The sequence below is a fragment of the Pseudonocardia kujensis genome (assembly GCF_021283305.1).
GTDB lineage: Bacteria > Actinomycetota > Actinomycetes > Mycobacteriales > Pseudonocardiaceae > Pseudonocardia > Pseudonocardia kujensis.
The window spans coordinates 57423-243958 of the sequence record NZ_JAJSOK010000003.1; the positions used below are offsets into that span (position 1 = coordinate 57423).

At 70.3% G+C, this 186536-nt stretch carries 173 protein-coding genes and 9 pseudogenes (1 of these 182 only partly in view); 64 read left to right on the forward strand and 118 right to left on the reverse strand.

What is annotated here, in order from left to right; genetic code table 11:
- The 11 genes from LWC35_RS03295 to LWC35_RS03345 form a co-directional block, all read right to left on the reverse strand.
- Positions 1-460: the 5' portion of an enoyl-CoA hydratase/isomerase family protein gene (locus tag LWC35_RS03295; RefSeq protein WP_232868374.1), read on the reverse strand. Its footprint begins 344 nt before the window's first position; only the first 460 of its 804 coding nucleotides appear in the window; its start codon is at positions 458-460; its stop codon lies beyond the left edge, outside the window.
- Positions 461-478: 18 nt separating this feature from the next.
- Entirely contained in the window at positions 479-1522 is a 1044-nt protein-coding gene (locus LWC35_RS03300; protein ID WP_232868375.1) for an LLM class flavin-dependent oxidoreductase, read from the reverse strand.
- Between the two features lie 16 nt (positions 1523-1538).
- Positions 1539-2318 carry an enoyl-CoA hydratase-related protein gene (locus tag LWC35_RS03305; protein ID WP_232868376.1) on the reverse strand — a complete coding sequence of 260 codons (780 nt, stop codon included), beginning with the start codon at positions 2316-2318 and terminating at the stop codon, positions 1539-1541.
- A gap of 10 nt (positions 2319-2328) precedes the next feature.
- Positions 2329-3174 (reverse strand): 1,4-dihydroxy-2-naphthoyl-CoA synthase, encoded by an 846-nt coding sequence (gene menB / locus LWC35_RS03310; RefSeq protein WP_232868377.1) that lies wholly within the window; start codon positions 3172-3174, stop codon positions 2329-2331.
- Positions 3174-3932, reverse strand: a complete 759-nt coding sequence (locus LWC35_RS03315; protein WP_232868378.1) for an SDR family NAD(P)-dependent oxidoreductase — start codon at positions 3930-3932, stop codon at positions 3174-3176. The genes menB and LWC35_RS03315 overlap by 1 nt, the downstream gene beginning before the upstream one ends.
- Before the next feature lie 23 nt (positions 3933-3955).
- Complete coding sequence (locus tag LWC35_RS03320; protein ID WP_232868379.1) at positions 3956-4870, reverse strand: hydroxymethylglutaryl-CoA lyase; 915 nt, start codon at positions 4868-4870, stop codon at positions 3956-3958.
- On the reverse strand, positions 4867-6078 hold the full coding sequence (locus LWC35_RS03325; RefSeq protein ID WP_232868380.1) for an acetyl-CoA hydrolase/transferase family protein: 1212 nt from the start codon (positions 6076-6078) through the stop codon (positions 4867-4869). The genes LWC35_RS03320 and LWC35_RS03325 overlap by 4 nt, the downstream gene beginning before the upstream one ends.
- A gap of 2 nt (positions 6079-6080) precedes the next feature.
- Positions 6081-7253 (reverse strand): thiolase family protein, encoded by a 1173-nt coding sequence (locus LWC35_RS03330; protein ID WP_232868381.1) that lies wholly within the window; start codon positions 7251-7253, stop codon positions 6081-6083.
- Positions 7254-8018: an SDR family NAD(P)-dependent oxidoreductase gene (locus LWC35_RS03335; RefSeq protein WP_232868382.1), complete on the reverse strand. Its 765-nt coding sequence runs from the start codon at positions 8016-8018 to the stop codon at positions 7254-7256. It lies immediately after the preceding gene.
- A gap of 65 nt (positions 8019-8083) precedes the next feature.
- Positions 8084-9250, reverse strand: a complete 1167-nt coding sequence (locus LWC35_RS03340) for an acyl-CoA dehydrogenase family protein (protein WP_232868383.1) — start codon at positions 9248-9250, stop codon at positions 8084-8086.
- Positions 9251-9370: 120 nt separating this feature from the next.
- Positions 9371-10342, reverse strand: a complete 972-nt coding sequence (locus LWC35_RS03345) for a DUF7064 domain-containing protein (protein WP_232868384.1) — start codon at positions 10340-10342, stop codon at positions 9371-9373.
- A gap of 146 nt (positions 10343-10488) precedes the next feature.
- Here LWC35_RS03345 and LWC35_RS40100 point away from each other — a divergent pair, with 146 nt between their 5' ends.
- Complete coding sequence (locus LWC35_RS40100; protein ID WP_232868385.1) at positions 10489-12222, forward strand: PEP-utilizing enzyme; 1734 nt, start codon at positions 10489-10491, stop codon at positions 12220-12222.
- A 52-nt stretch (positions 12223-12274) separates the two neighbouring features.
- Here LWC35_RS40100 and LWC35_RS03355 read toward each other — a convergent pair whose 3' ends face one another.
- From LWC35_RS03355 to LWC35_RS03365, 3 genes are all read right to left on the reverse strand, one after another.
- The gene (locus tag LWC35_RS03355) at positions 12275-12877 is read right to left on the reverse strand and encodes a histidine phosphatase family protein (RefSeq protein WP_232868386.1); all 603 of its coding nucleotides are present in this window, start codon (positions 12875-12877) and stop codon (positions 12275-12277) included.
- On the reverse strand, positions 12877-13524 hold the full coding sequence (locus LWC35_RS40105; RefSeq protein WP_232868387.1) for a helix-turn-helix transcriptional regulator: 648 nt from the start codon (positions 13522-13524) through the stop codon (positions 12877-12879). The genes LWC35_RS03355 and LWC35_RS40105 overlap by 1 nt, the downstream gene beginning before the upstream one ends.
- A gap of 376 nt (positions 13525-13900) precedes the next feature.
- Complete coding sequence (locus LWC35_RS03365) at positions 13901-14980, reverse strand: acyl-CoA dehydrogenase family protein (RefSeq protein ID WP_232868388.1); 1080 nt, start codon at positions 14978-14980, stop codon at positions 13901-13903.
- A 99-nt stretch (positions 14981-15079) separates the two neighbouring features.
- Between LWC35_RS03365 and LWC35_RS03370 the strand changes: the two genes are divergently transcribed.
- On the forward strand, positions 15080-15838 hold the full coding sequence (locus LWC35_RS03370) for a FadR/GntR family transcriptional regulator (protein WP_232868389.1): 759 nt from the start codon (positions 15080-15082) through the stop codon (positions 15836-15838).
- Between the two features lie 34 nt (positions 15839-15872).
- On the opposite strand, the gene LWC35_RS03375 is transcribed toward LWC35_RS03370, so the two are convergent.
- The 7 genes from LWC35_RS03375 to LWC35_RS03405 form a co-directional block, all read right to left on the reverse strand.
- Positions 15873-17834, reverse strand: coding sequence for an AMP-binding protein (locus tag LWC35_RS03375; RefSeq protein ID WP_232868390.1), 1962 nt, complete (start codon positions 17832-17834; stop codon positions 15873-15875).
- A 2-nt stretch (positions 17835-17836) separates the two neighbouring features.
- A complete protein-coding gene (locus LWC35_RS03380) occupies positions 17837-19018 on the reverse strand; it encodes an acyl-CoA dehydrogenase family protein (RefSeq protein ID WP_232868391.1) in 1182 nt (393 codons plus the stop codon).
- 130 nt (positions 19019-19148) lie between these two features.
- Positions 19149-19772 (reverse strand): MarR family transcriptional regulator, encoded by a 624-nt coding sequence (locus tag LWC35_RS03385; RefSeq protein WP_232868392.1) that lies wholly within the window; start codon positions 19770-19772, stop codon positions 19149-19151.
- 144 nt (positions 19773-19916) lie between these two features.
- Entirely contained in the window at positions 19917-20105 is a 189-nt protein-coding gene (locus LWC35_RS03390) for a ferredoxin (RefSeq protein ID WP_232868393.1), read from the reverse strand.
- Positions 20102-21310: a cytochrome P450 gene (locus LWC35_RS03395; RefSeq protein WP_232868394.1), complete on the reverse strand. Its 1209-nt coding sequence runs from the start codon at positions 21308-21310 to the stop codon at positions 20102-20104. Before LWC35_RS03395 ends, LWC35_RS03390 begins: the two co-directional genes overlap by 4 nt.
- Positions 21307-22623, reverse strand: coding sequence for a hypothetical protein (locus LWC35_RS03400; RefSeq protein WP_232868395.1), 1317 nt, complete (start codon positions 22621-22623; stop codon positions 21307-21309). The genes LWC35_RS03395 and LWC35_RS03400 overlap by 4 nt, the downstream gene beginning before the upstream one ends.
- A gap of 13 nt (positions 22624-22636) precedes the next feature.
- The gene (locus tag LWC35_RS03405) at positions 22637-23032 is read right to left on the reverse strand and encodes a PEP-utilizing enzyme (protein ID WP_232868396.1); all 396 of its coding nucleotides are present in this window, start codon (positions 23030-23032) and stop codon (positions 22637-22639) included.
- 99 nt (positions 23033-23131) lie between these two features.
- On the opposite strand from LWC35_RS03405, the gene LWC35_RS03410 reads away from it, so the two are divergent.
- Together LWC35_RS03410 and LWC35_RS03415 are read left to right on the forward strand one after the other, a co-directional pair.
- A complete protein-coding gene (locus tag LWC35_RS03410; protein ID WP_232868397.1) occupies positions 23132-24577 on the forward strand; it encodes an aldehyde dehydrogenase family protein in 1446 nt (481 codons plus the stop codon).
- Positions 24578-24615: 38 nt separating this feature from the next.
- A complete protein-coding gene (locus LWC35_RS03415) occupies positions 24616-25695 on the forward strand; it encodes an alcohol dehydrogenase catalytic domain-containing protein (RefSeq protein WP_232868398.1) in 1080 nt (359 codons plus the stop codon).
- On the opposite strand, the gene LWC35_RS03420 is transcribed toward LWC35_RS03415, so the two are convergent.
- Positions 25682-26497 carry a tyrosine-protein phosphatase gene (locus LWC35_RS03420; protein ID WP_232868399.1) on the reverse strand — a complete coding sequence of 272 codons (816 nt, stop codon included), beginning with the start codon at positions 26495-26497 and terminating at the stop codon, positions 25682-25684. The genes LWC35_RS03415 and LWC35_RS03420 overlap by 14 nt on opposite strands.
- Before the next feature lie 109 nt (positions 26498-26606).
- On the opposite strand from LWC35_RS03420, the gene LWC35_RS03425 reads away from it, so the two are divergent.
- From LWC35_RS03425 to LWC35_RS03440, 5 genes and pseudogenes are all read left to right on the forward strand, one after another.
- Complete coding sequence (locus LWC35_RS03425) at positions 26607-28277, forward strand: AMP-binding protein (RefSeq protein ID WP_232868400.1); 1671 nt, start codon at positions 26607-26609, stop codon at positions 28275-28277.
- A 45-nt stretch (positions 28278-28322) separates the two neighbouring features.
- A complete protein-coding gene (locus tag LWC35_RS03430) occupies positions 28323-29930 on the forward strand; it encodes a PEP/pyruvate-binding domain-containing protein (protein ID WP_232868401.1) in 1608 nt (535 codons plus the stop codon).
- Positions 29927-30049, forward strand: coding sequence for an FAS1-like dehydratase domain-containing protein (locus LWC35_RS03435; protein WP_232868402.1), 123 nt, complete (start codon positions 29927-29929; stop codon positions 30047-30049). Before LWC35_RS03430 ends, LWC35_RS03435 begins: the two co-directional genes overlap by 4 nt.
- Before the next feature lie 41 nt (positions 30050-30090).
- Positions 30091-30168: pseudogene (locus LWC35_RS40785) on the forward strand (FAS1-like dehydratase domain-containing protein); the annotation flags it as partial.
- A gap of 240 nt (positions 30169-30408) precedes the next feature.
- A pseudogene (locus LWC35_RS03440) lies at positions 30409-30780 on the forward strand (MaoC/PaaZ C-terminal domain-containing protein); the annotation flags it as partial.
- On the opposite strand, the gene LWC35_RS03445 reads toward LWC35_RS03440, so the two are convergent.
- Positions 30777-31058: an AMP-binding enzyme gene (locus tag LWC35_RS03445; RefSeq protein WP_232868404.1), complete on the reverse strand. Its 282-nt coding sequence runs from the start codon at positions 31056-31058 to the stop codon at positions 30777-30779. The pseudogene LWC35_RS03440 and the gene LWC35_RS03445 sit on opposite strands and share 4 nt — an antisense overlap.
- A 195-nt stretch (positions 31059-31253) precedes the next feature.
- On the opposite strand from LWC35_RS03445, the gene LWC35_RS03450 reads away from it, so the two are divergent.
- The 3 genes from LWC35_RS03450 to LWC35_RS03460 all read left to right on the forward strand — a co-directional run bounded on the left by LWC35_RS03450 (position 31254) and on the right by LWC35_RS03460 (position 34682).
- A complete protein-coding gene (locus LWC35_RS03450; protein ID WP_232868405.1) occupies positions 31254-32903 on the forward strand; it encodes an AMP-binding protein in 1650 nt (549 codons plus the stop codon).
- Between the two features lie 82 nt (positions 32904-32985).
- Positions 32986-33288 (forward strand): hypothetical protein, encoded by a 303-nt coding sequence (locus tag LWC35_RS03455; RefSeq protein ID WP_232868406.1) that lies wholly within the window; start codon positions 32986-32988, stop codon positions 33286-33288.
- 128 nt (positions 33289-33416) lie between these two features.
- Positions 33417-34682 carry an MFS transporter gene (locus tag LWC35_RS03460; protein WP_232868407.1) on the forward strand — a complete coding sequence of 422 codons (1266 nt, stop codon included), beginning with the start codon at positions 33417-33419 and terminating at the stop codon, positions 34680-34682.
- A gap of 4 nt (positions 34683-34686) precedes the next feature.
- On the opposite strand, the gene LWC35_RS03465 is transcribed toward LWC35_RS03460, so the two are convergent.
- The 5 genes and pseudogenes from LWC35_RS03465 to LWC35_RS03485 form a co-directional block, all read right to left on the reverse strand.
- A complete protein-coding gene (locus LWC35_RS03465) occupies positions 34687-34872 on the reverse strand; it encodes a hypothetical protein (RefSeq protein ID WP_232868408.1) in 186 nt (61 codons plus the stop codon).
- 164 nt (positions 34873-35036) lie between these two features.
- Positions 35037-35693 (reverse strand): annotated as a pseudogene (locus LWC35_RS03470) (tyrosine-protein phosphatase).
- Positions 35687-36898: a cytochrome P450 gene (locus LWC35_RS03475; protein WP_232868409.1), complete on the reverse strand. Its 1212-nt coding sequence runs from the start codon at positions 36896-36898 to the stop codon at positions 35687-35689. The pseudogene LWC35_RS03470 and the gene LWC35_RS03475 overlap by 7 nt, the downstream one beginning before the upstream one ends.
- 68 nt (positions 36899-36966) lie before the next feature.
- Entirely contained in the window at positions 36967-38739 is a 1773-nt protein-coding gene (locus LWC35_RS03480; protein ID WP_232868410.1) for a PEP-utilizing enzyme, read from the reverse strand.
- A gap of 100 nt (positions 38740-38839) precedes the next feature.
- Positions 38840-39982: a helix-turn-helix transcriptional regulator gene (locus LWC35_RS03485; protein ID WP_232868411.1), complete on the reverse strand. Its 1143-nt coding sequence runs from the start codon at positions 39980-39982 to the stop codon at positions 38840-38842.
- Positions 39983-40173: 191 nt separating this feature from the next.
- Between LWC35_RS03485 and LWC35_RS03490 the strand changes: the two genes are divergently transcribed.
- The 8 genes from LWC35_RS03490 (at position 40174) to LWC35_RS03525 (ending at position 48742) form a co-directional block, all read left to right on the forward strand.
- A complete protein-coding gene (locus LWC35_RS03490; protein WP_232868412.1) occupies positions 40174-40329 on the forward strand; it encodes a hypothetical protein in 156 nt (51 codons plus the stop codon).
- Between the two features lie 290 nt (positions 40330-40619).
- Entirely contained in the window at positions 40620-42086 is a 1467-nt protein-coding gene (locus LWC35_RS03495) for a hydroxymethylglutaryl-CoA lyase-like TIM-barrel protein (protein ID WP_232868413.1), read from the forward strand.
- Positions 42083-43276, forward strand: a complete 1194-nt coding sequence (locus LWC35_RS03500; protein WP_232868414.1) for an acyl-CoA dehydrogenase family protein — start codon at positions 42083-42085, stop codon at positions 43274-43276. Before LWC35_RS03495 ends, LWC35_RS03500 begins: the two co-directional genes overlap by 4 nt.
- Positions 43273-44352 (forward strand): acyl-CoA dehydrogenase family protein, encoded by a 1080-nt coding sequence (locus LWC35_RS03505; protein WP_232868415.1) that lies wholly within the window; start codon positions 43273-43275, stop codon positions 44350-44352. The genes LWC35_RS03500 and LWC35_RS03505 overlap by 4 nt, the downstream gene beginning before the upstream one ends.
- 41 nt (positions 44353-44393) lie before the next feature.
- Positions 44394-45095, forward strand: a complete 702-nt coding sequence (locus tag LWC35_RS03510; protein ID WP_232868416.1) for a TetR/AcrR family transcriptional regulator — start codon at positions 44394-44396, stop codon at positions 45093-45095.
- Positions 45092-47095, forward strand: coding sequence for a 3-hydroxyacyl-CoA dehydrogenase NAD-binding domain-containing protein (locus LWC35_RS03515; protein WP_232868417.1), 2004 nt, complete (start codon positions 45092-45094; stop codon positions 47093-47095). Before LWC35_RS03510 ends, LWC35_RS03515 begins: the two co-directional genes overlap by 4 nt.
- Entirely contained in the window at positions 47092-47931 is an 840-nt protein-coding gene (locus LWC35_RS03520) for a cyclase family protein (protein ID WP_232868418.1), read from the forward strand. The genes LWC35_RS03515 and LWC35_RS03520 overlap by 4 nt, the downstream gene beginning before the upstream one ends.
- A 43-nt stretch (positions 47932-47974) precedes the next feature.
- Complete coding sequence (locus LWC35_RS03525; RefSeq protein ID WP_308194451.1) at positions 47975-48742, forward strand: enoyl-CoA hydratase/isomerase family protein; 768 nt, start codon at positions 47975-47977, stop codon at positions 48740-48742.
- A gap of 24 nt (positions 48743-48766) precedes the next feature.
- Here the strand turns inward: LWC35_RS03525 and LWC35_RS03530 are convergent, their stop codons facing one another.
- The 13 genes from LWC35_RS03530 to LWC35_RS03590 form a co-directional block, all read right to left on the reverse strand.
- Positions 48767-49147: a nuclear transport factor 2 family protein gene (locus LWC35_RS03530; protein ID WP_232868420.1), complete on the reverse strand. Its 381-nt coding sequence runs from the start codon at positions 49145-49147 to the stop codon at positions 48767-48769.
- Entirely contained in the window at positions 49144-49914 is a 771-nt protein-coding gene (locus tag LWC35_RS03535) for an acetoacetate decarboxylase family protein (protein ID WP_308194452.1), read from the reverse strand. The genes LWC35_RS03530 and LWC35_RS03535 overlap by 4 nt, the downstream gene beginning before the upstream one ends.
- Positions 49911-50918 (reverse strand): NADP-dependent oxidoreductase, encoded by a 1008-nt coding sequence (locus LWC35_RS03540; protein WP_232868422.1) that lies wholly within the window; start codon positions 50916-50918, stop codon positions 49911-49913. The genes LWC35_RS03535 and LWC35_RS03540 overlap by 4 nt, the downstream gene beginning before the upstream one ends.
- Positions 50915-51850 carry an SDR family NAD(P)-dependent oxidoreductase gene (locus tag LWC35_RS03545; RefSeq protein ID WP_232868423.1) on the reverse strand — a complete coding sequence of 312 codons (936 nt, stop codon included), beginning with the start codon at positions 51848-51850 and terminating at the stop codon, positions 50915-50917. The genes LWC35_RS03540 and LWC35_RS03545 overlap by 4 nt, the downstream gene beginning before the upstream one ends.
- A complete protein-coding gene (locus LWC35_RS03550) occupies positions 51850-52617 on the reverse strand; it encodes an enoyl-CoA hydratase-related protein (protein ID WP_232868424.1) in 768 nt (255 codons plus the stop codon). Before LWC35_RS03550 ends, LWC35_RS03545 begins: the two co-directional genes overlap by 1 nt.
- Entirely contained in the window at positions 52617-53756 is a 1140-nt protein-coding gene (locus LWC35_RS03555; protein WP_232868425.1) for a thiolase family protein, read from the reverse strand. The genes LWC35_RS03550 and LWC35_RS03555 overlap by 1 nt, the downstream gene beginning before the upstream one ends.
- Positions 53757-53768: 12 nt before the next feature.
- Positions 53769-55097: an MFS transporter gene (locus LWC35_RS03560; RefSeq protein ID WP_232868426.1), complete on the reverse strand. Its 1329-nt coding sequence runs from the start codon at positions 55095-55097 to the stop codon at positions 53769-53771.
- Positions 55098-55201: 104 nt separating this feature from the next.
- Positions 55202-56146, reverse strand: coding sequence for a cyclase family protein (locus tag LWC35_RS03565; RefSeq protein WP_232868427.1), 945 nt, complete (start codon positions 56144-56146; stop codon positions 55202-55204).
- Positions 56143-57702 (reverse strand): ATP-dependent acyl-CoA ligase, encoded by a 1560-nt coding sequence (locus tag LWC35_RS03570; protein ID WP_232868428.1) that lies wholly within the window; start codon positions 57700-57702, stop codon positions 56143-56145. Before LWC35_RS03570 ends, LWC35_RS03565 begins: the two co-directional genes overlap by 4 nt.
- On the reverse strand, positions 57699-59168 hold the full coding sequence (locus LWC35_RS03575) for a hydroxymethylglutaryl-CoA lyase-like TIM-barrel protein (RefSeq protein ID WP_232868429.1): 1470 nt from the start codon (positions 59166-59168) through the stop codon (positions 57699-57701). The genes LWC35_RS03570 and LWC35_RS03575 overlap by 4 nt, the downstream gene beginning before the upstream one ends.
- The gene (locus LWC35_RS03580) at positions 59161-60531 is read right to left on the reverse strand and encodes an acetyl-CoA carboxylase biotin carboxylase subunit (RefSeq protein WP_232868430.1); all 1371 of its coding nucleotides are present in this window, start codon (positions 60529-60531) and stop codon (positions 59161-59163) included. Before LWC35_RS03580 ends, LWC35_RS03575 begins: the two co-directional genes overlap by 8 nt.
- A complete protein-coding gene (locus LWC35_RS03585) occupies positions 60524-61048 on the reverse strand; it encodes an acetyl-CoA carboxylase biotin carboxyl carrier protein (protein WP_232868431.1) in 525 nt (174 codons plus the stop codon). The genes LWC35_RS03580 and LWC35_RS03585 overlap by 8 nt, the downstream gene beginning before the upstream one ends.
- Before the next feature lie 26 nt (positions 61049-61074).
- Complete coding sequence (locus LWC35_RS03590) at positions 61075-61902, reverse strand: mycofactocin-coupled SDR family oxidoreductase (protein ID WP_232868432.1); 828 nt, start codon at positions 61900-61902, stop codon at positions 61075-61077.
- Between the two features lie 301 nt (positions 61903-62203).
- On the opposite strand from LWC35_RS03590, the gene LWC35_RS03595 reads away from it, so the two are divergent.
- Both LWC35_RS03595 and LWC35_RS03600 read left to right on the forward strand, forming a co-directional pair.
- Positions 62204-62854 carry a TetR/AcrR family transcriptional regulator gene (locus tag LWC35_RS03595; protein ID WP_232868433.1) on the forward strand — a complete coding sequence of 217 codons (651 nt, stop codon included), beginning with the start codon at positions 62204-62206 and terminating at the stop codon, positions 62852-62854.
- Positions 62855-64363: a class I adenylate-forming enzyme family protein gene (locus LWC35_RS03600; protein ID WP_232868434.1), complete on the forward strand. Its 1509-nt coding sequence runs from the start codon at positions 62855-62857 to the stop codon at positions 64361-64363.
- Between the two features lie 51 nt (positions 64364-64414).
- Here the strand turns inward: LWC35_RS03600 and LWC35_RS03605 are convergent, their stop codons facing one another.
- The 5 genes from LWC35_RS03605 to LWC35_RS03625 all read right to left on the reverse strand — a co-directional run bounded on the left by LWC35_RS03605 (position 64415) and on the right by LWC35_RS03625 (position 69188).
- Positions 64415-65485, reverse strand: a complete 1071-nt coding sequence (locus LWC35_RS03605) for an LLM class flavin-dependent oxidoreductase (protein WP_232868435.1) — start codon at positions 65483-65485, stop codon at positions 64415-64417.
- Between the two features lie 212 nt (positions 65486-65697).
- The gene (locus tag LWC35_RS03610) at positions 65698-66198 is read right to left on the reverse strand and encodes a nuclear transport factor 2 family protein (protein ID WP_232868436.1); all 501 of its coding nucleotides are present in this window, start codon (positions 66196-66198) and stop codon (positions 65698-65700) included.
- Positions 66195-67154, reverse strand: coding sequence for an LLM class flavin-dependent oxidoreductase (locus LWC35_RS03615; RefSeq protein ID WP_232868437.1), 960 nt, complete (start codon positions 67152-67154; stop codon positions 66195-66197). Before LWC35_RS03615 ends, LWC35_RS03610 begins: the two co-directional genes overlap by 4 nt.
- Positions 67151-68041 carry an acyl-CoA dehydrogenase family protein gene (locus LWC35_RS03620; RefSeq protein WP_232868438.1) on the reverse strand — a complete coding sequence of 297 codons (891 nt, stop codon included), beginning with the start codon at positions 68039-68041 and terminating at the stop codon, positions 67151-67153. Before LWC35_RS03620 ends, LWC35_RS03615 begins: the two co-directional genes overlap by 4 nt.
- Before the next feature lie 25 nt (positions 68042-68066).
- Positions 68067-69188 carry an acyl-CoA dehydrogenase family protein gene (locus tag LWC35_RS03625; RefSeq protein WP_232868439.1) on the reverse strand — a complete coding sequence of 374 codons (1122 nt, stop codon included), beginning with the start codon at positions 69186-69188 and terminating at the stop codon, positions 68067-68069.
- A 176-nt stretch (positions 69189-69364) separates the two neighbouring features.
- On the opposite strand from LWC35_RS03625, the gene LWC35_RS03630 reads away from it, so the two are divergent.
- Genes LWC35_RS03630 through LWC35_RS03645 form a run of 4 tightly spaced genes read left to right on the forward strand, consistent with a single transcriptional unit; the run spans position 69365 to position 72712 of the window.
- On the forward strand, positions 69365-70186 hold the full coding sequence (locus tag LWC35_RS03630; protein WP_232868440.1) for an enoyl-CoA hydratase-related protein: 822 nt from the start codon (positions 69365-69367) through the stop codon (positions 70184-70186).
- Positions 70187-70224: 38 nt separating this feature from the next.
- Positions 70225-71469, forward strand: coding sequence for a bifunctional 3,4-dihydroxy-2-butanone-4-phosphate synthase/GTP cyclohydrolase II (locus LWC35_RS03635; protein ID WP_308194453.1), 1245 nt, complete (start codon positions 70225-70227; stop codon positions 71467-71469).
- A gap of 2 nt (positions 71470-71471) precedes the next feature.
- On the forward strand, positions 71472-72308 hold the full coding sequence (locus tag LWC35_RS03640; RefSeq protein WP_232868441.1) for a mycofactocin-coupled SDR family oxidoreductase: 837 nt from the start codon (positions 71472-71474) through the stop codon (positions 72306-72308).
- Entirely contained in the window at positions 72305-72712 is a 408-nt protein-coding gene (locus tag LWC35_RS03645) for a nuclear transport factor 2 family protein (RefSeq protein WP_232868442.1), read from the forward strand. Before LWC35_RS03640 ends, LWC35_RS03645 begins: the two co-directional genes overlap by 4 nt.
- A 231-nt stretch (positions 72713-72943) precedes the next feature.
- Here the strand turns inward: LWC35_RS03645 and LWC35_RS03650 are convergent.
- From LWC35_RS03650 to LWC35_RS03740, 20 genes and pseudogenes are all read right to left on the reverse strand, one after another.
- A pseudogene (locus LWC35_RS03650) lies at positions 72944-73216 on the reverse strand (VWA domain-containing protein); the annotation flags it as partial.
- 310 nt (positions 73217-73526) lie between these two features.
- Positions 73527-73895 (reverse strand): annotated as a pseudogene (locus LWC35_RS03655) (IS110 family transposase); the annotation flags it as partial.
- A gap of 336 nt (positions 73896-74231) precedes the next feature.
- Positions 74232-74945 carry a GntR family transcriptional regulator gene (locus tag LWC35_RS03660; RefSeq protein WP_232868443.1) on the reverse strand — a complete coding sequence of 238 codons (714 nt, stop codon included), beginning with the start codon at positions 74943-74945 and terminating at the stop codon, positions 74232-74234.
- Between the two features lie 98 nt (positions 74946-75043).
- On the reverse strand, positions 75044-75988 hold the full coding sequence (locus tag LWC35_RS03665) for a PDR/VanB family oxidoreductase (protein WP_232868444.1): 945 nt from the start codon (positions 75986-75988) through the stop codon (positions 75044-75046).
- A complete protein-coding gene (locus LWC35_RS03670) occupies positions 75985-77013 on the reverse strand; it encodes a phosphotriesterase family protein (protein WP_232868445.1) in 1029 nt (342 codons plus the stop codon). Before LWC35_RS03670 ends, LWC35_RS03665 begins: the two co-directional genes overlap by 4 nt.
- Positions 77010-77819, reverse strand: coding sequence for an HpcH/HpaI aldolase family protein (locus tag LWC35_RS03675; RefSeq protein ID WP_232868446.1), 810 nt, complete (start codon positions 77817-77819; stop codon positions 77010-77012). Before LWC35_RS03675 ends, LWC35_RS03670 begins: the two co-directional genes overlap by 4 nt.
- The gene (locus LWC35_RS03680) at positions 77816-78931 is read right to left on the reverse strand and encodes an amidohydrolase family protein (protein WP_232868447.1); all 1116 of its coding nucleotides are present in this window, start codon (positions 78929-78931) and stop codon (positions 77816-77818) included. Before LWC35_RS03680 ends, LWC35_RS03675 begins: the two co-directional genes overlap by 4 nt.
- Entirely contained in the window at positions 78928-79440 is a 513-nt protein-coding gene (locus LWC35_RS03685) for a Rieske (2Fe-2S) protein (protein ID WP_232868448.1), read from the reverse strand. Before LWC35_RS03685 ends, LWC35_RS03680 begins: the two co-directional genes overlap by 4 nt.
- Positions 79437-80660, reverse strand: a complete 1224-nt coding sequence (locus tag LWC35_RS03690) for an alpha-hydroxy acid oxidase (RefSeq protein ID WP_232868449.1) — start codon at positions 80658-80660, stop codon at positions 79437-79439. Before LWC35_RS03690 ends, LWC35_RS03685 begins: the two co-directional genes overlap by 4 nt.
- A 1-nt stretch (position 80661) precedes the next feature.
- Positions 80662-81819, reverse strand: coding sequence for an amidohydrolase family protein (locus tag LWC35_RS03695; RefSeq protein WP_232868450.1), 1158 nt, complete (start codon positions 81817-81819; stop codon positions 80662-80664).
- A 25-nt stretch (positions 81820-81844) separates the two neighbouring features.
- On the reverse strand, positions 81845-83110 hold the full coding sequence (locus LWC35_RS03700) for an MFS transporter (protein WP_232868451.1): 1266 nt from the start codon (positions 83108-83110) through the stop codon (positions 81845-81847).
- Between the two features lie 460 nt (positions 83111-83570).
- On the reverse strand, positions 83571-84284 hold the full coding sequence (locus LWC35_RS03705; RefSeq protein WP_232868452.1) for a GntR family transcriptional regulator: 714 nt from the start codon (positions 84282-84284) through the stop codon (positions 83571-83573).
- A gap of 195 nt (positions 84285-84479) precedes the next feature.
- Positions 84480-84830 (reverse strand): aldehyde dehydrogenase family protein, encoded by a 351-nt coding sequence (locus tag LWC35_RS38935; RefSeq protein ID WP_308194455.1) that lies wholly within the window; start codon positions 84828-84830, stop codon positions 84480-84482.
- A gap of 85 nt (positions 84831-84915) precedes the next feature.
- Positions 84916-85020 (reverse strand): annotated as a pseudogene (locus LWC35_RS40790) (hypothetical protein); the annotation flags it as partial.
- A 1203-nt stretch (positions 85021-86223) separates the two neighbouring features.
- On the reverse strand, positions 86224-86955 hold the full coding sequence (locus LWC35_RS03715; protein WP_232868453.1) for a class II aldolase/adducin family protein: 732 nt from the start codon (positions 86953-86955) through the stop codon (positions 86224-86226).
- 68 nt (positions 86956-87023) lie between these two features.
- Entirely contained in the window at positions 87024-88376 is a 1353-nt protein-coding gene (locus tag LWC35_RS03720; protein WP_232868454.1) for an aminomethyl transferase family protein, read from the reverse strand.
- Positions 88377-88390: 14 nt separating this feature from the next.
- On the reverse strand, positions 88391-89869 hold the full coding sequence (locus LWC35_RS03725; protein WP_232868455.1) for an aldehyde dehydrogenase family protein: 1479 nt from the start codon (positions 89867-89869) through the stop codon (positions 88391-88393).
- Positions 89869-90900, reverse strand: a complete 1032-nt coding sequence (locus LWC35_RS03730) for an LLM class flavin-dependent oxidoreductase (RefSeq protein WP_081924555.1) — start codon at positions 90898-90900, stop codon at positions 89869-89871. Before LWC35_RS03730 ends, LWC35_RS03725 begins: the two co-directional genes overlap by 1 nt.
- 183 nt (positions 90901-91083) lie before the next feature.
- Positions 91084-92067 carry a substrate-binding domain-containing protein gene (locus LWC35_RS03735; RefSeq protein WP_232868456.1) on the reverse strand — a complete coding sequence of 328 codons (984 nt, stop codon included), beginning with the start codon at positions 92065-92067 and terminating at the stop codon, positions 91084-91086.
- On the reverse strand, positions 92064-93668 hold the full coding sequence (locus LWC35_RS03740) for a phytoene desaturase family protein (RefSeq protein ID WP_232868457.1): 1605 nt from the start codon (positions 93666-93668) through the stop codon (positions 92064-92066). Before LWC35_RS03740 ends, LWC35_RS03735 begins: the two co-directional genes overlap by 4 nt.
- 137 nt (positions 93669-93805) lie before the next feature.
- Between LWC35_RS03740 and LWC35_RS03745 the strand changes: the two genes are divergently transcribed.
- Complete coding sequence (locus LWC35_RS03745; RefSeq protein ID WP_232868458.1) at positions 93806-94570, forward strand: SDR family NAD(P)-dependent oxidoreductase; 765 nt, start codon at positions 93806-93808, stop codon at positions 94568-94570.
- Positions 94571-94624: 54 nt separating this feature from the next.
- Positions 94625-95401, forward strand: coding sequence for an IclR family transcriptional regulator (locus tag LWC35_RS03750; protein ID WP_197040797.1), 777 nt, complete (start codon positions 94625-94627; stop codon positions 95399-95401).
- Between the two features lie 121 nt (positions 95402-95522).
- Here the strand turns inward: LWC35_RS03750 and LWC35_RS03755 are convergent, their stop codons facing one another.
- The 3 genes from LWC35_RS03755 to LWC35_RS03765 are packed head-to-tail and all read right to left on the reverse strand — an operon-like array spanning position 95523 to position 98526.
- Positions 95523-96344, reverse strand: a complete 822-nt coding sequence (locus LWC35_RS03755; RefSeq protein ID WP_232868459.1) for an N-acyl homoserine lactonase family protein — start codon at positions 96342-96344, stop codon at positions 95523-95525.
- Complete coding sequence (locus LWC35_RS40110) at positions 96341-97174, reverse strand: NAD(P)-dependent oxidoreductase (protein WP_308194456.1); 834 nt, start codon at positions 97172-97174, stop codon at positions 96341-96343. Before LWC35_RS40110 ends, LWC35_RS03755 begins: the two co-directional genes overlap by 4 nt.
- A 23-nt stretch (positions 97175-97197) precedes the next feature.
- Entirely contained in the window at positions 97198-98526 is a 1329-nt protein-coding gene (locus LWC35_RS03765) for an MFS transporter (protein WP_232868461.1), read from the reverse strand.
- 570 nt (positions 98527-99096) lie between these two features.
- On the opposite strand from LWC35_RS03765, the gene LWC35_RS03770 reads away from it, so the two are divergent.
- Positions 99097-99636: a flavin reductase family protein gene (locus tag LWC35_RS03770; protein ID WP_232868462.1), complete on the forward strand. Its 540-nt coding sequence runs from the start codon at positions 99097-99099 to the stop codon at positions 99634-99636.
- A gap of 60 nt (positions 99637-99696) precedes the next feature.
- Positions 99697-100179, forward strand: coding sequence for a MarR family winged helix-turn-helix transcriptional regulator (locus tag LWC35_RS03775; protein WP_232868463.1), 483 nt, complete (start codon positions 99697-99699; stop codon positions 100177-100179).
- Here the strand turns inward: LWC35_RS03775 and LWC35_RS03780 are convergent.
- The 31 genes from LWC35_RS03780 to LWC35_RS03930 form a co-directional block, all read right to left on the reverse strand.
- Complete coding sequence (locus LWC35_RS03780; RefSeq protein WP_232868464.1) at positions 100136-101932, reverse strand: chorismate-binding protein; 1797 nt, start codon at positions 101930-101932, stop codon at positions 100136-100138. The two genes, LWC35_RS03775 and LWC35_RS03780, sit on opposite strands and share 44 nt — an antisense overlap.
- A complete protein-coding gene (locus LWC35_RS03785) occupies positions 101929-103332 on the reverse strand; it encodes a bifunctional folylpolyglutamate synthase/dihydrofolate synthase (RefSeq protein ID WP_232868465.1) in 1404 nt (467 codons plus the stop codon). Before LWC35_RS03785 ends, LWC35_RS03780 begins: the two co-directional genes overlap by 4 nt.
- A gap of 8 nt (positions 103333-103340) precedes the next feature.
- The gene (locus LWC35_RS03790; RefSeq protein ID WP_232868466.1) at positions 103341-104333 is read right to left on the reverse strand and encodes a substrate-binding domain-containing protein; all 993 of its coding nucleotides are present in this window, start codon (positions 104331-104333) and stop codon (positions 103341-103343) included.
- Entirely contained in the window at positions 104330-105175 is an 846-nt protein-coding gene (gene folP / locus LWC35_RS03795) for a dihydropteroate synthase (RefSeq protein WP_232868540.1), read from the reverse strand. Before folP ends, LWC35_RS03790 begins: the two co-directional genes overlap by 4 nt.
- A 30-nt stretch (positions 105176-105205) precedes the next feature.
- Positions 105206-106081 (reverse strand): bifunctional methylenetetrahydrofolate dehydrogenase/methenyltetrahydrofolate cyclohydrolase FolD, encoded by an 876-nt coding sequence (gene folD / locus LWC35_RS03800; RefSeq protein WP_232868467.1) that lies wholly within the window; start codon positions 106079-106081, stop codon positions 105206-105208.
- Positions 106082-106112: 31 nt separating this feature from the next.
- A complete protein-coding gene (gene purU / locus LWC35_RS03805; protein WP_232868468.1) occupies positions 106113-106994 on the reverse strand; it encodes a formyltetrahydrofolate deformylase in 882 nt (293 codons plus the stop codon).
- Positions 106991-107932, reverse strand: coding sequence for a methylenetetrahydrofolate reductase (locus tag LWC35_RS03810; RefSeq protein WP_232868469.1), 942 nt, complete (start codon positions 107930-107932; stop codon positions 106991-106993). Before LWC35_RS03810 ends, purU begins: the two co-directional genes overlap by 4 nt.
- 121 nt (positions 107933-108053) lie before the next feature.
- Complete coding sequence (locus LWC35_RS03815; protein ID WP_232868470.1) at positions 108054-109460, reverse strand: aminomethyl transferase family protein; 1407 nt, start codon at positions 109458-109460, stop codon at positions 108054-108056.
- The gene (locus LWC35_RS03820; RefSeq protein ID WP_232868471.1) at positions 109457-110284 is read right to left on the reverse strand and encodes an NAD(P)-dependent oxidoreductase; all 828 of its coding nucleotides are present in this window, start codon (positions 110282-110284) and stop codon (positions 109457-109459) included. The genes LWC35_RS03815 and LWC35_RS03820 overlap by 4 nt, the downstream gene beginning before the upstream one ends.
- Complete coding sequence (locus LWC35_RS03825) at positions 110281-111414, reverse strand: LLM class flavin-dependent oxidoreductase (protein WP_232868472.1); 1134 nt, start codon at positions 111412-111414, stop codon at positions 110281-110283. Before LWC35_RS03825 ends, LWC35_RS03820 begins: the two co-directional genes overlap by 4 nt.
- Positions 111415-111456: 42 nt before the next feature.
- The gene (locus LWC35_RS03830; RefSeq protein ID WP_232868473.1) at positions 111457-112614 is read right to left on the reverse strand and encodes an ABC transporter ATP-binding protein; all 1158 of its coding nucleotides are present in this window, start codon (positions 112612-112614) and stop codon (positions 111457-111459) included.
- A 52-nt stretch (positions 112615-112666) separates the two neighbouring features.
- Positions 112667-114385 carry an ABC transporter permease gene (locus tag LWC35_RS03835; RefSeq protein WP_232868474.1) on the reverse strand — a complete coding sequence of 573 codons (1719 nt, stop codon included), beginning with the start codon at positions 114383-114385 and terminating at the stop codon, positions 112667-112669.
- Positions 114385-115476: an ABC transporter substrate-binding protein gene (locus LWC35_RS03840; RefSeq protein WP_232868475.1), complete on the reverse strand. Its 1092-nt coding sequence runs from the start codon at positions 115474-115476 to the stop codon at positions 114385-114387. The genes LWC35_RS03835 and LWC35_RS03840 overlap by 1 nt, the downstream gene beginning before the upstream one ends.
- Positions 115477-115568: 92 nt before the next feature.
- The gene (locus LWC35_RS03845) at positions 115569-116468 is read right to left on the reverse strand and encodes a hydroxymethylglutaryl-CoA lyase (protein WP_232868476.1); all 900 of its coding nucleotides are present in this window, start codon (positions 116466-116468) and stop codon (positions 115569-115571) included.
- A gap of 12 nt (positions 116469-116480) precedes the next feature.
- A complete protein-coding gene (locus LWC35_RS03850) occupies positions 116481-117713 on the reverse strand; it encodes a CaiB/BaiF CoA transferase family protein (RefSeq protein WP_232868477.1) in 1233 nt (410 codons plus the stop codon).
- Positions 117710-118627, reverse strand: coding sequence for a fumarylacetoacetate hydrolase family protein (locus tag LWC35_RS03855; RefSeq protein WP_232868478.1), 918 nt, complete (start codon positions 118625-118627; stop codon positions 117710-117712). The genes LWC35_RS03850 and LWC35_RS03855 overlap by 4 nt, the downstream gene beginning before the upstream one ends.
- A 34-nt stretch (positions 118628-118661) precedes the next feature.
- Positions 118662-119837 carry an FAD-dependent monooxygenase gene (locus LWC35_RS03860; RefSeq protein WP_037050628.1) on the reverse strand — a complete coding sequence of 392 codons (1176 nt, stop codon included), beginning with the start codon at positions 119835-119837 and terminating at the stop codon, positions 118662-118664.
- Between the two features lie 33 nt (positions 119838-119870).
- Positions 119871-120911 carry a cupin domain-containing protein gene (locus tag LWC35_RS03865; RefSeq protein ID WP_232868479.1) on the reverse strand — a complete coding sequence of 347 codons (1041 nt, stop codon included), beginning with the start codon at positions 120909-120911 and terminating at the stop codon, positions 119871-119873.
- A 134-nt stretch (positions 120912-121045) separates the two neighbouring features.
- Positions 121046-121480 carry a MarR family winged helix-turn-helix transcriptional regulator gene (locus LWC35_RS03870; protein ID WP_232868480.1) on the reverse strand — a complete coding sequence of 145 codons (435 nt, stop codon included), beginning with the start codon at positions 121478-121480 and terminating at the stop codon, positions 121046-121048.
- Positions 121467-123035 carry an aldehyde dehydrogenase family protein gene (locus LWC35_RS03875; RefSeq protein WP_232868481.1) on the reverse strand — a complete coding sequence of 523 codons (1569 nt, stop codon included), beginning with the start codon at positions 123033-123035 and terminating at the stop codon, positions 121467-121469. The genes LWC35_RS03870 and LWC35_RS03875 overlap by 14 nt, the downstream gene beginning before the upstream one ends.
- A complete protein-coding gene (locus tag LWC35_RS03880) occupies positions 123032-124174 on the reverse strand; it encodes an LLM class flavin-dependent oxidoreductase (RefSeq protein ID WP_232868482.1) in 1143 nt (380 codons plus the stop codon). Before LWC35_RS03880 ends, LWC35_RS03875 begins: the two co-directional genes overlap by 4 nt.
- A gap of 34 nt (positions 124175-124208) precedes the next feature.
- Positions 124209-125570: an aminomethyl transferase family protein gene (locus LWC35_RS03885; RefSeq protein ID WP_232868483.1), complete on the reverse strand. Its 1362-nt coding sequence runs from the start codon at positions 125568-125570 to the stop codon at positions 124209-124211.
- Positions 125571-125723: 153 nt separating this feature from the next.
- The gene (locus LWC35_RS03890) at positions 125724-126539 is read right to left on the reverse strand and encodes a GntR family transcriptional regulator (protein WP_232868484.1); all 816 of its coding nucleotides are present in this window, start codon (positions 126537-126539) and stop codon (positions 125724-125726) included.
- 71 nt (positions 126540-126610) lie between these two features.
- Positions 126611-127339, reverse strand: coding sequence for an SDR family NAD(P)-dependent oxidoreductase (locus tag LWC35_RS03895; protein ID WP_232868485.1), 729 nt, complete (start codon positions 127337-127339; stop codon positions 126611-126613).
- Positions 127336-128364 (reverse strand): LLM class flavin-dependent oxidoreductase, encoded by a 1029-nt coding sequence (locus LWC35_RS03900; protein WP_232868486.1) that lies wholly within the window; start codon positions 128362-128364, stop codon positions 127336-127338. Before LWC35_RS03900 ends, LWC35_RS03895 begins: the two co-directional genes overlap by 4 nt.
- Positions 128361-129224, reverse strand: a complete 864-nt coding sequence (locus LWC35_RS03905) for a polysaccharide deacetylase family protein (protein WP_232868487.1) — start codon at positions 129222-129224, stop codon at positions 128361-128363. The genes LWC35_RS03900 and LWC35_RS03905 overlap by 4 nt, the downstream gene beginning before the upstream one ends.
- Positions 129221-129952: an isochorismatase family protein gene (locus LWC35_RS03910; RefSeq protein ID WP_232868488.1), complete on the reverse strand. Its 732-nt coding sequence runs from the start codon at positions 129950-129952 to the stop codon at positions 129221-129223. The genes LWC35_RS03905 and LWC35_RS03910 overlap by 4 nt, the downstream gene beginning before the upstream one ends.
- A complete protein-coding gene (locus tag LWC35_RS03915) occupies positions 129949-130944 on the reverse strand; it encodes an ABC transporter substrate-binding protein (protein ID WP_232868489.1) in 996 nt (331 codons plus the stop codon). Before LWC35_RS03915 ends, LWC35_RS03910 begins: the two co-directional genes overlap by 4 nt.
- 25 nt (positions 130945-130969) lie before the next feature.
- Positions 130970-131728, reverse strand: coding sequence for an ABC transporter permease (locus LWC35_RS03920; RefSeq protein WP_232868490.1), 759 nt, complete (start codon positions 131726-131728; stop codon positions 130970-130972).
- Entirely contained in the window at positions 131725-132579 is an 855-nt protein-coding gene (locus tag LWC35_RS03925; RefSeq protein WP_232868491.1) for an ABC transporter ATP-binding protein, read from the reverse strand. The genes LWC35_RS03920 and LWC35_RS03925 overlap by 4 nt, the downstream gene beginning before the upstream one ends.
- Positions 132579-133559: an HpcH/HpaI aldolase family protein gene (locus LWC35_RS03930; protein WP_232868492.1), complete on the reverse strand. Its 981-nt coding sequence runs from the start codon at positions 133557-133559 to the stop codon at positions 132579-132581. Before LWC35_RS03930 ends, LWC35_RS03925 begins: the two co-directional genes overlap by 1 nt.
- A gap of 339 nt (positions 133560-133898) precedes the next feature.
- Between LWC35_RS03930 and LWC35_RS03935 the strand changes: the two genes are divergently transcribed.
- Positions 133899-135095 (forward strand): MFS transporter, encoded by a 1197-nt coding sequence (locus LWC35_RS03935; protein ID WP_232868493.1) that lies wholly within the window; start codon positions 133899-133901, stop codon positions 135093-135095.
- Between the two features lie 26 nt (positions 135096-135121).
- Here LWC35_RS03935 and LWC35_RS03940 read toward each other — a convergent pair whose 3' ends face one another.
- Positions 135122-135874: an SDR family oxidoreductase gene (locus LWC35_RS03940; protein WP_232868494.1), complete on the reverse strand. Its 753-nt coding sequence runs from the start codon at positions 135872-135874 to the stop codon at positions 135122-135124.
- A gap of 125 nt (positions 135875-135999) precedes the next feature.
- Here LWC35_RS03940 and LWC35_RS03945 point away from each other — a divergent pair, with 125 nt between their 5' ends.
- Positions 136000-136833, forward strand: a complete 834-nt coding sequence (locus LWC35_RS03945) for a helix-turn-helix domain-containing protein (RefSeq protein ID WP_232868495.1) — start codon at positions 136000-136002, stop codon at positions 136831-136833.
- Between the two features lie 212 nt (positions 136834-137045).
- Here the strand turns inward: LWC35_RS03945 and LWC35_RS03950 are convergent, their stop codons facing one another.
- The 4 genes and pseudogenes from LWC35_RS03950 to LWC35_RS38960 form a co-directional block, all read right to left on the reverse strand.
- The gene (locus tag LWC35_RS03950; RefSeq protein ID WP_232868496.1) at positions 137046-138512 is read right to left on the reverse strand and encodes an MFS transporter; all 1467 of its coding nucleotides are present in this window, start codon (positions 138510-138512) and stop codon (positions 137046-137048) included.
- Between the two features lie 374 nt (positions 138513-138886).
- On the reverse strand, positions 138887-139411 hold the full coding sequence (locus tag LWC35_RS03955; protein WP_232868497.1) for a hypothetical protein: 525 nt from the start codon (positions 139409-139411) through the stop codon (positions 138887-138889).
- 46 nt (positions 139412-139457) lie between these two features.
- A complete protein-coding gene (locus LWC35_RS38955; RefSeq protein ID WP_308194459.1) occupies positions 139458-140054 on the reverse strand; it encodes a transposase in 597 nt (198 codons plus the stop codon).
- 85 nt (positions 140055-140139) lie between these two features.
- A pseudogene (locus LWC35_RS38960) lies at positions 140140-140424 on the reverse strand (hypothetical protein); the annotation flags it as partial.
- Positions 140425-140504: 80 nt separating this feature from the next.
- Here LWC35_RS38960 and LWC35_RS03965 point away from each other — a divergent pair.
- The 17 genes from LWC35_RS03965 (at position 140505) to LWC35_RS04045 (ending at position 161143) form a co-directional block, all read left to right on the forward strand.
- Entirely contained in the window at positions 140505-140636 is a 132-nt protein-coding gene (locus LWC35_RS03965) for an SDR family oxidoreductase (RefSeq protein ID WP_232868541.1), read from the forward strand.
- 566 nt (positions 140637-141202) lie between these two features.
- The gene (locus tag LWC35_RS03970; RefSeq protein ID WP_232868498.1) at positions 141203-142324 is read left to right on the forward strand and encodes an NDMA-dependent alcohol dehydrogenase; all 1122 of its coding nucleotides are present in this window, start codon (positions 141203-141205) and stop codon (positions 142322-142324) included.
- Between the two features lie 13 nt (positions 142325-142337).
- Positions 142338-142661, forward strand: coding sequence for an EthD family reductase (locus LWC35_RS03975; RefSeq protein ID WP_232868499.1), 324 nt, complete (start codon positions 142338-142340; stop codon positions 142659-142661).
- Between the two features lie 189 nt (positions 142662-142850).
- A complete protein-coding gene (locus LWC35_RS03980) occupies positions 142851-144320 on the forward strand; it encodes an aldehyde dehydrogenase (RefSeq protein WP_232868500.1) in 1470 nt (489 codons plus the stop codon).
- A gap of 341 nt (positions 144321-144661) precedes the next feature.
- Positions 144662-146236, forward strand: coding sequence for a class I adenylate-forming enzyme family protein (locus LWC35_RS03985; RefSeq protein WP_232868501.1), 1575 nt, complete (start codon positions 144662-144664; stop codon positions 146234-146236).
- A 478-nt stretch (positions 146237-146714) separates the two neighbouring features.
- The gene (locus LWC35_RS03990; RefSeq protein ID WP_232868502.1) at positions 146715-147347 is read left to right on the forward strand and encodes a TetR/AcrR family transcriptional regulator; all 633 of its coding nucleotides are present in this window, start codon (positions 146715-146717) and stop codon (positions 147345-147347) included.
- 78 nt (positions 147348-147425) lie between these two features.
- Positions 147426-148184, forward strand: coding sequence for an SDR family NAD(P)-dependent oxidoreductase (locus tag LWC35_RS03995; RefSeq protein WP_232868503.1), 759 nt, complete (start codon positions 147426-147428; stop codon positions 148182-148184).
- Between the two features lie 113 nt (positions 148185-148297).
- On the forward strand, positions 148298-148651 hold the full coding sequence (locus tag LWC35_RS04000) for a hypothetical protein (RefSeq protein ID WP_232868504.1): 354 nt from the start codon (positions 148298-148300) through the stop codon (positions 148649-148651).
- Between the two features lie 223 nt (positions 148652-148874).
- Positions 148875-150533 carry an AMP-binding protein gene (locus LWC35_RS04005; protein ID WP_232868505.1) on the forward strand — a complete coding sequence of 553 codons (1659 nt, stop codon included), beginning with the start codon at positions 148875-148877 and terminating at the stop codon, positions 150531-150533.
- Between the two features lie 129 nt (positions 150534-150662).
- Positions 150663-152582: a flavin-containing monooxygenase gene (locus LWC35_RS04010; RefSeq protein WP_232868506.1), complete on the forward strand. Its 1920-nt coding sequence runs from the start codon at positions 150663-150665 to the stop codon at positions 152580-152582.
- A gap of 116 nt (positions 152583-152698) precedes the next feature.
- Positions 152699-153175: a pyridoxamine 5'-phosphate oxidase family protein gene (locus LWC35_RS04015; RefSeq protein WP_232868507.1), complete on the forward strand. Its 477-nt coding sequence runs from the start codon at positions 152699-152701 to the stop codon at positions 153173-153175.
- A 205-nt stretch (positions 153176-153380) separates the two neighbouring features.
- A complete protein-coding gene (locus LWC35_RS04020) occupies positions 153381-154742 on the forward strand; it encodes an MFS transporter (RefSeq protein WP_232868508.1) in 1362 nt (453 codons plus the stop codon).
- Positions 154739-155866, forward strand: a complete 1128-nt coding sequence (locus LWC35_RS04025) for a CaiB/BaiF CoA transferase family protein (RefSeq protein WP_232868509.1) — start codon at positions 154739-154741, stop codon at positions 155864-155866. The genes LWC35_RS04020 and LWC35_RS04025 overlap by 4 nt, the downstream gene beginning before the upstream one ends.
- Complete coding sequence (locus LWC35_RS04030) at positions 155863-156750, forward strand: HpcH/HpaI aldolase family protein (protein WP_269803524.1); 888 nt, start codon at positions 155863-155865, stop codon at positions 156748-156750. Before LWC35_RS04025 ends, LWC35_RS04030 begins: the two co-directional genes overlap by 4 nt.
- Before the next feature lie 179 nt (positions 156751-156929).
- Positions 156930-157151 carry a hypothetical protein gene (locus LWC35_RS04035; protein ID WP_232868511.1) on the forward strand — a complete coding sequence of 74 codons (222 nt, stop codon included), beginning with the start codon at positions 156930-156932 and terminating at the stop codon, positions 157149-157151.
- A gap of 16 nt (positions 157152-157167) precedes the next feature.
- Positions 157168-159195: a hydantoinase/oxoprolinase family protein gene (locus tag LWC35_RS04040; protein WP_232868512.1), complete on the forward strand. Its 2028-nt coding sequence runs from the start codon at positions 157168-157170 to the stop codon at positions 159193-159195.
- A gap of 10 nt (positions 159196-159205) precedes the next feature.
- Complete coding sequence (locus LWC35_RS04045) at positions 159206-161143, forward strand: hydantoinase B/oxoprolinase family protein (RefSeq protein WP_232868513.1); 1938 nt, start codon at positions 159206-159208, stop codon at positions 161141-161143.
- 213 nt (positions 161144-161356) lie between these two features.
- On the opposite strand, the gene LWC35_RS04050 is transcribed toward LWC35_RS04045, so the two are convergent.
- From LWC35_RS04050 to LWC35_RS04060, 3 genes are read right to left on the reverse strand one after another with little or no spacing between them, the layout of a single operon-like run.
- Complete coding sequence (locus LWC35_RS04050; RefSeq protein WP_232868514.1) at positions 161357-162178, reverse strand: SDR family NAD(P)-dependent oxidoreductase; 822 nt, start codon at positions 162176-162178, stop codon at positions 161357-161359.
- Positions 162179-162203: 25 nt separating this feature from the next.
- Positions 162204-162956: an SDR family NAD(P)-dependent oxidoreductase gene (locus LWC35_RS04055; protein WP_232868515.1), complete on the reverse strand. Its 753-nt coding sequence runs from the start codon at positions 162954-162956 to the stop codon at positions 162204-162206.
- A gap of 29 nt (positions 162957-162985) precedes the next feature.
- Positions 162986-163774, reverse strand: a complete 789-nt coding sequence (locus tag LWC35_RS04060; RefSeq protein WP_232868516.1) for an SDR family NAD(P)-dependent oxidoreductase — start codon at positions 163772-163774, stop codon at positions 162986-162988.
- Positions 163775-164107: 333 nt separating this feature from the next.
- Here LWC35_RS04060 and LWC35_RS04065 point away from each other — a divergent pair, with 333 nt between their 5' ends.
- The 4 genes from LWC35_RS04065 to LWC35_RS04080 all read left to right on the forward strand — a co-directional run bounded on the left by LWC35_RS04065 (position 164108) and on the right by LWC35_RS04080 (position 168655).
- Positions 164108-164947, forward strand: coding sequence for a helix-turn-helix transcriptional regulator (locus tag LWC35_RS04065; protein ID WP_232868517.1), 840 nt, complete (start codon positions 164108-164110; stop codon positions 164945-164947).
- Between the two features lie 176 nt (positions 164948-165123).
- Positions 165124-166692 (forward strand): class I adenylate-forming enzyme family protein, encoded by a 1569-nt coding sequence (locus tag LWC35_RS04070; RefSeq protein ID WP_232868518.1) that lies wholly within the window; start codon positions 165124-165126, stop codon positions 166690-166692.
- Positions 166693-166696: 4 nt separating this feature from the next.
- Entirely contained in the window at positions 166697-167491 is a 795-nt protein-coding gene (locus LWC35_RS04075) for an enoyl-CoA hydratase/isomerase family protein (RefSeq protein WP_232868519.1), read from the forward strand.
- 894 nt (positions 167492-168385) lie between these two features.
- Positions 168386-168655 carry a transposase family protein gene (locus tag LWC35_RS04080; RefSeq protein WP_232868520.1) on the forward strand — a complete coding sequence of 90 codons (270 nt, stop codon included), beginning with the start codon at positions 168386-168388 and terminating at the stop codon, positions 168653-168655.
- 536 nt (positions 168656-169191) lie between these two features.
- Here LWC35_RS04080 and LWC35_RS04085 read toward each other — a convergent pair.
- The 5 genes from LWC35_RS04085 to LWC35_RS04105 are packed head-to-tail and all read right to left on the reverse strand — an operon-like array spanning position 169192 to position 172894.
- Positions 169192-170340: an acetyl-CoA acetyltransferase gene (locus LWC35_RS04085; protein WP_232868521.1), complete on the reverse strand. Its 1149-nt coding sequence runs from the start codon at positions 170338-170340 to the stop codon at positions 169192-169194.
- The gene (locus LWC35_RS04090; RefSeq protein ID WP_232868522.1) at positions 170340-170744 is read right to left on the reverse strand and encodes a Zn-ribbon domain-containing OB-fold protein; all 405 of its coding nucleotides are present in this window, start codon (positions 170742-170744) and stop codon (positions 170340-170342) included. Before LWC35_RS04090 ends, LWC35_RS04085 begins: the two co-directional genes overlap by 1 nt.
- Positions 170728-171561: an N-acyl homoserine lactonase family protein gene (locus LWC35_RS04095; protein WP_232868523.1), complete on the reverse strand. Its 834-nt coding sequence runs from the start codon at positions 171559-171561 to the stop codon at positions 170728-170730. Before LWC35_RS04095 ends, LWC35_RS04090 begins: the two co-directional genes overlap by 17 nt.
- Positions 171558-172460 carry an NAD(P)-dependent oxidoreductase gene (locus LWC35_RS04100; RefSeq protein ID WP_232868524.1) on the reverse strand — a complete coding sequence of 301 codons (903 nt, stop codon included), beginning with the start codon at positions 172458-172460 and terminating at the stop codon, positions 171558-171560. Before LWC35_RS04100 ends, LWC35_RS04095 begins: the two co-directional genes overlap by 4 nt.
- Positions 172457-172894 (reverse strand): carboxymuconolactone decarboxylase family protein, encoded by a 438-nt coding sequence (locus tag LWC35_RS04105; protein WP_232868525.1) that lies wholly within the window; start codon positions 172892-172894, stop codon positions 172457-172459. Before LWC35_RS04105 ends, LWC35_RS04100 begins: the two co-directional genes overlap by 4 nt.
- Before the next feature lie 131 nt (positions 172895-173025).
- Here LWC35_RS04105 and LWC35_RS04110 point away from each other — a divergent pair, with 131 nt between their 5' ends.
- From LWC35_RS04110 to LWC35_RS04145, 8 genes are all read left to right on the forward strand, one after another.
- Positions 173026-173715 carry a GntR family transcriptional regulator gene (locus tag LWC35_RS04110; RefSeq protein ID WP_232868526.1) on the forward strand — a complete coding sequence of 230 codons (690 nt, stop codon included), beginning with the start codon at positions 173026-173028 and terminating at the stop codon, positions 173713-173715.
- A 146-nt stretch (positions 173716-173861) separates the two neighbouring features.
- Entirely contained in the window at positions 173862-175226 is a 1365-nt protein-coding gene (locus LWC35_RS04115; RefSeq protein WP_232868527.1) for an MFS transporter, read from the forward strand.
- 22 nt (positions 175227-175248) lie between these two features.
- Positions 175249-176040: an SDR family NAD(P)-dependent oxidoreductase gene (locus LWC35_RS04120; RefSeq protein WP_232868528.1), complete on the forward strand. Its 792-nt coding sequence runs from the start codon at positions 175249-175251 to the stop codon at positions 176038-176040.
- Between the two features lie 25 nt (positions 176041-176065).
- Entirely contained in the window at positions 176066-176878 is an 813-nt protein-coding gene (locus tag LWC35_RS04125; protein WP_232868529.1) for an SDR family NAD(P)-dependent oxidoreductase, read from the forward strand.
- Positions 176875-178035, forward strand: a complete 1161-nt coding sequence (locus LWC35_RS04130; RefSeq protein WP_232868530.1) for a CaiB/BaiF CoA transferase family protein — start codon at positions 176875-176877, stop codon at positions 178033-178035. The genes LWC35_RS04125 and LWC35_RS04130 overlap by 4 nt, the downstream gene beginning before the upstream one ends.
- Positions 178032-179501 (forward strand): aldehyde dehydrogenase, encoded by a 1470-nt coding sequence (locus LWC35_RS04135; RefSeq protein ID WP_232868531.1) that lies wholly within the window; start codon positions 178032-178034, stop codon positions 179499-179501. The genes LWC35_RS04130 and LWC35_RS04135 overlap by 4 nt, the downstream gene beginning before the upstream one ends.
- Positions 179502-179566: 65 nt before the next feature.
- Positions 179567-180511 carry an SMP-30/gluconolactonase/LRE family protein gene (locus tag LWC35_RS04140; protein WP_232868532.1) on the forward strand — a complete coding sequence of 315 codons (945 nt, stop codon included), beginning with the start codon at positions 179567-179569 and terminating at the stop codon, positions 180509-180511.
- Entirely contained in the window at positions 180512-181219 is a 708-nt protein-coding gene (locus LWC35_RS04145; protein ID WP_269803526.1) for a 4-hydroxyphenylacetate 3-hydroxylase N-terminal domain-containing protein, read from the forward strand.
- On the opposite strand, the pseudogene LWC35_RS04150 reads toward LWC35_RS04145, so the two are convergent.
- The 5 genes and pseudogenes from LWC35_RS04150 to LWC35_RS04160 all read right to left on the reverse strand — a co-directional run bounded on the left by LWC35_RS04150 (position 181167) and on the right by LWC35_RS04160 (position 184430).
- A pseudogene (locus tag LWC35_RS04150) lies at positions 181167-181926 on the reverse strand (SDR family NAD(P)-dependent oxidoreductase). The gene LWC35_RS04145 and the pseudogene LWC35_RS04150 overlap by 53 nt on opposite strands.
- A 35-nt stretch (positions 181927-181961) precedes the next feature.
- Complete coding sequence (locus tag LWC35_RS04155; RefSeq protein WP_232868534.1) at positions 181962-182837, reverse strand: 3-hydroxybutyryl-CoA dehydrogenase; 876 nt, start codon at positions 182835-182837, stop codon at positions 181962-181964.
- Positions 182838-183292: 455 nt separating this feature from the next.
- Positions 183293-183811, reverse strand: a complete 519-nt coding sequence (locus LWC35_RS40795) for an alpha/beta hydrolase fold domain-containing protein (protein ID WP_372462989.1) — start codon at positions 183809-183811, stop codon at positions 183293-183295.
- Entirely contained in the window at positions 183784-183909 is a 126-nt protein-coding gene (locus LWC35_RS40800) for a hypothetical protein (RefSeq protein WP_372462988.1), read from the reverse strand. The genes LWC35_RS40795 and LWC35_RS40800 overlap by 28 nt, the downstream gene beginning before the upstream one ends.
- A gap of 227 nt (positions 183910-184136) precedes the next feature.
- On the reverse strand, positions 184137-184430 hold the full coding sequence (locus LWC35_RS04160; protein WP_232868535.1) for a hypothetical protein: 294 nt from the start codon (positions 184428-184430) through the stop codon (positions 184137-184139).
- 112 nt (positions 184431-184542) lie between these two features.
- Here LWC35_RS04160 and LWC35_RS04165 point away from each other — a divergent pair, with 112 nt between their 5' ends.
- The 3 genes and pseudogenes from LWC35_RS04165 to LWC35_RS04175 all read left to right on the forward strand — a co-directional run.
- Complete coding sequence (locus tag LWC35_RS04165; RefSeq protein WP_269803527.1) at positions 184543-185595, forward strand: NAD(P)-dependent oxidoreductase; 1053 nt, start codon at positions 184543-184545, stop codon at positions 185593-185595.
- The gene (locus tag LWC35_RS04170) at positions 185588-186361 is read left to right on the forward strand and encodes an SDR family NAD(P)-dependent oxidoreductase (RefSeq protein WP_232868537.1); all 774 of its coding nucleotides are present in this window, start codon (positions 185588-185590) and stop codon (positions 186359-186361) included. The genes LWC35_RS04165 and LWC35_RS04170 overlap by 8 nt, the downstream gene beginning before the upstream one ends.
- Before the next feature lie 35 nt (positions 186362-186396).
- Positions 186397-186536: pseudogene (locus tag LWC35_RS04175) on the forward strand (citrate synthase); the annotation flags it as partial.

Below are 186536 nucleotides of genomic sequence, written 5' to 3' on the forward strand. Positions count from 1 at the left end.
GCCAGGACGTGCCCAGGTCGCCCGCCGACAGCCCGATCTTGACGAACGCGGCGTTGAACTTCGCCCGCGGCGAGGCCAGCCGGATGTCCGCGGCCAGCGCCAGCGCCAGCCCGCCGCCCGCGGCGGCGCCGTTCACCGCGGCGATCACGGGAACCCGGATGCCCCGGATCGCGGCCAGCGCGCGGGCGGCCCGCTCCTGCAGGTCCAGCATGCCCAGGGCGCCGAGCTCGGGCAGCTTCTCGGCGTCGGCGAGGTCGTAGCCCGCGCAGAAGGCCTTGCCCGCGCCGGTCAGGACCAGCACGCGCAGGCCCGGATCGCGGTCCAGCTCACGGGCCGTCGTCTCCAGCTCGCGGAACATGTCGGCGGTCATCGCGTTGTAGCGATCCGGCCGGTCGAGTGTCAGCACGACCACGCCCTCACGCGGCCGCTCCAGCCGGAAGGTGGTCGGGGTGTCGGACATCTCCAGTGGTCCTCTCGATCAGGCGTGGGCCGGTGTGGGGGTGAGTGCGGCGAGGATCTCCTCGGTGACCTCCTCGGCCTGCTCGGGCTCGAGACCCCAGGGCGGGGCGACGAGGTCGAGATGGTCGAAGTCCGCGGCGTGCGCGGCGACGCGGTCGGGCAGGTCCGCGGCCCGGCACACGATGCCGATGGCGTCGACCGCCGCGTCCGGGACGGCCGCCGCTGCGGCGGCGGTGTCGCCGGCCTTGATCGCGGTGCGGATGCGCTGCTGGGCCGCCTCCCAGCCGTGGATCGCGAAGAGCCGGTCGTACACGCGGGAGGCGGCGTACTGGGCGACCGCGAAGGCGACCCGGCGGCGGCCCGCCTCCTCGTCGGCGTCGAGAGCGATCATGCGGGTGCCTTTGACGACGAACCCGTCGAGCGTCCGGCCCGCGTCCGCGGCGCCGCGCTCGAGCTCGGGCCGCACCACCTCGGCGAGGTAGGTCGCTGTCGTCATCGGGTGGGCGACGAGGCCGTCCGCGACCCGGCCCGCCGCGCGCACCATCCGTGGCCCGACGCCGGCCGTCCAGATCGGGAGGTCGTCGCGCAGCGGGGCGGGTGTGCCGGCCGTCGGTGCCAGGTGCACGCGGTAGAAGCGGCCCTCGTGGTGGACCGGCCCCTCGTGGAGCCGCCAGAGCGCCCGGAGCACGGTGACCAGCTCCTCCATTCGGGCGGCGGGCGACGCACCGCTGGCGGAGAGCCAGTTCTCCATCATCCCGGAGGTGCCGTTGCCCAGCCCGAGGACGATCCGACCGCCGGTCAGCTCGTCGAGATCGCGGGCCTCGGCGGCCCAGATCAGGGGGGAACGGCCGACACCGTAGGCGATGTTCGAGCCGATCACGAGCCGCTCGGTGGCGGCTCCGAGCACGGCCATCGGGATGGTGGCGGACCGGCTGTAGAGCTCGCCGGTCCACACCGCGCCGAAGCCCGCGGCCTCCGCGCGGCGCGCGAGGTCCGCGGCGGCCCGGAAGCGCCGTGGCCCCCGCCCACCGGTGAAGATCGTCAGTCCGTACTGCTCGCGCATCGTCGCGCGCCCCTCCCTAGCCGAACTTCGGCGGTCGCTTCTGCAGGAACGCCGTGATCCCCTCGCGCGCCTCACCGTGCACGAAGAGCTCGTGGATCTGCTCGACCTCGAACCGCTTCCCCTCGTGGAACGGCCGGTCGAAGGCGGCGTCGACGGTGCGGATCAGCGCGGCCAGAGCGGGCCAGGACAGACCGCTGAGCTGTCCGGCGAGGACGAGCGCGGCCTCCGCGGCCTCCCCGGCGGGCACCAGGCGGTCGACGAGCCCGATCGCCGCGGCCTCCTCCGCGGGGACCTGGCGGGCGGTGGCCATGATGTCGATGGCCCGGCCGCGCCCGACGAGCCGGGGCAGCCGCTGGGTGCCCGCGGCGCCCGGGATCAGGCCGAGCCGGACCTCCGGCAGGCCGTACTTCGCCTCCGCGCCGGACACGCGCATGGTGCAGGCCATCGCCAGCTCCAGCCCGCCGCCGAGGGCCACGCCCTCGACCGCGGCGATGCTGATCAGGTCCGCCTCCGCGAGTCGCTCGACGGCCCCGCGCAGCCGGTCCCCGTAGGCCGCGAAGGACTCCGCGTCCACGGTGCCGAGGTGCTTGATGTCGGCGCCCGCGGCGAAGAAGCCAGGGATGCCGGAGGTCAGCACCAGCACCCGGGTGTCGCGGCGCTCCGCCTCGTCGAGCAGCGCGTTCAGGCCGTCGATGATCGGCGGGCCCAGCGCGTTGGCGGGTCTGCGGTCGATCGTCGCGACGAGCACGCCGGGTCCGGCGTCCTCCCAGCTCACGACCTTGCCGTCGTCGCTCATGGTCGTCCTCTCAGGCCCGGCGCGGGAACGCGCTGAAGTCAGGGGTGCGCTTGGCCTTGTACGCCTCGCGGCCCTCCTGGGCCTCCTCGGTGGCGTAGAAGAGCAGGTTGGTGTCGTGCGCCAGCTGCTGGAGGCCGGCGAGGCCGTCCTCGGCGGCGTGGAAGCTCGCCTTGCACAGCCGCAGCGCCATCGGCGAGAGCTGGAGCATCCGCCGGGCCCAGGCGACGGTCTCAGTCTCCAGCTCGGCCAGTGGCACCACGGAGTTGACCAGGCCCATCTCCTTGGCCTCGACGGCGTCGTACTGCTCGCAGAGCAGCCAGAACTCCTTGGCCCGCTTCTGTCCGACCTGCTGGGCGAGCAGCCCGGCGCCGAACCCTCCGTCGAACGAGCCGACCTTGGGGCCGACCTGGCCGAACCGGGCGTTGTCCGCCGCGATCGTCAGGTCGCAGGTCAGGTGCAGCACGTGGCCACCGCCGACGGCGTAGCCCGCCCCCATCGCGACGACGGGCTTGGGCAGCCTTCGGATCTGCACCTGCAGGTCCGTGACGTGGAAGCGTCCGACACCCCCGGGCTCCTCGAGGTACCCGGTGTCACCTCGGACGCGCTGGTCACCGCCCGAGCAGAAGGCGTCCGGCCCCTCGCCGGTCAGCACGATCACGCCGATCGAGCCGTCCTCGCGGGAGCGGGTCAGCGCGTCGGACACCTCGATCAGGGTCTGCGGGCGGAAGGCGTTGCGCACCTCCGGCCTGCAGATCGTGATCTTGGCGATGCCGTCGCCGGAGTGGTCCAGACGGATGTCGTCGTACTTCCCGACAGACGTCCACTCCACGGGCAGGCGCGGCCCGGAGACGCGCATCAGGCCATCGTCAGGCCGCCGCTGACGGACAGCGTCTGGCCCGTGATGTAGCCGGCGGCGTCGGAGGCGAAGAACGCGACGGCGGCCGCGACGTCCTCGGGCACGGCGAGGCGCTTCATCGGCACGGCCTTGGTCATGCCGCCCAGCACCTTGTCCGCGTCCTGGCCGGAGTTGTCCGCGAACTTGCGCAGCGCCGGGGTGTCCGTGGGGCCGGGGCACACCGTGTTCGCGGTGACGCCCTTGGTCGCGACCTCGCGAGCGAGGGTCTTGGTGAAGGCGATGGTGCCGCCCTTCGCGCCGGAGTAGACGGCCTCCAGAGACGAGCCGACCCGGCCGGCGTCGGACCCGATGTTGATGACGCGCCCGAAGCCGCGCTCGATCATCCCGGGCACCACGGCGTGGGTCACCCGCAGCATGCCCTTGAAGTTGATGTCCAGGATGCGGTCCCAGAACTCCTCGGTCGTCTTCACGAACGGCATGAAGTCGTCCCAGCCCGCGTTGTTGACGGCGATCTCGACGGGGCCGAGCTCGTCGGTCACGGTCTTGACCGCGGCCTGCACGGCGGCGCTGTCGGTGACGTCCGCCTGCACGGCGGTGGCGGTGCCACCGGCGGCGACGATCGACTGCGCGGTGGCCTGCGCGGCCTCCAGGTCGAGGTCGACGACGGCGACCTTGAAGCCGCCTGCGCCGAGGGTGGTGGCGATGCCCTGGCCGATGCCCTGGGCGCCGCCGGTGACGAACGCGGTGCGGTTGCTCATGAGTTCTCCGTCCTCGGGGATGGTCAGGCGTCCTGCAGATGCCAGTCGATGGGACCGGCGATCAACGAGTGGCTGGTCAGGGTCCGGCCGAGCACCCGCTGGGCCTCCCGCGCGGCCTCGATCACCGCGGGCAGGTCCAGGCCCGTCTCGACGCCCATCTCGTGGAACATGCTCACCAGGTCCTCGGTGGCGATGTTGCCCGTCGAGCCCTTCGGCACCGGGCAGCCGCCCAGCTCACCGAAGCTGGCCTCGAAGCTCGTGCAGCCCGCGTCGAGGGCGGCGTAGGCGTTGGCCAGGCCCTGGCCGCGGGTGTTGTGGAAGTGCGCGGTGACCTCCACCCCGGGCAGCCGCTCGAGCGCCGCGGTGAAGAACTCGCGCGCGTAGGCGGGGTTGCACATGCCGGTGGTGTCGCCGAAGCCGATCTCCGTGGCCCCGGCCTCGGCGAAGCGCTCGGCCAGGTCCAGCACCCGGCCCAGCTCGACCTTGCCCTCGTAGGGACAGCCGAAGGATGTCGCCACGACGGCGGCGCAGTGCAGGCCCTCGGCCCGGATCCGCTTGGCCATGACCTCGTTGTCCGCCATGGTCTCCGCGACCGCGCGGTTCACGTTCTTCTTGTTGTGCGTCTCCGAGGCGCTCACGAAGATCGCGGCCTCGTGAAACGTCTCCCGCACCTTCAGCGCGTTGTCCAGCCCGCGGCTGTTGGGGATCAGGACCATGAGCTTCACGTGGTCCGGGACGTCGATCCGGTTCAGCACCTCGACACCGTCCGCCAGCTGCGGGATGACGTCCGGACGCACGAAGCTCGCGACCTCGATACGCTCGAAACCCGCCCGTGCCAGGGCCTCGATCAGCCGGATCTTGTCGTCGGTCGCGATGCGCTCGGGCTCGTTCTGGAAGCCGTCGCGCGGCCCGACCTCGCGGATGTGGACCTTCGTCATGACCTCTCCTGCAGTGCCCGGATGAGGGCGTCGCGGTGTTCGGGGGCGGCGACGGCGACCAGCCGCGCGCCGTACTCGTCGTGGGGACAGCCGCGCAGCCAGGCGCTGCCGTGCTCGGTGACGACGACATCGACGTCCGCCCGGCCGGTGCTGACCGGACCGCGCAGAGCCGGCACGATCGTCGACGCCCCTCCCGCCGTGGACCGCAGCGCGATGATCGACCGGGCGCCGGTGCGGGCGGCGGCTCCGGAGAAGTCGGCCTGCCCGCCGATGCCCCCGAGGTAGCGCCCGCCCACGGCCTCGCTCCCGACCTGACCGGACAGGTCCACCTCGACGGCCGAGTTGATCGCGACGAGGCGACGCAGCCGGGCGAGCACGCCGGGATCATGGGTGTAGCTCGCGGGCCGGAACCGCACCGGCAGCTCGCCGAGCCTGGCGTAGAGCTCCGCGGAGCCGATGGCGGTGCCGGTGACGAGCACGCCTTCGTCGATCTCCTTGCGCCGCCCGGTGAGCACGCCCTTCTCCACCAGCCGCAGCACGCCGTCAGTCAGCATGCCGGAGTGGAAGCCGAGGTCGCGGTGGCCCGCCAGGCCGTCCATGATCGCCGTGGGCAGCGCGCCGACGCCCATCTGCACGGTGTCCCCGTCCTCCACCAGCTCGGCGACGCGCGCGGCGATGGCCTCGTCCACGGCGTCCGGCGCGCGGTCCGGGGCCTCGGGGACCGGCCGGTCCGTCTCGATGGTCGCGGCGAAGCGGTCGAGTGGGATGCCGGGCGTGCCCGTGGTGGCGGGCATCCGGTGGTTGATCTCGCCGACCAGGATCCTGCTGTGCCGCACGGCGTCACCGGCGTAGTCCACGCCGATGCCGAGCGAGCACACGCCGTCCGGGCCGGGTGGGGAGACCTGCACCAGCCCGACGTCGCCGGGTAGGACGCGCTCGGCGAACAGCCGCGGGAGGACGGAATAGTGCGCAGGCACGACCTGGAGCGTGCGGTTGCGCCGCAGCTCCCCCATCGCCCCGTACGAGACGAGCGTGACCTCCGGCGGCACCTCGCGCAGCCGCCGGTTGAAGGTCAGCCCGCCGAACGCGCGCACCGGCCCGATATCGGAGACCTGGTCCAGCAGGGCGTCGACGAGCGGGGTGGCCTCGGCGCCCGCCTGGCTCCACCAGACCCCGGCACCGGCCTGGACGTACGGGCGCAGGTCCATGGTCAGACCCGCTGCAGCAGGGTCGCGGTGCCGAGGCCGCCGCCGCAGCACATGGTGACGAGGCCCAGCTCGACGTCACGGCGCTCCATCTCGGCGACGATCGCGGCCAGCAGCCGTCCGCCGGTCGCGCCGACGGGGTGGCCCAGGGCTATGGCGCCGCCGTTGACGTTCACCCGGTCCATGTCCGGCTTGAGCTCGCGCTGCCAGGCGAGCACCACCGAGCTGAACGCCTCGTTGACCTCGAACAGGTCGATGTCGCCGATGGCCAGCCCGTTGCGCTCCAACAGCTTGTGAGTCGCAGGAATGGGCCCGGTCAGCATGATGACGGGGTCCACGCCGACCGTGGTCTGGTCCAGGATCCTCGCCCTCGGGGTCAACCCGTGGGCGTCGACGGCCTCCTGCGAGGCCAGCAGGACACCGGCGGCGCCGTCGCAGATCGGGGACGACGTGCCCGCGGTGATCCGGCCGTTCTCGGTGCGGAACACCGTCTTCAGCCCGGCCAGGGTCTCCACGGTCGTGCCCGGGCGGACGGTCTGGTCGCCCCGGCGCACCTCGCCGTCGAGCTCCCAGTCGATCAGCTCCGCGTCGAACCGGCCCGCCTCGATGGCGTCGGCGGCGAGCGCATGCGAGCGCGCGGCGAACTCGTCCATCTCCTCGCGCGAGAGGTCCCAGCGCTCGGCGATCAGCTCGGCGCTCTCGCCCTGCGGCACGAAGTCGTACTGCTCCCACATCCGCGCGGTCCACGGCTCGCCGTAGAGCTCGGAAATCGTCGCGGGCGAGTTCATGGGCACGTGGCCCATGTGCTCCACGCCGGCGGCGATCACGACGTCGTGGACACCGGAGGCGACCAGCGAGGCCGCCATCTCGCTCGCGGTCTGCGCCGAACCACAGCGCCGGTCCAGCACGACGGCCGGGACCTCGGGCGGATAGCCCTCCTGCAGCCAGGCGTTGCGCCCGATGTTGCGGGACTGCTCCCCGAACGGGGCGGTGCAGCCGACCACCAGGTCCTCGACGACACCAGGTGCGATCCCGGCCCGGCCCAGCAGGTCGCGGTAGACCGCGCCGAGCAGATCGTTGGGATGGGTGTGCCGGAACCAGCCCTTCTCGGGGTGCGACTTGCCGAACGGGGTTCGGGCTCCCTCGACGAGGAACACGTCCCTTCCCTGCAACGGCACTCAGATCACCGTCCCGCCGTCGACCGGCAGCACCTGGCCGGTGATGTAACCCGCCGCGGGCGAGGCGAGGAACACGAAGCTCGCCGCGATCTCGTCCGGATCGGCCCAGCGCTGCAGCGGGATACGCTCGAGCGTCTTCTGCGCGAGCTTCTCGTTGCTGCGGATGTTCTCGGTCATGGCGGTGGCCGCGAGCGGGGCCAGCGCGTTCACCGTGACCTGCTTGCGCGCCAGCTCCTTGGCGAGTGACTTGGTCAGCCCGATGATCCCGGCCTTGGCGGCGCCGTAGTTGGCCTGCCCGATGGTCCCGACCAGCCCGGCCGCCGAGGTGACGTTGAGGATACGGCCGCTGCCGTCGTCGGGGAGGAACGGCAGTGCGGCCTGCGACACGGTGAACGACCCCATCAGGTGGATCTCGACGATCCGCCGGAAGGCGTCCTCGGTCAGCTTGGGGAACATCGCCGGCGCGATGGCGCCTGCGTTGTTGACCACGATGTGCAGCGCCCCGCCCCCGAGGTCGGCGGCCTTGGCGGCGGCCGCATCGGCCGCGGCCCGGTCGCGGACGTCGACCACCTGACTGTCCGCCCTGCCCCCGGCCTCGACGATCTGCTTGGCGACCAGACGGGCCGCGTCCTCGTCCACGTCCGTCACGAGCACCGCGGCACCGGCACGGGCGAACGCGGCGGCGACGGCGGCGCCGATCCCTCCGCCGGCGCCGGTGACCAGGGCCGCGCGGCCGTCCAGGGAGAAGACCTCTAACGCTGGCATCGGTGAAACCACTCCTCGGGGGATGGCAGTCGGCGGAGCGTGCGGAGCCGCCGGGGTGGGTGGGCTCAGTAGCTCCTCGGCAGGCCCAGCACGTGCGAGCCCAGGTAGTTGAGCACCATCTCCTGGCTGAGCGGCGCGATCTTGAGCAGGCGGGCCTCCCGGAAGTACCGGGCGACGTTGTACTCCTCGGAGTAGCCCATCCCGCCGTGGGTCTGCAGCGCCCGGTCCGCGGCCTGGAAGCCGGCGTCGGCGCACAGGTACTTCGCGGTGTTGGCCTCACGGCCGCACGGCTTGCCCTGGTCGTAGAGCCAGGTCGCCTTGCGCAGCACCAGCTCCGCCGCGTCGAGGCGGGCCAGCGAGTCCGCCAGCGGGAACTGCAGGCCCTGGTTCATCCCGATCGGCCGGCCGAACACCTCGCGCTGGTTGCCGTAGGACACCGCGCGGTCCAGCGCGACCCGGCCCAGTCCGAGCGCCTCGGCCGCGACCAGCATCCGCTCCGGGTTGAGCCCGTCGAGGATGTAGGTGAAGCCCTTGCCCTCTTCGCCGACGCGGTCCTCCACGGGGATCATCAGGTCGTCGATGAACAGCTCGTTCGAGGTGACGGCGTTGCGCCCCATCTTCGGGATCGGCCGGATGTCGATCTTCGAACGGTCGAGGTCGGTGAGGAACAGCGTCATGCCGTCCGTCTTCTTCGCGACCTCGTCGACCTTCTGCGTGCGGGTCAGCAGCAGGACCTTCTCCGACTCGACGGCCTTCGAGATCCACACCTTGCGGCCGTTGACCCGGTAGTGGTCGCCCTCGCGCTTGGCGAAGGTGGTGATCCGCGTGGTGTCCAGCCCCGCACCCGGCTCCGTCACCCCGAAGCACACGTGCAGCGAACCGTCGACGATCCGCGGCAGGGTCCGCTTCTTCAGCTCGTCGGAGCCGTGCTTGATCACCGGGTGCATGCCGAAGATCGACAGGTGGATCGCCGAGGCGGCGTTCATGCCGCCGCCGGACTTCGCGACCTCCTCGATCAGGATCGACGCCTCGGTGATGCCGAAGCCGTGGCCGCCGTACTCCTCCGGCGTGGTGATACCGAGCCAGCCGCCCGTCGCCAGCGCGTCGTAGAACTCCGTCGGGAACCGCTTGTCCCGGTCGTGCTCCATCCAGTACTGGTCGTCGAACTTCCCGGCCAGGTCCCGGACCGCGTCCCGGATCGTCACCTGATCCTCGGTGAGCTCGAAGTCCACCGCACACCTCCACGACCGCATCGTCTCGTCCGGTCTGATGCTAACAAAGGACAGACCAAAACGGGAACACGGCTCACGCCGCCGTGGCGGAGGCGCGGCGAACCTCGGGGCGGATCGCCGTCAGTTGTTGTAGAGCCTGGTGAAGTGGTAGAGGTCCAGGAAGTCCGTACTGGTGCCGTACCCGACCAGGTCGCCCATCTCCCAGCGCGGCATGACCATGAACGCCATCGACCCGGGCCAGTACTGGATCGGCGCGCGCGTCTGGGCCACGCCGCGCACCCGGTACTCCCGGTCGTGGGCGTCCACCAGGTGCAGCTCCAGGGTGTCGGAGTACATCCCCTTCCGGGTCATCCGCGCCGAACCCTCCTTGAGCCCGAGCGCCTTGCCGCCGTCGAGGACGTAGCCGTGGGTGAGGTGTGCCTCGAACGGCCGGTCCGGGCCGATCGTCGGGTCGAAATCGAACATCGCGTGCAGGGCGAGCTCGCGGGAGAAGTGGCACTGCAGCCAGGTCATCGTGCCCAGCTGGCGCTCTTCCCGGACGCCCCAGCTGTGGTCCATCGTGCTGAGCGCGTCGACCTCGTGGCGGGCCCCGTTCAGCACGACGTGCCCGGTCACCGCACCGGTCATGTCGAAGTGACCGGCGTAGGCCCCGCCCGCGGAGAGGTCACCACGCCCGGCGGCCTTGGCCCGCGGGTCCATGTCCGGGTCGTGGATGTCGAAGGGCTCCATGAGCGCCTCGAACCGGACGTCGACCTGCAGTGACTCGCCGTTGTCGTAGCGCAGCTCCCACACCTTGTTCGGCTCCAGGCACCGCACGGCGAGACCGTTGTCCAGCCGGTAGTCGAGCAGGCTGCCGGACTCGGGCAGCGGCAGGTAGGCACGGCTGTCCCAGAAGTCGACCTCCCAGCTCGCCTCGACCTTGCGGGAGTTCACGAAGACCGCCGAGTTGACGGTTCCCAGGTTGGGCCGGAACAGCGCGTAGAGCCCGACGTGCGCGGGGACGGCCGGGATGTCGAACCCGAAGTAGTTGGTCTCGGTCCACATGCGCGCGGTGCCGCTCGGGTGGAACTCCGCGTCCTCGGGCGTGATCATGCAGCGAGTATCCGATTCCGTGGCGGGCGGAGCGATACCTCCAATGAGCCGTCCCATACCCCTTACGACAGCACTTCGCGCGTATTCGTGTCGCAGGTCACCGTCGGCGCCTACCGTGCCGCTACCTGATCGACGAGGAGTGACGCGTGACAGCGACGTGGCCGTGCGACGACCTGCCCAGCGAGCGGTTCCCCATCTTCACCCGGGCCAACACGGGCGAGGTGTTCTCGGACGCCGCGACCCCGCTCACCTGGAGCGTGTTCGGCACCGGGGTGTACGACGCCGCCTACCGGGACGGGCTGTACCGGATCGGGGTCTTCACGCCCGACGACTTCCGCCCCGAGGGCGAGTGCGAGGTGGTGGGCTGCTTCGGCGGCTACGTCTACATCAACGTCTCGATCTCCCGCGTCCTCGCCGTGCGGACGCCGGGGATGACAGCCGAGGCGATCGACCAGTCGCTGTTCGGCGAGCACCCGGACGTGCGGCCCTACAAGCCGCACCCGCTCGACGAGGACCCCGAGTGCACCGAGCGCATGGTCGCCTGGATGACCTCGCTGTTCACCGCCACGGACGTGCCCGAGGTCGCCGAGCACACCCGGCGGATCGACCAGGTGGTGGCGGAGCGGCCGGACCTGACGACCCTCTCGGACACCGGACTCGTCGACCGGTACCGCTCGCTGGTCGCCGAGATGCGCCCGGTCTTCGCCACCCACATCGTGCACCTGTACGCCGCCAACATCGTGACCGGCCTGATCGCGCAGGTCGGGGCGGCCGTCGGCGCGAGCGAGCTGGTCGCGAAGGCCACGTCCGGGCTCGGTGAGGTCGACTCCGCGCAGCAGTCCTACGACCTGTGGAACCTGTCGCGGATCGTCCGCGACTCCCCTGCCGTGGCCGTGGAGTTCGACAAGGGCGTCGCCGAGCTCCTCGACCGGCTGCACGCCCTCGGGGACGACGACGACGGCGTGAAGGCGTTCCTTGCCGGCTGGGACCAGTTCATCGCCTCCTGGGGCTTCCTCGGCCCGAGCGTGTGGGAGTTCCGCTCGCCCACCTACGGCTCGCACCCGGAGATCCCGCTGCGGATGCTCGACCACGCCCGCAAGGTCGGCGACGAGCACTCCCCGGAGATCCGGACCGCGCACCTCGCCGCCGACCGCAAGGCGGCGGTGGCCGAGATCGCCCGCCGGCTGGAGGGCAACGAGTTGCAGGGCCAGTTCCTCGGCGCCGCCAACGCCGCGACCCTGTTCCTGCCGGCCCGCGAGGCGACGAAGGTCCAGTGCACCCGGCTGTGCGAGGAGGCGCGCATGACGATGCGCGAGCTCGGCGGCCGCCTCGTGCAGCGCGGTGTGCTCGCCCGCTGGCAGGACGTCCTGCTGCTCATGGGGGACGAGATCGACGACTTCGTCGCGAACCCGGCGCCGTTCGCCGAGCTCGTCGACCAGCGCAAGGCGACCCTGACGCTGTTGGAGTCGAAATGGCCGCCGTTCATCCTCGAGGGTGCGCCGGGGCCGATCGAGGACTTCGAGGACCGCAGCGACACGGTCGTCGCCGCCGTCGTCCCCGGTGACGTCCTGCAGGGGCTCGGCGTCTCGCCCGGCAGCCACACCGGGCCCGCCCGCGTCGTCCGCTCCCTGGTCGACGACGTCGAGGTGGAGCCCGACGACGTCCTGGTCGCGATGACGACGGACTCCTCCTGGGGCCCGCTGTTCCTCACCGCGGGTGCCGTGGTGTGCCAGACGGGCGCGGCGATCTCGCACGCGGCGATCGTCTCCCGGGAGCTCGGCATCCCCGCGGCGGTCTCGGTCCAGGACTGCACGACCCGCATCGTCGACGGCACGATCGTCACCGTCGACGGTGACACCGGCGCCGTCACCGTCCACTGACCCGAGGAGGTCCCGGCCCGATCGGGCCGGGACCTCCTCGTGCTCCCGCGTGTCAGCTCAGCCGCATGTGCAGGGCCTCGTTCACCGAGAGCACCTCACGGTCCTCTCCCGGCCCCGCGAGGATGCGGGTGACCGAGCAGTAGTCCGGTGCGAGGAACACGGTCTGCTCGAGTCCGAGGAGCTCGGCGAGATAGGCGCTGATCACGGCACCGTGGCAGACCACGGCCACGACCGACTCCGGGTGCCGCTCGATCACCGCCTCCATGCCCGCGCGGACGCGGGCCCGGAAGGCCGCGGGGTCGTAGGTGTTCCCGCACCAGCGCCCCGCGCTCATCTCCCGGTAGGCCGCGCGACGGGTCGGGTAGGCCTCGAGGCCCTGCCCGTAGGTGGTCCATCCGTGGTCGAGTTCCACCAGCCGCTCGTCGACCTCCGCCACCAGGCCGAGGGCTTCGGTGAGGGGTGCCGCGGTCTCCCGCGCTCGGCGCATCGTGCTGGTGACGACCGCGCCGACCTCCCCGTACTGGCCCGCGGCCAGTGACTTCGCCAGCACGGCGGCCTGGGCCCGCCCCTCGGCGGTCAGGGGCGGATCGGCGATGGTGACGCCGTCCCCCGCGACGACGAGTGGACGGGCGTGGCGGACCAGGAGGAGCTCCATCAGTTCCTTCCGGCGGTGACGCGCTCGCGGGCGGAGTGCACGGAGCCTGCAGCGGGGAGCTCGGGTCGGATCCAGGCCGCCACGGCCTCCGCCCGGTTGGCCGCGTGCAGCTTGCGCATGATCCGCTTGACATGGGACTTCGCGGTGCCCTCGGTGATCACGAGGCGGCGGGCGATCTGACCGTTCGTCTGACCCGCGGCCATCAGCTCCAGCACCTCCTGCTCGCGCAGGGTCAGCGCGGCCGCGACGGCGGAGGGCGCGGCAGGCACCGCGGCGGGCCCGAACCGCCCCAGGTCCCCCGCGACCTGGGACACCCGCGCCATCAGGTCGCGGAGGGCGTCACCGGCGCGGGCGGAGGCGAAGTACGGGGCCAGTGCCTCGGAGAAGGTCCACAGCACCTCGCGGTCCAGGGCGGACGGCCTGCGGCCGGCATCGTCGAACCCGGCGTGGATCAGCCCGACGACGGCTCCCCGCCCCAGCACGGGGACGGCCACGTAGCTGCGGCACCACTCCACCGGCAGCAACCGGCGGGCACATCCCGGGCCCACGACGACGGGGGCGTGCTCGACGAGGACCCGGTGCTCCTCGAACGCCCCGTCGAGGACGGACGGCGTCGGGATCGGACCTCTCGACGCGGCATCGCGCACGAGTTCGGCCGTGGGCGCCCACTCCGGTCCGCGAAGCCGGGCGTACGCAGCGCGTTCGAACCCCAGGAGGCGAACGGCCGCAGGAACCGCGTGCTCGAGGTACTCGCTCGACCTCGGTTCCCGCAAGGTCACGAGCGCCTGCCGGACCCGACCGACTCCCGCGGGCGATTCCTCCGCGAGAGCGTCGCCCGTGCAGATCCGCAGCCGCGCTGCGGCGCCGATGCTGACCGGCGGACCCGCAGGTGCCGCACTGCGCAGTGCGTCTACCACCACCACTTCGCCTCCGCGCCTCTGCGTGGTTCATCGTAATAATGGTCTGGCCGTAATGGCCATCGTGCTGATGTGCGGCGTCCGCTGTCAACCGGGCCGCCGGCTGTCAGGGGGTCGGGAGCAGCGCGAGCCGGCGGGCGAGCCGGTCGTTCCACGCGGCGGGCGACCCGAACAGTTCCGCGTCGAGCTTCGCGCGCTTGTAGAAGATCTGCAGGTCGTGCTCCCAGGTGTAGCCGATGGCCCCGTGCAGGGTGAGGGCCGAGTCGGCCGCGGCCGAGGCCGCCGCGCAGACCTGCGCCTTCGCCGCCGCCGCGTGCAGCGGCGCGTCCTCGTGCGCCGACCCCACCGAGGCGGCCGCGAGGTAGACGATGGAGCGCCCGGCCTCCACCTTGACCAACATCTCCGCCGCGGCGTGCTTGACGGCCTGGAACGACCCGATCGGCACCCCGAACTGCTTGCGCTGCTGCACGTAGTCGACAGTGGCGTCGAGCATCTGCTCCATGACGCCCAGCGAGTCCGCGGCCACCAGCACGGCGGCACGCAGCGCCGCGGAGTCGAGCACGTCCGCGACGTCGTGCACCGGGATCGCAGTGCCGAGTGCACCGTCGAGCTCGACGTCCGCGACCGTGCGACTCCGGTCGGTGAGACCCCGACCGTGGACCACGACCCCCGGCTGCGCCACCTCGACGAGCTCCAGCACGGTGCCGTGGTCACCTGCGACGGGGACGACCAGACGCTGCGCCCGGTCGGCCGCCAGCACGGCGGGAATGCTGCCGACGAGCCGACCCTCCCGCGCGACGACCCCTGTCGCGGCTCCCGGCACAGCACCGGCGGGAACGGTGAGGACGGTGGTGATGCCGTCCGCCAGGAGCGCCTTCGCCGCTTCCGGCATCCCCGCGAGGGCAGGCAGGGCAAGCATCGACCCGAGCCACGCCGCCGCGGGTGCGGCTCGGCGGCCCAGCTCCTCTGCGGCGAGGGCCAGCTCGACGAGGCCTCCGCCCTCGCCGCCCAGGTCCTCCGGAGTCCCCACACCGAACCAGCCCTCGGCGACGAAGCGCTCCTCGAACGCAGCGTGGTCCCCACTGTCCAACCAGCCACGCAGCGTCTCCGAGGCGCACGTCTCACCCAGCCAGTCCGCGAGGACGTCGCGGAAGTCGGCCTGTTCGTCGGAGAGTTCCCAGCGCATCAATTGCTCCTACTCGACTCGCTGACGCGGCGCGTGCACCGCATCCGCACTCGCGATGCTAAATTGGGTCTGACCTTTAGACCACGAAAGCAGGACCTCATGACCACGGGCGAAGCCAGATCGGCGATCCGACTCTCCCCGATGGAGGTCCCCAAGGCTTCCGACGTCCTCGCCAACGAGCTGCGCGAACGCATCCTCTCCGGCGAGTACCCGGAGGGGACCCCACTGCCCCCCGAGCGCGAGCTCGTCGTGCAGACCCGGATGAGCCGCACGACCGTCCGCGAGGCCCTCCGGATCCTGGAGGTCCAGGGCCTGATCAGGATCAAGGCGGGGCGCGCGGGCGGCGCGTTCGTCCAGCGGCCCGGCGAGGAGTCCGTGGCCAGCTCGCTCGACCTGCTGATCCGCGGACGGCAACTGCGGCTGGCCTCGGTGCACGAGACCCGCGAGGCCATCGAACCGTCGTGCGCCCGGCTGGCCGCCCTGCATCGCACAGCGGGTGACCTGGCCCGGCTCGAGGTCACGAACGAGGCGATCGCGGCCAGCGCGGACCTCGACGCCTTCCTGCGCGCCAACGTCGACTGGCACGTCGCCGTGGCCACGGCCGGACACAACGAGATCCTGACCGGCATCATGATGGCCCTGTCGAGAGCCATCTACACCGCCACGAACAACGAGGGGTTCGTCAACGACGAGGTCCGCGACATCACCGTGCGCGCCCACCGTTCGGTCACCCGGGCGATCAAGGAGCGCGACGCCGACGCCGCCGTCCGTCGGATGACCCGCCACGTCCACTCCTACGCCGCCGCCGCTCTCGAGGTGGACGAGCGCACGACGGTCGCGGTACCCGAGGAGGACTAGAGTCCCGGCGATGGCGGCGCCCGGGCCGAGCGCCTCAGCCATCGTCGCCGACCGTGCTCTGCACTGCCTCTCGCACCACGTCGAGCGCCTGCGGGTTCTCCGCACCGGAGAGGTCCCCCGGATCCTGCCCGAGTGCCGCGGCTCGCACCGCCCGGCGCATGATCTTCGCCGACCGGGTCTTGGGCAGTTCGGGCACCCGACACACCAGGCTCGGCGCGAACGGCTTGCCGAGCTCCTCGCCGACTCGGCGTCGGAGGTCCTCGGCGATCTCCTCGGCCCGGTCGGGCGCGGCCTCCGGCACCTCGGCGCGCGGCACCCAGAAGGCCCAGACGGCCTCGCCCTTCTTCGCGTCCGGCACCCCGACGACGGCGGCCTCGGCCACCGCGGGATGAGCGATCAGGACGGCCTCGACCTCGGCGGGGGCGAGCCGCTTGCCTGCGACGTTCATGACGTCGTCCGACCGGCCGCGCAGGTACCACCGCCCGTCCGCGTCGATCACCGCGTGGTCGCCGTGGCGCCACAGCCCGGGGAAGGTCGACCAGTAGGCCTCCAGATAGCGCTCCCGGTCCCGCCAGATGCCCCGTGTCATCGCGGGCCAGGGCTGGCGGCACACCAGCTCCCCGACCTCGCCGCGCACGGGCTCACCCGCCGCATCGACGACGTCGACGTCCATGCCCAGCGACGGTCCGCCCAGCGAGCAGCTCGCGATCGGCTCGATCGGGTACGGGGCGAGGAACGACCCGCCGACCTCCGTGCCGCCGGAGAAGTTGATGACCGGGACGCGACCGGCAAACACGGTGCGCGCCAGCCAGTCGTACGATTCCGGGTCCCACGGCTCACCCGTCGAACCGAGTGTGTGCACGGCGGACAGGTCGAACCCGGCGACCGCGTCCGCGTCGGTCCCGCGGATCGTCCGGATCAGCGTCGGGGACACTCCCAGCATCGTGACCCGGTGCCGCTCGGCGAGCCGCCAGAGCCGATGCAGGTCCGGCACGTCGGGCGAGCCCTCGTAGAGCACGAGGGCCGCGCCGTTGGCGTGCGTCCCGACGATCGACAGTGGGCCCATGATCCAGCCCATGTCGGTGATCCAGCAGAACACACCGCCGGGACCGACGTCGAAGGAGTAGGCGACCTCGCTCGCGGTCTTGACGAGGAAGCCTGCGTGGGTGTGGACCGCGCCCTTCGGCTTCCCGGTCGTCCCGGAGGTGTAGGCGAGCAGCAGGACGTCCGAGGCGGCCATCGGCTCCGCCGGGCCGGGCTCCGGGTCGTGGGCGAGCAGGTCCGACCAGGCCGTCTCCCCCTCACCAGGCGCGCCGACCACGATCACGTGCCGCACGGACGGGCTCTGCGCGACCGCCTCCCTGATCGGTGGCACCATCGCGACCGTCCTGCGGCGCCGCACCGTCGACTCGGCCACCACGACGGCCTTGACCTCCGCGTCGCCCAGCCGGGAGGCGATCGCACCCGGGGCGAAGCCCGAGAACAACGGCACCAGGACCGCGCCGATCCGCGCGGCGGCGTAGAACGCCACCACGGCCTCACCGACCATCGGCAGGTACAGCGCGACGGCGTCGCCACGACCGATGCCCAAGCCCCGCAGGCCCGCGGCGACCCTCCGCACCCGGTCCTCGAGCTCGCCGAACGTGAGCGCGTCGGTGCTGCCGTCCTCGGCCTCGTGGACGACCGCGGTGCGGTCGCGGTGCTGCGGGTCCTCCGCCCAGCGGGTGAGGCAGGAGTCGGCGACGTTCAGCTCGCCGCCGACGAACCAGTCCGGGTCGCTCACCCCGGCCGAGAGGTCCAGGACCCGGCGGTACGGCCGGAGGAACCGCAGGCCGAGGTCCGTCACGACCGCGTCCCAGTACCACCCGACGTCGGCGACGGAGCGGGCGCGCAGGGCCGAGATCCCCTCGATGCCGTGGGCGCGGGCGAAGTGCGCCACGCGCGAGTCCTCGAGGTACTCCGCACCGGGGGTCCAGACGTACGGATCGGCGACCATGGTCAGCTCCTCGGCAGGCCGAGCATCCGCTCGGCCACGATGTTGCGCTGGATGAAGGTCGATCCACCGGCGATCGCCGTGCCGCGGGCCTGGTAGGCGAGCCGCTGCCAGCGGCTCTCGGCGGGCGACTGCTCCTCCGGCGCCAGCTGCCCACCGAGTGGGGACAGCGACTGGCGGAAGTCCGCGAGGTCCTCGACCAGCGGGCAGAAGTACAGCTTGCCGATCGAGGTGACCGGACCGGGCGGGCCGCCGTCCGCGGCGATGGTGAGGACGCGCTGCCCGATGGCCTGGTGCACCAGCGCGCGCCCGTACAGGTCCGCGACCTCCCGCCGGACCGTCGGGTCCGCACCGAGCGGGGCGCCGAACGCGTCCGTCATCCCGCGGATCTGCTCGACGATGTCGTCCACGGCCCGCTTGGTGTTCACGCGTCCGGTCGCGATCCCCACCCGCTCGAAGCCGAGCGTGGCCATGGCGACCTTCCAGCCGCCGTCGACCTCGCCGAGCACCAACTCGTCCGGCACGAAGACCTCGTCGAGGAACACCTCGTTGAACTCGGCCTCGCCGAGCATGTGCGCGAGCGGGCGGACCGTGACACCCTCGCTCGCCAGCGGGAGCAGGAAGTAGGTGATGCCCTTGTGCCGCGGGAGGTCCGGACCGCCTGTGCGGGCGAGCAGGATGGCGTTCGTGGCGAGGTGCGCGCGGCTGGTCCAGATCTTCTGACCGGAGATCCGCCATCCTCCGTCGACCTTGGTCGCCCTGGTCCGCAGCGACGCCAGGTCCGAGCCCGAGTCGGGCTCGGAGAAGAGCTGGCACCACAGCTCGTCCCCGGTCAGGATCGGGCGGAGGAAGCGCTCCTTCTGCTCGTCCGACCCGAAGGCGATGATCGTGGGACCGGCGAAGTCCTCGCCCACGGTGTTGAGCCGCTCGGGAGCTCCGGCGCGATCGGCCTCGTCCGTGAACACCGCGCGGATCTTCGCGTCCGCCCCCTGGCCGCCGTACTCGCGCGGCCAGGACATGCCGGCGTAGCCGCCCTCGAACAGCAGGCGCTGCCACTGCTGCCAGAACGGCAGCTTGTCGGCGAGTTCGACGGGCTCCGGCCAAGGCAGCTCGGGAAGGGTCTCGGCGAGCCAGGCCCGCACCCGCGTGCGGAACTCCGCCTCCTCCGGGGAGTCTGAGAGATCCATGGAAGCTCCTTCGTCGATCTCCCCTGATAATATTATATCGGTCAGACCAAAACCAGCAGGGGCGTGTCACAGGGCGGAGAGCAGGCGGGCCGCGACGGGGCGGTCGCGGGCCCGGGGCGCTCGAGGCGCGTCAGTGTCCGTCCGCGGCGTCGCGCACCCGGCCGAGCGTGAGGAGCAGGTCCTCGTGCAGCTCCATCCACACGTCGTGGTAGGAGTGGCTCATCGGCCGGGCGAACGCCGCCTGCTCGCCGGCGCGGACCCGTTCCAGGGCGGCGGTGAACCGGTCGACGTAGCGCCCGAAGCGGGCCGAGGCGTCGGCGGCCGGCGCGAGCGCCCGGACCGCGTCCTCGTGCACCGCACCCAGCTCCTCGATGACCGTCGCGTCGTAGGCCGCGTCCGAGTGGTCGTTGGACTGCTGGGCACCGTCGGGACCCGGGCGCATCTGCCACCGGGTGCAGACCTCCTTGAACCTCCCGTTCACCGGGATGAAGGCCTCGTAGGTGCGGGCGACCCCCGCCCGCTCGCCCTCGGTGACCGCCGCCGCGACGAGGTCGGGGTGCGCCGCCCGGCCCTCCTTGGTCAGCGTGTAGCCACCGACGCGCCCGGTGCGGAGCTTCACGAGCCCCTCTGCGGTCAGCTCCTCCAGGACCGGAACCAGGTCGGGGCATCCGGTGATCTCGGCGAGGTGCTCGGCGGACGCGAGGCCCTTCACCCTCAGGGTGTGCACCACGAGGAATCGCTCCGTGTCGGCCATCGTCGGCCTCCTCTCGGGACAGGTCTTGATCGGTGCGGTCGGGACGGGGCGGACAGCTCGACCTCGCGGTCGCGGTCAGCGGGCCGGCGTCGCCGGGCGGGTGGTGCCCGCCGCGCGGCGGAGCGGGGGACGCCCCTCGGTGACTCAGTACTCGGCGGTGAGCGCCCGCACCGGGCATGCGGACACGGCCCGCACCACGCTCGCCCGGGAGTCGTCCGGCGGGTTCTCGTCGAGCTCGAGCTCGCCGTCGTCGTTGATCGTGAAGTGGTCGGGGTCGTTGTACTCGCACTGACCGTGCGCGACACACAGATCCCGGTCGACGCTCACCCTCATGCCTGCTCCACCCGGACCCGGAGGCGCTTGAAGGCGTGGAACTGGTTGGTGTGCAGGCGGTCCGGCTCCGCGACGGGCACGATGCGCAGGTCGCGCTCGAGGACGTGCCGCAGGAAGGTGGACACCTCCGCGCGGGCCAGGTGCGAGCCCAGGCAGGTGTGGATGCCCCAGCCGAAACCGAGGTGCTGGTTCGGCGTCCGGTCGATCGTCAGGGTGTCGGGCTCGGCGAACACCTCGGGGTCCCGGTTCGCGGCCTGGAACCACAGGACGACCTTGTCGCCCGTCCGGATGGTGCGGCCGTGCCACTCGACGTCCTTGGTCGCCGTGCGGCGCATGGCCCGGATCGGGGTGATGAAGCGCAGCAGCTCCTCGATCGCCGGTCGCAGCAGGGCCCGGTCGGCGCGCAGCCGCTCCCACTCGCCCGGGAACTCGGCGAAGGCCAGCACCGCACCGGTGAGCAGGTTGCGTGTGGTCTCGTTGCCCGCTCCCACCAGCACGAAGTAGTAGGCCGCGAGGTCCTCCCAGGACAACGGCTCGCCACCGATGCGAGCGGCGACCAGCTTCGAGACGATGTCGTTGCGCGGCTCGGCCCGACGGGCCTCGGTGAGGCCCCGGAAGTAGTCGAACAGCTCCTCGCGGGCGCGCTCCTTCTCGTCCGGGCTGCGCATGAACTCCGGGTCGTCGGAGATGACCCGGTCGGTCCAGTTGGCGAGCAGCGGGCAGTCCTGCGCCGGTACACCGAGGACCTGGCCGAGCACCTGGATCGGCAGCACGGCCGAGGCCGAGCTCACGAGCTCGACCTCGCCCCGCCGCTCGATGTCGTCCAGGATCGTCGAGACGGACGTCTCGATGAGGTCCTGCCACTCCTTGACCTTGACAGCCCGCAGGTGCGGCGTGGCCACCTTGCGCAGCTCGGTGTGCCGAGGCGGGTCGGTGTTGTGCACCGTGGGCGTGTGGCCCTCGACCCGACGGCTGGGGATCTGCGTCCCCTGCCCGTTGACGAAGGTCGCAGGGTCCTCGATCGCCGTGATCAGGTCCGCGTACCTCGTCAACGACCAGTACCCGGGCCCGTCGTTCGGCTCGGTGTTCCAGTGCAGCGGGTCGTGCTCCCGGATCTCCCGGAACAGCTCGTGTTCGCGCCCCGCGAGGAAGGGGGCGAGATCGCTGAGGTCGACCTGCGCGGCGCCGTGGGTCGCGATGCTCATGCCGGCTGGCTCTCCTTGCTGGTGACGGTCGGGAAGCCCTTGCCGAACAGCAGCACGGGCGTGAGCACCTCCGCCGCCTTCCCGCCGGTGAGGACGGGCCAGGCCTTCTCGGCGTCGGCGGTCATGGTGTCGAAGCCCTCGGCCAGGAAGCGGTCCCACAGGCCCACCTTGAGGGCGTGGCTCTGCAGGAACTCACGGGTGTAGACCATGATCCCGTCGCGGATCTTCTCGTCCCGGGACTTCTTCGCCAGGGCGCGGTACATGCCCAGGGTGCCCTTGTGACAGCGCTCCGAGATGCGGTCCATCTCCGGGGCGTCCAGCACCCGCAGCTGCGACATCGGAGTGTCGATCTCGTCCCGGGCGAACACGACCCCTTCGATCAGGTGATCGAGGTAGTTGGTCGGCTGGGTGAAGGTCGTCATGATCTCGTTGACCGTCGCCGTCACCGTGTCCGAGGGGAAGATCAGCACCTCGGTGACGCAGTAGGGCAGGCCCTCCGCGACGCCGGACCACGGGTAGGCGGTCTCGTTGAGGAAGTGGTCGCGCACGATCGCGAACCGGCCGCCCGGCAGCGGGTACGGGCCGGTGTCGCCCATCCCGGCGCGGCAGTCGTAGTGCAGCATGAAGCCGAACAGCTCGGTCTTCGCGTTGAACTTGCGGAACGCGTCCCGCGCCGGGCCCTCGAGCGGCTTCGCCTGGTCGACCAGGGTCGCGAGCACGTCGTCGTCCAGGACGGGGACCTGGAAGCCGCGGGCCGACACGAACCCGGGGCCACCGCCCCACGTGCCGTGCTGGAGCCTGCGGCCGAACTGGATGAAGTCCTCGAGGTCCTCCCGGCGGTCGTCCGGCCCGTGGAAGCCGAGATCGACGGCGATGCCACGACCCAGGATCGGGCACACCGAGGCCGCCCAGTTCCGGGTGACGTTGACCTTGGTACCGACCTCGCGGCGCGACGTGGTGGCCAGCTCCAGCAGCCCGTCGACGCCCAGCTCCTCGGTGAGGATCCGGATGAACTTCGGATAGTTGGCCCACTGCTGGACGAAGGAGACGGTCTCGTACTCCTGGCGCGGGATCAGTCCGGACTCCCCCTCGGACGCGCGGCCCAGGATGAAGTCCCAGAGGTTCCAGCCCGCATACTCCAGCCAGCTGTTCACCTGGTCGTCGCTCAGACCGGAGGTGCGGACGTCCGCGTCGGTGGTCTCGATGAAGGGGACGGGCAGGTCGGCGCGGACCTGCTCGTCCCCCGCGGTCCCCTGCGGATACCTGCCCTTGTACTTCTGCAGCAGCAGCTGGACGTCGATCTCGTCGCTCACGTGACTCTCCCGATCACTCGGAGACCAGGAAGACCTGGCCCTTGTCCCCGGTGATGTCCAGCCGCACGGTGCTCCCGTCAGCCGGGACGGTCTCCCCCCGAGAGGTCTGGACGCCCTCGCTGAACGCCGTCGACATCACGCACGGGATGGAGAACTCGCGCGACAGGATGCCCAGGTGGCTCTCCGGGGCCCCCTGCAGCGTGATCAGGCCTGCGACCCCCGCCATCAGCGCCGGGGACATGAACGTGGTCGTCCCGCCGCGGGAGATCACGATCGTCTCGGCCACGTCCGGGCCGTCGATGAAGTCCAGCACCTCCTCGGGGGAGTCCAGGAAGCGGATCTTCCCGACGGTGCGAGCGTCCGACGTGAAGACGTTGATGCCGGTACCGATGAGTGTCTCCGTTGACAACTTCTCCTCCAACACGCTTGGCTGCGGTCAACCGTTAAAATGGTCAGGCCGAACAGCAGTATGATTGTGGCCCCACTCACCCGTGTCAAGGACGCCTCGATGCCTGTAGACCAGATCGGCGACGTCTACGTCGCCGGCCGCTGGCGGACCTCCGGGTCCGAGCGGCGCACCGCCGTCGTCGACCCGACCACCGAGGACCCGCTCGCCGAGGTGGTCAGCGCCGACGCCGCGGACGTCGATGCGGCGGTCCGCGCCGCCGACGCGGTCGCGCGCGACTGGGGCGCCACCCCGGTCGTCGAACGGTGTCGCCTCGTCGTCCGGCTGGCGGAGGAAATCGAGCGACGAGCGTCCGGCCTCACCGAGACGATCACCCGGGAGAACGGGACGCCGGTCGCCGAGTCGGCGCACGCCCCGACCACCGCGGCCGCGCACCTGCGGCACTGCGCCGAGGTCGGCCCGTCGCTCTTCGCCGAGGACGTGCGCCCCAACCCGATGGCGCCGGGCGACACGCTGGTCCAGCGCAGGCCGCTCGGCGTGGCCGGGCTGATCACGCCGTGGAACTACCCGCTCAGCCTGATCGTGGTGAAGCTCGGCCCGGCGCTCGTCGCCGGATGCCCGGTCGTGATCAAGCCCGCGGCCGAGACCCCCCTGGCCGCGCGGATGCTGATGGACGCGGTCGAGGCCGCCGGGCTCCCCGCCGGCGTCGTCAACCTGGTCACCGGGGACGGAGCGACCGGCCAGGCCCTCGTGGAGCACCCGCTCGTCCGCACGATCTCCTTCACCGGCTCGACGGCGGTCGGGCGCAGCATCGGGGAGGCGTGCGGACGGGCCCTGCGGCCCGTGGTGCTCGAGCTCGGCGGCAAGTCGCCCGCCCTCGTGCTCGACGACGCCGATCCCGAGGTCATCGCCCGCAGCATCCTCAAGGTCTCGATGCGCAACACGGGACAGACCTGCAAGGCCTGCACCCGGCTCATCGTCCCGAACACCAGACGCGGGGAGATCGTCGACCTGGTTGCGGACGTCGTGTCGTCCGCGCCGCTCGGGGACCCGTTCGATCCGTCGACGTTCTTCGGCCCGCTCGTCTCCGCCCGCCAGCGCGACCGGGTGCTGGGCTACCTGGAGAGCGGGCACGCCGAGGGGGCCAAGGCCGTCGTCGGCGGCGGCACGCCCGCCGGGCGGGACCGCGGCTTCTTCGTGGAGCCCACCGTGTTCGACGACGTCACCCCGTCGATGCGGATCGCCAGGGAGGAGATCTTCGGCCCGGTGCTGTCGGTGCTGGGCTACGACGGCCTCGACGAGGGCGTCGCGCTCGCGAACGACACCCCCTACGGCCTGGCGGCCACGATCTTCTCCCGGGACGAGGGGCGAGCCGCCGCGGTCGCCGTCCGCATCGAGGCGGGCACCATCGGGATCAACCACTACGGCTCCAACGCCGCCGCCCCCTTCGCCGGTCACAGGGACAGCGGGCTCGGCGTCGAGTTCGGCCTCGAGGGCATCGAGGAGTACCTCGCCCTGACCTCCGTCCACCGTCTCCCCCGCGGCTGACCAGCCCTCGACCAGCCCCCCAGACAGGAGCAGCAACGATGCGAGCAGCAGTCCAGTGGACCTCCGGCGGCCCGTTCGAGATCGGCGACGTCGACCTCACCCCGGCTGGCCCAGGCGAGGTCGGCGTCCGACTTCGCGCGGCGGGGGTGTGCGCCTCGGACCTGTCGTTGACCACGGTTTTCGGTCAGCCCACCCCCGTCGTACTGGGGCACGAGGGCGTCGGGGTCGTCGACGAGCTCGGCGAGGGCGTGGCCGACCTGGAGATCGGGCAGCACGTCCTGGTGCTCTGGGTGCCGTCGTGCGGGGAGTGCGCACCGTGCCTGCGGGGCGACGAGCACCTCTGTGCCCGCCGGACCTCCACCGCGGACGCGCGGGCGGGCAGGGAGCACACCGCGACCCACCGCCTCTCGATCGACGGCGAGCCCGTCCACCAGGGCATGAACACGGCGACCTTCGCCGAGCGCACCGTGCTGCGGCGGCGGGCGGTCCTGCCCGTCCCGCAGGACGTGCCCTTCCCGGTCGCGGCCATGCTCGGCTGCGCCGTCCCGACCGGCGTCGGCGCCGCGCTGCGGAGCGCGAGCGTCTCGCCGGGCGACACGCTCGCGGTGATCGGCGCCGGCGCGGTCGGCCTGAACGCGATCCTCGGGGCCGTGGTCGCGGGCGCGGCGCGACTCATCGCAGTGGACCCGACCGAGCGACGCCGGAGGACCGCGCTGAGCCTCGGCGCCACCGAGGCGATGACGCCCGAGGAGTTCGCCGACCGGGCGAAGGACCTCGACGTCGTCATCGACGCGGTGGGGCAGCCGCCGACCGTGCTCGCGGCCTGGAAGGCCGTGCGGAGGGGCGGGACCGTCACCGTGGTCGGAGCCGGGCGCCCGGGCGACACCGTGCCGCTGTCGGCCTACGAGCTCTTCCACGACGACAAGAAGCTCACCGGCAGCTTCCACGGGGGCATCAGCATGCGCCGGGACATCCACATGCTCGTCGACCTCTGGCGGGCCGGGCGGCTGCCGATCGAGAGGCTGATCAGCGGCACCGCAGACCTCAAGGAGATCAACGAGGTGGTCGCCGCGCAGCGGGACGGGTCGGTGGTGCGCACCGTCCTCACGATGGACTGAGCAGGTTCGCCCGGAGCGAGTCGATCTCGCTCCAGGTGACCCCGCAGCGGTCGACGAGGAAGCCGGTGACGGACCCGCACTCGACATCCAGCCCGGTCAGCGCCTCCTCCATGGCCGCCGCCGGGCTGTCGAACAGCGTTGCGACGGCGGCGAGGTCGATGCCTTCGAACAGGTCGGCGTACGCCTGCACCCGGTCGGGCCGCAGGACTCCGGTCAGCGCGTAGTCCGCCACGACGACCTCGCGGGCGACACCGAGCGCCTCCAGCAGGAGCGCCACCAGCAGGCCGGTCCGGTCCTTGCCCGCGGCGCAGTGGATCAGCACCGGGTGCCTGCCGGGGTCGGCCAGGATTCGCAGCCCGGCACCGAACTCGACGGTCCGCCTGCGCAGCGTGAGGGCGTAGTACCCGGCCATGTCCGCGGCGGTGAACCCGGTCCGCACTCCGGTCCGGATCTCCCGGACGTAGTCCGTGTCGCCCTCGCCGCCCTCCTCGATGGGCAGCGCGACGTAGTCGGCTCCGGTCGCCTCCGGCCAGGACGAGGCGATCCGCTCCGCCTCCCCGGCGGACCGCAGGTCGAGCACCGTGCGGACACCCAGCGCGCGGTAGGCGTCGGTGTGCTCGGGCAGCCACGCCGTGCACCGTGTGGTGGTGCCCGGGGCCACGAGGGCCTCGGCCCGGTAGACCCGCCCGCTCAGCACGGCACGCCCGTCCTCGGTGGGCGTCCCGCCGAGATCGCGGAGGTTGGTCGTGGCCCCCACCGGTCGGTGAGTGGACCGGACATCCCAGGCCGCCGTCTCGTCCATGGTCGACAGTGTGCACCGGTGTTGAATTTTCGGCCAGACCATTGTAATTTCGGACCGAATCGGGGCGCCCTTCCGGTACCGCCGGACCGACCATCCAGGACGGAAATCGATGGAGATTCCCACCGTGAGCGACCGCTACTCGGCGGCCGAGGTGCAGGGGTACTACGACTCCGGCTGTTGGACCACGGAGACGTTCGCCCAGCTCATCACCCGCCAGGCCGAGGTCTGGGGCGACAAGACGTTCGTGACGGACGGATCGACGTCGTACCGCTACGCCGAGGTGCGCGACCGCTCGGCACGGTTGGCGCTGGGCCTGCGCGAGCGCGGCGTCCGGGCGGGCGACCGGGTGGCCGTCCAGCTGCCGAACTGGTCGGAGTTCGTGGTCGTGGCCGCCGCCGTCGCGCGACTCGGCGCGATCATGGTGCCGATCATGCCGGTCTACCGGCGGGACGAGGTCGGGCACGTGCTCGACGACGCCCGGGTGTCGGTCGTGGTGACCCCCGCGATCTTCCGAGGCTTCGACCACCTCGGGATGTACCGCGATCTCGCGGCCACCAGGCCGACCGTGCACACCGTCGTCGCCGTGCGTGCGGACGTCGTCCCCGAGGGCGTGCTCACCACGCTCGCCGCGGTGACCCCCGACGTCGACCCGGCGGAGGCCGTCGCCTCGATCGGCACCCCGGTGACGGCCGACGACCCGTTAGTGATCGTCTACACGTCGGGCACGACGGCCCGGCCCAAGGGCTGTGTGCACACCTTCAACACCTACGCCTCCGGTGCCAGGGGGCTGACCGAGGCGTTCGCCTACTCCGCGGACGACGTGGGCTTCAGCCCGTCCCCGATCACCCACACCACAGGCCTGGTGACCGGGATACTGATGCCGCTGCTCGCCGGCGGCTCGACACACGTGATGGCCGAGTGGGAGCCGAAGCGCGGCCTGGTCGAGATCGCCCGCTACGGCTGCTCGGTGGCGGTCACGGCCACCACCTTCCTGCAGATGCTGCTCGACGCGTTCGACCCTGCCGAGCACGACACCTCCAGCCTGCGGGTCTGGGTCTCCGCGGGGGCGCCGATCCCCCGCTCGGTGGTCGAGCGGGCCCGCACGGTACTGCCTGGCGCCAAGATCCTCAGCCTCTACGGGCGCAGCGAGAACCTCACCACCACGACCTGCACGGTCGTGGACGATCCCGAGCGCGCGCTGGTCTCCGACGGCGCCCCGCTGCCCGGTGCCGCCGTCGAGATCGTCGACGAGGCGGGGGCGATCGTCCCGCAGGGCGAGGAGGGCGACATCGCCTACAGGGGGCCGAGTCACATGCTGGGCTACCTCGGGCGCCCGGAGGAGACCGCCGAGCTGTACACCGCCCGCGGCTTCTCCCGGTCCGGCGACCTCGGCCGGATGGACGCCGACGGCTACGTCCGGGTCACCGGGCGCACCAAGGACATCGTCATCCGCGGAGGCATGAACATAAGCGTCCGGGAGCTGGAGGACCTGCTCGTCGAGCACCCCGGCGTCGGCAGCTCGGCCGTCGTCGGGATGCCGGACGTGCGGCTCGGCGAACGGGTCTGCTGCTACGTGGTTCCGGCGGACGCGGCCCGCCCGCCGTCCCTGGAGGAGCTCAAGTCCTACCTTCTGGAGCGTGGCGTCGCGATCCAGAAGACCCCCGAGCGACTCGAGCTCGTCGAGAGCCTGCCGACGACGGCCACGGGCAAGATCCAGAAGCACCTGCTCCGGGACGACATCGCCCGCAAGATCGCCCGGGTCGCACCGACCCGCGCCTGACTCGGCGGCGCACCGTCCCGACGACACATCCAGAGGACCGCAACGATGCCCTCCCCGACCACAGTCGCCGACGCCCCGTCGAGCGTCGCGGTGTTCCCCTTCGACCACGACCACGGAGTGCCGGCCCGTGGCCTGGCGGACGTCCTCGGCGGCAAGGGGGCCGGCCTTGCCGAGATGACCACGGCGCTCGGGCTCCCCGTTCCGCCCGGCTTCACCATCACCGTCGGCACCTGTCGCCGCTACCTGGCGGGCGGCTGGCCCGCCGAGCTCGACGGGCTGGTCACCGACCACGTCGAGCGGCTCGGCCGGATCCTGGGCAGGCGGTTCGGCGATCCGGCGGACCCGCTGCTGCTCGCCGTGCGCAGCGGCGCCCCGCGATCGATGCCGGGCATGTTGGACACCGTGCTCAACCTGGGCCTCAGCGACGAGACGGTGCTCGGGCTGGCCGCCGCCTCCGGGGACGAGCGGTTCGCCTGGGACTGCTACCGCCGCTTCGTGCGGATGTACGCCACGACGGTGCTCGGGGTGGACGATCTCGGCGAGGAGGCTCCCGCGGACGACATCGACGCGCTGCGGGCGGAGATCGCCCGGGTGCGCGCGACCGTCGAGATCCCGCAGGACCCGCGCTCGCAGCTGTGCGGGGCGATCGAGGCCGTATTCCGCTCGTGTGGCAGCGAGCGGGCGCTGGCCTACGCGCAGCGCGAGCAGATCGACGGCGCCCTGGCCACGGCCGTGAACGTGCAGGCCATGGTGTTCGGCAACCGGGGCGGCGAGTCCGGAACCGGGGTGGTGTTCACCCGGGACCCGTCCACGGGCGAGGCCCGCCGCTACGGCGACTACCTGCCGCGCGCCCAGGGCGAGGACGTGGTGTCCGGCGTCGCCCGCACGCAGACGATCGAGTCCCTCAGGGCCGAGCTGCCCGCGATCTGGACCGAGCTGGACGGGGTGCTCGACCGGCTCGAGCAGCACTACGCGGACATCTGCGACGTCGAGTTCACCGTGGAGCAGGGCAGGCTGTGGGTCCTGCAGACCCGGATCGGGAAGCGCAGTGCCGTGGCCGCGGTCCGCGCGGCGGTGCAGATGGCCGAGGAGCCGGACTGCCCGCTCACGCGGGAGCAGGCGGTGGCCCGGGTCGACCCGGAGGTCCGGGCGGCCGCACGGAAGGCGGTGCTGGCCGCGGCCGGGGTGGCACAGCGCGGCGAGGCGGTCGCGAAGGGACTCGGCGCCTCACCCGGGCGGGTCACCGGGAAGGCGGTGTTCAGCTCGGAGGAGGCCGCGGACGCCGGGGAGGACGAGGACCTCGTGCTCATCCGGCCCGAGACGAGCCCGCAGGACGTGCCCGGCATGGCGGTGTCGGTCGGCGTGATCACCGGGACCGGCGGGCTGGTCAGCCATGCCGCCGTCGTCGCGCGCGGCTGGGGGCTGCCCGCCGTCGTCGGGGCGGAGGACCTGGAGATCACCGGCGAGGGAGCCCGGACGCGGGACGGCCGGTTCACCATCGCGGCAGGCGATCTCGTGACACTCGACGGCACCACCGGCGAGATCTGGCTCGGCGACGACCCCGCCGCCACGGACGGGCCCGCCACCGACGAGGAGGCCGTACTGTGCGAGCACCTGCCCGAGCTGGCGCTGTTGGAGGAGTGGGCGGGATGAACATCGGAGACGTCGTCGACGAGGTGGGGTTTACCGTGGAGGAGGGCAAGATCGACGAGTTCGCCGCGGCGACCACGGCCCTGGACCCGGTGCACTCGGACCCCGCCGCCGCCGGGTAGCGGGCCTCTCCGCGGTGGCCGCCACCCCCACCCACGTCGTGGTGAGCGGGCACCACCGGGACCAGCGAGCCATGGTCGAGAAGCTCGGCCCGGCCCTGGAACGCGTCATGGTCGGCGGGGTGCGCTGGCGCTACCACCGGCCATTGGTGGCGGGCGACCGGCTGCGAGGCGCCCGCACGCTCGTCGGGGACGAGGAGGTGGGGGGCCGGTCCGGGATCCCGCCCGATGCGCAGGCTCACCCTGGAGACCCGGTTCCTCGACGAGGCGGGCGAGACCGCCGTCGAGTGGCGCGAGACCGTGGTGGAGCGTGGCCGGTGAGCGGGCGGGAGCCTCGCCGCGTCGCGGAGGGCGACCCGGTCCCCCAGCAGGAGCTCGGCCCGGTCACCCGGACCCACATCATCCGGTTCGCCGGCGCGGGCGGGGACTTCAACCCGCTGCACCACGATCCCGAGTTCGCGCGTGAGGCGGGCTTCGACGACGTGATCGCGATGGGGCAGATGCAGGCCGGGATGCTCGCGTCCTGGCTCACGGACTGGTGCGGCGTCGAGCACCTGCGCGAGCTCGACGTGCGCTTTCTCGCCCCGGTGCAGCCGGGTGCGATCCTGCGGCTCACCGGCGAGGTCACCGGCCTCACCGATTCCGCGGACGAGCCGCTGGCCGGGTTGGCGCTCCGTGCCACGGCCGATGGCCAGGAGGTCGTGCGGGCGAACGCGCTGGTGCGCCGGGGTTAGACCGCGCCCCGCACCCGGTCGAGCAGGATCTTGCCCGCGTCGCTGCGCGGGACCCGGTCGACGAGGTCGATACGCCGCGGGCACTTGTAGTGGGCCAGGCGCTCCCGGCAGTGCGCGACGAGCTGCTCGGCAAGGCCCGGCGCCGGCTCCCCGAGCGGTTCCACGACGGCGCGCACCTGCTCGCCGTACTCCTCGTCAGGCGCCCCGAACACGACCACGTCCGCGACCGCGGGGTGCAGCGCGAGCAGGTCCTCGACCTCGCGAGGGTAGACGTTCACGCCGCCGCTGATGATCGTCTGACTGAGCCCTGCCGGTCAGGTTCAGGTACCCGTCCGGGCGGTGCGGCGCCGCTGCCGCATGGGTGCGTGGGTCCACGTCGCCGGGCGATCTTTTGGACCGACCATTGGTAAGGGCGATCAGAACTCGCTAGCCTTTCCCCATCCCGGTCGGCCCGCGACGAGGCGGAGAGAATCATGACCAGCCCCACAATCCCGGTACTGACCGTGCACGACCGCTACGACGAGGAGTCGGTCCGACTCTTCCGGGATCGCGGCTGGTGGCGCGGCGGCTCACCGGTCGAGCTGCTCGACCGCTGGGCGGCCGAGACTCCGGGCCGGCGGTTCGTCTCGGACGGCACCGTGGAGTGGGACTACACGACTGTGCGGGACCGTGTGGACGGTCTGGCCACCGCCCTGGTCGGCGCCGGCGTGGAGCGCGGCGACCGGGTCGTGATGCAGCTCCCGAACTGGGCCGAGTTCGTGGTGGGCTACCTCGCGATCGCCCGGATCGGTGCGGTCCTCGTCCCGATCATGGCGGTGTACCGGCGGACCGAGGTCGAGCACGTCCTGCGCAACTCCGGCGCGGTCGCAGCGATCTGCCCGGGCGAGTTCCGGGGCTTCGACCACGCCGGGATGTTCCGCGCCCTCCGCACGGAAATCCCGGAGCTCGGGACCCTGATCGTCGCCCGCGGCACGGTCGAGGAGGACGAGCTGGGCTTCGAGGAGGCCTGTGCAACCGAGGCCGACCCGGCGATGTTCGGCCCGCCCGCAGACCCGGACCTGCCGCACCTGATCGTCTACACCTCCGGGACCGAGTCGACGGCGAAAGGCTGCGTGCACACCTGGAACACGGCGTTCTACTCGGCGCGCGGGTTGGCCCACGACGTGTTCCAGACCCGTCGCGAGGACGTCGTGTTCATGCCCTCGCCGGTCGCGCACGCCACCGGCCTGGTGGTGGGGGTGCTCGTACCGCTGGCCGTCGGCGCCGAGACCCACCTGCTCGACGTCTGGGAGCCGCAGGAGGGGCTGCGCCGCATCGAGCGGTACCGGTGCACCGCCACCGCCACGGCGACCCCGTTCGTGCGGATGGCCCTCGACGCGCAGCGCACGGCCCAGCGGGACCTGTCGTCGATGCGGTTCTGGCTGTGTGCGGGTGCGCCGATCCCAGCCGCGCTCGCCGACGAGTTTCACGAGGCGTTCGCCGGCGGCGTCCTCATGCCGCTCTACGGCGCGACGGAGATCCTCGCCGGCACCTGCTGTCACCCCGGAGACTCGCTGGAGCGCCGGGCGGGGTCGGACGGGTCCGCGGCACTCGACGGCATCGAGATCACCCTGCTCGGGCCGGACGGTGAGGCGGTGCCGACCGGCGAGGAGGGCGAGATCTGCTACGCCGGTCCCGGCGCGATCCTCGGCTACTGGCGGGATCCGCAGCGCACCGCGGCCACCATCGACCGCCAGGGCCGCCACCACACCGGCGACCTCGGCCGGCTCGACGAGCAGGGCTACCTGCGGGTGACCGGCCGGCTGAAGGACATCATCATCCGCGGCGGGACCAACATCAGCGCCGCCGAGGTCGAGGGGTACATCCTGGACCACCCCGCGGTCGCCCAGGTCGCCGTCGTCGCCTACCCGGACGAGCGGCTCGGCGAGAAGGTCTGCGCGGTCGTGGTGCCGACCGCGGGCGAGCAGCCCACCCTCCCCGAGGTCACCGACTTCCTGCGCGGCCGCGGGATCTCCACCCAGAAGCTGCCCGAGAAGCTCCTGCTGGTCGACGAGCTGCCCATGACCGCCACGGGCAAGGTGCAGAAGTTCGTCCTGCGCGACCTGGCCCGGGGCGGCGCGTGAAGGTCACCACCTCCGTCGCGCGCGGGGCCCGCCGCCCTCGGACATCATCGAGCTGGACCTCGCCGCGCCGTGCCCGGACGAGGTGCTGGCCGCGCTCACCTTCGGCTGCTGCGGGTCCTGTCGCACCTGTCCCGACGGCCGACCCGCCTACTGCGAGCACTTCACCGAGCACCGGGAGATCACCGACATCCTCGTCGGCGAGGACCCGAACACCATCGTCACCCGGGCCGGCAGCCGCGTCGACGTGCAGGCCGGGCAGTCCTGGAGCAACGAGCACGTCGCCTTCCGGGGCGTGTACGTGCAGATCTTCACGTTCGAGGACGGCGACGTGAAGTGCTTCCAGGAGTACTGCGACACCGCGAAGATCGCCGCCGCCCACGCATGACACGAAGGCTTCGGTCCGACCATTGACTTTGGCCAGACCATAATGTTCCCTGTCGAGCGTGACGGAGGTCCCATCCGTCACGCTCGACCGGATCGGGCCCGTGAGCGCCCCGACAGACGGGAACAGGCATGAGTACACGCAGTGCGACACCGACCAGTGTGGGGACCGGCGTCCTGCACCGCTGGTGGTTCCCCATCACCGGGTTCCTGACGCTCCTGTTCGGGACCAGCACGGTCAACGTGCTCATCAATGTGCTCGGCAAGCCGATGGCCGAAGAGCTGGGCTGGGAGCGCAGCGTCCTCACCAACGGCCTGTCCGTGCAGACCGTGTTCATCGGCATCAGCATCGTGGCGCTGGGCGTCCTGGTGGACCGCTTCGGGCCGCGAAAGCCCTCCGTCCCGATGGTGCTGGCGTTCGGTGGCGGGCTCATGCTGCTGAGCACGCTCGGCGACAGCCCGACACTGTTCTTCGCGCTCTGTGTGCTGATCGGCGCCGGCGCCGGCGCCGTCAATCCTGTCGCCCACGCCACCGTGGTCAGCGCCTGGTTCCGCGACCGGCGCGGGATCGCGCTCGGCGTCATGATGGCGGGACTCGGTGCCTGCGGCGTGCTGATGCCGTTCCTGGCAAACGGGCTGCTCGGCCTCGTCGGCTGGCGCGGTGCGTTCCTCGTGATCGGTGCGCTGTGCACCGTCATCCCGGCGTCGGTGTACGCCTTCGTCACCCGGATGCCGCCCGAGCACGAGGCCGAGCGCCTGGCCGCGCGCCGGGCGGGGCGGGTCGCGGGTGAGTCCCTCTGGACGGTGGCGCGGAGCTACCGGCAGTTCTGGCTGCTCGCGATCGCGATCTTCCTGGTCTCCTCGGCCACCTTCGGGCTCATGGCCCAGGTCGTGCCGATGTCGACGGACAAGGGTGTCGCGCAGCCGACCGCGGTCGCCGTCCTCTCGGCGGTGAGCCTGGCCTCGCTGGCCGCCCGCCTGTTGGTCGGCTACCTCCTGGACCGCTTCTTCGCCCCGCTGATCGCCACCGCCATCTTCGCGCTGACCGCGGTCGGCGTGTTCCTGCTGATCTTGTCCACGCAGGTCGGGCTGCTGTTCCTGGGGGCGGCGCTGGTCGGCCTCGGCCTTGGCGCCGAGGGTGATGTCGCCGCGTACATGGTGAGCCGCTACTTCCCCAAGCACTCCTACGCCCGGGTCCTCGGCTTCGTCTACTTCCTGTACGCCATGGGCTCGGCCTTCGGGATCTTCCTGCTCGGCCAGATCTATGCGGCCACCGGCTCCTACAGTGCGGGTGCGTTCCCGATCGTCGGACTGGTCGCGGTCAGCATCGCCTGCCTGCTGTTCATGGGCCCGTACCGGTACTCGCTGGACCACAGCGAGGTCCCGGCGACGGACTGAGGCCTCACCCGGCGTCGTCGGCGAGGCAGGCCTCGACCGCCGACGACGCCCCGGCGAGGCTCTCGACGAGCCCCGCCGCCATCCGCTCCTGCAGGCGGGCCGTGGGCAGCACGATGACCACGGCGGCTATCGCGGTGCCCGCGGAGTGCACCTCGACCAGGCCGGCGCGGCCAGGTGGCGAGCCGGGCACTGCGGTCCCCCAGCTCGGCGTAGGCCTGGGTGGCGCCGCTGTCCGCCAGGACCATCGCGGGCCGCTCGGGTGCCTCGGCGGCGTGCACAGGGGGGTACATCAGGTCCTCTCGAGTAGACGGTCCCGCAGCCGTTCGACGACGTCGGCGCCGACCCCGTGCGCGGTCAGCAGCCCGAGTGCGCCGCCGTGCCGCTCGTCCAGAAATCGGCGTATGGAGTCGGGGTGGTGTCGTAGAGGTCGGCGGGGAACGCTGCGACGGCCTCCCCGTGGGTGACCATGGTTCGCAGCCGCTCCATACCCGCCCGCGCACCGGCGGGCTCCGCGGCGCCCTCGGCCACAACCTTCTCGCGCGGCACGCCGAGCGCCTCGAGCACCACCGCGACGGCCACCCCGGTCCGGTCCCGCGCGACGCTGAAGCGCACGAGGACCGCCCCGGCGGCGTCCGCGAGCTCGGTGACGGCGCCGGCCACCGACTCCGGCGACGCCCGCACGTAGGTCAGGCAAGATGCTCACCCGTCGGGCCCGCGGCGCCACCCGGCCCGCCGAGGAGTCGCCGATCACGTCGCCGAATTGGACGGCAGGTGCCGGTGCGGCAGCGCGGCGAGCTCGCCCCGCCCCTCCCGTTCCACCTCGTGCTGGAGCCGCAGGTCGAGCACGGTGCGGATGCCGAGCTCGTCGACGAGGTGTCGGGCGCCCGCCGCGTTGCGGAACTGCGGGGTGTCGCTGCGGAACAGCTGCCCGCGGCGCACCCGACGGCCGTCGGGGGTGGGCAGCCCGGCGACCTCGCGGAAGTGCAGCAGCCCCGCCGTCGGGCTCACCACGTGCGCTCGACGGTGACCGGCATGCGCTTGATCCCGGCGAACATGCTCGCCTCCAGCCGCTCCGGTGGCCGCGCCAGCCGGACGTCCAGCCCGCGGTCGAGCATCTGCCCGAACAGGGCGCTGACCTCGGCGCGGGCCAGGTGGGCGCCCATGCAGAAGTGCACGCCCCAGCCGAACGTCAGGTGGTCGTTCGGGGTTCGGTCGATCACGAACCGGTCGGAGTCGGTGAACACCCTCTCGTCCCGGTTGGCGCTGCCGAACCACAGCACCACCTTCTGCCCCGGCTCGATCGTGCGGCCGTGCCACTCGACCGGCGCGAGCACGGTGCGCCGCATGAACGCGACCGGCGAGACCCACCGGAACATCTCCTCGACGGCAGACGGGAGCAGGTTCCGGTCCACGCGCAGCCGCGCCCACTCGTCGGGGAAGCGGTCGAAGGCGTCGACGGCGCCGGAGATCAGGTGCCGGGTCGTCTCGTTCCCGGCGGCCATGAGCACGATGTAGTAGGCCGCGAGCTGCTCCCAGCTCAGCGGCTCGCCGTCCACCTCGCCCTGCACCAACACCGACACGAGGTCGTCCTGCGGGTCGGCGCGACGCTTGGCGGTCAGGTCCTTGAAGTAGGCGAACAGCTCCTCGCGGGCCGTCTCGCGCTGCTCGTCGGTGGTGACGTACTCGGGGTCCTGGATGTGCGCGACGTTGCTGAGCTCGGCCAGCGTCGCGCAGTCCTCCGCGGGGACGCCGAGCACGCGCGCCAGTACGCGGATCGGCAGGTTGGCCGACACGGCGTGGACGAATTCGACCTCGCCCGCGGCCTCGATCTCGTCGAGCAGGGTGGTCACGGACTCCGTGATCGACGCCTGCCAGCGCTTGATCTTCACCGCCCGCAGGTACGGGATCGCGATGCGCCGGAGCTTGCCGTGCTCGGGCTCGTCCATGTTGTGCAGGCTGTGCAGCTTGCCCTCGACGCGGCGCTCTGCGAGCTGGGTGCCCTCCGCACTGGAGAGCCGCTCGTGGTCGCTCGCCCCCTCGCGGACGTCGGCGTAGCGGGTCAGCGACCAGAAGCCGCGTCCGCCGTCGGTCTCGTCGTTCCAGTGCAACGGGTCGTGGTCCCGCAATGCCCGGAACAGCTCGTGCTGGGTGCCCGCCACGAACGGTCGCATGTCCGTGAGGTCGATCTCCGAAGCGGACCCGACGTCCACCGTCATCTCGTCTCCTGCTTTGTCGAACGGTAGGCCGGTGCGCCCGGGGGCCGAGCCCACCGGCCCGGGGGCGGTCAGCCCTGCTCGGGCACCGGCACACCCCACGAGCCGGTGAGGAACAGCCGCGGGATCATCTCGGTCGCGACGCCGCTGACGATCCGGTCGTAGACCGCCGCCGCCTCGTGGTGGACCTCGAAGAGCCCGTGCTCGGCGACGAGCTCGTCGTAGACTCCGGCGGCGCGGGCGAACGGGAGCATGAAGCCCGCCGTGTAGACCTTCGCGCCGGCCAGCACCTTCTCCCGGTGCTCCATGCCCGCGATGTGCCGGTAGAGCGCAGCGGACGCCGTCTCGACGCGCTGCCGCAGCGCGGCCATGTCCGACACCGAGAGCGCCTGGACCTCGGTGGCCGGGGTGTCCCAGTGCTGCCGGGTGTAGACCGAGACACCGGCGAGGTGCTGAAGGTAGTTCGTGGGCTCGGTGAACATCGTGGACAGGTCGGTGACCTTCACCTCGAGTCCGCTGTCCGGCTTGAAGGCCATCGCCATGGTGATCGAGTACGGCAGATCGCCAGAGAGCTCGGACCATTCGAAGGCGGGCTCGTTGACGAACAGGTCGCGGACCATGACGAACTCGCCGTCGGGCAGCGGGTAGGGGCCGCTGTCGCCCAGGCCGAGTCGGTTGTCGAAGTGGTGCAGGAAGCCCAGCAGCTCGGCCGAGGCGTTGAACTTCTGGAAGGCGGAGCGGGCATCAGTGCCCGCAAGCGCGATGCGGTCGGCGGCGAAACGGTCCAGCCATGCGCCGTTCAACAGGGGTGCGTGGTAGTCCCGCATTGAGGTGAACATGCCGCCCTGCCCCCAGATGCCCTGGTAGATCCGGCGGACCGTGGTGGCGCTGGGGAGCAGGTCCGCCGCCCCGCGGTGCTCGTCGTGCAGGCCCATCTCGACCGCGATGCCGCGGCCGAAGAACGGAGCGGCCAGGGCCGCCCAGGCGTGCAGGAGGTTGACCTTGGTGCCGATCTCGCGCTGCGCGAGGGCACCGATGTCCACGACGCCCGTGCCGCCGACCTTCTCCTCGATCACGTTGAGCCAGCCCGGGTGCCGGAACCACGAGTTGAGGATGCCCAGCGCCTCGTACTCCTGGCGCGGGATCAGGCCGGACTCCCCCTCGGTCGCGCGGGCGGCGAGTGCGTCCCACTCGTTCCAGGTCAGGTAGAGCAGGATGTCGTTGACCTCGGTCACGGTCAGCTGCCGGTCCGCGCTGTCGTCGGTCAGCTCGAGGATCTTCGTGTTCAGCTTCGCCCGCATCACGGCATCGCCCTCGGCACCGTGTGGGACCTCCCCGCCGAACTTCTCCAGCAGGAGCTGGATCTGGGCGAGCTGCTCTGGCGTCATCCCGGGGCCCGCGTCCGCGACCGGCTCGTCGGAGACGGGGGCGCCGACCTCGACGCTGACCGTGGCCTTGGGCCGGGTAGACGCGTCGAGCTTGATCCGGGTGCCGTCGGCGGGCACGACCTCGCCGCGCGAGGTTCGCACGCCCTTGTCGAAGGCGACGGACATGATGCACGGGATCCCGTACTCGCGGCTCACGATGCCCAGGTGGCTCTCCGGAGCACCCTGCAGCGTCACGATCCCGCAGATCCCCGCGGTAAGCGCCGGGGTCAGGAACGTCGTGGTCCCACCGCGGACGATCACCACGACGTCGGTGACGTCGTCCTCCTCCTCGACGAAGTCCAGCACCTCGTCGGGCGAGTCCAGCCACTTGACCCGGCCCTCGACGGCGGGGGTCTCGTGGACGTTGAGCCCGACACCCACGGGCTCGTAGGCGACGTCCTCGGCCGTCTCGGCCATGGCAACCTCCGTTGGTCGACAGGTGGTCCTCGCGTCCTGCCGATCCTCTGCCCGCGCGACGTGACCCACCTCTCTCCCGGGGGGTGCTTTTCTCCCCCGCTCAGCCTTTGGTGAGCGCGTGGAAGCGGGCGGCGGCGTCGGCCCGGTTGGCTGCTCCCAGCTTGCGGAGCAGGCCCTTGACGTGGGTCTTCACCGTGCCGACCGACAGCTGGAGCCGGTCGGCGATATCTTGGTTCGACGCACCTCCGGCGAGGTGACGCAGCACCTCCAGCTCACGCCGGGTGAGCTCGTTGAGCGGCCCGTCGGACAGGTAGGGGTGCGACGTGGGGCGCTCGACGAGCTCGTCCCACCCGGAGGTTCCGTAGGTCAGCTCGTCGATCCCGCTGATCTGCAGCTCGAACTGGCGGCGCAACGCACCGATCCGCTCCTGGTAGCGCGCCCGTTCCAGGGCCAGCCCGACCCCGTCGGCGAAGAGGCCGAGCAGGTCCCGGTCGCCCTCGTCGACGGCGTCGGCCTGCGAGTGCCGGTCGACGTGCAGCAACCCGACGACGCCGCCGTGCACCACCACCGGGGCGGCGGCGTAGTCACGGGTGTCGCCGAGGATCACGAGCTGGCGGTGGACCCGAGGCTGCGACTGCGCATCCCGGACCAGCACGGCCGTCCGCCCGCGCACCGCCTCCGTCTCGGGCTCCTCGCGGCCGATCCGGCCGGGCATGCTCGACCCGACCTGCACGAGCGCGCCCGCCAGCGACTCGTCCTGGTGCGCGAAGGCGGAGGTCGCCCGCCAGGTGGTGCCGCGCACCCCGGACATCAGGGAGCGGCTGTACCCCAGCCTCCCCAGCTCGCGCGGTACCTCGCGGAGCAGAGCGGTGGTGTCCAGACCGGCGCGCAGCCGGGTCAGGGACCGGTGCAGCTCGGCGGCGAGGCTCGCCCGGCGCCGCACCCGCAGCTCCCCGATGGAGAGGCGCAGCTCCTGGGCCTCCAGGAGGAGCAGCAGGTCCGCGGTGTCCGCGGTGGCACCGCTGCCGTCGGCCAGGCCCAGGCGCCGGCGCAGGTAGCGCTCCCCCACCGTCAGGGACTCCACGGCCGCGTGCAGCGTCTCGGCCATGGGGCAGACGAGCAGCGGGTCGTCGTGGCGCCGGGCCACGTCCGCGATCTCGGCGAGAGTGGTGTGGGTCCGGGCGAGCAGGGCCTCCGGTTCGGGGTCACCGCCGCTCAGGTCATCGACGAGGTCCTGCACCATAGCCTCCTGACCGACCGGTTCGCCTCGATGCGTCGGTACGCAGGCTCGCCCGCTCAGCGGTCCGACCGTTCGACCGATGGTACCCCTGGGTCAACCGGGCGTGCAGCTCTTTCGATCAGACCATTGTAGGTGCGACCAAATCCGTGGCGCCGTGCCATCCGGACGACGGCGACCGACGGAGGGACGCAAGCATGACGATCGCGGCACCGCCGGACCACGTCTGGACGACGGCCCAGCTGACCGAGTCGCTCCGCGCCCGCAGCGGCCTGGCCGGGGACGCGGAGGTCGTCGGCGGAGCCGCCGGTGGCAAGGCCATCATCGTGCTCAACCCCGCGAGCCGTCGATGATCATGCGCGACACAGTGCTCCGCCTGGCAGGTCGGTGGACGAACCGGCCGTCGCCCCGGACACGATCAAGGCCAGCGGCGCGCCTGCCCGAGAATGTTCTGAGCGGCCTCCTCGCCGTCGCGCGTGATGGCCATGGTGGCCTCCCGAAGGCGGAGTAAGCGGCCCACCCGGTCCACAGGGCGAAGCCGCGCCAGCGGCCCAGCTGATCTCGCCGTCTGGCATTGACCGGGCAGCTCGCTTCGCCTAGGTTTTCACCGAACGATCGGTCGAAACTGTCGGGAGCGCGCGGCATGCACATCGAGTTCGTCGACCAGACACTGCGCGACGGGCAGCAGAGCCATTGGGGCATGCGGATGCGTGCTTACGAGGCCGCCGAAGCGCTATCCGACATCGCCCGCACGGGCTTCCGTGTCGTCGACCTCACCGGCGCGGGGATGTTCACCGTGCTGCTCCGCGAGTACGCCGACGATCCCTGGGCCACCACCGACTTCCTCGTGAACGGGTTGCGTGGCAACGAGTTGCGATCCGGGCTGCGCACGATCAGCGTGATCGGCTTTGCGCACACGCCGGAGTGCATCATCGATCTCTGGGCACAGACGCTGATCAAGCACGGGGTCACCAGCTTCTGGCTCTACGACTGCCTCTTCGACCTGCCCACCATGCGCAGGCTCTCCGAGGTGATCACCGCAGCGGGCGGCACAGCGGTCCCGGCTGTGATGTACGGCCTGACCAGCGTGCACGACGACGCCTTCTTCGCCGCCAAGGCGAAGGAGATGGCGTCGTGGCCGGGTACGCAGACGCTCTATGTCGAGGACGCGGCCGGCGTCCTCAAGCCGGAGCGTGCGGCGACCCTGCTTCCCGCGATCCGCGCCGCGACCGGCGACATCCCGCTCGAGCTGCACTGCCACTCCACCACGGGGCTCGCCCAGCACAACTACATCGAGGGGATGAAGGCCGGGTTCACCTGGCTGCACACCGCGTCCCGCCCCCTGGCCAACGGCGTCTCGCTGCCGTCGACGGAGAGCATGGTGACCGTCGTCGAGGCACTGGGTCACACGCACTCGCTCGACACCGACCGATTCGCACCGGTGGCCGAGAACTTCGCCCGGGCCGCGCGCGCCGAGGGACGCCCGCTGGGCGAGGTCGCCGAGTACGACCCCCGCGTCTACCACCACCAGGTGCCCGGCGGGATGATGGGCACCCTGCGCAACCAGCTCGCCACGCACGGGATGGCCGACCGGCTCCCGCAGGTCCTCGACGAGATCCCCCGGGTCCGGCGCGAGCTCGGCGAGCCGATCATGGCGACACCGTTCTCCCAGTTCGTCGGCATTCAGGCCGTGCTCAACGTCGTGACCGGCGACCGATACTCGATGGTCCCGGACGAGGTCGTGCACTACGTGCTGGAGCACTACGGCCCACTGGCAGCCCCGGTCGACCCGGCCGTGAAGGACCGGGTGTTGTCGAGCCCCCGCGCCCGACAGCTCGCCACCTGGGAGAGACCCGCGCCGAGCCTCGCCGAAATCCGCAAGCGCTACGCCCCAGGCATGAGCGACGAGGAGCTCCTGCTGCGCTTCATGACCTCCGACGAGGAGGTGGATCGGATGCAGGCAGCGGGCCCGATTCGCACCGACCCCCGGTGGGCCTCTGCGGCCATCGTGACCGAGCTGGAGGACCTGATCGCCGAGCGCGCCACTCTGACGTCGGTCTCGGTGAGCCGCCCCGGCCTGCACGTCGCCCTGAGCCGGAGGGGCCAGTGACCACGATCCCGCAGGTTCGTACCGCACTCGACCGCTCCATCCTCGGGCCGGAGAACCCGGCCGTCCCGTTCGACCACCCCTTTCGCGCCGAGTTCGCGTCATGGCTCGCCGAGCACGTTCCGGCCGGGCCCGCACCCGAGGGCGAGGACGCGTTGTTCGCGCAGCGTCGCGACTGGCAGGCCACGATGCACCGCGGCGGGTGGGCCGGGCTCACCTGGCCCCGAGAGTACGGCGGCCGGGCCGACGGGCCGCTGACCCAGCTCATGGCCTACGAGGAGCTCGCGCTGCATCGCGCTCCCGAGCCTGCCAACACCCCAGGGATGATCCTGCTCGGCCCCACACTGATGCAGTTGGGCACCGAGGAGCTCAAGCAGCGTTTCCTGCCGCGGATCCTGTCCGGCGAGGACCTGTTCTGCCAGGGCTTCTCCGAGCCGGACTCCGGCTCGGACCTCGCCTCGCTGCGCACGCGGGCCCGGCTCGACGGTGGCTTCTGGGTGATCGACGGCCAGAAGATCTGGACGACCTTCGCCGACCGCGCCGACTACTGCTTCGTGCTCGCCCGCACCGAGCCGGACTCCGTCCGGCACCGCGGACTGACGCTGTTGATCTGCCCCACCGACCAGCCGGGCGTCACGATCCGGACGATCGAGCAGATCAGCGGCGACCACGAATTCGCCGAGGTCTTCTTCGACGGCGTCCACTGCCCCGCGAGCTGGGTCGTCGGCGAGCCGGGGCAAGGGTGGTCCGCCGCGATGACGCTGTTCCAGTTCGAGCGCGGCGATCCTGGCTACACGGATCACGCGCGGTTGCTCGTGGAGCTGGTCGACGCGCGCGATGCCGTGCGGGCGGCGGGTGCAAGGGTCTCGCAGCCCGCGCGCGCCGACCTCGGCGGACGTGCAGTGGACCTGTGGCGGCGCTGCCAGGAGCTGCGCGCCCTGAACGTGCGGCTCGCCCTGCTCGCCGAGGCCGGTGGTCGGATCGCGGAGACCGGGTCGGTCACCAACCTCGTCTGGGGCGAGCTCGCGAAGGACGTCGCCGACCTCAGCGCCGACGCGGCCGAGCTCACCGGGACGGACCTGCGGGTCGCCATCCATCATCGGCTCGCCTCGCGCGCCAAGTCCATCTACTCAGGCACTACCGAGATCCAACGCACGGTGATCGCCGAACGACTCCTGGGGCTGCCCCGATGACACGCGCGCTGCTCACCGAACCCTTGAACCACGACGACGACGCCGTCGAGATCCGCGCGGTCGTGCGGCGGTTCCTTGCCGAACGACAGCCGGGCGAGACCTTGCGCGCGCTCTGCCGGACGGACTCCGGATATGACGGCAATGTGTGGGCCGAGACGGCCGAGATGGGCTGGCCCGCTCTCGCCCTGCCCGAGGACCTCGGCGGAGCGGGTTACGGTCCGTCCGAGTTCGCTGTCCTCTGCGAGGAGCTGGGCCGCGGGGTCGCCGTCGGTCCGCTGTTGGCTTCAGCGGGCTTCGCTCTGCCCGTGCTGCTGGGCTGCGAGGACCCGGTGGCGCGGGATCTCGTTCGAGCGGTCGCCGCCGGCTCCCGGATCGCGGCGTTGGTCGACGACCCGACGTCCACCCTCGACCGCGCTGCGGACGCCCTCACCGGCACAGCGAGCCGAGTTCTCGACGCCGGGTCTGCGCACGTCCTCGTCATCGCGCGCGGGGAGACGGTGCTGATCGCAGACACCACGGCGGCGGGGGTCGCAACCACCAGAGTGCCCAGCACCGACCCCTCCCGTCGGATCTTCCGGGTGACGTTCGACAGCACACCCGTCACGGAGTTGGCCGCGACACCGGACGCAGTCGCCCTGGCCCGAGCGACGGCAGACATCAACCTCGCCGCGACCCACGTCGGCGGGGCGGCGCAGGCGTTGGACATGACGCTCGAGTACCTCGGCACCCGGCATCAGTTCGGCAAGCCGATCGGGAGCTTCCAGGCGCTCAAGCACAGGATGGCCGACGCCGCCGTCGCAGTGAGTCTGGCGCGTGAGCTGGTGCACGGAGCCGCGGCGACGGTCGGCCGCGGCTCCCCCGCCGATGCGACCCTGGCGACGCGTACTGCGCTGATAGCTGCGGCGCAGGCCGCTCAGGAGGTGACCGAAGAAGCGATCCAGCTCCATGGCGGGATCGGGTTCACCGAGGAGCACGACATCGGCCTCTACTACCGCCGGGCCGTCGCCGACCGCGACCTACGAGGGCTTCTCGTCGACCACCGGGCCGAGCAGGTCGCCGCTCTGGGCTGGGGCTGAGCCCGGCTACGGTGGTCGATCACGAACCGGGAGGGTACGACGTGGCTGAGCAGGGCGGAGCGGACGCGGCGGGCCGGCGGACCTATGTCCAACGCAAGGCCCGCACCCGGGACTCCGAGGTGCTGGAGAAGGCGATCGGCGTCTTCTACCGCAAGGGTTTCGCCGCCACGTCCATCCAGGACCTCGCCGACGAGCTCGGCATGCTCAAGAGCAGTCTCTACTACTACATCTCCTCCAAGGAGCAGCTGCTCCGACGGATCTTCGAGGACTCGCACGCGGGCGCGATGGAGGTCGTGGCCCGGGTCGAGGCGCTCGAGGCCCCGCCGCTGGAGCGCATCCACGCGTACCTGCAGCAGTACGCGGAGTGGTTCCTCACCAACTCGGAGCGCGCCTCGCTCTACGCCCGCGAATGGCGCTACCTGACCGGGGAGTTCTACGACGAGGTCGTGGCGCAGCGCGCGTACTACGACGACGTCCTGATTCGCCTCATCGACGAGGCGAAGGAGGCGGGTGACGTCCCCCCCGGGCTGTCCACCCGCTACGCCACGTATTTCGTCCTCGGCTCGCTCAGCAGCATCAACGACTGGTACCGCCCCTCTGGTGCCGATGATCCCCAGACCATCGCGACGGTGTGGGCCGACATGGGCATGCGCCTGCTGACCCACCCGGACGACCCCAAGGAACTTCCGACGCCCGCTCCGCGCCGCCGTCGAAAGCCCTCACCTTCGAGGAAGCCCGAATGACACTCGTCAGCACCGAGCTGCGTGGCCGGACCGCCGTCCTGCTGCTGGACAACCCACCGGTCAACACCGGCACCCACGCGCAGCGCGCAGCACTGGCCGGCGCGCTCGCGGATCTCCCCGCCGACCTCGACGGCGTCGTGATCGGCAGCGCGGGCCCACACTTCTGCGCGGGATCGGACCTCCGCGAGTTCGACCGCGAACTCGCCGACCCCCAGCTGCCCGACGTGATCGCCACGATCGAGGCGCTGGCCGTTCCGGTCGTGGCTGCGGTGACCGGGCTCGCCCTCGGCGGCGGTCTGGAACTCGCCCTCGGCTGCGACCTGCGCCTCGCCGATCCCCGCGCGCGGTTCGGATTCCCCGAGGTCTCCTTCGGCATGCTCCCCGGCGCCGGCGGCACGGTACGCGCACCGCGCCTGGTGGGCGTGCCTGCCGCCGTCGATCTGGTCACCTCCGCGCGGCAGGTACCGGCGGACGAGGCACTCGCCCTGGGCCTCGTCGACGCCGTTGTCGCCGCCGAAACGCTGCTCGACGAGGCCGTCGCCCGAGTGCGCGCCCTGCGCAGGAGACGTCGGACGCGCGACCTTCCGGTCGATGCGGTCGAGGTCGACCTCGACGCCACCCTGCCTAGCCGCGCTCGACCGAACGTCCGTCGCGCGGCGGAGACGGTGGTCCGCGGGGCCGGGATCCCCTTCGACCAGGCTCTGGCCGAGGAACGGGCGCTGTTCCACGAGCTCCGTCGCAGCGAGGAGGCGCAGAACCTGCGCTACCTGTTCTTCGCGCGCCAGGCCACGGCGAAGGACCTCCGCGGCCCGGGGACAGCCCGACGAGTGGAGTCCGTCGGGGTCATCGGAGCCGGGACGATGGGCGCAGCCCTGGCCAGGACCTTCGCAGCGAAGGGACTGGCCGTCACGGTCGTCGACACGAACGAGGACGCCCTCGCCCGCCTACCGGACGGAATCAGCCGATCCCCCGCCCTGAAAGAGCTCGCCGGAGCCGACCTCGTGATCGAGGCCGTCTTCGAGGACATGGCGGTGAAGCAGGAGCTACTGAGCGCCGTCGAGCCGCTGCTCCCACTGCGCACCGTGATCGCGTCCAACACGTCCTACCTGGATCTGGACGAGATGAGCGCGGGCCTCGCGCGACCCGAGCGCTTCGCCGGCCTGCACTTCTTCAACCCACCGGACCGCAACCCGCTCGTCGAGGTCATCCGCACCGCCCGCACGGACGACGACACCGCCGCCACGCTCGCCGCGGTCGTGGCGACACTGGGCAAGACGGGCATCCCGGCAGGCGTCGGCGACGGTTTCGTCGGCAACCGTGTCTACGCGGACTACCGGGCACAGGCCGAGTTCCTGGTCGAGGACGGCGCCTCTCCTCAGGACGTCGACACCGCGTGCCGTGGGCTGGGTTTGGCCGTCGGGCCGTTCGCCGTGGCGGACATGTCCGGGCTGGACATCGCCTGGGCGCGACGCAAGCGCCTCGCACCCACCCGCGATCCTCGGCAGCGCTACGTCACGATCGCGGACGCCCTCTGCGGGGCGGGCAGGCTCGGGCGCAAGACCGGAGCGGGCTGGTACCGCTATTCGGAGAACGCCCCACGAGGCGAAGCCGACCCGGCAGTCGACGTGCTGATCGACGAGGCTCGGGCGAAGGCCGGTGTCAGCGCGCGCCGGGTGAGCGGCGAGGAGATCCGCCGGCGGGTGCTCGGGTCGATGATCGCCGCTGCGGCGGCGGTCGTCGCCTCCGGTGTCGCCCGACGTGCTTCGGACGTCGACGTCGCCCTCACCGAGGGCTTCGCGTTCCCCAGATTCCTCGGTGGCCCGATACGCGCGCTCGCTCGCCGTCCCACCGACGAGGTCGTGGAGACGCTCGCCGCGGTGTACGCCTCCTGCCCGGTCACGTTCGCGCTGCTCGAACCCGCGTCCGACGGGGCCCTCCCGACCGCCGTCGCCGCCTTGTTCGACGAGGTCGCACCCACTGTTGAAGGAGCTCGATCATGACCTCAGCTGTCTGGGGCGGGGACGTCTGGGAAGGTCCTGCGGCCTGGCCCGCCTCCGGTGCGTCCCGCGTCTACGATCTCGCCGTCCGTCTCGAGGAGGGGATGACGCAGCACCCGGCGCATCCGAAGTTCCGCTACGAGCTCGTCCAGAAGCACGGCGACCACGTCTACCCCGGCGGCATCACCGCGGCGATGGAGCTGATGAGCATGCCGGGGCACTGCGGCACGCACGTCGACTCGCTCGGCCACGTCGCGCTCGACGGGTGCATCTCCGATGGGCGGGACGTCGCTGCCGCCCAGTCCACGGCCGAGGGTGTGCCGGTGGGGTCCGTCGAGGAGCTGCCGCCCCTCGTCGGGCCGGGGCACCTGGTCGACGGCACCGAGATCTACGGGCGGGAGATGACCCACGAGGACGGCTTCCACGCCGACACCCTCGAAGGCTGGTTCGCCGACCGGCCGGCCCCGGAGCCGGGCTCGATCGTCCTGTTCCGGACCGGGCGGATGCTGCACTGGGACGAACCGACGCGATACCTGGGCACCGGGTTCGGCGTGCCCGGGGTGTCGATCTCCGGTGCCCGCTGGCTGACCGAGCGAGGGATCCGAGCCGTCGGTGCGGACACCGCGAGCTTCGAGCACAAGCCGGAGTGGACCGTGCCGTCGATGAACGTGCACGTGCACTTCCTGGTCGAGGCGGGCGTCCCGATCATGGAGTCGGTCTACCTGGAGAAGCTCGCCGCCGACCGGGTCTACGACGGCTTCTTCTTCACCGCCGCCCCCTTGCGGATCAAGGGCGGCACCGGCTCTCCCATCCGGCCGCTGGCGGTCGTCGGGCTGTGAGTAGCCCGGGAGCTGGAGCGAGGAACGACGTGGCCGGGTCGTGGTGGCTCGCTGGTCGCGCCCGCCGATGAGCTACTTCACCGACGCGGGTCTCGCGGACCTGGACGCACGGCTCGACCGGTGGGTCGCTGAGGACGTCGGGGCGGTGGTTCTCGCGGGCGGGGTCCCCGGCCGGTTCATCACGCATTTCGACGCCGACGAGGTCCTGACCTCGCAACGCGCGATGGACCCGATCACGGCGCCGGAGCGCGGTGGGGTCGCGCAGGCCCTCACACTGCGGCTGCACGACCTCCCGTTCCCGGTCATCGCGGCGCTCAACGGCGACGCGATGGGGTGGGGCTTCGAGCTCGCCCTCGCCGCCGACGTGCGCGTGGGTGAATGGGGTGACCACCGGCACGGGCTGATCGAGGTCCGGCTCGGGATCGTGCCCGGCGCGGGCGGCCTCACTCGCATGGCCCGGCTGGTCGGGACCGGTGCTGCGCTCCTACACGGGCTTTCCGCGACGCCACTGTCCCCGCAGGAGGCCTACGAGCTCGGCCTCGTCGAGGCGCTCGCCGTCGGCGCCGCCGTGGCGCATGCCGAACGCATGGCTACGATGCCCCGAACGGCGGTGGCGATGGCCAAGCGGCTGGTGCACCGCGGCGCCGGACTCTCGCTCCGCGCCGCCTTGGAACAGGGCTCGGAATGCGCGTTCCGTGCCAAGCTCGGCGCCGATTCCGCCCCTGCGCTCGAGGCGTATCTGCAGGTTCCGCCGGAGCACCGGCGGGTCTGGCTGCAGGCCGATCCGGTCGGGGGAGTGGACCCCGTGTGACGACGGGGCCCACTCCGTCATTGATCAGCCGAAGTCGTTGTACTCGACGAGCAGACCGTCGGCGAACCGCAGGAAGGTGGCGAGCTCGAGGCGGATCTCCTCGCCCGCCGGGCCGAACCCCGGGATGTCGACCTTGGGGTTGGCCACGAACACGTGGCGGACGACGACGCTGTCCGGGCCGGTGACCTGCAGGTTGATCCGGCCCTCGAAGTGCTTGTCCGGCATGACCTGACCGGCGCCGGTGAACATCTCCATGGCCGCCGCCTTGTCCTTGGCGTGCGCGCCGCGGTTGTGGTGGGTGATCTCCACGTCCTCGGCGAGGGTGGCGGCGATGCGGTCCAGGTCGCCGCTGTTGTAGGCCTCGATGTAGGCCTCGGCGAGGGCCGTGACGTCGTTGTCGCTCATGACTTCTCCTTCTGGTTGGGGTCCAACGTGTCCAGTAGCCGCCAGTCGTCCTGACGGCCCAGGTGATAGGGCAGGAACTGCGATCCGGGCACCTCGGCTGCGGGCACGCAGGTCGCGCGGAGGTCATGAACCTGGTACTCCGCGCCCAGCACCTCCAGGACGGGGATCTCTCCCACCGGGTCGTGTGGGCCGGAGCGCAGGGTGACCGTGCCGGTGCCTGTGGACCGGGTGTCGAGGCGCGTCGCGAAGGTGGTCCGGGTGAGGACCGCGGGGCCGTCGAGTGATCGGCCGTCCGCGGTCGTGCGGGCGCGGTAGTTGAAGGCGAGCCTGGTCGTCTCGGACGGGCCCGCCTCCGCGTCGAGGGACGCTCGCAGGGACACCAGCCGGACGCCGCTGCGCTCGATCCAGCCGTGGACCTGCGCACCTTCGCGGACCAGCTCCGAGATGCCGAGCTTCTTCGGCTCTCCGAACACCTCACGGCCGAACAGCACGGCGGGCTCGGAGTCCATCCACATCCCGACGGCGAACCCACCCGGGTCGCCTGTATGGACCGCGGCCAGCGCCACACTGCCGCCTGCGTAGTCGCCCACGCAGTTGCTGCGCCACGACCCGACGGCGGCGACGGCGAGCGGCTCTTCGGCCGGCTCGAGCGGCGGCGGCAGCAGCCTGCAATACACGTCCGGATCGGTGCGAAAGCGCACCTGCAACTGTTCACCGACGAACCGAGGTGTGGCGAGGGCGTCGGACGGAGGTCGCAGGAAACTCACAGCTCCACCAGCACCTTTCCGACGTTCCCGCCGCCGAGCAGATCCGCGAATGCAGCGGGCGCAGCGTCGAGCCCGTGGTGCACCGTCTCGGGGTAGACGATCGAACCCGTCGCGAGCCACTCCCGCATCCGCTCCCGGAACTCCCCGAGCCGGTGCGGGTACATCCGCGCCATGAAGCCGCGCAGGGTGAGGCCGCGAGCCACGGCGTTGAAGAGGTTGGTGGGGCCGGGGACCGGCTCGTCGTAGCCGGCGATCGCACCGCAGAGCGCCACCCGCCCGCCCGGCCGCAGCAGGTCCAGGGCGGCCTCCAGGTGGTCGCCGCCGACGTTGTCGAAGTAGACGTCGATGCCGTCCGGCGCCACCGCGGCCAGCAGCGTCGCGACCGGCCCGTCCCGGTAGCAGAAGGCCACCGATGCGCCGAGCGCACGGACGTGCCTCACCTTCTCCGCGGTCCCCGCGCTGCCGATCACCTCGTGCCCGAGCAGGGCGGCGATCTGCACGGCGAGCCCGCCCACCGCACCGGCGGCTCCGGACACGAAGACCCGGTCGCCGTCGGTGAGCGCGGCGACGTCGTGCAGCCCGACCCACGAGGTGAGCCCGACCCAGCCGAGGGGGCCCAGGTACCACCGCGCCGGCACGTCGTCGGGAACCCGCTCGGGGCGCAGGGTCACAGGCCCCGGCCCGGCCTCGTCGAGGAGGGCGTGCTCACGCCAGCCGGAGCCGTGCATGACCAGATCTCCCTCGGCGAAGGCGGCGGAGCGAGAGGCCACGACGGTCCCCACCGCCCAGCCCGCGAGTGGCTCACCGATGGCGAAGGGCGGCAGGTAGTCGTCCGAGCCCCCGGACATGCGGACCCGCATCGACGGGTCGAGCGACATCCAGGTGTTGCGCACGACGAGCTGGCCGGGTCCCGGATCCGGCACCGGGACCTCGACGAGGCCGATGTCGCCGTGACGCAGGCGACCCTCCGGCCGTCGGATCAGGACCCCCTGTCGCGAGGTCACGACCGTCGCGCCGAGGGGGGCACCTCGGCGGTGGGCGTCTTCTGTGCCCGCTGTACGGGGTTCACGAGACCGACCGGGTTGTATCCGGTCTCGTCCCAGACATCGGGCAGCCGGGTGAGCACCTCCTCCGGCGTGGGGTCGAGGCTGAGCTCCGCACCCACGGTCTGCCCCAGGAAGAACCGGCTGACCTGACGGCCCGCGGCGGCGACGACCTCACCGGTGAAGTCGCAGCGGGGGTGGGCCAGCAGCAGGAGGACCGGAGAAACCTGTTCGGCGCGGAAGTCCCGTTCGAGGACCTCGCGGCGCTCCGGGGGCACGTCGGGCGCGCTGGCGTAGAGCGGCGTCCAGGCCGTCGGTGAGATCGCGTTGACCGCGATGCCCACCTTCTCGCCCTCCACCGCGAGGGCCCGGGTCATGCCCAGGACGGCTCCCTTGCAGGAGGCGTAGGCCGCGCCCCGGGGATCGCCGAAGAAGGCACCTCGCGAGACGGTGTTGACGATCCTGCCGTAGCCCTGCTTCGCCAGGTGCGGCCAGGCGGCCCGGTTGATTCGCCAGGTGCCGCGTAGGTGGATGTCGACCATGAGCTCGAACTCGTCGTCCGGGTAGTCGGCGAACTCGTGGAACTGCACGACACCGGCGTTGTTGACAACGATGTCTAGGCGGCCGAACACGTCGAGGGCGTGCGCGACGAGGTCTGCGGCACCGCTCGCGGCCCCGATGTCCGAGGTGTCCGCGACGGCCTCGCCGCCCGCCGCGACGATGACCTCGGCGGCCTCCTCCGCAACCGGTGTGAGGTCCTCGTGACCAGGCCTGATCCGGTTGTTGACCACGACCTTCGCCCCCCGCTCGGCCAGCAGCCGGGCGTAGGCGTTGCCGAGCCCGCGCCCGGCACCGGTGACGACGGCGACCTGGCCGTCGAGTCGGAGCTCCATCAGCGTCCTTCCCAGAGGGGGGCGCGCCGCTCGGCGAACGCCGCCAGCCCCTCCGCCCTGTCGTGGCTGGTCGCGTACTGCTCGATCGGCTCGTAGCGGGTGGACAGCGCGATCTCCAGCGGCCATCCGACCCGGGAGAGCGCCGCGTCCTTGGCGGCCTGCGCGGCGAGCGGCGAGCACTCGGCGATCCGCTCCGCCCAGCGGTCCGCCGCGGCATGCAGCTCCGCAGCCGGGACGACCTCGTTGACGAGTCCGTGCGCGAGCGCATGGTCCGCCGTGAGGTGCTCGCCGGTGAGGATCATCCCCATCGCGACGCGCTGCGGGAGCTGACGGACCGCCCGGTGCACCGGCCCGACCTCGGCGAGATTCCCGATGCGGGCCTCGGTGATCCCGAAGCGTGCCGTGTCCGCTGCGACGATCACGTCACCACAGACGGCGAGCTCGAACCCGCCGCCGAGCGCGTAGCCCTGTACCGCACACACCAGCGGCGTGCGCAGGGTCCGGAGAGGCCCTCCGACGCCGGTCAGCCCACCGCCGAGGGCGATCCGGGGCCGCGCCCCCTCCTCGCGCACGTCCCCGCCCGCGCAGAACGCCCGGTCCCCCGAGCTGCGCAGGACGATCACCCTGACCCCGGGGTCCGGGTCCAGCACATCCCAGATCCGCGCGAGCTCGAGGTCCATCGCCACCGTGACGGCGTTGAGGGCCTTCGGCCGGTCGATCGTGACCCGGGCGACGTGCCCCCAGTGCTCGACGAGCAGGTCCTCCATCAGAGCAGCTCGAAGATGGTGGCGTTGGCCTGGCCACCGCCCTCGCACATGGTCTGCAGTCCGTAGCGGATGTCGTTGCGGCGCATGTGGTGCAGCAGCGTGGTGGCGATGCGGGCGCCGGAGCCGCCCAGCGGGTGGCCCAGGGCGATCGCGCCTCCGTTCGGGTTGAGCAACGCGTCGGGGGCGCCGGTCTCGGCCTGCCACGCCATCGGCACCGACGCGAAAGCCTCGTTCACCTCGAAGGCACCGATGTCGTCGATGGTCAGCCCGGAGCGCTTGAGCGCCTTCTCGCTCGCCGGGATCGGGCCGGTCAACATCATGATCGGGTCCGAGCCGGCGAGGACGGCTGTGTGCACCCGCGCGATCGGCCGAAGACCCAGCTCCGCGGCCCGCTCCGAGGTCGTCATGAGCAGGGCGGCGGCGCCGTCGGAGATCTGCGAGGCGTTGCCCGCGGTCACCACACCGTCCGGGCGGAAGGCGGGCTTGAGCTCGGCGAGCTTCTCGACCGTCCCGCCGCGGCGGATGCCCTGGTCCCTGGCCACGGCCTCTCCGTCGACATCGATGGGGGCGATCTCGTCGTCGAACAGGCCCGCGTCCTGGGCGGCAGCGGCCCGGGCGTGGCTGCGGAGTGCGAACTCGTCGAGGCGGGTGCGGGACAGGTTCCACTTCTCGGCGATCATCTCCGCGCCCTGGCCCTGGTTCGGGACCACGCCGTAGCGTGCGGCGAACCGGGGGCCGAGCGGGTCCTGCCCGTTGGCGGAGGAGCCCATGGGGATGCGGGTCATGGACTCGACGCCGCCTGCGACGACGGCGTCGTACTGGCCCGCGATGAGCCCGGCCGCTGCGGAGTGGATGGACTGCTGCGACGACCCGCACTGCCGGTCGACGGTGAAACCCGGGACCGACTCGGGCCAGCCCGCCGCGAGCACCGCGTTGCGCGCGATGTCGAAGGTCTGCTCCCCGATCTGGGACACACATCCCCAGACGACGTCGTCGACCATGGCCGGGTCGATCCCGGATCGTGCCGCCACCGCCTCCAGGACGTGCGCCGACAGGTCCACCGGATGGACGGCGGCCAGGGCGCCGTTCCGCTTGCCGACGGCGGTCCGTACCGCCTCGACGATCACGGCATCACGCACGGGATGGTCCTCTCAGGATTCGGCGCGGCCCGGGCGCGGGCCGCGAGCGATGGCCCAGACCGACACCAGGCCGATCGCGGCCGCGAGCATGACGAAGAAGGCTGGTGAGGTCGGGTTGCCGGTGGTCTCGACGAGCCACACGCAGAGGGCGGGCGCGGTGCCGCCGGCGATGATCACGCCGAGGTTCCAGCCCAGGGACGTGCCCGTGAAGCGGATAGCCCGCGGATAGATCTCCGGCGAGAGCGAGTAGCCGGTGACCTGCAGGAACGCACTGTTCACCATGATCGCGAGGAAGGCCACCCCGGCGAGCGCGAGGCTGCCGAAGCCCATCAGCCACATCGCGACCCAGGTGACGGCCAGGTACCCGACCATGCCGATCGCGCCGAGTCTCGGCAGGTCGACCCGGTCGCCGAGGCGTCCGACGGGCAGCATCAGCAGCGCGGTGATCATGACGACGGCGGTGGTCACCCAGTACACGGCGGTCTTCGGGTACTCGAGCCGCTGGATCAGGTGGATGCTCACGTAGGTGAGGCCGAAGTAGGCGGTGCCGTTGACGGCCGCGGAGAGGCCGGCGCCCTTGAGGATCGCGCGCCAGCCGACCCGGATCACGTCGAGCAGCGAGGTCTTCTTGCCGTCGATCTTCGCGACCGGGTGCGCCTCGCCGGTGATCCGGCGGCGGATCAGGAAGCAGACGACCGTGAGTGGTAGCGAGAGCAGAAACGGGATCCGCCAGCCCCACTCGGCCATCTGGTCCGCGGTGGTGAGCGCGGATGTCAGGCCGGCGATGGCGGCGGCCAGGCCGAACCCGAACGTCGCGCCCGCCGGGTTGAACGCGCCGAAGCGTGACTTGAACCGGTCCGGCGCTGCCTCGGAGACGAAGGTGGCCGCGCCCGCGACCTCGGCGCCGACCGAGAAGCCCTGCACCAGGCGTAGCACGATCAGCAGCACGGTGGCGGTCACGCCGATCGTGGAGGTGGTGGGCAGCAGGCCGATGAGCGTGGTGGCCACTCCCATCAGCAGGATCGTGGCGACGAGCACCTTGCCGCGGTCGACCCGATCTCCGACCAGGCCCAACGCGATACCGCCGAGCGGCCGGGCCAGGTACGCGGCGGCGAACACCATCAGGGTGAGCAGCAGCGAGACGACGGGATCGTTGTTGGGGAAGAAGAGCGGGGCGATGAAGACGGACAGGTAGCCGTAGGAGCTGAAGTCGTAGCCCTCGATGAGGGTGCCCGCGCCGCCCGCGATCGCGGCGCGGCGGCTGTTGCGGGGCGGTGCGGCGGTGTCGGGAGACGCGGCGGGGCCGCCCTCGGGCTCGGAGATCGTGGCGTCGGTGGCCATGGGGTTCCCTCTCGGCACTGAGCAACACTGAACAACACTGAACAGGGACGTCCGGTTGGGACGAACAGCATGTGCCCCGGCGGTCCCCGAACCGCCGGTCGGAACTACAACAGGGCGATCGCGTTCGCCGGCGAGCTGACGCCACCCGGGATCGGCAGCGGCACCCCCACGAACAGGAACTCCGCACGGCCGTGCGCCGCGCAGGCGGCGGCCAGGGCATCCAGGTCGAGCAGCTCGGCCAGGGCGAAACCCAGGGCCGGGATCAACCGCCGGTGCAGCGACCCGTCCTCCCGGGCTCCCGGACCCCGCTCGACGGCCGGGTTGTCGACGGCGACCGCGGCGACGCCGGTGTCCCACAGGAACCGGGCGGTCGACTCGGCGCCGGACAGACCGGCCCACGCCTTCACCGCCGACGGCATGTCGTCCCCCGCGGCCTGGCGCCTGCGGTACTCGGTCGTCCAGCCGAACCGGAGCACCAGGACGTCGCCACGCCTCAGCTCCACATCGGACTTCGCGGCGATCGCGGCCAGGTCCTCCGCCGTGACGGCCTGGTTGTCGAACGGGTCGATGTCCATGTGCGCGGCGACGTCCAGGAGCACCCCGCGCCCGACGATGCCACGGGCGGCCCAGTGGTGGATGCCCAGGGCCGAGGCTGCCTCGGCCTGGTCGGTGAGCCCACCGAACCAGCCGTGCTCACGTGCCCGGACGTGCCCGAGGCCGTCCCACTGCGAGGACGCCTGCGGGTTGAACGCGTCGAGGGTGTCCTCGAAGGTGTTGCGGTCATGGGCGTACACGGTGTGCGCGGTCGCCGGTCGGCCGAACAGCGGTGGGTCGAAGGAGTCCAGCGCGAGGTTCAGCGGGAACGCCTCGCCGGTGCGGACCAGGCCTGCCGCGCGCACGACCTGCTCCGGCGCCAGCCGGAAGAGCGTGCCCAGCGGCGCGGGGAGCACGTCCCAGGCGTGCCGCACGCCGAGCTCCCCCAGGAGGGGCAGCTCGTCGTAGCGTGGCTCGGTCACCGCGTTGCTGGGCGACCTCGCTGGCTCGGTCACCGGGCCACCTCCTTCTCCCGGTCCCACGCCGCCCCGACGCCCTCGCCGCGCAGCGCGTACTTCTGGATCCGGCCGGTCTCGGTGCGCGGGAAGTCCTCGCGGAACTCCACGTACCGCGGCACCTCGTGCTCGGCCAGCCGACCGCGGGCCCATTCGACGACCTCCGCGGGCTCCAGCGTGGCGCCGGGCTTGAGCACGACGAGGATCTTCACGTCGTCCTCGGACAGCTCCGAGGGAACCGCGACCGCGGCCGCCTCCTGGATGTCCGGGTGCGCGGTGATCGCCTTCTCCACGAGGAACGACGAGATGTTCTCCCCGCGGCGGCGGATGGTGTCCTTCATCCGGTCCACGAACACGTGGTAGCCGTCCTCGCGCCGGTAGCCGGCGTCGCCGGTGTGGAACCAGCCGCCGCGCATGGCCTCGGCGGTCTTCTCCGGGTCGCGGAAGTACTCCGTCATGAAGGCGCCGGGGATCCGGGTGCGGGCCAGGATCTCCCCCGTGACACCGGGCGGGCACTCCAGGCCCTGCGGGTCGACGATCTTGACCTCGTCGTGGTCGATCGCCACACCGATGGTCCCGGAGCGGGTGTCCGACACCGGGTTCTTGCAGGCCATGGTGCCGGTCTCGGTCAGCCCGTAGCCCTCCACGATCTGAAGCCCGAAGCGCTCCTCCAGCTTCCGGTGCAAGGCCTCGGGCACGGGCGCGGCCGCCATGAACCTCAGCCGGTTGCGCTGCTCGACCTCGTCGGTCGGGCGCTTCTCCATCAGCGTGAGCATGGAGCCGAGCAGGTTGGTCACCGTCGCACCGGACTCGTCGATCCAGCCCCAGAAGCGCGACAGCGAGAACTTCCCGTTCAGCGCCACCCGGCCGCCGCAGACCAGCGCCGGCATCACGGTGCACTGCTGGGCGTTGCAGTGGAACAGCGGCAGGCAGGTGTGCAGCACGTCGGAGGAGTCGAGCCCGTAGTGCTTCACGAAGTACCGACCGGTGTTGAGGTAGCTGGTGTGCGAGAGCACCACCCCCTTGGGCGGGCCAGTGGTACCGGAGGTGTAGATGATCGACATCGGGTCCAGCAGCCCGATCTCGACGTCCGCGGGCGTGCCGGGGACGAGCAGCTCGGCGGCCGGGGTGACGACTCGCCAGGCCAGCTCGGGCAGCGGGTCGATCCGGTCGAGGTTCGCCACGAGCTCGGCGTCGACCACGATGCCGACGGCGCCGGAGTGCTCGAGGGTGTAGTGCAGCCCCTCCCCCACCGACGAGGCGTTGACCGGCACGGACACCGCACCGGCGCGGGCGATGCCGAAGAAGACGTACAGGAACTCCAGCGAGTTCGTCATCAGCATCGCGACCCGGTCACCGGGTCGGATGCCGCGGGACTGCAGCGCCGCCGCCACGTTGCCCGAGCGCTCGTGCAGCTGCGCGTACGAGACGCTCTCCCCCTCGAACGTCACGAAGGTGCGGTCGGTGTGCTCGGCGGCCCGCGCGGCGATCAGCGCGGGCACGGACCCCGCGGGCAGTGTGAAGCCCGCGACCACAGTCTCGACGCCGGAAGTCATCGGTTCCTCCTCCCGAGCCGGATCTCGAAGCCCGGCCGGGACACGTGCAGGGACGTCACCGAGCGCTGCTCGGCGATCAGGTCGACCAGCTCGTTGACCACCGCGTTGGCTGAGCGCCGGGGGTCGGTGCGGATGGGGCCGGCCTTCTTCATGGTGTCCACCTCCTCGTCGGAGGTCATGTAGCGAAGCAGCAGCTCCTCGTCGGAGAGGCCCTTCGGGAAGCCCCGTCGGATCTCGGAGATGCTCGGTTGCGGCCGGACCCAGTCCGCCAGCGCCTTGGCCCGGTCGCTGGTCAGCACCTTGTCCGCGACCTCGGGGTCCAGCGGGTGTGCGAGCGGGCCGTAATGCTCCAGGGCGTAGTGCACGACCTCGTCGGGGACGAGCTTGTAGCGCTCCCCCGCGACGATGTTGAGCACCGCTTGGATGCCCACGAACTGGGAGAACGGGGTGGCCATGATCGGGTGCCCGAGCTCCTCGCGCACCCGCGGGATCTCGGCGAGCACCTCGTCGAGCCGGTGGGCCATGCCGTGGGTGGCCAGCTGGTTCTTCAGCGTGCCGGTCATTCCGCCGGGGAGCTGGTGCTGATAGATCCGCGGGTCGTACTCCGCGACGGCGCCGGGCTCGAAGCCGGCGTCGCGGGCGGCCCACTCGAAGTTCTCGGCCACCGGGGGCAGCCGGTCGAGGTCGAGCCCATGGGACAGGCCCATGCTCTCCAGGATCGGCAGCATTCCCTCGGTGCTCGGCAGCGACGGCCCGTTCGCCATCGGCCGGGACGCCGTGTGCAGGATCGTGAACCCGGCCTTGAGGCCCTCGATGTAGTTGTGCTGCGCCAGCCCGGTGCTCGCGTGACAGTGCAGTTCGAGCGGAATGGTGCCGGTCGCCGCGCGGATCGCCGGCAGCAGGGTCGCTGCCCGCTCCGGCTTCAGCACTCCGGGGGCGTCCTCGACGTAGATCGTCTCGACGCCTTCCCAGTTCGACATCTCCTTGGCCCTGGCGGCGAAGAACGCGTCGTCGTGCACGCCGGTCAGCCCGTACATGATCGACGGGACCGCCTTGCCGCCCGCGGCCTGGATGACGTCGACCAGACGCTTCATGGTCGGCATGTCGTAGAGGCAGTCGTAGATCCAGAAGCTCGTCACGCCGTGGCGGATCAGCGTCTGCACCCACAGATCGATGATCGCGTCGGGGGCCTGGGCGAAGCCGATCACCGCGGTGGTCCGCATGCCGGCGCGTACCTCGCTGGTCGGCAGGTTGTGGACGAGGAAGTCCGTGGACTCCCACGGGTCGTCCGCGAACTCACGCAGCAGCACGGTGAACATGCCGGGTCCGGTCAGGTCGACCGTCCGGAAGCCGGTCTTATCGAGGTGCGGCAGCGCGTCCGCGGCCTGGTAGGCGCGCATCCGCAGGCCCCACAGGCTCTGCTGACCGTCCCGCAGGGTCTGGTCGACGAACTCGACGTCAGGCATCGAGGTACTCCTCCTCCAGCCAGCGCGTGGTGACCGGGCCCGCCCGGAACTCCGGTGTCTCCAGCACGGCGAGCTGCAACGGGATGGTGGTCTTGATGCCCTCGATGCGGGCGCCACGCAACACCTTGATCATCTTCTCGACGGCCTCGGCGCGGGTCGGCGCGTGACAGATCACCTTCGCGACGAGCGAGTCGTAGAAGGGCGAGACGACCGCGCCCGGGTGGGCGAAGGTGTCGATCCGCACGCCTGTGCCCTGCGGCAGCGCCCAGCGCGTGATCGTGCCCGGGGTGGGCAGGAAGTTCCGCTCCGGGTCCTCGGCGTTGATCCGGATCTCCACCGCGTGCCCATCCAGCACGACGTCCGCCTGTGTGAAGGACAGTGGCAGCCCTGCGGCGACGCGTAACTGCTCGCGGACGATGTCGATGCCGGACACCATCTCCGACACCGGGTGCTCGACCTGGACGCGCGCGTTGACCTCGAGGAACACGAAGTCCCCGCGGTCGACGTCCACGAGGAACTCGACGGTGCCCGCGCCGACGTAGCCCAACTCCTCGGCGAGCCGCACCGCGGCGCTTCGGATCTCCTCCGACAACGCCGTGGGCAGATCGGGGGCCGGGCCCTCCTCGACCAGCTTCTGGTGCCTGCGCTGGGTCGAGCAGTCCCGGTCGCCGAGGTGGCAGACGGTGCCGTGGGCGTCGGCGAGGATCTGTACCTCGACGTGGCGAGCCTTCGCGACGTAGCGCTCCAGGTAGAGCCGCCCGTCCCCGAAGGCCTGCTCGGCCTCGCGGTGCGCGGTGTCGAAGCGGGCGCCGATCTCGGCGGCGTCCCGGATGATCGACATGCCGCGCCCGCCGCCGCCCGCCGACGCCTTGAGCATCATCGGCAGCGACCCGCCCGTGTCGAGCACCTCGGCCAGGGCCTCCTCCGCCTCGGCCCTGCTGGTCAGTGGCGTGCTGCGCCCACCGATCGGGATACCGGCCTTCTCCGCGACCTCGCGGGCGGTCATCTTGTCCCCCGCCCGCCGCATGATGTCCCCGGACGGGCCGACGAAGATGATGTCGTTCTCGGCGCAGGCGTCCGCGAGCTCGGGGCGCTCGGAGAGGAACCCGTAGCCCGGGTGCACCGCGTCGCAGCCCGTGGACAGCGCCGCCTGCACGATCCGGTCGATCGCCAGGTAGCTCTGCCCCGCCGCGGCCGGACCGATGAGGACGGTCCGGTCCGCGAGCTGGGCGGCCTGGGAGTCGACGTCGGCCTGCGAGACGGCCAGCACGGTCTCGATACCCTCGTCGAAGCAGGCGCGCAGGATCCGCAATGCGATCTCCCCGCGGTTGGCGACGAGGACGCGGTTCAGCCGGTCAGGCATCAGGCCGGATCGCCACCAAGGGCGTCCCGAACTCCACGTGCTCGGCGTTGGCGGGGAACACCGCCGTGACCGTGCCCGCGACGTCCGCCACGACGTTGTTCATCAGCTTCATGACCTCGACGATGCCGATGGTGTCGCCCACCGCGACGGTCGAACCCACCTCGACGAAAGGCGGCGCGCCCGGGGAGGGCGAGCGCCAGAACACGCCGACGCTCGGCGCCGTCAGGACGTGGTCGTCGGCCGACGGCGTGTCCTGCGGCTGCGGCTCCGCCGGGGCGGCGTGGGCCGGCGCGGCGGGCGCGACCGCGGGAGCGGGGGCCGCCGCGGCGGGAGCCGGTGCGGGTGCGGCGAGGGCCGGGGCGTTGGCCACGGCGACCGCACCGGCCGCGCCCGGGGCGGGCAGGTCGTTGCGACCCACGGCGATCCGGACGTCGTCCACGACGATCTCGGCCTGGTCCCAGCTGGACTTGTCGAGCGCGTCGAGGACGCGCCCGATGTCGTCGGGGGTGAGTGGCATGACGCTCCTTCGCGGGCGTGAGTTCTCTACTTCTCGCAGTACCCGAGGTCGACTCGCATCTGCATACCGGTCACGTAGCGAGACTCCTCCGAGGCCAGGAACAACACCATGTTCGCGATGTCTCGCGGCTCGACCCACTTGTGCGGCAGCAGGTGCAGCGACTCGAACACCTGACCGAAGTCGTCGCGGCCCGGGTTCTCCAGATCGGGCCGGAACAGGTGGTACATGGCGTCGTTGTGGATCATGTCGGTGTCCACCGACGTCGGGTGCACGGTGTTGACCCGGATGTTGAACTGCCCGAACTCACCCGCCAGGGCCTTCATCAGCCCGACGACGCCGTGCTTGGCCGCGGTGTAGTGCGCCAGCGTCGGGAAGCCTTTGATGCCCGCGGTAGAGCTGGTCAGGATGAGCGACCCGCTCTGCCGCTCCTTCATCCCGGGCAGCACCGCCTGGCAGGCGTTCCAGACACCCGTCAGGTTGGTGTCGATCATGTCCTGCCAGGTCTGCTGCGCCATGGTGTCGCTCGGCTCGGTGCTGAAGATGCCGGCGTTGGCCACCAGGACGTCCACCGGCCCGACCTCGGCCTCCCCCGCCTCCAGTGCGGCCTTCACGGCGGCCGGGTCCCGCACGTCCGCCTGCTGCGTGACGATCCGCCGGTCGAGGGCCTCGACCTGCTTGGCCGTCTCCTCCAGGTCCCCGGCGTTCGCCATCGCGTACGGCACGCTCGCGATCTGGTCGCAGAGGTCGACCGCGATGATGTCCGCGCCCTCCTCGGCCAGCCGCAACGCGTGGGCGCGCCCCTGACCGCGCGCAGCGCCGGTGACGAAGGCGACCTTCCCCTCGACACGTCCCATCTGACAGCCCTCCTCGTCGAGTCCCACAGCATGTGCGCGGTCGAACCTACCGACCATATGGTTCGACCACAATCCCTCCGCCGCAGAAGCCGTCGAGCACCCATCTCTCCTGCGCCTCTACGTGCTGAGTAACCGGATCCCGGCGAAGATGGACCACGACCGTTGGTAGTAGAACCAGACGGTTGGTTGTATGGTCGTGGGGAAGACTTGCCGGGACCGGTCGCACAGCCGCGGCCCGTCCACCTGAGACACTGCCGGCGGCAGCGGGGACGACCGGGCCGGCGACGACGAGGGGACAGCGATGGCGACGAAGCGCAAGAGCGCGGTCAGTGACCGCCGCAACCGCGAACCGGAGCTCATTGCCGCGGCGATCACCGTGTTCTACGAGAAGGGCTACGCCGCAGCCTCTCTGCAGGACGTCGCCGACATCGTCGGCGTGCTCAAGGGCAGCCTCTATCACTACATCTCGTCCAAGGAAGACCTGCTCGCCCGGATCTGCGTGGAGTCGCACGCCCAGGCCGCAGGCATCATGGAGGAGGCGCTGGCGAGTGCGGACGATCCCCTCGACCAGCTGCGCGCCTACCTCCAGCGGATCGCGTTGTGGTACCTGACCAACATCGAGCGCGTCAGCATCTACTTCAACGAGGGCAGATGGCTGACCGGCGAACGGCTCAGCGAGGTTCGCGCCCAGGGCCGCGAGTTCCACGCCTTCATCCGCACCCTCATCGACAAGGCACGTACCGGCGACCGGGTCCGTGAGGACGTCGATCCGCGCGTCGCGACGCAGCTGATAATCGGCTCGCTGAACAGCGTCTCCACCTGGTACCGGCCGGACGGGCTGTACTCACCGGAGGAGATCGCCACCGCGTTCACCGACATGTCGCTGGCCTCGATCAGCGGCGACGTGCCTGCCGTCCTGCCGCGGGCGGCGCCCTCACCTCAGGAGGAGTAGATGCCGACCCCTCGGGGATCACTCGTCGGCCACGCGGTGGCGGACTGGGCCCGGGCCACGCCGCGGCGAGCCGCGCTGGCCGAGACCGGTGGCCGCATCCGAACCTACGCCGAGCTGAGCTACCGGGCGAACCGGCTGGCCCAGGGCCTGCTCGCGCGGGGGCTCGACCCCGGCGACCGGGTCGCTGTCTGGCTCGGCAACCGCATCGAATACATCGAGACCTACCTGGCCTGCGCCAGAGCGGGCCTCGTGGTCGTACCGGTCAACATCAGGTTCACCGCCGAAGAGGCCCGGTTCGTCCTGGAGGACTCCGGCGCCCGTGCGCTCGTGCACGAGGGGACGGTGGGCGGGCGGGTCACAGAACTCGACCTCGAGCTCACCCCCGCGCTGGACGTCGACACGCCGGGGTTCGAGGAGTTCGTGGCGGCGGGTGCGGAGGTCCCTCCCGTCGAACCGCATCCCGACGACCTCCTGGTGATCGGCTACACCAGCGGCACCACCGGCTTCCCGAAGGGCGCCGAGCTCACTCATCGCTCCGTGACCCACCTCGGCCTCACGAACGCGCTGGCCTGCCGGTACAGCCTCGGCAGCGTCCAGGTCTTCGGGCTGTCGCTGTCGTTCACCGCGACCGTCCCGGCACACGTCCTCCCCCATCTCGCCGTCGGGGGCACCACGGTCCTGCTCCCGCACTGGGAGACCGCGCACGCCGTCGCGGAGATCGCCGCGCGCGGTGCGGACTTCGTGATCCTCCCCGGCCCCGCCATCGGGGAGTTCACCGCACTCGCCGAGAAGGACCCGAGCCGGGTCGCGTCGCTGCGATCGGTTCTGCACTCCGCGTCGAAGGCCCCACCCGAACAGCTAGAACGGCTCGTCGAGGTGATCGGGCCGCGCTTGGTGGAGGGCTGGGGCATGACGGAGAACTCGGGCGGTCTGCTCACCGCGACCACCGAACGGGACTACCGAGAATCCGTCCCCGGGATCTTCGCGAGCGTGGGCCGAGCGGTGCCCGGCACGTACGTCACGGTCGTGGACGAGGCGGGCGAGCCGCTCCCCCACGACGGCTCGAGCGTCGGTCAGCTCGTAGCCACCTCGGGCTCGGTCGCCCGCGGCTACTGGAACCGCCCCGAGGCGACCGAGGCGACCTTCGGCGGTGGGACATACCGCACCGGTGACCTCGGCACGATCGACGAGCGGGGCTACGTATCGATCATGGACCGACGGTCGGACCTGATCGTCAGCGGCGGGATGAACGTGTACCCGAGTGAGATCGAGCGGGTCCTCGCCGGGCTCGACGGGGTGGTCGAGTGCGTGGTCGTCGGCGCTCCCCACGAGCGGTGGGGTCAGACCCCCGTGGCCTTCGTCGTCGCGCCCGGCCGTACCGGCGCGGAGCTCCTCGAGCAGTGCCGCCGCAGCCTGGCGAGCTACAAGCTGCCCAGCCGGGTGGTGTTGTGCGAGGCGCTGCCCCGCAACGCCTCGGGGAAGATCGTGCGCGGTGCACTGACCCTCTGACACGCCCGAGGCGCCCCTCGTCTCACGAGGGGCGCCTTGGGGTGAGGATCGTCAGGCCGGCAGCTTGACCCGCGGCGCAACCTCCTGCGCCAGCAGCCGGGTGGACTCGTTCCACGCCTCGGCCTGGTCGATGTAGTCGTAGTCGTAGGGCATGATCGTGCCGAACCCGCCGGTGGCCTCCTGGAACTCCTCCAGTTTGGCCGCGACGGTGTCCGGGCTGCCGACGATCCACACGTGCTCGGCCAGGAAGTCGAGGTCGATGTCGGCGGAGTCCACACCAGTGCCCTCGGCGAGCCCGTCGAGGATGCCGAACTGCTTGTAGACGGGGAGCAGGTAGTTGCTCCACGCCTCGCCCATGCCACCCTCGATCGCCAGCTTCTTGGCCGCGGCGTCGGTCTCGGCGACGCAGACGTCCCGCACCACGTGGTGGTCCTCGCGGTCCGCCTTGTGCCCGTTCGCGGTGGACGCCTCCTCGAAGACCTGCCAGTGGTTCTTGAGGAAGGTGTTGCCCGCGTACACCGAGAGCGGCAGGTAGCCGTGCGCGCCGGCGAACTTGATCGACGGCGAGTTGGGAGACAGGCCGGTCAGGCCCATCCGCACCTTCCCGCCGTGCGGTGCCATCGCCCGGAACGGGTGATGCGGGTCCTCCTCGGGGAACCCGGCCTTGAAGTAGGTGCCCTCGTGGTGGAAGGGCTCCCCCTTCCAGATCTTCTCCAGGATCTCGATGGACTCGATCACCATCTCGTGGTTCTTGGAGAGGTCGGTGAAGCCGCGGATGGCACCGTCGGCCGGGTAGGCACCCGCGCCGATGCCGAGGATGTACCGGCCCTCGAGGATCTGGGTCAGCCAGGCGACCTGCATCGCCAGGGACCCGGGGTTGTGGTAGGGGAGCAGGTGGGCCCCGGGCGCCAGGATGATCTGCTCGGTGTTCAGCGCCGCGGCGGCGATCACCAGCTCCGGGTTGGGAATGGACTCCCAGGACTGCGTCGCGTGCTCACCGATCCAGTACTCGGAGCAGCCTGCCTGGTCGGAGGCGACAGCACGGTCCACCGCCCACTTGAAGATCTCCTTCGCCGACCGTGTCGGCGGCATGAACGGGGTGTGGAACACAGCGGCGCGCACAAGCAGCTCCTTTGCCGGGTCTTCGTGACTGTCACGGTTCTTCCATAGTCGGCGGCAGCAAACCCAACCAACCGACTGGCAGGCTCAGCGTATCGATCGTACGGCGGACTAGTCAATGCGCTCTGGCCTGCAATTATGATGGGATCGAACCGAGTCAAACGCATGGAAGGTTGCCCTCGTCGATCAAGCGTTCTGCAGCGCGGGGCCGCTCGTCAGAACGGCGCGTCGAACCCGGCGCGCAAGACGGCGATCCGCCAGCAGCCGTCCGCCTCGCGGGCGAGGGAGAAGCGGTAGCAGCCGGTCGTCTCCATCCGGACCACGCCCGCAGAGGCCGAGGTCAGAACCAGATACGCAAGCACCGTGGCGCGGTCGTCCACCAGCTCTTCGACAAGGGCGTTGGTGAGTACGTACCTGCGCTGGTCGGGCTGGGTCGGCCAGAACCGGCCGAGCCAGTCCGTCACGGCCTGCCGGCCGCGGAAGGGACCGATGAGCTCAGTGCCCATGACACTGCCCTCCCACACGCCGCCTGCGGTGAAGCACTCGGCGAGCAGGTCGGCGCGACGCTCGTCGAACGCCCAGCCGTAGCGGTGCACCCGCTCGACGACGGCCGCGCGGTCGTCCGCGATGGGCGCCGCCGACGCGGCCGCGAGCCAGGTCGTCTCCCTTGCCCGAGCCGGACGAGGCCGCAGCCCCTCGTTCGTCGCTTCCGTCATCTGTCCGGCTCCCGTCCGGCCTGGACCACGAGGGCTCGCATCATCCCGGCGATCTGCTCGGCGCCGGCTCCGTCGACAAACCGCAGGACCGGCTCGTCGATCCCGAGTGACCGCCGCCTCGCCAGCCCGTCGACGACGCCCGCTGCGGTGCCCGCCAGCGCCGTCCGATCGATCAGGTCGTCGGAGACGGCCGCCCGGGCACCCGCCCGGTCGCGCTCCACCCAGCGGGCCGTGACAAGGTCGACCTCGTCATCGAAGCCGTTGCGTCGGAACAGATTCGCGTACGCGCTGCCGTTCGCCGCGATGTACCACGCGGCGCTGTTGCGCACCGCATCCCGGGCCACGGCAGGATCGGTGTCCACCGCCGTGTAGTGAAAGGCCGCGATGCGCGGTGCGGGCGGGTCCGCCAAGGCCGGGTCGAGCTCGTCGAGCCAGATGGGTAGCCAGCCGCCCGCCTCCGCTGCGACCCGCCGCGACGCAGGCGTGAGGCCCGCCACCAACAGGTGCACCGGGCCGTTCGGGGCCACCGCGAGGCGGAAGCCCGATCTCAGCCGATCTCCCGCCAGGAGCGCGCGCAGGGTGCGGATGTAGGTGGCGAGACGAGTGACGGGACGGTCGAACGGCACGTCGTGGAAGCCCTCGACGAGTGCTCGCCCGCTGGTGCCCAGGCCGAGGTTCAGGGGGCGGCCGCCGAGTGCCTCGGACAGTCCCGCCGCGGACTGCGCGAGCGTGGCGGCGCTGCGTCCGAACACGTTGACGATCCCGGTGCCCAGCTCGATCCGCTCGGTACGAACCGCGATCTCGGTCAGGACGCCGAAGACGTCTCGGCCGGTCGCCTCGGTGAGCCATACACCGCGGAAGCCGAGCTCCTCTGCCCGCACGGCGAGGGCGACGAGCTCGGTCCGCAGAAGGGAGTCCGTCCCGAGTGCGACCGAGACCCCCTCCGTCCCGCTCACCGCGCGCGGTGGGACAGCAGTCCTTCGACCAGCTCGCGCAGCGTCACGATGTGCCGCAGGTACACGTGCACACCCATCTCCCAAGTGAAGCCCATGCCGCCGTGGATCTGGATACAGCTCTCCACCACCTCCTGGCTCGTGGACAGCGAGTGCAGCAGGAGACGGCGGGTGTCGATCGACTCCGCACCCTCGGCATAGCCGTCGGCCGCGGCCCAGAGCACGGCAGTCTCGGCGCGCTCGACCAACTCCAGAGCGTGCGCCGCCCGATGCTTGATCGCCTGGAAACTGCCGATCGGCACACCGAACTGCTTGCGCCCCTTGGCGTAGTCCACGGCGTCGGTCAGGCAGCGGCGGGCTGCTCCCACGCCCTCTGCCGTCCAGAGCACAGCCAGCTCACGCGCCGCCTCGCCCGCGAACGCCGTGGCCGTGTCGACCGAGACCGTCCGCAGCGTGAGCGCGAACGGATCGGTCGGGCCGGCGACCTCGGACAGGAAGCCGTCCGGTCCCGTGCCCAGCCCGGAGAGCACCCGGCACGTCGCCCCGTACGGCGCCATGACGCCCGCGGCGGTCGGGACCGCGACCGTGACCGGCCCTGCCTGGTCGCGCGCGGCGGCGGACCACCGCTTGGCCGCGATCGTCTCGATCAGTGGCGCGGGCGCGCAGAACCGGCCCCAGGCCACGGCCACCTCGGCCAGGTCACGCAGGGTCGCCCCCGCGCCGCCGGCCTCCTCCGGGACACCGAGCTCGTCCCAGCCGCCGTCGCTCAGCACCGACCAGCCGAGTGGGTCCGTCTCGGCGTAGTCCGCGACCGGTGTACCGCCGAGGACACCGCCCAGCAGGTCCCGCACGCCTTCGGCCGCGAGGACCCCGATCTCGCCCGCGCGCATCCGTCTCACCGTCACCGCCGCCCCCTCACTTCGGAAGGCCGAGCACCCGCTCGGCGATGATGTTGCGCTGGATCTCCGACGAACCGGAGTAGATCGACGAGGCGCGCGTCTCGAGGTACTGGTGGCGCCAATGCGCGCGGTGCTCGGGCGGAGCGATCCGCAGTCCGAGCTGCGTCATCTCCTGCCACAGTTCGCTCCACGTCACCTTGAGCACCGACGACGCCCGGACGAACGCCACCGGGTCCGGCTCCAGCTCGACGGCCTTGGCCACCTGCCAGCGCACCAGCTCCAGGCGCACGTCCATGTCCGCGGCCTCGCGCTCGTAGGCGGTGCCCACACAGTGCCGCAGCAGCAGGTCCATGTCGCCGCGCATCTCCACGTACCGGGTGATGCCCTCGACCGCGCCGCGCTCGTTCTGCAACACGGTCATCGCGACCTTCCAGCCCTCGCCGTCGGCGCCCAAGCGGTCCTCATCGCCCACCCAGACGTCCTCGAAGAAGACCTCGGCGAAGTGTGAGGTCCCTGAGATCTGCTTGATCGGGCGGACCACGACGCCGGGCTGGTGCATGTCCAGCAGCAGCATCGACAGGTTCCGGTACCGCGGCGCGTCGGGGTTCGTCCGTGCGATCAGCAGGCACCTGTCAGCCACGTTCGCGAAGCTCGTCCACACCTTCTGCCCGGTCACCCGGTACCCGTTCCCGTCCCGCCGCGCCGTCGTCGAGACGCTCGCCAGGTCCGACCCGGCACCCGGCTCCGAGAAGCCCTGGCACCAGATGTGCTCGCCGGACAGGATGCCCGGCAGGAACCGGGACCGCTGGTCCTCGGTGCCGTGCACGATCAGCGTGGGCGCGGTCAGGATCTTCCCGATCCGACCGAACCCCTCTGGGGCGTGCGCCCGGGCCGCGAGCTCGTGGAACGCCACCTCCTCGGCCAACCCGAGGCCCTGTCCTCCGTGCTCCGCGGGCAGCGAGAGCCCGGCGAAACCGCCTTCGAAGAGCTGCCGGTCCCAGTCCCGCTTGATCTGGGTGGTCTCCTCCTCGGACAACGCCCCACGCTCGGCCTTCCACCGCTCCGGGACCGCTTCACGGAGCCACTGCTCCGCATCCTGGCGGAACAGCGCTAGGTCCGTCCGTCTGGACAGCGTCATCGCCACCTCGACTTCCCACATCTCGACCAACTGGTAGGGAGATTACGAACCAACCGACAGCAGAGTCAACGACAAGCACCACAAAGCCTGCTTAGTATGCATGAGCACCCTTGACTCGACGACCCAACCAGACGGTAGGTTGTGAGTCGCCTGACGCTCGAAGACGAGGAGAAGCAGTGCCGGAAGCAGCCCCGGAGCGCCCAGAGGTGACCCTGGAGCGCGAGGGCCCCATCGCGTACCTCACGTTCGACCGGCCCGAGCGGCTCAACGCGCTCTCCATGCGCATGCTCGACGAGCTGGCCGACCATCTCGCCGCACTGGAGGACTCCGACGCCCGCGTCGTCGTGATCCGCGGGGCGGGCAAGGCTTTCTCCGCGGGCTACGACGTGTCGAGCGACTCCGAGGAGATCGGCGACGCGCACGCACGCAGCTCTGTGGCAGACCGCGACCGGCAGGCCGCGTACATCGACCGCTTCACCCGGATCTGGCGCAGCACCAAGCCGGTGATCGCCCAGATCCACGGCTACTGCATGGCCGGCGCCACCCAGCTCGCCCTGTTCTGCGACCTCACAGTCGTCGCCGAGGACACCCAGATCGCCGCCTCTCCGGCGATCCCCCTCGGCGGCGGCTTCATCTCGCCGCTGTGGTCCTTCCAGGTCGGGCCCCAGCGTGCCAAGGAACTCTCCTTCGTCGCGGGCCGCCGCCTCGACGGACGTACCGCGTACGAATGGGGCTTCGCCAACGCGGCGGTGCCCGCAGCGGACCTCGAACAGCACGTCCGCGAGCTCGCGTTGAGCATCGCGAAGACGCCGGCGTCGATCCTGCGGATGAAGAAGCTGGCGATCAACCGGGTGCAGGAGATGAACGGTTTCCTCACGGTGGCGAGCATGGGCGCGGACACCGACGCGCTGATCCACACCACTCCGGACGTCGCCGAGCTGCAGGAGCTGGTCAAGGAGATCGGCCTGAAGAAGGCGATAGCGCACTTCCGCGACTGAGGCGCCACGAGTCCCCGCACGTGAACGAGGAGGTTCCAGTGCCGAGCCACACCCCTGCCGACAGTGTCGGCGCCGCCGTCGCGGCACTCGCCGAGGGGCGCATGATCGTGGTGGTCGACGACCACGACCGCGAGAACGAGGGCGACTTGATCGCCGCCGCCGAGTCCGTGACACCGGAGCAGATGGCGTTCCTGGTGGCACACACCACCGGGATCGTCTGCGCCCCGATGTCGCACGAGCGGGCCGACGCGCTCGGCCTGCCCGTGATGGTCACGGACAACCAGGACGCGCACGGCACGGCGTTCACGGTGACCGTCGACCACGTGGACTCCGGGACGGGTGTATCGGCTGCGGCAAGGGCCCGGACGTGCCACGCGCTCGCCGACCCCGCGACGACCGCCGGTGAACTGCGCAGGCCGGGGCACGTGTTCCCGCTCCGCGCCCGCGACGGCGGTGTGCTGGTGCGGGCCGGGCACACCGAGGCCGCCGTCGACCTGCTCCGGCTCGCGGGTCGCGAGACCGTCGGGGTGATCAGCGAGCTGGTCGACACCGGCGACCCGGCCGGCGACATGCTCCGCGGCGAGCGACTCACAGCGTTCGCGGCGGAGCACGACCTGCCGGTCCTCGCGATCGCGGACCTCGTCCGCTACCGGCGGGCGACCGAGGAGCTGGTCGAGCAGGTCGCCGAGTCGACCATGCCGACGATCTTCGGTGACTTCCGCGCCGTCGCCTACCGCTCCCGCCTCGACGGCACCGAGCACCTCGCCCTGGTCATGGGCGACATCGCCGCGGCGGGTCGCTCCGAGCGCGGAGTCCTGGTCCGGGTGCACAGCGAGTGCCTCACCGGAGACATCGTCGGCTCGCTGCGCTGCGACTGCGGCACTCAATTGGAGCAGGCGATGCGCGCGGTCGCCGACGAGGGCTGCGGTGCCGTCGTCTACCTGCGAGGCCACGAAGGCCGCGGAATCGGCCTGGCGCACAAGATCCGGGCCTACGCGCTGCAAGAGCAAGGCCTCGACACCGTCGACGCGAACACCGCACAGGGCCTGCCGGTGGACTCCCGCAGCTACGGCGTCGGCGCACAGATCCTCGGACACCTCGGCGTCCGACGGTTGCGCCTGATCACGAACAACCCCGCCAAGTACGGCGGACTCGACGGTTACGCCCTGGAGATCGTCGGGCGCGTTGCCCAGCCCACCGTCGAGACTCCCGAGAACCTGCGCTACCTGCGCACCAAGCGTGACCGCATGGGTCACGCCCTCCCCATCGAAAGGATCTCCTAGTCATGGCCGGAAAGCTCGAGGGCAAGGTCGCCTTCATCACCGGTGTCGCGCGCGGGCAGGGCCGCAGTCACGCCCTGACCCTCGCGCGTGAGGGCTGCGACATCATCGGCGTCGACATCTGTGAGGACATCCCGGGCGTCCCGTACCCCGGCGCCACCCGCGCGCAGCTCGACGAGACCGTGAAGCTCGTCGAGGCGCTCGACCGCCGGATGCTCGCGACCATCGCCGACGTGCGCGACCTCCCGAAGATGACCTCCGTCGTCGACGAGGGCGTGGCCGAGCTGGGCCGACTCGACATCGTGGCCGCAAACGCCGGCATCGCCGCTGCGCCGACCGAAGCCGCGGGCATGGACTACCACATCTGGCAGGACATGATCGACATCAACCTCAACGGCGCTTATCACGCCGCGCGGGCCGGCATTCCCCACATCAAGGCGGGCGGACGCGGCGGGTCGATCGTGATCACCAGCTCGGTGGCAGGGCTGCACCCCTTCGCGAACATCCCGCACTACGTCACCGCCAAGCACGGCACCGTCGGGCTCGCCAAGTCCCTCGCCCTGGAGCTGGGACCAGACTCGATCCGCGTGAACACGATCCATCCCACCCAGGTGGCGACGCCGATGGCGGACAATCTCGCGACGTGGAAGATGTTCCGCCCGGACCTGGAGAACCCCACCCACGAAGACTTCCTCGAGGCCTCCCGCACCCTGCAGGTCCTGCCCACGCCGTGGGTACAGCCGGAGGACATCTCCAACGCGCTGCTGTTCCTGGTCTCCGACGACGCCCGCTACATCACCGGCGCTGCCCTGCCGGTCGACGCCGGTGCGCTCCTGAAATGACCAGTCCGGTCGACCTCTACGGCCTCTACGCCCACTACTACGACGAGGACCGACCGGCGGAGTTCGCCGCCCTGTTCGCCGTGGACGCCACGTTCACGTCGGACGACGTGGAGCGAGCCCGCGGCCGGGCCGCGATCGAGGAGATGGCGCGGACCGGGAGAGCAGCCCTGGCGGGCGTCCGCCACCTCATCTCCAGCGTGGCGGTGGACGTCGACGGTGACACGGCGACCGGCAGTGCCTATGTGCAGGCCGTCCAGGTACACGCGGACACGCTGCAGCTCGTCACGCTCGGCCGCTACGACGACACCTTCGTGCGCGAGGACGGACGGTGGCGGTTCAGGGTGCACCGCTACACACCGTTGACCAGTTCGGCCTTGGCCGGGGCACGGCTCGCCTCCAGCTGAGCGGCGGACGGGACCCATGGGCCCCGTCCCAGCCCTATCGGTTGAGGATGCGGTTGAGCGCGGGGGCCACGTCGCGATGGGTCGCGACGGGGGAGAGTGCCGTGGCCGAGGCAGGCGAGGTCGCGGCCCAGTGGGAGGTCGTGCTCGCCGTCGGTCTCGAGCAGCACGTGCAGCTCGCCGAAACGGCGGGCGAGGGTCGCGGGGGTCGGGGCCTGCGTTGTGCACGGCGTCGGTGAGCAGGATCGCGGTCCGTCTGCGGGCGGCGGAGCGGGCCAGCTCGGCGTGGGCCACCGACCGCCCGAAGCCGACGTTGGTGAGCCCGTGGGCGGGGATCCGCAGCAGGGCGTCCAGCAGCGCGGCCGGGGTGGCGGGTTCGGTCAGCCCCTTGACGACGGCGGCGTCGGACCAGAACGCCACGAGCGCGAGCTGGTCCCCGGCCCGGGACAGGTCCGCACTCAGGGCGGCGACGGTGGCGGCGGCGATGCGGACCTTCTCCCCGCGCATGGAGCCGGACGGCGTCTGACCTGATGTGTCCCGCGGGGACTGCGTGAGGGGCCTTCCCCGCCTTGTGTGTCGCGGTGCTCTTGCGGCCGCGCCGGCGTGACCGGACCTCGGTGGGGACGGTCCATCGCTCGGCGATGATCGCCTTCGCCGGGGCGGGGTCGACGTGGGTGCCGGCGGTGTCGCAGATGACGGAGGGCATGCCGCGACGCAGCACCGCCCAGGCGCGTTCGGCCAGCGCGGCGGCGACCACGCAGAGGGCTTTGGTGTGGGTGGCGCCGCATCCGACGATCTGGGTGTAGTAGATCTTCGCTAGTTGCGGGTCCTGGCGGCGGGCGGTACCCGCGGCCCGGATCAGGGTGGTGCGTAGCAGCGCCGGCCCGGCCTTGGACATGGGCCGGCCCTTGCGGTCGGTGTTCCCGGTCTCGCTGGCGCGCGGGGCCAGCCCGGTGAACGAGCGGAACTGGCGCGCGGTGGGGAACCGGGCGGCGTCGCCGACGATCGCGACCGGTGCCGGTGCGCCGACGCGAGCCAGGCCGGGCAGGCTGCGCGCGAGCTGGCCGGGGTCGGCCCATCGGTAGGCGTGCTCACGGTGTGCGGCGTGCGCGGCCAGTTCGGCCTGCACGGCGCGCAGCAGCCGGACCTCGGTGGCGACCTCGGCGGCCAGGTCGGTGAACGGCATCGCCGGATAGGCCGCGTAGAGCTCGACCGCGGCGGTTGCGGCGGCCCGCCAGGCCGCGGCCCGTGCGGCGCCCTGCCGCCCGTGCGAGGCCTTGCCGATCACGGTGGTGAGCCGGGCCGGGCCAGCGGCGAGCAACGCGCGCGGGTCGGCCCAGCGCTCGAGCACGGCCAGGTCGGCCTGCCCGATCTCGCCGGCCAGCGGGGTGACGGCAGCACGCGTCGGCAAAGCGCAGAACAAGCTGCTGCTGGAGGTGATCAGTCTGACCGGCGGCCTGCGGCGCGACCCAAGTCCGCGTTAGCTGCGCATTCACAGACGCCAGGGGTCCGAGTCGGACCCTCACCCCGCCAGACGCCCCGAGTCTCCGAGATCCTTCGGCGTGTCCGGCTCGCCCCAAAAGTCCAGCGATTCCAGCCACCGCATCAGCAGCTCGCCGGTGCCGCGGAAGTGGGCAGCGGTGTTGGCCCGTGCGACCTCGACATCCCCGGCCGCAAGCGCATCGATCAGTGGGGTGTGCTGGGTGCGGTTGACTTCGGACCAGCCCGGGACGACATGAAAGTTCTCCGGGAACTGCAGCGGAACCAGCCTGCTGGCCGCCCGGGCGAACCAGTCGAGCTTCGGCGCGTCCGCGATCACTGAGACATAGTGGTGCAAGATGGAGTTCAGCTCAGTGGCGAGATGCCCGTCCTCCGGGTCCGCCTCCCGGATGCGCTGATCGATCTCGCGCAGGTAATCGACGTCCCGCGCCGTCGCCCTGGTGGCGGCACGCGCAGCGATTTCGCCCTCCGCGGTCGACCACATCAGGTAGGTGTCCTCGACGTCCTTGCGCCGGATTGCTGCGACGCGGAAGCCGCGGTTCGGCTCATGTCGCACCCACCCGTCATGCGTGAGCAGCAGCAGAGCCTCACGGACAGGGGTCACGCTCACGCCAAGTTGATCCGCCAGCTGGCCGAGTCGGAGGGTGTCCCCTTGGTGCACGGTTCGCGCCATGATCTGGTCGCGGATCGCAGTCGCGACGTTGCGCCGCAGCTGCTCCTTCCCCGCGCGGGCCACGCCCGGATCCTACCGGCGGAAGCAGATCCCGCGGGACCCGTGATCGCCGACGCGGCGATCACGGGCCCGTCCGGCTCGAACGTCGTCACATCGGCCTTTCAGAGATCCAGGACCAGGCGCGGCGACCGGGAGCGGGAGCAGCACGGCATGATGACCTCGCCGGAGGCCTGCTCTTCTGCGCTGAGGTAGGAGTCGCGATGGTCCGGCTCTCCCTCCAGGACGTAGGTCTCACAGGTCCCGCAAATGCCTTCCCGGCAGGAGGTCGGCAGGTCCACCCCTGCCGCCTCGATGGCCTCGGCCAGGGTCTGGTCGGCCGTGACGGTGAGGGTGATGCCCGAGTCGTCGAGCTCGACCTCGAACGCGGTGTTCACCCCGTCGAGCGCTCCCTCCTTGGGCCGGAACCGCTCGAGGTGCAGTGACCCCGCGGGCCACGTGGCGCACTGCTGCTCGACGGCGTCGAGCAGCACCCCAGGGCCGCAGCAGTAGATCGCGGTGCCCGTGGTGGGGGTGCCGAGGATCGTGGCCAGGTCGAGGAGGCCGTGGGTGTCCTGCGGCCAGAACGTGACCCGGTCGCCGTAGGCTATGAGCTCGCCGCGGAACGCCATCGTGGACTCGTGGCGCCCGCCGTAGAACAGCCGCCAGGGCTTCCCGGCGTCCTCGCAGGCCGCGATCATCGGCAGGATCGGGGTGATCCCGATGCCGCCCGCGATGAAGAGGTACTCGCTCGCGTCGACCAGGGCGAAGTTGTTCCGCGGGCCCCGGCACACCACCTGGTCGCCGACGGCGAGGGTTTCGTGCACGTACGCCGAGCCGCCACGGCTCTCGGGCTCGCGCAGGACGCCGAGCCGCCAGCCGGACAGGTCCGTCGGGTCCCCGCACAGCGAGTACTGCCGCTCGAGGTCCGGGCTCAGGACCAGGTCGATGTGCGCGCCCGGCTCCCAGGCCGGCATCTTGTCCCCCACCGCGGGCTCCAGGCGCAGCGAGACGATCCCGTCCGCCTCGGCCTCGATCGCCGCGACGACCACGGTCAGGTCCTCTGTCACGGCCCGAGCACCTTCGCGGCCACGGCCTTGGTCGCCTCGGTGTCACCGGTGAGCACCTGTACGGGGTTGACGACCATCATCTGGGTGATCTGGTCCTCGGTGACCCCGCGCTTGCGCAGCTCGGGCAGCACGTAGTCGGAGATGCGGTGGTGGTGCCAGTTCGGGGTGTGCTTCGCGCGCCAGGACGGCGGGGTGTTGATCGAGAAGAACCCGGCGTCGTGGGAGATCGTGATCTTCTCGGCGTAGCCCTGCTCGAGGAGCTTCGCGAGGGTGTCGACGCGGGACTCGTCGTCGAGCACGAACTCCATGCCGAAGCGGTCCATGCCGATGAAGGAGCCGTTGTCCATCAGCTCCTTGAGGTAGTCGAGGTCGGTGGAGTCGCCGCTGTGCCCGATGACGGTGCGCTCGAGGTCCACCCCGTTGGCCTTGAACCACTTCTGCTGGTCTCGGCCGTTGGCGAAGTGGACGTTGGTGTGGGTGGAGATCGGCACGCCGGTCTCGGCCTGGGCACGGGCGGCGGCGCGGTAGACCCGGTCGAGGTCGGGGGTGATGCCGTGCTCGTCGGTGACGATCTTGATGATCCCGGCCTTGACCCCGTCCGTGCGCGGGATGCCCCTGGTGATGTCCTCGATGAACATCGTCTCCAGCACGTCCGGGCCGCCGAGGGTCTTCCCGACGAGCCCGTCCGGGCCGTGGGTGTGGAAGTAGGTCGGGAGGTCCTTGGCGGTGTAGTAGCCGGTGGCCACGACGATGTTGAGCGGCACGCCCTCGGCGAGGCGCTGCACGGTGGGGATGTCCCGGCCGAGCCCGAGCACGGTCAGGTCGACGAAGGTGTCGATGCCCTTGTCCTCGTGCAGCGAGGTCAGGCTCTTCCGCGCCCGCTCGAAGATCGCCGCCTCGTCGTACTCCGGGTGCACGATGTTCTGCTCGAGCTCCGGGTTGCGGGCCATGATGTGCTCGTGCATCAGCGTGGTGCCGATCTGCGTGCTGTCGATCGGGCCCCGCAGGGTGTTGACGGTGGTCATGCGGTGGCATCTCCTTCGATGTCGCTGGTGGGGTGCGTCAGGGCGTCGCGGCGGGCACGGGCGGCGGCCAGGCCGGCCTTGAGGAAGCCGACGTCGGAGCCCGCGGTAACCAGGCGGAAGCCCCGGTCCGCCTCCGTGGTGGGATCGCCGGTGATCCCGGCGGCGATGCCGGCGGTGGCGCAGGCGGCGACGATCTCGGCGACGGCGGCGCGGTGCCGTTCGTCGCGGGGGCCGGTGACCGGGTCGAGGCCGAGACTCACGGCGAGGTCACCGGGCCCGACGTATACGCCGTGCACGCCGGGGACCGCGGTGATCTCCTTCGCCCGGGCGACTCCCTCCGCGGTCTCGATCATGACCAGGCACAGCACCTGACCGTTGACCGTTGCCGGGTCCGGCCCGAGGCCGTAGGCCGAGCGGGTCGGCCCCCAGCTGCGCACACCCAGCGGCGGATAGTGCGCCGCCGCGGCGGCCCGGCGGGCGTCCTCGGCCGATTCGACGTTCGGCACGATGATCCCCTCGGCGCCGGCGTCGAGCGCCCGGCCGATCAGGACCGGGTCGTTGCTCGCGACCCGGACCAGCGCGGTGGTGCCGGTCCGGGCGGTGGCCCGCAGCATCTCGACCGGGCTGGCGAGCCCGCCCACGCTGTGCTGCTGGTCGAGGTAGAGGTAGTCGAACCCGGCCATCGCCAGGGTCTCCGCGACGTGCGGATCCCCGGTGTGGCAGGCCAGGCCGACGGCCGTCCCGCCCGACTGCAGGATCCCCCGCAGCCGGTTGGGATGGGCCGCGGTGGCGACGGCGTAACTCACGACGCCGTCTTCTGCAGGGCCTTGTCCAGCCGGTACCAGTCCCGCGCGGACTCGTGCATCACCTTGGGCCGCATGGACTCCGGCATCACGCCAAGCACCCGTGCGAGGTCGTTGGTGTGCAGGTGCGGGTAGTCCGTGGCGAACATCAGGATGTCCTCGGAGCCCAGCCACTCGATGATCCGGCGGGCGTGCGCGTCCGGGCCGAGGTCGGCCGGGGCGATCGAGAACCGGAAGTGATCCCGGATGATCTCGGTGGGCAGCCGGTCGACCCAGGGGATCTCGCGGCGCAGGCCCTTCCACTTCTTGTTGATGCTCCAGCTCCAGGTAGGGACCCAGGCGAAGCCGCTCTCGAGCATCGTCACCCGCATCTCGGGGAACTTCTGGAAGATGCCCTCGTAGATCAGGCTGGTCAGCTGCGCGCCGAAGACCTGGATCTCCGCGGCGTACTCCTCGGCGTACCAGGAGGCGTATCCGGTCGGGGACGGCGCGTCCTCCGAGGTCCCGCCCCAGCTCAGGCCCATGACCAGGTCGTGGCGGGTCATCGCTTCGTAGATCGGCCAGAACACCCGCTGCCCGTAGAGCCGCTCCGAACGCACCGGCATGGTGACCTGCACGATCCGTGGGTGCGAGCCGACGCGCTCGATCTCGGCGGCCGCCGCGGCGGGGTCACGGGCCGGGACCACCATCGAGCCGACCAGCCGCGGGTCGCGGTCGAGCCACTCGGCGATCAGCCAGTCATTGACCGCGCGGGCCAGCGCCGGAGCCCAGTCCGGGTGGCGTAGCGAGTCCACACCGTAGGCGGTGTTGACCAGCGCGACCTCCGTCCGCCACGGGTCCAGGACGTGTTGCTGCAAGTCCTCCAGGCGCGACGCCGGGGGCCGGCCCTCGGGGCGCCACTCGTCCCGCGCCGTCGTCGGTGCGTTCGGCGGGTACGCCAGCGCCTGACCGTTCGGGCCCTTCCAGCCACGTTCCTGGGCACCCTGCACCCACACCGGGTCGGTGTAGGGAAACAGCGCCTCCAGCGACGGCGGGGTGGCGTGCACGTCGCAGTCGATCACCGGGCCGGTCCACAACGCCTCACGCGTGGTGCCCTGCAGCAGGGGGGTGGTCATGACGATCCTCCGGGCTGTCGTTCCTGGCGAGCCGGCCGCAGGGACAGCACGATGTAGTCGGACTCGACCGCCACGTCGACGGTCTCGGCGGTGTAGGGGCCGGGGATTCGGCCGAGCTCGCCGCGGTCGAGCGCGGCCTTGACCTCGTCGGCGCCCTCGAGGGCGACGGAGAACGGGCGGGCGCGCAGTCGCGGGTTCCAGTAGGACCGGCCGTCCTCGACGTCGAACTCCCAGTTGTGGTACGGGCAGGTCACGAAGGTCTGGCCCTCGTCGAGGCGGACTTCGCCGGGGACCGGGGACTCGATCTGGTTGACGACACCGCCCTCGCACAGCGGCGCTCCCAGGTGCGGGCAGCGGTTGAGCATCGCGTAGAACGTGCCGCGGATGTTGAACACGCCGATCTCGCGGCCGTTCGCCTCGACGATCCGGCGCTCCCCCGGCGGGATCTCCTCGACCCGGCCGACCACGAAGCGGGTGGTGCGGACCGGACGGGTGGGTGAGGTCGTCACAGGACCTCCACCTCCTTCGTGCGGTGGCCGGGCACCGTCGCGGGGTCCAGCCAGGTCGGGTCCAGGTCGGCGACGCTGCGGCAGCCCATCAGCCGCATCGTGCGGACCATCTCGGTGCGCAGGATCTCCAGGACCCGCTCGACGCCCGCGGTGCCCGCCGCTGCCAGGCCCCAGGCGGGCAGCCGGCCCACGAGCACGGCCCGGGCCCCCAGCGACAGCGCCTTCAGCACGTCGCTGCCCCGGCGGATCCCGCTGTCCAGCAGCACCTCCGCGCTCTCCCCGACCGCGTCGACGATCCGTGGGAGCGCGGTGAGCGTGGCCGGGGAGCCGTCGAGCTGGCGGCCCCCGTGGTTGGACACGATCACCGCGTCCGCGCCGGCCTCGACGGCGCGCCGGGCGTCGTCCGGGGTGATGATCCCCTTGACCACGAGCGGGCCGTGCCAGTTCGCGCGCAGCCAGTCGAGGTCGGTCCAGGTGGGCGAGTGCGAGCCCGCGCCGCCCTTGGTCATCTCGGTGAGCACCATCGGCTTGCCGTCGACGGTCACTTCGGCGGTGTTCGGGATCTCGAAGGGCAGCCCGTCGAGCAGGTATCGCGCCAGCCAGGCCGGCTTCGGCAGCAGCTGCGGGGCGAGCTTCACGGCGTTGCGGGCGTTGACCCGCATCGAGTAGCTGAAGCCGTTCTTGTAGTCCCGGGGCCGGAAGCCCGCCACGGCCGTGTCGACCGTGGCGACCAGCGCGGAGTAGCCCGCCGCCTGCGCCCGGCCGACCAGGTTCTCCATCGTGGCCTGCGAGGAGAAGCGGTAGAGCTGGAACCACTGCGGCCCGTCGACCGCGGCGATGTCCTCGAGCGTGTACCCGGCGGCCGAGCTGGCGACGTGGATCGTGCCCGCCCGCGCCGCACCCGTCGCGAGCCCGAGGTCGCCGTCCGGGTGCACCAGGCGCATCCCGCCGCACGGGGCGGTGAGCACGGGCAGGTCGATCGGCGTGCCGAGGACCTTCGTGGACAGGTCGGGCTGGTCGACCCACGTCGCCATCCGCGGCGCGAAGGCCACGTCCCGGAACGCGCGGGCGTTGCGTTCGAGGGTCACCTCCCCCTCGGAGCCACCGTCCACGTACTCCCGGATCCCGCGCGGCAGCACCCGAGCCGCGGCACGCTGGGCGTCCACGTGGTCGAGCAACCGGGCCGCCCGCCTGCGGCGGGCCTTCTCCACTTGGGCCATGTCAGGCCCCCACTGCCGGGATACCGTGTCCCTGGCGCAGCGGGATCTTGTACAACGCGCTGGCGTTCGTCCCCAGGATCCGGCGGCGCCGCTCCAGCGGGAACGATCGCGGCACCGACTCGTACGGCGAGTCGAAGTCCCAGTGCGGGTAGTCGGAGGAGAACATCAGCCGGTCCGCGAACCCGGACTCCTCGAACATCGCGTAGACGTGCGGGGTCCAGTGCGGGTTCTCGGGCTCCTCGATCGGCTGCGTGGAGAACCAGAAGTGTTCCCGCAGGTACTCCGACGGCTTGCGGGTCAGGTGCGGGAGCTCGTCGCGCAGCTTCTCGAAGGTCGCGTCGAGCCGCCAGGAGAACGGCACCGCCCAGTCCCAGCCCAGCTCCAGCAGCGCGATCTTCAGCTTCGGGAAGCGCTCGAACACACCCTCGAAGATCAGGCTGGGCACCATCGAGATCGGCAGGACCGCGAACGCCGCGTGCATCTCGGCGTAGAAGTTCTGTCGCCCCGCGCCGGTGGGCTGGCGACCCATGCCCGGCACATGGAAGCCCAGCGGGACGTCGTAGTGCTCGCACGCCTCGAAGATGGGCCAGTAGCGCTGTTTGCCCAGCGGGTCCTGCCCGGCCGGCGACATCAGCACCTGCACGTAGGAGTCGCCGTTCGGGCCCTCCTTGCAGCGGACGATCTCGTCGGCGGCGCCCGCGAGGTCGCGGGGCAGGGTGATGCTCGCCTTGAACCGGTCGTCCGCACCCGCCCAGGTGTGGGCCAGGGCGTCGTTGTAGGCGCGGTAGATCGCGAACGCGCACTCGTAGGGCATGTTCGCCCCGCCGTGGGTGATGATGTAGGTCTGCGGGCAGGTCAGCACCACGGCGGACATGTCGTACTTGTCGACCACCTGCTCCACGGCCAGGTGCGGGTCGACACCGACCCGCCCGTGCTCGTCTACTGCGTCGAGCCGGTGGGTGAACTCGCGCTGCGAGGGCGAGACCCCGCCGCCGAAGCTGCCCAGGCCGTAGCGCGCGATGTAGTCGCGCCAACGCTGGGGCAGGTGCTCGGCGACCTGCAGGTCGGTGGGCAGCGGCATCGGGTGGAAGTCGGTGTCGATGATGCCGAGCTTCTCGGTGACCGGCGCCTCGACGGGACGGGTGTCGGTGAGAGTCATGTCGGTACTCCTCCGGTCGCGTGCCTCAGAGCACGGTGCGGTAGGTCTCCTTGGCCAGGAACACCGCGATCACGGTGAGCAGGCAGGTCGCGGCCATGAACAGGGAGATGCCGGCGGTGCCGCCCGACGACGCCAGGATCGAGGCACAGACCAGCGGCGTAAATCCACCGCCGAGGGTGCCGGCGACCTGATAGCCGAGCGAGGCTCCGGTGTAGCGCTGGGTCGTGGGGAACAGCTCACCGAGCCACGCGCCCAGCGGGCTGTAGACGATCGCGTGGGCGAACGCAGCCAGCGAGATTCCGGCGTACATCGCGGCGACGCTGCCGGTGTCCATCAGCGAGAACATCGCCACGATGCTCAGCGCCTGCAGCACCGCGCCGACCCCGACGACGATCCGGCGGCCCCAGAGATCGGAGAGCCCCGCGAAGACTGGCTGGAACACCAGGCCGATGGCGGCGGAGATCAGGACCGCGTTGAGCACGTCGGCCCGGGGGAAGTGCAGCTGGATGCCGTAGGACACGATCCAGGTCCCGTACACCGCACTGGCCGCAAATGGTCCGAGCACGAGGAAGACCGACAGCAGCAGATTCTTCGGCCGCTTGATCACCTCGACAAGTGGAATCCGCGTCTTCTCGACGGCGGCCGCCGCCTGCGCGGCGCGCTCGCGTGCCTGCTTGAACACCGGGCTCTCCTCGACGCCCAGCCGGATCCACAGGCCGATCGCCACGAGGACCGCCGACGCGAGGAACGGGATCCGCCAGCCCCAACTGAGGAAGGCGTCCCCGGTTGCGACGGAGGCCAGCGCGAAGACGCCGTTGGCCAGCAGAATGCCGCCGTAGAGACCCATCTGCGCCACACTGCTGGACAGCCCCCGGCGCTTGGGGGCGTGCTCCATGGACAGCAGCACGGCACCACCCCACTCGCCGCCAGCGGAGATGCCTTGGACCAGCCGCATCACAACGAGGAGGATCGGCGCCCAGACCCCGATCGAGGCGTACGTCGGCAGCACGCCCACGAGGGTGGTCGAGGCACCCATCAGTACGATGGATAGCACGAGCATCCGCTTGCGACCGATCCGGTCACCGAAGTGGCCCCAGATGATGCCGCCCACCGGCCGGGCGATGAAGCCGGCCGCCAGCGTCGCGAACGCAGCCAATGTGCCGGCGGTCGCACTGAAGTCGGGGAAGAAGAGCGTGTTGAACACCGCCGCCGAGGCGACACCAAACAGGTAGAAGTCGTACCACTCGATCACGGACCCGACGAAGCTCGAGACGAGCACGCGGTTCCGCATGCGGCGGCTGGATTGCTGAGGAGGATCACCGACCGGAGCGCCGTCGGCGCTGCGGGCAGCAATCTGCGAGTCGGTCACCGTCGACCTCCGAAGTGGGAGCACGACCTGGCGGAGCGCCAGATCGTATATTCTCGTGAACAAGAATATACGTTTCTCCGCCGACAGTGTCCATAGCCCTCGCGAGCTGCGCGCCCGTGGCGCCCCGGAGTACGAACCCCTCGACCCGCGCGTTGCGGAAGCGCCGGGCAGAAGGGGGTGGCCGAGGACCTCGCGCAGGAGACAGGCTCACGCCGAACCCCGACTCGCACGATCCCGGCGGCGCGCCGGCGCGTAGCAGTCGTCACCCGGTACGGAACGGAGGGCTCCGGCGAGCCCGAGGCGCTTGGTCGCCCCAATGTCCACCACCCGATCACGCTCGGGTAGGGCGCTCGGCGCTCGCTCCCGGTCTGGACCCGACCGGTCAGCCGGCGAGCCGGCCCGGACCCCGCGGGCTCTGCGGCGCGTCCGGCTCCCCCCAGAAGTCCAGAGAGTCCAGCCACTGCATGAGCAGATCGCCCGTACCCATGAAGTGCTCCTTGGCCAGCATGCGTGCCTGGTCGACGGCCCCGGCAGCGATGGCGTCGATCAAGGGGGTGTGCTGGGTGCGATTCACCTCGGACCAACCCGGCACGACGTGGAAGTTCTCCGGGAACTGCAGAGGGACGAGCCTGCTCGCCGCACCGGCGAACCACTCCAACTTGGGCGCGTCCGCAATCACCGACACGTAATGGTGCAGCGCCGAGTTCAGCGAGGTGGCCAGGTGCCCGTCGGACGGGTCCGCGTCGCGGATCTGCGCGTCCAGCTTCCGGAGCTCGTCCACGTCCCGAGAGGTGGCCCGGGTGGCGGCACGTGCCGCGAGCTCGCCCTCGGCGGTGCCCCACATCAGATAGGTGTCCTCGACGTCCTTACGGCGGACCGCCGACACCCGGAAGCCCCGGTTCGGCTCGTGGGTCACCCAGCCGTCCTGGGTCAGCAGCAGCAGCGCCTCTCGAACGGGAGTCACACTCACTCCGAGCTGTTCCGCCAGTTGGCCGAGTCGCAGAGGCTCCCCCGGCTGCACGGTCCGGGCCATGATCTGGTCCCGGATCGCGCTCGCGACATTGCCGCGCAGCTGCTCCTTGCCCGTCCGACCCACGCGCCGATCCTACCGAGCCACCCGGTCGCCGACAGTGACGGTGCGATGACGCAAGCTCGACACTCCTCACGCCCGTCGCCGCCAAGCGTCCGTACGAGAAGGAAGTGGCGACGTCCTCGGACGGGCACGTACGGGGTCTACGCGTTCGCGATCCCCCGCCATACAGACGGCGGGGACCATGCCCGACTCAGCTGGTCAGGACGAGGCGTCAAGGTAGATCGTCTTGAGCATCTGGTAGCCGTGTAGTCCCTCCGGCCCCGGGCTCGCGGCCGATCCCGCTGGCCTTGACCACGCCGAAGGACGCGGTCGGTCGTTGACGTAGCGGTTGATCCCGATCGTGCCGGACACGACGCGCCGGGCCACGGCCTCGCCCCGCTCCCCGTCGGTGGTCCACACCGAGCCACCGAGGCCGAAGTCGCTGTCGTCGGCGAGCGCGACCGCCTGATCCTCGTCGGCGTACGGAATCATCGAGAGCGCCGGACCGAAGATCTCTTCCTGGCCGATCGTGTGCTTGTTCTCCACATCGGCAAACACCGTCGGCTGCACGAATCAGCCGTGGTCGAGGCTGTCCGGCCGCCCCGCCGACGGTCAGCCGCGCGCTCTCGGCCTTGCCCTCGGCGATGGAGCCCTCAACCCGATCCCGCTGCCGCGCGGAGACCAGCGGGCCGACCTGGGTCGTCTCCGCCAGCGGGTTCCCGGCGCCGGTCGCGGCACCCGGGACTGACTCCCCGACTATCCCGCTCGGGCGTGCATGAACGAACGACGTCCCATCCGATGGTGGAGAACGTCTGCGACCGTCAGCTCATCGCTTCGGAGCGAACCAAGACGCATCCGGCACCACGTGCAGGTTGCGCCGTCCGCCAACGGGAACTACAGGGCGGCACACGCGCACTACTCCCTCCCTGGCCGCCTAGAAACGGCAGCGCTGACAGGAGATCCCTCTCCAGCCCCTCACCACGGCACCGTCCTACGCCATTTCGTGTCACGCCCGTGGCATGATTCACTCCAACTGAGCCCGTCGGGTAGGCGTTTGACCTGGCCAAAGGGTGGGCGCGGCAGGGATCGAACCTGCGACCGCTCGGGTGTCAAGCGCGTACTACTCCCCTCTCAAGCCTTCTACCAGCGCCAACGCTGGCACGAGATCCCTCTCCTGCCCCTCCGCAGCGCCCTTCAACGGGATTTCGTGTCATGACTGGTGTCATGACAGCAAGTCGTCAGGGGCGTTCTCCGGCTGCGACCGTTGAGGTGGTGGATGGAGACGACCACCATATGAGCCTTCGTCGGTCAATTTGAGTGCCTACCGCTGCGCGGGTGCCTTGGACGCCCCCGGGCTGATAGTCGGCGGGGCTGGCCGCGCTCACCGGTATCTCACCGACCTGATCGGGCGCGGGCACCGCCGTCGGCACCCTGAGCAGGCGGTGCCGGCGATCCGGTTCGCCCACCAGCTCGGCGACCACCCCGATCCGGCGCCGCCCCGCCTGAGGTTCCGGGGGCGGCCGGTCGGACTCAGGCCGGAGTCAGCCCCCACGGCGGCCGCCCGGCGGCCACGCGAATCCGACCGGACTGTCGCTTCAGGCAATGCACCTTCAAAGGCACGACTCGCTCAGCGCCAGCTCCCGGCCGCGTTAACAGTCTCGGCCATGGTCAGGTGGTCGGCCACCGAACCAAGACCGACCATTCCACTCCCGCGGCCGGTTCGCCGGCCGCGGGGGCGAGCGCGGCGGCGGCCTGGGCGCCGGCCACCCGGTCGCCGGCGGCCGCGGCGGCGCGGGCCGAGAGGCATCAGAGCAGCTCGAGCCGCCTGTCGTCGCGCCTCGTCGCGCACTTCCCGACAACCCTCTCCAGGCCCGATGCTCAGCGTGCTGAGCATCGGGCCTCGGGAGCGAGCGTGCCTCAGATGCTGCCGAAGCGGAAGGCCGAGTGTCGGCCCGGGCGCCGGCTATGCTGCTTGGTTCGCCATCGCCGCCCGACCGGCCCAGCAGGCCCAAGCTCGATCGATCGCCACCGGACTGCGCAGCATCTCGCCCGCGCGCTCGATCTCACCATCGGTCAGGTACGTGACCTGCCCCAGGGCCATCGCCTGCAGCTGTAGGGCAGCGTTCTGCTCCATGTAGATCGCGGTCGTGACGATCTCCCGCAGGCTCCGCCCCGCTACCACGCTCCCGTGTCCACGCATCAAGGCCACCCGAGCAGTGCCCAGCGCCGTCGCCAGTGAGCGCCCGGACGCCATCGAGCGCACCAGCATGTCCGTGTCGCCATCGCCGTCGCGGATGTCCCAAACCGGAACATCCGCCCCGAGCAGTGCGGCCGTGTGCAGTATGGGCCTCAGCGGGACACCGGTGACACCGAACGGGATCACCGAGGGCGAATGGTTGTGGCAGATCGCCGCGACGTCCGGGCGAGCCTCGTATACCGCCCCGTGAATCGCCCGCTCCGCGTAGGGCACGCGGTCGTCGTCATCGGCGCGTTCGCCGTCGAGGAAGAACGCCTGCAGGTCACCCGCGGTCATCTGCTCCGGACTGAGCGAGCGACCGATCACGTAGACGTTCGCGTCGTCCGGATGACGGACACTGACGTGCCCGAACGCGTCGACCACTCCCTCCATGGCCAGGATTCTGTTGGCCGCTACAAGGTCTGCCGCCAGCTCCGACGGCAGCGCCGACACCCCCATGAACCGCCTCCTCCATCGATCCGGTTTCCTTACGTGGCACTGTTCTTTAGACAGTCATACCTGTCAAGTCAGCGGCGTTCGGTCCGGACCGTGCACCGGATGGGCCGCTGCCGGTGGTATTCGACGTTCCGCTTGCCGGTACCTCCGTCCTCCTCGCCCCACAGCAGGGTGACCTCGGCGCCGTCGCGGGCCTCGGCCTCGTCGAGGAGGGCGACGGAGAACCAGCAGCCGAAGTTCACGGTGTAGGCGGCCATGGTCGACATTCCGACCCGGCGATCGCCGATCATCACGGCATCGGCTGGCACACGGGCGTATCTCGGGAGCGGCGTCTCCAGCGACTTCGCTCGGTTCTCCCCGTCGAACAGTGAGCTGCGGTAGGTATCGACGACGTCGTCGTCGTTCCAGATGAGCCACACCTTCTTGCGGTGCGGGCGGTCCACGTCTCTCTCGAGCGCCTCGCGGCCGATGAAGTCGTGGTCGAACCGCACGAGGTGTCCGTATCCGAAGTCGTACGGGGAGACGTAGTAGTCCTCGACGTTCTCGGATGCGTAGCTGCCGCCGATTGACAGCTTCCCCTCGTACCAGTCACCAGGCAGCCACTCCCGGAACGCCTTCGTGCGTTCGCTGGTGTAGATGGCGGGCAGAGGCTGGGCCGGGTAGCCCGTTTCTGTGGCTCCTGTGTAGTAGGCGATGCCACCTGCGCGGACCAGTCCGAACTCCGCGCCCGCCGTGAGCAGCGCGTCCAGCACGGCAGGCCCGTCCTCGGCCGGCCCGAAGATCTCCATGCCCTTCGAGTCGGAGCCAGGCTTCCCGATGACGGTGTGGAACAGACCCTGCACGCGGCGGCCGGCGATCGTCAGCTCCGTCATGGTGAAGAACTTGGGGAAGGGCAGAGCTCCCCCGTTCACCTTCTCGAGGATGTTCCATGCTTCGGGGCCACCGATCTCGTACCGGTAGAGCCGACGGCCGGTGACGTTGTCCTCGGTGCGCTCGTCGCGTAGGACCTCGACGTTATAGCCTCCGGTCTCTGCCTGGAACTGCACCCAGTTGGCGGCTCCTGCAGGTCCGACCAGGCTCGCCTCCTCTTTGCCGAGGCCGAACAGCACGGTCGTGCCGACCATGAGGCCGCCCTCGGTACACACCACGAGATGCTTCGCCTTACCAGGGCCGTAGGTGGCGAAGCTGTTCGTCCCAGTGTCTGTCAACAGCCTGGTGACGTCGGGGCCGCGGAAGCGGACATCGGTCATGTGGTGGGACTGGTCGAACAGGACGGCCGTCTTCGAGATGGCCTCCTGCTCCTCCTGCCAGTTCGAGTGCACGAGCGGGTACTTGGACTTGAACGGCCCGTGCGGAGCATGCCGCAGCATGCGGACGGGGCCACCCAGTCGAGCGATCTTGGCTTCGAGGCTCTCGCCTGCCATCGTTGTGGTCCTCCTCAGGTCAGGATGTGAATCGACTTGAGCTGCGTGTAGCTCAGCAGCTCGTCGAGCGACTCCTCGCGGCCGAGGCCGGAGGACTTGAATCCGCCGAACGGCATGCCGAGGTAGTGCGGGCCCGCGTCGTTGATCCACACCGTCCCCGTCTCGAGCCGCTGAGCGGTGCGGTGCGCGACCCTCAGGTCGTTGGTGTAGACACTGCCGGTGAGCCCGAACCGGACGGAGTTCGCGATCGCCACCGGGTCGTCCGCGTCACCCCATCTGATGACCGAGAGGACCGGGCCGAAGATCTCCTCGGTCGCGACGTGCGACGCCGGGTCGACGTTGTCGAGGATGGTCGGCTCGATGAAGTAGCCGGTGTCGTGCTCGGCGGGCCTTCCGCCTCCGGCGGCAACGACAGCGCCGTCGTCGGTGGCCCGGGCGATGAAGTCCAGGACCTTCTCGTACTGCCTCTTGCTGACCAGCGGGCCCTGGTCCATCTCCGGATCGAGGGGGCTGCCGATCGTGTGGCGGGCCAGTAGCGCTCCGATCTCCTTGAGCACCTGGTCCGCGATGGACTCGTGCACCAGCAGTCGTGAGGTGGACCCACAGGACTGCCCGGACCAGGTGAAGTTCATGCCCTTGACCGCACCCGCCGCGACCTTGGCCGGGTCCGCGTCAGGGAAGGCGATGAGCGCGTTCTTGCCACCGAGCTCGACCGTCACCTCCTTGAAACCGGTGTCGGCGGTGTCGCGCAGGATGCTCTGCCCGGTCGGCTCGCTCCCGGTGAAGCCGATGCGGTTGATCAGCGGGTGCCGGACGAGGGTGCGGGGCACGTCAGGTCCGTTCCCGAGCACGATCTGGAACACACCGGGCGGGAAGACGTCCTTCGCCAGCTCCGCGAGGAGAAGCGCGGACAGCGGCGTGATCTCGGAAGGCTTGAGGATGACGCAGTTACCCGCCACCAGGGGGGCCGCGATGTTCCTTACGGCAAACAGGAGCGGGTGGTTGAAGGGAATGATCTTGGCTACCACGCCCCAGGGCATGCGGGAGGTGAAGTGGACGCCGGTGGGTGTCGCAGGCACCGACTCGCCCTTGATCTCCAGGGCCAGGCCTGCGAAGTACCGCGCGATCGTTGCCGCAGCGCGAACGTCGCCCGCCATCACCCGAATCTGAGCGCCGCCGTCGATCGCGTCGAGCAGGGCGAGGTCGTCGAGGTGCTCTTCGACGACGTCTGCGAGCTTGCGGACGAGCTCGGCGCGTGCGACGGGGCCGCGGTCACGCCACTCCGGGAATGCAGCGTCGGCGCGCTGTACGGCCTCTTCGACCTGGTCGGTCGTCGCGTCCGGCACGGAGGCGATGACCTGCTCGGTGAACGGGCTGGTCACTTCGAGGGTGCGCCCCTCGGGTGCCGGGACGAGCTCGCCGTTGATGAGCATGCGCCACTCTCGGGCGAGCAGCTCGGAGACGCGCTTCTGGTTTTCTGCCTCGGTTCGCATCAGCGAGCACCTGCCTCGACGAGGAGTGGAAGGGTCTGTTCTTGGAACTTGGCCATGTCCTCCAGGTATCGGGGCCAGGAGAGGAGGACGCCGTCGGCGCCGATGTCGGCGAGCTCGATCAGCTTCTCCGCGACGATCTCGCTCGTGCCCACGATGGGACGTCCTGACCAACCGGCGATGAAGTGGTACTTCATCGCCTCCATGACTTCGGCAGGGATCGACTGGTTGTCGCCGATGCCCATGCTGCGCACGAGGTTCTCCGCCCCGGTCCAGTCACCCTTCTCCTGGACGTAGTGGTCGAGGAAGCGTCTGGCCTCCGTCTCCGTGTCCTCCTGGACGACGTAGGCGAGTGTCCAGACGAGGATCTCGCGGCCGTACTCGTCGCGCGCGAGCTTCTTGAACGTGTCGATCTTCGCCTTCACCTCCTCGATCGGCTGTTCACCGAGGCCGGGCTGCACGAAGATCACGTCGCAGTTGCGGGCGCCGAAGTGCATCCCTGCGCCCGAGCCTCCGGCGTTCATGAGCACCGGGCGGGGTCGCTGAACGGGGCCGGGAGAGATCTCGGCCTTCTTCAGGTCGAAGTACTTGCCCTGGAAGTCGATCGGTCCGTCGTGCTCCCACAGCTTGATCATCACGTCGACCCACTCCTGGGCGACGTCGTACCGCTCGTCGTGGGGGCGCTGCTCGATGCCGAACATAGCCATCTCGTCGGAGTTCCATCCGGCGACGATGTTCAGCGCGGCACGACCGTGGGAGATGTGGTCGATGGTCGTGAGCTGCTTCGCGGCGAAGAGCGGGTGCACGGTAGGCACGTGCGAGGTGACGAAGACCCCCGCCTTCTCCGTCGCTGCGCCCACTCCGGCGGCCCAGGCGTAGGGCTCCTGCTGCTCTCCGTTGAAGTTGGTCTCGCCTCCGAACCCGCGCCAGCGGCCGACGGGCACGATGGCCTCGAAGTCCATGTCGTCGGCGAGCCGAGCCAGGCTGAGGCCAGCATCCCAGCTGCCGTCGAACACACCGTCGACCGTGGACATCGCACAGCCGCCGCTGACGTTCGTCCCGAACGTTCCCAGGCGTACTTTCCGTTCGCTGAATACCGGGTGCCGGGCGTCGCGCAGTTCGTCTGCGCGAGTGGACAAGCCGTTGGCCACTGCTGACTCCTTTGTGAGGTGGGGCCGCCCGGAGGCGGTCGTGTGAGGGGGACGGACCCGCCGGCATCAGATGACGAACGTCTCGAGCGTCTCGGGGGCGAAGAGATGTGCAGGCTCGGGGGCTTGGACGGCGAGCCCCTGGCTGCGGGAGTAGCGCGTGAACGTCTCGAGCGTCGCGGCGTTGGCCTCGTAGCCGTAGGACCACCAGTCGGCGCCCAGATGCTGCTGCATGAAGGCGTCCTGCGGGTAGGGCCAGGGCAGCATCGAGGTGAGTGCGGCCAGCTCGGACAGCTTCGCGCGGGCGATCTCCTTGCTCAGAGAACACGCCCGGTAGAGCTCTTGCGCGAGCCACGGCTGGCGCTCGTACACGTCGCGCCGGATCACCACGACATGCATGATCGGGAAGATCCCCGTGTCGGCCAGATACTGCTGTTCGACGCTCTCCGGGTCGTGGAACAGCCTGCGCAGCGGACCGGCGGGCCCCATCGCGCTCGGTGTCCGCGCTGAGTACAGCGCGTCGATCTCACCGTCGATCAGCGCCTGGGTGAGGGTACGGTCCGCCGAGAGCGGAACGACGTCGAACTCGGCCGGTAGCGAGAGCTCCACCTTCTCGGTGCGGCCGGGGCTCTCCAAACCCCCGGTCCGGTAGCTCACCTTCGTCATGGGCAAGCCGTGGCGTTCCTCGAAGATGCCGCGGATCCAGACCGCGGCCGTCATCTGGAACTCCGGGACACCGATCCGGCCGCCCGTCAGGTCACCCGGGGTCCGCGCCGTCGAGTCCTCGCGGACGTACACGCCGCTGTGGCGGAAGGAGCGTGACGGGAACACCGGGATCGCGACGAACGGCCCGTCGGGTGCCGTCATGAGGAAGCTGGAGAGGGACATCTCCGCGGCGTCGAACTCGCGGAAACGCATCATCCGGTAGAAGGTCTCCTCGACCGGCAGCGGCAGGAAGTTCAGGTCGACGCCGCGCACCTCCACGGTGCCGTCCGCCAGGGCCTGCATCCGGTCGTACTGCTGGCACGCGAACGTGACACCCAGCCGACTCACTGAGCCGCCTCCATCGCCTTGCGGACGTCGACCGGCGTCCACCAGGGCGTGAGGCCGAGGTCCTCGGCGATGATCCCGGACACGATGTAGGAGGCACCACCGGAGATCCCGCCGCCGGGATGCGTCGCCGAACCCGCCATGTAGAGGTTGGGGATGGGGGTCCGGTACCCGAAGTGGTTCCACATGGTCTGGTCGCCGGCGAGTGAGCCGACGAAGATGTCACCGTCGACCATATTGACGATTTCCTTGGTGTAGTCGTTCGGCGTGTAGCACCATGCGTCGACGATGGTGTCGTCGGTGAGGTTGGGCGCGTACTCGCGCCACTTGGCGATGATCTTCTGCGTGATCTCGGCCTTGAGCGGCTCGATGTTCTCAGGATCGCCGCCCGGGGCGTAGGGAACCGCGTACCAGGCGTAGGCGGTGCTGCCACCGTTCGGCGCCTGGGAGGGGTCGAACTGCGTGATGCTTCCGGAGCCGAACGACACCAGGTCCGGGACTCGTCCCTCCGCGACCTGCTGGTGCAGCGTGAACAGCTCCTCCATCGTCTCCGCACCGATGTTGTACTTCAGTGCGTGGTTGATGTTGGGGTTGAACTCTGATCCCACGTACCGCGGCGCCTCGGTCAGCGCGAGGTGGACCCCGAAGAGCCCCCAGGCCGTGTGCTTGAAGCCGTCGACCTTGCGGAGGAACTCGGCGGGCAGCTGCTCCCGTCCCACGAGCTTGTTCCAGGTCTGCGGGACGTCGACACAGCTCGCGACGAACTGCTCAGCACCGACCGTCGTACCATCGGTCAGCTGGACACCCGTGGCCCGACCGCCGTCGACGATGATGCGCTCGACCTCGGCCTTGTTCGCGAAGTGGCCACCGGAGCGGATGAACTCCTCCATCAACCCTCGGGCGAGGTTCCAGCTCCCGCCGACGCAGACCTGGTAGCCCGCCGAGAGGTCGAAGCCGCGCACCGCGGCGCCCATCGGGCTCCGCTTCGTCACCGCGTCGTAGAGGACGGTGCCGAACAGCGAGAGCTTGAACAGCATGAGCAGCTGTACCTTCTCGTGCTCGAACAGGTCCTTGACCAGCTCGAGCGGCTGACGCTCGACGATCTCCAAGAAGTCCCGGCCGAGCGCACTCTGCGACAGCAGCGCATCCCGCTCCTTCTCCGGGAGCGGCTCCGAGTAGCGCTCCGCCAGAAAGATGGCGTCGCTGATCCGCTCGGCGCGGAGGTTCCACTCCCGGAACGTCTCCGCGTCCTTCTTCGAGAACCTCGCGATCGACGCGATCGTCTCCTCCACGTCGCGGGAGATGACGAGCGAAGTGCCGTCCAGGTGAGGCTGCGCGAACTCGTACTGCGGCGTCACGTAACGCACCGACTCCCACAGGCCCAGATCGCGATACCACGGCGACTCGGTGATGTTGAAGTGGTTGATCGAATGCGGGTTCTGGTAGAAGCCGGGAGGCCCGGGCTCGGTCGTGCTCAGCCCCCCGCCGTACTGGAGCCGCCGCTCGACGATCGCGATCCGGAGACCGAGCTTGGCGAGATAGGTCCCCAGGATCAAACCGTGGTGTCCCGCTCCGACGATCACACCGTCGTAGCTAGTCGGCATCGCCACACTCCCTCAGTGAGCTGACTGTTCGGACTTGCGGAACTCTTGTCCATCCTGTCGAACAGATGGCACAGTAGGCACCCGAGCGGGGCAGGTCAACAGAGCCCCGCCGACAGACATCAAGGAAGGCACCATTCATGGCGAGTGAGGTTCTGACGGGCAAGACCGCGATCATCACGGGGTCGGGCCAGGGCATCGGCAGCGAGTTCGCCCGCTCGTTCGCCGAGGCAGGCGCTCAGGTGGTGGTCGCCGACCTGAACGAGGCGAACGCGAAGAACGTCGCCACCGAGCTCTGCGATGGGGGCGGAGTCGCACTGGGCGTCGGGGTGGACGTCACGGACGAGGGCGCCGTGCAGAGCATGATGGAGGCCGCCGTGGGCGAGTTCGGTCGCATCGACGTACTGGTCAACGGGGCGGCCGTGTTCTCTTCGCTCATCATGCGACCGTTCGAGGAAATCGACTCCGCGGAATGGAGGACCGTCATGGACGTGAACGTGACCGGGGTGTTCCTGTGCTGTCAGGCCGTCGCCCCGGTCATGCGCCGACAGCAGGCCGGAAGGATCATCAACATCTCCTCGGCGACGGTCCTAGGTGGGCGACCGAACTACCTCCACTACGTCACGTCGAAGGCCGCCCTGGTCGGCATGACGCGCTCGCTGGCGCGCGAGCTCGGCTCGTCCGGGGTGACGGTCAACGCGATCATGCCCGGCTCGGTCGAGACGGGGATTCCACGAGACTCGGCACGCCCGGAGGCGGTCGAGAAGACCATCGCGAGCCAATCCATCCCACGAAGGATCACCTCAGCAGACATCTGTGGCTCAGCGGTCTTCCTCGCGTCCGATGCGTCTCGCATGATCACCGGCCAGACGGTCGTCGTCGACGGAGGGACCGAGTTCGTCTGAGCACCTGAGTGACCATGGACTAGCTTCACCATGATGGACGGGAGAATTGCTGAAGTGGCCGAAGCCGACTCCCCCGTCGCCGGCTCCACCAACGGATCGGCGGACAACGCCCTCAAGCTCGTATCGATGCTGGGAGACCAGCAGCAACTCCGGGTGACCGATGTCAGTCGGCACCTCGGCGTCGCACGATCGACCGCTCATCGCCTCCTCCAGATCCTGCAGGCCCATGGCTTCGTCGAGCAGGACAGGGAGACGCGGACGTACCGGGTCGGACCTGCGCTCGTGGCCCTGTCGATCTCGCTCGCCCGGGGTCACGATCTCGCGACCTTGGCCAGGCCCGTCATGACCGACCTGGTCGCTGAGCTGGGCGAGACCGTTCACCTCAGCGTCCTGCGCGGTACCGACATCGTCTTCCTCGAGTCGGTGGTCACCGAGCGGGCGGTGCGAGTCGGGGGGCGTGCCGGCATGACGCGCCCGGCCTACGCCACCGCGGCCGGGCGTGTCCTGCTCTCCGAGGTCGATCTCGAGGAGGTCCACCGCCTCTACCCACACACCCGACTGGAACCGTTGACCCCCCGGACGGTCTCCACACGCGCACAGCTCGACGAGTTGCTCGCCGCCGCGCGGACTGCGGGGTACGCCGCGAGCATGGGAGAGAGCGAGCCAGAGGTCGCCACCGTGGCCGCCCCCGTACGCAGCAGCACCGGGAAGATCGTGAGTGCGATCGCCATCGCCGCCCCTCTGGCCCGCTTCGACGAGCACCAGATTCCCGATATCGCCGCGTCCCTCGTGCGGGCCGCCGGTCGGCTCTCCCGTCTGCTCCCCCTCTGAGACCCTTCGTCGTCCGGGTCCCGGCTGTCGCGGGGGCCCGCGTCGCGCTCGGCGGCAGCGAGTCGTCAGGGTCGTGCGTCCGCCGCGCAGATCCCCCGAACCATGGTGGCGGCTGCAACGGTCAGCACTTCTCGATCTCCGCGACGTGCAGGCCGCCGTCGTGCCTCGTGGAGGGGAACTGGTCCCACAGCCGCGCCTCGTGCATCGGGAGAACCCGGCGGACGTTCTCGCCGACGAGCTCGAGCATCTCCTCGGTCACCCGGAGGCAGCGCTCGACGCTGCCCTGGACGCGACCGATCGGCACCAGGGGTTGCGTGCCGTCGAGCCCGCCGAGGTTCTCGTACACATAGGCGACGTCGCCCGCGACGACCCACGGGCGCCCGTCTGCGCCGGTCAGGACGACGTACTGCGATCCCTCAGTGTGACTGGTGAACGCGGGGCGCACGGCGACGCGCGGGGTGACCTGCGCGGCGCCGTCGACCAGCCGAAGCCTGCCCGCGGCGCGTAGGCGGGCCAAGGTGGGCCCGGTGTCGGGGTCGAGACCCGCGCGCAGCCATTCGAGGCGCGGGGAAGCGGTCCACTTCACCGTCCAGTCCTCGACCTCCCGCTCCTGGATCCACACCGTGGCCGAAGGCAGCATCTCGACGGCGCCTGCGTGGTCGAAGTGGTGGTGGGTGAGAACGACGTCGGTGACGTCGGACGGGGCGAGGCCGATCCGGGCAAGCACCACGTCCACGGGCTGGAAGCCGCTGATCCCCAGGTCGGCCATCAGGCCCCGGGTGTAGGCGTTGTCGTCGAACCCGCAGTCGACCATGACCACGCGGTCCCCGTCCCGGACGACGTAGTAGCAGAACGGGAACTCGCGCGAGCCGCCCTCGGCCCCGTAGAGGATGGACATGTCGGAGTGCGCACGGGTCACCGCGTACTCGAGCGCCCAGATCACGGCGCGAGCCGCTTCACCAGGGCCGGCAGCTCGCGGGCGCCCGCGCTCGCGCGCCGGGTGACGTCGTCGGCCGCCACCCCGGCGTCGCGCATCGCCTCGTCGAAGATCTCCATGTCGAAGGCCTCGACGGCCGCGAGGTGTTCGACGGTCTCCGGGGTCACCATGGTGTTGAGCAGAGTCAGCGCGACGCTCGACGCGCTGCCGAGCTTCAGCACCTCGACGAGGCGCCGCGGTTGCAGCCCCATTCGGTCCGCGATCTCGACGAGCTCGGCGATGTTCGCCTGGTTCATCATCAGGAGGGTGTTGTTGAACAACTTGGCGGTCTGTCCGGCCCCGGCCCCGCCCAGGTGGACCACATGCCGGGAGAAGGACCTGAAGACCGGTTCGCAGCGCGCAGCGACATCCGGGGGCCCGCCGACCATCGTCGTGAGCCGGTGCTCGCGGGCGGCGGCACGGCCGCCGCTCACCGGGGCGTCGAGGACGTGCACACCGGCCGCCGCACAGGACTCGGTGAGCCGGACGGCATTGGCGGGCGTCCCGGTGCCGTGGTTCACCAGCACCGACCCCGCCCGCAGGCCCGGCAGGAGGAGGCCTGCCACCTCGAGCACGTCCTCGTCGGTGCTGACGCACAGCCCGACCACCTCCGACGCGGCAGCGAGCTCGCCCGCCGAGCCGTGTCGGACGTGGGGGACGTCGCGAAGCCCGTCGAGCGCCTCCGGCCGCCGGTCCCAGGTGTGGAGCGTGAACCCGGCCTCGGCGACGGCAACGGCCATCGGCAGCCCCTGGTCGCCGAGACCGACGAATCCGACGTGTATTCCTCCGAAAGTCACTGCGCTGCCCTCCCTGCGGCGAGCTACACGGAACCGGTCGGGGAATCGGTTCGCAAACTGCGGATGAGCGCCGCGGAGACAAGGGTGACCAACGCGAGTACAGCTGCATAGATCGACAATGGGATGGAGGTCGCGAAACCGCCGTAGAGGGCCGTCGCGATGATCGGCGCGAAAGCGCCGCCGAAGATTCCGCCGAGCCCGTAGGTGACGGAGGCGCCACTGAAGCGGACCGCGACCGGAAAGGTCTCGGCGACGAGTGCGGGAACGGGCCCGTTGCCCACGCCGATGAGGATTCCGAGAACCACGCAGGACACGCCGATGAGCACCACCGAGCCCGTGTCGATCAGGGCGTAGAAGACGAACGCCCACACGACCCAGATCGCGCTCGCGGTCATCACCACGCGCTTCCGCCCGACCCGCTCGGCCAGCGACGCACCCGCATAGACCGCCGCCGCCCAGGCGACGGAGGTGATCACCACGATGGCGAGCATCGCGCTCGGCGAGGCCAGCTTCTTGAGGGCCACGTAGCTCACGCTGAAGACGAGCAGGATGTTGCCGAGCCCCGAGCAGCCGATGTTGACGCCGGTGGCGAGCAGCAGCGAGCCCGGGTGCCTGCGCACCACATCGACCAGCGGCATCTTGCGTACCTCGCCGCGCTCCTTGACCTCCGCGAACTCCGGGCTCTCCCCGATGCGAACGCGGATGAACAGGCCCACCCCGACGAGCACCACGCTGAGCAGGAAGGGAATCCGCCACGCCCAGGCGGCGAACGCCTCAGCGCTCGTCGAGAGCCGGACGATGAGGAAGACCCCGCTCGAGAGGAAGATGCCGATCGGTAGCCCGATCTGGGGGAAGGCGGCGTAGAGCGTCCGGCGGTTCGGCGGCGCGTGCTCGAGCGACATGAGGACCGCACCGCCCCACTCGCCGCCCACCGCGAAACCCTGCAGGAAGCGCAGCACGACCAGGATGAGCGGGGCGGCGATGCCGATCGTGGCGTAGGTGGGCAGCAAGCCGATCGCGAAGGTGGCCAGCCCCATCATCAGCACGGACAGCAGCAGGATCCGCTTGCGCCCGATGCGGTCTCCGACGTGACCCATCACCGCCGCTCCGATGGGACGGGCGACGAAGCCGACGGCGAAGGTGGAGAAGGCGGCCAGGGTGCCGACCGTCGGCGATACGCTCGGAAAGAACTGTGGCGCGAACACCAGGCCGGCGGCGGTCCCGTAGATGAAGAAGTCGTACCACTCGATCGAGGTGCCGATGAGGCCGGCGAAAGCCACCTTCGACGCCTTGGCGGAGTCGGCGGTGTCGGCCGCCCGCGTCTCACCCGCCGAGCCGGAAACGGTGTCCATCGAATCTCCTTTGATCGGTCAAGACAGGGCCAGCGGGCCATCTTCCTTCGGCGAGCTCGATCCGCCGAACCCGTGACCGACGCCCACTCCGGCGCCATACGGTGATCACTCTCCGCTAGGTACTCAGCGTACTGAGCATCTGCCGGATGAAGTGTGCCTCAGATCGCTCCAAAGGGAAAGAGCGGAATGGAACATCGCCGGCAGCGCCCGGACGCCAGTGGGCGGGCCGAGGTGTCGACACCCGGTTCGAACGTCCAGGCCCGGTCGACCGCCAGCGGCTGCGCAGCAGTGGTCTGAGGCGGTCATCTGCTCTGGACCCAGGTCGTCGGGCAGCGCGCAGCCTCTCACGCGGGCGCCTCCTCAGTTGTCGTCATCGAGTCGCTTCGACTGGCACGGGAAGAGACTTGCGACAGGTAAGCCTGTCTGTCAAGGTTCTCCGGCGGTCTCTTTCGACCGCGGTGCGAGAGCAGGTCCCCGCAGCACCACGGCCCCCGCACGCACCTTCTACGCCGTGCACCGAACGTCCCCCGCGCGGTCCCACCGCCGCCACGAGTGCCCCGAGGTGAGCAGATGACGAGCAACGGATTCGGCAAGGGTGTGCACGCGCTCGCTCCCGCGCTACCGGGATCGGCGGAGGTGCGCACCGTCTTCGGCCGCTACGCGGCGGCCGTCGGCGCCCTCTGTGCCGTGGTCGACGGACGGCCGATCGGCCTGGTGGCGACGTCGCTGGCGGTGGGGGCGTCCTTCGACCCGCCGATGATCACATTCTCGTGCCGGAAGGAATCGACCACCTGGCCGATGCTGCGCACGGCGCCCCGGATCGGGGTATCCGTGCTCGGGCAGGGGCAGGCGGCGGTGTGCACCCGGATCGCCGGGCCCGCGGCCGACCGGTTCCGCGGTCTGGACCTGTACGAGACCGCCGAGGGTGCGCTGTTCGTGAAGTACGCGATGACCTGGCTGGACTGTCGGATCTCGGCGGAGATGGAGGTCGGCGACCACGCCGTGGTGGTGCTGGAGCTCATCGAGGTCGGCCACGACCTCGCGACCGAGCCCCTGATCTTCCTCGACGGCGAGTTCCCGGCCCTGCGGCGGCGGTCTACGGCCGTCTGACGGCTGTACGGTCGCGGTGCGGCACCCCCGTCCACGCCGCGGACTCCTACACTGCGCAGTGTGCTGGGGGATGCCGCGGGGACCGCTCGAGACGAGGGTCGGGTCGAACCGCTGCAGCTGGGCGACCACCCGGGCCACCTCATCCGCAGGCTCCAGCAGGCCCACAAGCTCCTCTGGTCGAAGAACGTCGAGGCGGACCTGACGTCCTCGCAGTTCGCGGTGCTCAATGTCCTGCAGCTGCGGCCGAACATCGACCAGAAGACCCTCGGCGACCACATCGGGATGGACCGCACCACGATCGGCCAGATCGTGAACCGGCTCGTCCGCGCCGGGCTCGTGGTGAAGATGCGGGACTTCGAGGACACCCGGCGGAACGTCCTGCGGCTCAGCCCGCGCGGGCGCGACCTGCTCTTCGCCACACTCCCCGCCGCCTCGACGGTGAGCGAGCAGCTCATCGCGGACCTCGACGAGCGGGATCGCCGGGAGCTGCTCAGGATCCTCAACATCCTCGTGCGGGCGCACCACGACCCCGTCGATCCCTGACCGGCGCCCGCCGGGGCTCGACCCGCGCCGGGCACGCGCCGCGCAGCGAGGTGAGCAGGACCACTGCTTCGGCGGACGTGAGGTCCGGGGGGGTCAGGACCCGTTCGTGCAGCAGGCCGGCGGCGATCCGCCGGGCCCGCTCCGTGCCGGGCAGGCACCCGCTGCGCAGCGGGGGCGTCCACCACCGCCCGTCGCGGCGCACGGCGACCGTTGCGCGGGTCGCCCCGACGACCTCCCCGGCGCGGTCGACGACGACGACGTCGTCGACGTCGGGCCGGCGCAGACGTCGGCGCCGGTACTCCTCGCGCCAGGAGGTCGAGTGACGGAACCACCAGGCGGTCGGGTCCACCGGGTCGTCGTCGACGGCCACGGTGAGCGGCGTCCCACAGGTCGGCGCCGGGGCGAGGTCGATGCCGACATGGCCGTCCCGGAACAGCCGCAGCCGCACACGCCGCGGCTCGTCACCCTCGCCGCGCAGGCCCTCGACCAGGCGGGTCTCGACGTGCTCGCGGTCGAAGGCGAAGCCGAGCTCCTCAGCCGAGGCGGCCAGCCGCCGCAGGTGCAGCTCCCGGTTGCGCAACCCGCGGCCGGGTACCAGTCGCATCGTCTCGATCAGGTGCAGCTCTTCGCGCCCGGACAGGATGGAGGTCTTGGTGAGCACCTCGCGGTGTTCGGCGGCGGGGCTCGAGCTCCAGGTGACGCCGCTGCCCGTGCCGTACTCGGCCGCTCCGGTCAGCGTGTCGACGACGGCGGTGCGGATCGCGACGCCGAAACGCGCCCTGACGGGTTCCGACGCGGGGCCGACCCAGCCGATCGCGCCACAGTAGACCCCGCGCGGGGTGTCCTCGAGCTCGGCGATCAGGGCCATGGTCGACGGCTTCGGCGCGCCCGTCACCGAGCCGCAGGGGAACAGGGCGGTGAACAGCTCGACCAGCCCGGTACCGGGGCGCACGGTGGCGGTGACGTCCGAGGTCATCTGCAGCACGGTCCCGTACCGCTCGACCGTGAGCAGCCGCGGGACCCGGACGGTACCCACCTCGGCGACCTGCGAGACGTCGTTGCGCAGCAGGTCGACGATCATGACGTTCTCGGCACGCTCCTTGGGGTCCGCCCGTAGCCAACGGGTCCGGGCCAGGTCCTCCGCGGCGCTCTGGCCGCGAGCCGCCGTGCCCTTCATCGGCCGCATCAGCACGTCGTCGCCGCGGCGCTCGAAGAACAGCTCAGGGCTCGCGCTCACCACGGCGAACCGCCCGAGGTCGAGGTGGGCGTTGTAGGAGCCGCGCTGGGCGAGCGCGAGGTCGCGGTAGAGCGCCGCCGGGTCCCCGGCGACCTGTCCGCGCATACGTACGGTGAGGTTGGTCTGATAGGTCTCGCCCGCGGCGATGCGGCTGCGGACGGCGTCGACCGCCCGGCGGTGGCCGGCCGAGGTCCAGTCCGGGGTCCAGGCCGCGCGGTACCCGTCGCCCAGGCGGCCCGCGACGACCGGGACGGACTCCGGGGGCCCGGTCACGCCGAAGAACACCAGCGGCGGTCCTGCGGGATCCGGCGGGGTCACCGCGAGCCCGGTACCCAGCCCCGCCGCCGCCTCGTAGGCGACGTACCCGTAGGCCCAGGCCCCGCGCTCCGTCGCCTCGGCGACGGCGGCCAGCACCGGCACGACCTCCTCAGGCCGCCGGGCGACCAGACACCGCTCGGGTGCGCCGAACCGCAGCCCGCGGCCCGCCTGCAGGTCGTCGAACCGCGCGCCGGTCACCCGGTGCTCGCCGCGGCAGGCTCCGTGACGTCGTGGAGCGCCGAGAGCAGGTGGAACGACCCGCCCGCCACCAGCGGCACCTCGGGCGCGGTCGCGGCGCACGCCCGAGCGAGAGCGACGACCGGGTCCCGCTCCACGACGGCGCGCAGCCCGGCGGCCCGGGCCGCGGCCGCGACCTCGTCGGCCGGACGGGAGCGGACGGGCGGGTGGTCGCCGCCCTCGGTCGCGAACTCGGTCGCGACCACGAGACCGGCGGCAGGCGCCATCGCCCGCACCGCCTCGTCGAGCCGCTTGTCCGGTTTGAGCGCGAGCACCCAGGTCGCGCGCCGCCCGGGGTCCACCTGCGCCAGAGTTTCGGCGACGGCGGCGAGCTTCATCGCGTTGTGGGCGCAGTCGACGACGATCGTCCGGCCGGCGTAGCTGCGGCGCTCGAACCGGCCCGGTAGCGCAGCGCGCGCAAGGCCCTGGCGCACGGCGTCGGCATCGATCCACCACCCGTCGCGGCAGGCGAGCTCCTCCACCGCCCGCAGCGCGAGCAGGGCGTTTCCGGCCTGGTGTCGGCCGGTCAGGCCGAGCGGGAGGCGGCCGCCGTCCGCGGTCCGCAGGACGGTCGTGTGCCGCTCGGTCACGGCTGCGCCCACGGCCGCCGCGGTGTCGACGACCGCGAGGCCCGCCCGCCGCCGGGCCGCGGTACCGGCGACGACCTCGTCGATCTCGGGCCCGTTTCTTGCGCTGACGACTCGACCGCCGTGGGCGATGATGCCCGCTTTCTGCGCGGCGATTCCCGGCAGGTCCTCCCCCAGCACCTCGGTGTGGTCGAGGCCGATCGCGGTGAGGACGGCGAGCTTGTCCCGGCGCCCGATGACGTTCGTCGAGTCGTGCCGCCCGCCGATGCCGGTCTCGATGACGCTGTAGTCGACGCGGTCCGCGAACAGCCCGAACGCCACCGCGTTGGTGACCTCGAAGAAGCTCGGCCGCCCGTGGCCCGACCGCTCCAGCGCCGCGACCGCGGGGCGGACCCGGTCGAGCTCGGCGACGAGGAGCTCGCGCGAGGCCGGTCGGCCGTCGATGCGAAAGCGCTCCCGCAGGCTGTAGGCGTGGGGGGACAGGTGGCTGCCGACCGTGAACCCGTGAGCGCGCAGGAGCTCCGCGACGAAGGTGCACACCGACCCCTTGCCCGCCGTGCCCGCCACGTGGACCGCCGGGGCGGCCTCCTGGGGGTCGCCGAGCAGACGCAGGAGCCGGCGGGCCCGGGCGGTCCCCACCGGCCTGCCCGCGCCGCCGGCGGGTGCTGCGGGGGTGAGGGCGTAGAGGTAGCGAACGGCGTCGCGGTAGCGCTGCGCCGTCTCGTCCGTGCGGGTGCCGCCTGCCGCCGGGACCCCGCCAGTCCCGTCGAGCATCGCGTTGCTCAGATCCGGAACAGGTCGTCGACGGCCGACGCGAACATGTCCGCCGCGTCGAGGGGCGCGCCGAGCACCCCCTGCTCGAGACCGAACTGCAGAAAGGCGTCCAGGGTCCGGCGGTTGGCCTCGATCCCGTAGGGCCACAGCTCCTCGGTGCCCATGACGCGCTCGACCTCGCGGACGTGCGAGGCCGCCCACGGGAGCGGCCAGAACGACACCGAGCTCTCCCGCGCCCGTGCGAGGCTCCGGTCGCGGGCCTCGATGAACGCCTTGTACAGCGAGCTCAGCAGCCACGGGTTCGCCTCGACCAGGTCGCGTCGCACGGCCACGGCGTGCATGATCGGGAAGATTCCGGTGCCCGCGAAGTACTCCTGCTCCACCTCGCGGGAGTCCTCGAACATCCGGGTGATCACGTCGGGCCGGTCGAAGAAGCAGTCCGGGGCGTGCGCGGAGAGCACGGCGTCGACCTCGCCGTCGACCAGCAGGCCGGTGAGCGTGTCGCCTGGGCGGCGCTCGACGACGATGCCCCCGGGCAGGGACAGCGCCACCTTCTCGCGGCGCCCGGGCTGGTTCACCCCGGCCTGCACCCAGGTGATCGACGACAGGTCCACGCCGTAGCGGTGCTGCAGAAGCCCGCGGCTGTACACCGCGGCCGTCTGCGCCCACTCCGGGATCCCCACCCGCAGGCCGGCGAGCCGGGCCGGGTCGGTCAGCCCGGAGTCGCGCCGCACATAGATCGACGAGTGCCGGAACATCCGCGACGGGAACACCGGCAGCCCGACCAGGCTGTCGTCCCCGGCCGCGCGCAGCGCCGAGAACTTGCCCATCGACACCTCGGACACGTCGAACTGCCGGTGGGCGATGAAGCGGTGGAAGATCTCCTCCACCGGCATCTCCAGGACGTTGAGGTCCACGCCCTCGCAGCGCACGGCCCCGGTGGCGAGGTCGCGGACGTGGTCGTAGGCGCCGATCGCCATCGTCAGGCGCAGTCGGGTCATCGGGATGCTCCTTGCGTCGTGCGCCGACCGGGGTCGAGCGCGTCGTGGTGTCGCTCCAGCGCGGACACCAGCCGGAGGGCGTCGGCGGTAGCGCCGATGTTGTGGACCCGCACACCCCAGACTCCCGCCCGCGCGGCGAGCACGGAGGTCGCGAGCGTCGCCGCGTCCCGGGCGGCGGGCGGGGGCGGCTCCCGGCCCGGTTCGGCCAGCACGCTGCCCAGGAAGCGCTTGCGGGAGGCGCCGAGCAGCACCGGCGGACCGAGCGCGACGATCCGGTGCAGGCCGCGCAGCACGGCCAGGTCGTGCTCGGTGCGCTTGGCGAACCCGAGGCCGGGGTCGACGAGCAGCTGCTCGGCCGCCACGCCCGCGGCGCTCGCCGCGTCGAGGCGGGCGGAGAGCTCGTCGAGGACGTCGCCGACGACGTCGGCGGAGTAGCGGGCGCGGGCGGCCATGGTCCGGCTCGGCCCGCGCCAGTGCATCAGCACCCAACGCACCCCGGTCTCGGCGACGACCCGGGCCATCGCCGGGTCCGCGAGCCCGCCGCTGACGTCGTTGACCAGCCGCGCCCCGGCGTCGACCGCCGTCCGCGCGACGCTCGCCCGGGTCGTGTCGATGCTCGTGGGCACCCCGGCCGCGGTCAGGCCGGCGACCACCGGCAGGACGCGGCGGAGCTCCTCCTCGGGCGACACGCGCCCGGCGCCCGGCCGGGTGGACTCGCCCCCGACGTCGACGACGTCGGCGCCCTGCTCGGCCAACGCGATGCCCGTGGCGACGGCCTGCTCGGCGGTGGCGAAGCGGCCGCCGTCGGAGAAGGAGTCCGGCGTGACGTTGAGGATCCCCATGACCCGGCAGCCGCCGTCGGCGCGCACGGCTCAGCCGCCGAACTGTCGGCGGGCGGCGAGCGCGGTGTTGGCCAGCAGCATCGCGATGGTCATCGGACCGACGCCGCCGGGCACGGGCGAGATGTGGCCCGCCCGCTCCGCGACAGGACCGAAGTCGACGTCCCCGCACAGGCCGCCCGCCTCGCGGTGGATGCCGACGTCGATGACGACGGCACCAGGCCGCACGGCGTCGGCCCCGATCAGCCGAGGCACCCCCACGGCCGCGACGACCACGTCCGCCCGGCGGCACGTCGCCGCCAGGTCCACGGTGCGGGAGTGGCAGAGGGTGACGGTGGCGTCCCGGGCCGTCAGCAGCTGCGCCAGGGGCCGCCCGACCAGCTCCGACCGGCCGACGACGACCACTTCGGCACCGCGCAGCGGGATCGCGTGGTCGTCGAGCAGCCGGAGCACCCCGGCGGGGGTGCAGGGGCGCAGCCCGTCGCGCCCCAGCGCGAGCAGGCCCGCGCTCTGCACGGTCAGCCCGTCGACGTCCTTCTCGGCCGGGATCCGGTCCAGCAGCGCCCGCCGGTCCAGGTGGTTCGGGAGCGGCAGCTGCAGCAGGATCCCGCTCACGTTGTCGTCGGCGGCGAGCTCGTCGAGGACCTTCTTCGCCACCTCCTGCGAGACGTCGGCGGGCAGGTGGCGGTGGAGGTCCTCCATCCCGGCGGCCCGGCAGGCGGTGCGCTTGTTCCGTACGTAGACCTCGGACGCGGGGTCGGCGCCGATGAGCACCGTGGCGAGCCCCGGCCGTCGGCCGGTCTCGGCGACCAGTGCCGCGACGTCGCGCGCCACCTCCTCGCGCACCTGGGCCGCGGAGGCCTTGCCGTCGATGACGACGGCGCCGGTGGAACCGTGCGGGCCGGTCATGCGCGGCCTCCCTTCCGTCGTGGGGCGGGGCTCACCGGAGCACGACCGTGCGGCCGCCGTTGAGCAGGACCCGGTTCTCGGTGTGCCAGCGGACGGCGTGCAGGAGCGCCCGCGCCTCGGTTCCCCGGCCCCGCGCGACGAGCGCCGCCGGACTCATCGCGTGGTTCACCTCGGCGATCTGCTGCTCGATGATGGGGCCCTCGTCGAGGTCGGAGGTGACGTAGTGCGCGGTCGCCCCGATGACCTTGACCCCCCGCTGGTGGGCCTGGTGGTAGGGCCGGGCGCCCTTGAAGCTCGGCAGCATCGAGTGGTGGATGTTGATGGCCCGCCCCTCGAGCTGCTTGCAGAGGTCGTCGCTGAGGATCTGCATGTAGCGGGCGAGGACGACCAGCTCGACGCCCAGGTCCGCCACCAGGTCGAGCAGGGCCGCCTCGGCCTCCCGCTTGGTCGCGGCAGTGACGGGGATGTGGTGGAACGGCACCTCGAAGCGCTCCGCGACGTGGCGCAGGTCGGTGTGGTTCGACACGACAGCCGCAACGTCCAGGTTGAGATCGCCGACGCTGTTGCGGAACAGCAGCTCGTTGAGGCAGTGCGCCTCCCGGCTGACCATGACCAGCACGCGCGTCGGCTCGTCCGCGGACACGATCTTCCAGGTCATCGCGTACTCGGTCGCCACGTCGGCGAACGCGGCACGCAGCGGCTCGACCTCGGCTCCCCCGCCGTCCGCGGGCGCGAACCCGACGCGCAGGAAGAACGTCCCGCTCTCGGGGTCGCTGAACTGTTGGCTCTCGAGGATCGTATGACCCTGGTCGAACAGGAACCCGGAGACCGAGCGGACGATGCCCGGGACGTCCGGGCAGGACAGGGTCAGCACGCACGGCCCGGTCGGCCGGTCGGTGGTGGACGGGTTCACTGGATCCCCTCGGACGGTCGGTGACGGACGGACGCGGTGGCCGGGGGCAGCTCCGCCAGACGGGACTGCCGCCAGGCCTCGGTCTTCGCGAGCTCGTTGAAGGTGAAGAAGTGGAAGCCCTTGATCCCGTTGTCCGACCGGCCGATGGCGGGCGCGAGGCCCGACACGAGCCGGTCCGGCGAGTAGCCGCCCGGCAGGAAGAACCGCCACAGCATGCTCTGCTGCTTGCGCAGGAAGCGGGCGGACTGCCCGAGGCCGAGCCCGGCGGAGATCCGGACGAGCTTCTGCCGGCTCACCGGACCCGGCACGCCGACCCGGATCGGCAGCTCGATGCCGCGCTCGTGCAGCGACCGCGCCCAGCGGACGGTCGTCGCGGGTGCGAAGCACAGCTGTGAGATCAGGAGGTTCGCGTGGCGGGCCTTGTCCCCCAGCGCTCGCTCGATCGCCTCCGCGGGGATGTGCCCGTGGCCCTCCGGATAGCCGCCGATCCCGATCCGGGTGAACGGGTGGTCGCGCGCCTCCAGGGCCTCGAGCAGGGCGAGGGCGTCGGGGTAGGTGCTGGTCGGCCGGTCGGCGTCGCCACCGACGACGAACACGCCCTCCACCCCGGCCTCGGCGAGCCGACCTACGATCGCGTCGAGGTGGGCGGCATCCTCCACCAGGCGCGCCACCAGGTGCGGCGCCGTGCGGTAGCCGCGGGCCGCGAGGCGCGCCGCCAGCTCGATGGTCGGTTCGAGGCCTTTGGCCTCGGTGGCGGTCACCGTCAGTCGCACGCTCGTCGGGACGTGCTCGAGCACCTGTTCCTCGGTGCCCTTGAACGGAAGGATCTCGTAGCTCGCGTCGGTCAGCGCCTGCGCGAGCGCGTCGTCGGACCGTCGGGCCCGAGGCCTGCGCCCGGTGCCGACCACGGCGCCGCCCCGGCCACTCTCGTCGGCCATCGTCTTCCTTTCCGTCGGATGCGCGCTGCCGGAGGAACGAGGCCGGCACAGCTGCGTGTCGAAGAGGGTCCGGCCGGCGCGCTGGTGAGCGGCGGTCCCGAGCGGACCACCCGACCATAAGTTAGACAGGCGTACCTGTCAATAATCGTGGGGCCGCGCCGTATGGTGCCGGGGCGACGACGGCCCGGACGGTGCACTGTCGGTGTTCCTCGACGCGCGGCTTGCGCGAGCCGCCGTCGGGCTCGCCCCACGTGATCGTCACCTCGGTGCCGGGCTCGGCGTGCTCGGCGTCGACCACGGCCAGCGACAGCACCGCCCGCGTGTTCGCCGTGTAGCCGCAGAACGTCGACTGCCCGACGAGCCTGCCGTCCGCAGCGCGCACCTCGTCGCGTTGCATGAGCACGCCGTAGTCGGCGATCGGCAGATCGAGGAACTTGTACGGCAGCCCCGGCTCGAAGAGCGACCGCATGACGCGGAGTACGTCCTCGGTGTCCCACACGAGCGTCACGCGCTTCTTGGGCGGGGCGGCCGCCACGGCCTCCAGTGCCGCCCGCCCGACGAAGTCGTGGTCGAAGGACACGAGGTGGCCGTAGCCGAGGTCGTAGGGCGTGAGGTAGTAGTCCTCGATCCGGTCCCGACGCAGGCTGCCTGCGAGCTGGAACCGGCCCTCCCAGCCGTCGGCGGGGAGCCACTCGCGGTAACCGCGCAACTCCTCCCCCGTGTAGACCGCCGGCAGCGGGTAGGCGATCCATCCGGTTTCGTAGACAGTGGTGAAGTAGGCCTTGAGGCCGCCCTGGCGCAGGCCGCGCGGGGCGCCCGCCGCCAGGATCGCGGCCCGCACCGCCTCCCGGTGCTCGTAGGGCCCGGAGATCTCGACGCCCCGGTTGCGCCCTGCCATGCCGTGCCGCAGCACGAGGACCTCGACGCCGGCAACCACGGCCGTCGCCGTCCGGAAGAACGGGATGTCCGGAGTCTCCCCCTCGACGACCTCGTCGAAGATCGCGCCGGCCTCCGGGCCGTCGAGCTGGAAGCGGAAGCGGACCCGCCGCCCGGTGGGGTTGTCGGCGGTGTTGTGGTCCCGCACGACCGTCACATCCCACCCGCCGACGTGGGCCTGGTACTCGACCCAGTTCAGCAGGGGCATGCTGCTGACCAGCTCGTAGACCCCGCCGGGCAGCGGGTAGAGGATGCAGTCGCCGATGATGCTCCCGTCGGGAGCGCAGCCGATGAACTGCTTGGCCCGACCGGGCGCCAGGTTCGCCAGTCTGTTGACCCCGACCCCGGACAGCAGGGCGAGGGCGTCCGGTCCGGAGAGGAACAGCTCAGGCATGTGGTGGGACTGGTCGAAGAGGATCGCCGTCTCGTGCCAGGCCCGCTGCTCGGACCGCCAGTTCGAGAACTCGGCGGGGACGGGGATCTGGTCGGTGCGGGTGCGGATCGCCGGCCCGGGGGTGTCGTTGCGGAGGTGCTCGACGAGGTCCGGGACGGCGTCGACGACGTCCTGCAGCGAGCGCCGACCCCCCGTCACCGCGGCTCCGTCCCCGGCGTCGGGTAGCCCTTGCGGAGCTTGAACGCCTTGACGGCCTCCTTGACCAGCCCGCCGACCGGCATGGCGAAGCGCAGCTTGTCGGCCTCCTGCTGCGCGATGACCATGTCCTTCTCCGCCCACGGCACCGGACGCTCGTCCGCGCGCTCGATCAGGGCGAAGTTCGCCGCGCTGCTGACCACGAGCGCCTCCCGCAGGCGGTCCGGGTCGACGCCGAGTTCCTCGGCGAGGCGCAGGCCCTCGTCGTTGGCGGCGACGCACGCCCAGAGGATCATGTTGTTGACCATCTTGGCGACCTGGCCGCTGCCGAACTCCCCGAGCGCGAACACGTCGGTGGCGAAGGTGGCCAGCACAGGCCGACAGGCGTCGAGGACCGCCGGGTCGCCGCCCGCGAGCACCAGCGCGGTCCCGCTCTCGACCGCCCGGTCGCTGCGGGTCACCGGCATGTCGAGCAGGTCGATGCCGCTGCCCTGGAGCCGGGCGGCCAGGTCGCGCGCGTAGGTGGGCGAGACGGTGGACCCGAGGCCCAGCACCAGACCCGGCCGCGCACCCGCCAGCAGGCCGTCGTCGCCGAACACGGCGGACTCGACCTGCTCCTCGAACCCGACGACGATCAGGACGACGTCGCTCTCCTGCGCCACCTCCTTGGGTGAGGCCAGCCCGCGCACACCCACCTCCTCGGCGCGCCGCACGCTCTCCGCCGACGGGTCGTACCCGACGACGTCGAAACCGCCCGTCACGAGGTGGCGCCCCATCGGCCGTCCCATCGCGCCGAGGCCGAGCACTCCCACCGTTCGGATTGTCATGCCCGCTCCTCCGCCGCCCGGCCGGCGAACGGCGCGCGCAGGCCGAGCCGTTCGAGGCGCGGGAGGATCTCGTCGCGCAGCACGGGGAACTCGTCGATGTAGTTGACGAGCCCCACAGCGACCCCGTCCAGGCCCGCCGCGTGCAGCGCCGCGAGCTTGTCGGCGACCTCGTCGTAGCTGCCAAGCAGGGGGAGGCTCCCGATGCCCGCCATGTGCCGCTCCTTGAGCTCCTGCATGCGGTCGGCCGGGAAGGAGCGCGTGCCCTGCGTCCGGATGGCCACGATGTGCTCGGCCCCCTCCCAGTCGCCGTTCTCGTGGACGACGTAGTGGTAGTACTCCGCGGCCTCCTTCGCGGTCGGCCGGGTGAGCATGTGTGCGCTCGTGTAGCAGCCGATGGGCCGCGGTGCCGCAGCCGCACGCAGGCCCGCGACCTCGCCCGCCACCTTGCTCTCGTCGACGACCGCCATGAACAGGCAGTCGGCGTTGCGCGTGGCGAAGTCCCGCCCCGCCGGGCTCGACCCGGCGCTCATGAGCAGCGGCCGCCGCGCGCCGAAGGGCTTCGGCTTGCTGAGCACGCCCTTGAGCCGGAAGTAGCGGCCGTCGAAGTCGAAGGGCTCCTCCTCGCCCCATATCCGCTGGGCGATCCTCACCCATTCCTCGGTGTAGGCGTAGCGCTCGTCGTGCTCGAGCATCGGCACGTCGAACATGCCGTACTCGCCCTCGTTCCAGCCCGACACGACGTTGAGCCCGAAGCGGCCCGCCCCGATGTGGTGCGCGGTGACCATCTGCTTGGCCGCGAACACGGGGTTGATCAGTCCGACGTGGACCGTGCCGAACACGGTGAGCCCACGGGTGGCCGCGAGCAGGCCCGACGCCCAGGTCAGCGTCTCGAACGACGTGCCCTCGGTGTCCGTCTCACCGCGGTAGCCGAGCCAGCGCCCGATGGGCAGGACGAATTCCAGACCCGCCTCGTCCGCGAGCCGGGCGGCGGTCAGGTTGTTCGCCCAGGAGGGGTCCCAGCGCTCGGGGGCCTTGGTCATCGTGAGACCGCCCGAGCAGTTCATGCCGAACAGGCCGAGCTTGAACGTGTTGTCACCGCGCATCGCGCCGGGCCGGAGTGGAGTGTTCATCGTGGTCCCTTCGTTTCTTCTTGCTCCCGAACGGGGCTGCGGTCAGCCGACGAGCTCGCGTTCGGGCACACCGTCGGTCGAGTCCGCCTCCGCACCGCTCGGGAGGACGATGCAGTCCCCCGGGGTGAAGCGGACGAGGACCCGGTCCCCGGGCGCGTGGCGGTTGTCGGGGGCGTGTCGAACACGCAGCTCGACCCGCCCGGCCTCCAGCACGGACTCCGCGGCGTCGCCGGTGAAGATGCTGCTCTTCACCACGGCCTCCACGGCGTTGCGCGACCGCGGGGCCGCGGTCTCGATGTCCTCGATCGCCATCTGTTCGGGCCGACAGGCCAGTACCGCCGGGCCGCCCCGCCGCACGCCGTCCGCGCCCACGACCCCGCGGAGGGGACCGAGCGGCGTGCCCACCGTCACCAGTCCGTCCACGCCGGGCTCGTCGAGCACGTCGCCGTCCCACAGGTTGGTCCGGCCGATGAACGACGCGACGAAGCGCGACGCCGGGCGCCGGTACAGCTCCGTCGGGGTGCCCACCTGGGCGATCACGCCGTCGTTCATCAGCACGATGGCGTCGCTGAGCGCCAGTGCCTCGGCCTGGTCGTGGGTCACGAACACGGTGGTGATCCCGAGCTCGGACTGCAGTCGGAGCAGCTCGAACCGCATCTCGTCCCGCAGCCGCGCGTCCAGGTTGGACAGAGGCTCGTCGAGAAGCAGCAGGGGCGGGCGGCCGACCAGCGCCCGGGCCAGCGCGAGCCGCTGCTGCTGCCCGCCGGACAGGTCCGTCGCACGGCGCGCAGCGAACCGCCCGAGCTGCACGAGGTCGAGTGCCTCCTCGACCCGGCGGGTCTGCTCCGCGCGCGAGACCCGCTCGGAGCGGGGCAGCGTCTGCAGCGGGAAGCGGACGTTGTCGAGGACCGACATGTGCGGCCAGATCGCGTAGGACTGGAACACCATGCCGAGCCCGCGCCGGTGGACCGGGACGGAGACCCCTCGGCTGACCGAGTCGAGGACCCGGTCGGCGAGCACGATCTCGCCGGAGTCCGGCGTCTCGAGGCCGGCGACGCAGCGCAGGGTGGTGGTCTTGCCACAGCCGGAGGGCCCCAGCAGGCTGACCATCGCGCCGCGCGGCACCTCGAACGACACACCGCGGACGGCGGGGCTCGCCGCGCCCCGGTAGGTCTTGTAGAGGTCGGTGATGGTCAGCATGAACGTCTCCAGCTCGGCAGCGACGGGGACAGGACGGGCGGGAGGGCCGGTCTCACAGCCGCACCCCGCCGGAGCGACGCAGCGGCACCGCAGCGACGGCACCGACCACCAGCAGGAACAGGACGAGCATCATGCCCATCGTCGCCGCCTCGCTCAGCGCCCCGTTCTGCCACTTCTCGAAGACCAGCACCGGGAACACCTTGCTGTCGGAGGAGTACAGCAGGACCGGGGTCGACAGGTCTCGGAACGAGACGATCGCGATGAAGATCCAGCCGGCGACTAGTCCGGGCCTCATCAGGGGCACGAGCACCCGCACGAAGGCCTGCCACCGCGATGCGCCGCTGACCCGCGCCGACTCCTCCAGGTGGTCGTCGATCTGGTAGATCGCGTTCTGCGCGTACCGCACCCCGAAAGGCATGTACCGCGTCATGTAGGCGATGACAAGGATGCCGAGGCCGCCGTAGACGCCGATGTCGGCGTTCACGTACACGGTCAGCAGCGCCACGCCGAGGATCAGCCCCGGCACCACCAGCGGCACGGTGGCGATGGACTCGACCACCCAGGCGAGCCGCAGACCGGACCGGACCCGGATCCAGGCCACGACCGACATCAGGAACATCAGCGCACTCGCGACGACGACCGACAGCAGGACGGAGTTGATCGCCGCGTCGGCGAAGTCGCGGGTGCCCGCCGCAGCGCCGTAGGAGTCCAGGCCCGCCGTGGCAAGAGACTCCCACGACGGCGGCCGGTAGAAGCTCTGGGTCGAGGCGTACGCCAGCATCACCAACGGCGCCACGACCGTCACCCCGACGTACAGCCAGGTCAGCGCGCACACCGGCCACCGCCACGAGCCGAGCGCGAGCCGGCGCGCGCTGTGGCCCTTCGCGGAGATCGTCTGGAAGGAGCGAGTGGCCCGCATGGCGCGGTTCTGCGCGAGGATGACCAGCGCGAGCGCCACCACCAGCATCGTCGAGATCGCCCCGGCCACGCCGTAGTCCGGCGGGTACTCGCCGAGGGCCTGGTAGATGAGGGTGGTCAGGGTGAACTGCTTGTTCGGCAGGCCGAGCAGGATCGGGATCTCGAAGCCCTCCACGGCGAGTGTGAAGCACAGCACGGTCGTGGACAGCAGAGCGGGCCGGGCGAGCGGGAGCGTGACCCGGCGGAACGTCCGTGCCGCGGACGCCCCGCCCACCCGGGCCGCCTCTTCCAGCGAGGGGTCCATCGACGTGAACGTCCCGGCGAAGGCGAGGTGGGCCAGCGGAGCCATCGCCAGCCCCTGCACGAGTGCCATCCCGCCGACCGAGTAGACGTTCAACGCGGTCCAGCCGAGGAAGTGCTCGAGGAGACCGATCCGCGGCGAGGCCAGGAACACCCAGGCCATCGCGTAGAGCACGCTCGGCAGGATCAGGGGCACCAGCACGACGAGCGAGAGGGCCCGACGCCCCGGGACGTCGGTCCGCACGAGGACGAACGCCGTGACGCTGCCGGTCACCAGGGCGATGACCGTGGCCAGCACGGCGAACACCACGGTCGTCCACAGCGCGGCCCCGAAACCGGGGTATTTCACGGTGTCGGCGAACGCGGCCAGGCTGAAGGAGCCGCCCACCGTGAACGTCTTGACCAGCAGGAAGCCCAGCGGGACCAGCACCAGGACAGCTACGACGACGAACGTCAGCAGCGTGACCCCGGGCAGCACCAGGTCGGAGCGCCGGGCGGTCGGCGGCGGACCGCTGGGTGCGGGACCCGCGTCGAGGAGCGTCGACTGCGCCATCAGCCGGTGACCTTGCCGCTCGTCCCGCGCACGACCTGGGCGTACAGGTCCTTCCAGCGCCCCTCGTCCACCGTCAGCGTCTTCTCGTCGACGGTGAGGACCTGGCCAGGGTACTGCGCGAGCACGCCGCCGTACTGCGGGTTGGTCGGGCTGAGCGCGAACTCGTCCGCCATGAGCTTCTGGGTGTCGCCGAGCCGCCACTCGACGTAGAGGACCGCGGAGGCCGGGTTGTCGGTGGTGTGCGGGATCCCGAGGCCGAGCGGCAGAGCGACGACAGGCGTGACAGCGGGCTGCCAGTCGACCGGCGCACCGCCCTTCTTCAGCACGTCGATGCGGTAGCCGAAGGCCGACGTGACGACGGGGTACTGGCCCGCGGCGAGCAGGTTGGCGCCGAGCGTGTGCTGGTCGACCAGCTGCGAGCCCCGGGCGGCCTGCCGAAAGAGGTCGACGGCGGCGTCCTCGCTCATCCCCTGGCGCACCATGTCCTGCACCAGTGTCGCGAACCAGTCGTAGTCGACGTCGAAGATCGCGAGCCTGCCCTTGAACTGCGTCAGCAGCTCGGGCCACGACCGCGGCGGGGTGCTCACCTGGTCGGCGTTCCATGCGGCGACGTAGGCGTACATGGTGGCCCCGATCCAGTCGGGCCGCACGAACGCGGGGTCGATGCCCTCCGCGGCGGGCGTGGGCAGCGGCTGCAGCAGGCCCTGCGCGCTGTAGATCAGCATCTGTTTGTAGTCGTTGAACAGCACGTCTGCGCCGTCGGCGTAGCGGGCCTGGTTCTCGGTCAGCACCCGCTGGGTCAGGTCGGTCGCCGAGGCCCGGTAGCTTTCCACGCGCACCCCGGTGGCGTTGGTGAACGCCTCGACCTCGGCGTCGACCACGTCGCCGGAGCTCGCGCTGTAGAGCCGGAACGGCCGGTCCTCGGCCTCCGCCAGCTCGACCAGCTTCTGCCTCCGGGCCTCGCCTTGCAGCCCGTCGACCGCGGCAAGGACCTCGGCGACGGTCTTCGGCCCCTCCGCGCCCGAGCCCTGCCCACCGCCCGAGCCGCAGGCGAGCGTCAACGACGCCACCATCGCCGTGCTGGCCGCCATACGGACAACCCCTGTGGTTCTCATCGTTGCCTCTCGTCGTTGAGATCGTGGATCGGTCGGCGTCCGGCGACGTCGCCTGCCCGCTTGTCAGGTCACGTGCGACGGGCTCCGCCGAAGGCGCCTGCCCGAGGGAGGAGCGCCGGGACGCGGTAGTCGAGCAGCTCCGAGAGGAGGTCGGCGATCGGCAGCAGGGCGCCGAGGTCCAAGCCGGTGTCGACGCCCATGCGGTCGAGCAGGGCGACCAGGTCCTCGGTCGCGATGTTGCCCGTCGCGTTCGGTGCGAAGGGGCAGCCCCCGATGCCGCCGAACGACGAGTCCAGGCTGCCCACGCCCCACTCGTACGCGGTGACCGCGTTGGCGTAGCCGGTGTTGCGAGTGTTGTGGAAGTGTGCGCGGGTCGCGACCCCCGGCGCAGCCGATCGCACACCCTCGAGGAGCTCACGCACCTGGGTGGGCACGCCCACGCCGATGGTGTCCGCGACGGCGATCTCTCTGGCGCCGGCCCGGGCGGCGCGCTCGGCGATGGCGAAAACCCGGGCCGGGTCGACCTCGCCGTCGAACGGGCACCCGAAGGCGGTCGCCACGGTGACGGTGGTGAACAGCCCGGCCGTGGATGCCTCGGCGACCACCTCCTCGGCGACCGCGGTCAGCGCGGCGGTCGTGGAGTTCTGGTTCGCCTTCGCGAACCCGTCCGACGCCGGGACGACGACGTTGACCTCGTCGATCCCCGCCGCCACCGCGCGCCGGTAGCCGCGCGGGTTGAGCACCAGCCCGATGAAGGACACCCCGGGCGAACGCGGCACCCGCTCCATGACGGCCTCGGCGTCCGCCATCGCCGGCACCGCGTCGGGCCGCACGAACGACACCGCCTCGATGCGCCGCGCGCCCGCGGCGAGGGCCAGCCGGATCAGCTCGACCTTCGCGTCGGTGTCGAGCAGTGCGCGTTCGTTCTGCAGGCCGTCCCGCGGCCCCACCTCGACGATTCCCAGCACGGTCGGAGCTCCTCAGATCACGTGGTCGGACGCGAGCGCGTCGAGGTCGGCGGCGGTGAGCCCGAGCTCGCCGTAGACCTCGTCGTTGTGGTGCCCGGGGCGCGGCGGACCGGCCCACCGGACGCGTCCCGGGGTCGCGGAGAAGACGGGGACCACACCCGGGCCCAGCACGTCGTCGTCGACCCGCTCGTCGTGATGCGGGACGAGCATGCCCCGCGCCCGCAGCTGCGGGTCGGTGACGAGTTCGGCGGCTGTACTGATCGGACCGCAGACGACCCCCGCCGCGTCGAGGATCGCGGCGACCTCCGCCGCGGGCCGCTCGGACACCCACTTCCCGACCAGCTCGTCGAGCTCGTCCTGGTGCTCACCGCGCGCGACGTGGGTGGCGTAGCGAGGGTCGTCGGCAAGCTCGGGGGTGCCCATCGCGATCGCGAGCCTGCGGAACACGGTGTCCTGGTTCGCGGCCACGACCAGCCACCGCCCGTCCCCGGTGCGGTAGACGTTCGAGGGCGCGATCCCGTCGAGGCGCGTCCCGCCCGGCTGCCGCACGCGGCCGAGCCGGTCGTACTCGGCGACCGTCGACTCCAGCAGCGCGAAGCAGGACTCGGTCAGCGCCACGTCGACGATCTGGCCCTCGCCGGTGCGGTGGCGGTGGTGCAGGGCCGCGAGCACGCCCTGCGCCGCGAACATCCCGGCCAGCGAGTCACCGAGGCTGATGGCCTGCCGTGGCGGTGCCTGCCCGGGGTAGCCGTTGATCGAGCGCAGACCGGAGAGCGCCTCCGCGACCGAGGCGTAGCCGGGCTTGTGCGCGTAGGGCCCGGTCTGCCCGTAGCCCGACACCCGCGCCAGGATCACCCGCGGGTTCCGCGCGCTGAGCTCCTCCCAGCCGAGGTTCCACCGTTCCAGGGTCCCCGGCCGGAAGTTCTCGATCACGACGTCGGCGGACTCGACCATGCGCAGGAGCAGCTCCCGCCCGCGTTCGCTGCGCAGGTCAAGGGTGATGCAGCGCTTGTTGCGCGCGTGGCTCGTCCACCACAGACGGTGGCCCCGGTAGGCGGCCTGCCCCCAGTCCCGCAGCGGGTCCGGCCGCTCGGGCGACTCGATCTTCACCACGTCGGCGCCGTAGTCGGCCAGCAGCCGGGCGGCGAACGGACCGGCGACGATCGAACCCAGCTCGATGACGCGCAGGCCGACCAGCGGCCCGGCGGGCGCAGGCCGCTCCTCTGGCCGGGCGGTCCCGGTCACCGAGCACCGCCGCGGTCCCCCGGCGGCGGGGTCGGGCCGGAGTGGTGCCCCCGCGTGGGGCTCGGCGTCGTCGACGAGCCGTCGACCCGGACGGTCAGCGTGCCGATCCCGTCGGCGCGCATGCTGACCACGTCGCCGTCGAGCAGGGGGCTGACGCCCGCGGGCGTGCCCGTGCTGAGGATGTCGCCCGGGCGCAGGGTCAGGACGGTCGACACGTAGGCCACGAACCGGGCGACACCCCAGATCAGGCCGCTCGTGCTCGCCTTCTGCCGCAGCTCCCCGTTGTTGGTGAGCGAGAAGGCGACGTCGGTGGGATCGGCGAGCTCGTCGGGCGTCGCGATCCACGGGCCGCAAGGTGTGAACGTGTCGAACGACTTGCGGATCGAGCGGTCCTCACCGCCCCGCATCGTGATGTCGAGCAGGCCGGTGTAGCCGAACACGTGGTCGAGGGCGTCCGCCTCGCGCACGTGCCGGGTCTCCCTGCCGATCACGACGGCGATCTCCGCCTCGTGGTCGAACCTGCGGTCGCCATAGGGCAGGCGCACTGTCCCGCCGTCCCCGAGCAGCGACGATGGCGCCTTGAGGAAGAAGCCGAGCGCCCCCACGTCCGCCGACTCTCGCATCTCCTGCTGGTGGTCGAGGTAGTTGACCGGGGCCGCGACGATGACGCGGGGGTCGGGCACGGGGGCGCGCAGCGTCACCTCCGCCAGCGGGCGGCCGGGGCGCGCCCTCGCCGCGGCCGCGACCTCCTCGGGCCGCGGGTCCGCGATGTAGCGGCGCATGCGGCCGGCGCCGAGGCCACCACCACCGGTGCCCCGAGTGTCGTCGGTGCCGTCCACGACGTCGCTGACATCCACGATGCGGTCGTCGAGGACGACGCCCAGCCGGTCGTCGTCGAACGTGGCGAGATGCACGATGTCTCCTGCGTTGCGGTTCGGTTGGTCCTCGTCAGCGGTGGCCGTGCAGCCAGTCCGACTCCGAGTAGTCGTCGTGTGCCCGCGCCTCGAGCAGGCGGTTGCGCACGGTCGCGCCCATGCCCTCGAGGTGCAGCAGCTCGCCGAAGCTCCGGGCGGTCCGCTGCACCCGGCCGGCCCGGGGGACGCGCAGGCGCTGGTACTCCACCAGGGCAGCGTCGATGTCAGGCTGCGCGCCCAGCACGCTCCCCAGGACCTGGGCGTCCTCGAGCGCCTGACAGGCACCCTGGGCCACGTACTGGAACATCGGGTGCGCCGCGTCGCCGAGCAGGGCCAACCGTCCCCGCACCCAGTTCTCGACCGGGTCCCGGTCGACCATCTTCCAGTGCCGGTCGCGGGAGATGAGTTCGACGCTCGCCCGCACGGGCGCACAGGCCTCGGCGTAGTGCTCGTCGATCTCGTCGGGTAGGCCCCAGTCCGAGTGCCCCGTGTCGAAGCGGTCGCTGCGGAAGCAGACGACCTGGTTGTACAACTCGCCGCGGCGGATCGGGTACTGCACGAGGTGCATGCCCGGCCCCGCCCAGACGAGCACGTCGCGCCCGCCGGCCAGCTCCGCCACGTGGTCGAACGGCAGGGTCCCGCGGTAGCTCACATAGCCGGACGGGACGGGGGCCGGGTCGCCGACCACCTGTTCGCGCACGGTGGACCTCAGCCCGTCGGCACCGATCACGAGGTCGGCAACGTGGTCGACCCCCTGCTCGGTGCGGGCGACGGCACGGGTGCCCTCGTCTTGGACGCCGGAGACCGTCTGCCCGACGCACAGCTCGACGTTCGCGCGTTGCTTGGCCGCGTCGACGAGGAGGTCGAGCAGGTCCCGCCGGTGCATCACGATGTAGGGCTTCCCGTACCGGCGTTCGTACTCCGCACCGAGGTCCAGCGCGGTGATCACCTCACCGGACAACGCGTCCAACATGACCAGGCGGCCCGGGCGGAAGGCATAGCGGTCGAGCTCGGCCGCGCCGATCCCCAACGCCTCCAGGGCGTGCTGGGCGTTCGGCGCGAGCTGCAGCCCCGCTCCGATCTCGCCGAACTCGTCCGACCTCTCGAGCACTCGAATGGTCTCGAAGTCCGCGGAGTGTGAGAGCGCCAATGCTGCGGACACGCCCCCGATCCCCCCGCCGACGATCACTGCGTCCCGGCTATCCGGCATCGTCGCTTCTCCCTTTCGCCGCGATCATGTGGGTCAGTCCGCCAGGGCTTCCTCGCGCAACAGCTCCAGCGCCCGCAGAGCGGGGCGGTTGCTGTAGGCGAAGAGGACGGCGTCCTCGGACGTCGAGGCGCAGTCGAGCCGGTAGCGCGCCCAGCCGGGCACGGCGAGGATGTCCTTCGGTTCGAGGTCGAACGTGGTGTCGCCGACCTCGACCGTCGCCCGGCCCCGTACCGCGTGCAGGATCGTGCTCGCGGTCGTCCTCGCGGGCCGACCGACGAAGCCGGGTCGCAGCCGCAGGATCCGGCAGTCGATCGTCGGCATCACCGGACCGCCGGTCCACGGGTTGGTGTACTCGAGCACGACACCCTCGGACTCGCTGCCGTCCACGTCGTCACCGATTGCCGCCAAGGCCCGCTCGGTCTCCGACCACGGGTAGTTGCCCACCGGGGAGGACGCGGTCTGCGGGGTCTCCCAGACCGGGTTGAGCCGGCCGTGGATATAGACGCGGCTGGAGAAGTCGTCGGGGACCCTGCTCTTCTGGGTGCGGTCGCCGAACAGCTCGAAGAAGCCCGCCTCGAAGCTGTTGGTCAGCGGGAAGTCGAGCCCGTCGAGCCACATCATGGGGCCCGACCCCTCGTGGTAGTGGTCATGCCAGTGCCAACCGGGGGTCAACAGGAGGTCACCAGGGCGCATGTGGACGCGCTCGCCGTTCACCGTCGTGTAGGCGGACTCGCCCTCGATGATGAAGCGGAAGGCGTTGGCGGTGTGCCGGTGGGCCTGCGCGGTCTCCCCCGGCATGATGATCTGGATCCCGGCGAACAGGCTGTTCACGGTGGCGGGCGGGTCGGCCAACCCCGGGTTCACCAGCATCAACACCCGGCGCTCCGCCTCCTCGAGGGAGAGCGTCTCGGTGAAGTGCAGCATGTACGGCCGCAGGTCGGAGAAGGACCAGCGGTGCGGAACCGCCGCGCTGCGCGGCTCGGGGTGGAACAAGTCGCCGTAGTGCCGCCAGAGCGGCTCTGCGCCGAGCTTCGTGATCTGCGAGTAGGCGTGGTCGGTCGTTATCTCGGCCATTGAGAGCCAACCTTCCCATCGGACGAGCCGACGATCTGTCAGATGCTCAGTGTACTGAGCATCTTGCGTGAACAGTTTCCGTGAACGGACGAGCCAGCACAAGCCCCGTGCGAGGGCGGACCCCGCCCGGCGGGTCAGAGCACCTCGCGCAACCGTTCCAGCAGCGGGATGGCGGCGGCCAGGCGCCGCTGCTCCGCCGCCGAGAGCTCGGTGGCGATGACGGCGGCGAAGCGCCCGTTCCAGGCCTCCCGCGTGTCGGTGACCCAGTCGCTTCCCTTGGACGTGACCTCCACGATCAGGCGCCGAGAGTCGTCGGGGTCGGTCCTCCGGTCGACATAGCCTTTCGCCTCCAGGGCCTGGACGACCTGGGCGGCCGACTGCGGCCGGATCATCTCGATGGCGGCCAGCGACGCCACCGTCGTCGGCCCTTTCTGCGCCACGCGCGCCAGCATGGAGGCCTGGCCGAGAGTCAGGTCCCCGTCCTCGCGCAGCCCCCTCACCTTCCGGACGAGCGGGCCGAGACAGGCCCGCAGCCGGGCGGCGACGTCCAGTGCGTCAGGAGTTGCCATCGCCTTCGTCTTTCCTCTTCTGCCGGGCGTTCCGACCGCTGTCGGACCACGGATCAGGACGACGGTACCGCCCGGGGAGCCCCACCCCTTCCCAACGGGTCATGGCGTTGACGTGCACGAACTTTGGCTGGGTGTAACTGAACAGCTCGTCGATCCCCTCCTCGCGCCCGATCCCGCTGTTCTTCACGCCGCCGAACGACGTCCCGGGGAAGTGTGCGGACACGCCATTCACCCAGACATAGCCGGCGTCGATGGCGTGGACGGTGTTGAGCGCGGTGGCGAGGTCGCGCGTCCACACCGAGGCGGTCAGCCCGTACTCCACGTCGTTCGCCATCGCGACCACCTCGTCCGGTGTGGACCACCGCACGATCGACAGGACGGGACCGAACACCTCCTCACGGAAGATCCGCATGTCCGGTGTGACGTCGGCAAACACGGTGGGGGCGACCCAGTAGCCCGCCGGGAAGCGCTCGCCGCGCAGGCTGCGGCCGCCCGCGACCAGCCGCGCCCCGTCCTCGAGTGCGGTGTCGATGTGGCGCAGCACCTTCTCGTACTGCGCCCGGGAGTTCACCGGCCCCATGTCCGAGGCCGGGTCCCGCGGGTCGCCCACGGCCAGCCCGTCGACGAGCTCCGCCACCCGGGCGACGCCCTCGTCGTAGATGCTCTCGTGCAGGAAGAGCCTGCTCTGCGAGCCGCAGGACTGCCCCGCCCAGCTGAAGTTCATCCCCGCGACCGCCGCGGGCAGGGCCGCCTCCAGGTCCGCATCCGGGAACACGACCATCGGGTTCTTGCCACCGAGCTCGAGGCTGAGTGTCTTCACGTTCACCTCGGCGGCCGCCCGCTGCAGGGCCAGCCCGGTCGCGACGGAGCCGGTGAACGCGATGCGGCGGATCCGCGGGTCGCGCACAAGGGCGTCCCCCGCCACCGCTCCCATGCCGGTCACGATGTTCACCACGCCGCTCGGCAGGACCTGCCCGCAGATCTCCCCGAGAACGCACGCGGAGAGCGAGGTCTGCTCGCTCGGCTTGATCACCATCGTGTTGCCGGCGGCCAACGGTGCCGCCATCTTCCCCGCGGCGAAGAAGATCGGGTGGTTGAAGGGCGTGATCCGACCGACGACGCCGTACGGCTCCCGCGTCGAGAAGTGCAGGCCGCGGGCGGTCGCCGGCACGGTCTCGCCCTTCAGCTCACCGGCAAGCCCGGCGTAGTACTCCAGGCTCTCGGCGGCGCGGGCGATGTCGAGACGCAGCTTGCGGACCGTGCTGCCCGAGTCGCGGACCTCGAGGTCGACGATCCGGTCCCGTTCGGCGCGCAGGGCGGCCGCCACCTCCACCAGCGCCGTGGCGCGATCGCGCGGGGGCAGCCCGGCCCACGCGGGGGCGGCCCGCTCCGCGGCGGCCGCGGCGAGCCGGACGTCCTCGGTGGTGCCGGCGGGCACCCGCCCGATGACCTCCTCGGTCGCCGGGTCGACCGCGTCGAGGAACGCCCCGTCCGAGGCGTCCGCCTGTTTCCCGTCGATCAGCATCCGGCCGTCGAGGAACTCCCCCGCGCTCACGGCGCGGACCGCAGTCCGGCCTCGACCATCAGCGGCACGACCTTCTCGTTGAACTCGGCCAGCCCCTGGGCCATGTCGACCCAGCCGAGGGCGATACCGTCGTAGCCGAGCTCCTTGTACGCGACGAGCCGCTCCACGATCTGCTCGGCGGTCCCGACAAGCGGCATGCCGCCCCAGCCCGCCACCTTGTAACGCGCCATCTGGAGGTGCACCTCGGGCGAGAAGCTCTGGCTACCACCGGCCATGGACCCGCGGATCTGGTTCTGCGCGGCCTCGAGGTCGCCGAGCTCGTCGACGTACCATTCGAAGTAGCGCCAGGCCTCGGCCTCGGTGTCCGCCAGCACGACGGGCGCGAACGTGATCCGTCCGCCGCGCACGCCGAGCTCTTGCGCCCTCGCCTCCGTCCGACGGGCGATGCCCCCGACAATGTCGAGGTCCGGCCCGCCCTGGAAGGAGTAGTCGGAGTGCTTGAGGGCGAAGTCGAGACCCGCGCCTGAAGTTCCGGCGGACACGATGAGCGGACGCGGACGCTGCACCGGCTTCGGCTGGAGGTAGCCGCGCCGCACCGTGTAGTACTTCCCCTCCCATTCCACCTCGTCCTGCTCTGTCCACAACCGCTCGACCAGCATCAGCCACTCCTCGGCGGCTGCGTACCGGTCCTCGTGCTCGCGCTGGTCGATCCCGAACATCCCGAACTCGAGGGCGTTGTTCCCCGCCACGAGGTTGAGGCCGACCCGGCCCGCGCTGATCGCGTCGATGGTGGCGGCCATCTTCGCGGCAAGCATCGGGTGGAAGACCGGGATGTGGCAGGTGACGAACAGGTGGATCCGCTGCGTCACCGCGGCCATGCCCGCGGCCCACGTGAAGGTCTCGTACTGCTCGGCGTTGGCGTTCATCCGCCCGCCGTGCCCCCTCCACCGCCCGAGCGAGAGCAGGAACTCCCACCCGGCGGCATCGGCGGCCTGTGCGACCGCCACGGTGTCCGGCCACGACAGCACGTTGGGTGCCGCCTCGGACATCACCATCCCGCCACTGATGTTGAGGCAGAAGATGCCGAGCTTCATCGCATTGTCGCCGTACATCGCCGAGGTCGGCTGTGCGGCCGCGGCCGGGGTCTGAGTCTGGGTCGCGACGTCCATGTCGTTCTCCTCGTTCCTCGTGACGACGAACCGGTCAGCGGATCGGAGCGGAGGTGTGCACCGTAGCCCGGATCTCGGTCTGGACGTGGCGCTCGACCCCGAGCTTGGCGGTCCCACCGTTCTCCTCGCCCCAGACCACGCTGACCTCCTTGCCGTCGACCGCCGCGTCGGCGTCGAGCATGCCGAGGGAGAAGAAGCCGCCGACGTTGACGGTGTAGCCGCACATCGCCGAGATACCGACGAGCTCGTCCTGCGCACGGACCTGGTCGAACTGCACCCGTGCGTACCGACCCAGGGGCATGTCGAGGAACTTCGCCCCGGTGCCCCGCGGGGAGAACAGGCTGCTGGTGATGACCCGGGTGGCGTCCTCGTCGTTCCACCGCAGCCAGACCTTGCGCTTGCGCGGCTCGTCCTTGGTCGCCTCGAGCGCCTCCCGGCCGATGAAGTCGTGGTCGAACTTCATGATGTGGCCGTAGTCCATGTCCCACGGGGTCCGGTAGTAGTCCTCGATGTCGTCAGAGGCGAAGCTGCCCGCGATCGAGATCTTGGCCTCGTACCCGTCGCCCGGCAGCCACTCCCGGTAGGCGCGCATCCGCTCGTCGGTGTAGATCCCCGGGACCGGCTGCGAGAGATAGCCGGACTCGATCCCGGAGCTGTAGTAGGCGAGCGCGCCGCCGCGCACCAGGCCGAACTCCTCGCCCGCGGAGAGGAGCGCGTCGAGGACCCGCGGGCCGTCCTCGGACGGACCCCAGATCTCCAGGCCCATGTTGTCGTCACCGGGCGCGCCGGCCATCGTGTGCTTGAGCGCGCGCACCTGCGCGCCGCCCAGATCGAACTCGGTCATGCCGAAGAAGCGGACCTCGGGCAGCGCCCCGTCTGTGGCCTTCTCGAGGATGCTCTTCGCGAGCGGACCCTCGATCTCGTACCGGAACAGCCGCCGGCGGGCGTCACTGTCCGCGGTCCGCCGGTCCCAGGTGACCTCGACGTCGTACCCGCCGATCTCCGCCTGGTACTGGACCCAGTTCGCGCAGGCGCTCGGACCGACGAGGCTGACCTCGTCGTCCTCCAGGCCGAACAGCACCGACGTCCCGATCAGGTTGCCGTCGTACCCGCAGACCATGAACTGCTTGGACTTGTTGCGACCGAAGTTCTTGAAGCTGTTGATCCCGGTGTCCGACATCAGCCGGACGACGTCGGGACCCTTGAAGTACGCGTCGTTCATGTGGTTGGACTGGTCGAACAGCACCGCGCTCGACATCCACGCCGCCTGCTCGTCGCGCCAGTTGGAGTGCTGCGGGGCGTAGGCGAGGCTGAACAGCTTGAGCGGGGCGTTACGGAGCATGTCGACCGGCTTCGAGTACGTCGCCAGCTTCGCCTGCAAGCTCTCGTTGACCATCGTCTGCCTTTCCGTCGTTGGCGTGCAAGACACGGGTTCCGGGCTCGGACAGCGGGCCCGGCGAAGTCACCTCGGCTGTTCCGCGCGCCGCCGACCTGCGGCCGCCGCGCTCCCAACCGGCTTGCCGACCCTAGATTTTCGCAGGCTTGCCTGTCAATAAGGCAGCCGGGCGACGGCAGGCGGGACTGTCGGTACCGCCGCGCCCGGACGCCGCACGGTCTGCATGATCATCCGGTCGGCGCGGGTCCAGCCGATGGCGAACTCGCAGGTCCGTCCGTCGGCCAGCACGGTCACCTGCTCCTGGCGGATGACCGGGTCGCCCTCGGTGATGGCCAGGCTCAGTGCGACCGACGGCCCGGCGAGCGCGGCCGCGAGGGCCGTCCTGATCTCGCCGACCTCGCACCCGGCCACCGCCACGACCGCCTGGTGCAGCGATCCGCAGGTGTCGATGTGGCCCGGCACGGCGTCGAGGTCGGGCGGGAGGTAGGAGGTCCAGAAGCCCGTCGGCTCGTCGTTGACGACGGTGACGTGCTCGACCATCACGCAGCCCGAGCCGCCCGGCAGGCCGAGCCGCTCGCGGACGATCGGCGGGGCCGTCATGGACCTGGCCTCCAGCACCTCGCGACGGGTCTGGACCTGCGCACCCTGAGGATGGAAGCCGCCGAGGCGGTCGACCCGATGGTCGAAGCGCTCCCCGACGACGAAGGTCCCGGTCCCGGGGCTGCGGCGGATCAGCCCTTCGCCGCGGAGGCTGTCGAGCGCGTCCCGCACGACGTTGCGGCTCACCTCGAAGTGGCGCTGTAGATCGTCCTCGGACGGAAGCCGTCCGCCGTCGCCGGTCAGCAGGGCCGCTCGGACGAGGTCCGCGACCCGCCGCACGGCGGTCTCGCGCGCCCGTCTGGTGAGGGACTGCGCCCGGCGCCGCCGGAGCGCGATCAGTCGGCGGCGGCTCTCGTCGGGGATGGCCATGGCGCCAGTCTCGACCACGAGGACTCCGGACGACGAGCGTCCGGTGACGCGCGCCGCGGTCGCGGACCGCCTCAAAGCCGGAGCACCCCACCGTCGACGACGAGGACCTGGCCGGTCACGAAGCTCGCGGAGAGCAGCGTCGCCGCCCCTTCCGCGACCTCCACCGGGGTGGCCAGCCGGCCGAGCGGCGTGATCGTCGCTTGTGCGGCGAACCCGGCGTCATCGACCGCCGCCCGCGACTGGTCGGACGGCACGAGCCCGGGGACGAGGGTGTTGACCCGCAGCCCGAGCGGCCCCCACTCGAGGGCGAGGACCCGCCCGAGGTTGACGAGCCCGGCCTTGGCCGCGGCGTAGTGGGCGCCGCCCGCGAGGGGCCGGAACGCCTGGCCCGACGCCACGTTGACCACGGCGCCGGAGCCGGAGGCCTGCCGGGCGAACGCCTGGCACATCAGGAATGCGCCGGTGAGATTCACCGCGAGGACCTGCTGCCACTCCGCGAGGCCGATCTCGAGGGCGGCGCCGCGTGGGAAGACCGCGGCGTTGTTGACCAGCCCGGAGACCGGACCTGCCACGGCCAGTCGGTCCCACAGCGCGGTCACCGAGCCCGGGTCGCCGACATCGCAGTGGGCCCCCGTGGCCTCGCCCCCGGCCTCGCGCAGGGCCCGGGCCGTCTCCTCCGCCTGGTCCGCCAGGACGTCCACGCACCAGACGTGTCGCCCGTCGGCGGCCAAACGGTGGGCGATCGCCGTACCGATGCCCTTACCCGCCCCGGTGACGACCACGGTGTCGGCCGGGCTCATCGCCGGGCCACCGCCGGGTCGCGCGCCAGGACCGACGCCAGCCGGGGCAGCGCGTCGGGCTCCGGCACGTACTTGCAGAGCACGAGGTCCACACCGATCTCCGCATACGCCGCGACCCGCTCGCCGATCAGCTCGGCGGGACCCACAAGCTGCGCTCCCACCGCGCCGAGCTTCGGGATGACGAGCTCGGGCGACCGGGCGGTGGCCTCGGCTCGCAGCCGCGCCACCTCGTCCCAGCCGGCACGCTCGGTCTCCGCAGGCACCACGAAGGCGCTTAGCCCGAACCCGACGGTCCGGTTGTACCGCGCGGCGCGCTCCCGCATCCGTTCCACCGAGACCCGCGCAGTCTCCAGCACCTCGGCGAAGGGGCGCTCGGGGTCGGTGCCATAGTCGACGAACCAATGGTCGGCACAGCGTGCGACCATCTCGAGCCCGCGCCGGGAGCGGCTCACCGTGTAGAACGGCGGGGGCCCGCCCGCGGGGACCAGTGGCATCGGCGCCGCCGTGAACTCCTCACCCTCCTCGAGGTGCGCAGCGAGGTCGGCGTCCGCGGCCCACGTGGCGCGCATCGTCTCGATGTAGCGCTCGGCACGGGAGTACTTCTCCTCCTCCCCCGTGGGTCGCACAGTGCTGAAGAAGGTGTTCTCGGCGGTGTTCCAACCGGTGACGAAGTTGATCGCACTCCGGCCGGGGGCGACGCGGTCCAAGGTGGCGGCCATCTTGGCCGCGATGTTCGGGTGCCAGAAGTCCGGGTTCATCGCGGGCATGACCGTGATGCGGTGCGTGTGCGAGGCCACCGCCGCAGCCAGCACCCAGGACTCCAGGTCCGTGCCCAGATGACGCTCGGCGAACAGCGCGATGTCGAACCCCAGCGATTCCGCCTCGGTGACGCTGTCGAGCGCGAGCCGGTACCCAGGATCGACCGTGCCGGGGTCGAGCCCCCGCCGCCCGGCCGCGTCCACCTCGCCGAGCCGCGCGGAGTGCGCGGTCACGTGCGGGATCGGTACGTAGATGCCGGTCTTCACCGCTGTGTCTCCTTCCGGTAATGGCGGGCCAGGGTCGCCCCGTCGGTCCACCACACGTCGTCGTGGTCCCTGATGTGCCCCAGCAGCCGGCGCAGCGCGTCGATCCGGTGCGGCACGCCGATGAGGTAGGGGTGCAGCGCGATGGCCATCACCCGCGGTTCCTGCGCACCCTCGCGGTGGAGCACCTCGAAAGTACGGATCGCCAGGTCGGCGAACTGCTCGGGAGTGAGCAGGCGCTGGTCGAACGCGGGCTTGTCGTTCACCTCGAGGGTGTACGGCACAGTGACGAGCCCGGAGCGGGTGAGGTCCGGGCGGTCGTCGGTGGCCCAGTCGGCCACGTAGTCGTAGCCGTTCTCGATGAGCCGGGCCTCCGTCGTCGAGCGCTCGGCGAGTCCGGCGCCGAGCCACCCCGCGGGCCGGGCGCCGAAGGCCGCGCCCAGGGTGTCGGTGACCCGGGCGATCTCCTCCCGCTCCTCCTGCTCGGAGAGCTGGTCGAGCCGGCGCGCGTTCGTCCACGAGTGGCCCATCACGTCCCAGGAGGCCTCCCGCATCGCGGCGACGAGCTCCGGGTACGCCTCGACGACCGACGCGTTGACCGCGGCGGTGCCCCGGGCCCCGGCCTCGGTGAGCGCGTCGAGCACCCGGAAGAAGCCCACGCGCGTCCCGTAGTCGCGGACGGCGAACGCGAGCGTGTCGTGCGCGGCGCCGGTGCCTCCCGGGACCGGGCGGTCCAGCGGGAAGAACTCCACGTTGGGCACGACCCACACGGCGAGCCGCGCGCCGCCCGGCAGGGTCCAGCCCGTGCGAGCCCGTGCGGACCGGAACGGGACCGGCCCGGTCGCAGCGAACCCCGCGGTCATCGCGGGGCCGCCGCGGGGAGGCGCTCCAGCAGGCCGATCACCGTGGCCGAGTCGAGGACGTCGGCGTACTTGTGGTGGAGGTCGAACAGGTTGACCTGGTGGTTCAGCCACGAACGGTCGAACACGCCGTCCTCCACCACCACGGTGTGGAAGCCGTTCGAGCAAGCGTCGACGACGGTCGCCCGCACGCAGCCGGACGTGCTCTCGCCGACCACGAGGACGGTCGAGATCCCGCGCGAGACGAGCTCGGCCACCAGCTGCGTGCCGTAGAAGGCGCTCGCCCGCTCCTTCACCACGATCACCTCACCAGGTGCCGGGGCCAGGGCGGGGTGGAAGTCCCACTGGTCCGCGGGGCCCGCGGGGTCCAGGCCACCGACTCGCCGGTTCGTCGCCGTGATCGGGCCCGCCGCCGCGTTCGCCGTGACGTGGATGACCGGGACGGCGGTGCGGCGGGCCGCCGCGAAGACCCGGGTGATGGGTTCGACGGCCGTGTGCGCGTATTTCCCGCAGCTGGAGGGGTAGGTGTTCTGGAGCTCGCGGGGCGGCAGCGGCCCGCCCTCGAACGCCTTGTTGTAGAGGTCGACGGCGACGAGGGCGACGCGGCCCTTGAGCCCGAGCGTGCGGCGGTAAGCCTGGTAGATCGTCCGCATGTCGGGGTCGGCGACGTCGTCCCAGACGTGCCGCAGGGTGTCCCACTCGACGGAGGCCGCGAACTCCGCGCCGCTCACCGCCCCACCGCCGACGCGGCGACGAAAGTCCTCATCGACGGCGCCCAGTACTGGTCGGTCGAGACCACGGCGGGCAGCGCGCCCTGCGACACCAGGATCTCCACGTTGTGCGCCCAGGCCTTCTCGTCCACGTTGTAGGACCAGTTGTTCAGCGGCATGTTCGCCAGCAGCGCCGGGTCCAGCTTGGTGAAGGCCGCGACGGTCTGCCGGGCCCGCCCCTCGTCCTCGTAAAGCCAGTCGATCGCGGCGCGCAGGGACTGCTGGAACTTCTCGACGCGATCCGGGTTGCCCTCCACCCACGCCCGGGTCGCCCACCAGGCGGACAGCGGGGCCCCGGGGTTGGCCAGCAGGTTCGGGTAGGCGACAACGGTCCCCGAACCGGACTGCTCGATCGAGGTGGAGAACGGGTCGATGGTCATCACGGCGTCGACCTGGCCCGAGCGCAGCAGGTCGAGGTGGCTGGCGAACGGGGCCTCGACGAACTCGATGCCGGAGGTGTCGATGCCCTGGCCCTGCATGAACCACAGCGCGCCGGCGTTCATCTGGCTCCGGACCCCGCCGAAGATCGCCACCCGCTTGCCCGGCAGATCCCGCAGAGTGCTGATCCCGCTCGTCGGCGCCGCGATCACGGTGCCCGAGTCGGGGGGCTCGTACTTGGCGGCCTCGTTCTGAATGATGGCCTGGACGTCCAGCCCGGCGGCGCGGGCGGCGAGCGGCGGGCCGGGGATGGAGGACATCAGGTCGATGTCCCCGCGCTGCAGCGCCGCCGTCATCGCGGACGGGTCCTGGAACTCCACGCGCTCCACGTCGAGCCCGTGCTCGTGGAACATCCCCTCGGTGAGGGCCACGTACGTCGGGGTCTGGCCGCCGTTGGTGAAGAAGCCGATCCGGAGCCCGTCCAGGCCGGTGTTCACCTCCGACCCGCCCGAGCCGCACCCTGCGACGACCGCCAGTGCCGCGGCGACGACCGCCGCCACGAACGTCCTTCTCATCGGTCCGACTCCTTGTTCTCGTGTGTCACGCGGTCCGCCACCGCAGGAGGTGGCTCTCGACGCGGACGAAGGCGAGGTTGAGCAGATAGCCCACGAGGGCGAGCGTGATGATGCCCGCGAACATCAGCGGGACCTGGAAGATCCGCTGGCTCTCCAGGATCAGGTAGCCGATCCCGGTGTCACCCGCCAGCATCTCGGACACGATGCCGACGATCAGGGCGATGCCGAGCGCGACCCGCATCCCGGTGAGGGTCTCCGGCAGGGCGCTGGGCAGCACGATGCGCCGCAGCCGCCCGAGCGGCCCGTAGCCCAGCGTGCGCCCGGTGTCGACGAGGATCGGGTCCACCGAGCGCACCCCACCGCAGGTGCTCAGCACCACCGGGAAGAAGCTGGTCAGGGCGATCACGGCGATCTTCATCTCGCTGCCCACCCCCAACAGCAGGATGGCGATCGGGATGTAGGCGGCCGACGGAATCGGCCGCAGCAGCTCCGTGACCGGCTCAAGCAGGTAGTAGACGAACCGGCTCGTGCCCATCAGCGCCCCGACGACCACGGCCGCGACGACCGCGACGACGTAGCCGACCAGCACCCGGGAGAGCGTTTCCCCCATCGCCACCGGCAGTGTGCCGTCGGTGATCCCCCCGACCAGGGCCGCGACCGACGCCGAGAAGCTCGGGATGCTCGGCGAGTCCACGAGCTGGAGCCGAACGGCGAGCTCCCAGGCGACCACCAGAAGCACGATCAGCCCGATGCCGGTGGCCCGCAGGCTCAGCCGCCGGATCACCGGGCGCCGTCCTCGTAGCTCAGGCCCTCCTGGCGGTAGATGCTGTCGAGCAGCTGCCGGCGCATCGCCAGAAAGCGCGGGTCCTCGCCGAGAGTCACGGGGTTGCGGGGATGGGCGAAGTCGACGCGCAGGTCGATGTCCACCGTGGCCGGCGACTTTCGCAGGGCGACCACCCGCGTGGACAGCAGCAGGGCCTCCTCGATGTCGTGGGTCACGAACACCACGGTGATCCCCAGGCTGCGCCACAGGTCGAGCACCAGCTTCTGCAGCTTCGCCCTGGTCAACGCGTCGAGGGCGCTGAAGGGCTCGTCCATGAGCAGCACGCGAGGGCTGGTTGCGAGCGCCCGGGCGATGGCCAGCCGCTGCTGCATCCCGCCGGAGAGCTGGCCGGGGTAGTGGCGCTCGTAGGCCTCCAGGCCGACCCGCCCCAGCATCTCGCGTCCGATCTCGGTCCGCCGCCTGCGGTCGATGCCGCGGTCGCGTTCGAGACCGAATACGACGTTGTCGAGCACGGTGCGCCAGGGGAAGATCGACTTCGCGAACTGCTGGAACACGTACACCACACCGGGCGGTGGGCTCTCGACCACGGTGCCGGCGAATCGCACGGAGCCGGACGTGACCGGCGAGAGCCCGGCGAGCAGCTGCAGCATCGTCGTCTTCCCGCAGCCGGACGGCCCGACGATCGTGAGGAAGTCGCCGTCCGCCACGTCGAGGTCCACGTGGTCGAGGACCACGGACTCCCCGCCCCGCGCCAAGTAGGACTTCACCACGTCGCGTGCCGCGAGCACGGGGTGCCCCGCCTGCTCGTCCGCCCGGGTCGCCCGGTCGGACGCCACGGTCTCCGGGAGCATCACGTCTCCTCCTCGCTCGTCGTGCCTTCCTGCCGCGGCGGCGCCGCAGCCCGACGAGGGGGAATCCTGGAGGGCTCGTCGACCGTCTTGGGTTGCGCTGGAGTTACGCCGGTATTTTCGAGGGGAGTCCTGGTGCCGGCCGCCGCTCCGCCACCGGTCGCGGCGCCCGACGGGGCGAGCTCGGCCCGCGCGGCGGTTGCGACCCTGCGGTAGGTGTTCATGACGAGCAGCGCGTCGACGTCGAAGACGAGGACCTGCGACCCGCGTCCGGCGGCGACCGCCACCCCGCCCGGCTCGTCGAACACGAGCTCCATGACGGGCCGGCCGGCCGTCGCCGCCGCGGCCCGCACCCGACCGAGCTGCTCAGCGATGACCGGGTGCAGCCCGGAGGGCTGCCGCAGCCCCTGCACCAGTGCCAGGTCGCCCGCCCCGGGCAGCACCCCGCTCAGGCCGGGCACCGCGAGGATCTCGGAGATCGTGGCGACGGCGGCCGGGTGCTCGATGATCACGAACAGCACCACCTCGTCGTTCGCCCGGCGGACGTGCTCCATCGCCCCGCCGCGGCCGACGGCGTGGATCCAGCGGCCGTAGCTGATGCCGCGTTCGCCCCGGGGCGGGTAGTGGGCCCTCCGGATCGCCGACGCCACGTCGGCCGGGCCGGTCACGTGGGCCAGGACGGCACCTGCGGCGCCGGCGTCGAGGAAGCGGGGCAGCAGGTTCACGTCCGCGGCGTTCAGCCGGACCAGCGTGGGGACGTCCCGGGCGCGCGCGGCGAGGATCATCCGCTCGACGGTCTCCAGGTCGAGCAGGCCGTGCTCGTACTCGACCACCACGAGGTCGAACCCCTGCGCGACGGCGATCTCCACGACGGCGGGGTCGCCGAGCGCGTGGAAGGAACCGAGGAGCCGTTCCCCGGCCCGGAGGCGCTCGGCCAAGGTCTTCGCGCAGAGCGCCAGGAGGATCTTGATCGGTGTTCTCAATGCCCGGTGCCGTTCTCGGTCGTCGGCGACCGGACCCTCGGCAGCGCACGCCGAGGATCCGGGCCATGTGGAGGTGGGGGGTGCCGACCGACCTGTCCGCCGCTCGTTCGTGGCGCGACAGCCGATCCGGAACTCGTGGTCGCCGTGTGGTTCGACAGCCCTGTCAGCGACCGCCGCAACGGTAGAAATCGACAATCTTGCCTGGCAATCAATCGGCTACCTGTTTACAAGGACGACACCGCAAGATTGACAGGTACGCCTGTCGAAACCTACCGTCGGGTCACGGCCCGCCGCGGTGCCAGGTCGCCCATCGAACTCCAGGCCAGAGGAGCCCTCACCGTGATCCCGCAGGTCGACGAGCGGGACCGGCTGGTCGTGTCGATCGCCGGTCTCGTCACCGCCACCCAGCTCGTGTGGTCCATCCTGACACCCGTCCTGCCCGCCTTCGCCCAGGAGCTGGGGATCGACCCGGTCGGCCTCGGCCTGCTCGTCGGCGGGTTCGGGCTTGGCCGCATCGTGGCCAACATCCCGGCCGGGTACGCCGGGACCAGGGTCAACCGGCTCCATCTCCTGGTCGGCGGCGCGACGGGCGTCGTCGTCCTCTCCTCCCTGACCGGACTGGCCACCTCGTTCGGTGGGGTCCTGGCCCTGCGCATCCTCACCGGCGCCGCCGCCGGGGTGGCGATGACGAGCGGCCAGACCCTGGTCGCGGACTCCGTCCGCAGCGAGTCGCTCACCCGCGCGATGGCGACCATGCAGGGCCTGCAGCTCACCGGCGCGGCCGTCGGCCCCGCGATTGGCGGGGTCACCGCGTCCCTGCTCGGTCTGCGCGCGCCGTTCGTCGTGGCGGGCGCAGCGTGCGCGGTGTTCGTGCTGTGGATCGTGCTGAGCCCGCGGCTGCGCCGCCGCCTCGTCGACGCCGGCGCGGTAGCGCCGTCCGAGCCCGCGACCGTCGCCGCGCCCCCGCGCCGGACGGGGGGTCTGGTCGCGGCGTGCCTCGTCGGCTTCTCGGCCTTCTTCTGCCGGTTCGGCGTGCAGCAGGCGCTGCTCCCGCTCGTCGCGCTGCAGACGGTGGGCCTTTCGGTCGGGGTGCTCGGGCTGGTCTTCTCCGGGATCGCCGTCGCCAACGTGCTCTGCCTCCTGACGGTGGGCAGGCTCACCGACCGCCTCGGGCACCGGCGGACGATCGTCGGCTCCTCCCTCGGTTCGGCCGTCGTCATCGCCCTGTTCGTACTCCCCATCGGGCCCACGGCATTCGTCGGACTGTGTCTCCTGTTCGGCGTTGCGACGGGGGTCGGGGGCCCGATCCCCGCCGCCTACCTCGCGCGGATCACCCAGGACGTCCGGCGGGGGCCCGCGATCGGCCTGTACCGCACCTGCGGGGACCTCGGAGGCGTCCTCGGCCCACTCATGGTGGGGGTCGTCGGCTCGTTGTGGGGGCTGCCCGGGGCGGCTCTCGTCTCGGCGGCCGTACCGACACTGGCTGCGGTGGGCTTCGGGCTTCTGACAACCCGCGCACGACCCAAGCGCGGGTGAGTCACGCCGCGGCACTCCGGACGCCGCTACTCCGGGGTGCGGCCCGGCAGGTTCGCGAGGGCCTGCGACCGGGCCTCGAGCAGCTCCGCGTAGTTGCCGTTCTTCTCCGCCCAACGCAGCCGCTGCGCGGCCTCGACCACGACCTCGCGCGGGGTCGGGTCCGCGGACAGGAGCGAGAGAGCCTCGTCGAGGAACGGTCCCAGGTCCAGCGCCGCCGGGTTGAGCCGCTTGGCGTCCTCGGTCGTGGCGACCGCGGGCGGGACCAGCTCCGTGACCTCGACGCCAGTGCCCTCGAGCTGGGCTCGCAGCGACTCGGTGTAGGAGTGCACACCGGCCTTGGTCGCCCCGTAGGTCGGCCACAGCGGGAACGGCAGGAACCCGATCCCCGAGCTGACGGTCATGATCGTGCCTGTTCCGCGGCCGACGAGGTGCGGAGTGAAGGCGTCGATCACCCGGATCGTGCCCAGCAGGTTGACCGCGACGGTCGTCTCCGCCTGCTCGATGTGACCGGGGTCGCGCAGGTCCTCGGCGAGCATGACCCCGGACATGGTGACCACCGTGTCGAGCTCGGGGTGGCGGGCGAGCACCTCGTCGCGGGCCCGGGCGACCGACTCCGCATCGGTGACGTCGACGGCGACCGTCTCCAGGTCCTCGACGCGGGCGGTGCTCCGGCCGCCGACGACGACCGTGGCCCCCGCCTCGACGAAGCGGCGGGCGAGCCCGAGGCCGATCCCCGACGTCCCGCCGACGACGAACGCGGTGCGGTTCTTGATGTCCATCTGTGTCTCCTCCTCAGTGACGATGTCGAGGATCGTCCGGAGCGCGATCGGGTCGGTAGACCCCGTCGATCCGTAGGAGTGGCAGGGCCCCCCATCGGTCGTCCGCCCGCGGCTACCTTGAGCCGATGGTCAGTGATCGGGATGCGAACAGCCTCGGCGAGTACCTCCGCGCCCGGCGAGACGCAGTCACCCCGGACCAAGTGGGCCTGCCCGTGCAGGCGACGCGGCGGGCTCCGGGGCTGCGCCGCGAGGAGGTCGCGATGCTGGCCGGGATCAGCTCCGACTACTACCTGCGACTGGAGCGCGGGCGCGACAGGAACCCTTCGCCGCAGGTCCTGCAGGCGCTCGCCCGGGCGCTCCGGCTGGACGAGGTGGAGTCGGAGTACCTTCTCGGCTTCACCAGTCCGCGCCCCCGCCGACTCCGCCGCCGGCGCACCGAGCCCGTACCTTCCCGCCTGCACCACCTGCTGGCCGCCGTCGGCGTCCCTGCCTTCGTCGAGAGCCGATACTTCGACGTGCTGGCGTCGAACCCCCTCGCCATGGCGTTGTCGCCACGCCTGCGCCCCGGGGAGAACCGGCTGCGCTCGCTTCTGCTCGATCCCGAGGAACGCGAGTTCCACAGCGACTGGGAGGCCGCGGTCGCGGACTCGGTCGCCTGGTTCCGCCAGGCCATCGGAACCGACGTGGAGGACGCCCGCGCCGTGGAGCTCGTCGGGGAGCTGTCCCTCGCCAGCGCCCGCTTCCGGTCCCTCTGGGCGCGCCATGACGTGCGGCGCCTCGAAGGCGGAACCGCGGTGGTGGAGCACCCACTGGTCGGGCCGCTACGACTGCACCGGGACAAGCTCCCGGTGGGTGAGCACCTCTTGGTGCTCTACTACCCGAGCGAGCGCGATGAGGACGCCGAGAAGCTGCGGCTCCTCGCCGCCCTCAGCGCCCCGGGCGAGGTCGACACAGGGTGAACCGTCGCCGAGCGCCGATCCGCGTGTGGCGGGTGACGGCAAAGAGCTCGTCGCGACGTCAGTGTGGCGTCTCTTCATGGCACCGGAGGTGCACGCCGCGCTCGGCCGGTCCGTGCAGGTCCGCCACATCACCGGCGCCCTCGAAGTCGCCGAGGACCTCGACGACGAAGTCTCCGGGCCGATGCTCACCAGTCCCCCGCGCACCGCGCCGTCTAGGAGTCTCGCCGAGCGCCGCGGCGAATCGTCAGGAGCACGAGCCCTGCGACGACGGCGAGGGACCCCATCACCACGGCAATCTCCGTCCGATCACCGCCGGCGGCGAACAGCGCTCCGGCGAGCGCGGGCGCGGCGGCACTGCCGATACGGCCGATTCCGAGCACCACGCCGGTGCCGGTCGCCCGGATCGGCGCGGCGAATGCGTCCGCCGTGGTGATCATGAGCCCCAGGGTGCCAGCGGCGACGGAGCTCGCGGCGAGCACGCCCGTCAGGACGACGAGGACGGGCACCGAGGGCACCAGGCCGAACGCGATCACGAGGATCCCGAGCCCGAAAATGCCGACGGCCGCCAGTAGACGCCCGTCGACCCGTCGGGAGAGCAGACCGAACACCGCGCAGACGAAGGCGCCCAGGAAGCTGCCCGCGCTCGCGACCGAGGCGGCTGCGGAGGCGTCGAAGCCCGCGCTCACCAGCATCGTCGGCTGCCAGCTCAGGAAGAAGTAGATCGTCATGTACAGCAGGAGGCTGATCACGCACACCTGCACGGTCGTCAGGAGCTGCCGGCCCCGGACGATCTCCCGGTAAGGGGTCCGCCGCCGCTGCTCGACCGGCGGTAGGGCGGCGAGCGCGGTGTGCCCGAACCTGCGCAGCAGGGAGTTGACGCGCCCGAGGCTGTCCGCGCGCCTTCGGGCCAACAGGAAGGCGAGCGACTCGGGCAGTGCCTTGGCAGCGAAGGGCACGACCAGCATGGTGAGCACGGCGCCGAGCAGGAACACGGAGTGCCAGCTGACGTGTCGCAGCAGGAACGCCGAAGCCAGGCCGCCGAGTGCGCCGCCGAGCGGGTAGCCGACGGCCAACATCGCGATGGCCAGCGAGCGCGTGCGCCGGTTCGCCACCTCGACCGCGACCGGGTTGACCACGACCATCATCGCGCCGATGCCAACGCCGGTCAGGACCCGCACGATGGCCAGCAGGAAGACCGAGTCGCACAACGCGGACAGAAGCATGCCCACGACCATGACCGTGAGGCTCGCCAGCACGATCGGGCGGCGGCCGACGAGGTCGGCCAGGGGCGCGAGGGTGATCGAGCCGAGGAGGGCGCCGACCAGGCCGGCCGACAGCAGGATCCCGATCGCGGCGCTGTCGACCTGGAAGGCCCTCGCCAACGCCGGGGCCACGAACGTGACGGACAGCAGGTCGAACCCGTCCAGCGCGGAAATCACCGCCGCGAGCGCGACGGCCCGCTTCTGGGCGGCCGACATGGGCGAGTCGAGGATGAGGTCGCGCGGATGGACGGGCCGATCGCCCTGGGTACCCGCGGCATTGTGCGCATGCTCGGTCAAGTCGCTCTCCGTTGGGCGTGACGAGGGGATGTCCATGTCCTGACGGGACCGCGGACGCGGGATGCTCAGTACACTGAGCATCACCTGGGCGCCACTATCGTCAGCCGTCGCCCGGTGCACAAGTCTTGACTTTGCGGGGCTGAGCCGAGACCTTGCGGTCGCGCTCTGCCCTCGCTGGACGCGCGACGACGTGCGGCCCAGAAGACACGGCTGCAGTGGTGCAGCACCGACGGTCGGGCCGCTACGACGCCAACCGGGAGTGCGCGGCCTCGGTAGCAGCGGCTCCACCAGCTCCCACAGCTCGTCGAAGCGTGGACGGACGGGCCGGCCGCGGGTCCCGGACCGGGCCGCGCTGGCCGGGATCGTGTTCGTGCTCAAGACCAGGATCAGCTGGAACGCATCGTCCCCCGCCATAGACGAACATGACCAACGACCAGAACAGCTTCACACGGGACTGACACGCCGACTTCTGAAACGACTTCTCAGCTTGATCTTTAACCTGCTCCTGTCGGGCTCGTGACGCTGGCGGGGTGTTTGCCGACGTCGTGGCGGGTGGCGCGTGCTCGGTTGCGGGAGCCGGGTGGACGTCCGGGGCCGGGTCGGCCCGGTTTCGGTGCTCTGGTCGGATGGCTGGTGTTCGGGCGGAGGTGGCGAAACCCGCGTCGGACCCTCGCCGGGGTCGGCCGGCCGGGGTCGGCAGGTCTTTCCCAGGGACGTCGCAGGTCGACCGCGAGGGGTCGGGCCAGACGCAGCTGGGTGTAGGCGGTGATGATCAGCCAGGTCCAGCGGTCCGCCGCGGCCGGGGGGCGGATCTTCGGCGCGGTCCAGCCCAGGGTCTGTTTGAACAGCCGGAAGGTGTGCTCGAGGTCGAACCGGCGCAGGAACGCCTGCCACCACCGGTCGACATCCGCTGCCGTGGCGCCGACGACCGAGGACCACAGCCACGCCGGTTTCGGAGCGTGATCACCGAGCAGATGCTCGACCTGCAGACGGATCAGGGCGCCGGCGACGACCGGCAACTCACCGGGGTGCTCGACGCAGACGCCGCCCACACGCCGCGGTGGGTCAGGCGCGGGTAGAGCCCGTCCCAGGCGGTGGCAACGGTCCGGCCGTAGCGGGTGGTGTCGGTGGTGGTGATGTGCACCGGTGTCCACCAGGTCTCGGGCTTGGACAAGGCGAAGTCCGGGCCGTGGCGCGGCGGGCGCCCCGTTGCTCGGGCGCGCGGCGGGTGCGGGGCCCGCGCAGGACCCGGTCCGAACGCAGCCGGCCGAGCAGCTCCACCGGCAGGTCCGCCAGCACGTGGGCGAGGCGGGTGATGTCGTAGCCGGCATCGGCGACGATCAGGATCGGCGGGTCCCCCGCCCGCCACTGACCCGCCGCCCGGAGCCGGTCGACGACCTCACGCAGCTGGATGGCGGTGACCGCGGCGGCGTCTTGCCCCGGCCCGATCCGAACCACGTCGAGCATCGCCGTCCACGAGGTGCGACCCGGTTCCAGGGCCGCGACGAACGAGTAGGGCCAGCCCGGAATCATCTGCGCGTTGCCCCGGCCACGGCCGTAGACGTGACAGAACAGCCGCTCCGCGCTGGTCGGGGCATCCGAGCGCAGCCACGGCGACACGTCCACCGCCAGCACGATCCGCCCGTCGACCGCTTTGGGCACCGGCAGCGCGGCCAGCGCCCCGTGGCAGCGCCTGTGGCTCGATCCGACCGCAGGCCAGCGCGTCGTACATCGCGCCGTGCCCACGCCGGTGCTCACCCACCAAGCTCAGCTCCGGCAGGGAACGTACCGGGCCGTCCGTGCACAGGACCGCGTCACACAGCTCGAACAGCGCATCCGCCCGAGCGGTGATCGCGTCGTAGAACTCCAGCCGGAACCGGGCGAGTTCACCCCGCCAAGCCAGGGTGTCGCCCGGCTGCCCACTCGGTCGATGAGTCACACTCGGCACCGCGGCCACCGCCTTCGTCTTCGAGCTCTGTGAGAGGAACCCGAAGAGGATCAAGCGGTGGCCGCACCCATGCCCAGTCGACACGCCGCACGACCAGCAGCGACCCGACCACGACAGCGCGCCAAGGTTAAAGATCAAGCTCAGACGAGTTCAACGATGCAGCCATCGCCGCGACGCCGTTCGGGCGTCGCGGCGAGCCAGCCGAGATCGCCGACGCTGTCTGCTTCCTGATCTCGTCTGAAAGCCGTTTCGTAACCGGCGCTGAGCTGGTTGTCGATGGAGGGCTGGCCGCCTAGCGCGTGGCCCGGCCGGCCCGGTCCCGCAGCGGGGCCGGGCCGGGCTCCGGCCATACCGACCTTGCAATCGGCCGCCGCCTTTCGCCCTGTTGCTGCCCGAAGATTCGGACATGAAGGACGACCCTCTCAGCCGCCAGCTTGGCATGACGGGGCGGGCGTGGATCCGGCATCGGTCGGCCACAGGACCCGCCCCGCCCCCGGAGTGCGCAGGAACGTGTTCTCGGCGGACGACGATCACGAACCCGCGAGGATACGTCCCCAGCAACGGAAACTAGCCCATCACCGCGGGCTCGCAGCCCATGGTGCAAGAACGGCCTACCCATACGTGCTCCCCCGAAAGGCCCCTGTTCCGGACGGTCACCGGATGCCCGACCGGCCACGGCTCGGGATCTGTGCGTCGCCAGCGTTGAGGTGCGCTCCGCTGTGCTTGTTGAGGCGGTAGTGCGGAGGGGACGGGGACAGCAGACACCTTCACAGCATACCGACTAGCTGGTATGTATACGGTGTCATCGCTGACCCGCTGCCCGCTGCTAAGGGCAGCCGCTCACGCTGCAAGGAGGCATTCCGTGAGGACACGAGCTGCAATCATCCGTGAGGCTCCGGGGAAGTTCGAGGTCGTCGACATCGACCTCGACGATCCGCGCCAGGGCGAGATCCGGGTGAAGCTCACCGCGACCGGGCTCTGCCACTCCGACGACCATCTGCAGACCGGCGACCTGCCCGTGGAGCACTACCCGATGGTCGCCGGGCACGAGGGCGCCGGGGTGGTCGAGTCGGTGGGACCGAACACGCCGGGCTGGGAGGTTGGCGATCACGTCATCTTCTCGTTCCTGCCCAGCTGCGGGCGGTGCCGCTGGTGCGCGGAGGGGATGACGAACCTGTGCAACTTCGGCGCTTACACCCTCCGGGGTGCGCGCTGGGACGACCTCGACAGCTTCCGGTTCAGCCTCGACGGGCAGCCTGTCGGCCAGCTCTGCGGGCTCGGAACGTTCGCCGAGCACACCCTGGTCTCAACCCTGTCGGCCATCAAGGTGGACAAAGACCTGCCGCTGGACAAGGCCTGCCTGCTCGGCTGCGGGGTCGGCACCGGCTGGGGATCAGCGGTGTATGCCGGCGAGGTCAAGCCCGGTGAGGTCGTCATCGTGATGGGTACCGGCGGCATCGGGATCAACGCCGTGCAGGGCGCCGCCCACGCCGGCGCCAGCACAGTGATCGCCGTGGATCCGGTCCCGCTCAAGCGCGAGATCGCCGAGCAGGTCGGCGCCACACACTCGTTCGCCACCATCGAGGAGGCCGACGAGTTCGCCAAGTCGATCACCGAGTGGCAGGGGGCCGACAAGGCGATCGTCACGGTCGGGGTCACCACCGGGGAGCACGTCGCCCAGGCCTTTCAGGCGATCCGGAAGGCCGGCACCGTTGTCATCACCGGCATCGGCGACATGAACGACACGAAGGGCATCCCGATCAACCCCTGGCAGATCACGATGCTGCAGAAGCGCATCCAGGGCGCGCTGTTCGGGGCGAGTAACCCCGCCGCGGACATCCCGCGTCAGGTGCGGATGTACCGCGACGGGCAGCTCAAGCTCGACGAGCTGATCACCAAGACCTACCGGCTCGACGACATCGTGACCGCCTACGAGGACATGCACGCTGGCAAGAACATGCGCGGCGTCATCCTCTTCGACTGAGCAGGACGGCCATATGTACCAGCTGACCGCCGTATACGCCCACCCGGGCGACCCCGAGGCGTTCGTCGCGCACTACCGCGACAAGCACGCCAAGATCGCAGCTCAGCTTCCCGATGTCCGGTTCTACGACTGGCACGTCTGCGAGAGCCTCGACGGATCCACCCCGGCGTACTTCCTCGCCGCCATCGTCCAGTGGGACAGCAAGGAGGCCGCGGTCGCGTCCCTAGGTTCCGGGGTCGGTCAGCAAGCGGTCGCCGACATGGCGAACTTCGCCGAGGCCGGGTGCGAGATGCACTTCGGCGAAGTCACGGTCGTTGTGCCGGCGACGAACGCCTGATAGGGCTGCCGGCCGGCGCATCTCGGGCCCGGACCGGGGTGGGGCGCCTTCTGGCGGCTCCACCCCGGTGTGCCTCCGGTCGGCCACGGCTTGTCTGTCCACCGCCGAGCCGAGGCAAGCAGCGGAGCAGGCCCTCGGCTGGAGCCCACGATCGACTCAACCATCAGCCAACGCGCAGGAGGTTCGACTGTGACATCCATCCTCAAGCTCGATCAGGAGCTGGATCGACACCAGTTCTTCATCAACGGCGAGTGGGCGGAGCCCAGCGCGGGGAAGATCCATCAGGTCGTCGAGGCGGCCACCGGCGAGGTGCTCGCGAGCGCCTCTCTGGGGACGTCGGAGGACATCGACCGGGCGGTACGGGCGGCTCGCCACGCTCTCGACCACGGTCCATGGGGACGCACGGAGCCGGCCGAGCGGGCTGCCGCCATGCGTCGTTTCGCCACCGCTCTCGAGGCCCGCGCGGATGCCACCTCCACCCTCGTCAGCCGAGAGAACGGGATGCCGATCACGCTGTCCCACGCGTTCAACGGCGCAGCACCCGCCGCACTGCTACGGATGTACGCCGATCTCGCCGAGACGCTCGCGGTGGAGGCACCCAGGCCCAGTGCCTCGGGAACGACTTTCGTCAGGCGCGAGCCCGTAGGCGTCGTCGGAGCGATCACCCCGTGGAACTACCCCCAGGCCGTCGCGATCTACAAGATCGGACCGGCCCTGGCAGCGGGTTGCACGGTCGTCCTCAAGCACTCGCCGGACACCGCGCTGGATTCGTACGTGCTCGGCGAGGCAGCGGCGGAAGCAGAGCTTCCGCCCGGGGTGCTCAACATCGTGCTCGCCGACCGGGACGAGGGCCATTCCCTGGTCACGCACCCACTCGTCGACAAGATCGCCTTCACCGGCTCGACGGCCGCGGGGCGGATCATCGGCGCGGAATGCGGCAGGCTCGTCCGCCGCTGCACATTGGAGCTTGGTGGCAAGTCGGCGGCGATCTTCTGCGACGACGGAGACATCGACACCCTCCTCGCCGGTATCGGCAACGCGTCGTTTATGAACAACAGCCAGACCTGCACGACCCAGTCCCGCATCCTCGTGTCGCGGCAGCGCTACGACGAGGTCGTCGAGGCTGTCGCGGAGTATGCGCGTGACCTCGTCGTCGGCGACCCCCTCGACGAGAACACGGCCTGTGGGCCGATGGCGACCCAGCACCATCTCGCGCGCGTCATGGGGTACATCGAGATCGGCAAGAGCTCCGCAGCCCGACTAGTCGCCGGCGGCGGGCGCCCCAAGGACGCGGATCGCGGATGGTTCGTCGAGCCGACCGTGTTCGCCGACGTCGACAACGACGATCAGCTCGCCCGCGAGGAGATCTTCGGTCCGGTCATGGCGATCATCCCCTTCCAGGACGACGCCGACGCGGTACGGATCGCCAACGACTCCAACTACGGCCTCGGCGGCTCCGTCTGGTCACAGGACGCCGACCGCGCATTGGCGATTGCGCGGCAGGTGCGGACCGGGACCGTCGGCGTCAACAGCTACAACATCGACCTGGGAGCCCCGTTCGGCGGCATGAAGGACTCAGGTATTGGCCGAGAGCTAGGGCCTGAGGCAATCGACGCGTACCTCGAGTACAAGTCGATCTACACCACGCTCCCCTCCTGACCCGCAGGCCGGCTCGAGCGGCCGTTCCGACCCGAGACCGGGTGATTCACTGTTGAACCGCCCGTTCAGCATCGCAGATCCGTAGCAAACTGAGCGGGGAGTTGGCGTACTCCGGCGCTTGCCGTCACCAGGTAAGCAGGCACCTGAGTCGGGCTGCTTCGACGGGAGTTGCGGCCCGTGCTGCCGCAACAGAAGATCGGGACCGACAGTAGTGACCCTTGGCGCGGGGACAACAACCAGATCTCGCTCGCCTGTGCAGCACTGACACCAAGAGCAATTGCGCGGTCTGGCCTTGGTTCACCTACTGTCAGTTCCCTCGCGCACCAAGGAAAGAGTTAAGAATGAGCGACAGGGTAACCGCAACCCTCACTAGTAGCTACGAGCGCGGGTACGAGTCATTCGCGGAGTTTTCCGCAGTAGCCGGAAGTGAAGGCTCTATGAGCTATGCGGAGCTCGGAGAGGCTGCCCGACACTTTGCGGGTGGCCTCTCCGAGCTCGGAGCCCGCCCGGGCGACCGGGTCATTGTCCTGTCCGCGAACCGCCCTGAAACATTCGTGGTTGATCACGGAATTGCGGCAGGCGGTTTTGTTCGTGTGCCGCTGTCGACTCGATTACACGCTCGGGAGATCGCCGGTATCGCCCGCGACTGTGAGCCCAGCGTTCTCGTCGTCGACGCCGAACGTCAGGCCGAGGTCGTCAATGCGCTGAAAGACGTCGACCTTAGGACGACGGTAGTTGCACTCGACCCTGGCGCGGGTGATGCGCACGCCTCCTACAGCGACCTTCTCGGAGCGTCGGCCGTCGAACCGGTCCGCCCGAAGCCCGAGGATCTGGCGTGGCTTCCATACACTTCGGGAACGACGGGGGAGCCGAAGGGTGTGATGCTCAGCCACCGCGCCGTTCTGGCCTGCGCACGCAACTTGATGGCGGAGCTCCCGGCAATCGAGACTGACGATGTCGTGCTGCACGTGGCCCCACTCAGCCACCTGTCCGGCTACACCGGTGTTGCGTACACCCTGCGAGGCGCTAGCCAGGTGGCAATGCGCTCGTTCAAGCCCGAGGCGACCCTCGCTGCGATCGCCGAGCACAGGGTCACTGTCCTGCCGATGGTGCCCACCATGCTCAACATGTTGCTTCCGGCCCTGGATAAGGGCCACTGGGACACCAGCTCGCTGCACACGATTGTCTACGCAGGATCGGCGATCGCTCCCGCCCGTCTCGCTCGCCTGGTGGGGCACCTGGGTGAGGTCTTCGTGCAAGCCTACGGCCTATCTGAGATCCCGTTCCCGATCGCGTCACTGTCCAAGCACTCTCACCGGTTCGACATCCAACAGGCTCTGCCAGCGCGGCTCGGATCAGCCGGCCGCGTCAGCCCCTTTGTTGAGATCCGAATCGTCGGACCGGACAATGAGGCAGTCCCGCCTGGCGAGCGGGGCGAGATTCACGCGCGAAGTGACACCGCCATGTCCGGTTACTGGAATCGCGCTAAAGCCACTGCAGATACCCTTCTCGAGGGCGGCTGGGTCGCCACTGGCGACGTCGGCCGACTCGAGGATGGATATCTACACATCGTCGATCGAAAGAAGGACATGATCGTCTCGGGTGGGTTCAACGTCTTCCCGGCCGAGATCGAGAGCGCCATTTCTACGCTCGACTCAGTAGCCGAGGTCGCAGTCATCGGAGTTCCGGACCCACGTTGGGGCGAGACCGTGAAGGCCCTCGTCGTGCCCGAGAAGGGTAAGAGCGTCACAATCGAGGATGTAGACCGCGTCTGCCGTGAACGTATTGCTGCTTACAAACGGCCACGGTCAATTGAGTTTATCGACCAGCTTCCGAAGACGGGGTCCGGAAAGATTCAACGGCATGAGCTGCGCCGCCAGTATTGGGAGGGTAGTGACCGCCTCGTCGGCGGATGAGGACGTCTGGCAGGGGCCCGGGTCCCGGCAGCTTGCACGAACGATCGGCCTTCTCTTCCCGCCATGCTTTTCACGTGCCTGGTCGGGCTGTGGGGCGATCGTGGCCTCCAGCCCGGCCGGCTCCGGATGGGAGAACAGGCCATTGGGCGAATGGGTGAACGACGTCTGAGCTGCCTTGCGCAAGGGGCCCACTGCCGTCCACTGACCAAGGTGGTGTGCCACAGCCCGGTGACGGGCGAGACGTCGTGTAGGGCGGCCACCGCGTGATCTGTAGGTGTGCCCCGGCAGCGGTCTCCGGCGGGGAGCGCAGGCTCGGCGGCGGCGCCTAGGACTGATTCTTGCGTGGCCTGGCCGCCGCGCGGTCCAGTAGGACACCGGTGCCGGGGACCCCGCAAGTCGGCATCCCGTCGCAGGGACCAGATACCATCTGGTCGGAAGGCCTGAGGGAGGCTGACCATCTGACCCCTAGGAGTGCGTTGTGCCGCGCAAGCCGCCTCAACGGAGCTACGCCCCGGAGGAGACCCGGCGTCTCCTGGTCGAGGCTGCGCTGGACCTCTTCGCGGAGAAGGGCTTCAGCCGTGCGTCGATGCAGGAGGTGGTGCAGCGGGCCGGCGTGACGAAGGGCGCGTTCTATCACCACTTCGCCACTAAGGACGACGTGCTGCACCTGATCCACGACGAGTTCATCGACCGAGCTCTCGAGGCGCAGGAACGGGCGCTGGCCAGCCACGACTCGCCGACCGAGCAACTGGCGAGGATGGCGTTCGACACCACGATGATCTGCATCACCTACCAGAAGCACGTGATGGTGTTCTTCCGCGAGCTACATGTCCTCACCGGCGAGGTGCGGGCGGCGATCCTGGAGAAGCGTCGGCGGTCGACCTCGCTGTTCGAGGACACGGTGCGACGCGGTATCGACAGTGGAGAGTTCGACCGGGACCTCGATCCGACTGTCACGGCGTTGGGGCTGCTCGGCATGTGGGTGTGGTCGTATCAGTGGTACCGCCCCGAAGGCCAGCGCACCCCGACAGAGATCGCCAAGCAGTTCGCCACGATGACCTTGCAGAGCGTCGGCGTGACACAGGTCGCATCCGCCGTCCTGTCGAGCTGATCGGCACTCCCCTCTGGCGGTCGAAGGGGAAGTGCGGTAACTATTGCATTCCGACCGGATGGAATGGAGCGGACAACGATGACCACTCTGAACGGAAAAGTTGCCCTCGTAACCGGGGCTGTGGGCGGCATCGGTCAGGCCATCTGCGCTGCCCTGCGAGACACAGGAGCGCGCCTGGCCCTCGCCGACCTGGACAAGACTGCCCTCGATGAGACCGTAGACGGCCTCGGGCCGGGCGCCGACGCCGCCGCCTTCGACGTCGACCTAGCCGACGACGAGCAGACCACCGCGCTGCCCGACCGGGTCCGCCGACACTTCGGCGGTCTGGACGTCGTGGTCAACAACGCTGGTGTGCGCCCGATCGCCCCACTGCTCGAGCTCTCGCCGGCGGAGTGGCGCAAGACCCTCGACATCGACCTCACAGCCCCCTTCGTCCTGGCCAGGGCCGCGATCCCGGGCATGCTGGAGCAGGGGCGCGGCAAGATCATCAACATCGCGTCGATGGCCGGGCAGCTCGCCTTCCAGGATCGCGCCGCGTACTGCGCGGCGAAAGCCGGGCTGATCATGCTGACGAAAACGATCACGCTCGAGTACGGCGCGCGTGGCATCTGGTGCAACGCGGTGGCGCCCGGTGTCGTGGAGACCCCCATGACCAGGGCCTACTTCCGGTCCGAGCAGATGAGGGCGTCTATTCGCGCGAACGCCCCGATGGAGCGCTGGGCACAGCCGGAGGAGATCGCTCGGCCGGTCGTGTTTCTCAGTGGCACCGACTCCGACTACGTCAACGGGACGACCCTGTTCGTCGACGGCGGATGGACCGCGGGGAAGGGTTACTGAGCACTATGGGATGCCCGGACCCCCTCGCGGCTGTCGCCGCTCAGCTTGGAGTGCCACTGCCGGAGGGTGCCGATCACGTGCACCGGTTGCGGCTGGCCGGCGCCGTCCTGGGCGTGGTCGAGACGATCGCCATGGGGCATGCTGCGGCCCTGGCCGGCCGCGGCCAGCACGATTCGGTAGGCGAGCTCGACGCGGCGGCATTCGCGACCGCCCAGATCGGGCCCGACGCCGCGACCGGTGAGCTGTGGAGCATCTGGTCATTGAGCCGCTCGCGGGCACACGTGACCGCGATGCTGCAAGCTGGGACCAGCGCCGATGTTCTGGCGGCAGCAGCCCTGCTCGACGCCGGACATGCGGCACTCTCGGCGGCCGCGCACGAACATCTCGGAGATCAGGACGCGGCCAGCGCCTGCCGGCAGCGCGCTCTGGAACACACACAGGTCGCTCATTCCACGCTCACGCCCTGAGTAGGGAGTTGCGAAGGCACGGTTCGGTCAGACCTCGGCGAGGTCATGGGCTCGTCGCCGGTCCCCAACACAGCCCTGGCACGACGTCGTTGCGACCGGAGGGCGCCATCAGGAACACCGGCGCCGAGCAGACAGACCCAACCCTTGCCTCATCGCAAACCACGGATTACATTCCAACTGGTCGGATTGTCATAGGCGACGATACCGCTGTGAGGAGACCCGGATGACGGTGACGATGGACGGTGCAACTCCCGGATCGGGCATCACGTCCGGCTGGCTGGCCGCGGTGCCGTTCGAGGAGCGGACGGTGGGCCGGGTGCTGGAGCGGGCCGCGGCGGCTCGTCCGGACGAGGTGCTGTTCCTCTTCGAGCGGCGCGCGTACACCGTCCGCGAGGTCGACGCGCAGGTCGACTTGCTCGCGCGGAACCTGCACGCCGCCGGCGTCGGCCCGGGCACCCGGGTCGCCCTGTTGATGGCGACTAGCCCGGAGTACCTCTACGGATGGCTGGCGTTGGCGAAGATCGGCGCGGTCGAGGTGCCGATCAACACCGCCTACCGCGGCGAGCTGCTCCGCTACCAGTTGGATAAGGCGAAGGTGTCGCTGGCGATCGTCGACCGGGGTGCGCTGCTCGACGCCGTCGAGGCCGTGCGCGGCGACGTCCCTTCACTGACGGGGGTGCTGAGCTTCCCGGGAACGTACTCCGACCTATTGGGTACGCCCGACGACGCTCACCTCGCAACCGACGAGGCCCCCGCGTGGGGGGATGGTCCCGCGCCCGGGGACATCGCCTGCGTGCTGTATACCTCGGGCACCACCGGGCCGTCCAAGGGTGTGCTGCTCAGCCACCACCAGCAGGTCGCCTTCGGGCACTTCTTCGCCGAGATCACCGGCCTGGGCCCCGACGACGTGCTGCTGAACTACTCCCCGTTCTTCCACATCTCGGGCAAGTTCGCCACGCTCGGCTGTCTGCTCACCGGAGCCCGGATGGTGCTGCGGTCGCGGCTGTCGATCGAGCGGTTCTGGGACGAGACGCGTGAGTTCGGTATCACTGTCTTCGTCGCGATCGGCGGTGTGTGCCACATGCTCAGCGGCTGTGCACCGCGCGAGGACGACGCGGACAACCCCGTCCGCGTGGTGTACGCGGTGCCCGCGCCGGCGGAGATCTACCACGACTTCGAGAAGCGCTTCGGACTCAAGATCGTAGAGGCCTACGGGTCGACCGAGACCAACCTCATCGTGAACTCCTCGCTGGAGGAGTCGCTGCCGGGAGCATGTGGCCGGCCGAATCCGATCTTCGATGTGCGGATCGTGGACGACGAGGGCCATGAGGTCCCCGACGGGGTCTCCGGCGAGGTGGTGGTGAGCTCCCCGGACCCGCTGCTTCTGTCGGCCGGCTACGACGGCATGCCGGAGGCGACCGCGGAGGCGTGGCGAGGCGGTCGGTTCCACACCGGCGACCGGGCCGTGCGGGACGAGACCGGAGCGCTGTGGTTCAAGGATCGGATCAAGGACTCCATCCGCCGCCGCGGCGAGAACATCTCCTCCTACGAAGTCGAACGCCTGGTCAACAGCCACCCCGCCGTCGCCGAGTCCGCCGCGGTGGGGGCACCCTCCGAACTCGGCGAGGAAGAAGTCCGGGTGGTGGTCGTGCTCCGGGACGGCGCCGCGGTGACCCCGGAGGACTTGTTCCTGCACTACGCCGAGTCGATGCCCTACCACATGGTCCCGCGCTTCATCGACATCGTCCACGAGCTACCGCGCACTCCGACCGACAAGGTCGAGAAGTACAAGCTGCGCACTGCCGGGGTCGGCCCGAACACGTGGGACAGCACCTCCGCCGGGTGGCGGATGACCCGCACCGGGCCGACCAGAACGGCCTGACCCGCCAAGACCTACACGGGAACGGCGCCTCCCCGTGGCGCTGCTCCGCGACCCGACGATCGCCGTCCGCGCCCGACGCGGCAACCACCGCGAGCCGCTCGCTCGCCCCGGAGGAATGACGTGCACCTGATGTCCACCCCCCGACGTCCGCTCGACGAGCACCGGCTGCGGCAGGCCGTGCACGCTGCCAATCTGCCGACACTGGCCATGGTCACCTTCCAGCTGACTGGTGACCACCGCTGGCTCGACGCGCCGTACCGGCCGGTGCGCAGCAGCGGGCTCGGGCCCAATGACTCCGGTGGGTTGGACGCGGCCGCGGCCACCGAGCTGCGCGCCGCCGCGGTCGAGGCGATCACGCACTGGTCCCGCGGGGCGGAGCCCGCCGTGCCCAACCCCGAACGGGACTTGCTGCGGCGGATGCTCTCCACCGCCATGGGCGAGGCGGTACCCGACGAGTACGAGCAGCTCATGCGCGAGGAGATGGGCTTCGAACCCGACCCCGGACCCGCCGCTGTGGCGCCAGCCGTGATCGCCGAGCGCGATCTCTCCGTCGTCATCATCGGCGCCGGGATCTCCGGGCTCATCGCCGGCCTGCGCCTGCAACAAGCCGGCGTGCCCTTCACCATCCTCGAACGCAATAATGAGGTCGGGGGTGTGTGGCTGACCAACACCTATCCCGGGGCCGGGGTCGACACCCCCAGCTACCTTTACTCGTTTTCGTTCTTCCCGCGGAACTGGTCCACCCACTTCGGCAAGCGCGACGAGATGGCCGCCTACACCGCCGAGATGGCCGATCACTTCGACCTGCGCCGGCACATCGAGTTCGGGGTGTCGGTCGACTCCGCGACCTGGGACGAGCACCTGCAGCGCTGGACGGTCGCGGCGGGCTCGCGGTCCTGGAGCGCCTCGGCCGTGATCAGCGCCGTCGGGCTGTTCAACACCCCCAAGATCCCCAACCTGCCGGGCATGGGCTCCTTCGCGGGACCGATCTTCCACACCGCGCAGTGGCCCGCCGACTTGGACGTCACCGGCAAGCGGGTCGCCGTCGTCGGCACCGGCGCCAGCGCCATGCAGGTCGTGCCGGCGATCGCCGAGCGCACCGCCCACCTGGCCGTGTTCCAGCGCTCCCCGCAGTGGATCGCCCCGAACGCGGAGTACTTCAAGACGGTCGACGAGGACGTGCACTGGCTGATGGAGCACGTGCCCTACTACCACGCCTGGTACCGGTTCCGGCTGGCCTGGGTGTTCAACGACCGGGTGCACGCCGCGCTGCAGATCGACGAGAACTGGGAGCACCCGGAGCGCTCGCTCAACGCCGTCAACGACGGCCACCGGCGCTTCTTCACCCGCTATCTGCAGGAGCAGCTCGACGGCCGGCCCGACCTGGTGGAGAAGTGCCTGCCGGACTACCCGCCTTTCGGCAAGCGGATGCTTCTGGACAACGGCTGGTTCGCCGCGCTGCGTCGGGACGACGTCGAGCTGGTCACCGACGGCGTCGCCCGGATCACCGAGACCGGGGTGGTGACCGATGCGGGCGAGCACTACGACGCCGACGTCGTCGTGCTCTCCACGGGCTTCGACGCCCAGCGTTACCTGCCTGGCATCGAGGTCCGCGGCCGCGGCGAGCAGTGCTTGCGCGAGGTCTGGGGCGAGGACGACGCCGCCGCGCACCTGGGCATCACGGTGCCGGGCTTCCCGAACCTGTTCCTGATGTACGGTCCGAACACCAACTCCGGCGCCGGCGGCAGCTTCATCTTCGTGGCTGAGGCCCAGGGCCGCTACATCGTCGACCTCATCACGACCATGGCCCGCGATGGCATCGGCGCACTCGAGTGCCGGCCCGAGGCGCTGCAGCGTTGGGTGGCCGAGGTCGACACCCGCCACCAACGGATGGTGTGGAGTCACCCGGGCATGACAACTTATTACCGCAACTCCCGTGGTCGTGTCGTCACCAACTCCCCCTACCGGGTCGTCGACTACTGGGCCATGACCCACGACCCGGACCTCGCCGACTTTCACGCCACGCCGGTCCGGGCCCGGGCAGCATGAACATGACCGCTCCGCTGGTCAGCGCGCGAACCTGCACTTTGTCGGGGAGACGCCTACACCGCCGAGGCCCGGCAGGGAACGTGGCGATGGACCATCTAACAATCAAGGAGGCGGCCGTGTCGCGCCGTGACGGAATCATGATGACCCCCGCCGAGATCGCGGCCTTTCTCGACACGGAGAAGACCGTCATTCTTGGGGTCCCGGGCCCCGAGGTGCCCCACCTGACCGCGATGTGGTTTGTCCGACGTGGATCCGACCTGCTCCTGTGGACCCATGCTCGCAGCCAGAAGGCCGTCTCCGCCAGGCGCCACGGCCGCGCGAGCGTCCTCGTCGAGAGCGGGACGACCTACGAGACGCTGCGTGGGATATCCGCCGACTGCGACGTGAAGATCGTCGACGACGCGGACGAGGTGCTCGCGATCGGCGCTGCGCTCGCCGACCGGTACGGGTCGGCCATGCTCACCGCCGACACTGCCGACGGCAAAGCCGCGCAGCTACGAGCGACCGGTCGCCGCCGGATCGGGCTGGTCCTGCACCCGACCCGCTACCGCACCTGGGACCACCACAAACTCGGCGCCGCGAGTTCGGGATAGGCACGAACCATCAGGACGGGAGCCCGCGACCCGACCGACGCTGGCGCGCGGATGTGCCCGGCGGGGAAACCACCACCAGCGTCTTGTCTACGCCCAAGTGCGCTGCCGCCCCACGTCCGTCGGCGGGCGGTAACCCGGCGCTGGCCCGCGCGGCCAGACCGCACGCACGATCAGCGACGATCACCCACCTGGAGACCCGAGACCCATGTCCCTGCGGAAGATCCTGCTCGTCGCCGGCACCGGCTCGGCGATCGACTGGTACGACTTCTTCATCTACGGCACCGCGGCCGCGTTGGTGTTCAACAAGCTGTTCTTTCCGGCCAGTGACCCGCTGGTGGGCACGCTGCTGGCGTTCACCACTTTCGCCGTCGGGTTCGCCGCCCGCCCCGTCGGTGGCGCGATCTTCGGGCACGTCGGTGACAAGATCGGACGCAAGCCCGCCCTGGTCACCACGCTGTTCATGATGGGGATCTCAACGACCCTCATCGGCGTGCTGCCCAGCTACGACACCATCGGCGTCGCCGCCCCGATCACCTTGGTGGTGCTGCGGCTGCTGCAGGGCATCGCCGTGGGTGGCCAGTGGGCGGGCGGCGCACTCATCGCCACCGAGAACGCCCCGCCGGACAAGCGCGGCCTCTATGGCAGCTTCGCGCAGATCGGCGTGTCCGCCGGGCTGTTTCTGTCCACCGGCGTGTTTCTCCTCGTCGGGGCCGTCATGAGCGAGGAGGCGTTCGGGTCCTGGGGCTGGCGGCTGCCGTTCCTGTTCAGCGTCGTCCTGGTCGGCATCGCCTTCTACGCCCAGTTCACCCTCGAAGAGACCGCGCCGATGAAGAAGGTCCAGGACGAGGGCAAGCAGTCCCGCTCCCCGGTCCTGGACGTGCTGGCGCACAACTGGCGCACCGTGCTGCTCGGCACCGGCTCCATCGTGGTGATCGGCACCAGCTTCTACTTGTTCGGCACCTACTTCCTCTCCTACGGCACCACCGTGCTCAAGCTGCCGCGCGCCCTGCTGCTAAACGGAGTGCTGATCGGCGCCGCCCTGCAGTTCGTCGCGATCCCGCTGTGCGGCGCTCTGTCCGACCGCGTCGGCCGGCGCACCGTCTACCTGGTCGGCGCTGCCGCTCTCGCGGTGTGGGTGTGGCCGGCGTTCCTGCTGCTCGGCAGCAGCAACCCCGCTGGCGTGATCGCCGCGATCGCTGTGGGCGAGGTCTTGGTCGCGCTGGTCTACGGACCCCAGGCCGCACTGTTCGCCGAGCTGTTCACCGCACGGGTGCGCTACTCGGGAGCGTCTCTGGGTTACCAGATCGGAACCCTCGTCGGCGGCGCGCTGACCCCGCTGATCGCGACGGCCCTCTACGCGCAGTGGCGCAGCTTCGTGCCCGTTGCCGGCTGGGTGGTCCTTACCGCCGTAGCCTCGTTCGTCTCGGTCGTCGTCATGTCTGAGACGGCTCGAAGCCAACTCGACGACGGCGCCCCGACCATAGACGTCCCTACGACCGGCCCCGCGGACCAGACCCTCGACAAGGCCGCTGCTGCAGCGGACGTGCGCAACACGGAGCCCGCATGACCCCCCGGCAGAGCTCTCGGCAGGGCCCCCTGGCCGGGTTGAGGGTGGTCGAGCTCGGCGGTATCGGGCCCGTGCCGCATGCAGCCATGGTGCTCGGTGATCTCGGTGCCGACGTCGTGCGCATCCAGCGACCGGACGGCTTCCAGCTGACCGACCCGACCCGTGACCATTTGCTGCGCAGCCGCCGCAACCACGCCTTGGACCTGAAGAACCCGGCCGATTGCGACAGCGTCCGCAAGCTCGTGGCCCACGCTGACGTCCTCCTCGAGGGGTTCCGTCCCGGCGTCGCCGAACGTCTCGGGCTCGGCCCCGACGAGCTGACCGTACACAACCCGCGGCTGATCTATGGGCGGATGACCGGCTGGGGCCAGGACGGTCCGCTGGCCGCCGCGGCCGGCCACGACATCAACTACATCGCCCTCAACGGCACCCTGCACGCTATGGGCCCGCACGACGGCCCCCCGGCAGCTCCGCTGAACCTGGTCGGAGACTTCGGCGGCGGCTCGATGCTGCTGCTCACCGGGGTGCTGGCCGCCCTGTGGGAACGGGAGCGCTCCGGGCGCGGACAGGTCATCGACGCCGCCATGCTCGACGGGTCCGCGCTGCTGATGCAGTCGATCTGGGCCTGGCGCGGGATCGGGAGCTGGAGCGACGAGCGGGGCCAGAACCTGCTCGACGGGGGTGCCCCGTTCTACCGCAGCTACCGCTGCGCCGACGGCGGCTACGTCGCGGTCGGCGCAATCGAGCCCCAGTTTTACGCCGAGCTGCTCAAAGGACTCGGCCTGCTCGGCGAAGAGCTGCCCGACCAAAACGACTGCACCGGCTGGCCCACCCTGACCGACCGCTTCGCCCGCGAGTTCGCTTCGCGCTCGCGCGACGATTGGGCGGCAGTGTTTGCTGAGCTCGACGCCTGCGTGACCCCCGTGCTCTCCTTCGCCGAAGCGGCCCAGCATCCCCATGCCCGGGCCCGCGGGACCTTCCTCGATCTACACGGCGTCACCCAGCCCGCCCCCGCGCCCCGCTTCTCCCGCAGCGCAGCCGCGACGCCCGCGCCCCCACAGCACCCCAGCCCCGTCGAGGAGACGCTGCGGCGCTGGACCCGATCCTCACGGGGAACTGTATGAGCACAAGCCCGCTCCCCGATCGGCAGGAACGGTCGGGCCCGAGCGAAGACGGCACCGGGTCGCCGTGCGACGCCGGGTTCGTCCGGCCCCGCCCTCCCTCCACGCTCAGCGCAGCGCTCGACGAGCGCGGCCACGCCGTGGGGACCTGGGTACAGATGAACTCCCCGGAAACCGGGGAGCTCGCCGCCGCGGCCGGCTTCGACTTCGTCATCATCGACATGGAGCACGGCACCCTCGATCTGCCAGACGCCGCACATGCCGTACGCGCGGTCCAGGGCCGCGGCGCCGACGCGATCGTGCGCGTCCCGTCCACCGACCCGACGATGATCGCCCGAGTGCTCGACGTGGGCACCCGAGGCGTGCTGATACCCGGCATCCACTCCGCGCAGGCCGCAGCCCGTGGCGCCGCCGCAGCCCACTACGCCCCCCGCGGGGAGCGCGGGGCCTGCCCCTGCGTACCCGGCTTCGACCACGGCCTGTTGCCCTGGGACCGGGCACGACAGCACGCCGACGCCACCCACGTCTGGCTGTTGATCGAACACCCCGACGCTATCGCCGACATCGACCTTCTGGCCGCCGCCTCCGCCGCGGCCGGGGCGACCGCGCTGGTCCTCGGTCCCTTTGACCTCGCCGTCGCCATGGGGTACGAGGGGGACCACTGCCATCCGGCCGTACGCGGCGCGCTCGAGCAGACCATCAAAGCCGCTCACCGCGCCGGGCTCGACTGCGTCGCCGTAACGCTTGAAGACCACGCGCACGCCAGCGCCGCAGCGGTAGCGAGCTGGCGGGCGGCCGGGTGTCGCATCGCCACCGCGCTGCTCGACCGCTACGCCCTCGGCCACGCCTACCGCACGACCCTTCGGGAGATCTCCCGACTTGATTGACCAGCGCGCCCCGCAGTATCCGATCAGGAGTATCCGGTCAGGCGGGGGACCGCACCGGGGCGGAGCCGGATCGGACACAGCTCTTGCGCTAACGCTGCAAGGCGCTAAGGTCATCGACATTCCAACCGGTCGGAACCTAGTCCGGATCGTCACCATCGTTGCCGACGAAGGAGTTGTGCATGCCCCCGTTCCCACGGCCGCAGGAGCCGACCGTCTCACTGGTCAAGGAGTCCGTCGAGGGCTCGTGCCCGAAGTGTGGCGCACAGGAGCTGCGCCGCTACCCGGTGAACTCCGAGGGCGGCTGGTTCCAGGTCGTCAAGTGCCAGCACTGCCTGCACTCGTTGAGCCGCGAGCGGTGGAACCTTCTCGGTTCGCTGCAGCTGCTCTCGGACACCATCTGACTAAGGGGCCTGAATCATGATCGCAGTTGACGTGGGCGGCACCTTCACCGATGTCGTCTCCCTGGAGAACGGCCGAATCCGCACCGCCAAGGTCTCCACCGACCCGACCACGGCCTACAAGCCGGTCCTTGTCGGCGCTGAGGAGCTCGACGTGGCCCGCTCCGCGGTGTTCAACCACGCGAGCACCCACGGGCTCAACGCCGTGATCACCCGCAACCTGCCCAAGATCGGATTCCTGACCACGGACGGGCATCGGGACATGCTCGACCAGGGCCGCACTTGGCGCCCGGCCGAAGCCCTCCTCGACCCACGGTGGCGGCGCAGCTTCGGTGACGCCGCGCGCCCGCTGGTCCCGCGCTACCTGCGCCGCGGGATCCGCGAACGGATCCTCGCCTCGGGCGAGGTACTGTTCGAGCTCGACGAAGACCAGGCCCGCGCCCAGCTCGCCGTGCTGCGCCGTTGTGGGGTGACCGGGGTAGCGATCTGCCTGCTCAACGCCTACGTCAACCGCGCCCACGAGGAGCGATTGCGGGAGCTGGTCCGCGAGGAGCTCGGCGAGGTCGCCTGCTCGATCTCCAGCGAGGTCTCCCCGCTCGCCAAGGAGTACGCCCGGGCGTCGACCACGGTGATCGACACCTTCATGAAGATCATCTACTCGGACTACTCCGAGCAGCTCGGCAAGGGCCTGGCCGACCTCGGGTTCACCGGGCAGCTCAACTACGCCGACTGCGCCGCGACCCTAGTTCCGGCCGAGCGGGCCATGGAACAGCCCTTCCGGATCGTGTTCTCCGGCCCTGCCGCGGGCACCGTGGCCAGTGCCCACTTCGGCGAGCTCATCGGCGAGCGGAACCTGCTCTGCGCGGACGTCGGCGGCACCTCCTGTGACATCAGCGTCGTGACCGAGGGCGAGCCGTTCGTCAACACCACCTTCGAGCTCGAGCACGACCTGGTCGTCAACTCCCTCGCGATCGACATCTCCAGCATCGGCGCCGGCGGCGGCAGCCTCGTCACCATCGGCAAGGCCGGCGAGATCCAGGTCGGGCCCGGCAGCGCCGGTGCCGACCCCGGGCCCGCCTGCTACGGCCGCGGCGGCACCCAGCCGACCACCACCGACACCTGCCTGATGGCCGGCATCCTCGACGGCGACCACTTCGCCGGCGGCCGGTTCAGCCTCGACGTCGAGAAGTCGAAGGCGGCGTTCGAGGCCCTCGACTGCGACTTCACCCTCGCCCAGCGCGTGCGTTACGCCTACGAGATGGGCGTGAACAACATCGCCGAGGGTGTGTTCAACATCGCCATCAAGAACGGCGTCGACCCTCGCGACTACAGCCTCGTCGCCTACGGCGCTGCCGGGCCGATGCTGCTGCCCGCCGTCCTCGACCTGATCAAGTGCAAGCAGGTCGTCGTGCCCCCGTACCCGGGGCTGTTCTCCGCGCTCGGGCTGCTGTCCACAGACCAGGTGTTCACCGCCAACCGCAGCGCCTACACGGTGCTTTCCGACGAGGTCGCCGCGGACGTCGATGCGCTGTTCACCGACATGGAGAACCAGCTGCGGGCACGCATCGCCCCCGGCCGCGAGGTCACCTTCGCGCGCAGCTTCGACGGACGGCTCGTCGGTCAGAGCTGGGAGACCCCCTTCGTCGCCGTGCCCGAGGGCACCCTGGACACCGCCGCGCTTGCCACGATGATCGGCAACTTCCACGACACCTACGAGCAGCGCACCGGGAACCGCTTCGACGCCTTCCCGGTCGAGGGCGTGACCTTCCGTGTGCGGGCGATCCTCGACACCGACAAGGTCGAGTACCCGGTCGTGCCGCCCCGCACGGACGCCGACGGACCAGTCTCCCCAGTACGCACCACCGTGCTGCGCTACCTGACCGACCACGAGCAGCAGGCTCCGGTCTTCGACCGCACCCAGCTCCGCGCGGGCGACACCATCGCCGGCCCCGCGATCATCGACGAAAGCCTGTCCACCACCCACATCGGCGCCGGCCAGACCGCCACCGTCGGCGGCTACGGCGAACTCGTCATCACGAGGAAGTGAGCAACGACCGATGACCACCACCGATCTTCCCACCGTGTCGCTGCGCGACATGAGCGACGACGAGTTCACCGCGCGCTACGGCACCGACCGCTTCACCGCCTCGGTGATCACCAACCGGCTGCACTACGTCGTCGAGCACATGTCGACCGGCTTCCTGCGCGAGGCCTTCTCCCCCATCATCCGCGACTGGTACGACTTCGCCTGCACCATCAGCGGCCCACCCGAGCAGGACTACCCGATGTCGGTGGTCAGCAACAGCCTCGTGGTGTTCCTCGGGACCATGGGCGACGCCGTGCGCAACACCGTCATCGAGTACGGGCCGGAGAACCTCCGCCCCGGGGACGTTCTTATTTGCAACGACCCCTACCGCACCGGCACCCACGTCAACGACGTCCTGTTCATCCACCCGGTGTTCCGCGACGACAAGATCGTCTCGTTCGTCAACATCCGCGCCCACCAGCTCGATATGGGCGGTACCGTGCCCGGCGGATTCTCCGGTACCAAGGCCAACATCTACGAGAACGGCCTGGTCATCCCGCCGGTCCTGCTCTACCGCCAGGGCGAGCCGGTCCGCTCGACCTTCAGTCTGATCTTCGACAACTCCCGCTTCGGCGACATCCTGCTGCCGGACTTCAAGTCGATCTACCAGCAGCTGCACCTCGGCGCCCGGCTCATCAGCGAGAACATCGACCGCTACGGCACCGACGCCTACCTCGGCACCCTGCAGTACGCCGTCGACACCTCCGCCGAGCGGATGCGCGACGCTATCGCGCGTATCCCCGACGGCGACTACGTTGGCACTGGGCTCTTCGACGCCGACGGCATGGATGACTCCGAGGAGTACTTGATCAAGATCACCTTGATCAAGCGAGGGGAGAACGTCGAGGCCGAGCTCTCAGGCACCTCCCGACAGGCGCGGACATCAATCAACGCGAGCATGCTCGACGCGAAGACGGCTGTTGGTGCGGCGATGACCATGCTGCTTGATCCGGACACTCCGTTCACGTCGGGCACGTGGCGCAACATCGACATGGCCTGCCCTCCCGGGGCGCTGTTGAACTCGCTGCCGCCCGACGGGGCGAGCATGATGTTTTGGGAGACCACAACGATCTTGGTGACGGCGGTGTTCGACGCGCTCAACCCGATTCTGGGCGAGCGCGGGATCGCGGGCGACTATGGGTCGATCAACCTCCACAACGCGAGCGGGGTCTTGTCTGATGGCACCCCGTGGGCGACTGCAGCCCAGTGCGGGGGCGAGCATGGGCCCTGGGGCGCGACAAGCGACGGAGACGGCGACAGCTACACAGTGCTGTTCATGCTCAACAATCTCGATCCGGCCACAGAGGCGATCGAGCACGACGTACCCGTTGTGCTACTGCGCAAGGAGGCGGCAGCTGACACCGCTGGTGCTGGGTTCAACCGGGGCGGTGCGGCCACTATCCGCGATAGCCTTTGGCTCACTGACGCCTCCGCGTACAGCTCGCCATTCCGCACCAAGGTCCCCAGTGGGATCGGTGCGAACGGGGGCGGTACGGGCAAGCTCGGCGCGGTCTGGATCTTTCCGCCCGAGGTCACCGACATCCGCCGCCGCGGACAGCTCATCCCGCACTCCCATGACGCCTACGCGGACACCATCCCCGTCGGCGGTATGCTCGACCCGATCACCAAGGCGCTCGACCCGGCCGGGAAGTATTTCTACTTCGCCTCCCAGCCGTCGTGGGACACCAAGGCCGGCGCAATGTTCCGCTACCTGACCAACGGCGGCGGCGGATGGGGCAAGGCCTTCGAGCGCGACCCCGAACGCGTTCTGCGCGACGTCCGGGACGGCTACGTCACCGTCGAGGGCGCGGCCCGCGACTACGGCGTCGTCGTCCTCGGCGACCCCGACAACGACCCCGAAGGCATTTCGGTCGACGAGGACGCCACGAGAGTTCTCCGGCAGAGCTGACCTGACCGAACGGCCAGCCGCTCGTCGGCACGCCACCCAGGACAGCCCCCGACGGCGGGGACGGCACTACCCGCCGCCGGGGGCATCCAGCGGCACCTCCACCTCCTGGTCGATCCGTCCCTTTAGGGTTGTTGCCAGCGCAGGGAGGCGAGACTCTGCCCAGCAAGTCGTGGACGCCACGAAGATGGGCGGGTGGTCTCCACTTTTGGCGCCTTATTGCGGGAAAGCGGTGGCTGCGGACCTCTCAGACCACCGGTCGATTTCGGAGAGCAATTCCTGCGTGCGCCGACGGGTGCGGTCCATGGCGTCGGCGCCGAGAACCAGGTGCACCGGCGGGTCGCCGGCCGTGATCGCGTCGATAATCAGACGCGCGGCGCGATCCGGGTCGCCCGGCTGACAGCCTGCCCTGCGGGCAAAGTGCGCGCGGCTGTCGGCCTTGGCCTGCTCGTAGGGGGTAAGCGCTCGTGTGGTGTACCGCACGGAGTGCTCGGAGAGGAACTGGGTGCGGAACGCCCCAGGTTCCACTGAGGTGACAGTGATGTTGAAGGGCGCGAGCTCTGTCGCCAGGGCTTCGGACATCGCCGTCAATGCAGCCTTCGCGGCCGCATAGACGCCGGATCCGGGGAGGGGGTCGAGTGCTGCGATGGACGACACATTGATCAGGTGACCTCGTCCTCTTGCCCGAAGATGTGGCAGCATCTCCCGGAGCACCTGGAATGCGCCAAAGAAGTTGACCCGGAATAGGTGACCGGCCTCTACATCAGAGACCTCCTCGACCGGTCCGAGCAGGCCGTAGCCAGCGTTGTTGACGACGACGTCGATGTCTCGGTCCATCGCCAAGACGCGCTGAGCCACCATCGCCGGTTGATCCGGATCGGCGAGGTCCAGAGGTAGGACGTGGAGCCTACCGCTCGGATCTTCAATGTCGGATGTGCCGGAGCGAGTCGTTCCGACAACCGTGTGGCCCCTGTCGAGCGCCGCAAGAGCGAGGCTTCGGCCGAGGCCGCGGGAAACGCCAGTGATGAACCAGTCCATGGTGAGGTCCGTTCGGGCTGTTGGGTCAGTGCGCGGTGAGGCCGCCATCGACGACGAGCTCTGCGCCGGTGACGAACGACGACTCATCGCTGGCGAGGAAGAGCACCGCGGGAGCTACTTCCTCCGGTCGTGCCGCGCGACGCATGGGTGTCCGGACGATGTCGGGTTGCTGGTCGCCCTGCTCATCGAGAAGCTCCTGGATCATCGGTGTAGCGATGACTCCTGGGTGCAGGGAGTTCACACGCACGCCCTTGGTGCCGAACTCGACTGCTGCGGTCTTGCTCAGCAGCCGTACTGCCCCCTTGGACGCCTGGTAGGCCGCGGCCGCACCGCTTCCCACTAGACCGAGAACCGAGGACACATTGACAACGGAGGCGTTGCCGCTCTCACGAAGCATCGGCATAGCCGCACGCATACCGAGCCATGTACCAGTCTGGTTGACCGCGATCACATGATTCCAGGCATCCTCAGTGGTGTCCTCGATTCCGGGCCACGACAGCACGCCGGCGAGGTTGACCAACACATGCAGGTCGCCGAATCTGGTCTTCACGGCTTCGATAGCCGAGGCCCACGAGGCGGCGGAAGACACGTCGAGCGTGATCCCGTCGACCTCCGCGCCGCTGCGGCGCAGGCGGTCGGTCAACGCCTTGAGCTGCGGTTGGTTGATGTCGGTGAGCATGACGCGCGCGCCTTCGCGGGCGAATAGCTCTGCGGTCGCCGTGCCGATCCCACCGGTCGCTCCCGTGATCAGCGCGACCTTGTTCGCCAAGCGGGCCATGAGCTTCTCCTGTTCAGTTGGGGGCGGACTCAGCCGGCGGTGAAGCCGCCGTCAGCGGCCACGACGGCGCCTGTGACAAAGCTGGATCGGGACGAGGCGAGGAAGCCGATGACCTCGGCGATCTCCTCCGGCTCAGCGACTCTCCCCAGCGGGTGCGCAGCCGCGAAGGAGCGCAGGTATTCACGGCTGTCGTCTCGGAAGCTGTCGAGCAGGTCGGTCTCGATCACCCCCGGTGCGACCACGTTGGCGCGGATGCCGTGCTGGCCGCCCTCCAAAGCGATGACCTTGGTCAGCTGCGCCAGCGCACCCTTCGATGCGCTGTAGGCAGAACCCTCGGGAAGTCCCACGGTGCAGGTGTAGGAACCGACGTTGACGATCGAGCCGCCGCTCCCCTGCTCGATCATGGCGCGGAACGCTTCTCGCGAGTGCAGGAACGCGCCGCGGGCATTGACCGCCATCAGCACGTCCCAGTCGTCCGAGCCGGTCTCGCTGAAGGGCTTGTTCACGGTGCGACCAGCGTTGTTGATCAGAATGTGCACAGCTCCGAACCGCTCCCGTGCAACGCCTACAGCTCGTGCTGCAGTGTCCTCGAGCGCGACGTCGCCGACGAGCGGTATCACGCCCGCGAATTCGGCTGCAAGATCAAGGACCGCGTCCCGGAGGTCCTCCGCCACGACGAGTGCGCCCCGGGCGTGCAGCCAGGACACGGTGGCCCGGCCAACCCCGCGAGCCGCCCCGGTAACGATGGCGACTTTGCCCTCGATGCCTTCATCGTTACCGCCGGACGCCCCAGCGCCGGCCGGCGCTGAGCCGCTCATCGAAGGGCCTCGCCGTCATCGAATCGGCCAAGATCCGTGACCCCTCGCCTGGACGCGGTACCGAGGGTGAAGAGGGTGTCGCAGATACTGCCGGCCGTCTGAGCGGGCGGTTGCACGCGCGAGCGAGGAGCCGGCTCGTCCTCCCGTCGCCGCCATCGAGGGAAATCACGGTGAGGGCTCGGTGTGTCCTGTCCCTCTTGCGTCATCTGCCATTTCCGAGCGTGTCGTGCCATGTCCCCAGAGTGCGGACAGTTCTGTGCAGAAACCAGGACGCGCTCAACCTGGACGTGCTGCACCCAGGCACGGGCCTGGGCGTCCGCCTAACCTTGCGGGGTGACTGCCAACGCCCTCGGCGAGTACCTGCGCGCCCGACGCGCCGACCTGACCCCGGCTCAAGCGGGAATCATCACGCACGGCCGCCGCCGCGTCGCGGGGTTGCGTCGTGAGGAGGTCGCCGTGCTCGCGGGCGTCAACGCCGACTACTACGCCCGGCTGGAACAGGGGCGCGAGCGCCACCCGACCCAGCAGGTCCTCGAAGCTCTCGCCACCGCCCTACAGCTCGACCGCGACGCTCGGGAGCATCTGTACAGGGTCAGCGGCACGGCCCCGCCCGCGGCGCCACTCCCCCGCCGTGATCAGGTCAGTGACGACCTGCGACAACTCATTGACGCCTATACGCACACGCCGGCGTTCGTCCTCAACCCGACTCTGGACGTACTGGCCTCGAACGCTCTCGCCGATGCCCTCTATGCATCATTCGCGTTCTTCGACAACCTCGCGCGGATGACGTTCCTCGATGACGCAGCCCCCGTCTTCTACCGTGATTGGGAGCGCACCGCGCACGCGAGCGTGGCCAACCTTCGCCGCGCGCAGGGCCTCGACCCACGGAACCCGCGGCTCGTCGATCTCGTCGCGTCACTCACCGCATCCAGCTGTGACTTCCGTCGACTCTGGGACAGCCATGCCGTCCAGGGGAAGCGCCGTGAAGCTAAGCGCTTCGCCCACCCCGAGGTCGGCCCCCTGGAGCTTACCTACCAGGCCTTCGACGTCCGCGACGCTCCTGGCCAGCAACTGGTCATCTATCACGCGGAACCAGGCAGCCGCAGCGCCGATGCCCTCGCGCTACTCGGGACACTCCACGTCACACATCAGCAGGAGGCATCTCAGGCATGAAGGACACGAGCCCCGTCGCACCAGACCTGACCGTAGATTTTGGGTCAAATATCTGTAAGCTGGGGAGGTCGCCTGTCGAGGCGAGAGCTCCAACGGAGGTGCACAGCAATGTCATCGAGCACGACCGGGCCCCGCGCCACGCGCCGAAGTGATCCCCCGGGCGGCCGGGTGGCCGGATGAACGGGATCGACTTCCTCGACCGGGGCTGGCGCCTCAACCCCGCAGGTCCGTGCATGATCGACGCCGAGACCGGGGACGAGTACAGCTACACCTGGGTACGCGAGCAGACCTTCATCATCGCCAACGCACTGCGTGCCGAGGGCTACGGCATCGGATCGGTGGTCGGCGTGCTCAGCCGCAACCATCCCCTCGCCTTCCTCGCGGTCCTGTCCGTGATGCGAGCCGGAGCCACCTATCTGCCGGTCAACGCGCGCAACAGCATCCGCGAGAACGCAGAGATCTTCCGCGACTTCGGCTGCGAGGTCCTCTTCCTGCACGGCGAGTTCGTCGATGCCGCCGAGGAGATTCAGCGCATCGCTCCCGGCATCAAGAGGGTGGTGCTGATCGAGGGCGACCGATCCGGCCTGCCGGACCTCGCAAGGTTCACCTCGGGTTTCGACGCCACACCGTTCGACCTTCCCCACGACCACGAACGGCCGTACGAGTACCTGACGACCGGAGGTACCACCGGCCGACCGAAGGGCGTCGTCTTCCCCAACCGGCAGCTCGAGAGCATCGTTGCGAACTTCAGTGCTGTCGCGCCGTGTGACGTCCCGCCGGTGTTCTTGGCAGCGGCGCCCCTGACGCACTTGTCGGGGAAGTTCATGCAGTACGTGATGTCGAGGGGCGGCACCGGGATCGTCATGGGCCGGGTAGACCGCGCGCAGATTCTTCGGCTCATCCCCGAACACCGGGTGACCCATCTCTTCCTACCTCCGACGGTGATCTACGACCTACTCGCCCAGCCGGGCGTGCGTGAGGTCGACTACTCCTCGCTGCGCTACTTTCTCTACAGCGCCGCTCCCATGGCGCCGGAGAAAGTTCGTGAGGCCATCACCGTCTTCGGCCCGGTGATATGCCAGGTGTGGGGACAGAGCGAGGCCGCCTGGAACACGATCTTGTTGCCCGAGGACCACTTCGCCGACGGGGTTCTCGGCGGCGAGATCGCCGACAACGACAGGCTCGCCAGCTGTGGCCGTCCCCTGCCCTTCGTCAACGTCGAGGTGATGGACGAGGCCGGGAACCTCCTCGCCGACGGCGAACGCGGAGAGCTGGTCGTCCGAGGCATGTGCGTCATGCAGGGCTACTACGGGCAGCCCGAACTCACCAAGGCAGTCTCGGAGCACGGCTGGCACCACACCGGTGACATCGGGTACCGCGACGCGCAGGGCTACTTCCACATCGTGGACCGCAAGAAGGACATGATCATCTCGGGCGGGTTCAACATCTTCTCCGCCGAGGTCGAGCGCGCGATCCTCGACCATCCAGAGGTCGCCGAGTGCGCTGTCATCGGCGTCCCGCACGAGAAGTGGGGCGAGGCCGTACTGGCCATCGTCGAGATGAGGCCCGGCCGGCAAGCTGACGCCGAGTCGATCCTCGCCTTCTGCCGAGAGCGCATCGGCGCAATGAAAACACCCAAGTCGATCGAATTTGTGGCGCAACTGCCGCGCAACGCCAACGGCAAGATTCTCAAGCACACCCTGCGCGAGAAGCACTGGAGCGGCGCGGATCGACGGGTCTCCTGACGCGATGACGAACACCGATCTTGTCCTGCTCGACGTCCGCGACTCGATCGCATGGGTCACCCTGAACCGGCCGCAGCAGCTCAACGCCCTGTCCCAGGCGCTCATGCAGAGATTGCTGGAGGTTATAGATGCCGTCGAAAAGCACCCGGACGTGCGCGTGGTCGTCGTCACCGGCGCTGGGCGCGCGTTCAGCGCCGGTGGAGACCTGAGCGACTTCCAGGACCATCTAGATGCGGGTCGGTACGGCGCCGTGGCCAACGGGATCGCATTCGGCTCCCTCGTCCTGTCCCGTTTGGAACGCTTGCCACAACCCGTCATCGCCGCGGTCAACGGAGTGGCCGTCGCCGGCGGCCTCGAGCTCATCCTTTGCTGCGACCTCGTCATCGCAGCCGAAGGCGTCAAGATCGGCGATGGGCACCTCAAGTACGGGATCCTGCCGGGCGGCGGCGGAGCAGTCCGCTCCGTGCGCAGGCTCCCGCCGGCCGTGGCCAAGCAGCTGCTCTTCACCGGCGGCCTCGAGCGTGCAGAGCGCTTCGAGGCGTGGGGGCTGGTCAACCGCGTCGTGCCGGCAGATCACCTGCTGTCGAGCGTCCAGGAACTTGCCAACCAGATCAGCAAGCTCAGCCCTCTGGCTCTCGGACACGTCAAGCGAGTCGCCAGCGCCGCGAGCGAGTTGAGCACCGAACAGGGCCTCGCGCTCGAGCAGGAGGCGCTGGCCGAGTACGTCCGCAGCCACGACTTTCGCGAAGGAATCGCGGCATTCGCGCAGAAGCGCACCCCGACGTTCACCGGTGAATGAGCAGCAGGTGCCGGAGGCCAGCTCGGCCTCCGGCACCTCGCCGATCAGCAGCGCGGCACGCTCCGCAGCGACGCGCCACCGAACAAGCTGAACGGCAAGGTAGGCCTTGGTGGTGCCGTCGCCGGCGTCGACCACGATCTCGACGCGGTCGTCCTTCATGGCGTGCTGTTCGAGCGAAGTAGGGGTGGGAAGGCCCGGACGGCCGGTCGCCTCTCCGCGCGTGGCCGCTCGCAGCGGCAGAGGCTGAGACCCGGGGCCACGGTGTCCGCCCGATCCGGACGCTCCCTTCAACCCACGCGGGTAAGCGGGCGTGCGAGGGCATGAGGAGGCCGTGCCAACCCACGCTCAGCCGCGATATGGGTCAGCTCTTGTCAAGTAGGCGGGGCGGATGGCCGTGATGCGCAGCATGGTGGCGGCTCAGAGGGCTTGGCCCGATGAGGGCCGGGGGTGGAGAGGTTGTCGCGGTCAACGCACGGTCAGGCTGTTATGCGCGGGTTGATTACCGCCGGGTGTTCGTCGGGAACGGCCGCGTCGCTAGGGTCGAGCGGGCCGCCGCAGTCGTGCCGCGCGGGCGGCTGCTTACAGCGGTTCCGGCACGCCCTGCCCGTTGGATCAAGGCTTGCGGGGCTCCGTCGGTGTTGTCGTAGAACGCGCCGAGTGGGTGGTAGTCGACGGTCTTCTACGAATACACCCCGACCGAGGCGTCCACGTCGACGATCAGCAACTTCCAGATCTTGGCCGGCGACCCGTTTCTGTGGGAACGCCCGCTCCCTTCGCGAGCGCGGTGTCGAGCTGGTCCAGCAGACGCCGGCGGGTCGGGTCCGACGTGACCGGCCCGAGCAGGGCGTGCTGGTTGTCCAGTACCGCGACCTCGTAGCCTAGGCCCTGCTGGTCGTGGCCTACCTGCGCAGGCGCGAGACCTATGCCGGCTTGGCCTGCGGATTCGAGACCGGCGCCTCCACGGTGTACCGCCACATACGCGAGGCCCTCGACCTGCTCATCGTCATGACCCCGACGCTCGAGCGGGCCATCGAGGTCGTGAAGCGGAAGGCGTTCGTGGGCCTCGACGGCACCGTGGTGCGCATCGACCCGGTCGGCATGGCGTCGGACTACGACCGCGCCTTCTACTCGGGCAAGCACAAGACCCACGGTCTCATCGTGTAGGCCATGGCGGACCCGATCGGCCGGCTGGTGTGGATCTCCCGGCCGCTGCCCGGGTCCGCCATGACATGGGCTCGGCTCGCGGGCAGAGGATCATCGGCGCGTTGGCAGAACATGAGATCCCCGCGGCGGCCGACACCGACACCGCCGACCAGGGGCCGGCCCGACGATCGCGCAGCGGCGTCGGCGTAAGGACCCGACACCGACCGGGTTCTGGAAGCTCGCGCTTCCAGAAGAATGTGAACCAGGCCCACGCTCGCCGCCGCGGGCGCGGTGAACGGGCCAACGCCGAGTTGGAGAACTGGCGCGTCCAGCGCAAGATCCGCTCCAGCCCGCCACCACCGACAATTTCATCGCCGCAGTCAGACCCTCATGATCGTCAGCACATGATCACATTGGCAAACGCGGTGAGAGCTGGAGCGCCCTTCTTGAGACAGTGGAAACAGCCACGACTGCCGTGAGCGAGCTGCCCAGCTTGGCGCTGCCCTCGACTAGACCGCTGCTCTTCAGTAGCTCGTGGCTGTTCGCCTCGCACTGCGTCAGACTGTCGCGCTGGATCCCAGCAAGAGAGTGGATTCGGCAGCGAGCAGACCGCCGTTTCCCTGGCAGAGGGCGATCTCCGCGTCCTCGATCTGGCGTGCCCCGGCTTGGCCTCGGAGCTGTTCGACGGCTTCGATGATGGTGAAGATTCCGTACATTCCGGGCTGCACACACGACAAGCCGCCACCGTTGGTGTTCACCGGTAGCTCACCACCGGGTCCGATCCGGTCGATGGTGGCGAAGGCCCCGCCTTCCCCCTTTTTGCAGAAGCCAAGATCTTCGAGAAACAGCACCACGTTGATCGTGAAGGCGTCGTAGAGCTGCAGGACGTCGACGTCGCCTGGTGCGAGCCCCGCCATCGCGAAGGCTCGCCGCCCGGATTCCGCCGCAGGCGTGGTGGTCAGGTCCGGCATCCGGCTGATCTGCCGGTGGGACAGCGCGGTGGCGACGCCCAGTACATGTACCGGTGGCCGGGCGAGATCGGCGGCGCGGTCCTTCCGGGTCAGAACGACTGCGCCAGCGCCGTCTGTGACCAGGCAGCAGTCGAGGACGCTGAGAGGGTCGCAGACCATGCGGCTGGCCAGCACATCTTCGACGGTGAGCGGGTCGCGTGCGAAGGCCACCGGATTGAGCTGTGCCCAGCGCCGGGCCGCGACAGCCACGCCGGCGAGCTGTTCACGAGTGGTGCCGAAATCGTGCATGTGCCGGGCAGCAGCGAAGGCGTAAGACGAGATCGGCTCCCTCGGCTCCCAAGGTGCGTCGAAAGGGGGAGCGTCGGGAGGCATGATCGGAAGCCCCCCGGTTCGCTGGTTGCTCCCGTAGCAGACGACAGCGACCTCGCACAGTCCGGCATCCAGGGCGAGTGTGGCCCACTGCACGTGGTCGAGAAACACGTTCCCGCCGGTGTTGCTGCCGACGTTGACGGACGGCTGGATCCCGAGATACTCGGCGACCGAGAGCGTCGGCATCATGTTGACCATGTTCGCTGTGAAGAGGCCGTCGACCTCGGACAGTTGCAGGCCGGCATCATCGAGGGCGCGGCGCACGGCGAGCGCGGTTAAGTCTAGATGGCTGTATCCGGGCGCGGCTCCGATGCCGGCCAGACCGATTCCCGCGATCGCGGTCTTGCCTCGCAGCGTGTCGCTCATCAGTGGTCCTCCGGCTCGTGGGCGGGAACGAAGCCGATTGCGGGGCCGCTAGCCAGCTCGACGATCCGCGGTTCGACCCGCTGCCCGATGCGGACATCAGCGGGGGCGACGCCCTCGACTCGGCTCAGCATCCGGGCACCGCCGTCGAGATCGATCAGGCTCAGGTCGTAGTCGCCGCCACGATCCGAGCGCCGTCGGACGGTGGTGGTCGAGGCGACCACACCGCCGCCGGTGATGGGACGCCACGCTAGCTCAGTGGATCCGCAGCACGGGCAGGTGACTTGGGGCGGGAACACTTGACCGTGGCAGCTCGCGCAGACCTGGAGCTGCAGGTCGCCCTGCTCGAGTCGGCGGCGGAACTCTCCGGCAGGGGCATGCCCGGCATATTCATCGGGAGTTGTCATCGTTACATCCAGTGCGAACAGGTTGCGTTGCAGGGCGTTCGGGCGGGAGATCCAGGCGCGCGGCTCCCGGGCTCGGCTGCGGGTAGTCGGCGAACACGCGAGGGTCGTGGCCGGGCACGACATGGTCGTCGTCGTCAACCAGCTCAAGGAAGCGGTCGTAGGCCGACATCAGCTCGGCCACGTTGTACACCTCGGGAAAGGCTCTGCGTTGGGAATAGTTCGCGTAGTAATGGCACGCGTCGGACGCCAACAGGATCGGGCCACGTGCGGTCTGCACCCGCACCACTTGAAGCCCCATCGTGTGCCCGCCTACGTGGTGGAGTTCGATGCCGGGGAAGGGATGCGCGTACCCGTCGTGGAAGCGAACTCGCCGGTCGAAGACGCGCCGGACCATGGTAGCGACGTTGTCCGGGCTGAACGCCGCCGCGCAAGCGCGATGAGTCATCGCGGGCCCTGTCGCGTAGCGCATCTCCCGTTCCTGCAGGTGAAAGCGGGCGTTCGGGAACAGGTCGGTATTGCCGGCGTGGTCGTAGTGCAGATGCGTGATGATGACGTCGGTAACCGCTTCGTGGTCGACGCCGACGGCGTGAAGGGCCTCGTCGACGGGCGTAACCAGTGTTCGGCCCCGGAGTTCGGCCTCAAGCTGGTCGAAGCCCGTGTCCACCACCACTGTGCCGAGGTCGCCGCGGATGACCCACACTGCGTAGTCCATGGGCATCGGAACGTCGTGGCTGTCCCCGCCGATGAAGTTCTGCGGCGAGCGCCGCTCGACATGGGCGTATCGGACCGCGAGTACCTCGTACTGGGTCTCGGTCACTCGCCTGCCCTGCGCAGGCTTCGGACTTCGACGCCCGACCACTGCTCCAATGGGCGCACGATCGTGGTGAAGTCCGCGTCGGCGCCCATCTGGTCGCGGGCGAACTGCCAGAGCTGCCGGACAGCGGACCCGGTGAACAGGGGAACGCCGAGTGTGTCGGCCTGCTCGGCGAACAGGGCGAGGTCCTTGTACATGAGGCCGATGGCGAAGCCGAAGTCGAAGGTGCCCGGCAGGATCGCCCGGGGGAACTTGTCCTGCGTCGCGCTGTTGCGGCCCGACCCCGCATTGACGACCTCGACCATGGTGTCGGCGTCGAGTCCGGCCTTTGCACCGAATACGAAGGCCTCGGCAGTCACCGCCAGAGCGGTGGCCGACAGATAGTTGTTGAGCAGCTTCATCGCCTGGCCCAGTCCGGGTGTGGCGCCGACGTGGAACACGCGACCGAGCTGGGCCAGGATCGGCTCGACGAGAGCGAACTGTGAATCCGGGCACGCGGTCATCACCGCAAGGGTGCCCTTGGCCGCGCCGGTCACCCCACCGGACACCGGCGAGTCGACGAGACACACATCTTGAGTGGCCAGGGCTTCGGCTACGCGGGCCGAGGTAGGGCTTCCGGTGGTCGACAGGTCCACCACGTGTCGTACCTGAGTGCCGTGTACGAGGCCGTCCTCACCTAGAGCGACCTCCAGGACGACGGCCGGGGTCGGCAGGCTCATGAACACGGTGTCGGCGGTGTCGGCGACCTCACGTGGCGACCGAGCGGTAGCTGCGCCCAGATCGGCGAGCGCTCGCATCGCGTCGGCGTTGACGTCGAAGACGACCAGGTCGTGGCCGGAGTCGAGGAGCCGGCCGGCCATCGGAGCTCCCATGTTTCCCAGGCCGACGAAACCGAGTCTCATGCCGCTCCCTCGTTGGTCCCCGCGACGGGACGCTCATCGGTGACGTCGTTCGAGGTCTCGGCGGCGTACTCGGCGATGGCCTCGCGGGCGACGCGGAAGGCATCGACGCCGGCGGGGATCCCGCAGTAGACGGCGACCTGGAGCAGGACCTCACGGATGTCGGCGGGTGTCAGGCCGTTGCGCAACGCCCCACGAGTGTGGATCTTCAGCTCGTGTGGTCGGTTGAGCGCGGACAGCATGGCCAGGTTGAGCATGCTGCGGGTCTTTCGATCGAGCTCCGGACGGCCCCATACAGCGCCCCAGCAGTACTCGGTCACCAGGTCCTGCAACGGGCCGCCGAACTCGTCGGCGGTCGCCAGAGCCCGTTCGACGTAGGCCTTCCCGACCACCTCCTTACGGATCGACAGTCCCGTGTCGTAGCGCGCCTCGGACATGTTCCTCCTTGAACTGAGAGCTACAGCAGGCCCAAGATATTTGACCCAAAACCTGTCGTCAATGCCCCCGCTCCTCGCGCCAGGCCGGTAGGCTAGAGCCGTGCACACGGTCAAATACCTCAGGTCAAGCGATGAGCGCTGAGCCGATCCAGCTTCCCGACCCTCCGACGTTCGGCCGCGAGCGCATGGCGGACGGAGTCACCGAGTACCTGCGCGAGCTCATCATGTCCGGCGCCCTTCGTGCCGGTGATCGTCTACGGGTCGAGCATCTGGCGGCGCAGTTCAAGCTCAGCGTCACTCCGGTCCGGGAGAGCTTGATCGAGCTGTTCAACCAGGGGTTCGTCGAGCGTGAGCCGCGCCGTGGGTACGTGGTCGCCAAACTCACCCGCCAGGGCTTCCTGGATCAGGTCCTCATCCTGGCCATGGTCACCGGCGAGCTCGCAGCGAGGGCTGCAGAGCGCGTCGAGGCAATGCAGCTCACGACGCTTCGCTCTCTTCAGCGGGCGCTGGACCACGCCGTCGAGACCCATGATCATGACGGGGCGGAGATTGCGAACTACCGGCTCCATCGCGAGATCAACCTGCTCGCGGACTCGCCCACCTTTGCCCGGTACGCGCAGGGGGCCTCGCACTACATCCCCCGCTTCACCTGGCAGTCCCTCGCAAGCCGGCCCACTGCGTGCTCCTATGAGCACGCCGACATCCTCTCCGCAATCGAAGCTCACGACTCCGCAGCTGCTCGCGCCGCAATGATGGAGCACATGACGAGCAGCGGGGCGCGCCTGGCGGACGAGTTGGGCCGCGCCGGACTCTGGGACTGACGCACCCGGCCCCACGGGGAGCCCCGTGGGGACTTGACGCCGGAGATTTTGGGTCAAATACTTCGTACCTGCCCGGGCTTGCGTGAAGGAGCGAGCCCCGGTGAGGATCTCTGCACCTCCGCTCCCGACGAGACGAGGCCCGAACAATGTCGTTCTCCACTCCGCCCGCTCCTCCACAGGGCCATCCTGAGCCGGCTGAAGACCCGGCACCGGCAGCCGCGCTCGAAGAGGTCAAGGCACCTCGCGCAATCAGCCGACGCGTGGTGGTCGCATCCACTCTGGGCACGGTCACCGAGTATTACGAGCTGACCGTCTACGCCTACTTGACGACGGTCATCGCGGTGGTGTTCTTCCCGGCGGCTGATCCGACTGCGGCGTTGCTGGCGGCGCTGGCGGTGTTCGCGGCGACGTTCATTGTGCGTCCGCTCGGAGGGATCTTGTTTGGCTGGATCGGTGACCGGTTCGGTCGGCGTAAGGCTCTGGTGCTCGCGCTGCTCGGTATGGCACTGGCCACCTTTGCGATGGGGGTGCTGCCGAGCTACGCCGCATTCGGCATCGGGGCGACGGTGTTGCTGGTGATCGCCCGGATCGCGCAGGGCCTGTCGGCGGGTGGCGAGATCGGTGGCGCGGCGGCATACCTGGCCGAGCAGGCTCCGGTGCATCGGCGGGGTTTCTACACCAGCCTGGTCAACTTCGGTGTGCTGTGTGGCACGGTCAGCGCGTCGCTGGCCGTGGTGCTGCTCAACGCGATGCTCAGCAAGGAGCAGATGCTGAGCTGGGGTTGGCGGCTGCCGTTCCTGATCGCGCTCCCGCTGGGTCTGGTCGGGATCTACATCCGTCGCAAGCTCGAGGACTCGCCCCAGTTCATCGCCGCCCGCGAAGAGGGCGCGGTGGTGAAGGTGCCGGTGCTGGAGCTGTTGAAGAACCACCGCAAGGCGCTGCTCTACGGCTTCGTCATCTCCTCACTCACCTACGGCGCCTTCTACGTGATCTTCTCCTACACCCAAATCTACCTCGTCCAAGTCGCCAAACTCTCCTCGACCATCGCCTCTCTGAGCCCCACCGTCGGGCTGCTCGTTGCGCTCATTCTGCAGCCCACCTTCGGCTTCCTGGGCGATCGTCTCGGCCGGAAGCGGCTGCTGCTGCTCGCGATCGTGTGCTTGGTCGTGCTGCCGTTCCCGATGTTCCTGCTGCTCAACTCGGGTGCTCCCGCGCTGGTCTTCCTCGCGAACGCGCTGCTCGGCATCCCGGTCACGCTCGTCCAGGCCGTCAACCTGGCGGCCCTGTGCGAGCTGTTCCCGACTACCGTCCGTTACAGCGGTGTTGCCCTGGTGTTCAACGTGGCCGCCATCGTCTTCGGAGGTACCACCCCACTGCTGTGCACGTGGCTGATCGAGGCCACCGGGAACCCGGTCGCTCCCGCCTTCTATCTGATCGCGTTGGCCGTGGTCTGCCTACCGTTCCTCGTCACTCTGCCCGAGACGGCGCGCCGGCCGATGCGGCTTCGCTGACAGCCCCTATGAAGGAGAGAACGTGAACAACACCTGCAGTGAGCCGGTCGTCGTCGTCACCGGCGCCGGCTCCGGAATCGGCGCCGCCACGGCTCTGCGCCTAGGCGGCCAGGGATATCAGGTGGTCTGCGCCGACGTCTCGCCCGATCGCTCAGCCGAGGTCGCCGAGAAACTGATAGCGAACGGCGGCCGTGCCGACGCGGTCCCGACCGACGTCACCGACGGCAAGCAGGTGCAGCAGCTTGTCGGCCGGACCATCGGCCGCTTCGGTCGGATCGACGCTCTGATCAACAACGCGGGCGTGGGTAGCGTCGGTTCGGCGGTCGAAGTAGACGAGGCCGAATGGAACCGGGTGCTGAGCACCAACCTGACCGGGGCTTGGCTCTGCGCACGCGCCGTGCTACCGCACATGACTCAGGCTAGGCGGGGCTCCATCGTCAACCTCTCCAGCATCACAGCCTTGCACGGTTACCCGCGCATCGCGGCCTACAGTGCGGCGAAGGGCGGGATCATCGCTCTGACTAGGCAGATGGCGCGAGATGTCGCCGAGCACGGTGTGCGTGTCAACGCCGTGGTCCCGGGGACCGTCCACACCCCGCTCACCCAGGGGCTGTGGGACGGTGGCGGCGGGTTCGGCGGATCTGCAGCCACCGTCGACGAACAGGTCAGCGCAGCCGGCGCGGGCTATCCGCTGGGTCGCCTTGGCACCGCCGACGAGATCTCTTCAATGATCGCCTTCCTCACCAGTGACGCTGCGGCCTGGATTACCGGCCAGGTCCACGTGGTCGACGGTGGCAGAACGGCGATCGGCTAGCTGGCACCCACTGGAAGGAAATCGCATGACCACCATCGATCACACGCTCGACGTCGCGGCGGCCCTACCTGCAGGCCGTGACTTCGGGATCAGCGGCCGCTCGATCATCATCACCGGCAGCGGACAGGGCATCGGCGCGGAGTATGCACGCCAGTTCGCAGCTGCCGGGGCGCTGTGCACCGTCGTCGACCTGAACGCCGAAAAGGCGCACGCGGTCGCCGAGGAGATCGAGCAGGCCGGCGGTACCGCAGCTGCGGCCGCCGCTGACGTCACCGACGCTGCTGCGATGGAAGACCTTGCGCGCAGTGTCGTCGACAGACACGGCCACATTCACGCACTGGTCAACAACGCAGCGGTCTTCGCCGGGCTCACCCTCAAGGGCCTCGAGGAGATTCCCCTCGAGGAATGGGACACAGTGCTGCGCGTCAACATCACCGGCTCCTACCTGCCCGCGCGAGCTGTGGCGCCGTACATGCGGGCGGCCGGGAGCGGGCGCATCGTCAACATCAGCAGCGCCGCCGTCGCGCAGGGACTCGTCAACTGCCTGCACTATGTCACGTCGAAGAGCGCGATCGTCGGCATGACCTACTCCATGGCGCGCGAACTCGGCCCCCACGGCATCACCGTCAACGCCATCCAACCCGGCGGGACCCGCACCGAGATCGAGCGCAAGACGCAGACGGCTGAAGGCCGGGCCCTGATGATGTCGCGCCAGTGCCTAAACCGTCATGAGGTCCCAATGGACCTCGTCGGCCTCGCTGTGTTCTTGTGCAGTCCGGCCTCGGCGTTCCTCACCGGCCAGGTGATCGCCTGCGACGGCGGCAGCACGCACCGGTGAGCGCACCACTCGACGGGATCACCGTCGTCAGCATCGAGCGGGCCGTCGCCGCCCCCTTCGCAACCCGACAGCTCGCTGACCTCGGAGCCCGCGTCATCAAGATCGAGCGCCCCGGAGAGGGCGACTTCGCCCGGGGCTACGACACCGCCGTCCACGGGGAGTCCAGCTACTTCGTCTGGCTCAACCGCGGGAAGGAGTCCGTTGAGCTCGACCTGAAGTCGCCCGACGGACAAGCGGCGGTCGAGGCCCTGCTCGGCCGCGCCGACGTGTTCGTCCAGAACCTAGCCCCAGGAGCAGCGGCCCGACTCGGCTGGGATACCAAGACGCTGCACCAGCGTCACCCGCAGCTGATCACCTGCGCCATCAGCGGCTACGGAACGGGAAGCTCGTGGTCAAACCGGAAGGCCTACGACCTGCTGATCCAGTGCGAGACCGGCCTGGTCTCGATCACCGGCACACCTGAGGAGACTGCCCGGGTCGGAGTGTCGATCGCCGACATCGCCACCGGGATGTACGCCTACTCCGGAATCCTCGCAGCGCTCTACACCCGTTCAACGACCGGCCGGGCGCACGCCGTCGAGGTGTCGTTGTTCGACGCGCTCACCGAGTGGATGAGCCAACCCGCGTACTACACCCGTTACGGCGGCGCACCACCGCGTCGCCTGGGCGTTCGGCACGCCACGATCGCCCCGTACGGGGCCTACACCGCCCGCGACGGGCGACAGGTTCTGCTGACCGTGCAGAGCGAACGCGAGTGGGCGCTCCTCTGCGAGGAGATCCTCGCCATGCCCGAGCTGGCCACCGACGGGCGGTTCACCAGCAGCGCACGCCGCGTCGCACACAGGGACGAACTCGACGGGATCATCGCGCGTCAGCTCCGCGACATCGACTCTGCTGATCTTGTGGACAAGCTCGAACGGGCCGGCATCGCCTACGCCCGAATCAACGACGTCCCGGCCTTCCTGGTCCATCCTGTGCTCGCGGAGCGGGAGCGCTGGCAACCGATCGGCACCCCCGCCGGCCGCGTCGAGGCATTCTTGCCCCCCGTCCAGCTCGACGGAGTCGCACCGCGGATGGGCGATGTCCCTCGCCTCGGACAACACACCCAATCAGTCCTTGACGAGCTGGAGCTCGCTCAGAGCCGAGGAAGAACATGACCGAGCGGTTCGAGATGCTGATCGGCGGTGCACGCCGCGGCGCCGCCAACGGCACAACCTTCTCCTGCGAAAATCCCTATACCGGACGAACATGGGCAGAGGTCCCCGACGCCACTCCGGCTGACGTCGACGCCGCCGTCACGGCAGCCCGAGCAGCACTCGACGGACCCTGGGGCCAGACCACAGGGTTCGACCGTGCCCGCCTGCTGCGCAACCTCGCTGCCCAGATCGCACGTGACACGCAACGGCTCGCCGCCTTCGAGGTCAACGACTCCGGAAAGCTCCATCGCGAGATGCTCGGCCAGATGACCGGACTAGCATCTTGGTACGACTACTTCGCAGGGATCGCGGACAAGCTCGAAGGCCGCCAGATCCCCACCCCGAACCCCAACTTCCTCGTCTACACACGCCGCATGCCAGTTGGTGTGGTCGCAGCCATCACGCCCTGGAACTCGCCACTGCTGCTATTGACCTGGAAACTCGCACCCGCCTTGGCCGCGGGCTGCACCGTCGTCATCAAACCCTCCGAACATGCGCCAGTCTCCACCCTCGCCTTTGGCAAGCTCTTCGAGGACGCCGGATTCCCGCCCGGTGTAGTCAACATCGTTACCGGCAGTACCGGCGCGACAGGCGCAGCGCTGGCCGGGCATCCCGGGGTCGACAAGGTGGCCTTTACCGGAGCCACAGAAACCGGACGCGGTGTCGCCCGCGCCGCGGCGGAAAACCTCAACGCCAGCACTCTGGAACTCGGCGGCAAATCCGCGCAGATCGTCTTCGACGACGCCGACCTCGACGCAGCCGCCAACGGCGTCATCGCTGGCATCTTCGCTGCCGCGGGGCAGACCTGCATGGCAGGATCCCGGCTCCTCGTCCACACCAAAGTCCATGATCAGCTCGTAGACCTCGTCGTAAAGCGGGCCACGACCATCCGGCTGGGCGATCCCCACGACCCAACCACCGAGATGGGGCCGATCGCGAACGGCCCACAATTCACCAAGGTTATGAAGCTCCTCGATCAAGCCCTCACGGAGGGGGCGACCATCGCCTGCGGCGGCCGACCCGACGAGGAGCTCGGTGGCTACTTCATCCGCCCGACGGTGCTCACCGGCCTCGTCCCCGACGCCACCATTCTCCGAGATGAGGTCTTTGGTCCCGTGCTTGCCGTCAGCACCTTCACCGACGAGGACGACGCTGTGACCCAGGCGAACGGCACTCCTTACGGTCTCGCCGGCTCGGTCTGGACCAGGGACGTCCACCGTGCCCACCGGGTGGCCGGACGTCTCCGGGCCGGCAGCGTCTGGATCAATGCCTACCGGGCAGTGGCGCCCAGCGTCCCCTTCGGCGGCTACGGGCTGTCCGGGATCGGCAGGGAGAACGGGGTAGAGGCCGTCGATGCTTACCTCGAAACAACATCCGTCTGGGTCGAGCTGAGCGGCGCCACGCGGGATCCCTTCGTGCTCGGCTGAGAACTACAGGAGTCCACATGCCTCGATCACGTCGGCGTGGTCTGATCTGCGCCCTCGCAGGTGCAGTGGCGATTCTTACAGCCGGATGCGCCTCGTCAACACCGGGCGCTGGCGACTACCGGCCTCCGCCGGCAGTCGTCAACGCCGAGCTCATCGCGAACGTCACCCCGCTCTACCCCTACACCGGGCCGGAGTCCGGGCGCGCCAACCACCACACCACCGTGGAAGGCCCCGCGTTCGGCCCGGACGGGCAGCTCTACTTCACCGACGCCACTGCCCCACCCCGTGCACCGAAGATCCTCCGCCTGGACCCTTCTACGAAACAGGTCACGCCGATCTACACGGACGAGACCAGTTTCTACAGCTCCGCGCAATTCAGCCCCCGAGACGGACGCCTCTACGCCACCGATCTACTCGGCGGCAAGATCGACTCGATGAACGCCGATGGCTCAGACGTTCGAACCGTGCTCAGTGGCGCAGTGGCCGGACACCCGATGCGCCCCGACGACCTCACGTTCGACCTCGACGGCTCCATGTTCATCGCCGACATGGCCGGCACTCCCTGGGCACCGACCGGACGAATCATTAGAACCGACGCCAACGGGGCGGATCCCACAGTCCTCGCCGACAACATGCCGTCACCAAACGGTATTTCCTTCGACCCCCAGCACAGCGCCCTCTGGGTAAGCCAATTCGGTGGGAACCGCGTCGACCACCTCGTCCTTGCCTCCGACCATCGTAGCGTCACCGACGGCCACACCGCCCTGACACACGATGGCGGCCTCGGCCGGTTCGACTCCAACGCTGTCGACGCCGACGGGAACCTCTACCAGGCCAACTACGGGGCCGGCGAAATGCTGGTGTACGACGACATGGGAGCTGTCATTCTCACGGTTCGCGTCCCCCAGACGCTCCCGGAGCCGCAGCTACTGGTTACCAACGTCGCAATCCAACCGGGAACACGCAACGCCTACATGACTGTCGGCGGAAAGAAGGGCATGCGGTTTTGAATGCGGCATCTTTGCGATGGCCGGCTGCACCGCGAGCCGCTCGGCCAGCCATCCCCGCGACAGAGATGCCAGCTTCACATCCGTCGCAGCTCGAATGTCCCACGGCCAGCGGCCGTGCTCGGAGGGGGTGACCGTGGCCGCCTCCGCGCGGATCGTCAAGCGTTCACGACGCCCTCGACCGCGGACGGCGACACTGACTACGCCGTGTCTTTCGCTCTGCCGACCGACACCCGGGGGTTGGAGCTGTACGTCTCCCGGTACGCCGCGGGCGAGCGCGACGAGTTCAGCTTCGCACTGTCGTCGAAGTACAAGCTGCCGGAGTCGCTGACCGTTTCCGACGACGTTCGCGTACCCCGCGACCGGGGGTCCCTCGACCGCAAGCCAAAGCTGGTGGTAGTCGACGAACGCGACGGCCAACGGCCCGGCGTCGGCGCGGCGCACTTTGTGGCCGGTTCCAACGGCATCAGCCGTGCCGTTCGCGACAAGCTCGCGCGGATGATCGCGCGGGCGGAGACCGTCCGCGGGCTCGCCGAGCTACCGGCGTTGCGTCGCCGCCATGTGATTGCTGGCGAACGAGAATCCTCCGACCGCGACCGAAGAGGCCTCGGACAGCCGCACGCACCCCTTCCTGAGCGACGGACTCCGGATCCCCCGTTCAGCGTGCAGACATCCGTAGGGCACCGTCCATCCGGATGGTTTCGCCGTTGAGATAGTCGTGCTCGGCGATCATCGACACCAGCCGGGCGTACTCGGCCGGATCGGCGAGGCGCTGCGGAAAGGTCACCGACGTCGCCAGGCTCGCTTGCACCTCCTCCGGCAGGCCCGCGAGCATCGGGGTGCCGACGAGGCCCGGGGCGATCGTGCACACCCGGATCCCGAACTGAGCCAGATCCCGCGCCGCGGTGATCGTCATCCCCGCAACGCCGGCCTTGGACGCGGTGTAGGCGATCTGCCCGATCTGCCCTTCGAACGCCGCCACGGACGCGGTATTGACGACGACGCCGCGCTGGCCGTGCTCGTCCGCCTCGGAGGTGGCGATCCGCTCCGCCGCGAGCCGCATGACGTTGAACGTGCCGAGCAGATTGACCTTCAGCACCGTGTGGAACAGCTCCAGGTCGTGCACGCCCCTTTTCGAGAGGATGCGTCCGTTCGGGGCGATGCCGGCGCAGTTCACGACCAGCCTCAGTGGGCCCGGACCGTCCGCAGCGCGCGACGGCCTCTCGCACCGAGGTCTCGTCCGTGACGTCCGCGGCGAGCAGGGTCACCCCGTCCGGCACGGTCGAGGCGACCGTGACCGCCTTCTCGAGGTCCAGGCCGTACACCGACGCACCGTGCTTGGCCAAGTGTGCGGCCGTCGCGGCGCCGAGACCGGACGCAGCACCGGTGACCAGCGCGGAGATTCCGTCGAGTTGCATGAAGTCACTTCTCCTCGATCAGCGATGGCCTGCGGTCACGCGGCGTACTGGTGGAAGCCTCGCCCGCTCTTGCGTCCGAGTAGGCCCGCCTCGACCATGCGGTTCAGCAGTGGCGGCGGCGAGTAGAGCGGCTCCTTGAACTCCAGGTACATCGACTCGGCGATGGCCTTGACGGTGTCCAGACCGATGAGGTCGGCCAGCTGCAGCGGGCCCAGGGGGTGCGCGCAGCCCTGCACCATGCCTGTGTCGACGTCCTCCGCCCGCGCGTATCCCGACTCGACCATCCGGACGGCCGAGAGCAGGTACGGCACCAGCAGCGCGTTGACGATAAAACCGGCGCGGTCCTGACACCGCACGGATTGCTTGCCGAGGGTGGCCTCGACGAAGTACTCGACACGCTTGGTCGTCTCGTCCCCGGTCAGCAGCGAGGGCACGAGCTCGACGAGGGAGAGCACCGGGACCGGGTTGAAGAAGTGGACCCCGATAACCTGCTCCGGCCGCGACGTGGCAATCCCAAGTTTCATGATCGGGATGGAGGACGTGTTCGAGGCGAGCACGGCGTCCGGGTCGGTGACGATGCTGTCGAGCGCACGGAACACCTCGACCTTGGCTGCCTCGTCCTCGAGCACGGCCTCGATGACCAACGACCGGTCGTGTAGTGAGGCCAGGTCCCCTGCAGCGGAGATCCGCTCGCTCGCCGCGGTGGCGGCCTCGGGCTCGAGCTTGCTCTTGCGGACGGCCCGCTCCAAGGACGAGTCGACCCGCTCCTTCGCCCGCGCAGCCGCGGCGTCGTTCGCCTCGGCGATGATCACCTCGCAGCCGGCGAGTGCGCAGACCTCGGCGATCCCGGATCCCATCACACCGCCGCCGACGACCCCGATCCGCCCGAACTCCGCGGGAACGGCGTTCATCGACAACCCCTCCCCCGGCCGGGACGGAGCAGTGCCGCCGATTCCCGGGCACCTCTCTCGACGCTGCGCGACAGATGAACTCCGATTTCCATGTTGGACCTCCAACCGAGAGCGGATAGGGATCGACGACCGGTTAGCGAGGCGCGCGCTTCTCCCGGAACGCGCGCACCCCCCTCCAGCCGGCCGGCACAGCAGCGTGGGCCAGGCCCTCGCCGAGGCCGAGGGCGCGACAAGACCGAACTGGACCGCTGTCGTCATCGCGTTCCGGCCCGAGGGTCGGTCGATGGCCAGCGGGCAGATCCCGTTCACCCGTTCGACTGGCAACCGTCCGTCATCGACGCCATCCCTCCCTCCATCAGCGCCCACGCCTTCCTCGACGCCCATGGGTAAGTCTTACTATAATAACCACTAAACAGGCGCCGCTAGGCCACCGGATCCTTCCGCGCGCGAGGAACTCACGCGAGCTCGGACCCGGTCGGAGACCCGCGAACGAGGCCCCGGTCCGTGCAAGTCAACCCGGTACCTCTTCCGTTCGTTCGGCTCCTTCGGTGTCCGGACCGGAAGGGCCACTCAGGGCCAGCAGCCGACCGATCCAGTCCTGGCGAGCCATCTTGACGGCCTGCGACACGGCCGTGTCCGGCGCCGGGGTGTCGAAACCGTGGAACCCTCCCGGCCCGGACCTGCAGCTCCGCCCTGCCGTCCGTCGCCCAAATCTGCCTCACACACGCCACGGCCTCGTCCCGGAAGGCCTCGACCGATCCGACGTCGACGACGGTGGGTCGAGGGCCGGCCAGGTCGGTGGCGCGAGCCGCCGCCGCGTACGGCGACACGTCCGGACCGCCCCGGCCGAAACCCAGGAGTGAGTCCCAACAGGCCTGGTTCGCACGTGGTCCCAGACCCCGACCCTTCATCTGCAGGCTCGAGACGGTGTCGTTCCGGTCGTCGATCATCGGGCAGGCGAGCAGCTGACCGATGACAACTCGCCCCCTCGATCACCGGCCAGCAGCTCGAGGCCCACGCTGAGACCGCCGCCCGCGCTCGCACCGGCGATCACGATCCGGTCGGGGTCCATGCCGACGACTGCCGATTGGCGGAGATCATTCCGCTACCATGAGTGTGATAGATCGCGGGGACGGGACGCCTACAGGTTCCTGGGCACTCCGGACCGAGCGGCGGGGACGAGACCCTCCGCAAGGCCCTGGGTCAACTTGCTCTGCTTGTCGTCGGGACGGTTCCACCCGTGGCCGGCCGGCAGGGCGCGACCGGTCCGCCGGCGGGCCCGGGACCGGTCGGCACGGATCAGAGCGTGCCCTCCGGTTCCTTGACCGTGGCGACCTCGGCGCAAGCCGGGAACACCTTCTCGATGAGGACGCGGAGGACCTCGGGATCGGCGTTGCCGCAGGCGTCGGACTGCACGGCGATCTCGACGTGCGAATCGCTGGAGTGATGCACGGCCGACAGCACGACGCCACTGGTCACGAAGCCGGCCATGGGGAGCGGGGCGACGCCGAACTCGCTCATCAGCAGTGCCTGGTCGCTCACGAACGCGCTGACCCGACACTGAACGGGACCGGCGAGACGAACGATCTCCACGCCGCGTCTCCGTCCGGTACGCCACCCAACTCGTCACGAGTGGTCGTGGCCACGATTCTGGGGATGGTCCTCGACCATGTCAACAGGTAGCCTGTTCAAATGGCCTGGAGGAATGCCCGGGACCGCCACGCGCGTGCAAGCCTTGTCGACCCCCGTCAAGGCTAGTAAGAGCTTCGGGTCGAGACGGGCGGGACGGCCGTGCACCACCGCGGCCACCAGCAGACGAAGGAGAACAATGAGGATCGGCATCGTCGGGCTCGGGAACATGGGCAAGCTCATCGCGGCCGCCATCGTCCGCGCCGGGTTCGACACCTACGTCTACGACCTCCGCCCCGAGGCCGTCGCCGAACTGGTCGAGCAGGGCGCCACCGGCACCACCTCGGTCAAAGAACTCGCCCAAACGGCCGACGTGATCAGCGTCGTGGTACTCAACGAACCCCAGGTACAGAGCGTGGCCGACGAAATCGTCGCCGTCGGCCTACCCCGCACCCTGATCGTGCACAGCACCGTCACCCCCGCCTTCGTCCAAACCCTCGCCGACAACCTCGCCCCCGCCGCCATCTCCGTGCTCGACGCACCCGTGGCCGGCGGCCTCGCCCGCGCCCGCACCGGCGAGCTCACCATCATGATCGGCGGCACCGACACCGACACCCACAAACTCGCCCCCCTGTTCGACGCCTTCGGCCGCGAGATCTTCCACGTCGGCCCCCCCGGCGCCGGGTCCGCCGCCAAACTCTCGGTCAACTTCATGACCATCGCCGGCTACGCCCTACAGATCGAAGCCATGAACTTCGCCCGCGCCCACGGCCTCACCGAAGACGCCCTCTCCAGCGTGCTCACCACCAGCAACGCCGACTCCCGCGCCGTACGAACCTGGGGCCTGCAAGACCGACTCCGCGCCAACGTCCCCCCCGGCACCACCCCCGCCCAGCTGGTCATGAAAAAAGACCTCACCTCCTTCACCACCGCCGCCGGCCGCGCCGGACTCGTCTCCCCCCTCGCCGCCGTCGCCGCCGAAACCCTGGTCAACCGGATCGAAGAACGCGACGCCTACCTCAACAGCATCGGCGGACGCCCCGACATCCCCCAATGCACCACCTGCGGCCAAGAACTCATCCCACCCTTCCGCGAGACCGGCATACACCCCGAGTGCACCCGTGCCTGACCCACCAGACCCCCGCCCACAGTTCGACATCACCAACCGGACCATCCTCCTCACCGGCGGCACCGGCGGACTGGGGTCCGCCATCGCGCGAGGGCTCGCTGCATGCGGCGCGCACCTCGTCATCGTCGCCAGGGCCGCGGACCGGCTGAAGGAGATCGTCGTCGGGATTCAGGACGCGGGCGGCTCGGCCGTCGGGGTCCCCGCGGACATCACCCTCGCCGAGGACCGTGCCGCGGTCGTCGACACGGCGATCGCCGAGTTCGGCGGCATCGACGTCCTGATCAACAACGCCGGCGTGACCCACCGGGTGCCGGTCGCCGAGCTGGACGTCGAGACCTACCGCCGCATCAACGGCGTCAACGCCGAGGCCGCGCTGTTCCTCGCCCAGGCCGCTTACCCGCACCTGAAGGCGCACGGCAACGGGAGCGTCGTGAACGTGCTGTCCATTGGCATGTGGAACAGCGGGGCGAACTCCGTGCTGTACCGCTCCACGAAGTCCGCACTGCACGGGATGACGATGGTCCTCGCCCAGGAGTGGGCGCAGGACGGGATCCGGGTCAATGCGGTAGCGCCCGGCACCTTCGAGGCGGGAATGGGCACCGCCCTCTCCGCCGACCGGGTCGCCGCGCAGGTCGCACGGACCCCGATGCGACGCCGGGGTCGACCCGACGAGATCGTCCCGACCATGCTCTACCTGGCCAGCGACGCGTCGTCCTACGTCACGGGGACCACGCTGCGCGTCGACGGCGGCACCGTCTCGCTCTGACGATGCCGCCACCTCTGCAAACGAAGGAGGCCCGGATGTCCGAGGGCTCCCCGCCCCCGCCCGGCTTCAAGTCCGGCCTCGAAGGACACGTCGCCTTCCGGACCGAGATCGCCGAACCCGACAAGGACGGCGGCGCGCTGCGGTACCGGGGCGTCGACATCGAGGACCTGGTCGG

Excerpts from the sequence above, each read along its gene's own strand:
- LWC35_RS03300 (WP_232868375.1), bottom strand. The coding sequence starts at position 1,522 with ATGCGCGAGCAGTACGGACTGACGATCTTCACCGGTGGGCGGGGGCCA.
- LWC35_RS03305 (WP_232868376.1), bottom strand. The coding sequence starts at position 2,318 with ATGAGCGACGACGGCAAGGTCGTGAGCTGGGAGGACGCCGGACCCGGC.
- menB (WP_232868377.1), bottom strand. The coding sequence starts at position 3,174 with ATGCGCGTCTCCGGGCCGCGCCTGCCCGTGGAGTGGACGTCTGTCGGG.
- LWC35_RS03315 (WP_232868378.1), bottom strand. The coding sequence starts at position 3,932 with ATGAGCAACCGCACCGCGTTCGTCACCGGCGGCGCCCAGGGCATCGGC.
- LWC35_RS03320 (WP_232868379.1), bottom strand. The coding sequence starts at position 4,870 with ATGACGAAGGTCCACATCCGCGAGGTCGGGCCGCGCGACGGCTTCCAG.
- LWC35_RS03325 (WP_232868380.1), bottom strand. The coding sequence starts at position 6,078 with ATGGACCTGCGCCCGTACGTCCAGGCCGGTGCCGGGGTCTGGTGGAGC.
- LWC35_RS03335 (WP_232868382.1), bottom strand. The coding sequence starts at position 8,018 with ATGCCAGCGTTAGAGGTCTTCTCCCTGGACGGCCGCGCGGCCCTGGTC.
- LWC35_RS03345 (WP_232868384.1), bottom strand. The coding sequence starts at position 10,342 with ATGATCACGCCCGAGGACGCGGAGTTCCACCCGAGCGGCACCGCGCGC.
- LWC35_RS03355 (WP_232868386.1), bottom strand. The coding sequence starts at position 12,877 with ATGGAGCTCCTCCTGGTCCGCCACGCCCGTCCACTCGTCGTCGCGGGG.
- LWC35_RS03365 (WP_232868388.1), bottom strand. The coding sequence starts at position 14,980 with ATGCGCTGGGAACTCTCCGACGAACAGGCCGACTTCCGCGACGTCCTC.
- LWC35_RS03370 (WP_232868389.1), top strand. The coding sequence starts at position 15,080 with ATGACCACGGGCGAAGCCAGATCGGCGATCCGACTCTCCCCGATGGAG.
- LWC35_RS03375 (WP_232868390.1), bottom strand. The coding sequence starts at position 17,834 with ATGGTCGCCGATCCGTACGTCTGGACCCCCGGTGCGGAGTACCTCGAG.
- LWC35_RS03380 (WP_232868391.1), bottom strand. The coding sequence starts at position 19,018 with ATGGATCTCTCAGACTCCCCGGAGGAGGCGGAGTTCCGCACGCGGGTG.
- LWC35_RS03385 (WP_232868392.1), bottom strand. The coding sequence starts at position 19,772 with ATGGCCGACACGGAGCGATTCCTCGTGGTGCACACCCTGAGGGTGAAG.
- LWC35_RS03390 (WP_232868393.1), bottom strand. The coding sequence starts at position 20,105 with ATGAGGGTGAGCGTCGACCGGGATCTGTGTGTCGCGCACGGTCAGTGC.
- LWC35_RS03395 (WP_232868394.1), bottom strand. The coding sequence starts at position 21,310 with ATGAGCATCGCGACCCACGGCGCCGCGCAGGTCGACCTCAGCGATCTC.
- LWC35_RS03410 (WP_232868397.1), top strand. The coding sequence starts at position 23,132 with ATGCCTGTAGACCAGATCGGCGACGTCTACGTCGCCGGCCGCTGGCGG.
- LWC35_RS03415 (WP_232868398.1), top strand. The coding sequence starts at position 24,616 with ATGCGAGCAGCAGTCCAGTGGACCTCCGGCGGCCCGTTCGAGATCGGC.
- LWC35_RS03420 (WP_232868399.1), bottom strand. The coding sequence starts at position 26,497 with ATGGACGAGACGGCGGCCTGGGATGTCCGGTCCACTCACCGACCGGTG.
- LWC35_RS03425 (WP_232868400.1), top strand. The coding sequence starts at position 26,607 with ATGGAGATTCCCACCGTGAGCGACCGCTACTCGGCGGCCGAGGTGCAG.
- LWC35_RS03430 (WP_232868401.1), top strand. The coding sequence starts at position 28,323 with ATGCCCTCCCCGACCACAGTCGCCGACGCCCCGTCGAGCGTCGCGGTG.
- LWC35_RS03435 (WP_232868402.1), top strand. The coding sequence starts at position 29,927 with ATGAACATCGGAGACGTCGTCGACGAGGTGGGGTTTACCGTGGAGGAG.
- LWC35_RS03450 (WP_232868405.1), top strand. The coding sequence starts at position 31,254 with ATGACCAGCCCCACAATCCCGGTACTGACCGTGCACGACCGCTACGAC.
- LWC35_RS03460 (WP_232868407.1), top strand. The coding sequence starts at position 33,417 with ATGAGTACACGCAGTGCGACACCGACCAGTGTGGGGACCGGCGTCCTG.
- LWC35_RS03475 (WP_232868409.1), bottom strand. The coding sequence starts at position 36,898 with ATGACGGTGGACGTCGGGTCCGCTTCGGAGATCGACCTCACGGACATG.
- LWC35_RS03480 (WP_232868410.1), bottom strand. The coding sequence starts at position 38,739 with ATGGCCGAGACGGCCGAGGACGTCGCCTACGAGCCCGTGGGTGTCGGG.
- LWC35_RS03485 (WP_232868411.1), bottom strand. The coding sequence starts at position 39,982 with ATGGTGCAGGACCTCGTCGATGACCTGAGCGGCGGTGACCCCGAACCG.
- LWC35_RS03490 (WP_232868412.1), top strand. The coding sequence starts at position 40,174 with ATGACGATCGCGGCACCGCCGGACCACGTCTGGACGACGGCCCAGCTG.
- LWC35_RS03495 (WP_232868413.1), top strand. The coding sequence starts at position 40,620 with ATGCACATCGAGTTCGTCGACCAGACACTGCGCGACGGGCAGCAGAGC.
- LWC35_RS03505 (WP_232868415.1), top strand. The coding sequence starts at position 43,273 with ATGACACGCGCGCTGCTCACCGAACCCTTGAACCACGACGACGACGCC.
- LWC35_RS03515 (WP_232868417.1), top strand. The coding sequence starts at position 45,092 with ATGACACTCGTCAGCACCGAGCTGCGTGGCCGGACCGCCGTCCTGCTG.
- LWC35_RS03520 (WP_232868418.1), top strand. The coding sequence starts at position 47,092 with ATGACCTCAGCTGTCTGGGGCGGGGACGTCTGGGAAGGTCCTGCGGCC.
- LWC35_RS03530 (WP_232868420.1), bottom strand. The coding sequence starts at position 49,147 with ATGAGCGACAACGACGTCACGGCCCTCGCCGAGGCCTACATCGAGGCC.
- LWC35_RS03545 (WP_232868423.1), bottom strand. The coding sequence starts at position 51,850 with ATGGAGCTCCGACTCGACGGCCAGGTCGCCGTCGTCACCGGTGCCGGG.
- LWC35_RS03550 (WP_232868424.1), bottom strand. The coding sequence starts at position 52,617 with ATGGAGGACCTGCTCGTCGAGCACTGGGGGCACGTCGCCCGGGTCACG.
- LWC35_RS03560 (WP_232868426.1), bottom strand. The coding sequence starts at position 55,097 with ATGGCCACCGACGCCACGATCTCCGAGCCCGAGGGCGGCCCCGCCGCG.
- LWC35_RS03570 (WP_232868428.1), bottom strand. The coding sequence starts at position 57,702 with ATGACTTCCGGCGTCGAGACTGTGGTCGCGGGCTTCACACTGCCCGCG.
- LWC35_RS03575 (WP_232868429.1), bottom strand. The coding sequence starts at position 59,168 with ATGCCTGACGTCGAGTTCGTCGACCAGACCCTGCGGGACGGTCAGCAG.
- LWC35_RS03580 (WP_232868430.1), bottom strand. The coding sequence starts at position 60,531 with ATGCCTGACCGGCTGAACCGCGTCCTCGTCGCCAACCGCGGGGAGATC.
- LWC35_RS03585 (WP_232868431.1), bottom strand. The coding sequence starts at position 61,048 with ATGCCACTCACCCCCGACGACATCGGGCGCGTCCTCGACGCGCTCGAC.
- LWC35_RS03590 (WP_232868432.1), bottom strand. The coding sequence starts at position 61,902 with ATGGGACGTGTCGAGGGGAAGGTCGCCTTCGTCACCGGCGCTGCGCGC.
- LWC35_RS03595 (WP_232868433.1), top strand. The coding sequence starts at position 62,204 with ATGGCGACGAAGCGCAAGAGCGCGGTCAGTGACCGCCGCAACCGCGAA.
- LWC35_RS03600 (WP_232868434.1), top strand. The coding sequence starts at position 62,855 with ATGCCGACCCCTCGGGGATCACTCGTCGGCCACGCGGTGGCGGACTGG.
- LWC35_RS03610 (WP_232868436.1), bottom strand. The coding sequence starts at position 66,198 with ATGACGGAAGCGACGAACGAGGGGCTGCGGCCTCGTCCGGCTCGGGCA.
- LWC35_RS03620 (WP_232868438.1), bottom strand. The coding sequence starts at position 68,041 with ATGCGCGCGGGCGAGATCGGGGTCCTCGCGGCCGAAGGCGTGCGGGAC.
- LWC35_RS03625 (WP_232868439.1), bottom strand. The coding sequence starts at position 69,188 with ATGACGCTGTCCAGACGGACGGACCTAGCGCTGTTCCGCCAGGATGCG.
- LWC35_RS03640 (WP_232868441.1), top strand. The coding sequence starts at position 71,472 with ATGGCCGGAAAGCTCGAGGGCAAGGTCGCCTTCATCACCGGTGTCGCG.
- LWC35_RS03645 (WP_232868442.1), top strand. The coding sequence starts at position 72,305 with ATGACCAGTCCGGTCGACCTCTACGGCCTCTACGCCCACTACTACGAC.
- LWC35_RS03670 (WP_232868445.1), bottom strand. The coding sequence starts at position 77,013 with ATGACCACCGTCAACACCCTGCGGGGCCCGATCGACAGCACGCAGATC.
- LWC35_RS03680 (WP_232868447.1), bottom strand. The coding sequence starts at position 78,931 with ATGACCACCCCCCTGCTGCAGGGCACCACGCGTGAGGCGTTGTGGACC.
- LWC35_RS03690 (WP_232868449.1), bottom strand. The coding sequence starts at position 80,660 with ATGGCCCAAGTGGAGAAGGCCCGCCGCAGGCGGGCGGCCCGGTTGCTC.
- LWC35_RS03695 (WP_232868450.1), bottom strand. The coding sequence starts at position 81,819 with ATGACTCTCACCGACACCCGTCCCGTCGAGGCGCCGGTCACCGAGAAG.
- LWC35_RS03700 (WP_232868451.1), bottom strand. The coding sequence starts at position 83,110 with ATGCGGAACCGCGTGCTCGTCTCGAGCTTCGTCGGGTCCGTGATCGAG.
- LWC35_RS03715 (WP_232868453.1), bottom strand. The coding sequence starts at position 86,955 with ATGGGGGTGTCGGCGCTGCCGTCGGAGCTGGCGGCAGACCTTGTAGCG.
- LWC35_RS03720 (WP_232868454.1), bottom strand. The coding sequence starts at position 88,376 with ATGGCAGGCGAGAGCCTCGAAGCCAAGATCGCTCGACTGGGTGGCCCC.
- LWC35_RS03725 (WP_232868455.1), bottom strand. The coding sequence starts at position 89,869 with ATGCGAACCGAGGCAGAAAACCAGAAGCGCGTCTCCGAGCTGCTCGCC.
- LWC35_RS03730 (WP_081924555.1), bottom strand. The coding sequence starts at position 90,900 with ATGTCCACGGTCGACGGTGTGTTCGACGGCAGCTGGGATGCTGGCCTC.
- LWC35_RS03740 (WP_232868457.1), bottom strand. The coding sequence starts at position 93,668 with ATGCCGACTAGCTACGACGGTGTGATCGTCGGAGCGGGACACCACGGT.
- LWC35_RS03745 (WP_232868458.1), top strand. The coding sequence starts at position 93,806 with ATGGCGAGTGAGGTTCTGACGGGCAAGACCGCGATCATCACGGGGTCG.
- LWC35_RS03765 (WP_232868461.1), bottom strand. The coding sequence starts at position 98,526 with ATGGACACCGTTTCCGGCTCGGCGGGTGAGACGCGGGCGGCCGACACC.
- LWC35_RS03770 (WP_232868462.1), top strand. The coding sequence starts at position 99,097 with ATGACGAGCAACGGATTCGGCAAGGGTGTGCACGCGCTCGCTCCCGCG.
- LWC35_RS03785 (WP_232868465.1), bottom strand. The coding sequence starts at position 103,332 with ATGCTCGACGGGACTGGCGGGGTCCCGGCGGCAGGCGGCACCCGCACG.
- LWC35_RS03790 (WP_232868466.1), bottom strand. The coding sequence starts at position 104,333 with ATGACCCGACTGCGCCTGACGATGGCGATCGGCGCCTACGACCACGTC.
- folP (WP_232868540.1), bottom strand. The coding sequence starts at position 105,175 with ATGGGGATCCTCAACGTCACGCCGGACTCCTTCTCCGACGGCGGCCGC.
- folD (WP_232868467.1), bottom strand. The coding sequence starts at position 106,081 with ATGACCGGCCCGCACGGTTCCACCGGCGCCGTCGTCATCGACGGCAAG.
- LWC35_RS03810 (WP_232868469.1), bottom strand. The coding sequence starts at position 107,932 with ATGGCCGACGAGAGTGGCCGGGGCGGCGCCGTGGTCGGCACCGGGCGC.
- LWC35_RS03820 (WP_232868471.1), bottom strand. The coding sequence starts at position 110,284 with ATGACAATCCGAACGGTGGGAGTGCTCGGCCTCGGCGCGATGGGACGG.
- LWC35_RS03825 (WP_232868472.1), bottom strand. The coding sequence starts at position 111,414 with ATGAACACTCCACTCCGGCCCGGCGCGATGCGCGGTGACAACACGTTC.
- LWC35_RS03830 (WP_232868473.1), bottom strand. The coding sequence starts at position 112,614 with ATGCTGACCATCACCGACCTCTACAAGACCTACCGGGGCGCGGCGAGC.
- LWC35_RS03835 (WP_232868474.1), bottom strand. The coding sequence starts at position 114,385 with ATGGCGCAGTCGACGCTCCTCGACGCGGGTCCCGCACCCAGCGGTCCG.
- LWC35_RS03840 (WP_232868475.1), bottom strand. The coding sequence starts at position 115,476 with ATGGCGGCCAGCACGGCGATGGTGGCGTCGTTGACGCTCGCCTGCGGC.
- LWC35_RS03860 (WP_037050628.1), bottom strand. The coding sequence starts at position 119,837 with ATGCCGGATAGCCGGGACGCAGTGATCGTCGGCGGGGGGATCGGGGGC.
- LWC35_RS03865 (WP_232868479.1), bottom strand. The coding sequence starts at position 120,911 with ATGGCCGAGATAACGACCGACCACGCCTACTCGCAGATCACGAAGCTC.
- LWC35_RS03870 (WP_232868480.1), bottom strand. The coding sequence starts at position 121,480 with ATGGCAACTCCTGACGCACTGGACGTCGCCGCCCGGCTGCGGGCCTGT.
- LWC35_RS03880 (WP_232868482.1), bottom strand. The coding sequence starts at position 124,174 with ATGGACGTCGCGACCCAGACTCAGACCCCGGCCGCGGCCGCACAGCCG.
- LWC35_RS03885 (WP_232868483.1), bottom strand. The coding sequence starts at position 125,570 with ATGGTCAACGAGAGCTTGCAGGCGAAGCTGGCGACGTACTCGAAGCCG.
- LWC35_RS03890 (WP_232868484.1), bottom strand. The coding sequence starts at position 126,539 with ATGGCCATCCCCGACGAGAGCCGCCGCCGACTGATCGCGCTCCGGCGG.
- LWC35_RS03895 (WP_232868485.1), bottom strand. The coding sequence starts at position 127,339 with ATGAGCCCGGCCGACACCGTGGTCGTCACCGGGGCGGGTAAGGGCATC.
- LWC35_RS03905 (WP_232868487.1), bottom strand. The coding sequence starts at position 129,224 with ATGACCGCGGGGTTCGCTGCGACCGGGCCGGTCCCGTTCCGGTCCGCA.
- LWC35_RS03915 (WP_232868489.1), bottom strand. The coding sequence starts at position 130,944 with ATGAGAAGGACGTTCGTGGCGGCGGTCGTCGCCGCGGCACTGGCGGTC.
- LWC35_RS03925 (WP_232868491.1), bottom strand. The coding sequence starts at position 132,579 with ATGCTCCCGGAGACCGTGGCGTCCGACCGGGCGACCCGGGCGGACGAG.
- LWC35_RS03940 (WP_232868494.1), bottom strand. The coding sequence starts at position 135,874 with ATGGACATCAAGAACCGCACCGCGTTCGTCGTCGGCGGGACGTCGGGG.
- LWC35_RS03945 (WP_232868495.1), top strand. The coding sequence starts at position 136,000 with ATGGTCAGTGATCGGGATGCGAACAGCCTCGGCGAGTACCTCCGCGCC.
- LWC35_RS03975 (WP_232868499.1), top strand. The coding sequence starts at position 142,338 with ATGTACCAGCTGACCGCCGTATACGCCCACCCGGGCGACCCCGAGGCG.
- LWC35_RS03985 (WP_232868501.1), top strand. The coding sequence starts at position 144,662 with ATGAGCGACAGGGTAACCGCAACCCTCACTAGTAGCTACGAGCGCGGG.
- LWC35_RS03995 (WP_232868503.1), top strand. The coding sequence starts at position 147,426 with ATGACCACTCTGAACGGAAAAGTTGCCCTCGTAACCGGGGCTGTGGGC.
- LWC35_RS04005 (WP_232868505.1), top strand. The coding sequence starts at position 148,875 with ATGACGGTGACGATGGACGGTGCAACTCCCGGATCGGGCATCACGTCC.
- LWC35_RS04010 (WP_232868506.1), top strand. The coding sequence starts at position 150,663 with ATGTCCACCCCCCGACGTCCGCTCGACGAGCACCGGCTGCGGCAGGCC.
- LWC35_RS04020 (WP_232868508.1), top strand. The coding sequence starts at position 153,381 with ATGTCCCTGCGGAAGATCCTGCTCGTCGCCGGCACCGGCTCGGCGATC.
- LWC35_RS04025 (WP_232868509.1), top strand. The coding sequence starts at position 154,739 with ATGACCCCCCGGCAGAGCTCTCGGCAGGGCCCCCTGGCCGGGTTGAGG.
- LWC35_RS04030 (WP_269803524.1), top strand. The coding sequence starts at position 155,863 with ATGAGCACAAGCCCGCTCCCCGATCGGCAGGAACGGTCGGGCCCGAGC.
- LWC35_RS04035 (WP_232868511.1), top strand. The coding sequence starts at position 156,930 with ATGCCCCCGTTCCCACGGCCGCAGGAGCCGACCGTCTCACTGGTCAAG.
- LWC35_RS04040 (WP_232868512.1), top strand. The coding sequence starts at position 157,168 with ATGATCGCAGTTGACGTGGGCGGCACCTTCACCGATGTCGTCTCCCTG.
- LWC35_RS04045 (WP_232868513.1), top strand. The coding sequence starts at position 159,206 with ATGACCACCACCGATCTTCCCACCGTGTCGCTGCGCGACATGAGCGAC.
- LWC35_RS04050 (WP_232868514.1), bottom strand. The coding sequence starts at position 162,178 with ATGGACTGGTTCATCACTGGCGTTTCCCGCGGCCTCGGCCGAAGCCTC.
- LWC35_RS04055 (WP_232868515.1), bottom strand. The coding sequence starts at position 162,956 with ATGGCCCGCTTGGCGAACAAGGTCGCGCTGATCACGGGAGCGACCGGT.
- LWC35_RS04060 (WP_232868516.1), bottom strand. The coding sequence starts at position 163,774 with ATGAGCGGCTCAGCGCCGGCCGGCGCTGGGGCGTCCGGCGGTAACGAT.
- LWC35_RS04070 (WP_232868518.1), top strand. The coding sequence starts at position 165,124 with ATGAACGGGATCGACTTCCTCGACCGGGGCTGGCGCCTCAACCCCGCA.
- LWC35_RS04075 (WP_232868519.1), top strand. The coding sequence starts at position 166,697 with ATGACGAACACCGATCTTGTCCTGCTCGACGTCCGCGACTCGATCGCA.
- LWC35_RS04085 (WP_232868521.1), bottom strand. The coding sequence starts at position 170,340 with ATGAGCGACACGCTGCGAGGCAAGACCGCGATCGCGGGAATCGGTCTG.
- LWC35_RS04090 (WP_232868522.1), bottom strand. The coding sequence starts at position 170,744 with ATGACAACTCCCGATGAATATGCCGGGCATGCCCCTGCCGGAGAGTTC.
- LWC35_RS04100 (WP_232868524.1), bottom strand. The coding sequence starts at position 172,460 with ATGAGACTCGGTTTCGTCGGCCTGGGAAACATGGGAGCTCCGATGGCC.
- LWC35_RS04105 (WP_232868525.1), bottom strand. The coding sequence starts at position 172,894 with ATGTCCGAGGCGCGCTACGACACGGGACTGTCGATCCGTAAGGAGGTG.
- LWC35_RS04110 (WP_232868526.1), top strand. The coding sequence starts at position 173,026 with ATGAGCGCTGAGCCGATCCAGCTTCCCGACCCTCCGACGTTCGGCCGC.
- LWC35_RS04115 (WP_232868527.1), top strand. The coding sequence starts at position 173,862 with ATGTCGTTCTCCACTCCGCCCGCTCCTCCACAGGGCCATCCTGAGCCG.
- LWC35_RS04125 (WP_232868529.1), top strand. The coding sequence starts at position 176,066 with ATGACCACCATCGATCACACGCTCGACGTCGCGGCGGCCCTACCTGCA.
- LWC35_RS04135 (WP_232868531.1), top strand. The coding sequence starts at position 178,032 with ATGACCGAGCGGTTCGAGATGCTGATCGGCGGTGCACGCCGCGGCGCC.
- LWC35_RS04145 (WP_269803526.1), top strand. The coding sequence starts at position 180,512 with ATGCGGCATCTTTGCGATGGCCGGCTGCACCGCGAGCCGCTCGGCCAG.
- LWC35_RS04155 (WP_232868534.1), bottom strand. The coding sequence starts at position 182,837 with ATGAACGCCGTTCCCGCGGAGTTCGGGCGGATCGGGGTCGTCGGCGGC.
- LWC35_RS40800 (WP_372462988.1), bottom strand. The coding sequence starts at position 183,909 with ATGGACCCCGACCGGATCGTGATCGCCGGTGCGAGCGCGGGCGGCGGT.
- LWC35_RS04165 (WP_269803527.1), top strand. The coding sequence starts at position 184,543 with ATGCCCGGGACCGCCACGCGCGTGCAAGCCTTGTCGACCCCCGTCAAG.